Source organism: Paenibacillus sp. plas6 (assembly GCF_057221655.1).
Map to the genome: position 1 here is coordinate 1,465,001 of NZ_CM170151.1, position 230,686 is coordinate 1,695,686.

Below are 230,686 nucleotides of genomic sequence, written 5' to 3' on the forward strand. Positions count from 1 at the left end.
CTCGATACGATTACTTACACCTAGTTTATCTAAAATCGTGGAAATGTAATTACGTACTGTTCCTGTCGAGAGAAATAGCTCACTTGCAATTTCCTTCGTATTTTTTCCATCTGCCACTAGTCCAAGCACTTCTTGTTCTCTTTCGGTTAGCGGATTATCCCCACCGCTGTATGCTTCGTCCATTAACTCAGCATCATAGATTCGTTTACCTTCCATCACGCTGCGGATTGATGTAGCTAGCTCTTCAGATGGGCTATCTTTAAGCAAATACCCATACACGCCCGCCTTCATTGCTCGTTCAAAGTATCCTGCTCGGGCAAATGTCGTTAATATAATAACTTTGCAATCACTGCCTTTCAGCTCCTCAGCAGCTTCAAGTCCGCTTTTAATTGGCATTTCTATATCCATAATACAAACATCTGGCTTCAATTCTTTAACAAGCTGTAAAGCCTCTTCACCGTTAGAAGCTTTACCTACAACTTGCATATCATCCTCCAAATCGATCAGTGAAGCAAGCGCCCCTAACAACATTCGCTGATCTTCAGCAATAACAATCCTAATCATGTTATCGACTCCTTCATTGGCTGACGAACGGCATTCGGAACCGTAATATGCAAGCTCGTTCCTTTCTCCTCTCCGCCAGCGACTTTTAATGATCCATTTACAAATTCCAACCGTTCCTTCATTCCTCGTAAGCCATTGCCATTCGAACGGTCTTGATTTGCAGAAATCCCTACTCCGTCATCCTCTACAGTTAAATGAACCTCATCAGCGGTCACCTCTATTGCAATTCGACACCGCTCAGCACCGCTATGCTTCACAACATTCGTTACTGCTTCCTTTAAACACATGCATAGTACATTTTCAGCAAGTAACGCTGTTGATTTCAAGCGCGGATCTCCTTCCAAAACTAGCTCTATTTGTGCCGCAGACAACATTTGCCTTACATTTTGAACCTCGTCCTCAAGGCTTGTACCGCGCATTTTTGTAACTAAATCTCGAACCTCTTTTAGCGCAATGCGAGCTGTCTGACGAATATCTTTCAGTTCCTTTTCAGCTTTGTCCAAGTCCTTGCGCAGCAGCTTGCTAGCAAGTTCACTTTTTAAACCAATTAAGCTTAGTTTTTGCCCAACGGTATCGTGCAAATCACGTGAGATTCGCTGTCGTTCCTCCAGCTTTACAAGCTCGGAAATACGTTTATTGGCATACTCGAGCTCGTCCTCAAGCTGATCCTGCTTTTTCTGATTATACGTATTAAACGGCAAAAGGATAACAACGACCAAGCAAATCAAAATAAATGGAAATTGCGTAAGTAAAATTTGACGCTGTGTCGCTAACCCATAATTAACAGTGACAAAAGTTGTCAAAAGGTGAATAATATACAAAGTGTAAAATCCTGCTTTATTTTTAATATGTCCGATAAAAAATGCTAAAAAAATCGAAAAGTAAACGTAACTGAACCAAAGCGTCATAATCATCGAAATAATGATTTGCATGCTCGTCCATAGGTAAACTGGCCATCCCTTAGAAATAAACGCCAGCAAATAGAAAATAAAAAAAGCAATAATTAATGATGTGCCGCTGACAACCTGAATCGTAGAGGATTGACCGAAAATAAAATAAAAAGGTAAGATGCAAAATACAAGCCATATATAAGGTGACAAGCCTGCACCTTTGTGAAAGGTTTGATACCACTTGTTCATAAGTGTTACTCCTTGAAAAACCTGTTATTATAATTAGTTTATCACAGATTTCAAGCCGCGTGTAAAACAAGCACGAGCACGAAACGACAATCGTTTCATGCTCGTGGATAGACTTCACTAGCTAGCTGACTTTATGAGTAATAACAGCTAATTCTCTAGTCGATGCAATTTCTTTACCAGTACGAAAGCTAACAAATCGCTTGCTTCTTTCATCCCATAACGCTACTTTTAATGACAATAAGCTTTCCTTGATACCAATCGTAGTTGCTTTATGCAACGGCGGCGTTTCCTCATGTGCTTTTTCCAATAAATAGTTTGGAACTTTTGGACTTAGGTGATGGACATGATGGAAACCGATATTTCCAGTAAGCCATTGCAACAGTTTCGGTAAGCGATAATATGAACTGCCTTCTACCGCTGCATGCACGTAGCTCCAATCCTCATTATGCTCAAAATATGATTCTTCAAATTGATGCTGCACATAAAACAGCCAAATTCCTAGCGCACCAGAAACATAAAATGCTGGCAGCTGAATGAGTAGCAATGACTTCCAACCAACTAATAAATATAACAGAGCGTACATCGCTACGATAAGCCCGTTCATAATATAGGTATTGATTCTTTCTTTACGTTTAGCTCCTTTGCGATTAAAACGATACTGAATTAAAAATACAAAAAACGGTCCTAATACAAACATTACAAATGGATTACGGTATAAGCGATATCTCAAGCGAAGCCATTTCGAGGCTTGCGCATATTCATCAACAGTCATAATCCATAGGTCACCCACCCCGCGTTTATCTAGATTACTGCTTGTTGCGTGGTGAATAGCATGTGAATTTTTCCATTGTAAATAAGGTACATGAGTTAGTGTCCCAGTTAGCATACCAACAATATCATTGGCTTTCTTGCTTCTGAAAAACGAACCGTGACAGCAATCATGAAAAATGATAAAAGTACGGATAATAAAAAATCCACTGGCAATTGCTAACGGCAAAGCTAACCAAAATGATACCGATAAACTAAAATAAGCAGCCGTCCATAATAGCACCAGTGGAATTAATGTATTACAAAGTTGAATAATGCTAATACTTGTCGATGTTTTTTCATATTTTTGCATACTTTTTCGAAGTTGAACCTGTCTAGGGTCTTGTTGCATAAGCGACCTCTCCTTATAAAATTGCAGCAGCCCTTTAAAACTTCAGCGGCTACAATAAAGTGATACCTTCATTGTAGCCGCTTCACTGTCATTAAATAAGTCATAAATGTAAGGAAAATGATATGACATCTATCATATATTGAGTTGCTTAAAATGCCCATTCTCCGTTACGGAACACTGGAATTACTGTGCCGTCTGCTTGAATACCGTCAATATCCATTTCCGCCGAGCCAATCATAAAATCATTATGCGTAATGCTTTCATTGACACCATGTGCAGCAAGCTCCTCTGGTGACATATTTTTACCGCCTTCAATATTAAAAGCATATCCGCTGCCAATCGCCAAATGATTCGAAGCATTTTCATCAAACAATGTATTGAAGAAAAGAATGCCTGATTGTGAAATCGGAGAGCGATGAGGAACTAAAGCTACCTCGCCTAAATAATGAGAGCCTTCATCCATTTCAATTAGTTTAGCTAAAAATTCTTCACCTTGCTTCGCTTCATATTTTACAATTCGTCCATTTTCGAACGTAATCTTAAATTCATCAATTACATTTCCACCAAAGCTAAGCGGCTTCGTACTTGATACATAACCATTTGTTCCGTTACGATGTGGAACTGTGAACACTTCTTCAGTTGGCATATTGGCCATAAATACATGTCCTTGCGGATTTTCACTGCCTGCCGATACCCATACATGCTTTTCATCCAGCTCAATTGTTAAATCTGTACCAGGCGCGCGATAATGCAGTTTTTTGAAACGATAATTATTTAAAGCAACTGCTTTTTCATGCAGCGTAACATTATGCTCTTGCCATGCTTTAATCGGATCAGGAGTATCAAGACGTACTGCTTTAAAAATCGCATCCCAAAGCTGTGCAACAGCTTCCTCTTCTGTACTGTTCGGAAAAACTTTTTTCGCCCATTCAGCTCCTGCAGCTGCAACAACCGTCCAGCTTACTTTATCAGATTGAATTGCTCTTCTAAAGTTTACAAGCTTCGTACCAGATGCTTTTTGGAATGCAGCAATTTTCGCGGAATCCACCCCTTTAAGCAGGTCTGGACTGGAGGAAACTAAGGAAATAAACGCTGCATTGTTATCGACAAATTCATCTCGCTTCGCAGCTTCCCAATCTGGAAAATGATTAAATACTTCATCCGCTGCTCTTGTATATTTTAGACGAGATAACTTATCGTCTATCCAATCGACATGAACATTCGTTGCCCCTGCATCATAAGCTTGCTCAGCTATTAAGCGAACTAGTTCAGCTTGATCGACTGCTCCTGTAATGAATACAGGTTGTCCAGCTTGTACATTTACTCCTACACGTACGATTAACTTAGCATAGCTTTCCAATTGATCTTTCCATTGATTAGTCATATGTACACTCCTTTATATTAGAATCCCCGTTGTTAGTATGTTCTCTAGCTTCATTGTCTATTATAGCATTACTGGATATAGGAATTGAAAAAGTTCATAGATGCTCGTTCTAAAAGCACAGCTATACCCTTAATGAACTAAAGCTTAATGAGCTATATTTTAAAACGTTGCAGCAATTGCTCGAGCTCAGTAGCCTGCTCTCTTAATTGCAGGACAATTTCCTTCATTTGCTGGACAGACTGATAGGTAACTTCTACTGTTTGCTGGATTTCGTTAGTCGCCTCAACAGCCTCTTCAGAAATTTGAACTGCTTGCTCCGTCATATCATTTAGTCCTTCAATCGTCGCACTAACTTGTGCCGCAGTACTGGACAAATACTCTGCCTGTTGCTCTACTTGTGTTATTCCATGATTTATTTTTTCAAAAACTTCACCTAAGGATGTAACAACCTTTGTACCTGTTACGACTTCTTCACTGCTAATTTTTGAGGCTGAGCTTGCCTGCTCTGTTAGAAGCAGCATTTTACCGATTAGCTCCTCTACTTGCTCAGCAGTAAAATCGGTTTGATCCGCTAGCTTACGAACCTCCTGTGCTACCACACTAAAACCTTTGCCATGCTCACCAGCACGTGCTGCTTCAATTGAAGCATTCAATGCTAGCATTCCTGTTTGTGCAGAGATATGTTTAATCATCGCCACCATCTCTTGCACGTCATGTGAAAGATTTTGCAAAGAAGCAATATCCTCTGTGGCTTGTCCTGTTGTATGTTGAATAATATCCATCTGTTTTTGAAGCTGATTCATATAATCATTGCCCGAAGCAATTTGCACATTTGCACGGCTTGTAACTTCAAACATTGTTTCAGAGGATGAGGCAACATGGCGCATCGCATTTGTTACCTCTACCATTGCTATTGTTGTTTCATTCATTGTTTCATGCTGTACTGACGATTGCTTATTAGCAATCTCAATATTTTTACTTAACGTCTCGCCTAAATTCTCGGCAGTTGTTACATTGTCGGTTAACGTCACAATCGATGATTTAATGACAGCATGACTTGCAGACAGCTTCGCTAAGCTAGTGCGTAATTCAGCAGTTAGCTCTGAAAAACCTTCGGTCAGCATACCAATTTCATCACGATGTTTAGCGGTTAATTCAATTGTTAAATCACCTTGCTGAGCACGCTTCATATGTATAAGTAACGTTTTTAGCGGTTTTAACATCAATCTAGTAATAAAAATAATGAGTAACAGTGATACCAATACCGTACAAGCAACGATAAAAATCGTCATCTTACGGTTACTGGCCATAACCTCATATATATCCGTACCGTCAAAATCCGCCCCGATAACACCAATAATATCCCCGTTCTCTTTTAAGATTGGAAAATAGGCCGATATTGTTGCACCGTATTTCTCAGAATAGTCTAGCGAACCAAGATGTACCTCCTTAGTTTCATAGGTTAAGACGGTTAACTCGTCAATATCTTCCTCTGCTTCTCCAATTGCTGAAAAATCTTCTGAATCCATATCTAATGAGCTTCCATCTATTACATAATAGAATGTGCCATTCTCGTCTCTGCTCATTGTATACAGATATTTTAATCCGTTGCTGACTTTATACTCATGTAGCTTTTGTTGAATGCTTAAATAGTCATCATTAATCTGTTTGTCCTTTGCAATTTGCTCAAACTGGATAATATCAATTTTGGTGGCAGCGGTTTCAGCGATAGCTAAAGCCTGCTTTCCTAAACCATCAAGCACTAATTTCTGCGATGAACTAAACATTAGATAACTCATAATTAATCCGCTAAGTAAAACAATTAAAGAGAAAATAAATATCATTCGTGATTGCAGGCTCTTCAGCAACGTATATTCCTCCTAGGGGCTAATTGACAGAAATATTATAGCATGGAGGATTGATGTTGTATTGATAGCTAGTAAAAACTTCATAATTATTTTTTAGCAACGTTCAATTAATGCTAATACAAAAGCCGATTATGATTACTGATTATTCGATAAGTATCCCAAATTGAATAAAAACAATTAGAAAAACCTATCTTGTATGGGCAATTCCATAAGCAAGATAGGTTTTATTCATGAAACTGATATGTCTATAGCTACAGCAGCAAGCTCATCCAATCATCCATCGTTATTGGTCCAAAATAATACGTAAGATCCAAATCTTTAGAAACTTCGCGCAACGCTTCTTCTGAATAACGAGTGCCGACTAGGAGCTCAGCCACTTCATTGCGATCTCCTCTGCCAAAGAAGTCGCCATAAATTGCTGCATCCTGAATCACTCCATCAACAACGTTTAAGCGTACATCGAAAGTACCCGCTCCCTCAATCCGTTTACGTTGCTGCATATTAAACTGCGGTGAACGTCCATAATTCCAGTCCCAACTGCGATAGCGCTCATCTGCTAACTGATAAACCTTTTTCCAGTCTTCCTCAGTTAGCTTATAGGTTGGAATTTCATTATGTCCCGAAAATACATGCTGCAATATTTTCGTACGAAACTCTTCAATCGTAAGGGGCTCCTTTAAAAATTCAGAAATATTAGCTACGCGACTGCGCACAGATTTCGTTGATTTGGAAACATATTTTTCAGCATTAACCTTTAAGGCGCTTGCCACATTTTCCATCTCTGAATTAAAGAGCAAAGTGCCATGACTAATAATTTTCCCACGTGAATGGAATTGCGCATTACCTGAAATTTTACGCTCCCCTACTTGAATATCGTTGCGACCAGATAATTCTGCTTCAACACCAAGCTCACGCAACGCCTCAACAACAGGCTCGGTAAACTTTTTAAAATTGTGAAAAGAAGATCCGTCGTCTCTCATAATAAAGCTAAAGTTCAAATTACCGAGATCATGATAAACAGCACCGCCACCGCTTAAGCGACGTACAACATGTAATTTATGCTCCTTTACGTACTCAGCATTAATTTCTTCAACTGTATTTTGATTTCTGCCAATAATAATTGACGGTTCATTAATATAGAAAAGCAAATAGTTGTTTTCAGGCAGCTGTCTGAAAATATACTCTTCAAGCGCAAGATTCACAGCGGGATCATGGTGCTGCTCATTACTTACAAATAACATCGGATTATCACTCCTATCCCGGTTTGTTCTTAAAATTATACCGTTTTCACTTTATGCTTTTCAAGTTTAGTGCAAAATGCCATAATAGGCAGTATGTATGACTGTTAATTTTTGTATCAGTCTAATAATATGGTTAAGCAAAATATAAGCATATTCGGATTAGGAGGAGAAATATGCAATATCGCAATCTTGGGAAAAGCGGATTAAAGCTATCTGCGATTGGTCTGGGAACAAATGCCTTTGGAAAACGTGCTGATCGTGAGCATTCCATTGCAATTATCCATGAAGCGATTGAGCGAGGTGTCACCTTTATCGATACAGCAAATATTTATGCTGGTACACAATCTGAAACGATTATTGGTGAAGCATTAAAGGGAAAAAGAAGCAGTGTAGTGCTAACAACTAAAGCCGGACTGCCTATCGGTCCTGGCGTATATGAACGTGGCTCATCTGCAAGACATCTCGTCGAACAGCTTGATGGAAGTTTAAAACGACTGCAAACAGATTATGTCGATCTGTTTCAAATTCATACCTTTGACCCGCATACACCATTAGAAGAAACATTGCGTTGCTTAGAGTATATGATTGCTTCCGGCAAGGTAAGATATATTGGCTGCTCTAACTACTACGCATGGGAGCTGATGAAGGCTCTTAGCATAAGCAAGGAGCTGCGCATTAGCAGCTATATCTCTCATCAAACAAGCTATTCCTTAGCTGATCGCACACCAGAACGTGAGCTTATTCCGCTCTGCGAGGACCAAGGCATCGGCATCATTCCTTACTTCCCGCTTGCTGGCGGTATTTTAACAGGTAAATACGCAAGCGGCATTCCTGAAGGATCACGAGCACAAACGGATCCAAACTTTAATCGGTTTATTAATGAAAAGACGCTATCCCTAAGCAAGGAAGTAAATAAGCTGGCACAGGAGCTAGGAACAACAGCTAACGTATTATCGATCGCTTGGCTACTGCATCAACCAATAGTTAGCAGCGTTATCGTTGGTGCGACAAAAAAAGATCAGCTACAAGATAATCTAAAAGCGTTAGATCTGAAGTTAGATGTAGCCACTCTTGCCCGATTAGATGAGATTAGCGCACCATTTAAGCACGGTGAGCCATTTGCACTTTACCGGATATAAACAAAAAGAGCCTGGGACAAAACCCAGCTAAATGAAAGAAAACTCCTGGTGCTCTACAAAATAGAATGCCAGGAGTTCATTTTTTACATACAAAAGGAACACTTTCTGTTAAAATTTAAGTATCTCACCCCAAAAATTTCAAAAGAAAGGTGTTCCTTATGTTTAAAGATTATAACATGAATCAATTAGTTTTGCCTCTAAATTTAGAAGTTAAATTAGATAAACATGATATCGCATTTGCCATTCATCATTTGGTCGAAAGTATTCCAGATGAAGCGTTTCGTTCGTTTGTTCGTCGTGACGGTTGTCCAGCCTATCATCCGCGCATGATGCTCAAGATCATTCTATGCGGCTACACTCAATCTGCCTTTTCTGGTCGTAAAATTGAAGCTCTTACGAAAGACAGTATTCGGATGATGTGGTTAGCTCAAGGCTATGAACCTTGCTACCGTACGATTAATCGTTTCCGTGTTCATCCTGTGATGAAAGACTTACTCCGCCAGTGCTTCGTTCAATTTCGCTCGAAGTTAGTGGAAGAAAAGATCATTACCCAAGAAGCGATGTTCATTGATGGAACCAAAATTGAAGCCAATGCGAATAAGTTCACCTTTGTATGGAAAAAAGCCGTGGACAAACATCATGCTCGGCTCATTGAAAAGTCGAATCAACTGTACAACGAGTTATTGGAACAAAAGATCATTCCAGAGCTTGAACATGAGCAAGAACTCTCTACGGAAAACTTACTGGAGATCGCAGAACACCTTGAGCGAGTGGTTGAAAGCTATACAGAAAAGATCGCAGCATCCGAAGATACGAGTGAACGAAAACAATTACGAAGCAAGCGAAAAGCACCAAAACAACTACTCAAGCAAGTCCGTGATTGGATGGAACGAAAAAACATGTACAAGCTTCATCAACAACGATTCGGAAAGCGCAACAGTTATTCCAAAACCGATCCTGATGCAACCTTCATGCGAATGAAAGATGACTACATGAAGAATGGACAATTGAAGCCTGGATACAATGTACAAATTGCAACCGAAGGACAATACACACTGGCTTATGGTATCTATTCCAATCCAACGGACACCAAGACGCTTATTCCTTTTCTTGATGAAATTGAAACCCATTATTTTGACTTGCCTACCTATATCGTAGCGGATGCCGGATATGGAAGTGAGCAAAACTATGAGGATGTGATCACGAAGCGCAAGCGTGTTCCATTAATAAAGTATACGATGTATGAGCGTGAGCAAAAGAGAAAGTCTAAAACCGATCCATTTCAAACAAGTAACTGGCACTATGATGCCGAAAAGGATCGTTATCTTTGTCCAAATGGACAGGAACTAACGTTTCAACGCTATACCATACGCAAAGATAAAGATGGGTTTGAGCGACAATTCAAGATCTATGCTTGTGCGGATTGTACAGGATGTCCTTTCCGATCCTCATGTACGAAAGCACAAGAAGGAAGACACCGACAACTGATGATCAATGCACGTTGGGAACAACAAAAAACCTATGTAAGAGAGCAGCTTTCAGGAGAAAAAACAGGGGAGATCTACCGTCAACGAAAAATTGACGTAGAACCAGTTTTTGGATTCTTGAAGGCTAATTTAGGTTTCACTCGCTTTTCAGTTCGAGGAAAACGGAAAGTTGAGCATGAGATTGGACTTGCCTTAATGGCAGTAAACTTAAGGAAATATGTGCTACGAACGTAGCATAGCATTAGAAAAACAGAGCCTAAAATGAGCAAACGGTGAAATCTTTGAACAGATTTCACCGTTTGCTTGTTTTAAGAGACAAGTTTTGTCCCAGGCTCTTCCTTATTAACGTTTCCCTATTTTAAAACGCTAATGAAACTGTTTAATCTATTTCGAAGCCCCAAAAGTCTATTCTGACTTCAAAACCTATGCCTTATCCGCTGGAAACACCAATCCGATTTGCCGTCTCACTTCATCCATAACCTCCATCGTCGCCAGCGATACTGCAAAGCTATTGATTGGAGATTCCTTTTTATTTTGCTCAACTAATTCAATGAAATGTTGCAGCTCATAGTACATATCCTGGTTAATCGTCGGCAGTAACAAGTCGATACTTTCTCCCTGGCGATTTCGCAATATGATTTCGTTTGGATCGCTTACGCGATTTAACAAAATTGAGCCCTCTTCCCCTTGGATTTCAAGCGGCAAGTAGGAATTGCTAATTTTCGAGTACTGCACAACCGCCTCAATTCCTTGGTCATAGTGCATAATAACGCTGCCTTGCCCGTCTACTCCTGACTCTAGCATAAATGCCGAGGCTTGTATGCTGCTAGGCTTACCAAATAATAAAATGGCAGGATAAATGCAATATACACCGATATCCATTAATGCTCCGTTCGAAAATTCTGGTTTGAACGCATTAAGGACAGTCCCTTGCTTATAAGCATCATAACGTGAGGAGTACTGACAGAAGCTTGCAAAGTATCTTCTAATTGTGCCGAGCTGCTCAATATGCTCTACTGCTTGCCGAAATGCTGGCAACATCGTTGATTTCATCGCTTCCATAAACAATACATCATTATCTTTAGCAAGTTCGATTAGCTCTTTAAGCTCACGAGCATTGGAGGTAACCGGCTTTTCGCATAATACATGGATGCCTCGCTCAAGTGCAAGCTTCGCATAATGGGCATGTAAGCTTGTTGGCGAAGCAATATACAATGCCCCGATAATACCGCTCTCCAGCATTTCAACAACATCAGTAAAGCAATGCGGAATATGATGCTTAGCGGCAAAGGCTTGTGCTGTTTCTATTGCTCTTGAACATATTGCACTAGCTTGAAAATTTGTCAGCAATGATCCTGCTGCGATAAAACGATCACTAATAAAATTCGTTCCGATTATGCCAAATGAAACCATCATTCATTCTCCTTCAACTGTTATTTCTGCTGAAGCTGCTTCCAAACTGCTTTATTGCTATATTTCTTATTAAAGCTTATTTCCTCACCAAACCAGCTTGGCGGATTAAAGCTGTTCGCTTCCTCCATCGAAGCAAACTCCACTTCAACTACTACAAAGTCCACTTGATCATAGACATCAATTTCCAGCGTCGTTTGCTCCCATAAAGCTGTAATGCGATTTTTCGTTAGTGGAATATAGCCACATGCTGCCATTAATTGCTCATAAATTGTTTGCGTAATGCTGTACTCTACTTCTTCACGCGCAAGACCGATACCATTTTTAAATGTATGTGTATACTCATATTCACCTGTAGTTAAATTTTGAATCCGACGTACACGCAGCTCTTGATTTTCATCCATTGCAATATATGTCTGCTCAATGCGCTGCTCTGATGTTACCGTTATATATCCTTGCTCAACCAATTGCTTATAGGGAATTTCTAATAAATATTTCCGTTCAATTTCTAAAGCCATAATTGGATGCCTCCTAAAGAAATGTCTTAATACACGCTATCAAAATATGGCGTGTTGTGCAAGTAGTGTAATACGAAGCGCTGTAAAAATGGTACAATAGAAAAAGTTAATGTTCAGAGAGGAGTTTTTTCATGGAAGTTACGTCAATTAAGCTGTCTTTAATTGATGAAGATAAAGAACAGCCACGGTATCAGTTTAACGAAGAAGCGCTAGAGGAGCTTGCCAATAGCATTCGCGAAATCGGTCTACTCTCGCCGATCAAAGTTCGTGCATTAAATAATGGACGCTACAAAATTATTTATGGAAATCGTCGCTATAAAGCTTCGCTAATGGTAGGTCTTGAAACGATCCCTTGCATTATTTCTACTGCTGATAATGAAACAGACATTTATTTAGAACAAGTAGCGGAAAACTTAACACGCGAGGACTTCTCCCCAATTGAAGAAGCTCATGCGTTCCACAAATTAATGAATGACGAAGCATTTCGCAGCTCAACAAAGCTTATTGCAAGTAAGCTAGGAAAAACGGAAAGCTACATAAAAAATAAGCTGGATCTGCTAAAATTTAGCAATGCTGTTCAAAAGCTAATCGTAAGCGGCACTCAAATTCGCAAAGACTGCCTAACAGAAGAACAGCTAATGCCGCTTAAAGATCTACCAATGGAATACCGCGATACGTTAGCATTAACTGTAGCGCGAGATGAATTGCCAGTAAGTGATGTTAAGAAAATAGCTAAGCTTTTTAAAGATAGCTCGATTACCGATGCAACAAAGCAAAAGCTATTACTTAAAAACGGTAGCGGACTAATCGAAACATGGTCTGTTTTTGAGCAAAATCGTAAAGAAAAACTAGCACGTGAAAAAGAAATGAAAGAAAAAGCTAAGCTGGCTGAACAGCGGAAAGCTGAAGAAGAGAAGCGGAAAGCTGAACTTGAGCAGCAAGCTGCATCAGAAAAGGAGCAGAATACTTCACTAGAGAAAGAACTATTTGATTCTCCAGCGCCAGCAGCAAGCTCAGCCTCCTCTTCTGTAGAAGCTCCTGCTGAGCAACAAGCTCAAGTTAGCGGACAAGCTATAGATTTAGGCCATTCTGTTGCAAGCAGCACAAATTCTTGCCATGCTGCAATCGACAAGCGTCAATATATAGAAGGATTAGATCAAGCTCTTTTGCAAGCACAAGCTCTGCTTGATGCGCTGAAATGCGGAAAAATATCACAATATGAAGCAAGTCATCAACTATCTGTTGATATGCTTATTAAGCTTAATGAATTGCAGCAGCTATGGCAAAACATTCAGCAAGCAAGCAACATAGATTAAAGATAAAACGTCGCTTAGAACTAAAAAAGAACTCCTAGGTAAACTCGGTAGCAAACGCTCCCCAGCTGCTCGGAGTTCTTTTACTGTTCTCTACTTCTATCTCTACCGCTAAAAATGTATAAAGATGCGATTACAAATCAAATGTATACTCTGCTTCAAATGGATCGACCTCTAACCATAACTCTCCTGCAAGACGATCGTAATAGGCAAAGGCAAATAAATAGTCAATATGATATTTTCCGTTATAGGTCGTATAACCATCACGTGACACATATGGCGGTCTAAAATCAACAGAATCTAGAACGTTTAATGCTAAATTTAATTGCTTTATACCTAGCTCTTTATAAACGATTTCGTCAGCAACATGAATTAAAATTGAGCCAATCGCATTATATTCATCATCAGCAAGCTCTACTTCAATAAGATCATAATAATTATCATAATCTTCCATATCACCAAGTATGCCGTACTCCTCTAAATCTTCAAAATAAGTGACATACCATTCAAATTCAAACTCAACCCCATCATATTCAATAATAGAGTGGCGATCTAATAAATCTTGCAGCTTCGCGAGCGTTGCTTCAATTTCATTAGAATATGCAGGAGAAATTGGCATTTGATAGTTACTGCGTTTCTGGCTAACAAAGGCTTGCACATCTTTGCCCGGAATCGCAAGATTAATATTAGCCGAACTTTCAACCTTTGCTGTAATAATACCGATAAGCTCACCCTTTTGGTTAAATAAGCCTCCTCCAGAGTTACCTCTATCAATAGGTGCAGTGACTTGAATATATTCCAAACCAAACAGCTCACGGGATACATTGCTAATAATTCCTGTAGACATTGTATTATTAAAGCCTAGCGGAGAACCGATCGTAATGATAGACTCACCCATTTTACTTGAAGCGGAATTGCTAAGTTTAACCGCTGGAAGCCCTGTCGCATTAATTTTAATCATGGCTAAATCACGCTCTTCATCATAGAGCAGTACGCGATCTGTCTTATATTCCTTGCCATCAGAAGTGGTTACTATGACATAAGCAGCATCTTCAATCACATGATAATTCGTAATAATCTCACCAGTGCTTGAATAAATAACGCCACTGCCAAGAGATAAAATAATATTGTCAGAACTATAAGTTGTAAGATGGACAACCTGCTTGGAAAGAATATCAGCGAGAGCAGAAAGATCATTTGTCGTTGTATTGTTTGTTGTTGCGTTGTTTGTGTTTGAGTTATTTATATTTGAGTTGTTTGATCCAGAGGCATTACTAGAAGTGTTTATTGTAATTGTGTTATTAGCGTATTTCACAACATAACCAAACGCCTGACTAACAAAACGAAGCGGCACATAAGTTACTCCTTTATCAACATACGGAGCGCGATCCAGCTTAACAACTTGCCCGTTTTTTGTAGCACTTGTTTGGTTTATAAAAACGATTACCGTTGTGTTATCCCTTGTTGCTGTAATGCTTTGTGTTAGCGCATCATAACGTACATTTACACCAAGCGCTTTAAAAATATCGCGAAATGGTACCATAGTTATTCCATTTTCAATACGCGGCTCATTCGCAAATTTCATAATTTCTCCGTTAATTACAACGGTAGGTGCTTGAGTTTTTGCATAAACATGATTAGTCGGAATCGTTAGAGTAAAAATTAGTGCTACAAGCATTAAATATGAAAGTAATTTTCTTCTCATAAACGCCTCCTACAATGAATTATCTTGTAATTGTTAATATATTTAATAGAGCTAATAATATTCCTATTAAACTATTATTATAATATATTGTCAATTTCCCCCTTTATTTAGTTATAAAAAAAGCCTGACTATTTCCTCCCCAATTTAGAAGAAAATCAGGCTGCACAGACTACAATGCGTAGAAATTTATAGTTTTGCTTACACCAACACTTCTTCCAGCACTTCTTCCATTACTTCTGATTTAACTTCTGCTATAGCTTTAGAATCATTTTGCTTAACTGACTGCTGCTCAGTATCTTTGTCGGCTAACTCATAAGGCAAACAAAGCGGAACTCCCGTTCTTGGATCATTAATAATATCTGCTTCAATGCCGAACACTTCACGCAGCACTTCTCTTGTAACTACATCGCGTGGAGAACCTTCGCAAATCACTTTGCCACTTTTTATTGCCACTACATGTTGTGCAAAGCGTGTTGCATGATTTAAATCATGGACAACCATAACAATCGTACGCTTTTCTTCCTTATTCAAACGCTCAAGCAGCTTAAGCACCTCTAGTTGATGAGCCATATCTAAGTATGTTGTTGGCTCATCTAAAAACAGCATATCCGTCCCTTGCGCAAGTGCCATTGCAATCCATGCCCGTTGTCGTTGCCCGCCAGATAGCTGATCAACTGGACGATCGTGGAAATCGTTCATCCCTGTAACTTTAAGTGCCCACTCAATATATTTTTTATCTTCCTTCGTTAAACTGCCAAAACCTTTTTGATGAGGAAAGCGCCCGTAGGAGATAAGCTCAAATACGGTCAGACCATCTGGTGCAACAGGAGTTTGTGGTAAAATTGCAAGCTCTTTAGCAATTTCCTTAGTTGATTGATCATGAATAGACTTACCATCTAAAAAAACTGTACCGTTACGCGGCTTCATAATGCGCGCCATTGTCTTTAAAATTGTTGATTTTCCCGATCCGTTTGCTCCTACTAACGCCGTAATTTTTCCTTGCGGAATCGATAAATTTAAATCCTCTACTATTAAACGATCTGCATAACCAATACTTAGCCCTTCCGTATATAACCGACTCATTTCCTTCCCTCCTATTTCCTTATGAATTCATAAGCTCTTTTATTAATTGTTTGTTTTTCTCTGAAAAGATTTCATTATGCGATGATACCATTCCCCAAGCTGTAGCATCAGGTGAAATATATTGCTTCGCTCTGTTAACTGCATTTGCCGCATCCTGAAATGCTCCCGCAATAAGGTGAAGTTTGCCCTCATGGTACAAAATATCTCCTGCTGCAAACAGACCTGGTACACTGCTTTCACTCATAGGCGTCCCTCTGACATAAAAATCATCATGCAGTTCAATATTTAATGGACTATTTTTTATTAGGTCACCATCCCGCTCAAAACCGTGATTAATAATTACTGCATCGACGGCAATTTCTATGGAAGAATCGTTCTGGCCTTTAAGCACAACCTTTTCAATTGCTTCATGGTTTTCTGTAGCAACTAGCTTTTCAATTGTTGTATTAAGTAAAAGCTCTACAGAGCTATTTTTTAGCTTAGAGATTTCTGCCTCATGACCTTTTAACATCTCATTGCGATACGTTAAATATATCTTCTTCGCATAAGGCTCCAGCTCATTTGCCCAGTCGATCGCAGAATTTCCACCGCCAGAAATAAGGATCGTTTTATTTTTAAAGCGAGTTAACGACTTCACAGTATAATGCAAATTAGCAACTTCAAACTTTTCAGCACCTTCAATTTTTAATTTAGTAGGTTTTAAGATTCCCCCGCCTACGGCTAAAATTACTGTTCGCGAATAATGCTTTCTGCCAGAGGCTGTATCTAGGACAAATATATCATCGCTATTTTTTGAGATAGAGGTTACCTTCTCACCAAGAACAACCTCTGGATTAAAGGTCAACCCTTGCTGAACCATTTGCTTAATTAGCTTTTCAGCAGGAATTGGCGTTAACCCGCCTACATCCCAAATCATTTTTTCAGGGTAGATATGAACTTTACCACCGAGATAAGGCTGATATTCAATAATTTTCGTCTTCATTTCACGCAAGCCACTATAAAAAGCAGAATAAAGACCAGCCGGACCGCCACCAATTATCGTTACCTCAAAAACATCTCTCATTGTTAAACTCCTTTTATTGATCATTTTTAAGTAAACACGCATGTTTGATAAACTGTCAGCTGTGCTGGAGAACAAGCTACTATGTATATAAAGTACGGAGCTTCAATTAAAGCTACGACAATGCAACTCCTATATTATTCCCTAAAAGTCCACAATCTCGATTACATGTCATACTTTGCATTAGCACTCTAGAAACAGTGCGGAAATCGCCAACTTATACGACACCAATGACACGAGTTAAATGTTATGAAATGATTATCATTCTCAATTAAAGATCATAAAGTATTCACCTGCCTTTGTCAATTTAGGCAATCTTTCAGTAAATGGTTAACTGCTTACAAATTATTTATACAAAAAAAGCCCCATCTGCATTCCTTTGAATGTTATGAGGCAATTATTTTAATACATATTCCGCTATATTTTTACTATGGTCACCCACACGCTCTAAGTTACTTAGCACATCTAAAAATACTGCACCTGCATTTCCGCGACAGATGTTATCATTTAAGCGTTTAAAATGATCGTTGCGAAACTCAAGCTCCATTCGATCTAGGTCCGCTTCAGTCCCTAAAACATCTGCAGCAGCTGAACGATCATGCTGTTCTAAAGCGTATAAAGCTCTGCCAATAATCCAATCCGCAGAATCAATCATTTGCTTAAGCTGGTTTATTGCCTGCTCGGAAAATGCCACCCGATTTCTAACACAATATTCAGCTAGTTCAACAATATTTTCTGCATGATCACCAATTCGTTCAATATCATTTACGATATGAAGCAATGCTGTAAGCTTTTCTGAATCTGCTGCTGTTAAATCATGCTGATGAATGCTAACAATATAATCGGTAATTAATTGATTCAACTCATTAATTAATGCTTCCTTTTTCAATGCCTGATTCGCCATTCGACTGTCGTGTTCAAAAAAATACTGTGCTGCATCGGCTAATGTTTCACGAGCAATGCTTCCCATTCGCAGCACCTCATATTGTGCTTGGCCAAGCGCAACGCTAGGTGTATTTAAAAAACGTTTATCTAAATATTGTGCTCCGTAAAAAACCTCTATTGAAGATTGATGCGATTGAATAAAGTCGTTAGCGATTTTCAATAAAAATGGAACAGCTATAAGGCAAATGATACCTGTTAACAGATGGAATATACTATGGGCTATCGCAAGCTGGAATTTAATGTTAGTAATCTGCTCAAACCAATTCATTAAACTAAACAATGGCTTTTGCAATGCAAACAAGACAATTGCCCCAATTACATAATACAAACCATCAATAAATACTAATCGCTTTGCTTTAATGCTTGCACCAATGACTGCAATACAAGCAATAATTGCCGAGCCGATATTGCTGCCTAGCAAAATAGGCAGAGCACCAGCCAAATCTACAACTCCTTCATCGGCTACTGTCTGCAACACGCCAATCGCTGCATTTGAACTCGTTAATAATAAAGAAAGCACAATGCCCACTAATAGACCAAACAGCGGAAAATCGGCTAAGTTCAGCAAAAACGTCGTTAATTGATCAGAAATATGCTCACTTCGCAATCCGTCTCTCACAAAAGACAAACCAAGAAACAAAGCTCCAAAGCCAAGAATAATCTGACCAGTATATTGGATACGTTTATAATGCCCAAATAACCATAGCAATACACCAACTGCCAGAATTGGCAAGGCATAATCTTCAATTCGAAACCCTACGATAAATATTGTAACGATCGTCCCAATATTTGCACCGATTAGGACATGAACAGCCTGTCGTAGACTTAATATGCTTGCATTCAACAGACCAATAATAAGGATTACTGCACCTGTCGCACTTTGAAAAACGGTTGTAATGAATATTCCGGTCACGACACCAAGTAACGGAGGTACTGTATAGGTAGCCAGCAAATGTCGGATCCGATCACCAGTTATTTTTTGTAGACCCTCAGACAGAAATTTGATACCGAATAAAAAAATCGCTATTCCGCCTACTATGTAAAAAATCAAATTCTGAATACCCACAATTCCCTCCATTAAAAAGATGCATAAAATTGATTTGTAATGCCTGAATTAAAATTGTAACATAACTGAAATATTTCTTTCACTTGTCTTTAATAATAATTGTCTATACTTCTAATTGACCCCCTTTTTAATGATATATAGATTATTGAATTCCCGTAGCCCGTTGCTACGGGTACTTTTTTTTATTTTTGTAAAGCTTGCTCATACCAATCCCAAAACAAACCGACCTGCTCAGGCTTATGAGCATCAGAGCCATATACTACAGGAATCCCCAGTTCAAGGCAACGTTGAATAAACCATTTCGGCACATATTCCTGCTCACAGCTAGCTACTCGCAAGCCTGCAATATTCACATCAACACCAACCTGATTCGCTTGTAACAACGGTAATAAAGCTTCTAGTCTTTGTGTAAATTGCTGTTCATTAAAAGCTGGAAGGTCCTTTTGAAATTTCCGAATAAGATTGATATGACCGATTCTTTTGCGCATGTTAAGTTTACCAGCTTCTTCAATCGCTAGCTCAACATGATCAAAATATAAATCAACTAGTACATCAATTGAACCGTAAAACTTTAGTAAATTTTTCTTAAAATCTTCAGCCGTAAAATCAACACAGTAATTGCCATCCTCACCAGGTAAAAAATGTACCGAATATACAACATCCTCTAGTAAATGCCCCCACTTATTTACTAGTTGCTCGGTATACTCCACATTTCCATGTAAATAATCTAATTCCAATCCAATTGTAATTTCAATTTGATCAGCATAGCGTTCTTTTACTTTTTGTACGTATTTAAAATATTCCTCAAGCTCATGCTCAGGCATACCAAGTTCTTTAAATAGTGACGGATCCTTTACCCATCCTTGCGGTAAAGAAGGGTGCTCAGTAACGGAATAACGCTTAAATCCTAATGCGATAGCACGCTCGATATACTCCTCTAAAGGAGCGCTGCTGCCGTGATAACAAAATTGTGTATGGGTATGTCCATCCCATTTCAGCATGTTGCCACCTCACTCATTTACAATAATTCAATTTATTTTACCACATATCTCATATAGAAGTGAGTATGCCAAACATAAACAAAACACACCTCCCTACTTAAGAAAATGAGAGGTGTGTTTTTCAGAAAACTTATCGCTGCTTACTTAAGTTCAAAATGAATTCCAATTCCAAATGGATCCTTTGTAAAAAATCCGTTTTTTTCGAGTGGCTCAGTAGTATAACCAGCTTCATTTAATCGCCCTTCAATTGCTTTCAGCTCAGCTTCTTCCACAATCTTAATTGTGTAGTATTTAATGCCTGTTGCATGTTCAGGAAATGGAGATGCTCCGCGACCATTCCAAATATTTAATCCTAAATGATGATGATAACGCCCAGCAGCAACAAATAATGCCCCATTAAATGACCAGTCTAGCTCCAGTGAAAAACCTATTAATTGGCAATAATATTCATATGCTTTATTTAAATCAGCTACATGAAGATGGACATGCCCCATAACTGTTGCTGGATCTATTCCTTGAAAAGGACGATTATCAGCCTCCGCTAGTATGCCTTCCCAATCAATCGGATCTGTAGCCATCTTCACATTATCATTCTGATCATATTCCCACTCATGTCTTGGCCTGTCACGATAAATCTCTATCCCATTTTGATCGGGATCTGATAAATATAATGCTTCACTTACTAAATGATCTGCTTGACCAAGTGCGATTCTCGATTCAATTAAATGCTTTAATATATTGCCTAATGCCTTTCTGCTCGGTACTAATAAAGCAAAATGATATAAGCCCGTATGTCCTCGACGATTACCAAGATATGATTGATCAGTTTGCTCTAATTCAAGCAAACTATCGACTCCATTTGCTGACAAAGTTGCAGTAGTCTCAGTCGTTTGAATCGCCTTTAAACCAATGATGTTCTCATAAAATGCAACCGATCGATTAATATCTGAAACTTTAAGCTTAACTACGCCCAATGATGTATTGGGATGTATTTGAATGCTCATACAATGCCTCCGACTAAATTTAATGTAACTTACTTTTTGTAAGTTTATTTTATCCTGATAGTTTAATGTTGTCAATCTATTCATCAATTACCCATTTTTTATTAGTATGTGTATTTACACACTCATACTTGCAGACAAAACCATAACATATAAAAGTCAAGGAGGTGTTATACATTGGATAAAAAATCCAAAAGTAAAAATTTAAAACAATCTAGCACTTCACAAGAAAAAGAGCTTTTCATTAGTGGAATCCATCCGATTCATCGGGGACCAACTGGTCCAACCGGTCCAACTGGTCCGACTGGTCCAACCGGTCCAACTGGTCTAACTGGTCCAACTGGTCCAACTGGTCCAACTGGTCCAACTGGTACAACTGGTACAATTGAACCTGGTACCGTATTATTTACAGTCGCTGACGATCAAGGTAACACAGCAGCTATGGAACTTGGAGATACTTTAACCTTCACATCATCTACACTACAAATTACGGTTACCGATGGATCAGCTATTGTAGACATTGAAGCAGATAGTCTAATTGGTCCATCTGGTCCGACTGGTCCATCTGGTCCGACTGGTCCTACTGGTCCGACTGGTCCATCTGGTCTGACTGGTGCGACTGGTCCTACTGGTCCAACTGGCCCTACTGGTCCAACTGGCGCGACTGGTCCTACTGGTGCTACTGGCGCGACTGGTCCGATTGGTCCATCTGGTCCGATTGGTCCAACTGGTCCAACTGGTGAAACTGGCGCGACTGGTCCTACTGGTCCGACCGGTGAAACTGGTGCGACTGGCCCTACTGGTCCGACTGGTGCGACTGGCCCTACTGGTCCGACTGGTGCGACTGGCCCTACTGGTCCAACTGGTCCGACTGGTGCGACTGGCGCGACTGGTCCTACTGGTCCAACTGGTGAAACTGGCGCGACTGGCCCTACTGGTCCGACTGGTGAAACTGGCGCGACTGGTCCTACTGGTCCAACTGGTGAAACTGGCACGACTGGCCCTACTGGCCCTACTGGTCCAACTGGTGAAACTGGCGCGACTGGCCCTACTGGTCCAACTGGTGAAACTGGCGCGACTGGTCCTACTGGTCCAACTGGTGAAACTGGCGCGACTGGTCCTACTGGTCCAACTGGTGAAACTGGCGCGACTGGTCCTACTGGTCCTACTGGTCCAACTGGTGAAACTGGCGCGACTGGCCCTACTGGTCCAACTGGTGAAACTGGCGCGACTGGTCCTACTGGTCCAACTGGTCCAACTGGTGAAACTGGCGCGACTGGTCCTACTGGTCCAACTGGTGAAACTGGCGCGACTGGTCCTACTGGTCCAACTGGTGAAACTGGCGCGACTGGCCCTACTGGTCCAACTGGTGAAACTGGCGCAACTGGTCCAACTGGTGAAACTGGCGCGACTGGCCCTACTGGTCCGACTGGTCCTGTCTTGGCAGAAGAGGGTTTCTCAGCTTATCTAGAATCAATTAGTTTATCTACCTCTGCACAACTTGATGATTGGAGCGTAGCAACTCCTTACTACAATAACACATCATTCAATGCAACTAATGGTACATTCACTGTACCAGCTACAGGAGTATATTCAATTAAAGCAACTATAAACTATTCAACAACCGCTGCTATTAGTGCAGACATAGGAAATTCTAATCCAGCTTTTGTAGTTCGAAGAACTGCACCAGTTGTTACGGATCTAATTACTGGTCTTTTCCCAGTAATGAATCTAAATCTCAACCTAGTTGTTACGACGTTAACCATAAGAGCTATATTAGGTAACGGTACTGTGACTTTAACTGGAGACGTCGAGCTTAATGCAGGCGATATTGTTGGTTTATATTATGTTGCTGATGGCTTGACATTAAACCTAGATATTGGTGGAGGGGACCAAGGTATCGTATGGTCTATTCATCGTATCTCATAATCATTAATCCCTTTTAGTACGACTCGAGGCTGGGAAAAAACCTAGCCAAATAACAGAAAAACTCCCGGTGCTCTACAAAGTAGAGTGCCAGGAGTTCATTTTTTAAATACAAAAGGAACACTTTCTGTTAAAATTTAAGTATCTCACCCCAAAATGAGCATAAAATGAGCAAACACCGTTAGCTTGTTTTAGAGACTAGGTTTTGTCCCAGACTCTTTTTTTATTTAGAAAACTACAAACCTATATTAGGTTAACTAATGAATACTTACCTATTTTCATAAACGTTTAAGTTAATCATTAACAATTTTGTATTATCAACACATTTCATATATGTTATTATTAAATAACAAATTATCTGCTCTAATCACGGTATACGTTATTATTATTAACCAATCTTAATAATGACATGGAGATTGTGGGTATGAAACTTAAAAATAAGCCGTTTCTTTATAAGTTTTTACTGTCCTATGTTCTAATTTTAGTACTTCCAATCGTCATTATCCTTGCATTTTATTATCCCTATACGCTGGCCTCTGTGAAAGATAAATCCAGTGCATGGAATAATCACACCACTGAACAACTTATGAACTCGATTGATACATTTACCAAATATGTCTACAATCTGCCTACAGAAATATTGCATAATCGCGAAATTAAACCTTATTTAGTTGAAGACGACCCCTACCAAAAAATAATTATTATGAACGAAATGAAAAAATATAACATCACAGATGCTTTTATCGAGAACACATTACTATATCTGAAAGATGTAAATTATTTTTTCAGCAAAAGAGGAAGCGCATACACAATTTCGGATTTCGGGATTAAAGGGGTAGGATATGTTTACCCAAATTGGCCTCCTGAAGAAATACAGCAAGATTTACAAAACTTATCTGAAACGATCGTACGGCCTGTAGAGCCTGTTATTTTACCTGGCGGACAATCTGCCAATTTGTTAAGTTTCATCCTTCCTTTACCATTAGGCGGCATGAATTCACCAGGTTCATTACTTATTCTAGTAAAAGAAGATACGATTCTAGATATGATGCAATCAAGCAACGATGAGTCAAACTCCATTTTTATTATTACAGACGAAAAACATCAATGCTTAGTTTCCACGCAAGGCTGTGAGCAAATAAATACTGAAGCGTTTGCGCACATTTTAAGTCCACAGTTTTCCGAGCAACATTATCAAGAAACAACGATCGATGCGGAAAATTATTTAGTATCAGAAAGAATATCCAGTACCAATGGGTGGCACTATATTCGCTTATTGCCGATTTCTGAAACCGTTGAAGACATTCGCAAGTTGCAATATAGTACAGTTCTTTTGCTATTTATTATAATTTTTACAACTTCCATTGTTATCTATTTTTCAATGCGCTTTAATTATCATCCAATTAAGCGTCTGGTCGATGTAGCCTCAATGTTATTTGAGCAACCTTTACATAAAAAAGGACTTAATGAAATAGAAACGATTCATTATGCTATTAATCAGCTTTCCACAACAAGAGCAACACTTGATGAGCAATTAAAGCAAACTAAACCGCTTGTTCGCGATCAAATATTAGTCGATCTTTTGCTTGGCAACTATGATAGTTGGGAGCAATTTAAGCAAGTGGCAAGCGATTATCATATTCATTTTCCTTATCGCTATCTGTCGATCGCAACTATGTTAATTGAAGCTGATGAGTTTAGCGAGCAAATTTTATCAACTGCAAGAAAATTTTTTGAGCAACAAACCAATTTGCAAAGCTATGTTATCAAAAGCTATTACAAGCGAGAAATTATATTAATATTATGTCATGAAAAAAGTATTGATTCGCTATTTCCAAGCCTGCAGCAATCTATACAGAAGCAATTTCAGCAAAGCTGTTTAATTGGGATTAGTAACCAACAGGAAATTAGTGACATTAAAAATTTCTCAATCGCTTATCTGCAGGCATCACGCTGTCTTGAGCATATTCGTTTTCAAAAAACGACGATGCTGGCACGCTACACAGATGGACTGCATACTGCCAGCGGCTTAGTTTCTTATCAATTAGAACTAGTACAGGCATTAGAACTTGCAACATTTAAAAATGATGTCGATAATATCGAAACCATTATCCAACGAATTCAAGACTACATGAGTAATGAAAGTATCCCTTCTCATGTTGTTCGCACACTTTATTTAAATACGATGAGCATTCTATTGCATGCACTAGAAAAATTCCAGCAAGATCATGACTCAATACTTAATAATATTGAATTCGTATTCCAGCAACGATATACCCTTGATCAGATGAACAGTATTATGAGTGAAGCTGCAAGTAAGCTTTGTGAGTTATTAACTGCCGTTATTCCAACAATTGCAAGTCGTACGCCAGCTGAACAAATTACCCAACTCATTAATGAACACTGGTCAAATCCTAATTTATCTTTACAGTTTATGGCAGACCAGTTTGGCATGTCTACTTCAAACTTTAGCTATCATTTCAAAAAAACAATGGGGCAAAATTTCAAGGAATATATTGATGGCTTACGTATTCAGCAATCGATGCAACTTTTGCGTCAAAGTCAAGACTCTGTAGAAAGTATTGCTCTGCAAGTTGGATATATGAACTCAACTAGCTTTATTCGTTCATTCAAAAAAATAGTAGGTATGACTCCAGGGCAATATCGTGACCAGTTAAAATAGTTTTTACTGACGGAAAAGCAGCATAACATCGTAAACAACAAATTTTCAAATGATGTCCAATGATATACAAATTTTAAAGGAAGCTGTTGCTAATGTCTTTCAAGGATTGAGTCCTTAATGCTTGGCACAGCTCCTTTCTTTTTGTGCTTATCATTTCAAGTGAAGTTTAGAATCAGCAAAAATTCAAGGCATCTGCAATAATTAAAAAAAAAGCCCAATTGAAATACTAGAAAACAATAATGTAAGCGTTTTATTAAAGCGTTTTCAAAATTTGTTAATGCCTCAATTCTTGTTTCTTTACGTACTGAAGCAACGAGCTTTACACTGTAGTCGTCAGGCAGCGAACTGAATCCATATCCATTTTTTACGTGAGCTCTAACAACTGCTTGATAAAACGCTGCCTGTAAATTGAGAAAATCAAATTTAGGGGGTAACTTGTATGAAAAAATGGATTACTGTTATGCTATCAACCACGCTTGTCCTTTCAGCTCTTACTGCATGTAGCGGTTCAAGCAATGAAAACAGCAACAGTGGACAATCCTCATCAAGCGGAAAAAAAGCAAAATTAACCGCTGTTATGGTTAAGCATGCTCTTACTAAGCCACTTGAAGAAATGGAATGGCTGCAAACTATCGAAGAAAAAGCAAATGTTGAAATTGAATGGCAAGAAATAACAGCAGATTGGGAGCAAAAGAAAGGCCCGATGCTGGCAAGCGGCGATATTCCTGATCTTTTTGTTGGTCCTACTGTCATTACAGATGCAGATTTTGCTCAATTTGATGGACTTTTTCAAGATCTAAATGAGCTTTTAGATCTGGCACCAAACGTTCAAAAAATGTTTGAAGATAATCCAGCGACAAAAATAATTGCCACACAAACCGATGGACGCATTTTAGGCTTGCCAAAATATCAACGCTTCTGGCCTGAGTCTGTTAACCGCCAATACATTAACCAACAATGGCTAGATAATTTAGGACTAGAAATGCCTACAAATTGGGATGAGCTATATGAAGTATTACTAGCCTTCAAAGAAAAAGATGCCAATGGCAATGGCGATCCGAATGATGAAATTCCTGTTGACTGGCCTGGAGGAATTGGCGGTTATTTTAACCCTGCAGTAATGTTAGGTGGAATGGGTATCAATCTCTCCTCAGATATTAGCAGCCAAGGATATTATGTAGAAGATGGTCAGGTAAAAAACTTCTTAGTCGATGATCGTTACAAGGAACTTGTTATTTTCCTTAATAAGCTTTATTCAGCAGGACTAATCAATACGGAAGTGTTTACTCATGACTACACAAAATATCAATCCGTTGCTCGCGGTGAAGGAGATATTGCAAAAGTCGGCTTTACTTGGGGTTGGGTTGCTTCCGACCGCTTTGGTGAGCAGCTAGCTCCACAATATACATCAATGGCTCCATTAAAATGGAATGCATCCTACACTGGCGATGTTTCTTGGAGCTATGATTTCTACACGTTAAACTATGGCGCGAATGCTATTGTGATGTCTGCCAAATCAAAAAATAAAGAGGCAGCAATGCGCTTCATCAATGAACTATACGATCCTGAAGTCGGCATTCAAGTTCTATTTGGTTCGATTGGACCTAACATTTCTAAAAATGATGATGGCTCTTACACTGTATTGCCGCCGCAAGATACTTCAATGGATCCAGGTACATGGAAATGGACGTCCACTTGGGCTGATAATGGCGCATTTTATATCTCAGACGATATTAAGCTAACGTTAGGTACTGATATGCAGGAAGTACTTACACATTCTGAGCCGTTACAGGCTGCGCTTAGCACTATCAATCCTGACGAAGATATTTTCCCAAGCGTCTTTATTAAATTTACTAGCCAAGATAACAACACGTTAAGCTTAAATAATACGAACTTAATGAATCTTGCTAATACAAACTTTGCAAAATGGGTTACATCTGGAGGTATTGAGCAAGAGTGGGACGCTTATGTTAAAGAAGCAGAAAAAGCTGGTTTACCACAAAACCTAGAAATTATGCAGCGTTACTTTGAACAATATAAAGCAAATAAATAAATTGTTAATTGTTACAGGACTGTCACGCTAGTAAGGCGATATACAGTCCTGTCAAATTATATAGCTGCTTAAACCTGCCCTTCATGCGATAGATGAAAGGCATTAGGAGGAATGCATATGAAGCAGACATTGGTCAAAAAATCTTGGTTTCGTAACTATCAACTATGGATTATGATTTTCCCTGCTATACTTGCAATTTTTATTTTTAACTATATCCCGATGTACGGAGTTCAACTTGCTTTTCGTGATTATAGCTTTAGCAAAGGCTTAACTGGCGGAGAATTTCGCGGACTAGATTACTTTATACAGTTTATTGAAAACTATCAGTTTGGCAGTCTGATGCGAAATACATTTTTTATTAGCTTTGCTACGATTATCATTGGCTTCCCTGCCCCGATCATTTTGGCACTATTACTAAATCAAATTCGAATTAAACGTTTCAAGCAAGTCATGCAAACTACCGTTTATTTACCGCATTTTATTTCTATTATTGTACTTGTTGGGATGTTAAATGTGCTACTTTCCCCTGAAACTGGCATTGTCGGTTATTTTATGAAAGCGATTGGTTTAGGTCATATTAACCTGCTAGCATCAACGAATACTTTTATTCCTGTCTATGTCCTCTCCGACATATGGCAGCATTGCGGCTGGAATAGCATCATTTATTTAGCTGCACTTTCAACAGTCGATCCTCAGCTCTATGATTCTGCAAAAATGGATGGTGCAAGTCGACTGCAAATGGTTCGCTATATTGACCTGCCTGCGCTCAAACCAACGATTATTATTTTGTTTATTTTAAGTATGGGAAACATTTTAAGTACCGGCTTTGAAAAAATCTTCTTAATGCAAAATTCATTGAATTTACCAGTATCAGAGGTTATTGCTACGTATGTTTACAAAATTGGGATTGTTTCTAATCAATTTAGTTATGCATCAGCCATTGGCTTATTTAATACGATTATTAACTTTGTCTTTTTAATTAGCATGAACGCAATTTCTAAGAAAATGTCAGATACAAGCTTATATTAACAGGCTTAATTGTTTATCTAATAAACCATTTACGGCATTATACATGATAAATAAGCCATTACGTTTAGAAAGGAGCAGCCCGATGAGTCTAAAAGGAAAATCACTATCCGAGCTAAGCTTCACTATTGTGTTAGCAATTCTTTGTATTATTATTTTCTTGCTTATTGCCTATCCACTATACTTTATTATAATCGCTTCAATAAGCGATTCTGTTCTTGTTTCTACGGGCAAGGTGCTGCTTTTCCCAAAAGGAATTAGCTTCTTTGGCTATAACGAGATTTTTCAAGACGATCGCATATGGACTGGCTATCGCAATACAATTTTTTATACCTTTGCAGGCACAGCGGTCAATTTACTTGTTACATTACCTGCTGCTTATGTATTGTCACGCAAGGAATTTAAGGCAGGCAAATATATCATGTTCGCTTTTGTCTTTACAATGTTCTTTAATGGCGGATTAATTCCAACTTATTTGTTAATGAAGGATTTGCATCTGATCAATACAGTTTGGGTATTTATCCTGCCGTTTTGCGTCAATGTCTTTTATCTGATTATTGCAAGAACGTTTTTTGAAACCTCTTTACCGAAAGAGCTTTATGAGGCTGCAGCAATCGATGGCTGTTCTCATTTTACTTATTTTATTAAAGTCGCGTTGCCGCTATCCAAGGCTATGCTTTCAGTTATCGGACTTTATTATTTAGTAGGACATTGGAATGATTTCTTTACAGGACTAATTTATATTCGCAGCAATGACCTTCAGCCACTGCAAATTGTTCTGCGAGATATTCTGCTTTCTAACCAAGTTTTTTCCAGTGGTGCTGGTACAGGAGGAAGTGCAGGTGGATATGCTCAGCGCTACGCTGATCAAGTTAAATACGGGGTCATTATTATATCAACGCTGCCAATTCTGCTCGTCTACCCATTTATTCAAAAATATTTTGATAAAGGGGTAATGATTGGTTCAGTCAAAGGATAAGCACTGTACGAAAGATTGCATATATGTGCATTTAAAAACCCGCTGCATCCCCAAAAGGGCTTAAAGCAGCGGGTTTTATAATCCTCACATCCTCGCTTCGCGGAATGTAGTTTAAGCTAGCTTCGCTTTTTTTAGCTTTGAAACATATTGCTATACAGCGTGGAAATTAGTTCCGTCTGTTGTTGCTTTAATATAGCCTGCACGAATAACAAAATCGCCAAAATGTTCGCCATCTTTACGCTCTTTTGCATAATGTTCAATAATCGGCTCTAATGTTGCAACAATTTCTTCTTCCCCAATGTTTTCTTTGTACATTTTATTCAAACGATCTCCAGCAAAGCCTGCTCCTAAATACATATTGTATTTGCCAGGCGATTTACCAATAAAGGAAATTTCCCCTAATGCTGGACGTGCACAGCCGTTAGGGCAGCCGGTCATACGAATATGAATCTCATCGTCACGCAAGCCGGTTTTCTCAAAAATAGGCTCTAGCTTATCTAGCAATGTTGGCAAATAACGTTCTGCTTCTGCCATCGCCAAACCGCAGGTTGGCAATGCAACGCAAGACAACGCATAACGGCGAATACCGCTGAGCTCTTCACCTATTGAAATATTGTATTTTTTCAATAGCTTCTTAATCGTCGCCTTTTGTTTAGCAGGAATGTTACCAATCATTACATTTTGGTTAGCGGTTAAACGGAAGTCTCCTTTTAGCACTTTCGCAATTTCACGTAAGCCTGTCATAAGCTGGCTTTCTTCTGTATCAATAATACGTCCGCTGCGAACGAATAAAGTAACATTCCATGTTCCATCATAGTTTTTTACCCAGCCATATCGTTCTCCGGAGCTTTCAAAAACAAATGGACGAGCAGGCTCCAGTTCCCAGCCTAAACGCTCATGCAGCTCTTCCTTAAACCACTCTATACCATGACGATCAATTGTATATTTTAAGCGTGCATTTTTACGAACAGAACGGTTGCCGTAATCACGTTGAATCGTAATTACGCGCTCTGCAACATTAAGCATTTGATCTGGGGTAATAAAGCCAATAATTTTACCAAGCTGCGGATAGGTATTAGTATCACCATGCGTCATTCCCATACCGCCGCCCACAGTAACGTTAAAGCCAACTAGCTTTTCATCTTCAACAATCGCAATAAAGCCCAAATCCTGCGAATAAACATCAACATCATTGGATGGCGGAACTGCAATACCAATTTTAAATTTACGCGGCAAATAAACATGTCCGTAAATCGGTTCAACTGGATCAACTGGCTCACTATATGGCTTATGTGGATTCTCTAGCTTTTCCCCATCCAGCCAAATCTCATGGTACGCAGGCGTTCTTGGCGCAAGGTGCGTCGTTAATAGCTGCGACCAACGATGAACTTCCTCATGCACCTTAGATTGCATTGGATTCGGATTACACATAACGTTACGGTTAACGTCACCGCATGCAGCAAGTGTCGTTAACAAGCACTCGTTAATGCCTTTAATTGTGCTTTTTAAATTCCACTTTAATACACCATGCAACTGGAACGCTTGACGTGTTGTAACACGAATCGTATTATTTCCATACTTTTGAGCAAGCTCGTCAATGACAAGCCATTGCTCTGGCGTTGCCACCCCGCCTGGTGTAACGACCCGCAGCATAAATTGATAAGCAGGCTCTAGTTTTTGCTTCTCACGTTCTTTTCGCAAATCACGATCGTCCTGCATATAGCTGCCATGGAATTTTAATAGACGATTATCCAGTTCAGATAATCCGCCAGTTACACGATTATGCAATTGCTCAGCTAACGAACCGCGTAAATAATTACTTTCAACTTTTAATTCTTCAACATCACTCGGTTTTCCACCAATTGGCTCAACCTTATGTTTGCGTGTCATCACCAAACCCCTCCCATAGCTATGTGTATATCATTGCTGCACAATAGGCTGCCATGCCCCTTCATGACCAGCAAGCAGCGATTAGTATACATCTCGCTGATAACGACCTGATTCTTGCAGTTCACTTAAATATGCGGCTGCTGCTTCTGCACTCACATTGCGCTGCTCTGTAATAATTTGTACTAATGCTTGATGCACATCATGCGCCATATGCTTCTCATCACCGCAAATGTAAATATGTGCACCTTCTTCAATCCATGCATACAACTCTGCTGCATGCTCAAGCAGACGATGTTGAACATAAACCTTTTGCTCAGTATCACGTGAAAATGCTACTTCTAGCTTTGTCAACACACCTTCATTCAACATTCGTTGCCAATCTGTTTGATATAAGAAATCTGTCACGTAATGACGATCTCCAAAGAATAGCCATGATTTACCTTTTGCCCCAATTTCCTCGCGTTCCTCCATAAAGGCGCGGAACGGAGCAACACCTGTACCAGGACCAATCATAATGATTGGTGTTTCTGGATTTGCAGGCAGTTTAAAGTTCGGATTAGACTGTACGAATACCGATACTTTATCGCCAATTTTCAACCGCTCAGATACATATACTGAACATACACCGTTACGCTGGCGACCATGCGCTTCGTATTGCACCTTGCGAATCGTTAAATGCACTTCATCAGGATGTGCTTTTATGCTGCTGGCAATCGAATACAAGCGTGCAGGAATTTTACGAAGCACATGAACAACATCGCTTGGCTGCCATGAAAATGGACCAAAGTCTTCTATTAAATCTAGCAAATCGCGCCCTTTTACATATTCTCTTACTTTAGCGCTATCTGCTAGCAGTTTATGAAATTGTTCATTTTTCGTAAAGGACTCAAATTTTTCAAGCAATGCTTTAGATAACACAGTAATTTCATATTGTGTCGTCAATGCTTGTTCAATGGTTAACGTCTCGCCTTCCTTTGTCGTTATCTGCTCATTTGGTCTCCAACCTAATGCCTCAATGAGCTCTTCAACAAGCACAGGATCATTATGCGGCACAATGCCAAGTGCATCACCTGGCTCGTAAACAATGCCTGATCCTTCAAGCGATAGTTCAAGATGACGAGTTTCGCGATCAGAACCGCGGCCATTTAGATTAATGCTTTCGATAACTTCAGCTTGGAATGGACGATTACGTGTATATTCAACCACTGCTGCAGGTTCTTCAGTAACAGCTGCCGCAGCATTCGCTGCTGCTTGTACAGGCTGTGCTGATGTTAAGCTGTTCAGCTTGCTTACAACGGCATCAATCCAGCCGTTTGCCGCTTCTTCATAATCAACATCGCAATCTACACGTTCAACAATACGTTCTGCTCCAAGCTCTTCTAGACGCTTATCAAAATCTTGCCCTGTTTTGCAGAAAAATTCATAGGAAGTATCACCTAGTGATAATACGGAAAAGTTTACGGACTTCAGCTCTGGTGCTCGTTTTCCATGTAAAAACTCGTAGAAGGAAATCGCATTATCAGGCGGATCTCCCTCACCATGCGTACTCGTAAGTACGAACAAATTGACAACCTTCTTCAGCTCATTCGTTTTAAACTTATTCATCGCAGAAACTGTTACCTCAAAGCCATCAGCCTTTAGACGGTCAGCTAAGCGATTGGCTAAACGCTGTGCGTTTCCAGTTTGCGATCCGAACAAAATTGTCGCTTCCTTAGGAAGTGCCGGTGCGCTTTGCACTGTCTGAACAGCTTGTGCAGCTGCACCTGCGGCTTCCGCTTGTGGCGCTAATGTTGTCTGCAAAGCAACGGATGATCCGTTCCCATTACGATAAAAAGCTAAATAACCGCTCAACCAATGAATCTGTGCTTCCGTCAACGTTGGTAGCAACGCATTAATATGCTGCAGTTGCTCCTCAGAAAACGGGCTGTTAGTAACTAGTAATTGCAACCTTTACACCCCGCATGATCATGATATTAATTCCTATCATATTACTCAGAATTAGTCTATCATTAAAATTACCATATAATCTTGATATCGGCAACGCAAACCGACACATTCTGTTATAAGAAAAATTGAAGCTAATCTAATAGATTACTTATAGGAAGAAAATGGACAATTGCCAAAGTTTATATAATTGATAAGCATTAGTTTTCTTCATAAATAAAAAAGTGCCGCACACCAAAGCAAGATGTTTAATCTGCTTTGGCTGCAGCACCAAATTACTACAGCTTAGATTAGGTAAATATAATTAAATCAAGCCAAAATATTTCTCAAAAAATTTCGTTAGCTTTGCAATAATGCCTTGCTTTTTCACAGCCCTGCCGCCGCCAAAGCGTGAGACAGGAGGCATAATTTTATCGATGTCTGTCCCTGTTGTCTTAAGCACACCATCACGAAACGCATTGTCGATAAAACGGCGAGTTTCTTCTGGCTTTAATTTTTCTTCTTCAATCATTGACGAAATATCTTTTTCTTTACATTCATGCAGGAACTTCTTCCAATCCTCATCTAGCTTCGTGGAGACGTTAACCTGCTCAATAAAACGTTCGATAAGCTCCTTTTTACTGCGCAGCTCAATGCTAGAATTAATTGCTTTATCGATGTTAACAAGAATTTCTTTGTCCTTGCAGTTTGATTGCTGATATTTTGCCACTAACATTAATATATAATCAATGTTTACTTCTATTTGTCTAATCAGCTCAATTTCAAAAATAATATCTTCATTAATCGCTTCTTTTTCTCCATCTGCAGCTTGTCGATAATCCTGATAAAGATCAAGATAGATGCTTTGATAGTCTTGAAAATCTCGTGCTGACAATATCTCATTTCCGGTAAATTCATCAAAGGATGTAAGAATATTTTTAAGCCGCAGTATCGCACCAAAAAGACGAATAAACGCTTTCTCTGCTTCTTCCCCAATGATTGGCTGAGCAAGGGGGTAACTGTCCGTAAGTTTTGCAATTAATTCCTCATAGCCCGGCTTATGCTCGCCTTTATCTGTATATCCTTTGTAATAATCAGCATACGTTTTTAGCAATACTATACCGCCTGCATCCTTATTGCCAAACAATGCGATGGCTTGCTCAGTTTCTTCTTTTAAATCTCTAAAGCATACAATGTTGCCATAGCTCTTTACGCTGTTCAAAATGCGGTTAGTTCTCGAAAATGCTTGAATTAAGCCATGCTGCTTTAAGTTTTTATCCACCCACAAGGTGTTAAGCGTTGTAGCATCAAAGCCCGTTAGAAACATATTTACGACAATTAACAGATCGACCTCGCGATTTTTTACGCGCAGCGAAAGATCTTTATAGTAATTTTGAAACTTATCAGCAGATGTATCATAGTTCGTATTAAACGTTGCATTATAATCAGAAATAGCAGATTCAAGAAAATCTCTTGAACTTTGGTCAAGGTTTTCAATTGCAAAATCCTCTTCTGGCAACAAGCCATCACTCTCTTCTTCATTGGCACTAAAGCTGAAAATGGTAGCAATAGTTAGATTGCGGTTCTGCTTAGCTATTTGCTTCTTAAACTCCCTATAATATTTAATCGCCATCGGAATAGAGTCAGCAGCAAAGATCGAGTTAAAGCCAGCAACTCGTCTTGTTTCCTGCTTCTCCAGCTTTATCCTTGGATTAAGTTTATTCTCTTCCTCCCATTTTGCAGAGAAGGTATAAAAACTGCTGCGTTTTGTCTTTTGATCGAAATGCTCTAGTACATAAGCAACAATTTCGCTAATTCGCTGCGGATCGGCTAAAGCCTTTTCGCGATCGATGGTATACACTTTTTTATCTCTTATATGATCAGGCATTTTAATTGTATTTATAAAATCAATTCTAAAAGGTAGTACATTTCTATCATTTATTGCATCTACGATTGTATAAGTATGCAGCTTGTCGCCAAACGCCTGCTCTGTTGTGCGAAGCTGCGGATTGCCGCCTGAGCTTGCATTTGCAGCGAAAATCGGTGTGCCTGTAAATCCAAAAATATGATAATGCTTAAAGCTTTTCGTAATCGCCTGATGCATCTGGCCAAACTGAGAGCGATGACATTCATCAAAAATTAGGACAACATGTTTCTTATAAATATCGTGCTGTTTGTTTTTGCGGATAAAAATATCCAGCTTCTGAATTGTCGTTACGATGATTTTATATTCATGCGGGTTTCCTTTTTCGTCCCTGTCCTCCAATTGTCTCTGCAAAACTTTAGTAGAGGAGTTTCCGTTCGCTGCGCCCTTTTCAAAGCGGTCATACTCTTTCATCGTTTGATAGTCCAGATCTTTCCGGTCGACCACAAACAACACCTTATCTATATAGGGGAGTGCGGCTGCTAATTGGGCAGTTTTAAAGCTCGTCAAAGTTTTCCCAGAACCTGTTGTATGCCAAATATATCCTCCTGCAGCAAGCGTACCGGTTGTCTTATAGTTGCTTGAAATTTCGATGCGAGATAATATGCGCTCCGCCGCAGCAATTTGATAAGGACGCATAACAAGCAATAATTGCTCAGACGTGAATACACAGTACTTTAGTAAAACATTGAGCAGCGTATGCTTCGCAAAAAAAGTTTTCGTAAAGTCAACAAGGTCTGCAATAATCTTATTATTGGCATCTGCCCAAAAACTTGTAAATTCAAAGCTGTTACTCGTTTTTTTACTTTTGCGTCGCTCATGATTGCTTTGCTCTTTAAGGTGAGCATTTCTTGTCGTATTGCTATAGTACTTTGTATGCGTACCATTGGAAATAACAAAGATTTGCACATACTCAAATAAGCCGGAAGATGCCCAAAAGCTTTCACGCTGATAGCGATTAATTTGATTAAACGCTTCTCTAATCGCTACTCCGCGGCGCTTTAATTCCACATGGACAAGCGGCAGCCCGTTAACTAAAATCGTTACATCATAGCGAGCATGATGTTTTACACTATTTTCTTCATACTGATTTAACACCTGCAGACGGTTATTATGAATATTTTTCTTATCTAATAGGTAAATGTTTTTTGTCGTACCGTCATCCCGCTTTAAAATTTGGATATGGTCATCCTGAATTTTTTTAGTTTTTTCCACAATGCCTTCATTGCTGTTTGCAATACATTCTGTAAAAAATCTACCCCATTCACTATCGGTAAACGTAAAATTATTTAGCAATTGAAGCTGCTTTCGAAGATTTTCAATCAAGCCAGCTTCATTATGCACGGGTAAATACTGATACCCTTGAGAGGTTAGCTGAGAAATAAACTGTTGCTCAAGCTCTGCCTCGCTCTGATACTTTTCCGAACGCACCTCATACTCAGAGCTATATTCAGCAACGACCGTTGCTTCATCGGTGCTAGCAACGATATTGTATCGATTCATGCCGAAACCTCCTTAAAGGAGAACAGCTTATCTCTGTAAAATTCATATTGCTTCTGCTGCGCTGCAATTTGCTTCGGTAAACTGTTAATAAGCTCGCTGTAAAGGGTATCAAGCTTATCTAGCATTTCGACGATCCGTTTCTGCTCTTCCAGCGGAGGAACAGGAATGATAACATTTTTGAGCGCATTCGCATTAAACTGGGGCTGTCCTGCTTTGCTTACCAGCTTATTTGCTTGATTCCAATAAAGGCTGGATTGCGCAAAATGCCAGTAATAAGCAGGCAACACATTTTGCTCTGGGAAACGAATTCTTATAAGAAAGGATGCATATACGGCTGGGATGTCCTCGTTAAAGAGCATCGTTTTACCGTAAGTAGCCCCTGTTCGCGCCATTAGTAAATCTCCCTTTTGCAGCAAATACTGCTTGCTTTCTGAGGAGAGATCGATATATTTGCACTCAGCTTGCGACAGCTTGCCATCGTCCTCGATGTCGGTAATGCGAATAAAGCGAGCAGTGCCTTTATCTTTTGCAGTATCAGTAAAGCCATATTTAAATTCTGCAATATCCTCCAGTTTCACCTGTGGCACCTTATCGCCAAAGGTAAACAACATTTTTCGATAATGCTCATATTGCAATTTTCTCGCATAAAGCTCAGCAGCAAGGACATCGTTTAGCTGCTCGGTAAGCTCTGTAAACTGATCGAGAATGCGAACAATTTCTTGCTGAACAGCTAACGGCGGCAGCGGAATTTTCATCTCCTTGGCAATAGTCCAATGACGGTTATATCCCCGTGACGGAATATCAAGGTTGCAAAATGCATAATAAACATATTTAGTGCAAATTGATTCATTAACGGGAATAAAGACCTTGGTTCCACTATCCCCTTGAGCAAATTTTTGTTCGGCATACTTTACAACTCTTGTATGGTCACCAAATACAATGCAAGGCAAAACAGGCGGTACAGCAGCTTCATTATCAGTATAAGCAGCAATATAAGCCTGACTTTGATCGATGACTGGAATACTGCCTGTCTCTTGATAATCTTTCTTAGATACACTGCTGGCAGCATTATTCGTTTTTAATACGTTTGCTAAAGCAACATATTCTACTCCGTTAGGGCAAAGCTCTGCTATTAGCTTGTTCAATCTGCTCATTTTTCCACCTCAATCTCTCCAATGAGCTGATTAATTTCGGCTCGCAAAGCTTGTTGGCGCTCGACCATTTTTTCGATCTCTGCACTTAACTGAGCAATATCAATCTGTTCACTTGTATCTTCCTGCTCTACATAGGTAGAAACCGACAAATTATAATCCTGCTTCGCAATTTCGCTGTTTGGCACAAGCTTAACAAAATGCTCAATATCATTTCTCTCAATAAAAGCTCGCAGTATCGTCTGAATATTGTCCTGAGTAAGCTTGTTGTTATTTGTAACCTTAATAAATTGCTTAGACGCATCGATAAACAATGTGCTATTTTCCGATTTACACTTTTTCAGCACCATAATACAGGTAGCAATATTGGTGCCATAAAACAGGTTATCAGGTAACTGAATAATGCAATCGATATAGTTATTATCAACAAGGTATTGACGAATTTTCTTTTCTGCCCCGCCGCGGTACATAACACCTGGGAAGCAAACAATCGCTGCTGTGCCGTTGGTTGCTAGCCAAGCAAGACTATGCATAATAAACGCTAGGTCCGCCTTAGACTTAGGGGCTAGTACGCCTGCAGGAGCAAACCGCGGATCGTTAATAAGAATTGGATCACTGTCTCCATTCCATTTAATCGAATAAGGCGGATTGGAAACGATCGCTTCGAATGGCTCAACATCTCCATGCAGCGGATCGGTTAGCGTATCACCAAGAGCAATATCAAACTTATCGTAATCAATATCATGCAAAAACATATTAATACGGCACAGGTTATAGGTTGTAATATTATTTTCCTGTCCAAAGAAGCCTTGACGCACGTTTTCTTTGCCAAGGATTTTAGCAAATTTCAGAAGCAACGAGCCAGAACCGCAGGCAGGATCATAAACCTTATTAACTTCTGTTTTTCCGACAACTGTAAGGTGTGTAAGAAGCTCAGAAACCTCCTGTGGCGTATAATATTCACCGCCGCTCTTACCGGCATTGGAGGCATACATTCCCATTAAAAACTCATAGGCATCCCCAAACGCATCAATGGTGTTATTTTTATAGTCGCCAAGCTTCATCGCAGCAATAGAATCTAGTAACTTTACTAGCTTCTCATTGCGCTTTGCAACGGTATTGCCTAGCTTATTGCTGTTCACATCGAGATCATCAAATAATCCTTTGAAATTATCTTCGCTTTCAGTCCCTTGCGCAGATGCCTCGATATTAGCAAATATTGTCGCTAACGTCTCGTTTAATTGATCATCGTTTTTAGCACGGGCTCTAACATTTTCAAATAACTCGCTTGGTAAAATGAAAAAGCCTTTTGTTTTAACTAAATCTTCTCTTGCCTGTTCAGCTTCCTCATCGGAAAGCCTACTATAATCAAAATCAGTATTGCCCGCTTCCCACTCACCAGCGTTAATATAAGCGGTAATATTTTCAGAAATATATCGATAAAACAGCATACCTAGCACATATTGCTTAAAGTCCCAGCCATCCACACTGCCTCTTAATTCATTTGCTATATTCCAAATTGTGCGATGCAATTCGGCACGCTCTTGTTCTTTTCGATTATCTTCCATTCTATTAATTCCTTTCCTTATGCGTTTGACTTACATTCTATGCAACTATGAAATTAAGTAATATGTTAAGTATAAACGAATTAAGTCAACATAGCATCTGCGCGATGATGAAGAATGTGACATGCTATAAACAAAAACGGCTTATTGCAAACGATATATATAATCGTCTGCATAAGCCGCTTCTAAATTTTATTGTTATTTGTTAAGCATAATCAATCTTCAGCTCAGCGATGCAATCCGGCATATCATAATGTTCCTTATGTACCTCATTAGTAACAGGATATGCCCGCAGTCTTTGCCCATCCAGCATTGGCAGATGCATTTGCAAAAAATCAAAATTGCGCTGCTGCGGATTGAGCCATGCTTCGACTCCTTCCTCATCCAGCACAATTGGCAAGCTTTTCTGCCAGTCTGACATTGCACCAACATTTTCCTCAATCAACATTGTAAACACAGGAAACTCCATACCTTGGGAGTTACGAAAGCGATCATAAATACCAGCAACAGCGAATAAAGGCTTATCCTTAAGAACAATATGCATCGCTCTTGGATCACGCTCATGTCCAAGCTGCTTGGCTCCATAAAATCCTGTACAAGGGATAATACAGCGATTGCGCTTCACTAGCTCAGCTAAAAACGGCTTTCGACGAATATCCCCCTTCGTCGTATTGATTGAATCCTTTGCCCAAAACGGAAACATCCCCCAACGCGCTGCCTGTAATACTCTTTGCTGATGCCGGTCATTCATTACAATTGACACATTTGAAATTGGTGTAACATTAAAGCGCTGCCGATAGGAATGCAATACTTTGCTTATCTTAAATTGCCCAACAATATCGACTAACTCTGCCTTTAAGGAAAAATGCTCAATCAACTCTATACCCCCTGAAACTTGGCTTATCAGTGCCAGTGCCTAGTCTCAATTTTGTAACTTTGAGATTAGACAACGCGACTGTCATTCCAGTTTCTGTAGGTATAGGAGAATTTATGCATCAGATTGTAAATTTTTTACGATATCTTAGCGGTGATAGTCCTACGACGTTAGCAAATAAACGAGAAAAATGTGCCGTTTGCTTAAAGCCAGTCTCCTGTGCAATTTGGGCTACTGGCCAATCTGTTTTAATTAGTAAAAGTTTAGCTTGATCAATTCGATAATAAAGCAAGTATTGCTGAGGTGTACAGTCAAAAACCTCCACCATGCTGCGCGTAATATAGTTAATATGAAGCGCTAATGCCTCGCTTAGCATATTATTGTTAATCGATTGACGATAATTGCGTTTTAAATAAGCAGCTGCCTTTTCAGCAACAACAACCGATGCTTTTGCAGTATCACTGCGCCAGCCCTCATCTAGCATTTGTAATAAATGCAAAAAGCGCTGCTGACGATCCCAGAAAGCGCCATGAGAGCAGCTTCTCGCTGCATCATGCAATGATTCTAATAAATGCTTCATATCATTAGTTGCTCTTAGCTTAAGATGCTTTGGCACACGCAGGGCATAGGTATAATAATCGCCATGAAGTTCACCTTGCTCACAGCTCTCTACCTCTTCCCACGGCCCTGCCGTTTGAAAATGCAGCCAATCAAATGTAGTAGAAGTCTTACAAGGCTCATAAGAATAATGCCAAGCATCAGGGCGCAGGATAAGCATCTCTCCAGCTCCTACTTCCCAGCGTCGCTCTCCCTCAGCTAAGTATAAACAGCCCTCTCGTACATAAAGCAAATCAAACAAACCGATGTTGCTGCGATTGGGATGTTCTTCTCCTGCTTCATAGGTATGATAATTTGATTCTATAAAATATGGAAACGGCGGTGACTTAAATGTAAGAAATAACGATGGCTCCAACAAACTCTCTCCTTAGATCATAAAGTACTTATCGTTAATTAAATAAGTTTAGTTTCAGCTTAATTACGAGTTCGCTCCCTTTAGTATATAAGTTATCAATCCTAATTAATGTTTGATTCCCTTCATATAAAGCAAAGGAAATATCCTTTAGTAAGTTTTTCGGAAGATTAATATCTTTAAGCTTCAGTTCGATTGGGGTAAGCGACAATTCAGGCTCTTGCCAGCTTATCGCATAAATGGCATGCAATTCAGCTTCTACCGCTCCATTCAATATAACATTTAAATCTGCATACAAGTTGTTATCTTTTAAAGAAAAATGTGCTCCCTCAATCATTATTCGTTTATGCGGCTGCCTATCCATGTTCATCTTAATAAGAGCATTAATATCTTCCTCGGTTAAAATAAGCTCAGTTTTCATATTGCGCACCATATAAAGTAGCTTATCCTCTAGTTGAATCGGTGTATAGTCCATAGTAAGCTCTTTGCTTGGCGCGATATATTTCAGCAGCCCTAAAATTAGCAAGAAAAATATTGTTAAAGCCACTAATATTCCTATAAACCATCTCTTTTTCAAATATATTCCTCCCTTAGATGGCGAACTCTTTAATGATATACTATTATTAAATATGTAGCGATAGATAATCAATTAGTAAAGGATAGATGTACGTGTTATCAAATGGAGAAGACCAAGTAAAAGTCAGTATAGAAGAAATCGTACAAGCCCATATGAATCTAAAGGATGTTATATCCCATACACCTTTGCAATATAATCGCGTATTGTCTGAACGATATGGCGCAAATGTATATCTTAAACGCGAGGATTTACAAATTGTACGTTCATTTAAAATCCGTGGAGCTTATCATTTAATACGTTCTCTCGCAGATAAAGGTCCAGTTTCTGGTGTAATTTGTGCAAGTGCAGGCAACCATGCGCAAGGTGTCGCTTATTCCTGTCAAGCTCTTGGTATTCCTGGAAAAATATTTATGCCTACAACAACACCTAATCAAAAAATAAAACAAGTGAAATTTTTTGGCGGCTCGTCCGTAGAAATAATATTAAAAGGTGACACCTTTGACGATGCTTATAATGAAGCGATTGCTGAAAGTGAAGCTAGCGGTTATACCTTTGTTCATCCCTTTGATGATCGCATGATTATCGCAGGTAACGGAACAGTCGGTTTGGAAATACTTAACGACATCGAACAAGCTCCTCATTTTATTTTTGTAACAGTAGGTGGTGGCGGTCTTGCAGCAGGTATAAGTTCATATGTAAAAAGTATTTCGCCACAGACGGCAATTATCGGTGTCGAACCAGAAGGGGCTGCTTCACTCCGTTATGCGCTTGATCATAATGAAGTGCTAACCTTGCCGCAAATTGATAAGTTCGTCGATGGAGCAGCAGTAAAACGTGTAGGAGATCAAACCTTTGCGATTTGTCGAGAGCTGCTCGATGACGTTATTCATGTAAATGAGGGACGAGTTTGTACAACGTTGCTTGATCTCTATAATGAAAATGCGATTGTTGCAGAGCCTGCAGGTGCATTGCCGATTGCTGCACTAGAGCAATATCGTGAACATATTCAAGGTAAAAATGTTGTATGTGTCGTGAGCGGTGGCAATAATGATGTTGATCGCATGCAAGAGATTAAAGAACGTTCATTAATATATGAAGGATATAAGCATTATTTTATGATTAGCTTCCCGCAACGTGCAGGCGCATTACGCGAATTCCTTGATCAGGTGCTTGGACCTAATGATGACATTACTCGCTTTGAGTATATAAAAAAATCAAATAAAGACAATGGACCTGCGCTTGTCGGTATTGAGCTTAAAAATCGTTCAGATTACTCAGCTTTGATTGAACGTATGAAGAGCAAAGGCTATCCTTATGTGGAGCTAAATAAAGATCCTGTACTATTTAATATACTTATCTAAGACATAGAAAATATGGATGTATGGAACGGAGAGAACACTGAATGACATTAGAGCAAATTGAACAGTTTTTAGAAGGCTTGTCCAATCTGGGACCATTACCAGGTATACTTGTCCCAATGCTCGAAGCATTTTTACCATTTCTGCCATTAATCGTTATTATTGCAGCTGATGTAAATATTTACGGTTTTGGCTTTGGAATTTTATTCTCATGGGTTGGCATAGTGGTAGGGGCAAGCTGCATCTTCTTTTTAGCCCGAAAATTTGGCAAGAGATTTCGAGATCGCTTAGAAAAACGCTATGCTGTAGTGAAAAAAATATTCAATTGGATTGAAAGCAAAGGTTTTACTCCATTGTTTTTACTCTCCTGCTTTCCGTTCACACCATCTGTTCTTATTACTATCGTAGCAGCGCTTAGCAAGCTTCCTTTTCATACTTTTCTCGTTGCTGTAGCTTTAGGTAAAGCTGTGATGGTGCTAGCAATTGCATTGCTTAGCTTCGATATAGTCAATTTTATGGATCATCCTTGGCGAATCATCGCTGCTATTGCTGGTATCGCTCTATTATGGTACGGCGGCAAATTATTGGAGCGTCGTTATCATCAATAGTTCGTCAAGTTATTCAAGTAATCAAATATTGAAGTGTTGAATTCTCCTCTTATCAATGCTAGATTGAATTCATAGTAGTTTTTACTGCTTCTAACAAAATCTTGACTCGGAGGATTATTATGAAAATTTTACAAGAGTTTAAAGAATTTGCCGTAAAAGGAAACGTCATCGATCTGGCTGTCGGTGTTATTATCGGTGGTGCATTTGGTAAAATCGTTACATCCCTCGTTAACGATGTTCTTATGCCGCCAATCGGTGTGCTGCTTGGTGAAGTTGATTTTAAAGATCTAAAAATTCCACTTGGTACCAGCAGTGAAGGCGAGACAGTTGCTATCAATTACGGTACTTTTATCAACACAGTTTTAGATTTTATTATTGTCGCGCTATGTATTTTCTTCATGGTGAAAGGCATTAACCAATTACGGCGTATCACTGAGAAGGAAAAAGAAAAGGCAGAGGCAACTTCAGCACCAACAGAAAAAGAATGTCCTTATTGCCTATCGCAAATTCCTATTAAAGCGACACGTTGCAAGCATTGCACGTCACTTCTTACCGATACTGAGGCACAACACTCATGAGCGAATGGTTTGATATTTACGATGATGCGCTTAATCCAATTGGACAAGCTACACGTGAAGAAACGCATGCTAAAGGGTATTGGCATACGACTGTTCATTGCTGGCTGTATGAGTTGCGTGATGAAGAACTTTACGTCATTTTTCAGCGTCGCCAAAAAGACAAGGATACAAATCCGTTATGCTATGATATTACGGTCGCTGGACATTTAAGCGCAGGGGAAAGCGTACATGATGCTGTCAGAGAACTTAAAGAGGAAATCGGAATTACGACGAGCTTTCAACATTTAAAACCGATTATGGTAATTAAAGAAGATGTACGAGGCATGCATAAAGGTCAACCTATTTGGGATCGCGAGATAAGCCATGTATTTGCACTAGCCAATCCTGTTCCGATGCATTTATGGCGCTTGCAACAGGAAGAAGTAATGGCAATCTATGCTGCACCTCTAACTCAGCTACAAACGCTATTCCAAGGACACATTGATGAACTGCAAGTATCAGGCTATGCATTAAATGATAGCGGAGAGCTTGTATTAGATAATCAGCTTATTTTAGCTGAGCAGTTTGTACCTCGCCAGCGCTCATATTATTTAGATGTGTTAGCTGCAATTACGAAAATTGCTGCTCAATCGTAGCCTTTAATTGCAATAGCCAAAAGCGTAAGTGAGGAGCTATGTTCCAAGCTTGCGCTTTGTTGTTTTATACATTTTTCTTTGTAGGAGGGCCTTATGCAATGGATCGCCATGTTAACGATGCTCATTGATCATCTTGGTGTCGTCTTTTTTCCAGATCAGTTTTGGCTGCGCATTATTGGAAGAATTGCTTTTCCACTTTATGCCTATCTTCTCGCTGTTGGTTATCAGCGTACTCGCAGCTACCGCAACTATATTATTCGTCTTGGAGCGCTAGCAATTATTTCTCAACCAGCCTATCAGTGGGCATTTGATACTGAACAGCTTAATGTAATTGTTACATTATTTATTGGCTTACTATTATACAAAGTGTTAGATTTAAGCAATAAATATAAAGCTATTCAAATTTTTATCATATTAATTACCGTTGCGGGAACTGAATACTTTCCATTAGATTATGGTGCCTACGGTATTCTATTAATGTTAATTTTTCGTTATGCTAAAGCAGAAAAACTATTACTCTATCATGGATTGTTAGAACTATTATTTTTATTAAAATGGGGCGTTCAATTTTTTAGTATGATCGTTACTTATATGATTAGTCAGCAGCCTAAATTGTTAGCTAAAGCTGATATGATTAAAGTGCCTCGTTGGTTATGGAGAAGCTTCTATCCTTTACACTTATACATATTGGCGCTAATAAACTATAATTTCTAAATAAATCTGTTAGATAGCTGTTAGTTTAGTAAATAAATTTATAACTTCTAATTCATGTCCTCTTAAATCTTACTGTTTATACTTGCAGTATAAAGATTTGGGAGGAACCCAAGATGATGAAGATTCTTAAATTCAAAAATCGCTCGGTGCCAGTTTATTTTCCGCAGGATAAGCTACAAAACTATGATAAGCTAAACAATAAATTGCATGAGCTAGAGTATGACTTCTCGTTCCGTAAAAAATGGAAAAGCATTAGCTCTGTTGAAGTTGTACGTGATGTAGCAATCTTCCAGTACAAAGACGGTACGAAGTTATATTTAGAAGTTTCATAGTTCATTGAATCATATGTAGCAAGTCAGTAAATAAGAATAACATAAGCAGCCCTTTTTGTAATTGCTTCGCTATGGAATAGATAGCCTATTACGTTACTTTCGATTTGCATGCTGACGTACTTAACTATATACAGCCCCCTTTGTGGACCGGGGCTGTTATCCCTTCGTCAAAGTTACTGTGTAGCTTAGCATTGCAAACTAGTTAACGTTCCTCTTCGTCATAGGCTGCTATTCCTTAGTCGAAGCAATGTTGAAGCTTTTGTAGCATTCCTTGCGCCTAATTAATCGTCTTGTGTATAGTCCGGAAAGCTAATTAGGCCTTCCTTCGTTTAAAAAAGCTAATAAGCCTGCAATGGTAGCTGTTAGTGCAACCATTGCAGGCTTATTAGTGTTTTTGATTGATTTCACTTTTTTTAATTCATAACATTAGCTTTTAGCACATAACTATTCGCCTGGCACGTACTTATAGCCAAATCCCCATACTGTTTTAATCAGCTTAGGCTCTTTTGGATTTTGTTCAATCTTTTTTCGCAGATTCACAATATGCACATCGATCGCTCGATCTGTGACATAGGAATCAAAACCTCTTATCGCATTAATGAGCTCATCTCTACTAAACACTTTATTTGGCGAGTTCATGAACAATCTCATTATTTCATACTCTGAAAACGTTGTTTCTACTGCCTGTCCTCTTACAACTAGTTGTCTACGTTCATAGTCTAATTGAATGTCTTGTTCTATTTCTATCTCTTTGCTTTCGCTTATCTTAACTTCCGTAGTTAGCTGAATAGAGCGACGAATTAACGCTTCAATTCTTGCAGTTAGTTCATGCATACTAAACGGTTTACTTAAGTAATCATCAGCACCAGCCTTTAGTGCCAAAACTCGATCAGAAACTTCACTTTTCATTGAGAGAATCATAATTGGAATCATTGATTTTTCTCTTACTTGCGTACAAATATCAATTCCATTCATATCTGGCAGAACGAGATCTAACAGCAGTAAATGCGGAAGAAACTGATCAATAAGCTGTAAGCCCTCTTTGCCAGAAAAAGCTTGCTTTACTTCATAGCCTTCCTCTGACAAATACATAGACAGCATATCGTTCATCATAACGTCATCTTCTACAACTAATACTTTATACATCGACGTCACCCTTACGATTGATATACAAAATGTATTTTCTTAATATCCGAATCAAGTTTATTTGGGATGTTCATATTCAATATACAACATTCTACCAATTACCACAACATTTTGTTAGCGAAATATTAGCAAAATATTAGATAAATATTAAATATCCTTAGATTTTCTTATTTTTTGTTAACAATCGTCGCAATATCTGTAAGCAACTGGTTAAGTTCACTTTCAAGAAGCTCGAAATAAGATGGCAGCATCGTCGTTTGCTGCTCACGAGCAATTTTTTCCCCCTTAATTGCTAGCTCTTGAACTTTGTGCGCACCTAAATAACTAGATGCCCCTTTTAATGTATGCAATGCTCTTGTAATCTCAGCATAATCATGATGCTTATAATAATGCTTGAGATTAGTTATAAATGTCGAATAATCACTCAAATATTGCTCCAGCATATGCAAATAAATATTCAGCTTACCATTTACACGCTCAATGGCTTGTTTAGCCTCAATAGTATTAAGCGATACTAGTTTATTAAAAATGATCTCATCGCTTTCTCTAGAGACTCTTAACTCATTATTTTTATGATTGTTTACTCGATGACGCGCAATATACTTATTCAATACTTCTTGAAGCTTATCAATCGAAATCGGCTTCGTAATAACCTCGTTCATTCCTTGTAAGCGATAGCGTTCGTGATCAGAGGCTACGACATTCGCAGTTACCGCAACAATCGGTACGTCGCTATTATTTTCCCCTGAACGAATCAGCTTTGTTGCCTCTACTCCATCCATTTCAGGCATATGAATATCCATTAGCACAAGATCAAAAGATTGAGTTTGTGCATATTGAACAGCTTCAACCCCATTATTCGCAATCGTTACTATACAATGACAAAGTTTTAACATTTCCGCGGCAACGATCTGATTAATCCTATTATCCTCTGCAAGCAATACTTGATAGGTTTGCTCTACCGTTGGTGCAGCCTGCTGATCAACAGAATGAAGTTCATCTTGTAAGCTTTTTTGCTCCTTTTCTAAATGTTTCTGAGATTGTTTGATATGTACAGCAAGCTCTACAGCTTCCTTAAAGCGTGAGGCCGTAACAGGCTTTGTTAATATAGCTGATGGCTGCTGCGCAGGATCGAGCACTAACATTTCTTCACGGCCATATGCTGTTGTAAGCGCAACAATTGAAATTCCACGACTAGATGCAATTCTTTGGAACGCTAGCCATGTCTCCATGCCATACATATCGTTCATTTCCATATCCATCAATATTAAGGCTGGATATGCCCCTTCGCCTAGACGCATTAGACGAAAATATGCTTCCTTCCAAGTACGCAGTCTTATCGAAATGTAATTATCTTTTTCAAGAAATGACATCCATTGATTTGCCATCTCATCATGATCTTCAACAATCCATACTAATGTTTCTGATGAATCCGGTAATTTAGCCATTTCTACAGTAAATTGATACGCAGCTTTTTTAAATGGCATTGTAAATGAAAACGTACTTCCTTTATGTAGCTCACTTGTAACCTCCAGTTTGCCGCCTAACATCTCTACTAAGTTTTTGGAAATGACAAGCCCCAGACCTGTTCCCCCATATTTACGAGTAGTTGAGGAATCCGCTTGTTTAAACGGCTTGAATAAATTCTTCACTTGCTCCTCAGACATTCCTATCCCTGTATCCTTCACTGTAAAGCGTAGCACGATTTCATCTTCGTGTTCATATACAACCGAAATATGCAGTTCAACCAAACCACGCTCAGTAAATTTAATCGCATTAACACATAGGTTAGATAAAATTTGCTCTAAGCGCAGCGAATCACCAAGTAATTGATTGGGAACATTGTCTTCAATATCAATTTTAAACTCAAACTGCTCTTTACCACCTAAGAAGAGACTAAGCTGTTCAGATAAATAATTGATTGCTAGATGTAACTGGAACAATGCAACATCCGGCTCAATTTTTTTAGCCTCAAGTTTTGAGAAATCTAATATATCGTTTACGATTGATAACAGCATAGTTGAAGAATCCTTCATATGCTGTACATATTCCTTCTGCAAATGATCAAGTTCAGTTTTTTGTAGGAGCTGAACTAGACCAAGTATACCATTGAGCGGTGTGCGAATTTCATGACTCATTAAAGCCAGGAAGGTACTTTTCGCTTGATTGGCTTCTTCAGCAGCCTCGGTTGCTTTAACAAGCTTCCGCTGAACTTCAAGTTGCTCTGTAATATCACGCGCGATACAGGAATATAACGTTTCACCAGTAAAACTATCCTCATAGGCTACAATAATAAGCGATGCACTAATAAATTTGCCTGCATTGTTTTGCAGCTGCGCTTCGCACTCATAATAGCCTTGTCTGCGAGCAATCGCAGCGCCTTCTTGTAGCTGACGATATAAATGAGCTGGCAGAAGACTTTTTAACGGCATTAACTCTGATGAATCTTCTGGGGACAGACCTAATATTTTTCGTCCCGCTTCGTTAATATAAATGATATTGGCTTGTCGATCCACCGATGCAATTAAGTCTTTTGCCGATTCTATAACCATTTGCAGGCGATGTCTCTCACTTTCTAGCTTTCGCTGCTCAGAAATATCATTTAATATCACGATAACGCCTGAATAAGCTCCACTCCGATCGCGCAATGCACTTGAACGATTGTAAACCGGTATTCGTTTCCCATCTCGAGTAGTAATTGTTAGCTCATATTCATAGTTAGGAAAATGATTTCTTATTTCAAGAAACATATCTATACCCGGTTTCAATTCCTTGCCAAGCGTTTTGGAAAATTTTTTCGCAAGCAAACGCTGCTCTTCCGGATCAATAAATACAATCGGAGTAGACTTTCCAACAATTTGTTCAGAAGTATAGCCTAACATTTTCTCTGCTGCTTGATTGATGTACGTAATTACATAGCGCTCATCCATAACGATAACAGGGCTTTTATTTTGATTAATGACAGCATCCAAGCGATCAAACATAATTTGCAGTCTGCTCATCATAATATTAACAGTGTTAGCAAGCACACCAATTTCATCATGGTTACCATCATATAAATGACCGCTGTTAAAATCCCCAGCAGCAGCTTGCTTCGTTACCTGCAAAATCGCAACTAATCTAGAAACAATTTTTTGGAAGAAAAAATAAAACACGATAACTAAAAGCAACACAGCAATCGAGGCAACAAATAACATCCGCCATAATGTCGGAGCTGCATGCTTTTCAATTTCTCCTAAATTTGTTACCTCAAGAATTACCCAATTTGTATTAGCAACCGCTTGATAAAATAAAATATAGGTTTCTGACATAATTTCTACTTGCTTATAGCCAGCATTTTTCGTTAATGCCAATGCAGCAAGTTGCTTCAGCTGATCTCGTAACAATATATCCTGCTGATTCCCATAGCTTACTGACAGATCATCATATAACAGTTCGCCGCTGTAATTGTATAAATATAAATTCCCCTCATCTATTTGTAAATTTTCTTTATAGTCTTTAGGAGGAAAGCTGTATGCCACATATAGAGCTCCAATTAATTGGTTGGACTTATCCATACCGTAAACAGGAACACTAATATAAGCATACCGATCATTAGATTTGTTAATTGTAACAGGATCAGTTACTACAATATCGCCACGCAGTGCACGCGTAATCGGCACTTGAATATTAAGGTGTAACTTTCCGCGTAAGCTTGTAATTATCCTGTCTTGACTAATAAAGCCGATTTCCTGATATGGAAAGGAATTATGTGATTGCTCTTGTTGTAAATATTCCATCATAATATTGGTATCTCCAGAGCGTACCTCATTGGTACGGCTCATTACAAGCACTTCGGCTTTACGAGTCTCTAGCCACGAGCTAAGCCCAAAGGAACGACTTTCCTGCTTAAGCGTAATTTTATCAATTTCAGTTGCAACTATATCATTTTTCACTGATATATAGTTATTAAGTGCAACAATTAATAATGGCACAAAGGAAATCAAAATAATAAAGATTAATCCCTTCGTACGGAGAGACATTTTAATCATGATTTAATCCTCCAAGATGTTATTATCCCGTGTCATCACTTAGCTCATAATGAATGGACAGCATACGTTTAATAAAATCTTTTTCTTCCGTTACAACTCTAACCCACGCTTCGACACAACGTGGGTCAAAGTGTGTGCCACTTTCCGCTTGAATTATTTCCATCGCCTTCTCATGGGTCAACGCCTTACGATAGGAACGAGATGAAGTAAGAGCATCATATACGTCAGCAACAGCCGTAACACGAGCGACCAGCGGTATTGCCTCTCCTTTTAGTCGATCAGGATACCCTGTACCATCCCATTTCTCATGATGCGAACGAATAATTGCCAGCTCCTCAACCATAAAACCAAGCTGCTTGCACATATTGTAGCCATCTAGTGGGTGGTTTTCAATCAATTTGCGCTCATCTGGATCTAGCTTGCCAGACTTATTTAACACATAATCAGGGACAAATAGCTTTCCTACATCGTGTACAAGTCCGCCAAGCGCAATAGATTTGAGCTGAGTTGATGACAGGCCCATCTCTTCCCCTAATTTAAGCGCATAGACTGTTACACGATAATTATGCCCAGCGGTATAGGCATCCTTCGACTCCGTTTTCTTTATTAGTTCACTGACACTAGGCGTAATATAGGTTTCAATCCAACTATCAGGCTCAGCGCGATTTAACCGCTTGACAAGTGTTGCCCAAGAATCGGTATAACGATACTCAATAAAGATAACGATAATCATTACGATCATAGAAAATAGCAATAAAGAATGATATGTCCACCAGCCTAATACGCTAGTAGACGCAGTAAACAAAATGACTTGCGCTGTATTTATCCAGCCCGTACAATACACGATCGCAAGCTGCATAGAAAAGCGAGATGCCATATAGGTAATCAGATGACGATAGACCGTCCATGTGTTAACACTCAAAATAACAAGCGTTGTTATTCTCGCTCCATTTTCATCACGATAAAGCCAATTAAAAAATGCCAATCCTGGTATAATATTATCGATAACTCCGCAAAGTATAAGAAGAAAGCAGTATAACGGCAGTAATGCCTTTTTATTCATGCCTAAAATGCGAACAAGACGATGATCCGCAGATAAGGAACTCAGCCATAGCCAAAATGAACTGAGCATTAGCGTTAGCTGAGCATACGTTAAAAATTTATTATGTTCTCCTGAATCAAGCATTGTTAACGAGTAACTGTGGAAAATAAGCATCGTGCCAATCGAAGCAAATGCCAAAGATACAAACGATATTTTGACATTACGAAGCTGCTGAGCAACTATTCCCAAAATCAAAAAAATCATAATCGCCAACATTGCTTCGATAACGATCATATAGATAAGCGAATTATGGAAATGTATATCATTTCCCCGCAAGTATTGGTGAAGTCCATAGTAAATCAATACTGGCGCAATCATCGCAAATCCTAATTGAAGCAACACAAAACTTCGAGAACGCCGAGAACGCATAGATTAATTCCAACTCCTATCCTTAACTAGCTCTTTTGTCCTGAGATTTACAGAAAGGATCATTGCTAATCGACGACATTGTTGGCTCCTATCTTATTTCCCGCACTGCTAGTATCATACTTTATGCTGCTCGTCCATTTTTCATCAGAAGTCGACAGCATATTCTCTATTATTTATCGGTTTCTATGTTGTAATATGTTTCTCTAATTTGCACAAATCTCGGTTCTAAACTCCGTTAATATCTTCCTATTTTTTTACCGTATTTTTCATATAAAAGTATCTTATCAATTATACAATAGATTGCTTGTGCGCAATATGATTAGACACACATTTTTCATCTTCTTCTGTATTACCATATATATTTAAAGCTATTAAAAAATCGAATTTACTATTTAAGGTTAGATTAATGTTTTTCTTGCAAAAATTTGTTATAGTAAGAACATATCTTTTTTTGAGAGGAGTTCAAAGTAATGGACAATAAAGAAACGCAATCTCAAGAGCTTGCGAATAACAATGAGGTTGCGAGTAACAACGGATCAGTTGCAAATGCAGCTAACGCAAATCACAATGTTACAGGGGGCAGCAAGAGTAATAAAAGCAATCCATTTTGGATGATTGCATCAATCGTATTAGCAATTGCACTTGTGCTAGTCATTATCTTCCCAATTGGCGGAGGTAAAGATGAAACCATTGCTACAGTTAACAGTAAGAAAATTACTAAAAACGACCTATTAAACACTCTTCAAGAATATTATGGTGACAGTATTTTAGGTGTACTTGATCGCATGATTACTGAAGAGGTGCTCGATCAAGAAGCAAAAGCTAAAAATATTACAGTGACAGACGCAGATATCGCTGCTGATATTGCTGCTTTGAAACTTGATTACGGCGGTGAGGAAAACTTCCAAAATTTCCTTTCTTACTATGGTATGATTGAGGATGACTTGAAGAAAGAGCTTAAAGTTACTACACTAACTCGCCTATTACTTCAAGATACTGTAGACGTAACTGATGAAGATGTACAAGCTTACTTTGATGAAAATAAAGCTAATCTTGGCGGATCAGAAGAACAAGTTCGTGCATCCCACATTCTTGTAAATGATAAAGAATTAGCTGAAGATATTCTAAGTCAACTTAAAAATGGCGCTGATTTTGCTGAATTAGCTGCACAATACGGTACTGACGGCACTGCTTCACAAGGCGGCGATCTTGGTTTCTTCAGCTATGGAGATATGGTTGAAGAATTCTCTAAAGCTGCTTTTGCTCTAGATGTAGATGAGCTTAGTGATGTAGTACAAACAGAATACGGATACCACATTATTTTGAAAACAGATTATAAAGAAGCAACTGAAGCTGATTTCGATTCTGTAAAAGATGCAATTAAAATTAAGTTAATTAACGAGGATATTTATACAAATAACAGCAACTACATTGAAGAGTTGCTTGCTAAGGCTAAAATTTCCAACAAGCTTAATGAATCAGCTACTTATGGTAACGTTAATAGCGAGTCAACTGAAGATTCAGCACTTGATGGCGTGACTGACGACAGTGCAGCTACTAACGAAGCAGGTACTGATGAGTCAGCTCAATAATAAGTTGTATACTAAGTAACTTGCAAAAAGCTTGCGCTACAGATTAGCGCAAGCTTTTTCTTTACCGTCTCTGTCATATAAAGAAAATGAGAAGTGCCATGCACAAAGCAAAAAACGCAGATCCGTTTAGATCTGCGTTTTTTGCTGCTTAATAATCTCCTGGTGTCGCTTCTGATTGATTTATAATGGCGATACCGCTACTAGCACCGATACGATTTGCACCAGCCTCCAACATTGCTACAGCCGTTGCATAATCTCGTATACCACCAGATGCTTTTACGCCAACGTATGGTCCAACAGTGCGACGCATTAGAGAAATATGTTCAACCGTCGCCCCACCGCTACTAAAGCCAGTTGATGTCTTTACAAAATGTGCCCCTGCCTCTACCGCTAGCTTGCAAGCCTCAACAATTTCTTCATCAGTTAACAGACAGGTTTCCAGTATCACTTTAACAATCGCATGATTAGCGGCAGCACTGACTACTGCTTCAATATCCGATTTGACTGCACTTAAAAACCTACTTTTTAAGTAACCGATATTGAGCACCATATCAATTTCTGTCGCTCCGTCAGCTATTGCTTGCTTCGTTTCCAGCGCCTTTACTGCACTGGAGGAAGCCCCTAAAGGGAAGCCGATTACAGTTGTTACGCCTACCTGCTCCACATGTTGAAGTTGCTCCGCTGCAAGCTTTACCCAGCAAGGATTAACACACACAGTTGCAAACTGGTACTGTGCAGCCTCAGCGCATAGCTGAATAATATCTGATTCAGTAGCAGTTGGCTTTAACAAGGTATGGTCGATAGTTGCAGCTAACTGTTTACGATTCATATTCATTCCTCCGTAGTTTGATGAATATATTGTACAGCCTATAATAAAAAAATACTACGAGAGGATGGCTTACTATTCTATTTCTAGTTAACTGAAAGCCGAGATTCAACCTTAACATCGTTAAAGTGCAAAATCTCGGCTAAATCATTTAGTGGTGTCAGCAACGTTGGAAATGCAAATTTCTATTCACAAAATACAAATCGATTGTAAAATCAAGGTCATGACTCCCTGCATCGTCATGACCAAGCAAAAACTAACAAGCTTTAGAAAGCTTACAGAAGCTCTTTGCGCAATTCTGCAGCCGATTTTGGAGATAAGTGACCTAGCGGAATGTCGAATACAGTTTTCGCTCCCACTTGACCTTCTTTATGAAGCTTGTAAGCAGCGCGTGCATAAGCAACAAGCACGCTTGAAGTAAACTCTGGGTTACTGCCCAAATTCAAGTTGAATTCCATAATTTGAGTCGTATTTTCACCAGTTTTACCACTTCTAAGCACAAGTCCGCCATGTGGCATTGCTGAATGATCACGTTTCAATTCTTCCTCAGAGATAAAATGAACAATTGTATCGTAATCTGCGAAATAGTTCGGCATTGATACGATTTCTTGACGAATACGCTCTTTGTCCGCACCTTCCTCAGCAACAACAAAGCACTCGCGTAAATGCTTTTGACGAGTTGTAAGTTCTGGATTTTCACCATTGCGTACGCTTTGTACAGCCGCTTCAACAGGAATGGTATATTGTTTACCATCTTTAACGCCTGGCACGCGACGAATCGCATCAGAGTGACCTTGGCTTACACCTTTACCCCAGAATGTGTAGTCTTTACCTTCTGGCAACACTGCTTCAAATAGCAATCTGTTTAGTGAGAATAAACCAGGATCCCAGCCAGTAGAAATAACAGCCAGTTTTCCGCTTTCTTTAGCAGCTTTATCTACTTGCTCAAAGTACTCAGGAATACGAGCATGCGTATCAAAGCTGTCCACTACGTTGAACAATTTCGCAAATTGCGGTCCTTGTTCAGGAAGATCTGTCGCAGAACCTCCGCATAAAATCATTACATCAATGTCATTTACAAATTTTGCTGCGTCTTCAATCGAATATGCTTTTGTGTTCGAAGAGATACTTGCAGGGTCTCTACGCGTAAAAATTGCATCCAACTGCATATCCGGATTTTGCGCGATGGCTAATTCAACTCCACGACCTAAGTTTCCATAGCCTACGATTCCAACGCGAATCCGATTAGTCATGCTGAACATTCACCTATCCTTTAATTTATAATTGCTTAGATTGAATTAAACCCAGCCTCTAGCTTCCATAGCAGCTGCAATACGTTTAATTGCAATCATATATGCAGCCTTACGAAGATTTACATTGTATTCTTTCGCAAGATCACGAACTGCCTTATAGGATTTAATCATATTTGTTTCAAGCTTTTCAAGTACTTCTTGTTCGCTCCAGTAGTAGTTCATCAAGTTTTGAACCCACTCGAAGTAAGAAACTGTTACCCCACCAGCGTTTGCAAGGATGTCAGGAATAACAACAATTCCTTTTTCTGTTAGAACACGGTCAGCTTCTGGAGTTGTAGGACCATTTGCTGCTTCAGCAATGATGTTCGCTTTAATGTTATCAGCATTTTTAGCAGTAATTACATTTTCAAGCGCTGCTGGAACTAGAACTGTAACATCAAGCTCAAGCAATTGTTCGTTGCTGATATGGAATTCTTTACCGTAATCAAGAATACTAGCGTTATCTTTAAGTTGCTCAACTTTTGCGATATCTAATCCTTTAGGATCATAAATTCCGCCTTTAGAGTCAGAAACTGCTACTACTTTAGCACCTGCTTCAGTTAGCAAGCGAGCAGCAATACGACCAGCGTTACCAAAGCCTTGAATAGCTACAGTTGCTTCTTTAGGGGATTTACCCATATCTTCAAGTGCAGCAAGGATTGTGTAAACAGCACCTTGTGCAGTTGCTTCATTACGACCTTGAGAGCCGCCTAGAATAATTGGTTTACCAGTGATAACTCCTGGGGAGTTAACGCCAGCGATTTTGCTGTACGTATCCATCATCCATGCCATAGTTTGTGCATTAGTGTAAACGTCTGGAGCAGGAATATCTTTTTGCGGACCAACGAAAGAAGCAATTGCTTCCATGAAGCCACGGCTAATTCTTTCTAGTTCGCCTTTGCTGTGTTGACGAGGATCACAAATAACGCCGCCTTTACCGCCGCCATAAGGAAGACCTACAACGCCACATTTGAAGCTCATCCACATTGATAAAGCTTTAACTTCATCCAAAGTTACATCTGGATGGAAACGAATGCCGCCCTTAGTAGGACCAATCGCATCATTATGTTGAGAACGATAACCCTCGAATACGCGTACAGAACCATCATCCATTTTTACTGGGAAATTGACTGTCAGTACTCGCATCGGACGTTTAAGCACATTAGTAATATGCTCTGGTAAATTTAATAGAGCAGCCGCTGCATCAACTTGTTGTTGTGCAATTTCGTATGGATTTAGAGTTTCTTGAATAACTGATACCGTCATTTTTATCTATCCTTCACTATTGGATTCGATCACTAAGGATCGTGTTGTTATTTACAGCATACTGCTAAATTTGCATTTTGGGAAGATTTTTGTGTGCATTTAGTGCAAACTTTTTTGGTAATTTTGCATTGTAAAATTATATTACATTGTGGCGTAATATAATTTTATACACTTTAACACATATCATTACATAATGACAATTGTTTCCTAGATTTGCATTTCTGTTTTATTTTTTATACTTTTTTCACAGCATTCATGACAGGTAATTTTAAAAAACTTACTTTCCTAAGTCACATTTTTCTGAATAAGACATTCCTTTTTATGAAACCAATACCTAATTTGCATATAAAATTAACTGTTTTATCTCATGTTCAGATTATAAAGTTCACGATTTTGTCACAATTCAAACCACTCCAAAAACTGTATACAAAAAGTGCAAACCCATCATAAATATAATTTTTCACACAATAAATAATAGTTATCCGCTGTAAATCTTAACAAAGCAGCTAACAGTTATTTTGATCAATTTGCACTTTTTTGATACTATTTTGTGTTTTTATACCTTTATTTTTATTGTTAACCTATAAAATAATCCCACCTTATCAATTCATTGGTTTTACTGCTCATTTCCTAATAAAAACAAAGCACCCATTGCAAGCCTTCGCTTCCAATGGGTGCTTCATCCTTTACAAGCTTTAGCTCACAACGCATAGCTACAGTGCATCGTCACTAAAGTCCAGTATTGTCCTTACCTCTATTTGCGGTGCATTTTGAATTCTAAAAACAAATCATTATAATGCGCCAGCATTTTTTTACCCAAGTTCTCATATACCTCAAGCCGAGATGTTAACTCATCGCTTGGGTAAAACCGTTCGTCGCCCGAGATTTCCTCATCAAGCAGCTCTAATGCCGCTTTATTCGGCGTAGAATAACCGACATATTCTGCATTTTGAGCAGCAACCTCTGGATCAAGCATAAAATTAATAAATTTATGCGCTCCTTCAATGTTTTTCGCTGTTGATGGAATAACCATATTATCGAACCATAGGTTAGAGCCCTCTTCAGGAACGACATAGTCAAGTTTTTCGTTTTCCCACATAATTTCTGCAGCATCGCCTGACCATACTAATGCGGCCGCAGCTTCTTCGCCAGCCATTAGCATTTTAATTTCATCACCAACAATCGCTTTTACATTAGGAGTAAGCTTGGACAGTTTAGCAAATGCCTCCTGCAAATGCTGCTCATTCGTATCATTTAATGAATAACCTAATGAGTTAAGCCCCATTCCAATCACTTCACGTGCCCCATCTAACAGAAACACATTATTTTTTAATGACTCATCCCATAGGTCATTCCAGCTTGAGAAGGTTAAATCGCCAACTAGCTCAGGATTGAAAACAATCCCAACCGTTCCCCAAAAGTACGGAATAGAGTATTCATTCCCTTCATCAAACGAAAGATCAAGGAATCGTTCATCGATATATTGAAGGTTCGGTATTTTGCTATGGTCAATTGGCAGCAGTAAGTTTTCTTCCTTCATCTTTTCGATCGTATATTCAGAAGGTACACTTACATCAAATGTCGTACCGCCTTGTTTAATTTTTGTCAGCATCGCTTCATTGGAGTCAAACGTTTGGTAAATAACTTTAATTCCTGTCTCCTCTTCAAAGCGCTCAATTAATTCAGGATCAATATAGTCGCCCCAGTTATAAATGGTCAATGTCTCATTTCCGCTATAGCCTTCACTTTCATTCAGCACCTTGGTTAAGTAAATTAAAGCGAAGCTAACTAAAAAAATAAGCAGAAACGTTCTTACAAGCTGTTTCATCCTTTGACCACCCCGTTTCGATTGCGACGTTCAATAAAGTAGTAGCCAATGACAAGCAGTACAGTAAATAAGAATATCAAAGTCGATAAAGCATTAATCGACAAAGACACTCCTTGACGTGCTCGTGAGTAAATTTCTACAGCTAAAGTAGAATATCCGTTACCTGTAACAAAGAACGTTACAGCGAAATCATCTAAAGAATAAGTTAATGCCATGAAAAACCCAGCATAGATCCCTGGCTTAATATACGGCATAATAACGCGCGTCATAATTTGCCAAGTGGTTGCTCCAAGATCTCGTGCCGCATCTAAAAGACTAGGATTCATTTCCTGCAACTTAGGCAGCACCATGACTACGACAATCGGAATGCTAAAGGCAATATGAGATAGCAGCACCGAAGTAAAGCCAAGCTGCACACCAATTATCGTAAACAAAATAAGAAAAGACGCGCCAATAATGACGTCTGGACTAACAATTAACACATTGTTAAGCGTTAAGAGCGTTGCTTTTGAATTTGCACGTAAAAAATGAATCGCAATCGCCCCAAACACACCGATAATTGTCGCAATTGCAGCCGACAATAACGCAATGATAAACGTATTTAGCACAATAATTAATAGACGCGTATCCTGCATCACTTCATTGTAATGTTCAAGCGTAAAGCCATCAAAGCCTTGCATGGTGCCGCCGCTATTAAAGGAATATACAACTAAGTAAACAATAGGTGCGTACAAAATAATAAACACCGCGATTAAATATAAATTAGAAAGCTTAAATCTAGCGTTTGACAATATCTAGCCCTCGCTTTCTTAAGCCCATTAATACCATCACTAGAGCCATAATAATGATGAGGAATACAGCGATCGTTGCGCCCATACCCCAATCCTCCGTAACTAAGAAATGCTGCTCAATAGCCGTCCCAAGTGTAATGACACGGTTACCAGCAATTAGACGTGTCAACATAAATAGCGACAACGCTGGAATGAACACAGCAATACAACCCGCCTTCACACCATCAATTGTAAGTGGGAATATTACTTTTCTAAACGTTATCCAAGGCGATGCTCCTAAATCTCTAGCTGCATAAATAAGCGAAGGGTTCATTTTTTCCAACGCATTATAAATTGGCAATATCATAAATGGGATAAAAATGTAAACAGAAACGAAAACAAAGCTAAAATCAGTAAACAAAATTTGCTGATTGCCGATTCCTATCGTTTCTAAAACCGCATTTACGATACCGTAAGTGCCAAAAATACCGATAAACGCATACGCCTTTAGCAACAGGTTAATCCAGCTTGGCAAAATAATTAGTAGGAGCCATAGCTGTTTATGCTTCGTTTTCGTTAGCAAATAAGCTGTTGGATAAGCTATCGCCAACGAAAAAAAGGTAATTAACAACGCATACCAAAATGAGCTAAAGGTCATTTTAAGATAAGTCGGTGTGAAAAATTTACTATAATTAGCAAGCGTAAAATTACCTTCAATACTTATAAATGAGTAATATACAATAAGCACGATTGGCGCAATAACAAACAGCACCAGCCATAACATATATGGGATTAAATATATCGTGCGTGTTTTGGCTTCCATGTGTCATCTCCCCACTCCAGCAGCGCTGCTTTCACATTCAGCGCTAGCTTATTCGTACGATTCCAATCGTTTATCAAATTCTTCTTCTGTTTCGCCTAATCGCATGACGTGAATAGCTTCTGGCTCGAACGTTAACCCAATACGCTCCCCAACGTTCGCTTTACGCGTACTATGTACTAGCCATTCGTTGTTATTATCGTCATAGCAGCAAATTTCATAATGTACTCCACGGAACAACTGTGAATCAACACGAGCTTGCAATTGAGCCGCATCTGCACTTACAATTTCAATATCCTCGGGACGAATGACAACTTCAACAATTTCATTCTCATTTAAGCCCTGGTCGACACATTCAAAAACATGACCATTAATTTCAACTTCAAAATCTCTAATCATTTTGCCTTTAATAATATTCGACTCACCGATAAAGTCAGCGACAAAGCGATTAATTGGCTCGTCGTAAATATCAATTGGCGTACCCGACTGCTGAATAACCCCCTCATTTAAAACGAAGATTTCATCGGACATCGCCAATGCTTCCTCTTGATCATGGGTTACAAATATAAACGTAATTCCTAAGCGACGTTGCAGCTCTCTTAGCTCATATTGCATTTCTGTGCGAAGCTTTAAATCCAACGCTGATAACGGCTCGTCCAACAGCAATATTTCGGGTTCATTAACAATTGCGCGTGCAATCGCTACCCTTTGTCGTTGTCCACCGGACATTTCTGATATTTCACGATTTTCATATCCGCTCAAGTTAACAAATTTTAACGCTTCAGCGACTTTTTCACGAACAACCGCTTCTTTTAGCTTTTTAATGCGCAAACCAAAGGCTACATTTTCAAACACATTTAAATGAGGAAATAATGCGTAGTCCTGAAAAACTGTATTCACTTGACGCTCGTTGGCTGGTGTATTATTAATTAGCTTGCCATTAAAAAATATTTTCCCTTCTGAAGGCGCAGTAAAACCCGCTATAAGTCTTAATATCGTCGTCTTACCACAACCTGATGGACCTAGCAGTGTATAAAATTTGCCACGTTCAATATCAAAACTGACATTTTTTAATACAGCTGGTTCAGAATCGCTATAACGCTTGGATACATTTTCGAAAGTAATGATTCTTTGATCCATTCCCACTTCTCCTTTTCCAATCAAATCAATTAAAGTGATTATACATGATTATGCCTAAAAAGTGTTTAAATTCGACACTCTCTATACAATTATTGCTTAAATCCCTTGCTTCCATTCGACTTTTTCTGAAGAAACTAAAAAAGCTTCGCGTCGATCGACGCGAAGCTTTTTATTAAAAATCTAAGGCTGACCTAGTTAGCAACTCGCCTGCTTATTCACTCACCAGTGTACCTTCACGTAAATTATCTGAATTGAACTGACGACGGAAGGTTAACTTCATATAAAGGAAAGTGAGAAGCGAGCAAACTACTGCAAAGCCTAGCAAGATCATAAAGTTCTCACCATATAGGTTCATATCGACGCTTGAGATTGCCTGTTTAAATCCGATTACGGAATAAGTCATTGGCAATAACGGATTGATTGCTTGCAGCCAATTTGGAACAAGCTCTAATGGGAATGTACCTGCTGAGCTTGTAAGCTGTAGAATCAATAAAACTATTGCAATGAAGCGACCGACATCGCTAAGAACTGTACAAAGCAACTGGATAAGCATCATAAAGCTTACACTTGTAATAATCAACATCCCAAAATAAGCACCTAGATGCTGTACATCAAGATCTAGGGTGAACAATACTGCTGCACCAAGAATAACTGCTTGCAGTACTGCAATTAATAATACCATCAACGTCTTACTAGTATACCAGCTTGTGCCGCTTTTTGGAATTTGAACAGGCATACGCATAGAGTAAACAATCGTTAATAGCATACAACCGACATATAGTCCAAGTGAAATAAAGTAAGGCGAAAAACCTGTTCCATAGTTAGGAACTTCGTTATACTCTTGTGTTTCCACTGTTACAGGCTTAGCAAACTGCTGTTTCATTTGCTCAGTCAACGTTAAGTTTAACGATTCGCCATTAGCATTGCCAAGCTTATCAGATAGCTCTTGTGCTCCATCCTGCAATTTATTAAGACCTGTAATTAATTCTTTTTGTCCTTCTTGCAGCTGTTTATTACCAGCAACAAGTTGCGGCGTTGATTCATTCAAAGTAGTAATACCTTGAGATAATTTAGTAGCACCTGTTAATGCAGAGTCGGAACCAGTCGCAAGCTGCTGCGCACCAGCATTAACCTTTGATAATCCTGCAGTAAATTCTGTCGAGCCACTATTTAGCTTAGATAACCCCTCTACTACTGCTTGTGAACCTGCAACTAGCTTAGCTTCACCTTGCTCTTTTGCAGTTAATCCTTGAACAAGTGCTTCGCTGCCTGCTAACAATTGCTTAAATGAGTCGCTTTCCGCTAATTGCGGCATAGCTGCTGCAAGCTGCTGTAATCCAGCTTGAAGTCCAGCTGCTCCTTGCTTAAGCTGTGTTGTTCCTTGACTGCTTTGGGCAAGACCTTGATTTAATTCCTTATATTGCGTATTTAACTGACCAATACCTTGCTGCAAGCTTTTCCCTGCTTGCTCTAAAGAATTAAGACCAGTTGCTAACTCTTTTGTACCTTTATTTAGTGAAGTTAAACCAGTAACAAGCTCTTTCCCACCGTTATTAAGTGTTGCTGTTCCTGATTGCAATTTCTCTAAGCCAGAGCCCAAAGTTTTTTGACCATCAAGCAGCTTGTTCGCTCCTTCACTTGCAGAGCTAGCTCCATTTGCAATTTGCAAAGCACCTTCACTTGCTGCGCCTAAACCATCAAGTGCTTCGCCTAGTTTATCGTAAATAGCGGAAACATAAGTTTCTGTAATTTGTTGATTCAAACGTGCAGATAACTCAGATACTGCTGTACTGCCAATTTGTGAAGCCAAAAAGTTATAGCCTTCATTCGGCGTGTAAATTAATTCAGCTTGCTCTGGTTGATCGCTAGTTAACGAAACTGCTTGCTCAGAAAAACGTTCTGGAATTTCAAGCATTAAATAGTATTCGTTGTTTTTTAAACCAGCTAAAGCTTCTTCCTTACTTACAAACTTCCAATCAAAATTATCGGATTCCTTAAGCTTATCAACAAACTGATTACCGATTTCCAGTTTCTCTCCATTAAATTCTGCCCCAACATCCTCGTTGACAATCGCTACTGGCACTTTATCAAGACGAGCATATGGATCCCAGAATGCACCAAGAAACAGCGCAGAGTACAATAATGGAACTAGCATTACTGCAATAACAGGAATAACAACTTTCGGATTGCGCACAATACTTGATAGTTCGGCTGAAAACTGTTTTTTTCTTTTCATCTTTCCCTCACCTTGTCTAATTGACTATTTTTCTCATTTGGTCATTTTACCTCAAAAGAAAAGGCGTCTCTATTTGAGCGCCAAACCACTCTCCAAGTAAAATCTAAGTTGCTTTGCAACTTCACTCTTTTCAAGCACTTTATTAGGATTCCATTCAACAGCAAGCGCCATATATAATCGTAAAATGATAAATGCTGTTAGCTGTGGATCACATTCTTTAATCTCTTTACGTGCAATAGCAAGCTCAACCTTTTCCGCCACATAATCGACGATGAGCTTTTCAATTTGTCGAATCCCTTCAATCGCCATTGGAGTACCTATTTCTTTTACCTCTTGTGTTAGCTTAAGGGCAAGCTCATGCTCTTTACGAAATTCTAATAAAATATTAAGTGCTTGAGACAAAGTGTCAAAAAAAGGAAGCTGTTGATTGACTACTTGCTCTGTTACTTCCTTCATTTCCAGCAATAGTCGGTTAAGTACCTCTTGAAACAAATCTTCTTTATTGGTGAAAAAGGTATAAATTGTACCTTTGCCAACATTTGCTATTTTCGCTACTTGGTCCATCGTTGTAGCCTTATAACCAAATAAAGCAAAAGATTTTTGCGCAGCTTCTACAATTAGTGCCCGACGATCAATACTCATAACATCCCTCCTCTTACGAAAATTATGCATGATGTTAATGACTAAGTGACCGAATGACCAAATTTGAATTTCAGTCATTGATTCAATTTTAGAACATTCCTTTGCAAATTGCAACATCTTTTTTCATATATCTGTAAATTTCATGAGCTATTCATAAATTACTGTGCTTTAGCAAGGTTTAACTATTAGCGATTATTGTGTGAACAAGGTATAATAGTAGCAATGCATATAAATTAAGGACAATAAAGGAGCATGGTAAAACATGAATTATACAGAAATTACAAGTGCTGAGCAGTGGGAGCAAGCTTTTGAATCTTCAAATGAGCATCCGATTGTCGTTTTCAAACATAGTACTACATGTCCAGTAAGTGCCAATGCTTACACTGAATTTACAAATTATTTATCTGACAAACCACGTGCTGATGTGAACTATTACCTTGTTAAAGTTATCGAATCTCGTCCAATTTCATTGCAAATTGCTGAGGATACAGGAATTAAACATGAATCTCCACAAATTATGTTGTTAGACAAAAAGCAAAAAGTATGGAGCACATCCCATTGGTCTGTAACAAAAGCACATATTACTGCCGTTCTTGATTAAATATGAAAAGCGAAGATTATAATAACACAGATGATGTTATTATGACCTTCGCTTTTTCCTTTTAATAAGCTTTTTAATACAGTGAAAGTCGATAACTTCTTCCATAGCTCGCACCGTATCGTACGATTTTTTTTATCATCGATTGATCATCAAGAAGTAGAAACATTCGATGATCTGGTCGAATATTATATTCTAGAATCCAAGGCTTTAAGTTGTTATCTAAGGCAATATCAAGTCCAATTTCATTTTGCCGCGGCCATTTTTTTCTTACCTCTGCCATCACAGCTAGACTTAGCTTGTAAATACGCGGCATAGCGATGCTAATTTGCTGTGGAGTAAGTAGACTATCTATTGTTCCAACTGCTCCACCACCTGCTCCATTACTTACTACTCTAAAGGCTTGGGCAATTCTACCTGCTACACCAGTCACTTCGAAATGACCGTTTGGAGCTTTCTGTACAACCACCCGTATGTCAAACACTCTGCCCCGGTACTTTAATGAGTCTATTCCCATTTGTACAATATAGCTCTCCCCTTTTGTAAACTGCAAAATTGCACGATAAAGCCCTTGATAGCTTGAATAGCTGGATACAATCCTGCCAATATGAGCCAAATAGCGATTACCTTGCTTCGTTATCCGAATAACCCCTCTGCCTAATGAGCCATGTTTAGGTTTAATATAAACCATCCCATAACGACTGAGCATATTTAGCAAAGATTTTGAGGTCATTAATACAGTAGGAGGTATATGTTTACGGATATAGCTATTTCGTTTAATTACCAAAGTTTTTAGCATTTTATTTGAACGTCTGGGAGCTTTTTTAGTTAAAATTTTCGCTCTTCTTCGCATCATTCGATCTCACTCTCCCTATTACCATCTGCTACAACATATGAAGCAGTACGATTCCGTGCAATGGACATTCATTGAACTAAATTAGTTATTTCAAAATTATTTATGCTAAAATAATATAAAACTAAATATAAGTAAGAAGGAGTATGATTTATGTCTTTTAAGCACGTAACATTGCTCGTGAGCTTAGTATTTTTATTAATCATTAGCGGCTGTGGTGAAGAGAAATCTAATCAGCAGCAAGGCTCACCAAACGAAGAAACGAGTTACTCTAACGAAGGATTAGAGCTACTTGACTCCAGTAAACATCCAGAAGTAACGATTGAAATGAGCAACGGGGGAATAATTAAGCTCGAACTATATCCCGAAATTGCGCCAAATACAGTAAGTAATTTTGTCTCATTAGTACAAAGCGGCTTCTATGACGGATTAATCTTTCATCGCGTCATTCCTGGATTTATGATTCAAGGCGGCGATCCACAAGGTAATGGCACCGGCGGTCCGGGATACGCTATTAAAGGAGAATTTACAGCTAACGGCTTTGACAACCCGATGGTTCATGCCCGTGGCGTTATCTCAATGGCACGCTCAATGGAAAATGACAGTGCCGGTTCCCAATTTTTTATTATGCAGGCTGATGCTCCGCATCTTGATGGTCAGTACGCTGCATTTGGGGAAGTTACTGAAGGAATGGATGTCGTTGATCAAATTGTTGAACAAGAGCGAGACGGCAATGATAAACCGATTAATCCTCTTGCTATGAAGAAGGTTACAGTTGATTTACGTGATAGCGAAATACAAGAGCTTGTTAAGCAATAAATCTATTTAATTGAAGTCATCAACATTTTAAGGAGAATTGAGATGGAAGCACAAGGTAAACAAGAAATTCCGATAGCTAAGGTGAGAAGTAATCAAATTGGCATCGTGATTTGGATTATTGCATCAATTGCTTTGGACATGCCGTGGTTAATTGCCATCTTGTGGCTGATTCAAGTATTAACCTTATTGTTTGGTTCCGGGGCAAATGTGTTAGTTACTTTGCTTGAGCCTTTAGCCAAATCAATTTATGGCACAAAGCAAACAGAAGCAAAGGAACTCGTTAAATTTAATTTAAGCCTTGGCTTAACCTTCTTAACCTTGTCACTTCTCTGTTTTTCATTACAATGGAAAGTGACAGCTTATATTTTTGCAGGGATGATGTGTGCTGCAGCATTAGCAGCACTGCTAGGCTATTGCATTGGCTGCACCATTTATTTTCAATATAAAAAATATAAGGCTTTACGAAATAAATCAAATTAACCCATGCTTTAATGGTATAACAACAATGAAGGCAGAGGCGCTTAGCAGACAGTTTTAACTGCACTGCGAAGCATCCTCTGCCTCTTTTCATTAACGGGATAAATCGACCATAAACAGTATTAAAACCAATTTATCTTGCTTTATAAGTCATAACATCAGCGACTCATTATGCAAGCAGTGCTAACAATTCTCTAGTCTCATCCTCATCAAGTATTAGCTCGCCGCTTTCAATCCCGATCCGTTGCTCATGAACAATAAGTGAACGTAATAATTGAAAATCTGGTCGTACGATTAGATTTTCCATATAAGCCGAGCGACGGGCAAATGGTCTGCGCGCGCGATTGAGATTTGCGATTACCCCAGCAGCTGTTTGCACTCCAACACCATGACCAAAGAATAGATCGCGATCAAGCATAATGCAATTTTCACCCTGCCATTCTGGATGACGCGGATGATGATCTGGATTGCGGAAATAGCATACATCCCCAGGATACAGATCGTTCAGATCATAGCTTGCAATTAACTGCAGATCATAGTCCTTTTGCCAATCTCGCAAAAATAAATTTTGGAAGTAATAATTAAAGGTAGCATCGCCGATCGATTCAAGCACTGCACGATAGTATAATATAATAATCGCACCTGAGCACTCAAATGCGTATAAATGCCCGTTAATAAAAATATCGCGAATAGCATCAGCAGGTCTTACGTCATTACGCAGCAAAAACCCACCATTACGTGTACGAATCCAATATTGCGGATTACATCTGGAACGACTAAACACCGCAAACTGTACGCCGCTATGATACATAGCGTAACAAGCATCTACTGTATTTTTTCTCATTCTCAGCTCGAACTTTAAGGCTTCTAAGGAAGGGTATTCATATCGAATTCGGCTGGCAATTTTCCAGCGTACGATATTACGTTCTACCCCCGACAAACTGTTCATATTCAGTTCATCTATCGAGCCTGATTTAAGTACGATCACGTCAATAACCTCCTTAACAACGTTTCATTTATTGGAAACAAGAAACGTACTTCATAGGCGTGGGCTCTCCATAATCGTTGTCTGTAAAGACAAGCATTGAATCGCCTACTTTCGTTAAATATACGCCTATGCATCGTTAGGTTATTGTACGCCCGCACTAGCAGTTTGGTGAATAATTATTTTGACTTCAAAATTCCTGCTGCAATTAAACCGTTGCGAATGCCTTGCTCATCAACATGAGTAGTTACATAATTGGCATATGGGATAACATCAGGGTGAGAATTCCCCATTGCGATTCCAAGTCCAACATACTCCAGCATCTCTTTATCATTTAAATTATCTCCAAATGCAACTGCCTCTGAGCGATCAATGCCAAGCTTAGTTAACATCGCTTCAATTCCTTTAGCCTTTGAGCCACCTAACGGCAAAATATCGATCGCATCTGCATGCCAGCGAATAAACGTAAGACGATCTTCAAAATGCTTGTAAGCAACATCTTCTCCATCAATCGCATGAAGGAACATTTGATAAATATCTTCCTTGCTCCAAAAGTCATGCTCCTCTACTGGCAATTTAACCTTTAACGAAGTAAGCGAACGCTGTACACGCTCATTGGCAAGATTATCGGTTGCATAGCGAGACTCTCCTTCAAAGCATAAAGGGTGTCCTTGCTGACGAGCAAAGTTAACAAACGATTCAACTATTTCTGGCGCAATTGGTCTGCGATAAATAACTTCCCCTTGATATACCGCTAATGCTCCGTTAAGAGATACATACGAGCTAATACCAACTTGCTCTAACAGCTCCTCAAAAAAATATGGAGCTCGTCCAGTAGCAATAACAGGCTCTACGCCAAGTGCCTTAATTTCACGAATCGCTTCAATTGTATCTTGAGGCACTACCTTTTCCTCATTTACTAACGTACCATCAATATCAAAAAACACAATTTTGTATGACATATATGCATTCTCCTCTTCCATTTCTAAGTTGTGAAATGTTTTTAATTTTTTTGCTCTTGTTCTATTTAAATTCTAAACACGCCTTCTTACAAGCAGCATTAAAATAAAAGAAAATAAGATCATCACAGCTACCCAGCTATATGCTAACGCCATTCGTCCACTGTCTGCGGCGATATAAATAGCAGTCGCCACTGTTTGCGTTCGACCTGGAATATTTCCAGCCAGCATTAGTGTTGCGCCAAATTCACCTAGTGCACGCGCAAAGCCAAGTACATAAGCAACAGCTAATAAACGACGCATTAAAGGCAAAGTAATGTAACGCAATACTTGCCATTCCGAAGCTCCTTGCGAGCGTGCGGCTTCTTCCAACTCTCCATCAACGCCAGCAAATCCAGCTTTTATTGTTTGGTACACAAGCGGAAAAGAAACAACAACCGCAGCCAACACGCCTCCCCACCATGTAAACACAATCGACCAATCAAACCAACTGCTCAGCCACTTTCCAATCCATCCTTGCTTGCCGAACAAATAAAGTAAGATAAAACCTACAACGGTAGGAGGCAGCACTAAAGGCAGCATAAATAATGTATCCAGCACCACCTTAAATGGCAATGTCGTCACACTGAGCCAACGTGCTATAAATAAAGCTAATATAAAAGTAATTACACTAGCTAAACAAGTAATCTTTAATGATACAAATATTGGACTAAGAAATGCATCCCAGCTCCATACATCAATCATTTGACGACTTGAAACCCGCTTTGCTCATAAAGCTCTATCCATTCTGCTTGCTGCACATACTCTAGAAACTGCTGGGCAACGTTTCTATGCTTTGTTGCAGCCACAATTGCGATTGGATATTCGATTGGATTATGAAGCTCTGCTGACACAGTGTATACAACGTGAACTGTATCGGAGGAAGCAGCATCTGTTGCATAGACAAAGCCTAGCTCTGCATTTCCTTGTTCAACATACGATAACACTTGTCGTACATCATTACCATAAACATAACGTTCTTCCCAGTCTGACCATAGATTTTCTGCAACTAGTGCTTCTTGCGCATACTGACCTGCAGGTACTGTTTCAGGTTGACCTAGCGCGATATGCTCTGCATTTACATCATTCAGCAATTGGGATAATGACTTAACTTCTCTATCCAATTTTGAGTGGCTAATTACAACGAGTGAATTGCGCAGCAATGGAAGAGATTGCTCAACTACGTTTTGCTCCTGCAAAGCAACCATTTGCTTGCTTCCTGCAGAAATAAAAATATCAACTGGTGCTCCTTGTTCAATTTGCTTCTGCAATGCTCCAGATGAACCGTAGTTAATATCTACTGTTATTCCAGTTTGTTCTTCAAATGCAGCCGCAATTTCATCTAACACAACTGTCAAGCTAGCTGCTGCTGAGATAAGCAGCTTGGACTGCTTTTCTAAATGTTGCTCTGCTTGTTCCGTCTGCTTAGTGGCATTTGATTTAGCCGCATTTTGATTATTTTGCCTTGCTTGCTCTGAGCAAGCTGAGCTTACTCCTATAATAAGCACTATTAAACTGGTCACGAATAGAATTCGAACGTTATTTCCTAACATTTGTCTCCTCCTTGCACATTCCAGTTAGCCACTTATCAACATACCATGAATATGCATATAATAAAAGTTGATTGCTGATTTTCCATATGCTACACTGTTGCCAACCTAAATGGAGGTAAATGAAATGACAATAGAACTTGAACTTGAGCAAGCTATCATTGTTGGATTACATCTCAACGACCGATCCCAAGCTGATTTTGATTATAGCATGGCTGAACTAGCTTCTTTAGCTGAGGCCTGTCACATCGAAGTAGTTGATCGCCTCACTCAAAAAGCTCAGCGAATTAATCCATCTCATTATATTGGAACAGGAAAAATTGAAGAGCTACGAGCGCTAGCACAAGCTCGTGAAGTTGAAACCATTATTTTCAATGATGAGCTTTCACCGTCACAAATTCGCAATTTAGAGGCAGATCTCGACTGCAAGGTAATTGATCGCACTATTCTCATTCTAGATATTTTTGCTGAACGTGCAAAAACGCGCGAAGCGCAACTACAGGTTGAAATCGCCAGACTTCAATACATGCTGCCTCGTCTCGTTGGCTTGCGCGCCTCTCTTAGCCGTCAAGGCGGTAGCGGTGGTGCTGCTGGCTTCCGCAACAGAGGTACAGGTGAAACGAAGCTTGAGCTCGATCGCCGCCGTATTGAGGAACGCATTAGTATGCTGCAGCAAGAGCTAGATAAACTGGTAGCAACTCGTCAAACCCAGCGTCTAAAGCGTAAAAAGAACGAAGTTCCTGTAGTTTGTCTTGTTGGTTACACTAACACTGGTAAATCAAGCTTAATGAATGCTATTTTGCGTCATACTGATCCAGAAACGACAAAGGAAGTCTTCGTCAAAAATATGCTGTTTGCAACGCTTGAAACATCTGTTAGAAAAATCGAGCTGGATGATAATAAAAGCTTTTTGTTAACGGATACCGTTGGTTTTGTCAGCAAGTTGCCACACCATTTAATTAAAGCCTTCAGATCAACGCTAGAAGAAGTGACTGAGGCTGATTTGCTTATTCATGTCGTCGACTATGCACATGAAGACTATAACAAGCTGATTGATGTAACTAACGAAACGTTAGAATCGCTTGGTACATCAGGCATCGATATGCTGTATGTATATAATAAATGTGACTTAACCGATCATCCCTATCCTGTCGTGCAAGGCAACACACTCTATATGTCAGTAAAAGAGAAGGCTGGATTAGATGAACTGCTGCAATGCATTAAGGAACGGATATTCACTAACTATATTAAATGTAATGTGCTTATTCCTTACGACCAAGGCCGACTAGTTTCCTATTTCAATGAGCATGCCCAGGTGTTCCAAACCGAATATGAAGAAACAGGCACAAGATTAGAATTGGAATGCAGCATCGTTGATTTTGAACGATATAAGCAATATTTTACTGAGTATCAAACCATTAGCTAATCAACCGCCAAAAAATAATGAAGAAGCCTTTAATCTAGCAGTAGAGAAAGTATCCGAGGTCGTTCGCAAGCTGTTAGATTCGTTAGTCAGCAATGCGCCGGCTCATAATCGCGAGCTGGAAGCGATAAAAGCTAAGGAACGCTCGCTTAAAAGATTTTCTGCGCAAAATTAACAAAATAAGCTGCTTTAGTAAGACATTAACTGCTAATTAGCTTCCGCAGTTTTTATTCTTACTAAGCAGCTCTTGCTTATTGAAGGAATTCTCTATCTTAATGTTTGCGTTTATAATACGTAATTCCAAGAGCAAGGGCAAGCACTGCACCCTTTACAATATCCATTGCATAATACGGAACAGAAATCATAATCAACCCGTTGGATAATATCCCAATTAACACTGCCCCGATAAATGTACCAAACGCGTTTGGCTTACCAGAGCCTAGCACCGCATAGCCAATGTACGATGCCGCAACAGCATCCATCAAATACGGTGCACCTGCATTAACTTCTGCAGTCATAACACGTGCCCCTAGCAAAATACCACCGATTCCAGCAAATAAAGCTCCAATGATATAAGCAATAAAGCGATATTTTTTAACTGGAATACCAGACAACTTGGCTGCTTCAGGATTGCCGCCAATCATATACATATAACGACCATGCTTTGTAAAGGATAAAAATAGCTGAACAAGAATTACTGTAACAATCATAATGATGATAATATATGGTGATTTACCAAGCATACCGAAAACTTTTGGAATTGTTCCTGGCGCATAATCCCCGCTTGGCATAATCATATTTTGCGAAATTGTCGCGCCACGCGTATAAGTTTGTGCGATCCCTTGAACGATAAACATCGTTGCAAGTGTCATCAGCATATCTTCAATTTTAAAGCTTGTAACTAAAAATCCATTAATTAACCCAATAAGTGCACAGATGATAAGCACAACTGCGATACTAACGTATATATTTTGACTATGCCATACAAATAGCGAAATTACGACAGCGTTAGCAAGCGATGCAGTGGATCCAACAGATAGGTCAAAGCCGCCAACAGAAAGCGATAGCGTCAATCCAATTGCAATAATCGTTACAATCGAAATTGAGCGAAAAATATTCGTTATATTTGACGCAGTTAAAAAGTTATCTGTCACCAAGCCGAAAAAAACGACGAGGAGAGCGATCGTAATTAAAGTTCCATATTTATATAGGAAGTCAAACCAGTTGACTCCTTTCTGCTTTACATCGACTGCCTTCATGTTGCTTGTCCCCCAGTACTATAAAACATAATTTCTTCCTCGCTACTTTGCGCCGTAATTAATTCCTTAGCTACCTTACCATCATACATAACATACATGCGATCTGTAAGACCGATCATTTCATTCGTTTCACTGGATGCGAAAATAACGCCTTTCCCTTGTGCGGCAAGACCTGCTATCAAGTTGTAAATATCGCGTTTGGCTCCGACATCAACACCCTTTGTCGGCTCATCAAAAATATATACTTCTGCATCTGCCAGCAACCATTTACCGATAGCAATCTTTTGCTGATTACCACCTGATAAATTTGCAACTAACGTCTTTTCGCTAGGAGTTTTAATGCCTAGCTTTTCAATCATGCTGTAAGAAGCCAGCTTTTCCTTCGCTTTGTTCAGCCATAATTTAAATGAAGTGTGCGGCGTAAGATTCGCAATCGTAAGGTTGACCCCTACCATTTCCTGCACAAAGATGCCTTCCCGCCGACGCTCTTCAGGAATCATTGCCAGTCCATGCTGAACTGCTTGATGAGGTGTACGATAAGCAATGACGTTGCCGCCTTTACGAATTTCACCGCGCTTTTTATGTGCAGCTCCAAACAGAATACGACAAAGCTCAGTTTTACCAGCACCAACAAGCCCTGCGATGCCAACAATTTCTCCTTTATGCACCTGAATAGATACACCATGCACTTTCTCATCATCTGCAACGTCTATTGCTTCAAACGCTAACTCACCGATCTTAGGCTGACGAGATGGAAACTGTCCATCTAACTGCGTACCAAGCATATGTTGAGCAACGATAACCTGATTCATCGTGTTAATAGGTGCAGAGATAACAAGCTTTCCATCGCGCAAAATCGTAATATCATCGCAAATTTGAAAAAGTTCAGGTAAGCGATGAGAAATGAAAATTATGCCGACTCCTTCCTTTTTTAAGCGTTCAATCAAAGAAAATAAACGGCTAGTTTCGCTATCACTTAACGGAGCTGTAGGCTCATCCAATATAAGAAACTTACATTTCATAGATACTGCACGAGCAATAAGCACAAGCTGTTTTTCTGCCAATGTCAGTTCTTTGACAAGCTTATTTGTTGGTAAATGAAACCCAATCTGATTCATAATTTTAGCAGCCTCTTTATGGATTTCACTCCAATTCACAAATGCTTTTTGCTCAGCATCATGAACCATTTGCTCCAACATAATATTTTCTGCAACGCTCAAATTTGGGATAAGAAGCATATCAACCTCTTGATATACAATTTGAATACCACAATCCTTAGCGTCTTTTGGCTTACGAATATTAAGCGTTTGTCCATCGATCGCAATACTGCCCGTATAATGTTCATATGCTCCTGCAAGCACCTTCATCAAGGTTGATTTACCTGCGCCGTTCGCCCCAATTAAGGCATGCGATGTGCCGGAAAGCATCTGAAAATTAACAGAGGACAATGCTTGTACTCCAGGGAAGGCAATCGAAATATCTTTCATTTCCAGTTTAACTTGCCCAGTTGCCACCAACTGCTTCCACCTACCTTATAAACAGGATATAGAGCGCCCTTTACATCTATCGATGCAAAAAGCGCTCTATGCTATAAACTATTCTTTATCTTAACGATATTGGGGTTAACGATTCAAGAATATTATTTTTTATTTACTTCTTTAAGATCTTTCATCCAATCTTCTAGGAAGGCATCACTAGTTCCCCAGCCAGGAATAATGTTGCTCAATGTATCCATTTTAACTGGTTCAGCAGCAGAAGCAAGATCAGATTGTTTAATAATGTTAGCGTCTAGGCTATAAGTAGAAGGTGTTTCTTCACCAGCTAGTTTTTTCGCTGCAAGACGTACAGTTACCGCACCAATTAGTTTAGGGTCAACTGCTGCAGTAGAAACCCAAGGGCTGTTTTCAGCTTGAATAGCTTCTAGGTCAGCATTTGATACGTCAATACCGTAGATTTTAACTTCTGTACGGTCAGCTTCTACTAGCGCACGATATGCACCAATTGCAAATGCATCCCAAGTTGCAAAAATCGCATCAAGTTCACCTTTTGGATATTTTGTTAGCAATGTTGCCACAGCATCTTGTGTATCTACAGAAGTGTTGTCATTTGCTACACCGTAACGGTCTAATTCAACGATACCTGGGTTAGCCTCTAGCACTTGCTTATAAACTGCATTACGACGTACCATTGCTGGGAAGCCATCTACCCATAGGTAAAGAATTTTTGCTTCACCGCCAGTTTCTTCAACAAGATGATCTAATGCAAATTGTGCTAGAGATTCGTCATTTTGAGAAGTTAATGTAACACCATCAACGTTTTGCAATTCATCAACAGAGTCAAATGCTACAACTTCAATACCTTTATCTCTTAGTTGTTGTGCTAGCTCAACAGTTTTTGCATCGTCACCATGGGAAATGATAACTGCATCAACATCAGAGTTTGCAGCTTGCTCAAGTGCATCATGGAACTTACCTGTGTCACCATTAGCAGAGAAAGTATCTACTTCAAAGCCTAGTGATTCACCCTCTTGTTTAGCACCTGCTAAAAATTGAGCAGTATGATCATCGCCACCGATTTTACGAATGACTTTAATTTTAATATCGCCTTTGTCAGCCAATGCAGCTGGTAAATTAACAGCAGCCTGATTAGCACTATTAGCACTATTATTTTTATTATTAGAGCTGTTGTTCCCATTGCCGCAAGCAGTCACAACCAATACTGCTGCAAGTAGTAGTACAAACAATGAGTATACCTTACTAGTTCTCACTAAAATTCTCCCCTTCAATGATCAGTAATAAATTTTGAATACAAAGTAATCCTATCGGATTTATATATTCATGTCAATACTTTTTTTTACTAGACTTCAACATTATAGTGCAAGTTATATCATTTATAAAGATTAATATTTTTGTATGAAAATTCATTTTGGTTGTATTTCCCAGTTAATGTTCTCTTTACACATTCTTGCTTTTAAAATAAAAACAAGCTTCAAAACATACATTCAGCTAATGTTTTGAAGCTTGTTTTTCGCAACGTAGACTATTGTTAAATCTAGCAACTTTTTAAACGTATACTACTGACGAAAAGCTTTTTTTGCTTCCTCGATTTTTTGCTCTAGCTCCGCTTTATGTTGCGCTAGCTGCTCATTCGTCCATTGCAGCTCGTCAGCCATCGCTTTTAGTACTGGCTCTTTCCAGCGCTCAACTTGATCAATTTGGAAGAACATATCCCCGGTACGTCGAATAAAGTAATCGACTGGCTTAGTTGTCATTTCATATTCTAAGGAATATTTAAGCATAATAGCTTGGAGTGGCGACAAACCGTAACGTGCTCCCCACTCAATTGCCTGTTTAGCAAATGAATAAATCACTTCGATATTCGTTCCATATCGCTTACAGAGTGCCTCAGCCTCTTCAAGTGTCAAGCCAAGATTGATTCCCTCTAAAACTTTCCCTTGGATATACTGAGGCATGCGGCTAGAACCGCCAAAATCGCCGCCAGAAATTGGAATATTACGTGTATACGTTCCTGCTGCAGGAACTTGCTTACCTTCCTGCCTCATAATTTCTACCGTTTTGTTGAGTACATCCTCTGCCATCTTGCGATAACCAGTCAGCTTACCACCCGCGATCGAAATAAGTCCAGAAGGAGAAACGAAAATTTCATCGCGGCGTGAAATTTCTGACGGAGATTTTCCTTCCTCATGAATAAGCGGACGCAAACCTGCCCAGCTTGATTCAATATCTTTATCCGTAAGCTTTAGACTTGGGAACATATTGTTCGCCGCATCAAGTAAATATTTACGATCCTCTGGTGTTGTCAAAGGAGTTGCTGTATCTCCCTCGTAATTTGTATCTGTCGTACCAAAATAAGTTTTTCCATCACGCGGAATCGCAAATGCCATACGACCATCAGGAATATCAAAATAAATTGCCTGTCTAAGTGGGAATCTCGACTGGTCAAATACAAGGTGAACCCCTTTCGTCAAACGAAGCGTCTTACCTTTTTTCGAGCCGTCAAGCTCACGAATATTATCTACCCAAGGACCTGCTGCGTTAATAATTTTATCTGCAAATATACGATATTTTTTCTGAGAGATTGTATCTAGCACCTCAACGCCAATTAATTTGCCAGCATCATCATATATTAACTTTTCTGCTTTAGCATAATTGACAACTAATGAACCTAGTTCATGAGCTTTCTTCATTACCTCAATTGTTAAGCGCGCATCATCTGTGCGGTATTCCACATAATAGCCGCCGCCTTTCATACCATCCTTGCGCAATAGCGGCTCTTTAGCTAACGTTTGCTCAGCAGAAAGCATCGTTCTGCGTTCACTTTTTTTAACGCCTGCAAGATAATCATAAACGCGTAAACCAATTGAAGTTGTAAACTTGCCAAATGTACCGCCCTTATAAAGTGGCAGTAACATCCACTCTGGAGTAGTGACATGAGGTCCATTTTCATAAACGATTTCACGTTCCTTACCAACCTCTGCTACAACACCTACCTCCAATTGCTTTAAATAGCGCAAGCCGCCATGAACGAGCTTTGTCGAACGGCTAGAAGTACCTCCTGCAAAATCTTGCATCTCTATTAAACCAAGCTTCAAGCCTCTTGCTGCAGCATCAAGCGCAATCCCTGCACCTGTAATACCGCCTCCAATAACGAGAATATCAAGCTTGTTGCTTGCCATTTGCTCCAGCGTTGCCTCGCGCTGGTGTACACTAAAGTATTGTGTTTTTGTGTCTTTACCCATAAGTTCATCTCCTCAAAATGTGCAAACATAACAAAAAAGAGAAACTCACGAAGCCGTTCCTTTGAGTTAATTCAACCCAAAAGAACGGCATTCGCGGTTTCTCCGTGTCTCCAACCATTATTAACTTAATGTTATTATACCATAGTTATTCGCAAAATGCCATCGCTGCTTTTACAGCTCTTAACCAGCCCTTAAATAAACTTTCCCGATCCTCTTCTGACATTTGCGGGATAAAGCTGCGATCGATTTTATGAAGCGTTGTCAATTGCTCCTTGCTGCTCCAGAAGCCAACTGCTAATCCTGCTAAGTAAGCCGCTCCAATTGCAGTTGATTCACGCACATGCGGACGGTCAACTGGCTTGCCGATGATGTCACTTTGGAATTGCATAAGAAAATCATTTTGCACGACTCCGCCATCTACCGCCATTTTTTTAAGCTGGTAACCAGAATCTTCTTCCATCACTTGCAGCAATTCACGCGATTGGTAAGCAAGCGATTCCAATACAGCTCGGACAATATGAGCTTTCGATGTGCCTCTTGTAATACCGAACATCGCACCGCGCACATCACTGTTCCAATATGGCGTACCTAAGCCAACGAACGCTGGAACGACATATACTCCTTCTGATGACTCAACTGAGCGTGCCAATTCCTCGGATTGCTGTGCATGATTAATCACTTGCAGTCCGTCACGCAGCCATTGAATCGCAGCACCTGCTACGAATACACTTCCTTCCAGTGCATACTCTAACTTGCCATCTACTTCCCAAGCAATCGTTGTCAGTAAGCCATGCTTTGAAGTAATTGGTGTTTCACCTGTATTCATTAACATAAAGCAGCCTGTGCCATACGTATTTTTTGTATCACCTTTATGAAAAGCTTGATGGCCAAACAGCGCAGCCTGCTGATCACCTGCTGCACCGGCTATCGGGATTGCATGACCTAACACTTCTTCATTCGTATAACCATATATCTCAGAGGAGGATCTTACCTCTGGCAGCACAATTGCAGGGACATCGAGCCACTCTAGCAACTGCTCATCCCAGCGTCGCTCATAAATATTAAACATTAGCGTACGGGACGCATTGGACACATCCGTCACATGAACTTTTCCGCCGGTTAGCTTCCAAATTAGCCATGTCTCAATCGTGCCGAACAGTAGATCCCCCTGCTGTGCCAGTTCTCGTGCACCTTCAACATTATCTAATACCCATTTTACTTTAGTGCCTGAAAAATAAGGGTCGATAAGCAGACCTGTTCTTTGGCGAAACTCATCGGCTAATCCCTTTTGCTTCAAATCTTCACATATATCAGTCGTTTGACGTGATTGCCATACTAAACCATTATAGATTGGCAGACCAGTCTGCTTATTCCATAGCACGGTCGTTTCACGTTGATTTGTAATTCCAATTCCTTTAATGCTATGCGAGCTTACCCCAGCATCATGCAGCAGATTGCGTATAACTCGCAAAGTAGATTCCCAAATAAATTCAGCATCAACTTCCACATGTCCTGGATGCGGATAAATAAGCGGAAGCTCCTCTTGCTGAATGGCAACAATTTCACCTTGTTTATTTACTAATAATGCTCTTGTGCTTGTCGTTCCTTGATCAATAGACATCATGAACTGTGTCAAGTGAACTCCTCCTTATACGATACATAACCTATCGGTAACTCCAAAGCTCCTTGCGAGACGTTGTAATCGCAGTTGCACCAGCACGCAGTGCAGCATCAATATGCTGCTCTGACTTGATTAAGCCTCCTGCAATGACTGGAATGCCTGTTTGCTCCTTTACTTCAGCAATTGCCTCAGGGATAATCCCCGGCAAAACTTCAATGTAGTCGGGAGCTGACTTTTCAATCATGCGATAGCTGCGCTCCATTGCTTCCGTATCAATTAGAAACATTCGTTGGATTGCAATTAGGCCGCGCTGTTTTACACGCATGACAACACTTGCTCGCGTTGAAATAATTCCTGCAGGACCGATCGACTGACATAAAAAATCAGCGGCATGTTCATCATTTTTCAGACCATCAATAAGATCAGCATGCAGTAAAACATGCTTGCCGTGCGCTTTCGCCAAATCAACAACATTTTTAAGTTGTCCGATATGCCCGCCAAGTAAAACCATATATGGAAGTGGTGAGGCAATGACCGCTTCAACATCTTTGATCTTACTTACTGCAGGTAATATCGCTTGGAATGGTTGGCGCTCGCTCATTATTCATGCTCCTTTTCTTGCTTTAACAGTTAATTTGGTTTGAGGTAATGCTTGCACAAGATTGTGGGATTGTTCTACGAACACAATACATCTCAACAGCTTACTTGTCACATCTATTATTGAAAAAAGTGTGAACCGCTGTCGGACTTTATTAAATTATGTACGTTAAGGGCTTTCAACGTCAAGTAGTGATGCTTCACTTTGTGATAAGCTTTTTATTCATATTTACAACAAAATAAAAAGCCCTTCCTTTCGTACAATGTTTCATCACATTTATACTAAAGAAAGAGCATTTCTATGCGAATTCCACTTAATATATTCGATAGTTTCCACTAAGTGCTAGCATTGCGAACATATATAAGCAATTATCATAATAGCGACGTTCCCCTGTTCGAACAGGTGTATTCCATAGCAGCTCAACTGCAGCTCTAGCGCCAGCTTGATCGCTTGCTGCCAACGCTGCCTGCGCATTTGTAGCTAGTAAGCCTACAGGATGCAATGCTTTTTCCTCAAACGGCTCCCCTTCTATCGTATATCGTCGATAGTCTTCAGGATGTTTATCGCTAAAAAACGAAATGATCCGGTCAGCAAGATTCCGTTGCCGCTCATCAACGCCAAACCAAGCATAGTCTAAGCCAATATTCGCCGCTACGCGATATGAATCACTAAAAAAATGTCCGAAACCACGCGTATGATTTGGAGAACCATCATAAAAAGCGTACTCTGGAGCTAGCCCAGTTACTGGATGACAACTAATTTGAATATAATCCCTGCTTGCTGTCGCAGCTTCCTTCCAAAATATGCGATCTTCCTCATCCGCCCATAATGCAAATAATTCATAAAAATGCGGCAGATGGTATGACGGATCAGAAAATTCTACTTCAGGGATAAATTTAATTAGTTTATTATCAGGATTCCACATTGGAAAACCTGGCGGCTTTTGATGAATACAGGTTCTTAATAGCTCTCTCGCCTGCTCTCCATAGTTATAAGGCGCCTCACGATCTCCCCAGCGATGGCTTGCAAACAATAGTGCCATTGCAAAATATTCCTCACCATCTGGTGCAGGACCATGTGCGTTAGGCGTTCCATTCGGTTGACAAGACCATGCGAAATACCCTTTATGAATACCTTCTGTCATATACATATAGGTATAGGTCCAATTCCACAGCTTATCGAAAATATCTTGACGATCAAATTGCACCGCCATCATCATGCCGTAAGACATTCCTTCAGTACGAACATCGAGATTCCCTGTATCGAGTAAGTACCCCTTGTCCTCTCCCATTTCATAATAGATTTTTGTTTCTTCATTCTCACCAAACAGAGCATCCCATGTATGCTGAAGCTTGGCTGCGATTTGTGCTTCATTATAACCAAACTCTGCAAACAAATTTCGATATTGCCCTGTATAAAAAGCTCCCTGCAGCCTAGCACTCATCAATCATCATCCATTCATTTTTAATATCGCTACTCTAACCTTCTTAACCCGAAACTTTCCTTCATCTTTAAGCACATTAACCTTTAACGCCGCCAACCATCATCCCTTTAACAAAGTACTTTTGCAGGAATGGATAAACCATAATAATAGGCACAGAGGCAATGATCGTCATTGATGCCCGTACAGCAGTTGGCGTAACTTGGCTTTGACCATTTGCCGCACTAATAAATGCATCTCCTGCTGTTTTTTGTGTCATTGAGGCATTAGAGTTTTGCAATATTTTTTGCAGCTCATATTGCAATGTGCTTAGCTCAAGTGTCGAAGAGTTATATAAAAATACGTCAAACCATGAGTTCCACTGATAGACACCGCTAAATAATGCAACCGTAGCTAACACAGGAACGCATAACGGCAATACAATGCTGAAAAAGGTGCGGTATTCGCTCGCCCCGTCAATACGAGCCGATTCAAGTATGCTTTCTGGCAACCCTTCAATAAAGGAGCGAATAACGATAAGGTTAAACACACCGATTAATCCCGGCAAAATATAAACCCAGAAGGAATCTAGCAAATTCAAATCACGAATTAGCAAGAAATTTGGAATTAATCCGCCGTTAATGTACATCGTTAAAATAAAGGCAACGGTTACAAACTTACGTAACACAAATTCCTGTCTGCTAATTGCATATGCCACCATCGCCGAACAAAATACGGTTACAACCGTACCGATGACAGTTCGTAAAACAGAAATTAACGTTGCATTGTATATATTGTCTTCTGAAAGAATATATTTATAGTTAGCAAGCGTCCATACTCTTGGCCATAAATATATCCCGCCTTTGATTGAATCCTTTGCTTCGTTAAAGGATACCGCTAAAGTATTCAAAAACGGATAAAGTGTAATAACCATCAATAACGTTAATAAAATATAGTTAGTGTAATCAAATATTCTATCGCCGAGTGTAAAATTTCTGCGCATGCTGTCACCTACTCTCTAGTAAAGTCGTGCTTCGCCAAGACGTTTTGATATATTATTGGCGGCAAATAATAGGATAAAGCTAACCACCGTTTTAAACATCCCAGCAGCTATAGATAAAGAGAAGTTACCTTGTGCAATCCCGTATTTTAACACGAAAATATCCAAGTTCTCTGAATAATCAACGTTCATTCCGTTACCTAGCAAATATTGCGGCTCAAAGCCTGATTCAAGCAGGTAACCAATATTCATAATTAGCAGTACTACAATAACGGATTTAATTCCTGGCAATGTAATATGCCACATCCGTTGCAGACGTCCTGCCCCATCAATTTCTGCTGCTTCATATTGAGCTGGATCGATCATTGTTATTGCAGCTAGATATACGATCGTATTCCAACCAACATCCTTCCATACACTTGCAGCACCAAAAATACCCCAAAAATATTCACCAATTCCTAAAAACAAAATACTTTCTTTAATAATGCCAGCCCGCAGCAGCAGCTCATTAATAATTCCTTCAGGAGATAAAGTCTGCTGAACAATACCTGCGGCAACTACCCATGAAATAAAGTGAGGCAAATAACTAACTGTTTGAACAACTCGTTTAAATACAACTACACGCAATTCATTGAGCAGTAAAGCTAATATAATCGCTGTTACAAATCCAAGCACCAAATTAATTCCGCTCATTGCAAGCGTATTGCGTAATACTTTTAAAAACCGCTCGTCCTCAAACAAGAACCCAAAATGTTTAAAGCCTACCCAAGTCTGCTCAGCAAATGACTGACCGGGCTTATAATCCTGGAACGCAATCGTCCAGCCCCATATTGGTAAATACTTAAAAATAAATAACCAGATTAAAAATGGTATTGTCATTACCAGCAAAGCATGCTGCTTTGCACATAGTTTAAAGAAACGACCAATTCGACTTGATGATTTTTTTGTAGGTTGCTCCCCTTTAGCCAATGCCACTTGTTCCATTACTAATTCTCCTCTCCAGCGCATCTATGGTTGAAAGAAGGGACCTTACAATGATAAGGTTTTTCATTGTTTGGTCCCGCTCAAACTTTCAATTATTTCCCTTTTACTTCCTCAATCGCTTTTTTCACTTCTGCTGTCATAAACGCTTCATATCCAGCAGTGTCCAGCTTGCTAAGCTCAGCAGTATATTCAGCCCAGTTATCTTCAAATTTGCTTGGATCCTCTAGCACAAGTTTAGGGAAATATTTCTTCGCAATTTCAGTTTTCTTTGTTTCATAGATTTGCTCAGGAGAGCCTTGCGCCTTAGGGAATCCCCATGCTGGGTACCAAGGACGTTCTTCAGGATCAGCAAACAGTTCAGCATATGTTTTTACGCCATATTTATCTAGGATAAATTTATCCTCTTCTGTTAGATCCAACTGGAATACTTCTGGTTGGAACAACGGAGATACTGCATTACCATTACTGAAAGTTGATTCTTGGCTATAGATAGGCCAGCTCCAGTCATAATACTTGAAACCGAATTCTTCACGGAACGCTTCAGTGATTTTAGCAATTTGCTCTGGAGTACGATAATAACGTCCATTTTCGTCAACTTCATATGTTTCGCCTTCAATACCCCAAGCTCTTAAAATTTGGTTTTCTTCTTTTAGCAAGTTATCGAAATATTGAACAATGCGCGCTGGATCTTTAGCACTGATTGTAATACCGATACCACGGTTTTTAACAAAGCTTGGCGGATCTAAATATTGATCTTTTTGTCCGTCAAATGTAATTGGCAATGGGAAGTACTTATAATCATCTTGAGCTGGATCAACTCTCGCTGCATCCTTCAATACTAGAGTAGCATTTTGAATTTGCCAGCCGTAATCGAACATACCAAGCACTTTACCACTTGTAAGTTTTGCTAAATATTGATCGTAGTTATCAATAAATGATGCCTTATCAAACAAACCTTCTGCATTAAGCTCATTAAGCATTTTTAGATAACGTTTTGTTTCTTCGCTTCCCGCATATACTTTTGCCTCATAAGTTTCCATATCAACGATGACTTCACCATCGTTTGGATAACCAGCTAGATGCATTGGTGCGTTGGATGTTGCAAAGAATCTCCAGTCATGTGTTAATGTAATAAAACCTGTTAAATCTTCTTCAGGGTGATTTTTAACAAAATCACGAATTAGCTGGAAATATTCATCGATTGTTTTAATTTTTGGATAGCCAGCTTCTTTCAGTACACGACGTTGAATCCAAAATGCACCTTGGTTAATTTCTGGATTCGGTTGATATTCGCCTACTTGAGTAGACATTGGTAAGAAATAAAGTCCACCGTAAGTATTTTTGATTCGTTCTAAGTCATTACCATATGCCTTTTTAATATTTGGCCCATGTTCCTCGATTAAGTCTGTCAAGTCAATAAAGCCGCCTGCAGCAAGCACTTCGTCAATTGCTGCATCTGGAACTAATACGTCAGGATATTTTCTTGAAGCAATCATTGTTCCGATTTTAGTATTCAAATCCCCGACAAGATTTTCAATTTTGAAGTTAACGCCTGTTTGATCTTCAAAAATTTTACCGAGCACTGTTTCATTTGAATTAATATCCTTGGCAGCGCCCGCACCGTTAAAATAGGTGAAGGTTACTTTGTCTAATACTTTTTCCTCGCTTCCTCCACTGTTTTCACTAGCTTTATTTCCGCTATTGCCGCCAGTAGCATTATTTTCGCCGTTGCTTGAACAGCCTGTTACAACAAGCGTCAAGGCAAGCATTAACATCGTTGCAAGCTTGGCGGTTTTAAACTTCTTCATAACAACTTCATCCCCTTTACGATTTTCTGTAAGCACTTTCATTTTAACAAGGAATGAAAATGTCTACATTGAGAGAAGTTTAGAATCTACTATAAAAACTTTAGATCACTTTTGTGCTGGTACGACTAGGTGAACGAAGGTTCCTTTTCCGATTTCACTCTCTATTGTAAATTGGAATTGCTCCTCATAGAAAAGCTTCAAGCGGTAAATAACATTTTGCACGCCGATTCGTTCTCCCAAATCTTTTGTTTCCTTCACATAGGAGTAAATCCGTTGTACCTGCTCTTCACTCATCCCAGCTCCATTGTCGCTAATGCGAAAATGCAGCTTATCTTGTTCGACATTTAGTTGAATTGTCACTTTGCCGCCTTGCTTTATTTTCTCTATACCATGAATGCATGCATTCTCTACAAAGGGTAAATAGATCAATTTAGGAACTAGACAATTTTCTGCCTCCGGATCAACCTCGATTTCGTAATCTAAGCGATCGGCAAAGCGATACTTCTGAATTTCTAAAAAGCAAAGAATAAATTCAACTTCTTCCTTCAGCTTCACTTTATCTCGCTTCCAAGTCAGTGAGCTGCGGAACAGCTTAGCCATATTATGAATGATTTTTGCCGTTTCTGTTTCATTCTTCATAATGCTGCGCATTCTGATCGTCTCTAGCGCATTAAACAAAAAATGAGGGTTAATCTGGCTTTGCAGAGCATTAAGCTGGGCATAACGATGTTCAAGCTCCATATTTTTTTCCTTAAGATCTGCCACATAGACATCATTAATAAGTGAACTAATTTGCAGTGTCATCCGATTGAATTCTGTTGTCACTTGACCGATTTCATCAAGTGATTCACGCTTTCGAATAATATCGAAGCTGCCATTTTTCACTCGCTTCATATGGTTTAACAGCGAAGCAAGCCGCTTTGTAATCGAGCGGGAGATAATGACAATAATGCTCGTAGCCAGCAAAATGTTAGCTAATGCAATCCAAAGCACAAACTGTCTAGCATCCTTTGCTGCATGTACAATTTCAGCCTTTGGCACATGAGCAACTAAATACCAGTCCTGCAGTGGAAACATATTAAAATGTTCACTTTCAAAAACATAGGTGTCATCATCAACTGCAATACTGCTTATTGGAAATTGATTACGGCTCCAATCAATTTCTTTATTAGTCGTATATTGTACAATGCCATCTGCATCGACAAAATAGATACTCCCAATAATGTTCAAGTTATGCAGCACAGCATCTATCGACTCTGTTTTTATCTCGATCTTCAATACTTTTTCCCATCTATTTAATGAGTCAAAATAATCCATTACACGAACAATGTTAAACGTATCCTGTATTTCCTCTCCATCGACTTTGGTCAAACGATCTTCCTTCGTTGTACGAATAAACACAGGTTCGTTAGAATAACGCTTACTAAGCGCTTCGTACCAGTTGCTTTCTCTACTTGTTTTCGTTAAATGAGCAACTGCACCAGAATGGATAATCCATGGGTTATCTACATAGATTTTTATATTTTGTACCGAGGTATAAACTGGTGTGTAATTGTTAATCACTCGCCTCACATAATTGTCATAGGCAGCTACATAATCAGCATGATTGCTGTAGTCAGCATCTAGCAGCGAATTAAGATTGTAATCCGTATATAGTACAAACGATACACTGACAGCTGATTCGATTAGGCGAATTAATTCAAGTCTTACTTGCGATAGCGAAACTTTAATATCTTCCCTTCGCTTTTCTTGCACATTGATATTAATCAAATTATAAAAAATTACGTTCGTCAAAATGATTGGAATAAGTACGCATAAAAAATACATCAACAAAAACTTATTGCGCAGTCGTATATCATCTAAATGCAAATTTTGCTTAATGTACCTAATGAGCTTCATGCAATTCACCTGTTACATTACTTTTAAATGTTTGGCGATATTCAGTTGGGGTAAGCTTCTCCAGCTTTTCAAATTGCGAAACAAAATATTCAGCATGACTAAAGCCAACCTTTTCGGCAATTTCATAGATTTTCATATCCGTCTGCCGAAGTAGCTTTTTCGCTTCCTGAATACGCAGTTGAAGCAAATACTCATTAAAGTAATAGCCATATTTTTTTTTGAATAGCTGACCTAAATAAACAGGATTAATATAAAACTGCGCAGAAATTGATTTTAAACTAATCGGTTCAGCATAATGAAGATCAATATATTTCTTAATCCGCTGAATTCCTCCTTTGGCCATATCCCTGCGCTCTTCTGCAATACAGCGACTGCAATCGATTGCAAAAGCAAGCAGCAGTTGACGTAATGCAGCGCGATTAATATATATCGCCTCCCAACCAATTAACTCATTAAGATAGTTTAAACGCTCCTTGTCTATCTGCATCGTTTGCACAATATGCAAGCAGTCTGCAACGAGTTTATGAATTGTAGCTTTCACAGCCTCAATTGAACAAAAATGCTCGCCAAATTGAGCAAGCAACTCATCAATTTCCCGCTCAATTCCAACATCGTTGTTTTGCTCAATTTCTTGCAAGAGCCCCTTATATGATTCAAAAGGCAACATAATATGACGAAGCTCATATTGCTGAAGCTCTGCATAATCAAAAATTTCACGATTGTCGATATACTTGAATTGTATTGCTTGTAAAGCAGCATGATAGGATTCTTTTAAAAAATGTACGCCTGTACATTGATGACTGTAATAAATATGCAATGGCTGCTGTCCAGATAAGCGATTATATAACTGTTTCATCAATAAATGAATCGAGGAATTTTTGGGTAAAAATCGCTGTGGAACAATGAAGCCCAATCGCCATTTTTGCGGAAAGATCAGCTCAATCGTTATGCTTGGCATCAAACTTTGAATGACCCCAATCATATGTTGGAACTGATCGTGAGGTAAATATTCATGCTTAGTTTCACTAGCGTCTTTATTATGCTCGATTAGGACAAAGTAATGTCCCTCGTTACAGTTTAGTCCCATGCTAGTATATATTTCTTGCAGTTCTTGCTCTGAGCAATCTCCTTGTTCTAATTTATCGAGCAGTTGTTGATTTTTATGTGTTGTCGTTTGCTTACTCTTTTGCTTTTCCCTCTTAATCGTATCGGCAAGCTGCTGCAGTGTTTCTTGGAGCATTCCTTCATCAATCGGCTTTAACAAAAAATCACATACTCCGTATCTTACTGCCTGTTGTGCATATTTAAATTCGTCGTAACCGCTTACGATAATAAATTTCGTATTTAATTGTTGCTCTTGAATGACCTTATGAATTAATTCAAGCCCATCAACTACTGGCATTCGAATATCGGTTATTACAACATCTGGCTGCTCCTGCAAAATAAAGTGATAAGCGTCCTCTCCATTATCTTGTTCCCCAATAACTTGAAAACCGCATGACTCCCAATCAATAATTGCACGCAATCCTTGTCTGAAAAAGATCTCATCATCAACTAGCAATACACTTAACATCTTATCACCTCTAGTTCTCAAGAATATAAATCTTTGACCGAACCAATTTGTAAATAAGAGGGGGACTATTTAGATTGCATCTAATGAGCTGAGCAGCTTCAATCGCGATGGAAACAATGCGTCTGATAATTATACTTTTAATAATCTTGTTGCTCATTTACAAGTAAAAGAATGAAGCAGCATGCATCAAGACATACAGTTCTCCAGACGCATTATTCCATTTTTTGTGAATTAATCAATGATATTCTTCCACTTATCGTTTCTCAAGTTATAATTTTTCAGGCATTGCAGATGGTCGCTCACATTGGTGTTGTACTTGAACATGACGTCCCTCATGCGAAGCGATATGAATCCCATGCATAACTTCAAGCACCTGTAATGCCAATTCTCCGCTGGCACGGTGTGGACGATTTTCTCGAATTGCAAGTGCTAAATCCAGTAGTCCAAGTCCGCGCTCATTTCCTGTATAGCTATGCGTAATTGAAACTTCCTCAAATTGATCGCTGCCTGCTTTTTTAAGCTTAACTGGTCCGCCGTGTGTATTTGGATCGGGCACAATTAGCGTACCTTCGCTGCCGTAAATTTCAATATTAGGCAAACTGCTGCCGCCCTTTACATCAAAGCTTGTAATTAAGGAAGCGGTTGCACCCGAGGCGAAATCTAGCACGCTATTAATATGAGTTGGCGTTTCTACCTGAATCATTTCACCATAACGCGGCTGACTTGTAATTTTACGCTGAGGATAGGAGATTACCGCTGATCCTGTAACTCGCTTGATAGAGCCAAGTAACGTAATAAATGCCGATAAATAATATGGTCCCATATCGAATAGCGGACCTGCTCCTGTTGCATATAAAAATGCCGGATTCGGATGCCAGCTTTCTGGACCGCCTGATAACATAAAGCCTGTAGCACCAATAGGCTGACCAATGACTCCATCATCAATTAATTTACGACAAGTTTGAATCCCCCCGCCTAAGACAGTATCTGGCGCTACAGCTACACGCAAACCGAGCCTTTTCGCTGTTTCGATAATCCGTTGACCATCCTCTACAGTTACTGCCAGCGGCTTTTCTGAATAAACATGTTTGCCAGCTTCCAATGCAGCAAGACTAATTTGAGCATGAGCTTGCGGAATCGTTAAATTCAGTACCACCTCAATCTCTGGATCAGCAAGCAATTGCTCGGTTGTTAACACTTTACGAATACCGTAGGTTGAAGCTTTACTTTGCGCAAGCTCATGATTTAAATCTGCAAGTGCAACTACTTCTAATTGTTCATACCGCGTGCAATTTTGCAAATAAATATCGCTAATATTGCCGCAACCTATAATTCCAACTTTTACCTTATGCACATTAATTTCCCCAATCTGTACATGATAAATTAGTTACACTTCTTACTTTACTGGCAAGTTGCAATTTCGACAATAACCTGTACAGCTTTTTCCATTGTATCTAATGAAATATACTCATATTTGCCATGAAAATTTTCGCCACCTGCAAAAATATTCGGTGTTGGTAAGCCCATATAAGACAATCTTGAGCCATCTGTTCCCCCACGAATTGGCTGAACAATTGGCTTAATGCCAAGCTTAGTCATCGCCGCATGAGCCCGCTCAACGATTTCCATTTTAAGCTCAATAATTTCACGCATATTGTAGTAACTATCCGTAATCTCAGCTTTAATCGCCTGCTCACCGTATTTTTGCACGAGATCGCTTACGACTTTTTCAATAAACTGCTTACGCTCCTCGAATTTCTGCTTATCAAATTCGCGAATCAAATAATGAAGGGTGGTAACCTCAACACCGCCTTCTATTCGATTTAAATGATAAAAACCTTCATAGCCCTCTGTATGCTCTGGCGTTTCATGCTCAGGCAAAGCCGCTTGAAACTCTAGTGCTATTCGTGTTGCATTAATCATTTTTCCTTTCGCTGTACCGGGATGAACGCTGCGACCGTAGCAAGTGATTTTCGCACTAGCGGCATTAAAATTTTCATATTGCAGCTCACCTAGCGGACCTCCATCCATCGTATAAGCAAAATCAGCACCGAAGCGTTCTACATCAAAACGGTCAGCACCACGACCGATTTCTTCATCAGGCGTAAAGGCAACTTTTATCGTGCCATGCTTAATTTCAGGATGCTTCTGCAAATAAGCTAAAGCAGTCATAATTTCTGCAATTCCTGCTTTATCATCAGCACCTAGCAGCGTTGTGCCGTCTGTTGTAATTAACGTTTGTCCTACATAGTTGCTAAGCTCAGGAAACTGCTTTGGTGACAACACAATTTGTTGAGACTCGTTGAGGACAATATCTCCCCCATCATAATTTTCAACAATTTGCGGATTAACGTTTGTGCCAGTTAACTCAGTTGCTGTGTCCATATGCGCTAAAAAGCCGATTACGGGCTGCTGCTCCTCACAATTTGCTGGCAATGTTGCGTAAACATAACAATTCTCATCAAGCGTAGCATCCTCTAAGCCAAGCTCCTTAAGCTCTGCAAGCAGTTGACGTGCCAGCACCCATTGCCCTTCTGTTGACGGGCAACTTGGGGATGATGGATCGGATTGCGTGCCGATTTGCACATAGGAAATAAAACGTTGTAATAGTTGATCTCTCATCTTTTCTTGCTCCTTAACGATTTATCGTGGTAATTGATACTTTCTGTCATAACTAATTTATGATACAACTTGATCGAGAATTAAACTTCCCTATAAACTCCAGTTCAATACTAAAAAATGGAGTCTGCAAACAACTCTTTGTACTATGCTTGATTAACGAATACGGTCGTCTGCATGATCGGAATTTCCAGAAAACAGGCCTCTCATTAAAAATTGTGAAGCTTCTTGTCTAGGCATTGGCTTACTGTAATAATAGCCCTGTGCTTCCTGACAGTTGTGCTGCTTAAGAAATTCAACCTGCTCCAGCGTTTCTACTCCCTCTGCAATTACCGTAATGCTCATATGATTAGCGATATCAATAATTGAACGAATAATTGCTTGATTATTCGCATTTAAGTTGCGTACAAAGCTTTGATCGATTTTCAGCGCATCAATCGGGAATTTGCTTAGCGAACTAAGCGAACTATACCCAGTGCCAAAATCATCAATGCTTATACGCACTCCTAACTCTTTAATTTTCTTTAACACATCAATCGCATGTCGTACATTTTGCGCTATGCTCTCGGTAATTTCGAGTTCCAAATATTGCGGAGGTAATTCCGTCTCCTGCAGTATACGATACACTAAATCAGGAAACTCTTGATCAGCGAATTGCTGGAATGAGATATTCACTGCTACAGATATATTATTTCTGCCTAAATCTAACCATTCCTTCATTTGGCGACATGACTCACGCAACACCCATTCACCAATTGGAGTAATCAAATTACTTTCCTCGGCGATATGAATAAACATGCCTGGTGTAATTAAACCAAGGGTAGGATGATTCCAGCGCAGCAATGCTTCAAAACCAATTAAGTGACCAGCTCTAATATGCACTTTAGGCTGATACCATAGCTCAAACTCACCGGAGCCTACTGCTTTACGCAAGTCTCGTTCCAGCTCAAGACGTCTTGATATTTTATGGTGCAGCTCTTCGTTATAAAAGCAATAATGATTCTTTTGCTCTTCCTTAGCATGGTACATCGCTGCATCGGCACATTTTAATAAATGTTCAATATCTAACGCATTATCTGGAAACATACTAATACCAATGCTCGGTAATATATAGACCTCTACTTCACCAAGAATAAATGGTTTCGACAATTGCTTAACAATGGTGGACGCCAATGCCGCAGCTTGCTTGCGATCGGCATTTTCTAATAATAATAAAAACTCATCTCCGCCTTGTCTGGCGGCAAAGCTCGTATAAGAGAGACAATTTTTTATACGCTGGGCAACTTGAATAAGCAATTCATCGCCTTGGGCATGTCCCATCGTATCATTCACAGTTTTAAATCGATCAAGATCTAAAAATAATAGTGCTATTTTTGATTGTTCCTTCGTTCCCTGCTCAATTGCTTCTTTTAGCTTAATATCGAACGACATACGATTAGGTAACGTTGTTAAGGAATCGTAATGCGCCATATAGCGAATAAGCTCTTCTGCTTTTTTCCGCTTTGTAATCTCAATGAGCGAAGCAACGACCTCCTTTACTTCCTCCCCTTCAATTACAGGAGATAAGGAAATTAAAAAGTATCGCTCAGTAAATTGGGTTTCAACTTGACCGCCAATTCCTTGAAAAGCTTCCTCAAAATAAGGCTCCAGCTCAGCATAGCGTTCACCCACTAACTCACGCAGCGTTTTTCCTTCAACGTGCTCTGTTGTCATACCTAACTGCTCAGCTAACTTTCCTTCACTAAGGATAAAAACAATTTCTCCCTGCTCATTGCGTCGTACTTTAAAAATACAATTGTGCAGGCTTTTAATTGTACGACGAAAATCATTGCTCATTGCTTCTGCAAGCTCAGATTCAGCAATTATCCGATCTGTAATATCTGAATGAATAAAGACATATTGATATGGCTCATTTTCCTCATTTAAAAACGGAACTATCGTTGTTTTCAGCCAATAAAGGCTTCCGTCCTTCGCTCGATTTTCTAATTCGCCCTGCCATACATTTCCTTGCTTAATCGTATTCCATAATTGCTCATAAACTTGCGGAGATAGATCCCCAGAATGAAATATGCTATATGGATGTCCCAATAGATCAGAACGCTCATATTTTGATACTTTACATAATTTATTATTAACATAGGTAATCATGCCGTCTGCATCAGTAATGGCGATTATACTGGCTACATCAACAGCGTCACGCATTGAGGTTAGCTCGCGCAATTTGTCAATTTCATTGGTAAATTCTTTCGCCTGCTCCGAGCGATCCTGTGCAATAAAATAATATCCCTCAGTAGGTTTACTCTTTATTGTGGCAAACAATGTAATATGTTTATTTGCTTCAGTAATATAATGCATAAAGCCTTTCCATTCACCGTTTTGCTTTATCGTTTCCTTTACAATACTCCAGCTCATTAATCGTTTTTCTTTTAAAGAAAACGGATGGATAAATAGCTCTAACGGCATCCCTATGAGCCGTTCGGCTTCTACACCATTACTTAATAAGCTTTTTAACAATGCATTCATTGTGAGCAGCTGATATTGTTCATCAAGCTCTGCAAGCATGAAAATTTCATTCCATACTTTATCTTCAATAAGTACTGTCGAACCAGACAACTCCACTTGTAAACAACCCCTATCCATGCAGACGACGAATTAAAAATATTTATTTATGAGCATTATACATCAATTGCAGCATTGATAACTCAACTTATATAACGTGTACAAAAAAATAACAATAATCTGCTCGAAAAAACACAAAAGCAGCTTTCAGAAGCCAATTTTCTTCTGTAAAGCTGCTTTTTTAGTTTAACCGAATGAAATTACTCTGTAGCCAAATAGTATGATAAACGCTAACAATACGATGATGATTAGTAAAAACGGCAAAGCATTTGCGCCTTTTTTACGACGTCCAAGCGCCATTTCCATCATACCAATCATAATAATCGCAATTAACGCTTTTAAATGGTATGAGGAAGGATAGCCTCCTTCGCCGAAAAGCATCATTCCCCCAGTAATAATCATTACTAAGTAAAACAAGCGCAAAATCATTGGCAATATTTTATTTTTCGGCAAGAAATAGCAAACTACAAACAAAATCACTAGAATAAACCATGAAGATGCGTGTGTATGATAAAGCCCTGTATACATTACTAACCTCCTCTAATGTAATCAATATGTATAGATTTTTGCTACATTAATTAAAATTATATCAGTTAAATGTAAATAAGCAAACCATCCTCCATTCTATTACATTTTTTGTTTGAGCAAGCGCTAAACTGTTATCATTAGACCTATATTTCCGATAAATGGTATACTAACTTATATCATTACAAAAATTCACATTACAATGAGTGACATTAAGGAGATCTTCAGCCTATGCTCATTAAACTGCTGCTGATTGAACACAATTTGCGCACTGCTCAGCAAGCTGTCTCTTTTTTAGAACGCCTTGACCATATTAATCTCTGTGGCGTAGCAACTAGCTATGAAGATAGTGTTGAGTTAATTAAAGAGAATCAGCCTGACGTTATTTTACTTGAACTGAGCACTGTTATTGAGCAAAGCTTTGCCATTTCCTCAAACATAAAAAGCTTGTTTCCCGATGTTCATATTGTCATATATACATGCTACGATTATTTGCCTTACTTTAACCAATTAATCGCCCATGGTGTTAGCGGAATGCTCTACAAAGATGCCTCTCCTGCAGAGCTAAAACAAATGCTGTACAGCGTACTAGAAGGAAAAACCATTATTCCTCTATCGTTGTTTGCACATATTAAATTACACCGTCCTGAGCAGCAAAAATCTTATTGGGAAATTGAAATGACGCCAATCGAGCAAAGTCTGCTTGAAATGATAGACAATCGTTATACAAATGCGCTTATCGCAAAAAAATTTCATACTAGTGTAAGCTCAGTTGAAAAGTATTTACGCAAGCTGTACGATAAATTAGGAGTACGTAATAAACATCAAGCCATTGAACGGATGCACCGTGATCGATGTTTGCGTCCTATCGTCATAAGTGAAATGTCGCCAGCCCATTTATCAAAGGTGAATAAGGAGGTCGTGGATTATGAGCATTTATAATTTTGAAGTGAAAGATAGCAAAGGTGAACTGCATTCTCTAAAAAAATATGAAGGAAAAGTGTTATTGATCGTCAACACAGCAAGTAAATGCGGCTTTACACCACAATTCAAAGGATTGCAGGAGCTTTATGACAAATATGCTGAGCAAGGCTTTGTCATTCTTGGCTTCCCTTGCAGCCAATTCAATAATCAAGAATTTGATAATATTGATGAAACAACACAATTTTGTCAGCTTAATTACGGGGTAACCTTTCCGATCTTTGCAAAAGTTGATGTAAATGGGGAGCATGCCGATCCATTGTTCACCTATCTTAAAGAACAAAAACGCGGCCTAATTTCTCGTAAAATTGAATGGAACTTTACGAAATTTTTAATTGACCGACAAGGAAACGTTGTTAAACGATTTGCCCCGACAACGAGCCCTGAAAAAATAGAGCAAGATATTGTGAAGCTGCTTTAATGGTTTCATTATCAATAGTACAGCTTTTGTAATCGATTTAAGCATATTAAAAGAAAGGCTATGATCCTCCCTTTAAACTTACTTAGTTGTAAGTTATTAGAAGTGCGATCATAGCCTTTTTTGTCATCCTACTTTTGCCCACTTCAAATCGTTACATATAACTATTTTGCAAGCCAAACTGAGCTTCATACAACTTTGCATAAGCACCGCCGGCTTGTAACAACTTTTCATGGCTGCCCTGCTCAGCGATTCCATCCTCAGTTACAACGAAAATGACGTCTGCATTTTTAATCGTTGCCAAACGATGTGCGATGACAAGTGTCGTTCTGCCTTGAGACAATTCCGTTAATGATTGCTGAATTGCCACCTCAGTTTCGGTATCTAGTGCAGAAGTCGCTTCATCTAAAATAAGAATTGGCGGATTTTTCAAAAACATGCGAGCGATGGCAATGCGCTGCTTTTGCCCTCCTGAAAGCTTAACTCCGCGTTCACCAATCACCGTATCTAATCCGTCTGGCTGCTCTAAAATAAATGATTCTAACCGAGCGCGACGTGCTGCCTCCCAAATTTCATCCTCACTCGCATCAAGCTTACCATATTGAATATTCTCTCTAATTGTTCCTGCAAATAAAAATACATCTTGCTGTACAATACCGATATGCTGACGTAACGAATGCTGCGTAAATTTTCGAATATCAACACCATCTATTTCAATTGAACCGGAGCTTACCTCATAGAAACGCGGCAACAGGCTGCAAATCGTTGTTTTACCTGCACCAGATGGTCCAACAAAAGCAACGGTCTGTCCTTGCTTAATCGTTAATGTAATATTGTGTAATACATCCTTATACTCCTCATAGCCAAAGCTAACCTTATTAAAGGTAATCTTATCACGAAACTCCTTTAATTCAATTGCATCAGGAGCATCCTCAATATCAGGTGCAGTTTCCATAAGCTCAATATAACGTTTAAACCCAGCAAACCCTTGCGGATAGCTTTCTACTACTGCGTTAATTTTTTCAATCGGACGAAAAAATACATTGGTTAACAAAATAAAGGCAACAAATTGACCAGCTGTAAGCTCATCAATAATAACAAACCAAGTACCGCACACCATTACAAACAACGTAACAAAGCGCATCATCATATAAGTAATTGAGCTGTTTTTTGCAATTAACTTATATGAGTGCAGCTTAGTGCGCTTAAATTGCAAATTATTTTTTTCAAACTGTTGTTCTTCATGACGCTCATTCGTAAATGCTTTTACAACGCGAATACCGCCAACGTTATCCTCAATTGTTGCGTTAAACTCACCAATATCTTTATATAATTGATGAATTGCAGCTGTCATTTTTTTATTAAAGTAAATAACAACCCAAATAATAACTGGAACAACAACAAAGGTGAGTATAGCCAGTTTCCAATTTACAGCAAGCATAAGGATAAATGATCCGAGTAATGTCATTACTGCGATAAATAAATCTTCAGGTCCATGATGTGCCATTTCGCCTATCATGTTCAAATCATTTGTCAATCTACCAATTAAATGCCCTGTTTTTGACTGATCAAAGAAGCGGAATGATAACTTTTGGATATGCGCAAATAAATTACGACGCATATCAGTCTCAATACTAATTCCAAGAGCATGACCCCAATAAGTTACAATATACATTAGAAACATATTGACAATGTATAGCAACAGCAGACCGAGTGAAGCAGCGATAATTGTGCTCATGTTCCCAGTAGGCAACAGCTCATCAATAAAGAAATTAACTGCAATTGGAAAAGCCAGCTCTAAGAGACCTGCAATAATTGCACATGTAAAGTCGATGATAAACAAGCCTTTGTAAGGTTTATAAAAACTAAAAAACTTTGCAATCATCCGTTGCATCCCCTTTGCTACATTTATTAGAGCATATCGTGATAATAAATGTGCCGTACATAGCTGTATATTCAATGTATTATAGTATTTATTGCTACAGAATAAAAGGGGCTAATGCTTCAACGCTCCGGAATAAAGCATCTTCCATCCGCGGTTTAAAGCATGCTGCTTTTATTTCCTTTACGTCGTCGCAGCATGCTTTAAAAGCGGAGCACTTCCGTTTTTCAGACGCTTTATTCCTCCGCTGGTAACCGTTCGACAGCTTTGCTTGGCTGCTTGCTGTTGTTTCTTAAGAAGTATGTGTGGACTATTCAATGCAGCTTTTTTTTAAGCAAATTTTAGATAGTTCATCTTGTCAACGCTCCGGAATAAAGCATCTTCCACCCGCGGTTTAAAGCATGCTGCTTTTATTTCCTTTACGTCGTCGCAGCATGCTTTAAAAGCGGAGCACTTCCGTTTGCTCTCGTTTATTCCTTCTTCCAGTTATGACGCTTTTCCCATTGCTTTTGATTGCGTATTTTTTCGTCTCGTTTCATTGCTTCTTCTACATAATCCCGATCAGGAATATTCATTCTTATATCTAACAGCTGCAGAATAATTATAATATTTAGTGCAATAATAATGTATGACATCCAATCACACCCTCTATATATTATTTAAGGCAGAGGGATCTTTTTTCGATCCGTTCTGCCTCTACTTTTTAATCCCCCTATTTATAGCAGTGATAATTTAGTCGTACTCTAAGTCGCAGCATTAAAACCTTATTGAAGCTAGCTCTAATGAGCAAATTGGTAAGTATGAATACACATCATAAACTGTAATTGATTGCCAAACGGGTCATAGCAATAAAAGCTCTCGTAATCGCCTAATCGTTCGCATCGTTTTAGCTTAATGTTATAAGCCTGTAAGCGAATCATTAGCTCCTCTATATTCGCTATCTCGAAAGTAAAATATCCTTTGCTAGCTAGCTGTTGATTCCCCTCTTCTACGCAAATTAAATAGTCACCCACTTTTAAGCAAAACCCTTCTCCCTCATTAAAGCTAGTTGGCCTGCTCACTTCCTCTAATCCCAATACATCACAGTAAAACCCCCTTGCTTCCTTCACCGTTCCTATCGGAATTATAATTTTCGTATTCAGCAAGCCTGTAATCATATTCATTACTCTTCCACCTCATTTAATATATTCGATGCAGTATTACTACCATATTGTGGAAGGTTTAAAAATATGCACAATATATAATAATTGGGGCTTCAATGAACTTAAATTTTGAAAGGAAACTGTGTGCTTTTATAGAACTCTATACAAAGTGCTAAAAATGGGGTATAACATAAAAATAAAATTAGAAAGCTTCAGCCTTTTTAAGTGAAGTACTTAATATTTATAGGCTAATAGAGGAAGCTAGAGGATAGGAGCGTTTACTATGCAAGCAACCGATAAGAAGCTCTCTCCGCTTGTTGAGCAGCTTGGATTACAGCCACATGTCGAGGGAGGCTGGTACAAAGAGCTTTGGAAAGCCAATTTCGTAATTCCGCAAGAAGTGTTAGGAGAGCCATACTCAGGTTCAAGAGCTGCAGCAAGCTCAATCTACTTTTTATTGCATAGCGATGAATTTTCGGACTGGCATAAAGTATATTCTGATGAGCTATGGATGTGGCATTCAGGAAGTCCGCTATTACTTGTCCTTGGCGGTACAGAAAGTGAGCCTAATGCCCGCAAAGAAATAATAGTCGGTCCTGATATTGCAGCAGGACAAGTTCCTCAAGCTTTAGTGCCTGCCAATGAATGGCAAATGGCAAAACCATTAGGAGATGAACCTGTACTTGTATCCTGTGTTGTTGCACCAGCTTTTCATTATGATGACTTCATACTTATTGATCGAAAAAAATAATTGATTACAGATAATTTAGATACACATCCTTACACAAACAGCGCAGCTTTAGCTGACCTAAAGGGATCAACTATAGCTGCGCTGCTATTTTAAAGCCATTATAACATATACACCTTAATGACAATCCAGTAGGCTGCAAGGCTTATACATATTGTAACACATAAAATTTTAACATAGCTAAGTTCATTGTTATTGTTCGTCACAAGCAAGTTTTTCTTATCTAATGTGGCGATAATCACTGCAAGCAGCGTTGCTATTGCAGAAAAGCGTAGCAATTTTAGTATGTATTGCATCGTATTGTCATATACAACGCTGACAAAGCCAGATCCTTCAGAATACGTATGACCTTCTTTAAATAACAATAGGCCTAGTAGCAATGACAAAATAAAGCTATAGATTCCTGTTTTTACGATTTTTTTCTCCATAATCTCTCCTTCTCCAACTTACAATGTTTATCTATTGTTGAATGATACCTTCTTCAATTAATCGCTGTTTATCGTCAACTGCAAATCTCCCAGGCGACCAATTTTCTAAGCCGCCGACTGCACCAAGCAACTCATCATTGCAATAGTATAAACTTAGCGAAGTAGATCCGCCATCTGCCTGCTTTTCTTCTAGTGCAAAAGTTCTCGTGATTAGTTGACCGTCTGTACAAGTTCTTAAATCTACACCAGCATAACGTATAGCGTCAATATATTCCGGATTAAGATGCTCTAAAGTTGTGCTTGATTCTCCTAGCCCATCGCTAATATGCCAACCATATTGTAACACATAGCTTATTTCTTCCTCTGTTGGCGCGATTCTATTTTCATTTTTTTCACTTTGGCAAGCAGTCAAAAGTAATAAAAGAATCCAGAAAACCCATCGTACCATAATTAGTAAACACCTGCTATAAATAATTTGAGGTAAACCTATAGATGCCAGTATTATTAAATGAATAAATTTCAACAACTATATAAATAATTAAACAAAAAGGAAGGAAACCCTTCCTTAGAAGTTATTTCCTTCCTTTTTAATCATGTTTTGTTAAGTAAAGCAAAGCGATTGAATTCCGAATCTTTTTTCGAGCCTACATCGTTTGAAATTTATTGCCGTTTCTTCGTTTTCTTATTATTAAGCTTTTCAACCTCTGTTAAAGGTTCGTTGGCAAATTCGTGATCAAACTCTTTAGATAAATTTTTTCTTACTGCCTGTTCATTACTTGGTTGATCACTTAAATTCGTCTTCTGTCTAATACTCATTATTTCCACCTCCATATCGTTTAGTTTGCCAAGTGGCAGCGATAGTATGTATTAAACCGCAACGATTTAGTGCATGCAAATTGCAAGGTGTAAGAAGCGTTATAAAATGCATATACCACTAAAACTTACTCCTTTAGTTTTTTTGTCTCTTTAGATATGCATATTAACCGCTTTGCGAGATGCCAAACACCTTGCACAATTAGCTTATTGTAAATTCATCGACCAATTTCTTATTTATCGGAATAACCAGTGTTTTTTCAATGTCCATTCTAAGAGGTGCACTTCTGGTCAAAATTCCTACTCATGGTACTTAGTTAAATCCAAATGAAAAGCACAGGTACTTAGGGTACCTGTGCTTTTCATGATCAACTACGTTTGTGCGGACTCTTGCTGTCTTTGATAGGACGTATCAACACTGCTGATACAAATACTTCGCGGGAGATAGAAGAAGTATTGGATACATACAGGATGATCGTGATAGTAACCTATCAATCTTGTAGCAATATAATAGGTCGAGAATCTCATCCTTATAGGGCAATTTTACCATATAAAAATGCAGATGAAATAAAAACATAATCGAATGCACAATTTTTGTCATAACTTGACTACTACTAGAATATCACATTCGTGATCCGTTCATAATTTTACTTATTCCTTGCTCATTATCCAAACAAGATGTCGAGAAATGTACTCGACTTGCCACGTAATTTTCCTTCTATAATGTTAGGATTATAAATTGTGACATTGCCGCATTTGCAGCAAGAGACAAACAAATAATGATGATATTGAATATCTAACGTTTGATAACGTTTTCAAATAGACAACTCCTTAAACATTTTACGGTTATGTAATCTTCACAAAAGACCACAGAAGTCACATATCAATATTGTCTATTCGAAAGGTCCTTATCTGCAAACCATACTTGAATCACTTCTATATTATTTTCCCCATGCAAACCGATCATAAATTCACCTTGCTCAAAAATATTATCGGAGAACTCACTTTGCTCAAAGCCATGAGATAATAGCTGCTGTAGAGCTTGCTCTCTCTCTATCCCAACTTCAATATTATAAACAGAATATTGAGACGATGTAAGTTCTAAACCTCCAACTCTTCCATATAGATCATTATCACTGTCGCCTGGGAAGTTAAGCTGAACGCCATATTCATTATATTGTCTGCTATAGCCACCATTACCGTGAATGTATTCGCCGGTTCCCCACAATTCTATCACTTCTTCCTCTAGCATACCAATCTTAATCTTTCCAACATTAATGTTCTGATTAAGCGAATCTAAACTTAAATGATGTTTATTAGGCAATAGAAATAAAGTAGTTACCGCAATAATAAACACTAGTAATAGAGAACTTGCTATTATGATTTGTTTTTTTTGTATCATCCGATTACTTCCTTTTTCTGCTTTCACCGCTATAAATTGATTTCCCACCTGTCAATCGCTTATCCTTTTACAGATAGGAAACTAAGTGATAACATGGGAAATTCGTATGTCTATCTATTATATTAGCAAAAGTAAAATAGGAAAGGGTATGAAAAAAATTATAGTTTTTCTTAAATCCTACCTTTTACCTACTAAATCGACCTAAAGCGACTTTTCACGTAATTAGTTAATATGTGCAGTATCATTAAACCGTTCAAGCACATGCTGACCAAATTGATTCTCACTTAACACTGTTATACTTGCAGGTCGAGCAGTAAAATAAGCTTTTGCAATCATTTGCTCACTGAACGTTAACCACCAAGCTACAATATAAGCCAACGTTCCGCCATGTGTAACAATAATCCAGTTATTTTGCGTTGCTTCCTTCATTAGCTCATCCATGCAATTGCGTACTCTGGCATAAAACTGTCGCCCTGTCTCTCCTTTATCAAACTCCAAGTAGTCTAAATCAAACTCGCTTGATTGTCTTGGATTGCGATGAGCATTGGCCCATTCCTTAGTCTGGCCTATAGCAATACCAGTATTAATTTCCCGCAATGCTGGATTTAACTCGAGAGGAAGTTGCAACCTTTGAGCAATTATTTCAGCAGTTTGTGCCGTACGCAGTAAATCTGAGCTTACTAGCTTATAGCTGGAGGCATCTTCTAATTCCTTCTCTAGTCGTAATGCGATACGTTCTGCTTGCTGCCTTCCAAGTAATGTAAGTGGCGTATCTGTCCAACCTCCAATCAATCCATTCACATGATGTTCTGACTGACAATGTTGAATAACAATGATCCTTTTCATCCAGTTACTCCTCCTTAAATTTGATAAAAAAACAATTCAACTGCTTGTCACTCCAGTCATACCTCTCTAACAAAACTTCGTGGAGATAATACCATTGGTTATGATCCCAACCCTACTATTTAATAAGCAAGTGTATATATCATTCATGAGATATATTAAATGCTAGTTCCTTATCTACTAAATAACATAGTATATAGTATAATAGAGTATCTTATTTAATAAATAAATCAAACGGAGTGATAGAATTGAGTTGGCATTCATCATGGAAAAATGCACTTAAACTTACAATTGCACTCACAGTTACATCATGTTTACTTATTACTAGCAGTTCTTTTGTTTCAGCAAAAACATATAATGTGCAGGAAAGCACTAGTACGCGAACAAAACAAGAGATTTTTATGAAATATGATCAATATAAACCACAAAGCTTTACTCCTGAGCATTTTTTTAAGGTTGAGCCTAACTATTCAGCTCCGCATCGTGCCGGTCAGTTGAATGACAATATACTGCAGGATGCCCTCAATGCAGTTAACTTTGCGCGTTACTTGGCAGGCCTCCCAGATGATATTACCCTTGACTACTCACTTGCTGAACAGCAACAGGCAGGGGCGGTACTGATGGCTGAACTTGAAACAATAACTCATTATCCGTCTAAACCAACAGGCATGGCAGAAGACTTCTTTCAGCTTGGAGCAAATGCAGCAAAAACCAGCAATCTATCAGCAGGTCGTGATTCGTTATATAAAACAGTTTTCTATGGTTATATGGCTGACAATTCCGCTTCCAATCTTGATACAGTAGGACATAGACGCTGGATTATTAATCCGCAAATGAAAAAAACAATGTTTGGTTTAGCGTACAATCCAGAAAGTTATTATAGTTATTACTCTACCATGTACGCCTTTAATCGTGATCGAAGCAGTGACGAGGTAAGTTATCAATACATTGCCTGGCCATCAGCCGGCTTTTTTCCAACTGAAATATTGACTACATATGATCCTTGGTCAATTACACTTAATCCTGAACATTATAATCTTAATTCACTTCATGAAGCCTATGTAACAATCGAGCGCGAGCGTGATAATAAGCAATGGACATTAGATAAGACAAACAAAGATAAAGATGGTGATTTTTTCACTGTAGAATTAAGCGGATATGGAGTTGCTAATGCTATCATTTTCCGTCCTAGCAACATCGGAGCTTATCTTGCTGACGATGTATATCATGTTACGCTTCATAATATTTATACTGTTGACGGACAGAAAACTTCTATCTCCTATTCTACACAGTTTTTTAACTTGCAGGCAACTTTTCAAAATAACGCAATTCGTTATGCGCTAGTTGGACAACAATTAACGTTTCCAACTGTTACAACGGAAAGCAAGATGATGAACTTTAGTTCGAGTGATCCAAGCATTGCTTCTGTCGATCAAAATGGCGTAGTTACTGCACATAAAGAAGGTAGAGTAACCATTTATGTAGATAACTATTTGCAAAAAAATAATTCATTTATTAGGTTAAAAGTTACAAAGCAGCCGTATGGTCCAATTCAAGAGTGGGCAAAATCAAGTATTTTGAAGGCAAATGAAATTGGACTATTAAGCTTTGATCCTTATTCCATTGATTTATCCTCTTCCGTAACAAGAGAAGAATTTGTATACTATGTAACCTCCTTACTGCGTGCATTACAGATTAATATTGAAGAAAGTCGTTATTATGGTCAAACTTCTCCTTTTACTGACGTAGATCATTACAATAACGATATATTATGGGCATATGAGCATGGCATTATTAGCGGAACAGGAAAAGAGAAATTTTCACCGTATAATACAATTACGAGAGAGCAAGCCGCTGCACTGCTACTTAATGTATATAACTACTTAAATGGTAATGAAAAGCCAGCTTCTGTTAAGCCATTTACTGATGAGGATAAAATTTCAGGATGGGCAAAAACTTCAGTAAAACGTGCTGCGGAGTTGTCGATTATGGGTGCAACTAGCGGGAATCGATTTGATCCTAAAGGCAAATATTCTCACGAGCAAACGATTGTAACGATGCTGCGTTTATATCAGAAGTTTGCAAATGCTTCGCTATAATGATATTAAATAAGAAGACTAACTGAAGATGATAACTTAAATCAATCTATAAAAAAATGGAAAGCTGGTGCTAACCTATTAAAGCACCAGCTTTACTGTTTACTGCCTAATCTATCAGTTAACTACATAACTAGCTTCATAATCCTTACGTTACCTATCCTTCTTGCACAGGTGAATGAAGACGCCAGCCGTCAATTTGAAATCCGCCTGCTTGCTTAAATACATGGTCAAGCAGTTGACTGTAAAGCGATAAACGAAGTTCTAGCGACTTTTCTGTCATTGCTTTAATAAACAGCTCTGCAAATTGTTTATCAGGAAACGGTTGCTTTAAATACTTTGTTAAATAGTTCTCATCCGTTAAATAGCGATAAATATGATCAAAAGGAATCAACTCGCTATTTAGAATTAAACAGTATTCAGCAAATAGTTGCTGCAGCGCTCCATAATAAATAAAATCAGCGTCTTCTCTTTCCTGCTCAAAGCAATCCTGTAAATTATCAAATGTGTCCCATAGGGTATATTTCTTCAGCTCAATAAAAACAGGTTCCAGCGCTGTATAAGGCTTTTCCTTCCATACTTGCGCTTCTTTCTTTAGCTGTTCAATTACCCCAAGCGGATCATAAAGCGTCTTTCCTGTAATAAACTGCACCATCGACATCGGTCTGCGATCATAATAATCTTCCTCAAAGTACTGCCTAATCTGACGAGGCGGATTAGCAAAATATTCGATTAGATAGGAGTTGACATACTGATTTCCCCGTTCGCGCCAGTTCGCTTCTTCTTGCAACACAATGTGCACATCCAAATCAGAACGCGGGCTAGCATTTCCGGTTACATAGCTGCCACATAGCAGTATGCCGATTACCTCCTTACGTTCACGCCAATTTTGTACAAACTTATCTAATGCTACTTCCCATGCTAACATGCTATCTACCTCCGACTAGACAATATATTTAAGGATTAACCTACATTTATGCTAAAGGTTATAAGCGTTTCACTATTGGAATATAAAGATCTACCTTTGCTTTGCCTTCAGGATCTTGTGCTGGGTCATTTAAGCAAAACTCTAGGCAATCACGATCATCAGGCTCATAATCACTATTAGGCAGCCATTGACCAAATAAGCTGGAGTAAGCAATGGTTAGTTTATCGACAGTATCATAAAAGGAATATTGGCCATAAAGCCCACCAGGCAACTGTCTAAATTGAATTTCTCCTTCAGCTTTCTTCTCAAAATCTTGTGGCAATACGACACAAGCATCATAACGACAGTTCTCTTCTGCTACAACACTAGGATCATCATAAGAAATTCCGATAAACGTATGTTGCGGCGGCAACAGCCCTTTTGAATACGCCCACTCCCCAAGTTTTTGCCACGCTTGATAGGTTTCCAAATAGCTGCCTACATGTCTCACATAAGCAACCTCAAATGGCGATAACTCTGTAATCGTAATATTCATATTCCAAATCCTCCTCAAGAAATGATTATTTACACTATGATCATATCTTGACGGATTCTCAAATTCTTTCAGAATGTTGCGTATATGTTGCGGTATCTTGCTATGTTTATTAACGCTGGCTTCCTTTCTTGCTTCACTGGGAGTCATCTGAAATTGCTTTTTAAAGCTCGCATTGAAATGTGAAACATTATCAAACCCGCATAATAGAGCAATTTCCACAATCGGTTTGTCTGTTTCACATAAATAGACCATTGCCTGCTGCAAACGTTGCTTGACGATATACGCTATTGGGGAAACCCCGACAATTGATGAAAAAATTCGAGAAAAATGGTATTTTGAGAAATGAGATATTTCAGCAAGTTGATCCAACGTTAGTTTATCGGCTAAGTGCTCATCAATATACTGCCGAACATTGTCTATTCGCTTAATGTAATCATTCATACTTTGTCATATCCTTTCGATTGACACTGCTTCAATAACAATACCTAAAACAAAAGCTCTCCATCCAAAGCATTACCTGTTGAATGAAGAGCTTAGCTGTTTATATATTCTATTAGAAAAATAATAACTATTTAAATAGTATATCATGCTGCAATTATACTCTCTACCTTTATTTACTTGGTAGCTTAAAGCGGAAAATGACAGCAGGCGGTAATTCATTCCACTGAAATTGCTTGTCTGAATCCACAGCAAAGCTCGGCTCGACAAAGCCGTCAAGCACAAAGCCTTTACTGAAAAAAGCATTAAAATAATATTGTGTCATAGGTAACTTTCCCCATTAAAATTAATTAATAGTCAGTGCCACTCATTTCTAAAGGCAATGCCGTTGGCTTGACAAAAAGCACATAAATCTTGGATGAACGGTACTCTGTCCTCCTTGCGTTTTAATGCAAGTTTAATTGCTTTTTCGAAAAATCTGGTTTGCTTATGTATAATATAAATACTTCGATTAGCGTATATATGTATCGCTTCCAGCTCATCCGCCATAAAGCTAAAGTTATCGACTGTAATCGTTGCGGAGGATACATTTAATCGTATATCTCGTTTAGCTTCTTTTACGACATCCGCAATAATCATAATTCCGATGGTAATCATACACCCAAGCAAAATATATTTGATAAATATGTTTGGAAAGAATGATGTCCCTATATTTAAGAGAATAGTTAATGACAGCAAGCATAACTTCTTCGAAAATAAATAGCGAATTGCATATCCAGTCCCTTCTTCCTTTATATAATTGCTTGCTGCTAACTCATCAGTCATTTATGCCAACACTCCTTCTTTAAGATGATTTTTCGATAACTTACTCTAATTTATTTTTTAAATCTGCAATAAATATCTTTAGCTGCTTAGGATTAGTAAAAATAAGTACCTTCTTTGAACCCTGATAACCTTCAAGCTTTTTCAAAATGTGTGGGCGTTTATCGCGACGATATCGAATTACTAATTGAAGAAACTGCATATCCAGCTTTTCTTTGCAGCCTTCATTCATATCCGGTCTTGTTTTGCCATGATATTGCAGCCTTCTTTTTAATACTCTAAACAATGTTATTCTAGTCGGATAATCAAGATAAATAATCGTATCTGCTGCTGCCAAGCGAATATCCATAGTCCTTCCGTAATTTCCGTCGATAATCCATTGTTCTTGAGCTACAAGCTCTGTCATCCTCTGATCCCATTCTGGTTCAGCAGTAGGTATCCAACCGGGTTGCCAAAACAATTTATCTAAATGGATAACAGGTAACTGCAAAATGTTACCTAGAACTTGGGATAATGTTGATTTTCCCGCTCCACCTGAGCCAATAATCGCAATTTTCTGCATTCCATCACCTCTATTCTAAAAATATTTACTGATTAAACTGTTCATAAGCTATATTTAGAAAAAACAAACAACGCTGCCTGACAGCCAACACACTGTTAGGCAACGGAAGTAAATCAAACAGTATACTTCTTAAAATAAATGTAAATATCGGTCTTATTTATGGACTTGGGCAATGATCCGAGCTATAGAGGAATCTGCTTTAATACGTAATGGTAAAGCAATAATCGTAAAATCTGTTGTTTCTAGTAGCTGTTTTACATTAGCAAGATTTTCTGCAATAAAAATATGATGAGTAAACAGTAATGTGTGGATGTCGTACGGATCATGATCTGGAGATGGCATATCTAAACCGATCATTTTAACTTTTTTGCGGATAAGAAATTGAGCAAAAGCTTGAGTTAATGAAGGATGTTCAGTGTAATATTTATTTTCGCCATAAAACCTTCCAAATCCTGTATATAAAATTAAAATGCTGCCCTCTGGCACAAGCTGCTCATAGCTTTCCTTATAGTCGATACAACCATAATTGGACACATCAAGAACTACTCCGCGACCAATAAAATGCTCAACAGCCAAATCGCTCATATACGATTCTACTTGCAACATGTGCATGGGACCGTCGATATGTGTTCCTGCATGCATATTTATCGAAAGCTGGTGATTACTATAACCATCGCTTGAGACGGAATGAGTTTGCGTAAGTGACACTGCCGAATCACCAGGATATACGGTCATTTGATGCTCAATTGGATAGGTTAAGTCGATAATTTTAATAGTAATCCCTACTTTCCTCACAATATGTAAATAAACAGTTTCAGTATTTTACAATAGGCTTATTAAATTTTCAAGTTAATAGAGACTCGGCAAATTCAACCCGCGCTAGCTGATGCTCATACTCCTCAGCGGTTATGCCATCCTCTACATACCAGCATGCTCCCATTGATGTTTCGATATATAATAACTTGCGAAGTATATGCTGCGGAACAGCAAGCTCTCGTTCAAAATATGCAAAAATATCGCACATTTTTTGTGCTAGTTTTTCCGTCAGTGCATCCTCAAATTCGTTTAATATAAAGCGTGGAATATCAAATACAGCATCGCCAACTACGCCTTTAGGATCAATCACAACATATTGTCCGTCGCTGCCTAGCAAAATATTGTCATGATGCAAATCACCATGCAGCAAGAGGCTTTGCGAATAGATTTTGCTAACTTCTTGACAATAGGTTTGTGCTTGTTTCATATGTTGATAAAGCTTTTCATAATGTTGCTCCCCGCTCATAAAGTCGGTAATCGCATTTACCCAATCTTGATAGGTTGGAAACCTTGCTTCGGCTAACGGAGCGACATGCAGCTTTTTATAAATTGAACAAAAAACAGATAATCTCTGTTCAAGTGAAGCTAGTTCGCGCAAGGTATTGCCTGGTTGTACTTGCTCAAGCAACAGAATGCCATGCTCAGCATCGAACTGTAAAAGTCTGCATACCCCTTTACCGTGGTAATGCTGTAATGCTTGAAGCTCTGTTAAAAACCCATGTCCTGTCGATCTAGCGATTTTTAACACTGCTGGACCATACTGCGCCGACCGACATAAAAATACTAAATTAGCAGAATAGGAGGGAACAAGTTGAAAATTCGTTAATGACCATTGGGCCGAATATTGTGCAATATAGGATAATACCTTATCGTAAAAGGACTGTCCAAAAGCCTTAACGACACTTTCCACCTCTTGTGCAGTAAATGAATAAGTTAGATACGGATTATTCTCGAGAGCAATATGTTCTGCTACTCGTGACTGAAGCAGTTCAATTAACGCTTCATCCATAAATTGATACTCATCTGGAATGTCTAAGGTAATCAACTGTTTACTTCCTAACTCAGCTCTAAATTTCTGCTTTAGAATCGTTTTATGTCTTTTTTCCATAACGAAAATAATATCTGCCCAACCAATATGAGCAGCATTAACTTTTATTCTGGCATTATTTGAGGTTCCTGCAGAACGCACTTCATAACCTTGAAGACGACTAAATATTTTTTCGTCGGTTAAGCTACGCCATTTATTTCGACTACAAACGAACAGTAATTTAACATTACGCATTTTAAAATTTATTCCCTTTCAAAACTTATTCCTACAATTTAGCAAGTGCAATAATTTCATTGCTAATTTGATTATCAAGCCAACTGCCGTCAATCACTTGATCATTTACAATATCATAAATTAATGCCCCATTATACAAAATAACTGGATGCTTCCACTTTAGCGGCTCAGTTACTCGCTTAGAACTTCTAAGACCTCTAGCTGTTGCATAAGTAATCAGACTTCCTCGTTCGAGCGCCTCTGTCAGAACCTTAGCCGTATAAGACGAAATAGTTTGATCGGTTCGAAGCAAGGTACCGTCTAAATCCGTAATAAAAATCTCTTGCATACTGCACCTCTTTTTATAAATCTCTAAAGCTTTTCAATACTTTAATGTCATCTAGACTTTATCCTATAAGCGCTTAACAAAACGATACCCTGTTATATCAAAGCCTAGCGCTTGATAGAATTGATGAGCTACCTTGCGCTCCTCCTTTATTGAGCTAGTTAGCACAATGAGCTTTGCCCCATTCTGCAAAGCCCACTGCTCTACATAACCAACTAATGCTCTACCTATACCATTTGCTTGATGCTGCTTGCTAACAACGAGTGCACTAATTTGTGCAGCGATCTCATCAATTTCATAGCTATACAGTAAACGAACGCCAACCATTCCTACAACCTGACCATGATGCTCAGCAACGAAGGTTTCATATGAAGCTTCATTTAGAATTCGATTCATTCTTGCTGCTTGGCGCTCCAGTGTTGTTGTATAGCCCAAATCAACGATTAAATCACAAATTGAGGCGAGATCAGATGTTTGATACGCTCTTATGTTCACTAAAATTCCCTCCACATCCTACAATATTACTTTTCCATGCTTACAAATTGGTGTTTATATTAAGAATATATATCGCTAGTCATATGTAAATTTATTTATAAATACTCTATTTCTTGCATAAGACCTATTTTTTCTAAAATAATATTAACAATCTGTTCAATGTTTAAATGATCTGTCACAATATGCTCCTGAAATTGCTGGTCAGAAAATGCATCCACACATATTGGAACTTTTTGATACGCCCAGCCTCCTACTTGATCTCCGCGTTTCGCTAATCGTTGCTGGATAGTTGCTTCAGAGGCAATTAAGCAAAAATGATGCAAATTATCGTCAACCTCACGTAAGCCATTAATAATATAAGAAAATATCTCTTTCTTATAGATGGTCATTGGAATAATCAAATGCTTGTGATACTTCTGCTTTAATTCCTTCGCCATTTTCACTGTCATTATCTTCCACAATTCAATATCTTGAAAATCATCTGTCCGTTCATCAATTATTCTGTCATGCTCAGGAATAAGCCTAGTTAGCATGTATCCAATTTCTTCTGGATCATAAATCATGCTATTCTCAATAAAAGGTTGAAGCATATAAGCCGTTGAGGTTTTACCACTGCCAAACGCACCGTTGATCATAATAATCATTTAATTATCACCTGCTTTCATATATTTTTTAATGTCAATTTCCTATAGGCAGTTTCTATTACTTTTATAATTTTCCGGTATTAGACATTCCGATCTAATTAGCATAACATTGGCTTATCGTTAGTTGGCTAAGAGGAGGAGTTTTTCATGAAAGAAAATAATCATGCTATTGGAGCACAGTTCAATGAAATCGCCAAAGCTTATGATCAACAAAGAAGAAAACTTATTCCATGTTTTGATGATTTCTATAGTATTGCTACTGAATTAGCTGATGTCCCTCTTGAAAAACCGAATGTACTAGATTTAGGTGCTGGCACAGGCTTGTTTTCATCATTTATTGCTGAAAAATACCCAAATGCAAACTTTACGCTAATTGATTTATCTTCAGGTATGCTAGATGTAGCTCGGCAAAGATTCCAACACCGCACGAATGTCCAATACATTTTAGAGGACTACTGTACATATCAATACCGCGAAACATATGATTTGGTTATCTCCTCGCTTTCTATTCATCATTTGCTCGCTAGTGAAAAGAAAGAACTATATCAACGAGTTTATTCACTGCTAAATCCTAATGGAATATTTATTAATGCAGATCAAGTGCTTGGGCAAACGAATTTTTTGGAAAATTTATATAAGTCTAGTTGGAATAACTATATCGAACATAGTGGATTAGATGCTAATGCTATTGCAGCAGCACGTGAACGAACGAAATTAGATAAAATGTCCACGCTAGATGATCAATTAGGTTGGTTAAGAGAAAGTGGTTTTGTGGATGTTAACTGTATGTATAAGTACTATAATTTTGTCGTTATGTTTGCAAGAAAAGCTGAGACAATATAGTTTATAGATATATTAATATATTAACATAAAAAGACGTTATTAATACAAGAACGTTGTAAGTGTGCAGAAAGTTGCAAATGACTTTCATTCTTAATTATATTATTATGCAGCCGTTAATTAAAGCTAGAAATGCATTTTACTTAATCATTAGCCCGTGTATTAAGGGAGAAACTGACATTCCTTTTTACACGGGCTATATGCTAAGCAGTTGTCTTATTAATTATAACGGATATACAATCCTCTCCACATAGCTTGATTCGTAAAGAACCCCACATTTTGTTAATAAAAACTTCTGGCTCATAAATATCCCAGCTATTCATATTAAGCGGATCGGTATAATACAGCACATAATCAGCAGGAAATAAACATGCAGAAGGATTGCTGCTATTGCATAAAATATAGCTAATCAACTTAATCCATTGCTCCCGATTTGATTCAAATAGAGAAACATTTTCAAATGCTTGATCCTCTTCTGCTGTTAGCTCACTATATAAATTTGAGATTGACTCGGCAAGCGTCAAACCAAGCTGTTCAGCTAAGCTCGTAAGATTTTGTGAGCTAATGTTATCCACAACAGCTAATGATTGATTTGTAGATAGAAGAATATATCCTAGATCATTCATATAAATATCGCTTCTGCCATTAGCTGGGCGCTTCTTAACACCAATACTATCTGCTAATGACAAAAGCTCTTCATTAGAGAATTGACCAAGTGACAATACGCCTAGCTCATAGGGCAACTCACCGTATTCCCGCCAATAGCCTACACTGCGAACTTGACCTTGTCTCGCCCTACGATCTCTCATTAAAACTAACATTAACTTCATTAAATATGTTTCTCTATCAAAATGTTGCATCTTCTGTTGCCTCCTGCTTCTTGCATAATCTGCATTTAACTGTTAGTTCATTGTAACATAAACTAATATTCGTATGTACTACCTGCTAGTTATCCACTAGATGTGGATACAATGTGTAAAGATCATACTATTTCTTGATTTTTGTATTGATTTTATGATATATCCACATGTGTATAATTTTTATATACGATTTTATAGCAGTTTATCCACAAATAAAAAGCGATCTTCCATAATTTTGGACTGATCGCTTTGATAAACATTATACATTAATGAGATTAACAAATTTCAGTACGCTATATAATAGCCTTTTCGCATGCTGCAGTCAATACAATGACGTTATAGCCCAAGTTGTGAACCTCTTTCCAAGCGAAGAATTTCTTTTTCCCCTGTTTCAGCCAACTCGCGGAATTGCGCGATCGTTTCACGCATTTTCGGCAGGGCTTCATTTTTATAATTGCTTATTGACTCCAGTGCTGTTATTACATCAGCAAATGCCGTTTTTAAAGTATCCACAGAAATACTTGCTTCAATTGCTTGCTTCTGAATAGCTGCACCTTGCTCTTTAAGCATTCTTGACGTACCGCTAATTAAGTTATTTGTCGTTTCATTTAGCAGCTCAATTTTTTTCAATACAATTTTTTGATTATATAGTGCACTTGCTACTGTAACTGCAATCTTCAAAGCGGATACTGTAACATTTCTTGCACGATCTACCCCTCTAATAAGCTCCTTATTATTACGAATAACGACTTCCATCGCCATTATCCCTTGTTGGTTAACAACAAGCATTTGCTGTAAATCCATTACACGCTGACGCAATGGGAATAGCACTTCTTCAGTAATAAAGCGTATTTTTTCTGGATCCTCGTCACGCAGCTTAGCCGCCTCAACTTGTAACTCAATTTCTTGATCCATTAATGTGCCTAGCTCAATTTCCTTTTGCAATTTCTTTGTTAGATCCCGTAATGACTGTTGCTCTAGCTCTAATGTTGTATTATCGTTACGAAGTACCTGTTTTCCTTTATCAAGGGACTGAATAATATCAGAAATAACAATATCTGCTTTTTCAAATTTAGTAAAATAACTGCGTATTGGATTAAATAGTTTGCCAAGAAAGCCTGTTTTGGCAAAATCTACAGCACTTGGATCTAGGTCCTTTAACTGCAAATGGAGTTCTGACAACCCCTTTGCAACTTCTCCACCTTCATCGCCAGCCTTAGACAGCTTACCAATTGTAACTTGAAGTAAATTATTTTTTTGTGCAGAAGAACTCATTGTAGACAAACCGAACTTTTCAATTGATTGTAAAATCTCGCTGCGCTGATTATAAGAATCCATATCTAGTTTAATAATTGAATCCACGTTTTTACGAGCTTGCTCACGAAGCTGTTGAACCTCTTCTGGTTCAGGCTTTATTTCTTCTTCAATAACCGCCTTAATCACTTCTGGTTGAGCTACTTCCATACTAAATGACATACAATCCCCTCCAACGCAATTTATATTTTAGTTTCGGCTTTCCTTTTTACATTTGCACATTGAGTAAAGAAGCAATTTTATAGACGACATCGTCCGTATCGGCATTAATGCTTGCTGCTTCATTAATTTTTGCAATATCCTGTAGAGCTTCAATGTTTGCATTGTAACCAATCGTATAAATTGGTATTTTATAATCCTCAATTAATCCTTTAATCTCTTTCAAACTATGTCCTTCATTTGTTTCGCCATCACTTAACACAAAAATGATTGGTTTTGTATTAGCATTAACGGCAAGCTGCTCCTGTAGCATATTGATAGCAACAGCAATAGCATCATAAGTCGCCGTATTCCCCCCTGCCTGCAAGCTTTCCACCGCACCAACAAATAGGGACTGTTGATTCACATCATACACACCAAGCGGTAAATTAATCTCTACATTGCTGGAATATGAAATAAGTCCAATACTATTATCTCTGCCTAAATATTTCTGCCCAGTTAATAGCGATTCCTTAAGCCGTCTTAATGGTTCACCCTCCATGCTGCCCGATACATCAGCAACAAAGACTGCCGATACAGGCTTATTCGTATTTTTCTTTTCCTTCCATAGACTTTGCGCTGCCGTTATCGTTGCGCCGTCAATTGCTGTTAGTTGCGACTGATAATCTTCTAATCCATTAAAGCCATTTTTCTTAGCAAGCGCTTGATAGCTGTCCTGCTGAACAAACTCTGCAAATGCTTTTAATATATCAAGCTTTTCCTGAGATAAATTGCCCAAGCCATACAATGGACTATCATGTCGCACTCCAAAAGGCGTAAAGGTATAACCTGCTTTAAAATCATTTGCATTAACAAAGGTTTGATATTCTAGCACAAATGCTTCAAGCATGCCTGTTTTTGCTGCTTCACGCATTTGTAACGTTGTAGATGCAATAAACGGTACATTTTTCTGAAAGTTCTCAAAGTCTGCTACTGCGGCAGAGCTTAACAAATCATTACTATCAAAGGCTTGTAGTGCAGTTACTAAAAAGTTCAAGCCTGTCGAACTAGCAAATGGATCTGTATAACCCATCGCTAGATTATTATCTGCTATCGCCTGCGTAATTGTATTGACGTTCACCTCTCCATATTTCTGGAGCAGTTCATCATGCTTAGTTTTCGTTGTCACAATACCTGTGACATTGCCAACTAATCGCTCACTAATGAGCGTTGTTTTTACCCCTGCTGCTTTAACCATTTCGCCCCATAATTCATTCGAAGGTGTAAAACCATCCGGTATATATTTGCCCGAGCGAATAAAATCTGTTGCCGTACCTGATGCAATATTGCGAATTTTTACTGAAACTGTCTTGCCATTTACTTTAATCCCTTTCTTATTGAATTGCTCAGCAACTTCATTTAGCCAACCATCAACACCAGTACCTGACTTTTCAGTTGAAGAGAAGATTTCCACAAAGCTGTCTGTTGTATTTTTTACAGATACTGGAAACTTATCAATTTCGGGCAGTGTATCTGCTAACGAAACAGGATTAATATCAACCTGACCTTTAATAGGTTCTGCGGTCGTAACCTTAATATTTTTAATTATTTTCGCTAAACGTTTGTCGGCACTTGTTAGAGGGTTATTGGAATCTCCATCCTCTGAATTAGAGGTAAGAGACACTCCTATATAAACAAGTACAAAGACACCAACCACTAGCGCAAAAAATGTTATGACCTTCTTCTTCACTATGATCTCTCCCTCAACTTACTTGTAATATTTTGTTTGCTCAATTAACTCATTAATTTCTTTCATACATGGCATCTCATCTAGTTGAGTATAATCGCTGCTATTGAGTAAGGAAGTTTCTAGTATCAATTTATCTAATTTCGTTAATATTTCTTCATTGTTGCTAATGTAGCCTTGAACGTGTGTTGTATATTCTTTATGCAGCTCTTGCTTCTGCAGCAGTACTTTTGTAGAGAACATTTTGCGTGCCTCACGCGTATAGATTTGATCAAGCTTAGAGATTTGGCTGCCGTGCAAATTATTAATTAAGCCTTTCACATTATTATTAAATAACTGCTCAACACTAGTAATTACACTTAGAAAGCGTTTATAGCTTAGCTCATTTTCCTCAAAGCGTTGACGCAATATTTCCAGTAATGCTTCCTTTTTCTCCTTCATTCTGCCGAGTTGTTCAATGGCAAGTTCAACTTCCATTGGATATAAAGAATGATTACGATAACTTTTTAGTTTAGCTACTTCTGAAGATGTATCCTCTTCCTCCGCTTCACGAATTAATATTTTCCCTTGCGGTTTCGTACCGAACAAAAACTTATAGCTGATATAACTAACGACAATTACACTTACAATTAGGACAGTTAAAGCTAGTGATCTACCAAATGCTGAACTGCTTTTTATGCTCAACCCTATTATTTTAGGAGAGAAAATCATAATATTAATTAAAACTACCCCAAGTAATACACTGATTAGCTTACTTAGCTTCATCCTCTTGCCCTCCTTGTTTGATCATCGGTTCACACATTTATTTTATCACATAAAATATGTTAATAAGTTACATGATTTCTATTTTTTCATTTTTATTCTTAGATACGCAATAATTGCATCCCCGTTTCATCATATGATGAAAACAAGCTAGAAATACTTGTCAGCCAGTTCAAACTTCTAACGTAAGCGTAAGGGCAAGTGGCAGAATATGCAGAATATTTTTACTGGAGTTTGGCATAATAAATGGAGATTTTTTCAATAGCATGAACATTGAACCTAGAATAGAAATGAGGACTGACAAGATGACAAAGCAACCTAATAAACAAAGCAATGAATTCAGTCAACCTAGCAATGATAAAATGAGGGACAATAAAATTAATCGACCTGAATTCAAAAATGAGTTTGCTGAAGAATTTAGCGAAGGACCTTATGGCTTTGCTGGAGCAGAGCCACTAGAAGAAGACATATCCAGCGATTAAAGCAAAGAAACCATCAATTATAAAAGCCCCTAGCTGCTATAATCAACATCTAGGGGCGAAATTATGAGCTTAGCAATCGCCAATTATTTAAGGGCTACTCCCTTTAATCCTTTAAGATAGCGATTTGATGCATAGCATTTTTGACCGTTGATCATAATAATTTCTCGTTTTGCGGTATCAATTTCAGCAATATTATCTTTATTAACGACATAAGAGTTATGACAGCGATAAAAACGGGAATCAATATCCAATACATCTTTCAGCTTATAGTAAAATTCTACTTGGCGATTAATCGTGTGAAGAATTAGTTTATGTGGCTGTAATGCCGTTTCAAAAAATAAAATGTCATTATAATCTACACTAATTACTTTCTCTCCTGATTTCACTTGAAACATCTTACGATTTCCGTAATTATTTTTCATATAACGGTTGTATGCTGTTTTCACACATTCAAGCACACGCTTTTTCAAATCTGTATATTGATCCTTCGAAATATAGTCCATTGCTTCCACCTTATAAGTGAAAGTTAAATAAGTAAGCTCTGAGTGAGTAGTAACAAAGACGATAGAACCCTGCGGATCATGCTCACGAATCTCAGCGGCTGTAACGATCCCATTCTTATCTTCCTTCAAATCAACATCCATAAAATATAATCCGACTACATTATTTTTTTGTACGTAATCAAGAATCTCCTTGGAATGGGCAGTAGAAAGTGTAATTTTCATGTCTAAATTTTCAATCATAATATAATCTGAAATGTATTTGGTCAGCTGATTACGTTGTTCATCATTATCTTCACAAATAAATACCTCTAACATGAATTGCTCCTCCTACTCTGCAATATCCAATACTTGTGTAAATTTTCCATCAAGGATTTGTGTATCTAGCGTCACATTATTGCAGCTTGCAACAATATCACGCAAATTATTAAGCCCTAAACCGCGATTTTCCCCTTTTGTTGAAAAACCTTTCTCGTAAATTTTGTGCAGCTCGGGCGTTGTTGGACGACTACTATTGGAAACAACGATTAGAATTGAACCGCCTTTTTTTACTAAGGCAACATGAACAAATGGTTTTTCACAGCATTGAGCCTCTTCAATCGCATTATCGAGGATAATCCCAACACAGCGACATAGGTTGACAGGTTCCATTTTAATATGTTCAATTGGCTCTACTACTTCTACATTTGCATCGATATTCATTTCTTGGGCTTTTATGATTTTTGAGGAGATGATGCCTTTTAACTCTTGCATCTTTAAGTTATGTAGGGAGCCAAGCTTATATGAGTTAGACTTCATATTCATACTGATTGGCATTATATGATTATTAAAATATTGCTCTAGCTTATCAATTTCTCTCGCACGAATATATTCAGACATTGACAACAAAATATTGATGTAGTCATGACGAAACTTCTGCATGTTTGTGTACATTTGTTCTAAATTTTCTGTATATTCCTTTAAGCGCTCATATTGAACTTGCTGGTTACGCATATTCGCTTCTTTAACAATCATTCTTGTTAACAGATAACAAACACCAATCAATATCGCAAAATAAAAGATAAACAATACGCTATTCGCTCGTATATTTTCATCAGAGAATCCTGATTGCTTTCCAATTAATATGTTAATGTAGAATATTACTAGGGTGACTACGCTTAATATCGAAAAAACTGTACCGTAGCTACGCATAAAACTATCTTGTTTAAAAAAATTAGATAAAAGATATGAAATTAAAAAACTAAGTAGTAACGTTGTTATACATATTAAAATAATAAAAATTGAAACACCTAGAGTAGATTGTGAGTAGTCTAATGATGAATTAGCTATAAGTAAATAGGTAGCCCTCACGATATAATCACTGATTACTAAATTAATCACTGCGACTACTGGAATAACAAGACTAGAAAATAACTTTTTATTTCCTATTAGTAATGTGGCTATCCAAAATACGAGCAGAAAAAAAACACCAATTGTTCCTTGCCATAAGAACAATGGATATCCAAGTGCAATCGCTCCAAATAATAAAATACTAACAAGCCCTTTACTTAATTGATATTGAAAGAGGATGCAGATTGCTAACGAGATAGTTATGGCCTGTAAGGAAACATTAATAAAATCAAACATATAAAAACCTCTTATCAACCTATGATTTTTGTTACTAATGGATTATATCAATTTTGCTATATCCTATTATATCATGAGAGGTTTAATCAGAAACTACATATTATTCAATTGATTATCACAAATAAATAGACTTTTCCAAGTCAGTTTACTGACTCAGAAAAGTCTACGGCATCCTTGATTAATTATTGCATAACTTATTTAGATTGCTTTAGTAGCTCAGTTGGAATTTTTGGTTCATATGAGAAGTATAAGCATGCGCTTTCCAACGCTTGCTCGCCGCTTTTCATAGCGACTTTACCCATTAGTTTTGAAGCCATCCCTTTAAGACCTTCATTGTGTTTCAAATTTTTCATAATTTTTAACACTCCTTTTCAAAATTTTATATGTGAGTGGTAGGATCATGACGATTTGAATCGCCATGCCCAACATAAGAAGACTCTTAATGAATGGATCTGGATACAATAATGCGATTATTGTAATCACAGAGCACGTCACTAGCGACTTTTTGCGCAGTGCACGTCTTCTTTCCGCTCCTATTATAGGAGACTTGTCAGTATCAGCAGGAGCAAAAAAGTATAATAGTGTTAGAAACAACAGGCCACATCCAATAACCATTAGGTTATTAAGAGGGATATATTGACTTAGAAAAGGTGATCCGACAAATAAGATAATACTAATTATGCTGCACACCCAGCTAGAATTGGCATGCAAGCCATATGAGTATCTTCTTAATGCCGCATATGCAATATGCAATATGAGCGTTTGAAGAAATAACCCTAAGACAATCGCGACACCATATACGACAATGGCCTTAGTCATATTAATAAGTATCGTTTCAATGCCTAGCTTCATCTTCAAGTAGTCGATGTGATCGCCTTGCCGCTCCTTGTTCAACCAATGAGCTAAGCGACTAGCAATAGTCTCAATCAGTCCCATTCGTTGAGCAACTTCATCTTGCATTTGCATCACCTCTCTATGTCTTTATTCTAGATCATAAAGACGAGCTATGAACATATTTGTCATATTATGCTGTTTATTTATCACATATGTCCAATTATCTGTAAACCACACTTCATAAATGTTATTTTTTTACTCTTGGAAGCGCTTTATTCTTTTCTGATACGAATCTTCCATGATTGGTTATTGGACCAAGTTGCAACCAATGTTAGCGTAAACACTCTGTCTTTCATCATCTCTTTATGTTTGCGATAGTAATCGCTTGTATATCGCTAGCCGCATAACCAGAAAACCAAGTATTCAAGCAACGAAACTTATTAGGCAAGTGTATAACGGATAACATGTCTCGCTATAGATGATATGGGCTAACTTCCACAATAAAAAAAGTAGCACAAACCTTGACCTTGGTCTGTGCTACTAATATTAGCATATTTTATTTGCAACCATCTTATTGTCCTTACAATGCTAATTATTTTGAATTATTGCCCCCTAGTTAGGAAGCACAGTTAGCTTTAAGCTGTTGACGCAGAAGTTCAAATATAATTGTAATTTTGTGATAGCATTGTTGAATTTGCTCTTTCTTAAAAAAGTCCTGACTTACATTCAATTGAATATTGGTAGCCGATTGTCCTCTGCGAATACGAATTAGCAAATCATGCACACAGTATTGATCTGCTTGGATTGGAACTAAATGTTGGCATAATTCTTCTTCATACCAATAAACAACTGAAAAATCACTTTGCTTTCCGATCGAGCCAAATTCCCCTTCAGCTCGCTGATTACGTTTTCTTTGTAATAAGCCTAGATGAGTATCAAATCGAGATGCTCTTTCCAAGGACTCGGAGCATAAATATTGAAAGCATCCGATTTCATCATAATTTCGCAGCATAGAACGCCAATTTTCTACAAGGCCATATGTCTTCCCACCGTAGCAATATTCAATTAATTGTTCCGCTATATACTGATAAACGACAGGAATATCCACACCATGCTTTCTAGCAGTTTGTCGTACAATTTCCATTTGATCGGCAGACAGTGAATAATTTAACGTAACCAATTTCATCTGATTTGGCTGTCTAAGCTTTCTCGGCTTCATATATTGAGTTTCGAACACATTGGAAGAAATAATTTCCATATTTCGCAACAGACGATATGATGATAAATTACCTGATTGAACAGAATAGCTGCTTACTAAAGCTTTGAATAATGTTTCTTCAAAGCACATCACACTATAATCGTCGGCACAAATCGCATGAAACTCGATATACAAATAGCGCTGTTGCTTATACTCTAAAAATTTTATACGCCAAGGATAATTTTCTAATAACGAAATGCTTGTTTCTTCATTTACAATATAGGTTTCCGGTGATGTATCAATGGATACCACAGGAATATCCCAGTCTTGCAGAGGCGGTAATCCTTTAACATACTGTATATACTGCTGTTCATTCTTCAAGTATTTGAACATAACTTGTAATGATGCATGTCCACTAATTGTCCGATATAAGGCATGCTTAAGTTCATCATAGTTCATAGATTCTGGCAGCGCGTACAAATAGGGCTTACGATAAATCGGACTGCCATTATACATCATCATACCCGCTTGCAACTTTGTAAGTTCAACTGAGAAATCTTCAGGATCATCAGACTGATAACGACTATAGAATAACAAGTCAAATCTCCTCCTTGGTCCGTCAATTCATTCTGTCTTTGTACGAATAAGCAAAAACATAATAATAGCTGCACATACAGTTAAAGCTAGCAAATAATTTGCTAATGAATTTAAGTTTGCATCAATCCCAATGAATAAAATTGTGACTACTTTTGTTAACCAATAAGTAGGCAATATAGCTACAATATCTCGTAAAACTATCGGCAGCTGGTCGCTCGGCAGCAATAGTCCTCCCAAAATTACAAACACTAATGAAAGTACAATTAACAAAATCCAGCTAGAGTTTTTGCTGCGAGTGAACTTAATCACAATTAAACCGAGTCCAACAGCAATAATATTTAATAATGTATATGCAAATAACATAATTAAATATTCAAGGAATGATAAAGGCAAGTGCAGCCCTAACACAATATTGCTAAACAGGATCACTGCAGATAATTGAATGACGCTAACTGCAAGAAAAACAGCGACGATTTGACAATTAAAGCTAAACTTACTATGTGCTCCGAGTAATATACGTTTATCTGTCGCATAATGTCTGTCATTATAAAAAAGCATAGTATTACTTATTGTCATACAAAGCAGTATGCCAATGATTGAGTTTAGAATGACAGCATTGTCTAGCTCATAACTTGGCTTCAAAACTTGCACCAGTATAAATGAAGAGACTAACGGCAGAAGCAATAAAATCGCTAGCAAACCCCTTCGTTTTATTAAACGTCTGATGTACAGCTCGAATACTTGCATCCTCTGTCCTCCAGTTCTGTAACATTAATGAATGGTTGATTGGGAGGCATATGTTGATAAACCTTTCCGTTTCATCAAACATGAATACATTAATCTAAGCTTAGGATTAATAAAATCCATACTTATCAATTTCTCTCCAAGAATTGATCTAATATGTTGAATCTCTTGTTCATTTTTAGCATTAACTTCAACAATTACCGATTGTGCTTCTATATCGCAAATATTGTACTCACCTAGCTCATATTGCAGCTTCTCCGCCGCTTCTGCCAATTGCAGACGAATTAATGAACGATATTGCTGATGCTCTTTCAGCAGATCGTCAATTTTACCTTGAGCAATTACTTTGCCGTCTCGCATTATGCCAACATGGGTACAAAGCTCTTCAACTTCTTCTACATTTTGGGATAGATAAACGATTGTTACACCTAGCTCATTTAATTGACGAATACTATGTAAAATTAATGCTTGTTTGTCCTGCTCAACATCCTTAATCGGTTCATCAAAAATAACGACATCCGGTAGATGAACAATGCCACAAGCAATATTTAGCTGCTGCTGCTGGTATGTTGGAAGCGATGAAACCTTACGATCACGAGCGTCCCACAGCCCAATAAATTGCAAAGCCTGCTCTACCTGCTGCTTTAAACGCTTTCCGCTATATTTATAGAGCTTGCCGAACAACCATACATTTTCATATACAGATAAATCATAGAGTAGTGATTTTTTATAAGGAACGTAGCCTACTCTACGATTGGTACTCGCATTAATCAGCTCATTAAACCAGGTTAGCTTACCAAGTGCTGACTTTTTCAAGCCCAGCATAACTTGAGCTAATGTGGTCTTACCTGCTCCAGAAGGACCAATTATGCCAAAGATGCTTTGATCAGGAATAGTAATGGACACGTCTTTAAGTATGAGTTGATGTTTATCATATCCATAGCTAATGGATTCTCCTCTAAAAACGGTTCTTACCACTGAGATTCCTCCTATTTTAGCTAAACCTACTTGAATAAGTTTAGCATGATATTTAGGAGATTTATTGAAACTATCCTAACAGAGCGATTGAAAGTAATAACTGTAATAGCGTTGTAAGATTTTCCCTACTAACTGTACATATTGCTAACATACCGTAGGCAAGCACAATAATAAAAAAAATTTTTTGAAATAGTTGCAATTTGAATATACTGGTATATAATCACACGGGAACATATGTTCTTATTCATGATATTTATCTTATGGAGGTGATATTTAATCATCATTACCATTGCAGAAGCTGCTCATACTAACGACGTAACAACATTTTTTAATAGACTTCTAAGGATCAACGATGGAGTGACTACTCCAGAATTTTACTGTCAAGACGGTATAAAAGCAGCCGTAAGAAGGAAAGAAGTTTTGATCTGCACTGAAGATAACTGCATCATCGCTGCTTTAAGATTTTATAAAAGAAAGACTAAAGAAAGTGTTTCGCTATACCAATTTGCCATTGATACTCCATATCGCAGAAAAGGATTACTGAAGGAAATGTTAGAATTCTTTGGTACTAGTCCCGTTGAATATTTATGTCCGTTAAACTCCAATTTCAATCAATATTTTGTTAAAACTGGCTGGAACCTTATAGATAGTAATCATAAATTCAATCTATGGGTTTTCCATCGGGAAAGGATTTGATTAAATGGCTATGTATTATGGAAACGGAGCTTATTGTTATGCAAATTCTGCTTCAATGTTGTTATCGACAATCGGAGAAAATATCTCTCCTTCGTTAATTGAAGTTTTAACGGGATTTGGGCTAGGAGCTGCAATCGATCCTAATAATCAATTGCTTTTTTTCGATGATTTAACAAGTAGCCCTGACCAAGGAGTAAATAAAGCATTTGAACTGCTCGGGTTTAAAGTCATTGAAAAAGTATGTAATGACGGAGATTCTGTGCCACTTCAACAATTGAAAGAAGATTTGTCTCGCGCACCAGTTATGTTAGGACCATTTGACATGGGGTATTTAACATATAATCCGAACGACCGTTATCTTGGCGGTTCTGATCATTATGGATTAGCTTTAGCTTATAACGATAATGAAATATTATTACATGATCCTGAGGGTTTTCCTTATGTATGGCTGCCATTTAATCAATTAGAATTAGCATGGAGAGCAGAAAAAATTGTTTGGAGTGCCGGTTCGTTTCGTTCCTGGGTTTCACCAGCACGAGTTGCAAACCCTACTTCTGATGAATTGTATGAAAAAGGAATTAATATAAGACGCGCTCATGATTTTTCTCAATTTTTCAAAGGAAGAAACGATCATTTAGCTTCATTAAAAGAAGAGCAAGCGAAATTATTTGGCAAATGCCAAACTTATGGCGTCTCTAATAGATGAGATAAAGTTGCTCAAACTTTAAAAAAACTAGCTGACGTAGAAAGTGAAATTCAAGCTGCTGTCTTATCATTATAAACGATCTTGCAGCAAATATTTAGCTTTATTTTACTAGACTTTATTTTACTAGAGAGTAGCCATTTTGGCTGCCCTAACCCTTATTGCACTGCTCTATCATTATTTGACACAGTAAGTTTATCGTTTACTTACGTCCATAGTCTGCCTTAATTTCACCCCAACGCTCGGTTTGCCACTTCATAATTTTTGTAGTATAGCTGTTGTTCTTCAGCCAATTCGTTGCCCGATCGACCAAATCCCATATTTGCTTCGTATCTTCGTTCCGTGGCAGGTTCGTATTAGGCGACTTTTGCTTAACCCACTTAATGGCGGTCATCGAATCACTGTATATATTTCGCGTATCCCCATTTTTAGCGAGATAAGCTAGTGCATGGACGATTGCTAAATATTCCCCTAGATTATTCGTTCCATTAGGAATTGGACCTACTGAGAAGATCACTTCTCCTGTAGCTGTATCTACTCCTCTATATTCAATCGGACCTGGGTTTCCTGCAGTTCCGACATCAACTGAAATTGTATGATAATCAATTGATTCCTCTAGTTTATTACTTTGATCTTCCTGAAAAAGACTACCTGCAAAAAGTAAATGATGATCTTTATTACTTTTACCACTTGTTGCTGAACTAGCTTTACTGGAATGAGTTGCTCCACTCTTCCCCCAATATCCTTGCCAGCCCTGTTGATAAGCAGCCTCTGCTTCTTCTTGTGAAGAAAAAGCTTTAAACTTTGCTCCTTCAAACCCATTTACTTGACTTTGACATTCGTTCCAGCTCGTATATATTCCAGGTTGCTTGCCTACCCAAACAACATAATACTTTTGCTTCGCCATTTTGCACCTCATTACACTATTAATTGTAATCATCAGCTTATCAAACTTTTGCCGTATTTAAAAGCTAATGAAAAGCAGAAAATTGCACTAACTAAAAAACACGAGAAGCTAATTGCTTAGCTCTCGTGTTTTAAAAACATCTATGATTATTTTACAATAAGTACTGGACATTGACTTAACTGTGCAACTTTTTGACTTACGCCACCAAGCATAAATCCCTTAATATTGCCTAAACCACGGCTACCAATGATGATAAGATCAGTTTTTTGTTCCTGTGCCTCTTGCACAATAATATGAGAAATACTAGCTCCCTGTTTGAATATCACTTCTGCTGTTATGTCTTGTTGATTAAGCTTTTCCTGAGCTTCTTGCAATAAACTAAGTGCAGCAGCGCGCATTTCATTTAATAAATTCTCATAATCAGAAACAACCACTGTAGCTGGAATTACAAGATCTTTCGCAACATGAATTAATGTGAGTTTTGAGCCATTCTCTTTGGCAACCTGAGCTGCAACCTGTAATACCTTATCACTCATTTTTGAACCATCAATTGCAACTAATACGTTGTTAAACATAGAAGATTCCTCCTTCGCGAGTCTGATCTTACAGTATGGAGTTAATTAGTTTATAATTTTATTTTACATGAATGCCCTTAAAATGGTTATGAATAATTCGCTAAATTTGTGTAATTATTCTGACAATTTGTAATTTGATTAAGTAGATGAAAGCTGTAAAAAATCATAGTATACTTGATCAATACTCCCATTACGTAACTTTTTGGGATTAAAATTACATCAAATATTTGAATATTCGTTAGGCGGTGCATCATTTTTGACGCAAAACTTTGAAAAAAAGCGAGCTGCCCGTAATCGGACGATTACATTAACAAGTGAAGAACAGCAATATTATCGAGAAAAACTAATTACATTGTCACAACGTGCAACTAGTGATCAATTAATAAATAAAACAATTAATCAGGATTTATTTAGTACCATTGATTATTTGCCAGATCAATTTGTGGATCTAATGTTTATTGATCCACCTTACAATTTAACCAAAAGCTTTAACGGTAAAATCTTTACGAAAATGTCTAGCGATGACTATACAGAATGGTTAGATTCTTGGTTCTCTAAGCTGATTCGAATTCTAAAGCCGCATGCTTCAGTATATATATGCGGGGATTGGCGATCCAGTCATTCCATTTTTGAGGTAGCCTCCCGCTACTTAAACATTATTAATCGAATTACTTGGGAACGTGAGAAAGGACGAGGATCGCTAAATAACTGGAAAAATGCATCTGAGGATATTTGGTTTTGTACCTGTTCAACAAGCTATACCTTTAATGTAGAGCGTGTAAAGATGAAACGTCGGGTTATTGCTCCTTATCGCAATGAACAAGGGTTACCAAAAGATTGGGACGAGCAATCAGGAGCTAAATTTCGCTTAACCTACCCATCTAATCTATGGACAGATTTAACCGTTCCTTTCTGGTCAATGCCTGAAAATACAGACCATCCAACACAAAAACCAGAAAAGTTACTGGCAAAAATCATTCTGGCTAGCTCTAATGAAGGGGATGTTGTATTTGATCCGTTTCTTGGCTCAGGGACAACATCGGTAGTTGCCAAAAAACTCAATCGCCGCTATGTTGGCATTGAGTTGGATGAAACCTTTGCTTGTCTAGCTGAAAAGCGCCTTGATGCCGCAGATAAGGATCGCTCTATTCAGGGCTACTCTGATGGTGTATTTTGGGAGCGTAATACGATGAACATACAGGTGCAGAAAAAAGTTAAGGAACAGAAGAAGCAACTGATTGACGAACATGAGGGTAATCTCTAGCATCCATTGCTTAATCTGCTGCCTGCGCACTATAACTCTGTCTAAATAGCTTCTTTCGTCTGCAGTTCCACTTCATTGATTACAAGTAAGAAAAGCTGCTGTTGCATAAATTCAAAACGCAGCAGCAGCCTTTCTATATACATGATACTTTACTTTGAATTCTAAAACGAAGCACCTTCCAATAAATTCGATGAATAGCCTCTGAGGCAAATCTTATCTGTGCAAATTCATCTGCGCCATAAACGATAAATGCAGGCACACAATATTCCTTGCCGTTCATTCGATGATAAGGGATCGCAGCTGCTAATTTTCCTTGAAAGTAAGCATCATGCGACTGTTGCATAGAAATCACTTTATGCATCATTAGCCCCCCGAACTGCTAATTCCGCTGCTACCAAAACCTTTATATGTCCCAGAGCTTTTTGAGCTAACTGAATCATCGATGCTACTTGACTTTGAGGAGCCTCCACTCCCGTAATAGCCTCCCCCATGATAACCGCCGCCACTTGTACTGCAGTTTTCATATTCAGGATTGCAATCCGAGTTTGAGTTACAACCTGTCATCACCGCAGGAACAGCAAGCAGCAAAGCAAAGGTAAGCAGCTTCGATGTCGCCCTGCGATTGTTACTGGATACTTGAAGTGCTTGAGGTTGTTCATCCAATGTATTGCCAGACGTTCCGAATTTGTAATTTATCGGCTTGATCTCTTTTTCCCATTTCTCCTCTGCCACTACAAATTCACTTCCTTCAAATAAAAAATAACATGATTCGTATCGAGATCGAGTACAGAATAAAGGATTTCATAACATACGCTATAAAGCACAAGATAGTGATCTAGCAGCAAGGTAGCAGCCGACACACCATACGGAGCATGAACAAACTCTGAACGCTCAAAACCATTACCAGTCCAGCGAAGTAGCACAATCGTTAATTGCTCTGTACGAGCACAATTCGCAAATAGCGGTTCTTCGATATAACGGCCATAAACAGCATCCTGCTCCTTATTAAACCGTGAAACATAAATAATATGTCGAGTTCCATTCTCCGATTCATTAGAAACATGTTCAAACAATTTATTACGAATAACTGTAGCATTTACCAACTTGCGTACAAACAGCTCATCCTGACTTACATACTGCTCTAGCAAATGGTTAACGACTCTTTTTTCTTGCTCTGCCCATTCTTGATAACTAAGCCAACTTGTAAGCGACATTCCTTTACTCCCTTCTCGTACTTTAATACCAATTAACTTAGTTACGTCATTTTAGCTTCTGCGTTGCAAGTTTAATAAGTCGATTAAGCTGTCCAATTATCCATAAAACCGAAGCTGCAAGCATCATATCAAAGGCAACATTAAACATAAACAAATGCTTGCTTAGATCAGCTAGCCCATCGCCTACAATAGGAATCAAAAAAGCAAATGCTCCAATTAAACCAATTACAGCAAAGAGTTCTAACACAAGTCGTCGTTTAAGATTATCCTTCTTGAACCATTCATAAACGAGCACAGCATAATATAGCAAATAAACAAGTAAAATAAATGATAGCTTATTAGGCAGCACAGCTCGCTTAAATTCACTCCACCAGCTAAACTGCTCTGTAACAGCTCCTGCAGGCTTTCCTGCAGCTTGCTCATACGTACCGAGATAATAAGGTCGTATATTCATACTATGCTCTGCTGCATAGGACATTCGCTCCAACAAACGATCCCAATGCTTCATATAAAACAAAAGCACATCCATATGAGAAATTCGCTCATAAAAATCGGCTTGCAAACTAGGATCATCTTGCTTAATTGCCGTATCCGTTTGAAAATAATTCGTACCTGCAAGCACCTTCAAATGATCCGGCAGACCAAGCTCCTCTAAATCCTCTTCCACCGTTTCGGAGGTATGTAAAACTCCAAAAAATACCGTCTGATACAAATTAATTTGCTTAAAATCTTGCGGAGCTAACAGATACATTAGTATTGAAATTAACATAAGTGAAGCACCGCAACCAAGCACAAGCTGTTTCCACTTTTTATGCAGCTGATGTTGCTTATACAAATAGCTGAAGCGCCAGCAAATGATAGCAAATAAAACCCCTAACGGAGCATTTTGTGTCTTTGCGCAAATTAAAAACAAGCATGCTATCGCAAACAAAAGGAATAGTTTCATTTGTGGCTTATTTTGTTGCAATACTGCAAGCCCTAGGCCAAGCGACAATAGCATAAAGATAAGGGTTACCGGCTCACCATATAATGAGTTAAAATATGCTAAATATCCAACATCATGAAACATCAATAGCAGTATCGTCATTAACCCAATCGTAACTGCTAGTCCCTTTTGCTTAAAATAGGAAATAAGCAAACTGCCTGCTGTTATAAGCAGCAAGCTATAAACTGCTCCAAGAACACGAATATCGAAATAACTGCTATTAAATAGAAATGCAATACTTCGTGCAAATACTACAAGTAATAATTGCGAGGTCAAATAAAACCCGCGAAAGAAGCTATCATAGGAAAATTTACTATGGGCATAATTAAAAAATCGCTGCTCATAACTTTCAAGCTGATCGTAATAATTTAATCCGATCGATCCCATTATCCGCAAAAAATCTCCATTATCAGCAACTCCAATAAAACTCCCTGTAAACAGCAGCAAAATGATGATGATAGCTGCAAATAAGCAATAGATCCACTCTGCTTTTATTAGTTTACGCATTTCAAACTCCTCAAAATTTAATGTACTTAGCTTTTAACGAAGTTTAATTATAACTTGTTATTAACCACTAAGCTACTATAATAATCCAATTTATATTAAGTCAACCATAAAATACAATTTTTTGGGTTATTCACAATTGTATACCTTCACCGTATGCCTCTATGCTTGTGCGTTTCATTATAGCTCATTCCTGATGTACATTGCTTTTTCGTTCCATGCATAGCAGAGTAACTGCTGACTCATACTAAGCGCGGAGGTGATTGCTTTGGAAAGTGGAGTATTAATCGACAAGCAAACTTTAGCCCAAGCATGGCAAGCAGAGCTGCCTAAATTTCTAAACACTGCTGATGAATGCACGGTGCAACCAGATGCTAAGCATGATGCCCTATTAATTCATATTGCTAATAATGGGCGCAGTCACTACTCAGCAGATTTCCGTCTGCAGTACGTAGACGATCGTGAAGTAAAAGTTGATTTACTTGACGTTGAGAAGGGCGAAACACCTGTTGATGAAACAACTGAGCATGTGCAAGAGCTTGTCGAGGATTATGTACGTCATATCCATGAATGTGCACAAAGCTTGAAAGGAATGACCAAACAATGACAAAACAAATTCGTGGGGTAGATAAAAATTTACAAAACGTTGTAAAAGAGCTTGAAACCACTCCTGATCTCAATGCACACGCTAATCAACAGCTAAATCAGAAGCATATGGACCAGCGTCATGTAGACATGCTGCATTTTAGAAAGAAAGCATACGAGAATGAGAACCAAGAATAACATGCTGTAGGAGGATACTATTATGCCAAACGCTCACGGTACTGATCGAAATCATTCCAATAAGGATCATCATCCAGATACAAATCCACAGCCCAATGAACCGTTATCTGGCTCCAAAAAAGTAAAAAACCGCAATCACTCTCGCAGTAATCACGGAGAAGGCTCATAAATCAATGATCTGATTATAAACTTGAAAAAGCTTAAGCATATGAAGGAGAATGCAGTTATTGAGCTAAATGCTATTAGATCAGAACAATTAATTTGTTATTAACAAAAAATGCTCCCAGTTAAGCAAGATGATGATTTCATCCCCTGCCTAACTGGGAGCAACTTATTTAAGAGCTAACCGTGCTCTAACTATCTAATTTGAACATTAACCAGCTTTCGTCATTCCTGTAGACTGATCCTTTACTGCTTGCTGACTGTGTCGTTTTAACATGTAAACCGCTCCATAAATAAGAAGTGAGATACCAACACATCCTGCAAGCACAGCTAGCAGCAACAGCCACTCGCTATATGGCCATACAGACAGCAATGCAAGCCAGCCGTATAAACCTAGTAAAGTAATAAGCAACGTCGGCACTGTTAACAATATTCCGACCTTAAAGTAATAGCCCCAGCTTATTTTCACTCCTTTTTCTGCTAACACATGCAGCCACAATAGCGTTGCAAGTGAACCAATCGGGGTAATTTTGGGCCCTAGATTAGTACCAATCACATTTGCATATACTAATGCTTCCCGAATAAACCCCTCTGTATTCGTTGCTTTAATCGCAATTGCGTCTATCATAACAGTTGGCAAGTTGTTCATAACTGAGGACAGAAATGCTGAAATAAAACCCATGCCAACACTTGCTGCTAACAAACCATGTTCCGCAATGTATTGAATCGAGCTGCTCAAGGCATCAGTTAGCCCTGCATTGCGCAAGCCATAAACTACAACATACATCCCGATCGAGAAAATAACGATATTCCAAGGAGCATTTTTAACAAGCTTTAATGTATCTATACTTGGACTTTTGCGAGCAACAAGCAAAAGCAATAATGCAGCTGCTCCAGCAATTGCAGAAAGCGGTACAGCAATTAGCTCACTAACAAAATAAGCAATGAGCAATACAGCCAAAATTACCCACGATAGCTTAAACAGCTTAATATCCTTAATCGCCTGCTTAGGCTCCTTCACTTGCTGAAGGGAATAACTGCTTGGTATTCTTTTTCGATAAAAAACGTATAACACTAATAAGCTTGCACCGATTGCGAAAAAGTTCGGAATGAGCATTCTGCTCGCATACTCGGCAAAGCCAATTTCAAAATAATCTGCAGATACAATATTGGTCAAATTACTAATTAATAAAGGCGAGGAGGCAGTATCTGCAATAAAGCCGCTTGCCATAATAAAAGGCAAAATCCACCGTTCCTCAAACTGCAGCGCTCGCATCATCGCAAGCACAATAGGTGTCATAATTAGCGCTGCACCGTCATTAGCAAACAGCCCCGAAACAATTGCACCTAGCAAAATAATAAAAATAAACATTAGCAGACCATTACCGCGAGCTAATCTCGTCATATGCAAGGCTGCCCATTCAAAAAAGCCAATTTCATCTAATACAAGCGATATAAAAATAATTCCGACAAAGGCAAGCGTCGCATTCCAGACAATTCCTGTTACCGTAATAACATCGTTAAAGCTAACGACAGATAACAATAATGCGATGATTGCGCCAACACTAGCAGACCAGCCAATATTTAACCCGCGCGGCTGCCAAATAACGAAAATTAAGGTGACTACAAATATGATTGCTGCGAGCATCGCTACTAATACTTCCTCTCTGTTGTCCACAACCTGCATAGTAAAGTCAAAACTATCGTTCATTATATCACAAGCATCTGGGCATAAGCGCTACTATTATATTTCCATTGCAACAAAATTTAAATAGAGCTTATACATGCCGCAAATGCTGCAGCATCTATAAGCTCTATACATTAAACTTTACGTTTCTTTTATATACTGCTTACGATCTCTTTATTTTGCAGCAATGCTACAAGGAATGCGAGGGTTAAGCCCTGTCCCCAGCCCTGTACTCGTTTTTTCGAAATTGCCTTATAATCTTCAGCCGAGTACATTACCGCTGTTCCAGCTGACACATTGCGAACGGATCCATCTTCATCAATATTGGCAACAATGCCCTTGTACGCATTGCGGATATAGTTTTGATGAAGCGGATGCGCATTAATAACAATCGCTGCTGCTATACCGGCAGAAGCCGAAACTTCCTCATAGGAAGTTTCATCATTAAGAATCGTCCGCCATAGGCCATTCTCTGTTTGCAGTCTGCCCAGTGCGCTTAATTGATCGCCAAGCGCTCCACCAATTTGCATCCACATCGGCATAAATGGATTTAGCATTTTATGCGCTTGTGCCATTGTATAGGCAGCCCATGCATTCGCTCTTCCCCAATAAATGCCGGATAAATGGCTTTGCTGAACATTATCCCACGCATGGTAGAAAAGATTTGTTTTATTATCTTGTAAATATTCCTCATGCCAATAAAATTGATTTAGCGCATCATCAATATAATCCTTATTGTCTAGCTTAAAGCCAAGTCGCAGCAAGAAATAAGCTGCCATAAACAATGTATCAGCCCATGCTTGTTCTGGGAAATCATTTTTCGAGGAAACCGTATGCTGGAACACTCCCTCGCCAAAACGAATGGCATCCTTATCTAAATACTCCGCCTTCTTTAGTGCTAGATCTAAATATTTTGAATCACCTGTAGCTTCATGCAAGGTGATCATCGTATGACCCATTGCGCAGTTATTCACCATAAACGGTGGCAATCCAAGCTCCAAATATTCTTCTACCCAATTTACTAGAAAATCAATATACTCCTGTTTACCCGTTGCCTCCCAAGCCTTACTAATGCCATAAAAAGCTACGCCGCAAGACCAGTTCCAAGTAAAATCCATATTCATCGTTCTACGAACAACGCGATCAATTAACTCCTTCACTTCTGCTTCGTCACATTCAAATTTTCGCATAAAATTTCACCTCATCGATAATCTTTGTATTCGCTTGGCAATTACTTCAAAAACCACGCTAGCGGGCGAATATTCAAATCCTTCAACCCATCTCGCACTAGGCGAGCCACCTCAATTGCTCCTCGCTGCTGAAAATGTGTATTATCCTCAACCCCATCAGGAAAGTTAGCAAATTCACCAGGCGCAAGCCAAGCAAATAGAGCTTTCGTTTCCTCTGCCCCAAGCTGTTCAAATAACTGCTTACTGCTACTGGCTAAATCGACAAGCGGCACCTGCTCTTCTTCAGCTAGCTGGCGCATCGCTGTTAAATAATCGCCATGATTATCAATAATTGCTCCATCTTCTGAAAACTTACGCATTTGAACAGGAGTAATAAGAATCGGGTGTGCTTCCCTATCTCGCGCACCATTAATATATTGCTTAAGCATTTCTTTATAAGTTGTAAATGGATCCGTATGTCTCGCCTCATCTGGCTTATAATCGTTATGGCCGAATTGGATAAGCAAGTAATCATCTCGCTTCATTTCCTGCAAAATTCGCTCTAATCTTCCTTCGTCAATAAAGCTTTTCGAGCTTCTCCCTGACATCGCATGATTATCGACCGTTGCTCTAAAGTTCAAAAACAATGAAAGCATTTGTCCCCAGCCAGAGTAAGGATAATTTTGCTCATTCCCATCAGCTACCGTTGAATCTCCCGCTAAAAATAGCGTACTCGTAGAAGGTGCATGGTAAATTTCAAGAGCATTAATTCTAGGAGTTACTCCCGTGAACGATAATGTCAATCGTTCCTTTGTAACCTTGACGGAAAACTCAACATAACGATATTGTCCAGCTATTGTCCGCTGCTTATATAAAACTGGTCGTCGCTCATCACCAACTGTAATTGATGTATCGGTTGGGGCGATTTCGTCGCCGATTAATGCGACAACACGGTATAGTCCGTTCGGCAAATCAACAACAAACGATGTATTGAACGGAATACAAAAATCTTTACGCAATGCAAAAGCCTCCTTGCGGACTTTTGCAGTAACACTACCACTTTCCGTGAAGCCATACCCAGTTGTCTTCTCATAAGAGCAATGTGGAGTAATTTTTATGTAGCCCTCGCATGGCTCACCTACTCCAAAATCAAAGCAATATTCTCGACGTGCAACCTTAGCCACTGTAAATCCTCCTTGATTCATTCACTTATGACTACACAATTGCTGACTTCATGTTTACTATAACGAAACTATCCTCAGCGATCGTCTACAAATGTTGCTCATTCCAGCTAAAAGTTGCAATTCTTGTCATTCTGCTTCTACGATGCAGCAAAAAAAGAGGATGTTCCGAGCGCAGTGATACAACTGACAGCTCTAAACATCCTTAAATTCAGTAAATTAATGCGTTCCTGCAACGTTAAGCGTTACGTTAGCTTCTTTCTTCTTAAACGTGGAAGTGTTAATTTTCTCTTTTAATTTTTCATAGAATAAATCCTCATCTAGCGGAAGCTCAACCCAGCTATCTGTCCATGCTGATAGATGCATAGCATTGGAAATCGTCAATCCATTTATACCTTCTACACCTGGAGCAATCAGCTTCGTACCGTTAAGTATTGCATCTACCCAGTTTGTCATAATACCGACATGCTGTGAGTTTTCTCCAGGAGTTGGCACTTCACACTTCCAACATTCAGGACTGCCAAATCCGCCTTTATATTCACGGTTAAAATCTCTTTCAGATACACGTAAGCGCCAAAACGTCAGTTTATCATCCTCAACAACAATTTTTCCGCGATCCCCTGAAATTTCTAAACGATTCGTGCCCGGGGCTTCGCCTGTGCTTGTCACAAATAAGCCTGTTGCGCCATTTGCATACTCTACATATGCCGTTACATCATCTTCTACTTCAATATCATGATATTTACCAAATGCCATAAAAGCACGCACTCTAGTAGGCATACCACAAATCCATTGCCACAAGTCAAGCTGATGCGGGTCTTGATTTAATAAGACACCGCCTCCTTCACCAGCCCATGTCGCGCGCCAGCCGCCTGCATCATAATAGCTTTGTGAGCGATACCAATTGGTAATAATCCAAATTGAACGTTTTATTTCGCCAAGCTCTCCTGCATCAATCAGATCTTTTACCTTGCGATAGACAGGATTGGTGCGCTGATTATACATAATTCCAAAAACTTTATCGCTTTTTTCTGCCACTTCATTCATTTCTCTTACTGCCTTTGTATAAACACCTGCCGGCTTTTCAATAAGTGTATGATAGCCCGCATTTAGCGCTTGAATGGCTAAGGTTGGATGCTCATAATGAGTAGTGGCAATCAATACAGCGTCACAGGCGCGTGCTTGAAAGAAATCATCTACCTTATTGAAGCGTTTGACTTTATCACCAAACGTTTTTTCAGCCCAGTCTAGCCTTGCTTCATTAATATCAAAAACTGCTGTCAATTCTGCATTAGGAACTTTCCCTTCCCATAAATGCATTGCGTGACTAGTTCCCATGCTGCCAATTCCAATAATTCCGATTCTCACCTTTTCCATTTACAATCCCTCCCAGTTAGCCTTTCAAACTACACCCTATTTTTCATACTTCATAGTTCTTCATAATTTTTGCAATCTGGAATAAACCTTTAAACTTCGCCCTCTTGGGCTGCTACGTCGTATGTTTATAAAGTCCATTCATTAGTCACCTAAGACAGCAGTACATTCATATGCAACCGCTATCAATTTCAGTCCCAATCAGCACTTATCAGTTTCCTATGAAACGCTGAATAAAGGGGAAAAATGCAATAACATTATTCAAATTGTATAGCAATTGACAATTAAATTCATTGAATTTATTGCTTAATACATTGCAAATCTTGCTTTTCCGTATTAAAGTACAGCTAGAGCGCTTTCAAACTTAAGAGGTGAAATAGGATGGATACTGTTATTCAGCGTTACAATAGTAAGCATTTCTTCTTTATGCACTCCATAACTGAAAATCCGAAAGATGTAACAACGCATTTACATGACTGCTATGAGTTGTTTTATTTTATATCAGGCGATCTTGTCTACTATATTGAAGGTCAGGCCTATCAGTTGTCGCCGCATGATTTAATCTTAACTAACTCTAAAGAGTTGCATCGAATTATGTTTAACTCCAAGGCTGTTTATGAGCGAAAGTTTATTCAGTTCTCACCAGAATATATCTCCCCCTTCCAAAGCGGCGAATATAATATGCTCTACTATATGGATAATCGAAAGCTTGGTCATCTCAATCGTATTGCTGCCAAAGATGTCATTGACTATGGAATTAGTGAACTCTGGGAAAAAATTGAGCAAGCGATCCAAGAAGGTACAGCAGCAAGCCTTATTTTATGTAAGGCGCTTTTTGTACAAATGCTGCTTTCTATTAATAAAATTTTTGCTGTCCACCATCAATCACTGCCAGAGCGTCATAAGCAGGATCAAAAAATTAATGAAATATTGGATTATATTAATCATCATTTAGAAGATAAAATTACGCTTGATTTACTGCAAACTAAGTTTTATGTGAATAAATATTATTTATGCCACATCTTTAAGAACAATACCGGCTTTACTGTGCTTGAATATATCACCTATAAACGAATGATGAAGGCGATAGAATTAATTTCTACAGGCATGCCTGCACTCGACGTCGCTCATGCCGTTGGGTATAGTGATTACTCTACTTTTTATAAAGCATTTAAAAATATTACAGGATATTCTCCTAAGCATTATTATCGGCAATAAATACTAAGGAGCAAAGTTCATTGTTTCTAGATACATCACCTCGGCATTAAGCTCTTTATTGTTTAAGTATGCTTCGCTGTTGCTTTTAAGTATTATTTGTATTAATATATATAATACTTAGTTGTTGTAAAGGAGTGATACCGTATGCTCATATCGTTAAGTTTAGATAGTGAAACCCCGTTATATGAGCAGTTGCGCAACGAAATTGTTCTCGGTATCGCAAAAGGAAAGTTACTGCCTAATGAAAAACTTCCCACTGTGCGCCAGCTAGCTGAAGAGCTTGGCATTAATACGATGACCGTTAATAAAGCATACGCGCAGCTTAAACAAGAAAATTATATTGTGATTGATCGACGTCACGGTGCAAAGGTTAATGGAGAGCTTTTCAAAAGCAATGCTAGCAGCAACGTCTCAGAGCAACTGCAGCAAAAGCTGGAGCTAATTATTGCAGAAGCTACGCTTAATGGTGTTTCCAATGAAACCTTTCAACAATTGTGTAGTAACATTTTTTCTCAAATGAATATAAAAAAAGTTTGAGGTGATTAACATGTTAATACTGTTAACGATCCCGTCTCTAGTTCTTTGGCTTGTTTTATTTTTCACCTATAAATCAATAGCCAGCTACAAAAATGGCATGCTGTTCGCCGTTACATTGCCGCAACATGCGATGGAGCATCCTCGCTTACAGGACATCCGTAACAACTATATGAAAGTCTTTAAGCGAACTTTTACTGGACTAATTATTGCTTATATTCCGCTGCTATTTATGATGGAATGGCTGGCAGTCACAATGATTTATTTTTTTATTTGGATGATCGCTACGATTATCGCATCGGCTATTCCTTATCGTAAAGCTTTTCGTGCAACACTTGAACTAAAGCGAGAGCAAGACTGGTTTGTCGGTAAAAAGAAACTGATCCAAGCAGACTTACGCGCAGCTCAACTAAAAAATATACGTTCTGCTCCTCTTCTTCTTTTTCTAATCCCACTCGCAGGTTCCATCCTGCTTACACTATGGGCTGGCTCACAAGAGCAAACAATGTATGGAGTCGGCATCGCATCTATAGTTACAACATTCATATTTTTAGCAATTGTTTTTTTGCAGCGCCGCAGCCGCTCCACTGTATATAGTGAAAATTCAGAGATTAATATCGCATTAAATCAGCATAAGAGACGATTAGTAAGCTATATGTTCTGGTGGCTAGCGATAATTGAAAATATACACTTCTATTTGCTTAACTTACTGCTGCTTAGCGAAAATGAGAGTTCTAATCAAATTTGGTTATATGCAGTAATTGGCTTTTCACTTATTCCGCTCGCAATCGTTTTACTCGTTTATCAACGAATTGCTACAATGCGGCGGGAGATGCTAGCCTTAGACAGCAGTCCTGTCTATAGCGACGATGATGAATATTGGAGTAACGGCTTTACCTACCATAATCCGTACGATAATTCCTTCCTCGTACCGAAACGAGTAGGCATTGGTGAAACGATCAATACTGGCACTTTAGCAGGAAAAATTGTGATGGGTGGAATCGTCGGCATATTTTTTGCTGTCATTATTGGGGTCTCATTTTTGCTAATTCAATCTGAGCTAAGTACACCAACCTTAACGATAAATGATCAGGAAAACATTGAAATCGACTATCCAATGTACTCCTACTCTTTTTCTCTGCAGGATATTGAAGCGCTAGACTTAGTCGAAAATATTCCGTCAGGGGTAAAAACGAATGGTGAAGCTACTAACAAAGTCGCTCGTGGGCATTTTCGCTTAAAAGAACTTGGTAAAGCTCGTCTTTACGTATTCAAAAACAATCCGCCATACATTCAAATTAAGCTTGACGATCAATATATTTTTTATAACGATAACGATCCGACGGTTACTAAACAGCTTTATGATCAATTGCAAGCCAAACTAATTCAATAGCAACCGTCTAAATCTGCAAAAAAGCCTGCAAAAAGTGCACAGCCGTTAACTATCTCGCGCGGCTGTCACTTTTTGCAGGCTTAAGTTTCATTCAAAAGTTATTCGATTGGCTTACTTAATCATTAATGATTAATCATTAATCATTAGTCATTACCCAGTGCCCTTTACTTACTTCGACTAATCTTGCTCCGTCTAATTGGTAACGATTATCTTCGTCCCCATCCACCAGCGTCAGAGGCTTTTGTGCTACCGCAATCGCTGGATCCGGAATTGGAATCGCTGCTAGCAAAGACCTCGTATATTCATGAATTGGATTAGCGAACAGCTCCTCACTATCGGCAAGCTCAACGATTTTACCGCGATACATCACCGCAACACGATCACTAATTTGCTTCACCATTGCCAAGTCATGGGCAATAAACAAATAAGTAAGCCCTAACCGTTCTTGCAGTTCCTGCAGGAGCTGAGCGATTTGAGCTTGAATCGACACATCAAGCGCAGATAGCGGCTCATCACACACAATAAATTGCGGATTAACCGCTAATGTACGAGCGATACCAATCCGTTGCCGCTGCCCGCCAGAAAATTCATGCGGGTATCGCATAGCATGTGCCGCCTCCAGCCCTACCATCTCTAGCAGCTCCTCCACTCGTTTCTGACGCTCACGCTTATTAGAAGTTAAACCGTGAACATCAAGCGGCTCACCAATAATATCAACAATGCGCAATCTGGGATTAAGCGAGGCAAATGGATCCTGAAAAATCATTCCCATATGACGACGCATTTTTTTCATTTCTTTGCGATTAAGTTGCTGAAGAGGAAAGCCCTTGAACAACACTTCGCCGCCAGTAATCTCATGGAGTCGCAAAATGCTTCTGCCAGTCGTCGATTTCCCGCTCCCTGATTCACCGACTAGACCTAGTGTTTCACCGCTGTTAATATGAAAGCTAATATCATCAACCGCTTTGAGTACTTGTCCCTTACCTAAATCAAAGTGCTGACGCAAATTAGACACTTTAATTAGCGGAATATCGTCTTCTTCCTTCATAACGTTGCTCTTTGCATTTCTACTCTTTTTTTGATCAATTCGCGGTAAAGCTGCAAGCAACCGCTTCGTATATTCATGTTGCGGATGATTGAAAATGTCACTTGTTGTACCACTTTCAACAATTTCCCCACTTTTCATTACGATGACACGATCGCACATCCCTGCGACAATCCCAAGATCATGTGTAATTAAAATAATTGACGTGCCAAATTGCTGTTGCAGCACCTTCATTTGCTGCAAAATTTGCGCTTGAATCGTTACATCCAAAGATGTCGTAGGCTCGTCTGCAATAAGAATAGAAGGTGAACAAGCCATTGCCATAGCGATCATTGCACGTTGTCGCATACCTCCAGAAAATTCATGCGGATACTGATGGTAACGAAGCTCACTGTTTCGAATCCCTGCCAGCTTAAGCATATTAATAGCTTCCTGCTTTGCTTCCTCTGGCTTTAAACCGCGATGCTTCAATAAGCCTTCCGCGATTTGCTTTCCTACCCTCATCGTTGGATTTAAGGAAGACATTGGGTCCTGAAAAATCATGCTGATGTCTCGACCACGAATTTGCTCCATCTGTTGCTCCGTCTTTTGCGCTAAATTTTCTCCCTTAAACCATATTTCACCGCTCTTCATCATTGAAGGAGGAGATGGCAGCAATCTCATAATGGAACGTGCAGTAACACTTTTTCCGCTGCCCGATTCACCGACAATTCCTAATATTTCTCCTTGCTTTAGCTCAAAACTTACTCCTTTTACAGCTTGAAATTCTTTATCATGAGCGAAAAAGGATACCGATAACTGATCCACTTTAAGCAACGTACTCATCCTATCACCTTCAACCTTTTCCTTGTCTGTGTAAGCCATATAAAATTCAAAATAACAATTATCTATTATTGATACTTAATTTAGAATAATTAACTATTTTGCTGAAAATAATATAAAAAAACTTATAAACCATCAATGATTTACATATTAATTGAATAATACATATCTTGACACTTATTCAACCTATACATATAATCTACTATATCTATCGGAATAATTCAATTTAACTAATTATATGTAGTCGTTTGTAGCATTTCGCATTGACATGCTGGCAATGAAAGCATACAATCTACTACAATTATATATCATATATAAGTATAATTTATAGAATCGATAAATATTTTATAAACAAACCTTTTTATCGTAAGGAGTAGATCGCTATGAGCGGACAAGTTGCAATCCAACAAGGTAATTTAGTCGATAAAACATTCACGATTTATGCAAAAATACTCCGTCATCCTACATATAAATGGCTCCTACTCCTATTGGGATTGCCATTAACCATTATATTATATCCGTTTTATCGTTACTTTCTCGCTCGCAGCGGCTATAACGAGCAAAAAGCAAGCATTCTTAAGCACTTAAATGAGGAAGGCATGCAAAATAAATTGCTTGAAGAAGCACGACTGCAAGTGAAACGAAAAGCACAATTTTTTGGTTATACTTTATCTGACAGCGAGCTTAAAAAGCAAGCAGCACAGTGGGCAAATGCTAAGTTAGCACATCTGCTTGATGAGCGTTTAAACATTCAGGATGGAGCAAAGCCCTATCAATTCGAACATGCTTTTCAATGGTTTATTAGTCATCCTGTTCGTTTGCTGTTATCGCTTATTCTTGCCCTGCCGATGTATGTGCTTATGTTTATCTATAGCAATCCTTATTTGAAATATATTGTAGAACGTTTAGTTATGGCGATCTTAGTTATTCTCGGTGTAGCCGTTTTTGTCTTTACGATTCTGTATATTTCGCCAATGGATCCCGCTACTAATATTCTTGGTGAAACTGCAACCAATGAACAAATCGCAGCATTTAATGCCATTTATGGCTTAGATCAGCCTTATTTGGTGCAACTATGGAATAATTTAAAAGGAATTCTGTTGCTTGACCTTGGTAAATCATTTATTGGTAATGAGTATGTTGCAACGGCAATCATTAATAAGTTTCCGATTACACTTACTCTTACCGTAATTGCTACAATATGGGCTGTTATCGTTGCTTTGCCAATTGGTATTGTTTCAGCTACTAAGCCTAATTCAGTATTTGACTATTCGTTTATGTTTATTGCTTTACTTTGTCTATCCATTCCTAACTTTTGGCTTGGTTTAATCTTCATTTTAAACTTTGCGATTAAGCTATCTTGGCTTCCAGCTACCTATAATCCTGCCAACTGGTTGTCAACGATTATGCCAATTGTTGTACTTGGCACAGCATTGATGGCTTCTGTAGCAAGAATGACAAGATCGTCAATGCTAGAAGTTATTCACGAAGACTATATTATAACAGCTCGTGCCAAAGGCTTGAAAAGAAGAGATGTATTGTGGAAGCATGCGATTGGCAATGCATTAATTCCAATTGTTACGGTTATCGGGCTCTTATTCGGAGGCATGTTGGGTGGTGCCGCGGTAACAGAAAAGGTATTTAATATTAGCGGTATTGGAAGTTACATTGTCGATCGACAATTTATACCTGATATCCCTGCAATTATGGGAGGAGTGGTCTATACAGCGATCACAATATCCCTCGTCAATGTTATTGTAGATTTGCTTTATGCATTTTTAGATCCGCGTATTCGTTCAAAAATGAAGCAATATTAGTGAGAGGAGGATGAGTTTGTGAAAACTATCGCATTAACAGCACAAGAGATTACCTTTCGCTTAAAGTCAGCAGCGGAATATCGTGAAGCTAGCTTAGCTGGATTACTTACTTCCATAATTTCCATTCTATTGCTTTGGAATGGCATAGCTTCAAACAAACCGTTAATGCTGTATATTGGCTTAGGCTACCTCCTCTTTGCTGTATTACAATTAGTCATTTGGGCTGCTATTCGTCGCAGCTTAATCACTAAAGGAGAAATTACAGATAGCGTTAGACGACTAGGCTATATCCAACTGCTTGGGATAGTTGCCGGTAATATATTTGTTGTTATATCTGGCTTTCAATTAATTAAAAAACATAAAAGCACTGCCTATACGCTTGCTGTATATGCGATGCTTACAACCTTTGTTACTTTTGCTGTAACGACATTAAATACGTTAAAGCCTTATGTAGCTGATTACTTTCTAATAGGAATGTTCCTATTGCTGCTAAGCGGCGTTTACCAGCTTGTCTCGCTGCTAATCGTTGCCCGCTATAAGCAAAGTGATTTGCTGCCAAAATGGCTATATGTCATCGCAATTGGCTTGCTAGCTACTGCGCTGCTAGGAAATTTATTTGCTTTATTTCTAGGTATTATGCTTATTGCTAAACTGCATAATCAAGGATACTCAACAGGCTCACGCTTTGGCGAGGTGTTTGAAAAGCTGTCTAGAAGTATGACCGCTATGCTTGGTCTATTCTTTGTCTCTTTTCTAGTGACCTTATCGATTAGCAGCTACTTGACCTTCGATAGCAGCTTGGCAATTGATAATAACTACAGTGTTATTCTGCAACCGCCTAGTTTGGAGTACCCGTTTGGTACTGATAATTTCGGCAGAGATTTATTTACTAGAATTATAATGGGTGCGCGAATTTCGCTTGTAGTCGGTATTTTGACAACAATTATTCCTCTAATTATCGGAGGATTGCTTGGCGCTATTTCTGGATACTATGGCAAGCATACGGACAATCTTATAATGAGAACACTAGATATTTTGTATGCTATTCCTGGCATATTGCTGGCAATTGCCATTATTGCAGCATTCGGGGCAGGTATTGTCAATCTCATTATCGCTTTAAGTATCGGCTCGATACCAACTTATGCACGAATTATGCGTGCTAACGTGCTGCAAGTATCTTCACTTGAATATGTACAAGCTGCAGCAGCGATCGGAACAAGTGACTCTTTAATTTTATTCCGTCACATTTTACCAAATACAGTAGCGCCGATGATTGTACAAGCTACCTTAACTATAGGTACAGCCGTAATTTCAACAAGCAGTTTAAGCTTCCTTGGGCTAGGGGTAGAACCTCATATTCCAGAGTGGGGCAATATCTTAAAGCTAGGCAGTGCATATTTGGAAACTCATCCATATACAGCTATCTATCCTGGACTAGCGATTATCTTGCTTGTGCTTTCCTTTAACTTCTTAGGTGATGGTTTGCGAGACGCCCTTGATCCTAAGCTTAACTAAGGTGGTTCATAAATTATATATAAACCCAATTTATTACGTGGAGGGAAAATCAAATGAAACACAATGTAAAACTGTTAACCTTGTTGCTTATCGTATCTCTGGTACTAAGCGCCTGCACATTGAAAACAAAAAATGATGCAGAAAATTCTCCATCCAATAACAATGCTGAGCAAACTGTTGACGGAACTCCAGTCGATATTGAATTGCTTGCTATGAGCTCGGATGAAGACAACGTTAATATCGTGCGTGACCAGCTTACGAAAAACGGTTTTAACGTTAAGCTAAACATTCAGCCAGATTACGGTAGCTACAAAACTCAACAAGATGCTGGTAACTTCGATATTGTCTTGTCTAGCTGGACTACCGTTACAGGTAACCCTGACTATGCAGTTCGTTCCTTATTTAAAACAGGCGGCGACTATAGCATTACGTCAGACCCTGAAATTGATGCACTAATTGATGAAGCATCTACACAAACACCAGACCAATATCTAGAAACCTACAAAACATTTGAAGAAAAGCTTGTATTTGAAAAAGCATATATTGCACCGCTATTTAGCTCAATCAAATCACAAGCATTTAACAAAGAAGTATTGAATCCAGACTCTGTTCGTCTTTCTAAATCTCGTTCTCTACCTTGGGAAGAGCTTGATTTTAATGACACAGCTAAACGCGACAACACTCCTTTATACTTACAATCTACAATGCCAACGTTAACTTCACTTGACCCTATTAAAGGTAACGACGGTTCAATTAACATTATTAATACAAACCAATATGTTCGCTTAGTTAACTTAACTGATGATGATCAAGTGACATCAAAAGGTTCTCTTTCTTTAAACCATGCCATTGCTGAAGGTAACTCTGATTACTATTTCATTTTGCGTGACGATATTAATTTTGCTAAAGTGACAGATAAAAAAGCTGTCGATTCAGGTGAGCGTGTAGGCGCTGACGATGTTATCTTCTCACTAAATCGTGCAAAAGATAAAAACTCTGTGCCTGACCATCGCACATACACATTGCACGAACATATTAATACAGTTGAAGTTGTAACTGATCTTGCTTCTCTTGATTCAATCAAAGTTTCTGGCAGTGACAAAACCATTCGCGCTGCTCTTGAAGAAGGTTTGAATGCTAAAATCTCTGAGCTTGTTGCGGATAAAAACGCTGCTGATAATAAAAACGGTAAATACCAAGTTGTTAAACTAACAACAACTTCTCCATTCCCGCAAGTATTGAACTACTTGGCGCATCAATCTGCTGGTATCGTATCGCAAAAACAAGTTCAAGCGATTAATACGTACGATGTAGAGAATTTTGATGTAAACAAAGATATTCCTTACGGTGACCAAAATACTGTAACTGAAGGTCCTCAATACAACAATACATTGTATACTTCTGGACCATATATTCTAGCTTACAAAAACGATTATGAAGCTGTATTCTATAAAAACCCTAACTATATGAAGGGCACTGAGCACGAACCAAGAATTAATCAAATTATTGTTAAGTTTATTCAAGACGCTGATAGCACACTATCTGCACTTCGCAGCGGCGAAATTCACCTATATTATGGTGTAAGTGAAGCAAAATATGATATTGTGAAAGGCGATAACAAGCTAGAACTGCAAACTATTCCAAGTAACGCAGTTTCTTACCTATTATTTAATACAAGTAACCGCGATGTTGCAGAAAGCGCTGATTTGCGTAAAGCGGTATTGTACTCCATTAACCAAGAAGAGTTTATCACTTTCTATGGCGGTAACAAATTTAAAGCTACATCTACATTAAGCCCAATCGTAAAAACAGGACTAGAGCTTGTAGCTGATGCTAACAAAGTGAAGGAACATCTTGCAGCTTACAAAGCAAGTAAATAAGGTTAGAGCTGTATAGCTTTTCATTAAAAGAGACTGCCAGTTAAGGCAGTCTCTTAGCTTAATTAGGGAGGAAATTTTATGAGTCAATCACAAGCAACAGTTAAGTTATCTCAATGGGATGCTCTTGCGCTAGAATCTTTGCGCGCAAAAGGCTGGACTAATGAGCAAATTTTGCAAGGCGTAGCTGCAAGAGAGCTGCCAACTGATGAAAGCAAGTTTCAATTTGATTATTCAGTATTAGCTGATTTAGCAGCAGAGCAGCCCGAAACGTTTAAGCGCGCTGTACAAGAGGGCTACAGCATTAAATTTAATACGATTCGCGGCATACATAGCTGGATACTTATTGCACTGCAAAAAGAAGGAAATCTCATTCTTGAGCCCGGCAAGGAAGCTGTGCGGGTAAAGCTTACGAATGATGAAGCTGCAAAACTGCGCGCTATTTTATCATTTGGTTGGCAGCTTAAATCTCTTGCTGATACGCAGCAAAACGAGCAATCAGATCAAATTGAATATGAAATAAAGCTTGTATCCGAAAAGCAATAATCATGTACGACGGAATTAAAACGCTCTAGTCATTACTGTTTGCAACTCTTATATTTTCTTTAAATGGTTAGCAACAGCTTTAATCACAACAGTTTTTTTGACTAGAGCGCTGATTTCTTAATTATCTAGCTGGAACTGCTTCTGCAGCAAGCGCAGCCTCTTTTGTTTCATGGACAGTTCCAAATGGATGCTCTCTTGGTGCATAAATGGTATATAGCTTAAGGTTTTTATTCCCAATATTTGTTATATTATGCCATGTGCCTGCAGGTACGATCACTGCATAATCTTCATCAATTTGCTGTTGGATCGTAAAGTTGTTCTGTGAATCCCCAATTTGCACTAAAGCTCTGCCCTCTTCAATTTTTATAAATTGATCCACATTAGGGTGAACTTCTAAACCAATATCCTCTCCTGGCTTTAGGCTCATTAATACGACTTGGAGATGGCTTCCTGTCCATAATGCAGTGCGGAAATTGTTGTTCTGTTCCGCCGCATCCTCAATATCGACTACAAAAGGAGTACCGCCGTAATCCTTCAATGCTATGATTCTTTTGTTTGCTGCTTGCTCTTGTTGCCAAAAGTCGTTGCAATAGCGGAAATAATTATACCTAGGATCGCTATAGTAACCACCACTCCAAACATAAAAATGGGGATAATATCCTCCATATTGATATAATCTGGGATACATCTCCTGACACCTCTCCATTCTGCACGTAATGTATTAGTGTATAGTATGCAGTGCATGAGTCGAAGGTACATTTGCCTTATTAATAATTTTGAAGGCTATCTCATAATTTGTAGCATTAAGTACAAAGGAGCATTCTGCCCCCGTATACGGCGGAGAATGCTCCTTTTTCAGCATGATGCCCAATTTTTAAAATGTATCGCTCCACTATTTCGATCCCCAAATTGCCTTATTGTTGCTGCCAATTAACGTAAATGTCATTACTTCATTGTGGCTGGATAGCTCATTTCTTTGCTTAAAGAATACTCCCTTGTAAGTTACGCCGCCAATAACCATCGTTACATAAGGCGTGCCAGAGGTATATGACCATGTACCTGTTACACTTCCTGTAATTGTACCGTTCGAGTTTAGAGTAACACTTTGTGTCGGCAACATTCCTACACCTGATGTTGCAGCATCTAGTCCATGGTCAACAAATTGGTACGTGCCAGTCATATCACTGGTGCTGTAGCCAGTATTAGAGATGCTACTTCCTAAAAACTCATATACGGCTGTAACCGGCCATTTATCGGCATTCAAAAACTGTTGATGTACCCGCACTTCATGCGCTTCTGTACCATTGTTAAAGCGTGTATGATACACCAGGTAACGCTGACCATCAGTATCGATTAATGCCGAGTTATGACCAGGGGACTTATACCCTATCGGCAATCCCGAAAAGTTATAGTTTCCAAACAATTTCACACCATAATTACTTTGATTAGCGGAGGAAGAAGGATATACAGCTGGATTGCCTGCTGCATCCGTATACGTTCCATTAATAGAGGTTGAACGGAATACACGTATATGATAGCCTCCGTCAGCTCCTAGCCAACCATAGGATACATATAAATAGTAATAACCTGCTGCTGAATCATAAACAATAAATGGAGCCTCGCCTGATTTTCCATAACCTCCTGCTATTTTCTTGCCAAAGTAACGGTCAGTATTTGTACTGCTATTATCTGATCCAGGATAAATTGGCCTACCTGTTGCTTTATTAATTTGCAAAATATAAATACCGCCGGACCAAGAGCCGTAGCTCATCCATAGATTACCTGAGCTATCATACGTTAATGCAGGATCAATCGCATTAGGGAAGAGCGTATTATTATAGCTGCCGTTACTGTTAAACCAACCGCTTCTCGTTCCGGATAATGTGCCATTATCGATCAACTCAGGAATATTCGTATATTGATACCATGTATTGACCGTTTTCGTTCCTAACGATGAGGTCGTTGTAATTGGATTGCTATAGTTGGTAAAGCCTGAGTAAACAATCGTATCGACATATTCATATGGACCATTAATCGACTTCGAAACCGCAAATCCAATTGCTGAACGAATATACGTTGATGATGTCGAGTAGTACAGCATATATGCACCTGTCGTACCATCAGCCCATACATATGAACTGTTATAGATTGGTGCTGGCGCCCATACGGCATAACCGCCTGAGCTATCTTGGTCGTTATATCCTGCCCAAGCAAATGATGGTTTTAATGCATTAAGCAGTGATGTACCAGCTGCCCGTGAAGCATTGCCTGTCCCTCCTGCTTTTACGAGCTCCCACTTCTGCATATCGCCGCCCCAATATGCCCATTGCTGTACATTAGCACCGCTGGCGGTGCTGCCATCAGCTACATCTAATGCCGCTGTATAGTTTGACGCCTTCGTTAAAAAGGTGACTGTGCCGTCCTCATTTTGCTGAATACGGAATAGCTGCATTGCACCTCCCCAATACGTCCATTGCTCGATATTCGCACCGTCAGCAGAAGAACCATTGTAGACATCCAATGCACTCGTATAGTTAGAATTCGCCGTTAACAAATAATAATCCCCATTGCTATGATAGCCGATCTTAAACTTTTGAGCGTCTGAACCGTTGTAGTCCCATTGACGAATATTGGTCCCATCTGCACTTGAACCGTTGGCAACATCTAAATATTTGCCGCTGTTTTTATTTTTAATGTAATAGTAACCCTCAAACGTTGAAGCTGCATACAGACTTGAATTGGCATACCCCTGTGTCCCAAGATAAGTCCAGTTTCGTAAATCTGTGCTATAGGCTTGCGCTAAATGAGAACCAAAAATATAATATCTGTTCGTTGAAGAATCATAGTAGACAGACGGATCATGAACGGAAACACGTGTCGTATTGGACGTAGTCGAGGAGCTTGCTGCACCATAAGCATAGCTTCCGCCCATTGATGCAACTAACACCAAAATAATTAACATTACTGCAATTAGCTTGCTGCTAGAAGCATTAAAGGTACGTTGAATCATGAAAAAACTCCTTTCTTCACTCTAAAGATTAGAGTATTAGATAAGATATAAAGCGTTTTCATTTTTCTCTATAATAAATATTTATGTTAATCATTAGGTGCAAACAAGTAAATAAAACACCTCCCCCTTTACTTCAGCACAGCTCTCTCAACTAATACCTCCTATTTAAGCTTATGGTACACGCATTGCTTTGTCGAAGTAAGGGGAATGGTGTCGTCTCATCTTTAAAATTTAATATTTTCATTAATCATTAATGTTTGTATAATTGAATAAATCTATCCTTATATTGAGTTTTATATCAATGTTTATTAATGATTGCGGAACACAATATAGTGCAGCAAGTGGTGCAGAAAACTTGTGCGTAAATTTAGCTTTTTTAATGCATCCGCTGCATCGCAATAATGCTGCCACATCGCTTGTTGTGCACCTTCTTCGCCAAGTACAGACACAAAGGTGGATGTATTATTCTGCTTATCTTGCCCTACAGGCTTTCCTAGCAGACTAGTCTCTCCTGCAGCATCAAGCAAATCATCACGAATTTGAAAGGCAATTCCCGCATGATATGCATACTTTTTAAGTGCCGTGATCTCTTCCTCACCAGCTCCTGCTAAAATCGCAGGCATAACGAGTGCTGCTTCAAAGGCAATTGCCGTTTTATAATAGCAAATTTCATTGAGCTGGTTTAAAGTTAATTTTTGCCCTTTCGCCTGTAAATCCATGGCTTGACCTATACAGAGCTCCTCAGCTTTTTTTGAAGAGTAGCGCATCATCTCCAGCACCTTGCTTGGATTAAATGAAAGTAATGATGCCTGCTCATTTATCGCTCGTTGAATAAGCAGCAAGCCGGTTAGCTCCGCAGTTGCACTGCCATGAATCGTATGCAAGGTTGGCCGCCCGCGGCGAAAGTCTGCATTATCCTGCGTTGGCAAATCATCAAAAATTAACGATGCAGTGTGCATATATTCTAATGCTTTAAGCAGTGGCACCATATCTGCCGCAGGCAACTGATACTGTTCTACCCCCATTAACCATGCCATTAGCGGTCTAAGACGCTTACCGCCGCTCTCTAAGCTATAGTTAGCAGCAGCAATTAATTGCTTTCTCATTTGTGGATAATGTTCAGTATGATCTAACAATAATGCCTCGTTAATTTGCTTGCGCGCTTGCTTTAACTGCTGACTAAATTGCTCCTTCTGCCCACGTTCAGTTTGCAAGCTTTCGCTTAATTGATCACGAACTAGCTTATCTAAATAAACAACATTTTCCGCTTGCTCTACGAGAGAGTAAAGCAACTCATAAAAAGCTGAGCATTGTCCTGTTAATTTTCCCATCAATTCATTAAATTTGGCCGTGCCATGCTTAAGCTTGAAGCGTTTTAGCGCACCGATCGCTCTGCCGATTATAACATCTCTTGTGCTTTCATCCTTGTTGTACACATGATGGAGAAGATGAGCAATAACTGCCCAATATAGCTGAAACGGATTGAGCAAATCAGAACGCTTTTGATAATAGGTCAAATAATAGGTATAGGGAGTCACTGCTTGAGCTTTAAAATCATCAAACAGATCAGCTAAATCATCTGAAAGCTGATTATAAATGCCGTAGTAAAATGTTAACTGCTCAAAGCTTTCATCCTCTGTTGGATTTAATACAGAGCGAGCAATAAGCCTTGATGATGCTGATTTAAGAATAATCGGAATATACAAATCCTCACTGCTGTACGACATATTGCTTAATTCTTTCATGCGATCAACTTCTTGTGACTGAAAAAATACGTAAGCCTGCTCAAAGAAATGCTGCTGCATTTCCCCGTTCTGTACGCTTTTTACATACTGAAATGCTTCAGTCAGTTCCTTATGAATAAATGAAATATTTTTATGATTAGCTTCATTCCATTCTGAAAGCTGTAAGTCCGGTACATCTCCTGAACTTAGCGCACTGCGTAGCATGTTGGCAAAAATGAGCTTCTCCTGCTTATTTAATGCATGTGAATCCAGTAAATCATCGATAAAAGGATACGTTAATCCATAGCAATATCCTAAACGAATCGCTTGATCCTGCATGACTATCCGCTGCTGGTGCGACGTTGATTCATCCATTTGCTCCTTGGCATGGAGAACGACGCCGATAATGATTTTAATTAATTTGCGAAGCGCATGCACACCATCAATTTCCTCTGGCAAATGCTGTTCTACTAGCTTAAGCTTACCGATGACCCAAATGGCTGCAGATTCAACCCCTTCTTTCTGTGCCCAGCGATAAACACTATCTAATCCTATGAAATTCTGCTGTTGCCCATGCTTATCGTTATTCGAGCGCTTTATCATCGCTTTAAGATCCTGAACGGTTGCAGCAATCTTTGCTTTTGTTGCTGGTTGATCCAGCCTCTTGCCCAAATCACGTAAATAGATATATGAAACACTTCGCTGTAAATAAGCGTCTAGCTTCCCTTGCTTATCGAGCCATGTAAGATAACTTCGAGCGGGAGCAGTACTGATAGAGCGATTTTCTTGCTTCTGTTTGAAGGGGATGAATTTAGAAAACCAAGCACGCTTACTAATATGCTTCGCTCTCCATTGTTCAAGATCTTTGATTAGCTCATCCTCATATCTGCGGCTACTGACCAACTCATATAGCGTTGAAAAATATTGTGCAGCTTTTTGCTCAGCTAAGCGATAACAGCCTTCTGTATCAATTAGTAATTGTCTATTCATATGGTGCATGACCTCAATTTCTTATAATCGTTACTTTACTTACGTGTAATTATATAGTTGGTTACGAAAGGATAATACTAATGAAATGATTAATTTACTGAAATTTCGTGATGAGCAAATAAAAGACTAAGCATTATGCTAACAACCAGCATATGCTTAGTCTTATTTATCTGGTTAAATATTAATAATGTGTAATGTTAAAGACGACAATAAATCAGATCATGCAAACAATATTTATTATCTTTGCATTCGATATAGCGCTTTATTCTCCAAACCTCTAAGCATTGGAGTCCACTTCTGATCTTCATGCAGCTCTCCTAGTGCATCCTCCACCATTTGCAGCTTGGCATCAAGAGAATCGATATAATGCAAGGCAACAGCTTCTGCCATTTGCGGCAATACAGGGCTCCCCCATTCAGGCAAATTATGATGAGCCAGCACAATATGCTGCAAAGCCATAACGATCTCTGATTCTAGCGGAATTTGATAATGAATCGCTGCCTCAACAATCCAATTTGTCGCTAAGACGATATGGCCAATTAACTTCCCTTGATCACTGTAGTCCGATACGACTCCTAGCTGAGCAATCATTTCCTCTGGCTTTGCAATATCGTGTAAAATAATACCTGCTCTAATGAGATCGCGGTTTAAAAAAGGCCGCTGCTTACATACAAATTCTCCTAGCTCTAGCATCCGTACAATATGATAGGCTAACCCGCCAAAATAAGCATGGTGAAAGGTTTTTGCAGCCGGATAGTGCATCAGTTTTTCCTCTACTTTTGCAACACAAAACGACACGATCGCTTTAATTTGCTCGTCTTGAATGTCTTGCATCGTTTGCTTAATCGTTTGCATAAGATCAGCAGAAGAAATAGGAGCTGCTTTAATGTAGTCTGTTAAAGACACTCCATCTGCTTCTGTAGCTTTGCGCATTTTAATAATTTTCACTTGCAATTTATCGCGATAGCTTTGCACAATTCCCTGCACCTTAACTAATGTCATAGGGAAAAAGGTTTCCTTATCCTGCTGGGATACTTCCCATTGCTTTGCAGAGATTTGACCACTGGAATCAGCTAAAACAATATCAAAATAATCTTTAGCCGGTACGGCATTCGTTTGCTTCACTTCAATTTCTTTCAGTAAGTAAAAGCCTATAAATTCATCCCGCACCTTTAATGTATGAATAAGCACCTACATTCCTCCTCGGTAATCAAAACGCGCCATTTCCACTTAGTACCATTGTATCATGATTGGTCTAGTAACTATAGGCAAACTCATTTTAATCGCTTCTTAGATTATACCTTAAACATAAATCTTCATGTCAGATAAATATATTCCGTAATATTCCTCTAGTGGATATACCTTCTGTTATATCATTCTTTTTGCTATACTTTTGCTAAATATCATATAGAAATTGATAAGAGTATTGTTATATTTTTTGCTTGATTCACGTTCAACAACTTTTGGGGAGGTAATAACGATACGATTCGCTATATTAAAAAGCCTAATCTTTATTTTGCTTCTAGGAGTAACTGCCTGCAGCGTTAGTACACCATCAAATGAATCACTCTCTTATTCAAACTTAGAAGATTTTCAATATTCCATTAAGATGATGAATAGCAAATATGGATGGGCCTTTGGCAATCATGAAATTGTTGTTACAAGTGACGGAGGCAAAAGCTGGCATGATGTAACACCATCAATTTTGCAGCAGCGAAATATATCCAACTTCAAAAAATATGTATTCGATGTAAATATAGCTTGGCTAGCCGTGCATCAAGACACGTTCATCTATCTATACAAAACGGTAGATAGAGGGGTACATTGGACAGAGTCTACAATCCCAGTTGAAGAAGGTCTAAATGATTTTTCTCTATTCTTTATCTCACCGACTGACGGATGGTTAGCGCAAACACGCTTTGCAGGTTTAGGATTTTCAAAAATGGTCCTTTATCATACAACTAATGGAGGAGAAACTTGGAAGGAGATTACCTTAGATCAATCCCTATCTGATAATGGAAATAAAACATTTGGCACGTTTATCAATGCTGAAAAAGGCTGGTTGAGCGTGCAAGATATTACGAACAAACCGTATGTATTTGTCACTCAAAATAGCGGCGAAAGCTGGGAGCAGCTATTCCTCCCCTTGGAGAGCGACAAGGAAATCCTTTCATTCGGTACCACCCTGCCTATATTTTACGGGATGAATGGTCAGTTTATTTTATATACAAACTTACTTGAATCTGGTGTCGATGTTTACCTCTCTGTAACTGAGGATGGGGGCATATCTTGGAAGCCATCTTTTGTTACTTATGTTGAAAAAGACTCCTTTATTGAACCGATTTACAGCAGTATTGATGCACACAACGGATGGTTATCCGTAGATGGTAAGACCATTTTACAAACGACTGACGGTTCAAATTGGGATACTATCTTTAATATAGCTTCCCTAGGTCAAAATTATGTAAAAATTATTGGATTCCAATTTATTGCGCCTAAAATGGGCTGGTTGATCGCCAGTGACGGCAATATACATGATCTCTTTGTAACAAATGATGGCGGCTCTACTTGGAAAAACTTAAAACCGCAAAAAATAAATAATCAATAGCAGCAATAAGAAACCGGACTAAAAAATAACTTATGTAAACAGATTACCAATAAAAAATTGCCCCGAACGAATTTCTTCATTCGGGGCAATTTAGCTTTTAAGTTAATTTATCTTAAAGCTTAACTACGTTCTCAGCTTGAGGACCGCGATTACCTTGAACAACGTTGAATTCAACGCGTTGGCCTTCTTCTAAAGATTTGTAGCCATCACCAACGATTGCACTAAAGTGTACGAATACGTCATTGCCGCCTTCAACCTCAATAAAACCGAAGCCTTTTTCACTGTTGAACCATTTAACTGTACCTGTTTCCATTACGAAAACCACCTTTAATAAAAAAATATATATCCTTAGAGAAATAAAAAAATTTGCACCCATAAGTGGGGTATGAATAAAATAACCCACAGACAAGTGCAAATTACTTAGTTCGCTATATCAATATAGTCAGTATAGCATACCCTCAAATAAAACACAAATCATAAATCACAAAATACCTTGATTATAATTTTTTATTGGTCAAAAGCAGTTGCATACATTAATATAATGTATTAACTTATATTGTAAAAGAAATAATAATTTAGGAGATATGTTTATGAAATTCAGAATGTTAATTTTAATGACCTGTTTAATCGTCCAATCTTTTTTAGCAGGATGTACGAAGGAAGCTAGTGTCCAATCTCCTCAGACAACTACTCTACAAGTAAATGAACCTCAAGTAACAGCGACTAATCAACCAGACAGCAATAACGTACCGAGCTATAATGATTTCACAAAATTAATGGAAAACTTTGAACAACACATTGAGATTGAAGATTTCAACTTAATTCAGCCAATTAAAACAATTTTTTTAATTGAAAAAGAATATACATTTGACAAAAAAGATACGTTAACAGTTAGCGGTGAAATTAACGATTTAAATCCTACTCAGCAGCTCTTTATTTTTGAAAATAACGATCAAACGGTACAGCTTTATGTTCGCTTCTCTTATACAGAAGTAGATATGGGAAAAAATCTTGTGTCCTGGGAATCTACCACTGGATTTGACGGAGCAGATCCCGAATTATTGGAAAGTACCGATATGGCAACCTATACGTATCGAAATTTAATTTTTACCGTTACCCAAAATGCCAAGACATCTGCAAGTGTTGATATAACAAAACAAGCAGTAAAATCTGTACTAAAACTATTAGAGGATTATTATGATAAATAAGTACTTATTTAAGAAATAAATATAAATGCCAAATTAACGATTATGAGTAATTATACTTATCTTATGATAGAAATAAAAACCTCCTAAATTTAAGAATATAATATATATGATGTTAAATTAACTACCAAGTCGCAGCTAACTCAAACGGCAGATTACAATATAATTATAGTTCTAAGTAAATGAGTAAGTACTCCACCTCTATTGTTAGATTAAAGCTTCTAGCAATAGAGGTGTTTTTATTTTATAAATGTTGGTTATCTTATATTATTTGTCCAAATATTGACCGCATATCCAATCTAACGTTAATATACTTGTAAATAATTAAATAATTAAATAATGATACGAAAGAAGGCTGGGCAAGCGATGAGAAGCATTATTTTCGATGTTGATGGAACGTTATGGGATACGACAGAAATCGTGGCGCATTCATGGAATAGAGCGATTACTGAGCTAGGCACAACATCCGCTGTCATTACTGCCGACTTGCTAAAACGAGAATTTGGCAAGCCGATGGATGTTATCGCTAACCGTTTGTTTGCAGATGCTAATGAGCAAGAACGACTGCAATTACTAGAAAAATGTTGTCAGTATGAACACGATGATTTAATGGCAAGCAAAATAGATTGCTTGTACCCTAATGTCGTCGAAACGATTAAGCAGCTTAGTCAAAAAACGACCGTTTGTATTGTGAGCAACTGTCAGTCTGGTTACATTGAACTGTTTATGGAGAAGACAGGAATTACACATTACATCACCGATTTTGAATGTTTCGGTGATACAGGTTTGAGTAAAGGAGAAAATATTAAGCTAGTCATCGAACGAAATAAGCTATCCGATCCGATTTATGTTGGTGATACGCAAGGCGATTATGAGGCAACCCTCGTTGCTAATATTCCATTTGTCTATGCCAGCTACGGCTTCGGTAAGCCAGAGAGCTATACTTATGCCATTAGTAATATTGCTGAGCTATTAGAAAAGGAGATGCTAAAATGAATATCGATTTGCAGCGTTTTGTTGGTCATTGTTCCTGTGGTAAAGAACATAATCTTACGGTTAAAGGTATTTACCTAGAGTCAAACGCAAGTCAATATCTTAATGAACTGCTAGCCCCTTATCAGTTTCCTGTATTCATTTGTGACACCAATACTAAAAAAGCTGCTTACGATAAACTACAGCATTTATTTGCTAAACATAACGTGATTGAGATTACTGGTGATGATATTCATGCAGATAATCACTATGTGCAAGTCATACATGAGCAATTACCAGTAGAAACTGACCTGCTTATTGCCGTAGGGGCAGGCACCATTCATGATCTGACAAGATATGTCGCTAATGAGAAACAGCTTCCATTTATCTCAGTTCCTACTGCAGCAAGCGTTGATGGATTTGTTTCTACTGTAAGTGCAATGACATGGAATGGAATGAAAACAACGATGCCTGGCACTTCTCCAACCTATGTCGTCGCAGATACAGACATTTTTGCTCATGCACCATACCGTCTAACCGCTTCCGGTATCTCAGATTTAATGGCAAAATATACAGCGCTAGTCGATTGGAAAATCTCTCATCTAGTTACGAATGAATACTTTTGTCCAGTTATTTATAATCTTGAAATAGAAGCATTACAAGAGGTTGATGCTGTGCTGCATGAATTAAAGCAAGGTAAGCCTGAAAGTTCAGAAAAGCTAATGTATGCCCTGCTTCTTTCTGGACTTGCCATGCAAATGATCGGAAATTCAAGACCAGCCTCTGGAGCAGAGCATCATATCTCTCATTTATGGGAAATGAGCATTATTAATGAACCAGTCGATGCCTTGCATGGAGAAAAAGTATCTGTCGGGCTCATTCTTGTATTAGAAAAATATGAAAAAATTCTTCATGCCATTGAGCAGAAAAGCTATACAATAACAAATCATGTTGAGCTGGAAATGGGGCTTTTGCAGGAGAATATTAAAGATAAGCAACTGTATGAGGATATTATTAAGGAAAATGGTGAAAGCCTGCTAAAAGAGATTGATTTATCTATTTTAGAGCAACGACTGCCATCTATCGCAGAAGAGCTAAGAAAACTTCCTTCCAGCAGTGAAATGAAAAATAAGCTAGATGCTGCAGGTTGCATTACTTCTATGGAGCAAATCCATTTGCCTAAAGACTTAAAACAATTAACACTTGCTTTAAGTCCATATGTGCGCAGAAGATTAACATTAATGCGAATTTCTAAACTATTAAAATGTGAATAGTGCCTCATTAAATTAGATAGCCAATAGTTAGTCAAAAATAAAGCTGCATCATTCACTTATTCTTATGATGCAGCTTTTTATTCTACATTGCTTCCTTATCTAGAGGCTACTACGATAATAAATCAAGACGTAAAGGTGTAAAGGTGTCGAGCAGTTTGCTTGGCTTTAATGCACGACAGCCATGCTCTACTCCACTTGGAATATAGATAGTTTCCCCTTGCTTTATTACCTTTGTTTCGTTGCCCACTGTAAATTCTAACTCACCTTCTAAGCAATAGGAAAATTGCTCATGTGGATGAGCGTGCAAATAACCGACTGCATCCTGCTCAAAATGCACCTCCATCATCATAATCGACTGTCCGGGTTCAAATATTTTACGTCTTACACCAGGCTCGGCATTTTCCCATTCATTCATTTTCCCCATAATAACACCTCTCCCATTTATCAATTAACCAAATTGAGTAAGGTTATCATTCTTTTCATAATTTCAGTAAAACACCATCCTAAGCAGAATAGTATAAGCAGCAAAGTATGTATTATAGTAACAATTATTTCACAGTTGATGCGAATGAATAATGATTGCGACCGCTTCGTTTGACATGATATAACGCCTTATCCGCATTGTTAAGCAGCGTATCACTATCGTATCCATGTTCTGGATAGAAGCTTATGCCAATGCTAATTTGAAGCGGTTGACTTTCCTCACCTATCGTTAATGGATTGTCAGCTAATTGCTCCTTTAGCTGATTGATTTTTGCTATAACCTGTTCCTCAGAGGCAGATCGGAAAAAGATAATAAACTCATCCCCACCCAAACGAGCCGCAAAATTGTCCTCTGTAAGAATGGCTCGAATAGATTCAGAAAGACTGATTAAAGCCTTATCGCCAACTAAATGTCCGTATTTGTCATTAATATCCTTAAATCTATCAAGATCAAATAGCATAACCGCTAAGCGCTGTCCAGTATCTCTAGCTTCGCTCAATGCCCTGTTCAGCTTTTCAAAAAATTGCTTACGGTTAGGTAACTTCGTAAGCATATCATGATAAGCCATAAATACGAGTTCGCGCTGGTTAGCCATTTGTGCTGTCACATCACGAATAATTAAAATCAAATGCGGTTTATATTCAACAGAAACATAATCACCATCAATTAGCAGCTCGAACTGATTTTCCCCGCTACGTATCGACTTTGCGACATCATGAATTTCCATATTGTTTTGAATGCGATGTAAAAGCTCACCTTGCAACCAATCCGTAATTAGATTATGTTTAATATTCATCATTTCGAACAATTTTCTTGCTGCTGGATTAGCCTCTCGTACATTGCCTTCAAGATCTGCAAGAATAATAGCAGCAGGACTCATATTAAACAACTTTTCAAAGTGAATTTCCTGATGATTTAAAAACTCATATTTTTTCATCGTATGACGTAAAAATATACACCATAATAACGTTCCATAGATATAGGGGTAAGGTGGCAAATAGCCTTTGAAATCGATGATGCCAATCGTGAGGTTAAAAAACATAGTGACAATAATACCATAGATTAATTGTTTGTAAATGGAGCGAAGTTCTTTTTGAGCCGTCTTAACGATTGCTCGCCACAAGATAAATATAAAGATTAAATTAAATACATTGCTTCCGATCATTGCAATATAATATTCAGCATTATAGACCGGTATTTTCCATATACCAGCTTGATAAAAGCTGCTACCTGATACCATTTGATCATTGATGAAGGGATTTACCAGCACTAACAAGGTAGGCAGATAGAAAAGATAAGGATAGACGTATTTCGGAAATTTGTGCTCAGTATTCGTTAGCTTAATAAAAAAATGCAATCCGAACCCAACAATTGTAATTCCTGAGACACTGAACCAAACAGCCGTTATCATTGGACTATATTCTATCGGAAGATATTGCCTAACAAATTCTTCAAGGAATAACGACAAGCAACAGGCAATAATGCCGCTTACTAACAAATGATCTGTTCTCTTGCGACTGCGCAACAACATATCCAACAGCATGTAAACAAAATATACTATGGGAACAAAATGGGTTAACAGTGGGGCAACGGCAGCAGCCAGACTCATCATCTTCACCGTTCTTTCACAGGATATTGCTTACAATTAGCTCTATTTTACAACATTTTAGATAACTAAAACATAAAATGTTAATTTTAAATGATAAATATATAGTTAAACTTTTTTTTGAAGTTTGGAGTAAACTAGCAACTGCAACTCATGTTTAATATAAGCGTTAACTCATTACCCTTCATCTACTGAACCTAGCATTCCCTTGTAAAATAACATTTAACAACAAAAACATTAGAATTATGTTATATAAAAAAATTGCGGTTAAGACTAACGAAATAGTCGTAACCGCAAATCGATTTAACCTTAATTACTCTACATTCATATAACGCTCATAGGCATTTTCATAGATTTCAATAAGTCGTGGCAGCCCCATATCGTTAAGCTGTTTAATATATGCTTCCCAGCCGCTGTCAATATCGCCGCTTGTTACCCATTGTGCACGAGTGCTGGAAATATAACTGTTAATATCAGTAGTTAAGGTTGGCAATTCTTGATACTCTTCCGTTGTATGCATCACATCTGGGTATGGAATGGTAACATCTTTTTCTCCTAACTTATCTAGCTCTTGTTTAAGGCCGTCTCCTGTAGCTGGATCGAGCTTAATTTTTTCTTCAAAGCTTGGACTTACATATTTTGGACCAAAATCACGCAAGGAGTTATCCCAATACCAAGCATCTGCACTTGTTCCCTCAGGAGGCGCCATTAATGAATATGTTCCGTCATCGTTCTTTTCAATGGAAGTGCCGATTGCTCCCCAGAAGTTTTGAATACTCGCCTCAGACGTATAGAACTCATCTAACCAACGGGCTGTAATTTCAGGATATTTATTAAAAGTAGTAATCAACACTTCATTACGACGGAAGCTTAAACCTTCAGGTTCCCCAGTTGTATACCCTTTTCCATCTGGTCCTTTAATGGCAGGAATCGATATATATTGATTACTCCATTGACCAAACACTGCATCAGGTGTCCATTGATAAGTAAAACCAATTAACGGCACGTCAGGATTTTGACGCTTTGCACTAAGCATAGTATCATCTTGTGTAAATGATTCAGAATCAATGATTCCTTCTGCATACAACTTGTGCATCCACTTGATGGCTTCTTTATATTCATCAGAAATTGGATAATATACAAGTTTGCCGTCCTTAATCATCATATTGTTGCCTCGTAAATCTGTAATTCCAAATATTGCTAACATATTAAGATCAATATCGCCAGAGCTACTTATTGGAAGCTCATCATTTTTTCCGTTGCGGTTAGGATCTTGTTCCTTAAATGCCTTCAATACCGTATACAACTCATCGATTGTCGTCGGTACATCAAGATTTAAATTATCAAGCCATGTTTTATTAATAACTGGCTGATTGGCTGACTTCGGACGTGCAGGTAATCGCGCTGGAAGTGAATAAATTTTACCGTCTGGAAATGTGCTAATCTTTTTCAACATTGGCGTTTCTTCCATAGCTGCCTTTAAGTTCGGCATATATTCATCAATATAGTCATCAAGCGGTCTAAAATAGCTAATATTATTAATAATGTCTGAGCTATCAAATGTGATGTTGCCAATAATGACATCTGGCAGTTTGCCGCTTGCGAGCATAACAGATTTTTGCTCACCCCAATCGTTTGAAGACATCACTTGCCAGTTGATTTTAACGTTTGTTCTTTTCTCAAGCTCTTGCAGCCATGTATTTTTTGTAAAACTCTCCCCCATACTCCCCCAACGTACTGTAAGCACATCAAGGGTAATCGGTTCATTTACTATCGGTAATTCTTCCTTATTAAACTGGATTTCATCACTAGGATTAACGTTATCTTGCTTCTCGTTATTTCCACTGCAACCTGCTAATAATGAACCTGTCATTGCAATTAACGTAAGTGACAGCAATATTTTTTTCATTTATCAATTCCCCCTTAATAGCTATTAAATTTTATTGCTTTGTGTAGCAAATCAATTGCTTATGATTTCACCGCGCCAATCATCACCCCCTGATTAAAGTGCTTTTGTACAAAGGGATAGATACACATAATTGGAACAGTAGCAACGATAATGACTGAATATCTAAGCATGTTTGCTAAACGAAGTGCAATCTGTGCAGCTTCACCCGTTCCCATATCGGACTGCATTTGATTAGTAATCAATATATTGCGTAACACTAACTGCAATGGATAAAGGTCTTGGTTTTTAATGTAGATTAAAGCATTAAAGTAAGAATTCCAATGTCCGACCGCAATCCATAGCGCAAGTACTGAAATAATTGCCTTGGACAACGGCAGCACAATTTGAAAAAAATAACGCAGATTTCCGCAACCGTCCATTTGCGCTGCTTCCCACAAATCTCCAGGAATACTATTCGTAAAAAATGTGCGAGCTACAATAATATCAAATACGCCTACGGCAAATGGCAACACCATTACTAAAAACGTATCATACAAACCAAAATCTCGAATCGTTAAAAAGGTAGGAATAAGACCGCCATTAAAAAACATCGTAAAAATAAAGAATAGTGTAATGAGTTTTCTGCCAAAAAGATCTTTTCGTGACAGGGCATAGGCTGCTGATAGATTTACGAACAAGCCAATTGCTGTGCCAACAATTGTGTAAGCAATCGTATTTCGATAGCCTATCCAAATTTTGGGCTGATTGAACAGTTCTTTGTATCCATCCAAAGTAAATCCTTTGGGCCAAAACCAAACTTGCCCATTACCGACTGCATAAGGATCGCTGAACGAGGCAATTACGATAAAATACAGCGGATACAATGTAATTAATAGCACGATAGCACTCCAGCCGTATAAAAATAGCTCTCCTAACGTTATTTTTTTTCTTCTGACCTGTTGCATTATTACTGCATGTGCCATCTTCTCTCTACCTCTCCTTTACCAAATGCTGTTTTCGCTGTACTTTTTAGATATCTGATTAAAGGTAACGAGTAAAATTAAATTAACAACCGTATTAAATAGATTAATAGCGGATGAAAAGCTATATTGGGCACTTAACAAGCCTATCTTATAAACATAGGTTGAAATCACTTCGCTTCCTGAAATATTTAGATTATTTTGCATAAGGTATACTTTTTCAAAGCCAACTCCTAATAATCCGCCAATTCGTAAAATTAGCAATGTTACAGCAGTTGGAATAAGCATCGGAATATCAATCATTTTTATCATCTGCCATCTGCTTGCTCCATCTACTTTCGCTGCCTCATAGAGATTCGGATTAATCGTAGATAATGCAGCCAAATAAATAATGCTATCCCAGCCGGTATGTTGCCAAACATCAGACCACACATATAGGCTGCTAAATAAGCGGGCTGAGCCCATTAAGTTTGGAGCCTCAGCTCCAAACAATCGATAAATATTTCCGATTAATCCGCTGCTTGGCGATAACAAAATCATCATTAATCCAACCAAAACAACGACAGATATAAAATGCGGCATATATGTTACTGTTTGAAAAAATTTTCTGTATCTGTTTTGCCGCAGCTGATTAACCAATAATGCGAATATTATCGGTATCGGAAAAGTTGCGAAACTGTAAAGACTGATTAAAATCGTATTTTTCAGCGTAACTTCAAACTGATAAGAATTAAAAAACTTTTCAAAATACTTAAATCCCGCCCAAGGGCTTCCAGTAATCCCAAGCGAAGGATTGTAGTCCTTAAAAGCAATCAGTATGCCATACATCGGCTTATACGTAAATAGCAATAACAACACGACAGCGGGAGTCAATAATAGATACAATCCCCAGTTCCGTTTAATCTGTGTTAACGAGGCCTTTAGTTTTACTGCATATTGACTCAAATACCTTCCTCCTTCCTAAACGCGCGCCTATATGGAATTTGTAACTTTATTATAGGTTAGGAAGAATGAACATACTGGACCACTTCAGCCTACAATTCGGACTTAAGAGAAGCATTTTTCGTAACTAAAATACTGAAATTAGGTCACGATTCGGACATTTAATGTCACAGAACGGACTTCTTTTGAATTGGTGTCATTTCACCGTACTTTTTCAAGTAAAACCATTTATAATAGTGGATATATTTATTGCACATTGATTAAATATGTATTGAGGGGATTACTTTGAAGAATATAAAGGAAGGGAAAGTACTCTCAATTAAGCATTATGTAAAGCGTCTTCTTTTAATATCGTTGGTTGTATTAGTTTTGGATTTGATCATTAGCTTTATGTCGATCGTACTTGTTCAACAACAATCTGCACAATATTTGCGGAATACAGCAGATTTGTACATTGATCGCATTAACAATAACTTTTCATATTTAACTCAATTTATGGGCTGGACTCTTGCGAATGATGAAGATCTTAAAACGATGAACAAATTAACTCCGAACAATGCTGAGTTTATCAAGTCTAATCGCAACCTATATAAACGCTATGCCGAATTAAAACGCAGCCTAGGTGCAGATTATAACTTTTTTATATATTTAAAAGATAGCGGTTTCTTTTCTAATTTTGCTCCGATGAGCCTTAGTTTTCCTGAAGTTGAAGCGCTTCGTAATTATATTGCTGAAATGGTAACACAGAGCTCCTTTTATGACCACTATACACTTAATTGGTCCACAATTAAGCTAAGCAATACCTCTTACATTATTAACATTGTTCCTTATTATGATAGCTTTATGATAGCGTTAATTTCAGCAGATAACTTAATTGCCCCGCTGAAAGAATTGAACTTGGGCAAAGAAGGCTACATTATGCTTATTAGTAATGACAATGAAAGTATAACCAATCCTATCCCTGAACAGCCTAAATTGCTTAAGTTGATGCAACTTGGTACATTTGTTAATCGTGAATTTTCTAACGCAACTTTTCATGTCCAACTAGTTATTCAATTTGCAGCATTTGAAAAAATTATGATTGCCCAACTGTTGGTTGTTTTCTTAGCTATTTTAATCGCATGTTTTCTAAGCTTTATCATGCTTGATTTTATGAAAAAGGTACTTTTACCGATTAAAAACTTTTCGAAAAACTTAAGTGTATTAGCGAGCACTGGTGAACCGCTGACAATGGAAAACAGCAAAATCATTGAACTAGAGCGTGCCAATACACAATTTCAACATTTGATTAAGCAGCTTCGTGAAATCAAAATTGAAATGTATGAGCGTGAACTCGAAAGACAAGAGATGCAAATTCGGCATATGAAGTTACAAATTCAGCCTCATTTCTTTCTGAACTGCTTAACGACTATTTACAGTATGTCGCAAATGCATATGTATGAAGAAATTCAAAAAATGACGTTGGCAATATCTAATTATTTTCGTTATATCTTTCAAAGCGATACGAACTTTGTAAAATTAAAGGATGAGCTGGAGCATACTCGCATTTATATGGATATTCAAAAGCAACGTTATCATCATGCGTTCAATTATTATATCAAGCTAGATCCAAAAGCTGAAAATACACCTGTTCCACCGCTTGTGTTGCAAACCTTTATCGAAAATACAATGAAATACGCAGTGTCGCATAATCAAAAAATTGATATTCATATCAAAGTTAAGCAAATGATCGTTGATGAGCAGCTTATGACCTACATTCAAATTACAGATACAGGACCAGGATTCCCGAATGACGTGTTGTCCAAGCTGCAAAATAAAGAACCGCTTGATCAAACTGATGGGAAGCATATAGGCATTACGAACACTATCCAACGTCTTGAATATTTATATGGAAGCAAGCGAACATCCTCTTCTCGAATTTGGACGATAGCGGAGCCCGTGTTGAATTATTGCTTCCAGCTAGACAGGAGGAAAATCCATGAACATCTTATTAGTTGATGATGACTATTTTGTTTTAAAAGCATTACGGACAAGAATGGATTGGGATTCACTACAAATTGAGAGTGTGTTTACATCTGAAAATATAACTCAAGCTCGAGAAATTATTATGAACCATCCGATTCATATTTTAGTATCAGATATTGATATGCCACAGGGCAGTGGACTGGAGTTGTTAGCGTGGATACGTGATCAAGGGCTTGATATTCAAAGCATTATCTTAACAAATTACGCTGATTTTAATTACGCACAAAAAGCGATTGAACTGCAAAGCTTTGAATATTTTCTTAAACCGATCGAATTCGATAAGCTAATGCTTATTATTAAAAAAGCGATTGCTAAAGTAAAACAAAATGAACTAACTAAACTAGCAAAACAAGAGGGTGATCTATGGAAAAGAAATCAACTTAAGGTCATTCAACATTTTTGGCGCAAGCTAATCTTGCAAAGTCAAAGCTTCCCGATGAAGCAAAATGATCTTATGCATGCTATCGAGGAGCATCAACTTCCTTATCAACTTGATGAACACTTCCATGCATTATTAATTAACCTCTACCCATATCATAATAGTATAGGAATTACGGACAAAGGCATATTCGATTTTGCCTTTGAAAACGTGTTTCAAGAAATCTTTCAAAGTGAATTATTCTCTCTAGAAATCGTGATGGAATATAAGGATTACAGTTGGATTTCTATTTTACGCTTTCCAAATCCACCGCAGCAATCGTATATTGAACAGCTATGTCACTCTCTTATTGCCAAGTCAATTCCATACCTTAAGGCAGAGGCTAACTGTATAATGGGAGTTCCTGTCACATTAGAAAAGTTGCCTCCAGCAATAAAGCAATTAATTCAAAAAAATGAGCAGTTTGCGCAAACACGTAATCAAATTTTCTTTCTTGATCAATATCAAAAAGATGTGAAAATCGAATATTCTCCTCCGAATCTTACTGAGTTGGAGGGATTATTATATCAAAATAAACCAGAGAAATTTATTCAAGAAATCCAAAATTATTTGCACAGTTATGTCAGCAGAGGCAAGTATTTAGATAAGCAAATTTTAAGCTTGCTGCGGCTAGATATTACACAGCTAATCTATTCTTTTTTGAAGTCGAAAGAAATATTAACGCACAGGCTCTATTCAGGAAAAACATATGAGCATCTTTTCTCGCTATCGTTGCAATCGATTGAAAATATGGAGGATTACATTACATATCTCGTTCGCACTGCTATGGAGTATCGTGAATTCACTAAGCAATCCACTTCTGTCGTTGAGCAAATTAAGCAATATATCCATGAGCATATCGGTGATGAATTGACACGAAACAGCTTAGCGGAAGTTATTTTCTTGAATCCTGATTACTTAGCGCGTTTGTTCAAAAAAGAAACCGGTGTTTCACTAGGAAACTATATTATTAAAGCTAGAATTAATGCAGCAAAGCATCTACTTGAAACGACAGATCTTTCAAGCTGCAGCATTGCCAGAAAGGTCGGTTATTCAAACTACTCCTACTTCTCCAAGCTGTTCAAGCAAGAAATTGGAGTTAGCCCGAATGAGTATAAGAAAGGTGAACTTCTTATTTAATCGTTTGTTTATCTAATGCAGTAAGTTTCTAGAGTTCATTTCCAACCTATAGAGACTCTAGAAAATCGAAATAAAAAAGTCAGTGAAGCATCTCCAGAATTCTCCTAACGTCTATCCATCTTAAACGTTAATAGAAACATTACAATCCCAAATCCAGCACATACAATCGCCATGCTATGAAAGCTTGCTGTTGTAATTTGTGCTCCATATAACATATTTAATATGCTGGTAGACAAAATTGTACCGATAAATCGTGATGTCATAAATAAACCAGAAGCTAGTCCTGTTTCTTCTTTACTTACATTATTATATAAGGCAACCTGCATACCAAGATTGTTACACGCATTGGCGATGCCTAGTAAGCACAGGATAGCTAATAGAATAATTAATGATAGATTTACATCAATAAACAGCATACACAAACTGCCGATTGTGATTAGCACTTTACCGCTAAATAAAATTGGTCTCGTCCCATATGTTTCGATTAATCTGCTAAGCAAAGGCATAAAAATAACGCTTGTACCAGCAATCGCCAGCATGACAAAGCCTGTCGTCTGAGCATCCATTCCCTTCACGGTTTGCATATAATTAGGAAAGCCAAACATAATGGAATAAAAAACGATATTCGTTAAAATAAATTGAACATAAATCAACGTCACATTCATATTTCGTTTCAAAAATGCAACATCAATGAACGGATTGCGATGACGCAGCTCATAGTAATACAAAATAATTGTTAACATTATAGCGATTATTAGCTTAACTAGGTTAAATGAGTCCGCTACTTCAAGCAAAAAGAGCAGCCACATTAAAATCGTGCCTGAAAATAAAACAACTCCTAACCAATCCATACTAAGCAACTTTTGCTGAACCTTTGGCACATGCGCATCCTTAGGAAAAATTTTAATCGCTAAGACAAACGAGGCGATAACAAATGGCAAATTGCATAAAAAGATTACTGGCCAATCGCCATAATGCAGTAAAAAGCCTCCTAATGACGGACCAAAGGCAGATGTACTGCTGGAAAAGATCGCAATCGTCCCAAGCGCTTTCGCTTGATTGACACTAATATGACCGCGTATGATGCCCATCCCCGCAGGATACAACGCTGAGCTGCCTAATGCTTGTATAATCCGAAATACAATTAACCAGCTATAATTAGGAGAAAAAGGTGCCACCACAGAAGAGAGCGTAACAAGCGCAAGCCGGAACTGACCCCCGTTTTTGAGACAGGGATCAAAACACCTTCTAAGAAGCCAGTTCTCGATACTCGATCGGGGACTGGTTTCTTAGTTTCGCTTGAATGCGAAACTTGTTATAATAATCAATGTAATCTCTGACTGTCTGCTCTACGATGGCGGTCGTAGTACAGGTTAAATGGTCAAGATAGAATGTTTCACACTTTAGGGTTGCGTGAAACGATTCGATGGGGGCATTATCAGCGGGTGTACCTTTACGGGACATACTCATGATCATGCCTCTTCGTTTAACAGCCTCCTGATATGCTGCAGACGTATAGACAGATCCTTGATCGCTGTGTAATAGGCAGCCAGGCGGAAGAGCTGGTAGTTGTTCTAACGTATCTAGCACGCAGTGTACATCTTGTCGATGACTAAGCGTGTAGGCTAGAATCTCCCCGTTATACAAATCCTGAATACTGGAAAGATACAACATTTGACCACCAAAGGGCAAGTAAGTAATGTCCGTTACAAGTTTTTGCAAAGGAGATTTCGCCTTGAAATCTCGTTTTAATATATGCTCTGCCACTTGAGCTGGTTGTCCTATACGGTGACGTTTCTTTGGCTTTACACGACATTGTAAGCCATACTGTTGCATGATCCGCTGTACCACTTTATGGTTCACACGTTTGGTGCGATTGACGAGTGCTGTGATCTTTCGATAACCTAATCTAAATTTATGAGAGATGCAATACTCACGAATGAGTGCAACAAGTTCATCGTCTTTTTTACAGATGGGACGCTTTTTCCATCGATAATAGGTTGCTCTCGATATGTTTAAGGTTTCACAAACCAGCCTAACCGATAACTCAGGATGTTCGTTGATAAATGAGATAGCTACTTCTTTGTCCACCTCCTTTCCCACGCCTTGAACTTTTTTAGCACCTCTAGTTGTTGTTGAAGAAATCTAATTTCGGCTTGTAATTTTTCTACTTCAGAAGCATATTCCGCTCCTTTTCCATACGAATATTGTTTACCAACAGGCTGTTCCAAGCGATGTAATTCACCGTTACGATACCACTTCATCCATGTCTCAACTTGTGAGTCGTTGCGTATATTCAATTCATCTAGTACCACTTTCATAGGTATTCCTTGTAATCTCATTTCAATAGCTTTCATCTTAATTTCGATTGGATAACTCACTCTAGTTCTCAAAACAAAAACACCTCCAAGTTGTATTCATATCTTACGACATGATTTACATTTCTTAAAGGTGTTTTGATTTTGTCTCACTTTATGGGGTCAGTTCCGTGTTAACCCTTTTTCTTTTGCAGCCTTTTTTATGCGATTAGCCATATAGCTGTATTCTTCATTTCCTTCATCCTCAAGATCAGGGAAAGGAGCGTCTGGATCGTATTTGAACAAATCTACATTATGGAAGAACAGTTTAATTTCAGTTAAAGCTTCCTCATAAGTAATGTAGGATAATACCTCATCGCACTTCGCTTGTGCTTCCTCTTGCGTACGTCCAATAAACGGATGTAACCCTGCAAAAATTAACAAATCATCTTCGTCACGGCCTGCTTTTACTACACGCGCCTTCAGATCGTCGTAGAAAGTATGTGCTTCTTCGTAAGTAATCGGAATCGTATATACCCCTTCTGCTTGCTCAGCAGCGAAGTTTTTCCCCGCTTCAGATTGACCTGCTTGGAATATAACTGGTTGACCTTGCTCTGAACGATTAATGTTCAATGGACCACGAACTTTGAAAAACTCCCCTTGGTGATTTAATGTGTGAAGTTTATTTTTGTCGTAGAAAACATTGTTTTCTTTATCGTAAATAAACGCGTCATCTTCCCATGTATCCCATAACCCTTTTACTACATTAAGATGTTCTTTATTACGTTGATAACGTTCAGCATGTCCGTAGTGAGCATCTCTGCTAAAGTTTAGCGATGCACCTGGTTGCGCCGTAGAAACAACATTCCAACCGGCACGGCCGCCGCTAATTTTATCTAGTGACATAAATTGACGAGCTACGTTAAATGGTTCGCTGTAAGAAGTCGATAATGTACCGACAAGACCAATATTTTTTGTCACTGCTGCTAAAGCTGAAAGCAACGTTAGCGGCTCAAACTGATTAGTAGACTTAGGAGCGCTGTACTCATCAAAATACAGGCGGTCAGAGAAGAAAACGAAGTCAAATTTTGCAGCTTCCGCTTCTTGAACTTGACGCACATGCTCTGCAAAATTAATATTTCCGTCTGATGGAACATTTGGATGACGCCATGATGTACGATAATGTCCGATACCAAAAACTCGAGCACCCAGTTTCAGTTGTCTTTTACGTTGATTTGCCATAAGTTTATCCTCCAATGTGTCAATCTAAGCTAGTTTTCGATATATGAATACTTCAGAAACTTCTCTTTGCTCTAGCAATCCTTCAGCTAAAGCGTGACGTACTCTGGATAACGTTTCTGTATAATGGAATCTTTTTTGAATTAACGCCTCTATTGGTTCAAATACTCCGAAATATGCTCGTAAGCTGTTTTCCACTCATCAGTTGTAAATTGATTAACGATACTATCCTGACGCACTTTATTTAATTGCTCCAATTGCATTAATCGTTCACTGAAATGCTGAAATGGCTGATGGTGACCAGGAAACGCCTTTTTCACTTTATATTGCTTTAAGTTATCAAGCGTTTCGATATAGCTGCGTATTGGATCAGCATCATATTCATCTGCCACATAACAAGTATCCGGCAAACTATCTGGCATCACAGTGTCCCCTACAAAAATTAGCTCCTGCTCCTTGCTATAGAAGCTAAGATGTCCAGCAGCATGTCCTGGTGTATGAATGGCTTGCAACTTTAGTTCACCAAGCTGGATAAAGTCTCCAGCTTCCAGTATGGTCGTGCTTGCATGCGGCAGCACTTGCAGCAAATTATCTGTTAATTGCTCTTTCAGTTGCTCATAAAGTTCAGTTGGAAGGCCATTTTTCTGGTAAGTTTCTAAGAAATATGACATTAACGGTCGCTGACCACCCCATAATGCCTTTACTTGCTGATCAGCTACTTTCGAAAGATAAACTGGCGCTCCTGATTGCTGCTGCATCCAGCCAGATAAGCCGTAGTGATCTGGATGATGATGCGTAACGATGATTTTCTTGATTTGCTTTAATTGAAAACCTAAACGTTGACTTACATCCTGCCAAAGCTGGACAACCTCTTCTGTATACATCCCTGGATCAATGACAGAATAACCATCTCCATCAGGAATTAAATAGCTGTTCATCCAAAATGTCGGTCCCATCGGAATCCGAACTTGAACAATCCCGTATTCATGTGCTATATATTGACTCATACTAACACCACCCAAACCATTCATTCTAATCTGTTTACTAGGTTTTAATTATTGGTTGCACATGAGGAGATTAGTTAAAAAGTTACATGCACACTAAATGCTTCATGTTGCTTGTTAACCTGTTAAGCATTGAGCTTCATATACGCCTTATGCAATCGTTCAATTCCCAGCTTTATCTTTTGTTCATCGCAATAGGTGAAGCAAAGTCGAATCGTGCTTTAAAATGTACCCTCTGTAAAGGACAATTATTAAAAGGTTAGACGACTTGTTCTAGCTGCTGTCTGTATTTTGCAGGCGGCAGCTTTTTTAAATTCCACTGACCACGATAGTAATTGTAATAGATCATATAGTCCTTAATTTCTTGTTTAACCTCGTCTAACGTTTCACAATGACTAATCCTTGTTTCATCTTTGAGATGTCCAAAGAAGGATTCTTGTGGGGCATTATCCCAACAATTCCCTCTACGTGACATCGATTGACCTAACTTCATTTTCTTTACCAACTTTTGAAATTTAGGATGCGTATAGTGCATACCTTGATCGGAATGAATAAAAGCATCTTTGGTTAAATGACGATGTTTTAACTTCAGTTTTTGGAGCGTGTTGATTGCAATATCTAAAGTGATTTTATCGGATACTTCATAGGCTAAAATTTCATTTGTTACAGCATCTTTTATGGTAGACAAATAGGCACGTTTTCCGTATTTGTACGTTAAATAGGTAATGTCCGTTAATAATACTTTTCCTGCTACCCCTTGCTTAAAATGACGTTGTAGCAGGTTTGGACATGTTCGATGTTCCTTTGTTGCTTTCGCCATTCTTCGATATGGATTAGCCTTTCGAATCGGACATATGATTGAAAATTTTTTCATAATACGACGAATTCGTTTTAAGTTAAATATAATCTGATATTGATTTTCTAACGTCATTTTAATTTGACGTGCCCCTTTGTTTCGATTGCGGAAACGATAGGCTTTTAGAATGATCGCTTTCAATTTCATATCGGCTTCCTCACGTTTTCTCCGATTGCGTACTGCCTCTTCTTTGAAATAACCATAATAACCTGAACGTGATACGCCTGTGAGTTTACAAAGATAGCTAGCAAGTCGTTTTAATTGATATTTCTCAATAATCTGATGAATGAGTTGAAATTTTTGACTGGTACTTAATAGGATTTCTTTTTCATCATCTGCCTTTCTAGTTGATCGAGCTTTTTTAATAGTTCATTCTCTGCTTGTACTAATTTCATCTTCGCCTCTAAACGTGCATATTTCTCTTCGATGCTTAACTCACGCTCTAATGGACGACCAGAACTATATTTACGTGTATCCTCTAATCCTGCTACTCCGTTATCCTTATAAGCTGCACGCCAACGACTAGAGGCCTTCCAGATACGTGTCATCCCTAACACTTCTGCATCAAACCCAGCTTCTTCAAAAATTTGAGAGGGGAGTTTCCCTTGCTCATACTCGTGAATAAATAACTGCTTAAATGCGTCCGTATACGTAATTGCTTTTTCGCTAACTCTTTTTACATAAGGATTTTGTCTTAATTGTTCCTGTTGTTTTCTTGTAAATAATTGTTTGCTCATATTCATCGGCTCCGATTGTTGTTTTGTTCATTATAATCAAAAAAAGACCCAATAAGATAACCTTTTTCAAGTGTCCATCTTATTGGGTACATTTTACTTCTCCCCTCACCTTTCGCATAAAAAGCACTTCCATTTAAGATACTGACCCCTTCTAGCTCAGCCAGCTTTGTTAACTCTACAACATCTGTCTCTTGCTTGAAGCGGACACACATAAAAAATCCGCCTTGCGGCACATTATATTCAATAGTATCGCCAAATTGCTCCAGTAAAGCTGCAATCATAACGTCACGTTGCTTCTTATAGAAGGCATTTACTCGATCGATATAGGCTTGAAAATCATTGTTCTTAAAATACGTCGCGACAATTTGCTGCATATAAGGATTTGTTTGCGAACCGCTCATAAACTGCTGCACGTACTTTATTAGCACTGTTGGCAAAACTGCCCAACCTAGTCGCACTCCAGGACCGACGATTTTCGAAAAAGTGCCGATATGAATAACATGCTGTGGCGCAAAGCTTTGAATTGCCGGCAGAAATTGTCCTGTGAAATTGAGTTCCATATAAGCATCGTCTTCTATAATATAAAATCCGTATTGCTTTGCTAATTCAGCCAACTGCTGTCTGCGTTCTACCGATAAGCATACCCCTGTCGGATTCTGATAGTTGGACATCATGTAAACTAGCTTAGGCAACGCTTGACCATCCCTTGTTCTGCGCTCTAGTTCTTCTCGCAACGGCTCAATGATAATCCCTTGCTGATCAATTTCAAACGAAGTAATTTTCGTAACGCCTGCTAAGCGAAACATTCTTAATGCTCCAAAAAAGCTAGGATTTTCAACCCATACTTCATCGCCAACGTTACAAAGAATTCTTGCTACGACTTCAATAGCTTGTGCAGCACCAACCGTTATTTTAATTTGTTCGACCTTCGCTTGAACGTTGATTTTTTCTAATCTATGACTAACCCATGCTGGCAGTTCCGAAATTGCTGTCCCGCCATAATAATGCAATGCATGCTTTCCTTGCTCTAAAGTTGCCTTGGCAGCCGCCTTAGCAAGCTCCTCAATAGGAAACAGCTCACTATAGGGAAAACCAAAGGAAAGATGTGCATGGTCAGGATTATTATTTTTCGTTCCGCCCAGCGTTTGAGTTGCTTGTAAAAATTGATTATAGGAGTAGGTATCTAATGTCATCGTAGTCACCTATATCGCTGGTCCCCATTTCGCATTCCATTCATGAACCGCAAATTCACGAACACCATGAATTGCAAATGGCGAACGAGCACATAGTTGTTCTACTTCGGCTTGAGATTCTCCCTTAAACAGAATTAGACCAAGTGAACCATCAGCAAACTTTCCGTTTGCAATAACTGTTCCTTGTTCTCGTAAATCATCAAGATATTTCATATGATCTGCAAAATATAATTCTTTTTTCGAATTATCTAATTCTGTTACAAAGACCGCAAAATAAGCCATAATCCTAACCCCCATCTTTAATGTCTAATAACCACTCTGTATATTCCTATAGAATTACTTGGTTTTAGTTGCTCACTAATACTATTACAATTCATAACTTATTGCAATATATAAATAAAAATTTAATTAATTATTTTATTTTCTTATATTAATTTTTTGAAAAATTTAATGATTTTTATATTAAAAATAAATTATAACCACTAGAACAATAAAAAACTGGCACCTTTTAGATACCAGTTTTCACCTTTTATCTAACTTTCTCACTATCATTATAACCATAGGTATATATCATATTTCGGTTTATTTTCTCGTACATCCATTGTTTTAAAGCTTCAAAATCTTCTTCCCGCTTCTCTGCCTCATGCTTCATGCTGCGATATTTGAAACAGCTTTGCTTCAGATTGCGAATATCCTCGGCAAAGCTACTGAGCCACGCCCCTATGCGTACGGTATCTTCTTGAATTTTTCTTATATCCCACCGCTGTTGTTCTGACGAGCGGAGCGGAGTAAGGTAAAAGCTTCTATGATTTTTTTGCTTTACCTTCCATTTATAATGAAGATCGTTTATCGGAAAATGATAGGTTAGCAAATATTCAAACCATATCGCGTTCCATGCCCCCGTAAACTCAATATATGGTCTTCCCTTACCATGTCCATCCCTGCTGTAAGCTGTTAGGATGCCTGCCCGTCCTAAGCTTTTCACTAAATAGGCAACACCAGGAGTATGATCCAAAGCACTGCTTTTTCTGCTAAATTTCCGTCTCGTAAAACTTTTCCAATTCCAATCATATGCTAGCGGCTCGGGAATAAGTCGCTCTTGTTTATGAAATTGGATCAGTTCAATTGCCCTCTCAAGATCTCGTATGTTCAAGATTGTAAGTGAGCCTTCATTCTCTCGATAATCAATTTGAGCCTGCTGCAATACAAGCTTCAAGTGCTCCCATTCGTATGATGCTGCACCTGGAACAGAAATAATCCGATCGTGCAGAATCCGAACTGAAAATCCTCGAATAACTAATGCTTTACCAATACTTTTAACAGCCTGTAAAAACATCACCATATTAATGTCCCTCCTAAGGTTTAAATGTTGAGAATGTACCTTACAACATATTTGATCCCAAATAGCGACGAATTCCTGCCGTAATCAAATTCGTAGTATCAATAACAGATGGCCAGTAAAGCTCTTCAGCTTCTGTATGTTCAAATTGATACCCGCACGATAAATTAACGCTTGGTATGCCGTATTCCGCATACGTTAAAGCATCACTTATCCCACCTTGACAAGTTTTCCAATCAGATTGGCCGATGAGCTTCGCAGTCTCCTCCCAAAATGCTCCAAGCTCAGGTGGACAAAATTCAGCTATTCTACAGGAGGTTACAATATCACGGCGATTTCTTCGATCAGCAACAACTGCTGTATCTATTCCATCCAGCCATTCAAAAGCAATATGCTGTGAACCAATTCTTCCGATCTCCTCCGCACAAGTAAAGGCAACTTTAATCGTTCCATGAAAATTGTTTTTTCTTACTTGCTGTAATGTTTCTAATATAATGGCAATCCCTGCTCGATCATCAGCTCCAAGAATACCAGCTGAACTGCGAATAATTTGATCTTGCCAAATAATCTTTCTATCTTCTTCAAACTCCTCCACCGTATCCATATGTGCTGAGAGCAATATAGTTGGTCCATCACCATTGCCAAATTTGCTTTGTGCTAATACATTGCCAAATCCATCCTGTTCCACCTGCATATTTAATTGTTCCAGCTTGTTAATTACATAAGCTGCTACTTTCCCTTCTAAGCTGCTTGCTCCTTGTATTTCTAGTAATTCTAATAGTGTGTTTTTTAAGCGTTCCATCTCGCCATCTCCCTTTCGATTTAAGATGGCTTTAGTTTATCAGCTCAGGGTTACACCGCTTGTAAGGTCAACACTTGACAACAAAAAAGAGTGGATGTAAACCCACTCAAAAAAACTTCGAGCACTCTACAACGTAGATTTCTCAAAGTTAACCGTATGGTTGATAATATTATATCCTCATCAATCAAAACATATATTCAGGATCGTCACTGCGATAAACTAAATAAGTATTGGGCTGATTCCACTTATAGCCACTATTTGTTATTATGGCATTCTGATCAAGCCCACATTCAGTTAAAAATATACGTAACCGATTCATATAAACACTTACTTGCCTAATATTCAATTCTTGTTCCAGCCTTGCTTGTGAAATCGGAACTGAACTTTGCAACAGTTTTTTTAATATTTCAGCGTTACGACTGCTTCTAATAAGATAACAAGCTCCTTCAACACATAAATATTTATGTCCATATTCCCTATAATCAAGGACAACTGTGTCTACTTGATCCTTCAATTCTTCGAACGCTCGTTCACTAATTTTCTCACTGCCTGAAGGAGTTATACAAAGGTATGGAAATCGTTCTTCGATTAAAATCCCTTCAAGCTCTTGATAATAAGATAAATTAGATTCATCAAATGTTAGACTGTTTCCATAAAGTAATTTTGCATCTTTTGCAACTTCAATGCTTTTATATTTACATGCCAATGCCAAACGAACAGAAGCTTTAAACCTATGAGAGTCAGTTAATTTTGCCCATTTCTCATCAAGTTCTCTGCTACTATTCCTTAATGCCTCATTAAAGTTTTTAATAGCTAGATCCCATTTTTTTAGATAATAATAAATGAAGGCTAGTCGATAGTGTGCAATTGGCACAATCATAGGTCGCTTTAATTCAATCACCTTTTTAAAGAATTTAATTGCCTCTTCATAATTCACCCGTTGCTTTTTTAAATCCCAGCCTAGCCCAAGATACAATTTGCTGAGCGATAATTCATAGCGATCGCTTTCGGGCTGCAACTCCCACATGCGCAAGTATAAATGGATTAACTTTCTCTTAGCTGCTTCATTAGAACTATCATCCACTTGCAGCAAAAGTTCATCTTCGATCGCTTCCAATTGATTTATATCCGAAATGTCACGAAAACGATTATACTTTATCATATATCTCTGTATCCCCTTTTATATCAACTCATCTTCTCTTATATGTATTGACCACTAGCACGTGCTCATTTACTAGATTTTCTCTAATAAGATATATAATCACATTATACATCTAATTGCCTATCCTGACTTAGTTCAAGCGCATCCTAGTTTCACCTTCACTTAATAGCAAATCTATCTATTCCGTCACTCATATATGTTAATGCCAAAAGCAAATGCATTAACAACGGGAATGTCAAAGGCAGCATAAAACCACCTCAAATGGTTTAAGGTGGTTTCGTCTAAAACTATTTTTCAGTATTCATTATTGGAGAGTCGCCTTTTTCCAATTAGTATATTTATATTATAATTTTCTCGATACATAATCAAAATTTTGCTATGAATAAAAAAGCCAACCAGCACATCTGGTTGGCAAAATGATATATTTCAACTTACTTTGACGATGCAACTGGCTTTAAATCACCGCCAAACGGACTGAAAAATACTCGTTCATTCGTTTCATTTTTCTCTTGGTTTATCGGTAATTTCGGGAATAATAGCTCAGCTACATTATAAGCCTCTTCTAAATGAGGATAGCCTGAGAAAATAAATGTCTCAATCCCTAAATCTGCATATTCTTGAATGCGTGCTGCAACGGTATCAGGATCACCTACTAATGCTGTGCCAGCGCCAGTACGGACTAACCCTACACCTGCCCATAGATTTGGACTGATTTCCAGCTTTGAACGATCTCCTTTATGCAATTGAGTCATAAGACGTTGACCTTCTGAATCCATACGATTAAATACTTTTAGTGCTTGCGCTATCGTTTCGTCATCAACATATTGAATAAGCTCATTTGCCGCCTTCCAAGCTTCTTCTTCTGTACGACGCACAATGACATGCAGACGAATACCAAATTTAATCGTACGACCTTGTTCCTCCGCTAAAGCGCGCATTTTTGCGATTTTTTGCGCTACTTGCGCTGGCGGCTCACCCCATGTTAAATAAACATCAATATGTTTTGCAGCTACTTCCATCGCAACGTTTGACGAGCCGCCAAAATATAGTGGCGGATAAGGCTTTTGCACCGTTTCATACGGCAGCTGACCGCCTTCAATTTTTAAGTAATTCCCATCAAAATTTACAGTCTCCTCAGTAAATAGATCACGCCAAATACTTAAAAATTCATCCGTTAGTTTATAGCGTTCATCATGATCTAGGAAGAATCCTTCTCCTGCTAGCTCAACAGGATCACCGCCCGCTACGACGTTAATCAGTAAGCGTCCATCAGAGAAGCGATCCAGCGTGGAGGACAATCTAGCCGCATAACTTGGCGACATTAAACCTGGTCGAACTGCTACTAAATACTTCAAATTTTTTGTGCTTGCAATTAAGCTGGAGGCAACAATAAAGCCTTCTTCGCATGTTTTTCCTGTAGGGATTAACACACCTTTATACCCTAGCTGATCCACAGCTTGGGCAATTTGACGAACATAATCAAATGTCGCAGGACGTGCTCCTTCATATGAATTTAAATAGCGAACATCGCCATTTGTCGGTATAAACCAAAAAATTTCCACAATCTGTTCCTCCTTATGAATACGGTGAAATTTCTGGATATTTATGATTTAACGCATATTGACCAATATCGCGTATTTTATAGTCGATTGGATCATGTAACGTATGAGTGCGAACATTGCGCCAATAACGATCAAAATTAAATTTGCCAGATGTAGCCCGCGCACCCATTAATTCAAACATACGGCTTGTAACTTCTAGAGCCGTATGTGCAATTTGAACTTTAGCCGTTGCAATAGCAATGCTGCATTCGCCGCGTTGCTCCAAGCTTAAAGAATGCCGTTCTTCCCATGTACTTTGCAATTTTTCATTGGCAATTTGTGCAAGCGCCTCTGCAGCTTGAAGCTTCACGTAAAATTCACCGTAATGATAAATATAGTAAGGATCTTCCGTTGCTGCAGTTACATTTGCAGTAAGCCACGGTCTAGTAAAGTTTTTTGTATATTCTTTAGCGGCAATAAAAGCTCCTTCAGCTGTGCCTAATAACACATGGTTTAAAATAGATTGAGCAATATGTGTGCGAATAGTAGGTTTTAAGTGGTTCGGCTCCTCTACTTGAAATGCTAAAACTTCATCTGTGAAAACTTTAACCCCATTAAATACTACACTACCGCTATCCGTTTGACGTTGACCAAAGCTGTCCCAATCATCTTGTATCGCTATTCCTTCTCTATTTGTAGGGATTACTGCAATTAGCGTTCCTTCTTCATTTTCTTTATGAGCGGATATTAACAGTAAATCGGAATCAGTCGCACCAGAACAAAAACTTTTTACTCCGTTAACTTCCCAGCCGTATTCTCTTTTTGTTGCAGTTACCTTCTGATCTAATGGATTAAAGGCATTACCCCAGAATAGATTTTCTTTAGCTGTTTTTTGCGCATATCGCTGAAATTGCTGTTCGTTTCCGTACAAATCTACAGTTGCTAAACATAAAAAATGATAGCCAAATAAATGAGCAAGTGAACTATCCACTTGCGCCAATTTTTTTGTAATCGATAAAACTTCTAGCCAGCTGCATCCATGACCGCCTAACTTTTTTGCTGTAAACAAACCGAGCAAGCCACTTTTTCGTATTAGATCTCTCTGCTCCTTAGCTGTCCCGCCTTGTTTGTCACGTTCGCTGGCTGTTTCCGCAAACCTTGCAACTAAATCGTCTACTAGCGTAGAAATTTCAGGGAGTGAAGTGATCGTCATCTTACCCGCCTTCCCTCCTCCGTTTAAATAGCCGGTACAGTTGCTAAAGCTTGCTTTAACTGTTGATCGATACGCTCTTTAATCTCTTGTTCAATAATGAAATCAGTGCCTGATCTTTGAATATATTGATCTAAAATATATACTCCTTGCAAAAGTTGTGTTGCTCCTAGTGCAATAAGCACAGGTTTTAAAGCATAGTCAATCGCTAGTAAATGATGAAGCGTTCCGCCTACTGCGATTGGAATAATCGATTTATTTTGTAAACCTTTTTGCGGTAAAAGGTCTAAATAAGTTTTTAGAATTCCTGAATATGCTGCTTTATAAACTGGAGTTAATACAACAACGACCTCTGCTTTTTCCACTAAAGCATTGGCTGCTAGTATCGCTTCGCTTTTCACATTTGCTGTAATGAGATCCTCAGATGGTAATTGATGAACATTGATCGTTGTTACATCATTTACTAACTGTTCAATATATTTTTGAACTCCTGCAACACGTGATGTACTTGAATTTGCCCCATTAATAATGACTACTTTTGACATTTACAAGCCCTCCTAAGAGTTATTTAATAATTATTTACGACCTATGAACGTTAATAACTACTGCTCAAGTTGAAGCAGTAGTTATTTTCTTTTATTCAATAAAGAAACGATTATTGCGATGTCTCCTGTTTTTCTTCTCCCCACATTTCTAATGGCAAGTCGAGGATAACTTTAGCCACTAGATCGCGACCGATATGATTTGAAGGAGCCATTGGGATACCTGCTCGTGCATCACGATATAATCTTTCAAATATCCCTTCAGCATAGCCATAACCGCCTGCAACCTCCATTGCAACGCGTGCTGCAAAATCTGCTAATTCAGTAGTTTGCACCTTAAATTCAATAATCTCTCTTGTTAGCAATCCCAATGATTCACCTTTTGCTAACAACTCATCATGTTTTCTCGCTAGATCGATTTGCCAAGCTTTTAAGGCAGTCACTTGAATTTGCACCTCTGCCAAGCGTGCCCGAAGTACTTGGAAGTCAGCTAACCGTTTATTAAATCCTTTATTTACTGTATTTTTCACATGGTTAATTGCCGCCTGCAACGCACCTTGAGCAACGCCTAGCCATGCTGAACCAAGACCTAATAAATAAACTGGATAAATACCATCGGAAATAATTTCAGTACCTAGTCCTTCTTTACCTAGCAAATCTCGCTTTGGAACTCTTACATTTTCATAGCGAATTGGACCGCTATGATTACCGCGAACACCTAGTGCTTTCCAAGGTTTCGCTGTAATCCCTTCACTTTTGCCATCGACTATGAAAAAGCTAAGATTTGTGACATCCTCAGAGTCCGGTGTTCTTGTTTGCAATAGGTAAAAATCCGCTTGACCGCCGCTTGTCGTAAACGACTTTTCAGCGTTAATAATAAAGTCCTCACCTTGACGCTCAGCCTGGCTTAAGCTAAACCAAACATGCCCACGCGTTGCCTTTTCACTAATTGAATAAGTGCCAATTAGCCCATCGCGAATTGGTTTTAGCCAACGCTCTTTTTGCTCATCATTGCCGTATAAATTAATTCCTTGGGCTGCACCAACATGCATTGTATATACAAGTGCCGTTGAAGCATCGACTTTTCCGATTTCTTCGGCTGCAATTGCAAAACCAACGTAGCCTAGATCTAATCCTCCCCACTTTTCACTTAGCGTTACGGAGTTCCAGCCTTCCTTAGCTAAAGCAACTAAGTTTTCGCGAGGAAATTTCCCTTCTCTATCAATCGTTTCTGCATTTGGTTGAATGATATTTTCAACAATTGGACGAATACGCTCACGAATTTCTTCAATATATTCTCTTGAATATATATTTTTAGTTTCCGTTTGAACACTCACTGGCATTACTCCTAACTATATAAATCTATTAAATAAATGCGTCGATTGATTTTAGAAATAAACTTGATCAATTGGTAATTCATTGCCGTTCACAACATAATCGCCAATTGTACGTGCTTTATACACCGTTGGGTTATGTGATGAGATCGTGCGAATGTTACGCCAATGACGATCAAGCTGTGCGCCTTTTCTTGTCGCTGAAGCACCGCCAACCTCAAACAATAACGTTGCTGCTTCTAAAGCTAACTTATCAACGACTACTTTCGCTTGAGCTGCTCGAAGTGATGCTTCGTGACTTGCTTTATAGTCAATAATGCCATCTTTAGCTGATTGCACTGCGCGATCTAATTCTTTCGCTGCTTCGAGAACAATGGTTTTTGCAGCGAAAGCTCGGCTTGAAAGCTCACCAACCACTTGCAATAATTGCGGATCTTCCGCTGGTTTTTCTGCCGCCGCAAAGCTAAAAGTGCGTTTTCTAGTTTTAATTAAGTGTGCAGCATCCTTTACTACACTTTGTAGTATGCCTGCAATAACAGCCTGTAAATATAACTGAAGATGTGCATTAAATGGCGTAGCATTATCGGCAATTTCGAAAACCTCTGACTTATTAACATACACGTTGTTTAGCTTAGTTGTACCGCTGCCTGTTAATGTCTGACCAAAGCCATCCCAGTCATCAATCACTTCAACGCCCTCACGATTCGTTGGCAGCAGTACACGAACTGTCTTGCCATTAACATCCGACGCCAAAATTTCTACCCATTCTGCATATAGCGTACCTGTGCTAAAGTATTTCGTTCCATTTAAGCGATACCCATCGCCATCAGCAGTAAGTCTCGTTTCAAATTGGAATAACCCTGCATTTGTACTATTTAACTCGGTAAAGCCATTTCCTATTAAATCGCCTTTAGCAACTAGACTTAGCCAATGTCGATTACGTGCATCCTCTTTATCTAGCAAAAGCTGCTCAACTGCATAATAGTGATAGCGTAAGCTATGAGCGACATCAGAATCTGCATCTGCTAATTGAATAAGTACATCAAACACTTCTTGATTTGATGCACCCGCTCCGCCTAATTCAACAGGCAAGCGCAAAGCACCTAAACGAGCTTTCTTAATTAATTCGAATGCATGATAAGGATGCGCTGCTGGATTTTCTTGACGTCTTTTTGCCGCATCTTCCGCAATTTGCTGCAACAGCTCATTTAATTGTTGGCTGCCAGGCTTAACAATTTCATTTAGTGTTTCATTTGCTTGTAGTACCATATCAACACCACTTTCTGTTATGTCATCTTACACATTTTGAAGCTGCAATTGTGCCTCTTTCTCTCTTACTAGAGGAATAACTTTTTCACCAAATGCTTTCAAATCTTCTTCATAATGCAAGAAGCCGGTTAACACGATGTTCACACCAATTTTCTTTAATTCGATAATGCGATCCGCTACTTGCTCTGCTGTACCGATCAAACCAGTTTTAAATCCATCGTTGTATTGGATTAAATCTTCGTAAGTAGAGTCAGCCCACATTCCTTTTCCTTCTTTCGAAGACTTGCCAGCTTGAGTTACAGACTCTTTAAATCCTAAAACTGCTTCTTCATTCGCTTGTTCTACAATATCTCGTAACACTTGCTTAGCTTCTTCCTCTGTATCACGTACAATAACAAAGCCGTTTACACCAAATTCAATCGGTCCTTTTCCATTTGCTTCACGAAGCGCCTTCACTTCATCAATTTGTGCCTTAATCGTTTCTAAAGAACCGCCATTCATAAAGTAAACATCCGACACACGACCTGCCATTTGCTTAGCTGCTGCCGAGTTACCTCCCTGGAAAATTTTTGGATGTTTAATTGGTTTTGGCTTTAATGGTGCTTGATTCACGCGATAGAAATCTCCGCGATACGTAAATTGCTCCTCTGTCCACATGCCACGCAATACTTCAATAAACTCCTCTGAACGACGATAGCGCTCATCATGCTCTAACCATGGCTCTCCATAGCCATTAAACTCTCCTTTAAACCAACCACTAACGATATTGATTGCAGCACGACCGTTACTAATGTGATCAATCGTAGCAATAATTTTAGCCATTACCGCTGGATGCCAAAGCCCTGGCAATACTGCCGTAATAATATTTAATTTTGAAGTAGATGCAGCCAGTGCTGATGCAAGCGTTGCCGCCTCTAATTGTTTTTCAGCTCCGTAGCTCGCGAAAAAGCGTGTTTGCAATAATACGTAATCAAAACCGCTGTTCTCGGCAATTTGTGCATAACGCTTATTGTCTTCAAATGACCAACCTGTTTTTTGCGGAATGTTTGATATAACTAATCCCCCACTAACGTTTGGTGCCCAGTAAGCAAATTGTAAAGACATGAAAATTCCTCCTTGAATATAAATTTAAGTATTTTTATAGGAATAGTTTGGATAAAACACAAAAAATTTTGTTACTCTATAGGTGGAACAAGCTTAAAAATAACAAAAAGAGGCTCTTTTTATCGCATCATAACTGTGCGATAAAAAGAGCCTCTAGTTTACTAGTCGGCGAGTTATTTCGTTCTGAGACTATAATAATCAATGACCCATTTAATGTCAACTATTTTTATCAGAATTATTTGTTTTATTTCCAATAAATAACTATCTTTTAGCGAATCAAGCTATACTGCTGTACGCTTAGCTATAGAATCCAATCTCCGCTCTAACTGTTCTTTTAGTTGATTCCATAATCTTCTAAAACCTCACGATAATACTATACCATAATTGATAGACTAAGGAAAATACTTAAATAAAGGTTAACACACCATAGTCTCATATTTTGATATAATAGATTCCATCTGTTAGAAAGCAATCTAAACACAAAGGAGAATACTTCATGCCTACTTCGTTTTTAGAAAAATGGAATCTTAATGGAATAATTTTAATTATTAGCGGTCTATTAATTGGTGCAGGAGTCGCTGATTGTATATTCGCAATTAATCATGTTGACTTAAATCAAATTGCTAGAGGATTAACAATCTTTAGTGCTGGTGTTACGATTTTAGTTATTATAGACTCTAACAAAACTCAAAAGAAAACAGAGCAGGCTCAACAGGAAACTTTGCAGCGTTTAGAGCAAATAGAGAAGTCACTTCTTGCAATTGAAAAGTCGCAACAACTGTCCCCTGCACAATACGATGAACTTATTAAAATTCTGCATCAATCAAATTCTACATCTGCAAAATAAATAACCCAGTCTCCTGTGACTGGGTTTTGAATTAGCATTATTTCTGCTCTATTTCACTTCTAAATTCCATTTAAATGTTTTAATACTAACAAGAATAAATAATAACCCTGATCCATTTATAATTAATAAATGTACATATAACGGAAATGTGATCGGAATATCGTTAAAAACTGATTTCTGAATAGCCTGGGTTAAATAGGAGAACGGATTAAATTGCGATATCGTTTTTATAAAGCCTTTCACACTAGGTAACATGCCGCCAAAGCCGCTAAACATATAAATGAAGACAATAATAAATCCGCCCCATGCGCCTACTGTTTCAGCACTATTAAAAAAAGTGCTTAGCATAATACCGAAAGTAAACACCATAAACATTCCTAATAATATAACCGATAAAAATGACTATCCGTACTAAGCTAGAGAGCATTCTTAGCAAGAGCATCGCTAAAATAAATTCTTTTTTTTCAACGGGGTTAATTCAAATAATGCCATTGTGCCATTTTTTTAATTTCCATAAGCGGCTGCATAATTGTAAAACCTGCAATTTGCAACAATATAAAGGTAAACAGTCCAGGAAACATATAATCAAAAGCAGGTATACCATTGATATCTCCAACTTGTGCGCCAATTAATGCAAATAAGCCAATTGTTACTGCTAATTATACTCGCTGTTTCTTACCGCCTGACAATTGATTAATTCTCTTGCTTATTATTTGCTCTAAACCTAATTGACTCATGCTTTATTTAATAAAAAACGCACAACAAAAAAAAGCCAGACCTTTTGCGGTCTAGCTTTTCAAGATAGAGGTGAACTTACAGATAAGTCTCCTTCTGTTACTTGTTTATCCTATTTTTGCGAAATTGAAACTTGATTAACCTGTTCGTAAAGCTTAGCAATCACTGCATAATCCTTCTCTAGAAGACTTTCATCAGAAGTAACTTGCTGGAACAAATCCTGTGTTAGTTTTCCCAACCATAAAGTAGAGTTCGTCATCCCCGCCTGCTCCATTGCTAAACCAACATCTTTTTGCATCAGTTTCATCATAAAGCCGGGTTCATAGTTATTTTCTAACATTGTTTTAGGAATCCAATCTTGTAACAAGCGATTGCTGCCTGTTGAAGCTAGCACGACTTCACGCAACAGCGCTGGATCTACGCCTGATTTAACTCCAAGCGATAATATTTCAGCATTAGCCGTCATAATAATAGAAGCTAATAAATTGTTACACAATTTAATAACCTGTCCGTTACCAACTTCTCCTGTATAAAATATTTGCTCCCCCATTGCTTGCAGCACAGGATAATATTGCTCATAAATCTCCTGTTCACCGCTAGCCATAATCGTTAGCGTTCCAGCTATTGCCCGAGCAGTCCCCCCGCTTACTGGTGCATCAAGGGTATGAATTCCTTTTTCCTTTAAGCGTGCAGCAACTTGCTTAATTCCTATCGGGGATACTGTGCTCATATTTAGAAATAAGCTGCCTGTTTGCATTGCGTCTGCTATTTTGTCTTCAAACAGTCGCTGCTCAATTTGCGGTAAATTAGGCATCATACTAAATACAATATCCATCTCTGAAGCAGTTTTTGCTAAATCAGTTACTTCCACTGCTCCAAGTGCTACTAAGCGCGCGATAGGTTCTGGATTACGATTTTTCACTACAAAAATTTGATGGCCAGCTTTTATTAGATGTCCAGCCATTGGCTCTCCCATTAAGCCAGCCCCAAGCACTAATATGTTCACATCCAGCACTCCTTTAAAAAATCATCATTTTCATGTGAAGCGTGATTAAGCTAATTACTACACTTAGTTTAGTATATCGTAAATATTAGTGTAAGGCAGTCCATGAGCTTCTGCAACAGCTGAATAGGTCATTAAATCAAAGACGATGCATGCACTTCGCTCTAAAAATTCTCCAGCAAAGCTTAATTGGATTTGGAACTGCATTCATATTTTCTTTAAAGTATGAAAATGCAGGACGATTACCACGTTTTGTATTACATTCACTGCATGAAGCAAGTAGATTTTTCGGCTTATCTGAACCACCTTTACTGGAGGGGATAATATGATCAACTGTCGTAGCAGGTTGACCGCACCATAAACAAGTATAGCGATCTCGTTTCAAAGCAGCTTTTCGGTATTTACGAAATAAAAATGGATTGTAAAGCAATTGAATGGTCTGTTCATTCAACCAAACAGCACGATTCCGTTCAACTTCTCGCCAAGCACGATGAGGCAAACATGGCGTTAGTTCCTTCCCATCCAAATTCAGTACGGTGATTACTCGCTCCTCCCCATCATCAAAATGACTTTGGCTCATCTACCTCACTCCATTAATACCACATACTTTAATACCACATACTTTGTGCCTTAAACTTAGTATATAAAAAAACACCATCCTCATACGGATAGTGAAAGGATAATACGAGCAAAAAGTTGATACTATTAATATTGTGCTTCGTTAATCTTTATAAAAAATGCGATTAATCCACTTTTCTTAAGCCGATTAATCGCTTTTGTATGTACTGAAGCACTTCTTCTTGTGCAATTTTCTATAGTTCACGATATTTATCCAAGAATTTGATCTGTTCTTTATTTACACCAAATTTAAGCTATTGATAAAATATCCTTGTTCAAAGCACATCTGCAAAAAAATAAGACCAGCACGAGGCAGCTCCTGGACAGAACCACAACACCAGTCTTAACTTTAAGTATACATAAACGAGTTAAAATGTCACTCTTTTCAACTTCTCTATGGAATAATTAATAGTCTTTGAGGAATTTTATAAATTCCATGTAGCTGCTGATTATCATGGGGAGAAGGTAGTAAGCAAGTTCGTCTCTGAATTTTTAAAAACAATTCATTTATCCATGCTGAAAATGGATCTACTATTTCTTTTTCAAAGCTAAGCTCGTAATACTTTCTTATGATACCTGCACATAAATCAGCAAGTTGTATCCCCTCTTCTACCTTAGAACTAACAAAAAAAAGCAGATTCAATAATTGATGTACATTTGTTTCCTTCTTCTGAGCGAAATAAATAGTTCTTCATTTTATCAGATATTAATTTATCATTTTCTTCTTCTTGTGAATCGAAAGTAACAATACATTTTTTTGTTAATATCCGTTAATTCACTGAAGTAAAAATCTATAGTGATTGGGGAAAGTTTTTTCTTTCTACTTGTAAGGGAATAGTCACTTGCTCCATTACTATTGCAAAAACTTTCAAATATGTAGTGTTAACTAATATCTCATCTACTACTCTTTCAGTAAAAATTCTATTATTAAAGTTCTTAGTGATCGATTTAGGCTTAAGTACATTGACAGCTTTCAGTTCGACATCATCATGACCATATATATCTAATTTTATATTATACATTCTTTTATACATTCTTTGCATAATGCTTCGTACTTCTTCCTTCGGATTACATACTGCTGCAAGTACTAAAACTTGTTATGCCCCATCAATATCCGAAAATCAATTGAATCAATTAGTGTTCAAACACATCATGATAGTTGGGCATACTGTACAAGAGCGTCAACAAAAACGAAAAGAGCAAATTGATTTGCAACGTGAGATAGAAATTTCAAATAGACGGAGAAAAAATTGGATGATTGCATTAGGAGATGGTAATTTATCATCTTCAGACTATGCCCAACTCATTGAAGAAGAAGAAATGCGGATTAATGACATTATTGCTAAAGCTAATGAAGAAGATTTGTACCAACAAGTTATTCCAGATGAAGAACTCATTCAAATGTTAGTTAACCTTAAAGAGAACTGGGATTATCTAAATGAGGACACACAAAAAGAACTCATACAATCTATGTTTAGAAAAATCGTCATAAAAAGAAAAAACGGTTGGAAGGTTGAATCCATCCTAACCGTTTGACGAAGTATAATCTTCGCCTCTCACAAAAATGCAGAAAATCATTTGTTCTGATACAGATTTTCTGTATTTTGGTGGAGGCGAGGGGATTTGAACTCTCGTCTCCATTATTTTAGGTTGTTGTATCTTGTTTCATGTAGTGTCATTTCCCTTTGTACATCAAGGCTCTAGGGATTTTATCTACATAATAAGATGTCTTATTGTGTTAGGTTATTTTATGTTGTGTTAGTTGTTTCGACGACTGTTGGGCGACTAAAATTGCAATGTTTGTTGAAGCTGTTAGGGTGAAATTACCTCTATATATGTCTGGCCTTTTCCATAGTCCTAGATAAAATATAGCATCTGTTATCTCACCATTTTCACGTTTAAGAAATGATTCATCTTCTTCTACACACTAGGATACAACCATTCAATTGCAAGGAATGCTTTTGCATTGTATAAAGCACGTATTTTTCTTATTTGAGAATATTTTATCGTATCAATTATCCTCTTTGTCTACTCCATGTATATGTATAAAGTCTATCCATCTATCCAAACCTTAATACTGGACATAATTATTATATCAAAAATGATGTAAGAAATGCTTAGTTTGATAATAAATCACTAAAATTAAATTAAAATGAATTGATGGCTTTCCCCATTTTATTCGCTTCCATATTTACAATCCAAATTAAACAGTTTAACCTTCAAACGATATTAAAATCAATTATCTCTTATTAATTGATCACTCACATACGATAACCGTAGGACTTATTATACAATACACTTATATTATGCCGTCCATGGAACAATGGCTATTTCAATAAATTCTTCATCAACTATTGCATGTAGGTACCATGAATGATAAAATCATTTGTAGAGAAGGTATCTTACATGTATGTGATTAGGAGGGTTTCTTGTGCCAGTAGTAAAACTTACACTTAGCGAACAGCAGTTTGAGAAATTAAAAAATATGGCAACAGGCAATCAAATGAATATCCAGGACTTTATCAGACATAAGATCTTTGAAACCGAAACCATCTTCACCCCACAGGAAGCTATAAAAAGAATTCAGAAAGGAAATTTTGTAGTTGGTGATGAGTTTGAGCTACCTGAAGTCTATGGTGATGAATGGACTATAGAGAGAGGTCCTGCAGGTGTGTTTGGAAAAAATTTTTATAAATTTATCGTAGCCAATCCTGATCTTGGAATTCAATTCAAAGATATGGGAAAATATGGTCGTAGAGCTGTTTATAAAATTGTAAAAAGTAACGATTAGTCAATCAATCATACGGTAGAGATTATTGCCAAGCTAGTCATTGCATATGGAGGTGTGAACAATCCCCTGTACTTTAGAAAACAAATTGTTCACACTTCATTTGTACATTTTTAACTAGCATTTACAGAATTCGTGCTACTCTTACTGGACTTGAAGGTTCCCATTGAAAATAAACACCCCTGAGTATACCTTTGCATTCAACTGTGATCACTAATTTCGAGTTCCAATTTTCTTTCTAATTCATCAATATCTAAAGTTCCTTTTATTTTCGTTAGTCATTGCTACACCTCTCATGTAGTTTACTCATATTATTTTATTTAACCTGAAAACCAATCAGCTTTACTACTAGGCATCATCGAAGGTTTGAACAATCACTTCTAAAAAACTAATAAACAGAATGTTTGTTTCATTAAAAACTTCAATGAATTTCTACTATTTCTTCTATAGTTAAATTACTAATCTCAAAGATTTCAGATAAATTTCTTTCAAATAAATTAGCATTTCTATTATCAAACTTAACTATAATTAACTTTGACTTAGCCCTTGTTACTGCAACATAATGATTGTAGATACTCTCCATGTTATGTAAATTATAGTCTTCCGCAAATATTATTACTTGATCAAACTCTAATCCTTTTGATGAATGAAAAGTAATTGAAATATGGTTATATTTTTCTGGTTCAAAAGCAACATGAAATGATGTATCACTAATAGTCTGTATAAGTTTTTCTAGATGGACATCATGATTTATTGAGTAGTTTAAATATTCTGCAAGAGTATAAACAGAACGTTTAAAAGATTCATAATCACCTATATTTCTTTTTATCTCATTTAGATACTTATTGACAGTAGATATTTTTCTATTATTATCTTCACCTTCAACGGGAATCTCGGAAATTAGATCATATACAGAATACCGTTCAAAAATAACAAATTTTGCTATAGCAGTGTAGAGCCAAGCAACTTCAGTTGTAATATCTGCAATGGGCAGCTTTGGAATATATACGCAATCAATTCCATTTTGAGAGAGTAATTCTGCACCTCTGTGGGCATTACCATTACTAAACCTTAACAAAGCAATTTTTTTTGAATGATCAAGATACGGTAATATATCAGCTGACCACGTTTCTTCACTACTATTTATCCAAATAATATTTTTTCGTTCTGAATTTGGTGAGTACCTACCTCTTGTTTCTTCAAATAACAAATTAGAATAATTCTGAATTTGTTGACAAGAACGAAAATTATCTCCCATGAAAATTTTCTCAAAATTATTCATTTCCCATATACTTTTAAATGCATCCGGATATGCTCCTCTCCAAATATAAATTGATTGTTTTTCGTCTCCTACTATAAAAGTTTCAATTCGTAGATTATTACAAATAAACATAAAAAAATTATGCATATCTTTATCGCAGTCTTGATATTCATCTATATATATTTTGAAATATTTTGACTTAATAAATAATTGACATGCTTTAGAGTTACTAATGACATTTAGTGCAAGCTCAAATATAAAATTTTTTGTGGTGTCTCTATAAGAACATAAGATAAGATTATTTCTTAATTTTTCTAACCCTTCAGAAAAATTTGCAACTTTGACTGAATAATCTGTACTCATATCAATATCAAATTCCATTCCATAAACGTCTTTCATAAATGGTTTAATTATTTCCTCTATTGCAAAACTGTTATTGGTTCCAAAAAAATGCCTTGAAACGTCTATAGAGATCCTATCCTTAATTTCTTGTGCTGCCTTTATAGTAAATGTAATTGCTGCAATTACCCTATGACTTTTATTTTCTTCAATTTCTTTTATTATTTTGGAAACCATAGTATGAGTTTTTCCTGTCCCAGCACTTGCTCTAACTATTAAATTTCCTTTTTTAAACACAATTGACTTCTGTATAGGCGATAATTTCATCTAATCACTTCCTTTAGGCAGGCAAAATTATAATGCCGATAAATCTTTTCACAATCACTTTTTGATAATTTTCCAATCAATTTTACCATGTTATTGTGTTTAGCCTTTTGCAAAAAACCAACTGCATCATTAACTCCTAAATATTTAACTAATTTGTTATGCATTATTTCATCAAGATCATTCTCCAAGTCACATTTCGAAAGAAATATTTTATAATTTTTACGAATCTTATTTAGTTTACTAATATTAGTCCTATAAAGTGATCTCTTTGCCTGAACAGAATTATCATTTATCCTATTTGTAGGTAATATTTCCTCACCAATATATCTGTTACACCGCGAAAATCCGATAACACTATATTGTCCATTTCTAGATGATTTTAGATCATTATCAGTTTTAATAATACAAGTAATCATCAACTGTTTTAAAACATTAAGGTATTTCTCAAATCCAATTCCACTAACTGATAATATATATGCGCCTTCTGCTTCATAATATGGATTAATTACTGAAAGCACTTTTTCAAAAAGCATTACCTCAGATGGACCTTCAACAAGAAGAACTCTATCTGCAAAAATTGCCTCAGATATATTTTTATTAAGTAACTTTTTATTCTGTTGAAATTCATTTGGAACTCTATAAAAAACACTTGCACTATTTATTTTTGTGTCATTATATATACGAACTAAATTTACAGAATCCATCTCATACAAAACAAATGGTGAATGGGTAGTAACAAATAAATATTTATATTTTGCATTATCAAACAGTATATTTGATAACGAAATCTGCATAGATTTATGCAAATGATTCTCTGGTTCTTCAACTAAAAAGATATTTATTTTTTGTTCTCCTGTTTCATCAGACAATAAATCAAATAATGCATAGGAAAGAAGTTTCTTACGTCCTTCTCCAGAAGTAGGATATAAGTTTGAGTCGTCCTCTTGCTTAATATATGGAACTATATTAGAATAAAGCCCCTTAATGGCAATTTCAGACTTAACTGAAACTGAAACTTTATCGTTTCTAAATTTTCGATATTCAGGTGTTACCTTTTTTTCAAACTGCTTTATTCCAGATAAAGATGAAATTTGATTGTTAAGGCTATTAACTGTTTCAGATATATTGTTAAGTATTTTTTTATCATTAGGGTTCTTATTTTTTAATAGCGAATTTACATTCTTCTTAAATAGTGTATGTAGATCTACGTAAGAATCTATATAAATTAGATTAAATACATAATCTATTTCATATAAATACCCTCTCTGTTTCATTTCTTGGAGGTTGTTGATGTCTCCACCCCAGTATAACACTGGAATTCCAACCAACTCATTTTGATCGTAAACAGCTTTAAGTTTAATGAATACTTTATCATGTGAACTAAGAATCGCTCCTTTTAATTGTGCTCTTAACTTTTGATTATCCACACAATTACTATCACTAATATCTAATGTGATGGTTATTTCAATAGGAGTACTAGTTCTCTTGCTATGATAATCTGAATCTAAGAAATTGTTCTTACGAACATCCTTATCAAATAAAAAACGAAAAGCATATAAAAAATTTGTTTTACCAACATCATTTAGCCCAAAAAAAACATTTTTATTTGAGATATCTATTTTTATATGATCAAAATTTCTAAAATTTAATATTTCTATTGATTCAAAATTCATAAATTACACCTACTATCCTATTTAATTATGTGATAAAGTTCACTATGGCCAATTCCAACACAATACCAGTAAGCAAGCTAATCTAATTAATTAAAAAATCAATGGAATATTTCATATGTTTCGACATTAATTTACTAAATCCTCTATTTTATCTCTTTATCAGCCGTAATCTACCCCATTAATTGCAAACATACAAAAAACTAGTTCGATAATACGAACTAGTTAGAAAATTATATTTTAATATGAGTTTAATATTTTAGGTTCCAGGTAGAACCAAATTTTGATCATACCCTTGTAAATCCCATAATTTATCGAATTGTATCTTTACTTCAACTTGTAATGCTCTAATGTTCCGATTTATTACATCACGATTTCTTCCCACTGCTACTACTAGTTTCTGTTTTTCAATAAAAAGTTGATTAACCAATCTAATTATTTCATTATGAATACACTGATGATCTATTCTAGAAAAATCTAGTTTAGGAACAGGTAAATCGGATACAACTGCTGAACCTCTACTATAATATCCTCCCCTAAAAGGACTACCTCTTTTTCTCATAAAGAATTCAACAACATGTTGATTTAATAAAGCCAGTATAAACTCTAGTGAGTAACCATTACGTGGATTACTTATTGATACTTCACCTGCTGTACCACCAGACGCAAATCCTACACCATCGTTATCAAAACCATATTTATCCCCTAATTGATTAACTGAATAAATTATCTTTGGCTTAGAAAATGCACTATATAATGCTTGGTGCCTTCCATATCTATAAAATTCATCCATTGCTGGCACAGGAGACACAGATCTTTTCATCAAGCGGTTCCTATAATAATTTAAATATTCCCAAGTCAAAGGAAAATCTTTATGTAATCTATGTGGAGGAATTAATATCGCTTCATTATTCTCCCCATACTCGTAAGGAAATATTATTAAAGCATCTGGTTGTATTATTTTGTAAGATTTTATCATAGTTGAATCCATTAAATAAGGACGAGTTATTGCACTTTCTATTCTCCAATTGATCCCTTGTTTTTCAAAAGTTATATACCCATCAATTTTACTCCATCGATCTATAGCGAATACATCTTCCGCACTTGTCTGTATACCATTAGAAATGTCAGCTATTTCTTTTAATTTTATAGAGTTTTTAGACAGTGCAGATAAAATGTTAGCTTCTATAGAATCTGCAGGCAAGATCCAAGAACTCTCACCAGCACTAGTTAATAATCCATATGGTAGCTCCATTCCTTTTTTGGAGGGATTGCTTAACCAGTGATTATAACTATGTACATCATTTAACCAAAATTTTTCCTTTATTGAGTTCTCTTTACTTAAGATTAATAAACATACATAAGTTGATTTATCATCAAATAAAAGTTCATTTCCAAAGTTTACAATCTCCGTAACAAGTTTTTGCTCTGCAAGCAACTTTCTAAGTTTTGCTCCTGATTCAATAGTCATCCACTTGTTAGGAAGCACCATTCCTATAAATCCACTAGGACCTAGTTTTTGAATTGCCTTCTCAAGAAAAACAAAGTATTTGTCAAATTGTCGAAAAGTAGTGCAGTATTCTTTTTTATAGTATTCATACTCTTCTTTTGTTTTAACCTTCATTTCTTCTGTTTTTACATATGGAGGATTTCCAACTATACAATCAAAAGTATTTGGTAATCCCACACTTGTCCAGTCCATTGGATTAGTCATTTGTATTACAGCTTCACTATTCGATTTAAAGTTCGTTCCTACTACCGAATTTCCCCAGATAATATTTTTATCTAGATTAGGAAGGATACCTTTTCCTTTAGGGATGGTATGTTCATTCTCATCCTCTAATAATTTAACTAATAGACTAAATCGAGCTATCTCAACAGCATTATAATCAATATCAATTCCGTATAAGCAATTAACTAAAATATTTTTCTTCGCTTCAAAAGATAATCTATAATCATTAGTAGCTTTTTGATACAGCATAGAATAATTATTTTCTTTAATAAAATATGTTATGGCAGCATCTATCAACTCTTCTAAACAACGTAAAAGAAAACGCCCTGACCCAACTGCAATATCAACAACTTTCAATGACAATAGGTCATCATATTTCATATTCATATTTGCTTCTAAATCAGACAAACGACCTAACAGTGCTCTTTTTACAATTTCATCCACAATAGGTTGTGATGTAGTTACAATTTCACGATCCTCATATGCAGGTTTCTTCTCTAACCTTACTTGCCTATCGCCTCCTATAACAAGTCTTTGAACAAGAAAATGCTCATATACTTGTCCAAGAAAATCTGCGTCTAAAACACTAAAAGTATATGGTGCCTGTGGAAAGTATAACTCCTCAACGATGTCTAAAAACAGTTGGGAATCTAACATCAAATAATCAGGCGTTGGATCCAAAGAGACATCAAATAAGCCTGTATTATATTTTTCATCCATCTCATGGAAAAATTGTTGCAACACTACATGACTTTTTGTAGTCGCTACATTCCTTAGCCTCTCTTCCCCCTCAATTCCTCTATCCTCACACATACGAATAAAAATCAATCTATTAATCAATTTTTGAGTCATATCATTTAGTTCTTCAAGAGTAAGATTCTCATGTCTGGTATAAAGATCTGATGCTATTCTTACTCTCCAAAAGTTAAATTTTTCCAGAAATAAAGTTCCAATTGGAAGATGTCCACTTCGCACATTTCTATACTTACTTTCTATGCTTCCTTTAGCAACTTCTTCTCTTCCAAAAATACTTACTAATTCTCCGAACCGTTCTGGAAGTTCGTCAAATTCAATTTCTAATAGCAAACCTACATCAGCATTATCACCTTGTTTTGGAGCTATCTGAGTGTCATAAACTCTTAAAGTTCTAAAGTTAGTTAGAATTGATACGGATAATCCTGCTGTCCATCCATAACTTCTTACTTGAAACGCACTGTCCTTATTTACTTTTATGTCTACAGAAGGTTTTTTCGCCTCAACAAAAAATTTACGAACAGCTCCAATTCGAAAAGTATAGTCAGGGCGTTTCGAGGAGGTCTCTGTGAGCTGTGATTCCTCTCTTATTACATCCTTCACACTATTTGGTAGACCTCTACTATTAGACATATCCCACCCAAGACAAGCAAATAAAGGATCTATATATTCAATTCTTGCCTCTGTCTCTGTATAATTTGAACTTGATGCACAGATCCTTGCTTGTTCAACTTTAAAGTGTGCAACCAATCGATTTATCTCTGCGATCGGATTTGTCACATTAATCCTCCTTTTCATCTAGATTCACAATACGTTGTCGTCTATTTCTCATTCTTCGCCAAGCTTGATGAAGAATATTACACTCTTGTTCATTAAGTCCAACTGCTCTTAAAATAACTCTATCCTGTGAAGACAATATATCATTTGAGTTTATCATCCCTGATGTTATTTTTTTATCGAGAACTTTTAAATCAACATGAATATTCTCAGGTATTGGAATAAAAACTTTTTCAATTTCTGATGGAACTAGCTCGAGCACTCCGCCACCATAATATCTCCCTTCTAGTTCAGCAGCTAGTGCAGTCAAACTATTAATAAAACAGTAAACAAGTTGCTCATTGGTGACTGTTTTATTAATGCTTTTAATTCTATATGCGGTATCTGTTGTAAAAGCTTCTAAAGTGTTCAAAATTAAGCGTGGAAAATTATGTGCTCTTTTTAACATTCCTATTGGGGTCGAGTATACAGATGGTACAGAATACCATGGTTTACGTATTCGACATTTATAACGTTTATGAAAATTCTGATCCTCGCCTAGTTGTACATAATTTTGAGCATCTTTAGTAAGTAAATCAAATGGAGTACTTCCTAAATCTATAAAATTGGTTGGTAAATTTTTTTCTTTATTTTTTAAATGAACATTTTTATCATAAATAATTCCAGGACAATGTTCACTTCTACCAAACATAGGTTTAACGTGATTTTCTAACCGATATTCATTGACTATTGAATCGTTAACAAGAAAAAATTTATTTGCACCAGTAACAATTCCAACATCTACAGTTGCAATATCATTAAATTTGTACACCCGTGGTAATTTTATTGCTTTATTATAAACTTCTAACTCCTCAGGTCTTAACAATACTTTCATCCATTTACCACTCAGTGCTTCTCCTGTTATATATGTCGCATTACAAAAAAAAGATTCAGGATCTTCTCTTAAAAAATTATTATTCTCTGCTTCTATAACTGCTACACCATCACTAGTGCTTTGTAATTTTTCTTTTTTTTCTATCATCAATAAAACAGTGCCTTGTAATGCCTCTTTAAACAATAACTCTGTTGGATCGATGATAAGAATTCTTTGTGCACTTTGAATTAGGAACCTTCTTAAAGAATCTGCATGAAGCACATGTAATATTTCAGATGGGATCACCATGGCCAGACGGCCACCCGGAGCTAATAATCCTATACTCGCGATTACAAATGGCACCCAAGCATTTGTATGTTTTGTAAATTTAAGGTTATATCGTTTAAATATCTTTTCTGCAAGTAACTGATCATTCTGAACAAGATATTGATAACGGATATACGGTGGATTTCCTACTATTGCGTCATAACTTCTATTAGCATCCAATTCAATACTTGACCACTCCAAAAAGTCTGCTGTAATTATTGAAGAGTAACTATCTATATTACCATGGAGACAATGTCTAGCTTTTATTGCCTCCTCTTCTAAAAGCTCAACGCCAGTTATCAATTGATTATTATTTGCTTGGGCAGATAAAGCCCTTATAAAAGAACCATCTCCACAACTAGGTTCAAGGACAGTTAATGGTTTTTTTTTCAAAACCCATTTTGTCAAAAATTCTGCTACGGGTTCTGGAGTATAATACCCCCCACGTAGTTTAGTCGATGATTCCATTTCTTTGAAGTTCACGTAATCCAGCACTCCATTCAAAACATATATGATATACGTATAATAATCTAGCACTTTACTAATTAACCAAATACATGTTCTTATTTTATTTTATCTTGTTTACTCTGATAATTCCATTCTTTAATGGAACTTAGAAATTTTTACTAAAGCATAATTAACCTTGTCCATTAACTAATCAAATTCGTATCTCACACCAATACAAATCTATATTATATCCCTGAATACTATAAGGGAGATGATGATAATGTCGCATAATGTCGAAACTATGTTTTACACAAGAACTGCACCTTGGCATGGACTTGGAAATCGTGTTGAGGATGCACTCACTTCAAAGGAAGCTTTAGTAACTGCACAACTAGATTGGACAGTGATTCAAAAGCCAATAAAAACCGAGGATAATCTGCTCATTCCTAACTATAAAGCTAATATTCGCGAAACTGACCAAAGAGTGCTCGGTGTAGTAACCGATCGTTACTCCATCGTTCAAAATCACGATGCTTTCAAATTTACAGATGAATTACTTGGCGAAGGAGTACGATATGAAACAGCAGGAAGTATACAAAACGGCAAGAAAGTATGGCTTTTAGCAAAGCTTCCAGAACAATATGTCATGTTAGGAGATTATATTACGCCCTATTTAGTATTTTCTAACAGCCATGATGGTAGTGGTAGCATTAAAGTTGCTATGACACCAATTCGTGTTGTCTGTCAAAACACATTAAATCTTGCGCTTTCAAACGCAAAACGAATATGGACTACTATGCATACGGGAGATGTGAAAAGTAAATTAAGTGAAGCAAAGAAAACATTACTTTTGGCAGAGCATTATATGGACAAGCTTGGGGCAGAGTTGGAAACATTAAGTCGAATCAAGCTGACAGATCAAAAGGTCTTAGAATATATTGAGCTTCTTTTCCCATTACCTGAAAATGCAACTAAGCTACAGCAAAAGAATATCATGCATATTCGTGAAGATTTAAAAATTAGATATTTTGATGCTCCTGATCTTGCTCATGTGAATCGAACAGGATTTCGCTTTATATGTGCGGTCAGTGATTTTGCTACGCATGCACCACCATTAAGGGCAACAGCAACTTTTAAAGAAAATCTTTTTAATCGAACAATTGAAGGTAATCCAATAATAGACAAAGCTTATGAAATGGTACTTTCTAATGTTTAAAATCACTGTTCATTTCCCCTTACTCCGAACATGAATGATTGTTCGGAGTTTTTATTTGTTACTTACATTCTGGAGGCTAGATATTATGTTCGATCTTGCAATACCAAATTACAAGCAATTGGTTAGTCATTTAGTTTGTGAACATACAGAAAGTTATATTGTAGAGCAGCTCTTATCCATGTTCCCTACACCTAAAGATTTATTAGAAGCTGATGAAAATGAGCTAATCCAGCTAAAGGGAATTGGCAAAGTAAAAGCAAAACAAATCGTTGCAGCGCTTCGCATCAGTCGAATGATCTCATTATGTACTGAAAATGTCACATACATAAAGACACCTTATGATATTCAACAACTTATGTTTCCTGTTCTTGCTGATCTCAATAAAGAACACTTTATCAGTATTTTTCTCAACATCAAAAACAAAGTACTTGGTTGGGAAACCGTTTCTATAGGTACTCTTAACTCTAGCCTTGTCCACCCTCGTGAAGTCTTCCGTTCTGCTATTAAGCGTTCAGCTGCAGCTATTATTTGTGTCCACAATCATCCAAGTGGAAATCCTGAACCTAGCCAAGATGATATTTCTATAACAAGACGTCTAGTTAAAGCGGGAAATACGATTGGAATTGAGGTTTTAGATCATGTAATTATTGCAGCTAGTTCTTATGTAAGCCTTAAGGAAAGAGGGCACATGTAAATCAAAATCAGTATCCTTAACTACGTATACTTTATTTTCCATTAATTAGATACTTAATCAAATAATCTATATACTAATCATTCGTGTTTTATTTTCAAAATAATAAGGAGATGATTACATGCAAGTAAACAATTTTCATGCAATTGAAGCTGTTCATACTGACGAATTAACGTATGATGAATGGTTAGAACATCGTAGAAATGGTATTGGTGGATCAGACGTAGCTGCAATCTGTGGATTATCAAAATGGAAATCACCTTATCACGTTTACCTTGAAAAGAAAGGGAAAGCACCTATTACAGAGATTAGTGAAGCAGCAGAATGGGGCAATAGACTTGAACCACTGATTGCAGATAAATTTACATCAGTGCATCCAGAATGGGCAATCACTGAAAAGAAAGTTATTTATTGTCATCCTGAACAACAATGGGCAACTGGTAATTTAGATCGTATGATCATTTGTCCATTTCGCGGAAGAGGAATTCTAGAAATAAAGACAGCAAGTGAATATCTTAAACAAGATTGGGATGATGGTAATATCCCAGACTACTACTATGTACAGCTTCAATGGTACTTTTATGTAACAGGTTTGCATTGGGGCTACTTTGCTACGTTAATTGGCGGTAATAAATATCGTGAATATGAGGTTTTAAGAGATGAGGAGATGATTCAAGAGCTTGTTCGAATATCTAAAGATTTTTGGATTAACCATGTTCAAGCAGATATCGCTCCACCAATAGATGGCTCAGATGCAACCTCACAACTTCTTACCAAAATGTATCCTTATGCTGATCATAGCCCTCCCATTGTCCTTCATGGTGAAGAACTAATTCAACCTTATTTTCACCTAAAACAGGTTATTAAGGAATTACAAGAAGAAATTAATCAAATTGAAAATTATTTTAAGGATCAACTCAAAGACCATTCCATTGGATCTATCGGTAAATACGAAATAAAATGGGTCAATCGTTCGCGTAATACTATTGATAGCAAACAGCTTAAAGAATGTTATCCAGATATTTATTTTCAATGTGTAAGGCAAACTGAATTTCGGCAATTTAGCATTAGATAAGGAGGAGAATTTTAGTGACAAAAACAGCATCTGAAAGTTTATTTCAAAAATTGAACCTCCCTTTCCCTTATGGTGAATACCAATATGACAGCTTCAATGATCGTTGCTATGTATCAGGACAATCAATTACTGAACGTCTTAACGAAGTACTCGGCGTAGGGTATTGGAAGTATCGTGGACTTTATGAAACCGAAAAAATAATTCATGACGGAAATGGTAAAAGTTCGCGTGTGAAGATTTATGTTGAATTTAGCTTTTTTAATTCTGAACTTAATGAATGGATTACCTTTATAGATGTAGGTAGTGAACAGATAAAAACGGGTATGAATGAAGGAGATGCCACCAAATCAGCTATTACCGATGGCATGAAAAAATGTGCAAGTCGTCTAGGTGTGGCAAGTGACTTATATAAGGGATTAATTACTTGGAATAAGCAGAAACAATGTATTATGGTACCTGATCATTATCTTCCTTATTATGAGCAACAGAACCTCTCTTCACCTTATTACAGTAAGCAAAATTCAGAAACCTCTTCTAAGAGTAAGACGAGCCTTACGACTAAACTTCAACAACGTCCTTCAACTACACAGATCAAAATGAAATCAATATGGAAATCACTAGCGGGAAATTTAGACGGTTACACAGAGTGGGTAAATAGAAAGAAGCAAGAATTGCTTACTGAAGAGCAAATGTTACAGCTACTTGAGCAACGAGCTATTAAACAGAAAGCAGTATCAACAGCCTAATAGGTAAGGTTAATCGATACATGTATATCAATATATATCTTTAGGTATTTATTTACAATCCATAGCCTATTGTGTACAACCTTCCAATTACCTATTCTTTTATCATGGAATTAGAAATAAAAGTATATTCCCCTCCCAATAACCAGTATTCTAAAAAAATCGCAGAAAGGATGTTAATGAATGAAAAAGTTAATTACATTAATATTGTCACTTGTATTAATCGCTTCCTTTATTCCCTTCCCAGCAACATTACAAGCAAGCTCATCATCAATTCATGTAAAATCAGAAAATAAAATTATTGGTAGTATTCCTGCCCCAGAAAAATCAAATAATACACTTATGTTTCCTCTTGCAGAGCTATTTGACTTACTTGGTTATAAGACTGAAATTACAGAAAACAATGGCAAGACAGAGGTTTATGTTCACTATGATAATTCTATTTATGGTGCAGCTGTTGGCTCTAAAAGTTTTCCTGTTTATGATAAGGAACGTACAGAAATATACAGAACGGTAAATCTAACACAGCCAGCTATCCTAAATTCAAATCAAACAGTTAGTGTACCCTTAAGTTATATCAGAGAGCAAATTGGATTAGATTTAATTTGGAAAGAACAATATAGTACATTGGTCATTAATAATGCTGGCTCTAAACATAAACTGATGAATAACGAGAACATTTTTCATGCAGCTTACTTAAAAATAAATAATACACAAATGATTTTGGGGAACTATGAAGCTTATATGGAAATGGGAATTGATTCATCAGGTAATACGTATCCTATAATTCAAAATGGAACAACTCTTGTACCAGTCTCTACCATAATTAAAGAGCTAGGAGGAACTAGCAGTTGGAAAGCTAGTGAGAAAAAAGTTTCATTAACACTCAATGGTAATACAATCGACTTACAAATCGGATCAACAACAGCTAGCGTAAATGGAAGTGTAGTTAAATTGCCTGTTCCTGCTCAAACTATCAACGGTAGAACGATGTTACCTTTACGTTTCGTGTCTGAAAATCTTGGCTTAGAAGTCCATTGGGATAAAGACGCTTCTGTCATTATTCTTTATCGTGCTTGGTTCAAAGAGGAGCTTATGTGGGACTCATTTGAATATATCTTCTGGTTTTCTAATGAAAATGATCCTGTGTATCAGAAAAAACTAGCAGATCAACGTGCTGCTGAACAAAAAGCTAAAGAAGAAGCTGAACGTAAAGCAGCACAAAAAGCGGCTGAAGAAGCAAAACTAAGAGGAAATAAACCTTACGATGCCAATTTTAATCTTGTTCATATCGGAGATATTGTAAGTGTAGGCTTCTTTGATGGTCAAGTTCTCGATATTAATGGTAGCAAACTACTGGTTTACTGGAATTCAAAATCGCCATTTATTCCTGCAGGTGATGAAGAGTTCTGGGCTATGGTGGCAGGAATACGTTACGGAAGCTCAACGTGGATAGAAGCTAGTGAAGTAACAATAAGCAGTTCAGGATATTAATTTTCTCATAATCTCTAAAAAGCAGTTAGGTCGAACAATGGGGTTGTAGTTCAGACCTAACTGCTTTTTATCTCTATACACGTAAGTTCGGTTACTAAATTTATATATTATTACTTTGGACGTTAGTCTGATAACGATCCGTCCATGGAACATAGAGGAACACACATAAAACATGCCTTTAGATACAAAAATTGCATCCTTATCACGTTGAGAACGACCTATAAAAACTTTATTCTTATTTTGGGGGTGATAAGAATGACCACAAGTGAGCATATTGGTGAGCGTATTCGATTGTTACGATTACAAAAAGGCCTAAGTCAAGAACAACTTGCGCTTAACGCTCATATGAATACATCTTATCTAGGTCAATTAGAAAGAGGCATTAAAAACCCAACACTGCCTACGTTAGAAAAAATAGCTCGTGGTCTAGATATTACGATTGAAATCCTTATTACTGGAAAAATCCAATCAATTGAACAATTTCCAAGTCAACAAAATTACCTTACACTTTTAACACGTGAAGAAATAAAAAAGATTGTCGTAGAAGCAATTAATGAAAATTGTAAACAAGCCATTCAATTTATTCAAAAATGACTGCAATCTATCATCAGAACCTACATCATGTACATAAATACGTAGTAGTGCTTTCGGAGGAAATAATATGCTAGGATTAATTGTATTTGTGTTTCTGGGTTATGTTGTTTATATTAGAGGAATTCGTCCATGGATAATTCGCAAGAAATTTACTGATGAAAAGCTAGTGCTAGAGGTTGATCATGTATTTGATACGGTATCATTACATAACGAGCTAATTTATCGAAACTTTACCTACCCAGAATTGAAGAATATACGTATCAATCAACACCAGCAAGTTATTATAGAAGGAAAATATAGCGCTCATCCGATCACAATTAAGGATAATCAGCTCTTTGTAGGTCGTGGTGAACGTGGTGGGGATCAAAAAGCAGTAAAATGCATATTAGAAGCAAATATTATTCTGAATTACTTAAAAAAATTCTTCAACCCACTAGCACCTATTGATCCGTACGAGGAATTTAAGAAGTATAAGCTGAAGAGGAAACAACCTGCATTTGTCACAATAACCGTAACGATCGTATTTATCATTGTTTTAGCACTAAATGGTGGTGATCAAGCCGTTAAAAATGCTAGTGCTGGTTTCTCATCAAGTAACATAAGCACATCCTACCTGTCTCAATATAGCAATAAGATCACTGTTGGAGAAGCTTTTAATAACTTCTTTGGCGATCCTAAGTGGAAGTCCTACGAACAGGGGATCGAAAAATATGTGGATTTTCAAGGAAAAATTACTTTTGATGGAGAGCCAGCTACGGCTACCATTACCTTCTGGTTATCTAACGAACAGTTTATTGTAGAACGAATTAAAATTAACAACAGTGAGTTGCTTCCTAGTGAGATCGATGAGTTTTTGCAGGTGGTGTACGAGGAGAGTAAATAATATTTTTTAGGCTCTGGCAGTGTACTAGCTCCAGAGCCCTTCTGTTAATCCAAAGACAACAATAGCTTGATTAGGAAGAGCTCCTGCACGGATTAACTCATCATATAAGTTAGGTAATCTCTCTATTCCCCATTTTACCGGCAACGTCACAGGATTTATATGTAAAGCCTTTATTTGATTAAGACTCATATTAAACCTCTTTCTTGCCGATTCACTACTTTTACTTTTAGAAATATACTCGTTTCGTGCGATGTAAATTGAGCGTTTTTCATTTATTATCTCAAGTACCTCAATCATATTTTTTTTTAGCATTATTATTTAGTGTTTTGCTAGATTCAATAATTTCTTTTGCACGTCTAAGTGTTACATAATCATTTTTCCCGACCACTTCAATATAGTAACTATTTATGGTTTCTAAAGCTAGTTGGTTAAAGGAAAACTCTTTAAATGCCTTTGAATCAAATCCATACTTAGCCTTCATATTATTCAACTTCGTCCCTATGCATTGAACTTCAAACCTTAAAATATTTTTAGCTTCTAGCTTTTCATGCTCATCATAATATGTGTTTCCACTCATTTCCTTCTCCTTGTTGTAGAAGTTAATAGTTACGTCTCTACTTCTTGTTTGCAAGTACATGCTATCTTTGTATCTTTTACTCTTCCCTGTGGTGCGATTATCATTCATTTTCATGATAAATTTACCAGGTACATCCCCTCTTCGTATTAATTCCATATACTTGTCTGATAATTCGGTTCTTACATCTATACAATAATCGATACGCCTAACCCTATATGAGTTCATGTCAGTAATATTCGCAATACATCCTTTTCGTCCTTTAACCATTTCTAAGTCATCTTCACCTAAAATCACCCCCTTCTGAATGAGTTTTTTAATTGATCCAAAATATATTGGCTTCATAAGTTTACGAAATTCTTCCTCAATATTAACTAAATCGGCCTCCTTCGTTGTCTCTATAATTGCATCCTTATTAATTAACTTGATTGGATTGAGCCTTATGTCAATTCGGGCATACTTAGCTTTATCGTTTTTACATATTTTAATTGTTAGTCCATACATTTTATACAAAGTAAAAACCTTTATTACCTCTGCCTTGTCCTTAACGTCATTATCTCTGTAAAATGCAGCTCTAGCATCCTTACATAGCTCTGCAATCGTATCTGACAAAGTATTCGCTTCATGAAAGCTTATCTCCATGTCTAAATTCAATGTATGGATCATCATTTTCCTCCCATTTTGTAATTACATTTTTCCATATTACAATACCGTTTTTGGTTATCTATTGATGTTGATTACTTCTTTTCTATTCCTTAATAATTAATACCTTTAGTACCATCAATTTTGTTTTCAACAGCAACTTTTTATAATTCTGTTAATATGCAAATAAAAAAATATAATGTAAAAAAACAAAGAATAACAAACATTAATGTAATCTAATTGATAAGGAAGTGATAGCAATGTATACTGACTATGATGAAATTTTTACAGTTTCTGAATTGGCAGAATATTTGAAAATTGGTTTAAATGCTGCATACACTCTAGTAAAGTCAGGGAAAATAGCTTCGTTTAGAGTTGGGAATAACTATAGAATTCATCGAAGTGAAATAGTAAATTATATAATGAATAAATCACTTAATTAGGAGGATGTTTTTGGACACAATATTAAACAGATTCAATCGCAAAAAACAATTAATCTTGCAAGATAAGCAACTCCTAAATTTCTATGAGCATCTTAGCAATGGTTGTACTTCTGTTAATGAAATATTTAACGATCTTGAGCAATATTATAACTCTCAATCTTGGGATAAGCCTAGCTTTTCATTTACTTTAAAATTAATGAATGATTATACGTTAATTGCACAAAAAATAAAATTAACATCACCCAATCAGACGAAATATCTCACAAAACTACTCTATGCTAGATATAACCAAACAAACATTAATGTCAAATCAGAACCAAACTTAGAAAAATTGCTGCTATATATTATGTTAATTAATTTAGATATCAAAGATATTTCCTTAACAGAGTATCACAGTTTACTGTTCGAATTTTTCAAAGACGATGACTTTTACAGCAGTATAGAATATGATGCAAATTTGACAGCACCATTCTATCTCAGTAAAGCTTTATACAAAAAAACAGAAAATACAGAAGGTACAGAAGAAAGAAAAGATATAGAAGAACCTGAAGAATTTTTTAATAATTTAGAGCAAGAGGATGTCTTTGGACCACGAAGCTTAATTAATCGATGCTTATTTTATATCTATACTAATAGATATAATCAAGCTGAAGCTGATCTTATGCAACTTCACCTATTTGATCAGCAGCTAAATTCAAATGAATCAACCTACTTAACTAAATTACAAATGACTGGTGAATTCTTTGGTATTTTATCAGACGAGTGGATCGAAAAAATCACTAGTTGGAACGGAGTGAATAAGTCATCTACGGTATAAAAAAATATCCCCTCGAAGAACTTTCTCTCTTTTTCCGTGAAATTGGCCTTACTCCTCTAGAGGACATCGCCGAAAATGACTCTATGTCTATATCCGACGTAATGGAATTTGTTTTTTATGAATGCTTTCATTTAATACCGTATGAGGTGGTTCAAGCCTTTGAATCTTCAGGGACCTTTGAGTTATTCAAAAAAAGTATTATTCAACATCTAGAGATTACCACTTCTATACGACTAGATTTCGAGAAAAGCTATAACAAAGCAAATAAAGAAACATTCACCAAAAGACTTGATGAAAACGCAATCCCAGTTGGGGATTATAAAAAGCAACTTAATCAACTTGATTCTTTTTATAGCAAAAAACATTACACTCTTTTGAGAAAGAAAGGGAAAATACATGAGTTTTGTAATTTTCAAGAAAAGTTATATCTTAATACGATTTATAACCTAAGTAATGACCCATTATACGGCAATGTAAAAGTTAATTATGAGCAAATCCACAAATACACTAGTTTATTAAAGAGTGAAAACGTAAAACCTGATCATCTTACTCACTACTTAATTGAATCGAGATATCATGTAGATTTAATGATAAAACTCATCGAGCAAATTAAAAAAGAAGGTGCCCTGACTATTACCCAGTTAAAGAGTTGGTCACTCTTTAGTTTACTTCCAAATGTAATTACTAGAAGCACATTTATTGAACCTTTATATTCCTTTAGTCGAAAATATGCTAAAAAGACTTCTCCATTAAGTCTAATAAAATATGTGGCAAACCTTATTGAGCATTCCCCAATAAAAGTAGAGGAACTAAGAAGATCTACAATAAATAGCTTTCGTGAACAGCATTTTATTGATGATTTCTTAAATACAGGGGTTTCATCTCATATGGAATCATTCTATGAAGAACAACAACACTTTCATTTAACACGCTGGATAATAAACCTTGCAACTTTCACTTTTCCTATTCTAGAAATGTATGCTTATTATCTTGTGGAAAAGCGGTTTCGCCAATTTAAGTCATTAAATTCGAGTGACCTGCTAGAAAACATAAATGTACAATATTTATCTGAGATTTCCATCGACAAGATTCCTATCTTCAATGCTATTTCTCCTGTTATTTACAATATATTAAAGGTTCAGTTTTCATTTGAACTTCCATTAACTGATAGTGAAAAAAAATACGTCTATACAAAGCTACTAAGGAATAGGACCATTCATAAAGCCTATATTAACCATGAATTTCTCAATTCCCTTGCTTTCACAGATCAACTCTCTAAAATCACATATTCGAAAACAAATGCAGATATTGATTTAGCATTCTACCGAGTTATAAAAACAGATGCAGTTGTTCGAGCGCATGAAAATGCACGATCTTGCTTAAAACAATGAAACTAGGACCTCTTAAGGGGTCCTAGTTTTTTTGTCAAGTCTTTATTTTACACCAAAAAAATGGCGCCACATGGTGGCTAAGTTTACCTCTATTTCAATGTATATTCATTACATACCACATAACACAAGGAGGAAACAACAGTGATTACCAAGCAGAAGTTAAATGACTACCTAGCTTCGTTGCCTAAAAGGATCGCTACAAATTCTGTCAATCTAGATGAGCTTATAAGACAATTAAATCGTCATTTCCAGTCATCATCCTATCAAACCGTATTTAGAGTTAATGAGCAGGGCCAATTATGTCGCGTACTAAGTGAAAGCTTAAGAGTAATAAGTAATTGTCTAGTCATCCCAACAGGCAACAAAACAATCTATCACCTTGATCGTGAAGAGTATATGTTAGAAGTTTACTGTTTAGTAAACCAAAAGTGGTCTGGTCCATTCTCCTTAACAGCAAAACAGCTACGTAATGATAAAGATTGGATTAGAAATTGCGTAGGATTTGAAGCAATTATTCTCGATAGTTACAAGCATTTAGAAGAGTGTATTAACTTATTGATTCCTTTTGCACCTATTCTCCATGAATACAACTATATAGGTTGGGCAAAAAAGCACCCAGGTCACTACATTACAGGTTCAGAGGTGATTGGCAGGAATGATGCTCGTATTATGCCTCATCCATCACTAGCTCATTATCAATTATCGAGACCTAAAATTTCAGAGAAATATGCTGTTCAGAAAATGTTTGACTTGTTCTTTAAAATTGGACCTACGGATTGGATACTTCCATCCATAGCTTTCTCATTACTTAGCCAGTATAAATCGTTGCTTGATACTTTGCACCATGTTCCTGATTTTGTAATGTATGTGTACGGTAAGTCTGGTTCACGAAAAACAACTGTATCCAAGTTGCTTTTCAATCCATTTGATAATTGGGACTTTGTGCCTCTGAATTTCACAGCCACTACTCCCGCAATGGAAACGGTCAGAATGGAGCGCAGGGATTGTGTAACCTTAATCGACGATATCCCACCATCAGTGAATCCACAGGAACAAAAAGCAACAATGAGTAAACTCGAAGCTATTTTCAGATCAACAGGGGATTCTGTAGGCAGAAAGAAGATGAATAGTTCTAATACGAGCGTTGAGATGAAAGCTGGTGGAATGGCAGCCATTACAGCAGAAGATCTTTATGTAAAAAGTACTTCTTCCATAGCTCGTGGATACTTTATTAACGTTTCACCAGATACCATCAACTTGGCGCTACTTACAGAAGCACAGAAATGTCATGAAATGTACTCAGCGGCTTTTTATTACTACCTGCAATACATTTCCAAGGATATAAAAAAATTCGTCCTTAATGCTAGTATGTTCTTTAAGGAATATGAACGCAAATACTCTAAATCCCATACAACAGCACATGGTAGACAAATTGCCAGCTCAGCATGGCTGCAAACCTCGATGCATTTATACTTGAATTATGCTTCTAGCATTGGTGGAATTTCACACATACAGTATCAAGATCTATTTGGTTCTTTTGAAGATATTATTAGCTTTAATCTTACTAAGATGGTGCAAATGAATGAGATTAACGACGAAGTTGAACTTTTTGTTAGAGCGATTAAGGAAATGATTACCTCGGGAGTATTACCAATAGCCGATGTAACAATCGAGGGGAAACGAAAAATTGTAAACTACTCTTCTTATAAATCAAGAGTATTGGGCTTCAGAGATGGAAAATTCCTGTATTTTTTAACTGACTCGGTTTATAGCCTTATATGCTCTTACTATAAAAAACAAGGGAAAATATTTCCTGTAAGTGAGGAGGCACTATGGAATAGCCTCAAGCATGTGAAACTTCTAGTTTCTGACAGAAGCCAGGACGGAACAAAAACAGTTCGCATAACCATAAATGGAGTTAGAATACCAGTCATCAGAATTGATCGTCTTGTTTACGAGAATTGGGGTGAAACTCCGTTTGAATTTAGTAACAATGCTTGCCCGGTAACACGGCAATAACTCAAAATAGGCATATTTATGCAGTTTATGTTGCCCTAAGTTACTCGGAAACATCAAAATATAACCCTGAAAGGATAGATTATAATGACAAACAAAACAATCAATTATGACCAAATGATCCTAGCACTTGAAAGTTACGAACAATACATATTGCATAATGACTCATCCGCCTATTCAGATCTTAAGCAACAGGCTAATGAAGGAAATTCGTGGTCTATGATGAAATTAGCCGAAATCAACATTGATGAAAACAAGACGCTTGAAGGCCAAATTGATCCTCTTTCACCTGGAATAATGTGGTTAGAGTCCTTAGCAAAAGATCAATTTGTTCCAGCTGCTATTAAACTAGCAGAAATTTACTTTTCACTAAATAAAAATAAGTTAGCTATGAAACACCTCATAATGTGCCTAGAACATAAAAGCCCAGATGCAGCTGCCTTACTTAGTGAAGTATATCATAATGATCACCCAGAAATTTCACTATACTTTCAAAGGAAGTCCAAAAAGTGGAGCCGAAAGCTTAACCAAGCTATAAGCCTTAAAAAGCAACCTAAATCCAATTTATCAGAAGAATGTGACGCTGCTATTCACAATGTTAATTCGATTCAATCTGACAATGAAATGAATGAGGAGCTAATAAAAAATGACACCGTAGTTAGCAAAAAGAAAAAGAATGGCAACTATGATAATAAAAATTTAGAAATAAACAGAGAGGAAGAGTGGAGAAAAAACAGGATACGAAGTGCAAAAGAGCGTCAATTACCTAGATGGGTTCAAAAATGTCTTGCTGCTCAATCTTAAACGGTAAGTCTTAATTTTGATTTTCATATTATTACTGTGTATACATGAATATTGTATGAACTCAATCATCAACTTTACATTTTACTTATACGAGGAGGATTTCAATATGGAACAAGCTCGACAGTATTATACCGTTAATGACATTATGGAAATATTGCCTATTGGTCGAAACGGGGTTTACCAACTAGTTCAAAATGAGCATTTTCCAAAAATCATACTTGGGAAAAAAATCATAATCCCCGCAAAGAAATTTCACGATTGGATTAATGATAACCTCGGACAAGTTATCGAGCTGTCGTAATACACAAAACTTGTAGCCACACTATTTGTGGCTACAAGTTTTACAAGGAGGATTTACAATGCCAGGAAATATAAGAAAGGTTGGAAAGAAGTATAAAGTCACTCTTGAGGGTGAAAAAGATTTGAATGGTAAACGAAATCGACGTTCTATCACTGTAAGCACCGAAAAAGAAGCTAAAAAAATACTCAATGATTTTGAATACAATTTGCAAAGGAACATGCTAGTAACATCTAGTAGCATGAACGTAGCTGAATTTATGGACCATTGGATGGACACCTATGTTAAATATAATTGCGAGGTTACAACTGCTTATGGTTATCGAAACATAATTAACAACCATATTAAGCCTTATTTAGGCAGGCTTGATCTCCAGAAGCTACAGCCGATGCATATTCAACAATATTACAAGCATCTACTAGAGGAAAAGAAGTTGTCGCCAAACACTGTTCACAAGCATCATGCTAATTTACGAAAAGCACTAGATTACGCCCTTAAACAGCAGCTTGTACATCGTAATGTAGCAGATGCAGTAACCTTGCCTAAGAAAAAGCAATTTGTAGGAGGCTACTATACGAAGGCGCAGCTAAATACTCTACTGTCTCTCGTTAAAGGCACAGAGCTAGAGCTTCCAGTGTTCATCTCAGCATACCTTGGCTTACGTAGAGAAGAAATCGTAGGGCTTCGTTGGAAGTACGTTGACCTAGAGAAACGTATATTACATATAGAAGAGGTCAGAACAAGTGCTGGGGATCAGGTTGTGGTAAAGGCTCCTAAAACCGCTAAGAGCAGACGTAGCTTATACATTGAGGATGAGTTATATGAGGTACTATTAAACACAAAGGCAAGACAGCAGGAGCTTAAAGAAATATTTGGTCCTGACTATGATTCCAGTGATTATGTATACGCTCAAAGCAATGGAAAACCTCACAGAGTGAATTCTGTGACTGAGAAATTTAGCGCTTTTCTTAAAAAGCACCAGCTACCAAAAATTAGATTACACGATCTTAGACATACCTTCGCGAGTATTCTATACGATGCTGGCGTAGATCTTAAAGCAATCTCAGAAGCACTAGGTCATTCCGATGTTGGTACTACCAACTCGATATATACTCATCGTTTTGACAAAACACATAAGAGCACAGTCAGTGCAATGAGTAAAGCTCTAAAAAATTAATATGTCACTTTTTCTTGGTGGATACGAACATCTTCGTCCCCCTGTCCGTATAAAAGAAACTGGTGAAAATCTGCACCAGTTTCCTCGTTTTCACACTCAATTTATAGTTTTCGGCACCTTTGGGCGACAAACGGGCGACAATTTTAAACAAAACAAAACCCAGCCCTCATGCGGACTGGGTTTTCATGGTGGAGGCGAGGGGATTTGAACCCCTGTCCGAAGATTACGCCACATAGGCTTCTACGGGTGTAGTCACAGTTTTGTTGTCGGCAAAGCAAACGCCCCGTAACCGGCTTTCGTTAAGCCCAGCCTGATTATCTTCTTCCGTCGACCCCAGGCGGAGATCGAACGGCGTATCCCACTAAAGTTGAGCCTCTATCCTAGCACATGGGCGATGCGAGGTAGAAGCACGCCTGCAGGTTATTAAGCTGCTAGAGCGTAAGAAGTTTGTTGTTTGCCATTTAATTGGCTTTAGCGTTGATGAAGCGGACGCGTCCCCACTACCCGCAACCCATGCTCGTTCAATCCCCGTCGAATCCATAAACGCCCCCTAATTGGCATCGCTCATACTAAGAGCTACTGCACTAAGGGTACGCTTGCTTCTTCGCGAAGTAAGCATGGATTAAAAATGCTTTGTCGTTAGCCACCGACTAACAAACTTAGCTTTTACATAACTATACGTTGCTTAACAAAAATAAGTTGCAACGTTTTTGTTATGTATATAGTATAGCATGTAAGCTAAAACTTTACACGCTGTAATGTATGGAAAGCTTGCATAAGCTTTCTATCTAATAACCTTTTGTTTTTCACGCAAAATACGCTGAATATCGCGCTGTGAATCACGTTTAGCAGCAGCTTCACGTTTATCGTATTGTTTTTTACCTTTACCAAGCCCGATTAACAGCTTCGCATAGCCGTTGCGAATATAAATTTTTAACGGAACAATCGCATAACCTTCCTGCTTTGCTTGACCATAAAGCTTATTAATTTGCGCTTTATGCATAAGCAACTTGCGTGCGCGAGTAGGATCAGGATTATGAATATTCCCTTGCTCAAACGGACTGATGTGCATATTATGGATAAAAATTTCTCCATTACGAATCGTTGCAAACGAATCGCTAATATTGGCACGTCCTTTGCGAAGTGATTTGATTTCTGTTCCTGTCAGCACCATACCTGCTTCGTAGGTTTCTTCGATGAAATAGTCATGGGAGGCTTTTTTATTTTGTGCCAATGGCTTATCATTATCTTTTTGTTTTCCCATGCCTGCACCTCTTTAGCTTAATCTATGGAATATTATTGTAGCAATTTCTATCCTACAAATCAACCCACATTATCCTATGTAGACGACGAGAACCGCTCACCTTACGATGAACGGTTCTTCGCATGCGTTAAACGTAAGCAGCTATTAAAGCTTAACTACGTTTTCAGCTTGAGGTCCGCGGTTGCCTTCAACTACGTTGAACTCAACTTGTTGACCTTCTTCAAGAGTTTTGAAGCCTTCGCCAACGATTGCGGAGAAGTGTACGAATACATCGTTACCGCCTTCAACCTCGATAAAACCATAACCTTTTTCTGCATTAAACCATTTAACTGTACCTTGTTGCATTTGAAATAGCCTCCTTCACAAATTAAAAAATAATATGCGCTTATTTCGTTATAAACAAAAAATTCACACATTGAAAAAGGTTCATAAAGCTGATGATACCCTTTTCAATATGTGAATTCAGGTAAATCGTATCAGATAATTTGAGTTTACTATATGACTTTTAAAAAAGCAAGTGATATTTGTCACGGTTTTGACTATTTTTCCATATAAAACTATAACTGTATGATAAAATGGTCATTTTTCGGTATCTAATACTTCTTTTGGGTGCGATTTAAACCTGATGTTTTTTCTAGTAGAGAGTAAACATCAGGTTTAAGAGCGCCTTATTGGGATTAACCAGCGTTATCTTACGCAGAAATAATTTATTTCTGTTTTGGACAAATGCCTTACTTTTTCTTACGAACAAATCCCGCCATTGCTTTAGCTTTTTTAGACTTCGTCTTTTTATTTTTTTTCACTACAGCATGCAAGGAAAGTCCTTTATCATTGTCTTTTCTTCCATTAAATACGCCGCTTGCTGAAGTTTTCTTTTTACGTTTATTTCCAGAAGATGAATGTCCATTTGCCGAAGCCTTATTGTTTTTGCGTTTTTTTAGCCCTGCATCAAATGGATTTGAAAAATAATCATCATTCTCTGCACTACGAATAAATTCACCATCTGTCTCTTCAAAATCAAGCACCAATGCATCTTCATCCCAAGGATTTTCAGGATTAGTCGCACTACCTCGCTTAAAATTATTTTTTTTGCCGCGTCCACCTTGACCTGCTTCAGATGAAAAGCCGCGTGAACCACTACGCCCACCTCTAAAATCTCTGCCTGAACGCTGCTTTCTGGCTGTAAAATAACCTCCTGAGCGATTACCTGCCTCTGCATCACCCGATTTAACAAACTCAAAATCAATCGTATAGTCGGTCATATTTACGCGACTAACGACAATTTCTACCTCATCCCCAATCCGATATATTTTTGAAGTACGTTCACCAATCAAAATCATATTATCTGGATGGAAATGATAATAATCATCATGCAGATCGCTTAAGCGGATTAAGCCTTCAACTGTGTTTTCTAATTCAACAAAGATACCAAAGCTTGTTACACTGCTAATAATGCCTGAGTAAGTTTCACCGATTTTATCAAGCATATACTCGCATTTTTTCAGCCTATCGGTATCTCGTTCAGCTTCAACCGCAAGTCGCTCACGCTGAGAGGAGTGCAGTGCAATATCAGGCATACGCAGCGCTAATGCATCATGTCTCTTCGCTGGCAACATACCGCCATTTTCTAACACTTCACGAATAATACGATGAATAACTAAGTCTGGATAACGACGAATCGGTGATGTGAAATGTGTATAAAACTCTGCAGCAAGTCCAAAATGCCCTAAACTCTCTGGATCATACTTTGCTTGTTTCATCGAACGAAGTAACATCGTAGAGATAACGGTCTCTTCCTTAGTGCCTTGAATTTGCTCCAACAACGTTTGTAATGCGCGTGGATGCACTTTATTGCCTTTTCCTTTAACGATATAGCCGAAATTAGCGACCATCGTCATAAAGGTTTGCAACTTCTCCTGATCTGGATTTTCGTGAATACGGTAAAGAAATGGAACCTTAAGCCAATAGAAATGCTCGGCGACAGTCTCGTTTGCCGCAAGCATAAATTCCTCAATGATTTGCTCAGCAATACTGCGTTCACGCTTTACAATATCAATCGCCTTACCTTGTTCATCGACAATAATTTTCGATTCTTGGAAATCAAAGTCGATTGCTCCACGCTTCATCCGCTTATTACGTAAGCCCATCGCTAATTCTTCCATTAACTTAAACATATCGAGTAAAGGCGCGTAGCGCTCTTTCAGTTCAGTTTCCGGATTTTCTTCATCCGCCAATAAAATTCGACGGACATCGCTATAGGTCATGCGTTCCGTTGTACGAATAACGCTCGTAAAGATTTCATGACGCACCTGCTTAAAGGTGCCTGCTTCAAATTCCATTTCACAGCTTAACGTTAACCGATCGACTTTAGGATTCAAAGAGCAAATACCATTAGATAAGCGATGCGGCAGCATAGGAATTACGCGATCGACTAAATATACACTCGTTCCCCGACGAAATGCTTCTTGGTCAAGTGCCGAACGTTCCTTAACATAATAGCCAACATCAGCGATATGAACGCCAAGCAAGTAGTTTCCGTTCTCTAGACGTTTGACTTGCACTGCATCGTCCAAATCCTTTGCATCCGCTCCATCGATAGTAACAATGACTTCATTACGCAAATCACGTCTGCCTTGGCTAATAATTTCTTCCTCAGAAATTGAATCTGGAACAGCAAGCGCTTCAGCCATCACCTCTTCGGGAAACTGTTCAGGAAGCTGATGCTTGCGAATAATCGATAAAATATCAACACCAGGATCATTTTTATGACCTAGAATTTCAATAACTTCACCCTCAGCAGCAGAACGTCCTTCAGGGTAGGTGATAATTTTAACGACAACTTTTTGACCTGTTACAGCACCCATTGTCTTATTTTTAGGAATAAAAATATCACGATTAATCCGCTGATCGTCTGGCAAAACAAAGGCAAATGCTTCATGATCCTCTAGCACTCCGACAATTTGGGTAATGGCGCGCTGAACAATCCGTACGACCTCACCCTCCATCCGACCGCCAGCTTCGCTTTTGTTCGTAATTCGCACAAGTACGATATCACCGTTCATTGCGCTTTTCAAATCATTGGCATGGATATAGACATCTGGCTGCTCATTATCATCTGGCAGAAGAAAAGCAAACCCCTTTGGGTGAGCTTGTACCGTTCCTCGCACAAGGTTCATCCGCTCTGGTACACCATATCGCTCTGTGCGCGTACGAATGATCTTACCTTGCTCTTCCAGCGATACAAGCATCTTTAAAAAGCTTTTAAAATCTGCTGCATCTGTAATTTGAAAATGCTGCTCAAGTTCAGAATAGGTCATTGGCTTATAGGCAACTTCCTTCATGAATTCCAGCAGCTCAATTTCCGTAACCATTGCTGTCATCTCCTTCAGCACAAGTATGATTTCTTGCTAAATCTTCTAGTTACTGTAAGTATACACGATTTGCTTTTATTCCATCCTCTAGTATGTATATTATTGCTCGTTCCATGCATCTACCACCAGCAAGAAAAAAGGCGTATGCACAAGTCATTCTAAAAGAATGGCAAGCGTAATATTAAACGCAATTAAAACAAAAAAGCGAGGAAGACCTCGCTTTTTCTCATTCAACGTTATTGCGCGACAAAATATGAAACGACTAGAGCTAAAATAAAGAAGCCTGCTGCCAAAGCTACCGTTAAACGCTCTAAAAACAAGTCTAAGCCACGTGCTTTTTGTTTACCGAAAAGATGCTCTGCACCGCCAGTAATTGCACCAGAAAGTCCTGCGCTTTTACCTTTTTGTAGTAATACAACGCCAATCAATCCGATTGCAAATACGATTAGCAATATTTTTAATGCAATTTCCATTACTTCCACCTCCAGCATAGCACTCGCTACAAAAACAGATAGTATTATTGTATCATATCGCCGCAGGCGATACAATAGGATGCCTATACCGCTTACAATCCTGTCATATATAGTAAGCCTTCTTAACCTAGTGCCTATATATTAGTTGCTGATTATACAAACGCCTAGTCTTTTGTTAACTACCAAAGAAGGTATAACTATAAAAAACAACTCCCCTACACAAATGTGTAAGGGAGCGATTTTTAACTGCTCAATGGAACCATTAAGCGCGTCTTATTTGAATTTTTTAAGGTTGTAGAATGCAGATTTACCAGCATATTGCGCAGTTGAACCAAGTTGATCTTCGATGCGAAGCAATTGGTTGTATTTCGCAACGCGGTCAGTACGAGAAGGAGCACCAGTTTTGATTTGACCTGCATTTGTTGCAGCAGCAATATCAGCAATTGTGCTATCTTCAGATTCACCAGAACGGTGAGAAATAACTGCTGTGTAACCAGCACGTTTAGCCATTTCGATTGCATCGAATGTTTCAGTCAATGTACCGATTTGGTTAACTTTAACTAGGATAGAGTTAGCTACACCTTTATCGATACCGTCAGATAGACGAGCAGTATTAGTTACGAATAGGTCGTCACCAACCAATTGAACTTTTTTACCTAGGCGCTCAGTAAGCAATTTCCAACCTTCCCAGTCATCTTCAGAGCAACCGTCTTCGATTGTAAGGATTGGATATTTATCAACCCAAGATTCAAGAAGGTCAACGAATTCTGCAGAAGTAAAGGATTTACCTTCACCAGCAAGCGTATATTTACCGTCTTTGTAGAACTCAGTAGAAGCAACGTCCATACCGATAAATACTTCTTCGCCTGGTTTGTAACCAGCACGTTCGATAGCTTCGATAATTGTAGTAATTGCTTCTTCGTTAGAACCAAGGTTAGGAGCGAAGCCGCCTTCGTCACCAACAGCTGTGTTATGTCCTTTATCATGAAGAACAGCTTTTAGGTTATGGAAAATCTCAGCACCGATACGTAGCGCTTCTTTAAAGCTTTCAGCACCAACTGGAAGAATCATAAACTCTTGTACGTCGATGTTGTTATCCGCATGCTCACCACCATTGATGATGTTCATCATTGGAACTGGAAGAACTTTTGCGTTGAATCCGCCAAGATATGTGTAAAGAGGTACATCCAAAGCGTCAGCAGCAGCGCGAGCTACAGCCATAGAAACAGCAAGGATTGCGTTAGCACCTAGTTTACCTTTGTTAGGAGTACCGTCTAGTTCAATCATTTTACGGTCGATAGCAACTTGATCAAGTGCATCTAGACCGATAATTTCTGGAGCAATAATTGTATTTACATTTTCAACTGCTTTAAGAACACCTTTACCTAGGTAACGAGATTTGTCGCCATCGCGAAGCTCAACAGCTTCGTATGCACCAGTAGATGCACCAGATGGAACGATTGCGCGGCCTTTGCCACCAGATTCAAGAGAAACTTCAACTTCTACAGTTGGATTACCACGAGAGTCAAGAACTTCGCGTGCGTATACGTCAACGATGATAGACATTTACTTAAACACTCCTTAAATTTTTTATATTAGTATTGTACATGGAAAACTATGACTTAATCAATGTCGAACCTGTCATTTCTTTAGGTTTCTCGACATTTAATAGTGAAAGCAATGTTGGTGCAATATCAGCTAAGATACCGCCCTCACGTAGTTCGATACCTTCTTTTGTAACAATAAAAGGTACTGGATTTGTTGTATGAGCAGTATGCGGATTGCCATTTTCGTCAAATACCATATCAGCATTACCATGGTCAGCTGTAATAATACATACACCGCCAGCAGCATGCACAGCATCGACAACTTTACCTACACACTCGTCAGTAGCTTCAACCGCTTTAATCGTTGGCTCAAGCATACCAGAGTGCCCTACCATATCTGGGTTAGCAAAGTTAATGATAATCACATCATGCTTATCAGCTTCAATCTCGCGTACAGTTGATTCTGCAAGCTCGTACGCGCTCATTTCAGGCTTCAAGTCGTACGTTGCTACTTTCGGCGAATTAATTAGTACGCGTGTTTCACCTGGAAGCTCTACATCGCGACCACCGCTAAAGAAGAACGTAACATGCGGATATTTTTCTGTTTCAGCAGTACGAAGCTGAGTAAGATTATTTTGTGCAAGCACTTCCCCTAATGTGTTATCTAGGTTTTTAGGAGCATAAGCAACTAATCCGCCGATTGTTTCACTAAATGTAGTTAAGCAAACAAAGAATACATCCTTAGGACGTTTCTCACCGCGATCAAAGCCACGGAAGTCTTCGTTTGTAAATACTTGTGACAATTGAATTGCACGGTCAGGACGGAAGTTACAGAAGATAATAGAATCTTCGTCTTCAACTGTCGCAGTTGGATTACCATTTGCATCAACGATTACAGTAGGCAGTAAAAATTCATCATATACTTCTTTCTCATAAGAATCTTTTACTGCTTGAACTGGATCTGTTGCTTTTTCACCCTCTGCATAAACAAGCGCACGGTATGCTTTTTCTACACGTTCCCAACGTTTGTCACGGTCCATTGCATAATAGCGACCTGAAAGGGTAGCGATTTGACCTACGCCGATTTCTTCGATTTTTTGCAGTAAATATTCAACATATTTCACACCGCTAGTTGGCGCAACGTCACGGCCATCCATAAAGCCATGCACATAAACTTTATCGAAATTGCGTCTTTTCGCAGTTTCTAATAAAGCTACGATATGGTCGATATGGCTGTGTACACCACCATCAGAAAGCAAGCCATAGATATGAAGCTTTTTATCTTTTTCTTTCGCATGCTCAATCGCTTTTACAAATGTTTCGTTCTCATAGAACTCACCGTCGCGGATTGATTTTGTAATGCGAGTAAGGTCTTGATAAACGATACGGCCAGCACCAATGTTTAAGTGACCAACCTCAGAGTTACCCATTTGACCTTCAGGAAGACCAACTGCTTCACCGCAAGCAGTAAGTGTTGTATTAGGATATTGCTTCAAATAACGGTCATAATTTGGTTTTTTCGCTTGTGCTACCGCATTACCTACTACATCATCACGAAGACCAAAACCATCCATAATAATTAAAGCAACTGGTTTACGTTTTGCCATCTTACTTTGCCCCCTCAACAAGAGCAATATAGGATTCTGGCTCTAGACTAGCACCGCCTACAAGTGCGCCATCGATGTCTGGTTGACCAAGATATTCAGCAACGTTGTTAGGCTTAACGCTGCCGCCGTATTGAATGCGAACTGCATTTGCAGTAGCCTCATCGTAAAGCTCAGCAATTACGCTACGTACATAACCAATGACGTCTTGTGCATCAGCAGCAGTAGAGGACTTACCAGTACCGATAGCCCAAATTGGCTCATAAGCAATTACTGTTTGTGCAGCTTGCTCTTTAGATACGCCTTGGAAAGCAGCAACAGTTTGCACTTTACATACCTCTTTAGTTGTACCAGCTTCACGCTCTTCAAGGTTTTCACCGATACATACGATAGGTACTAGGCTATGTTTAAATGCAGCATGTACTTTTTTATTAACTGTTTCGTCAGTTTCTGCAAAGTATTGACGGCGCTCAGAGTGACCGATAATCACATATTTTACGCCAAGGTCTTTAAGCATAACGCCGCTAATTTCACCTGTAAAAGCACCGCTATCTTCAAAGTGAAGATTTTGCGCACCAATTCCAATTGTAGTGCCTTTTGCTGCTTCAACTAAAGCTGGAAGATTAGTGAATGGCGCACAGATGACACTTTCAACACCTTCAACTTCAGCTTTACCTTTAACCGCTTCAAGGAAAGAAACTGCCTCAGAAACGGTTTTGAACATTTTCCAGTTACCTGCAATAATAGGTTTTCTGCTCATATTATTGAATCCTCCTCAAATCTTTTCGGATCTCTGTCTGCTAAGTGAGCAGCATATAAGCATGTCATGCATACGCATATACTGGACATTCAGCAATTGCAATGCTCATTAACAGTTCACAAGGATGTACAATACTCGCTAAGAGATCATACATCCTTATAGATTTCGATATAGTTAATTCCTATTTATCGTTAAGCGCAACTACACCTGGTAGAGCTTTACCTTCCATAAATTCAAGGGAAGCACCGCCACCAGTAGAGATGAAGTTCATACGATCAGCTAAACCGAATTTCTCAGCAGCTGCAGCAGAATCACCGCCACCGATTACAGTGTAAGCTTCTGTTTCAGCGCAAGCTTGAGCTACTGCGCGAGTACCATGTGAGAATGGCTCGATTTCGAATACGCCCATTGGTCCGTTCCAAACAACAAGTTTAGAATTTTTAATAACCTCTGCGTAAATTTCGCGTGTTTTAGGACCAATATCGATACCTTCCATATCAGCAGGAATGCCGTCTACAGAAACAACTTTTGTAGTTGCATTAGCGCTGAACTCATTTGTTACAACAACGTCAACTGGAAGGTATAGGTTTTTGCCTGCTTTCTTAGCTTTCTCAATAAATTCAAGAGTTAAATCAAGTTTGCTGCTATCTAGCAAAGATTGACCAATTTCATAGCCTTGAGCTTTAAAGAATGTGTAAGAAAGACCGCCGCCAATAATAATATTGTCAGCAATTTCAATCATTTTTTCAATAACCGCAATTTTATCTTTAACTTTAGAACCACCGATAATAGCAGTGAATGGACGCTCAGGGTTGTGAAGAACTTTACCAAGAGTTTCTAACTCTTTTTCCATTAGGAAACCAGAAACTGCTGGCAAGTGATGAGCAATCCCTTCTGTAGAAGCATGAGCACGGTGAGCAGCACCGAATGCATCATTAACAAAAATGTCAGCAAGCTCTGCAAATTGTTTTGCTAGCTCTGGATCATTTTTCTCTTCACCTGGGTAGAAGCGTACGTTTTCAAGCAATAGTACATCGCCATTTTTCATTTCAGCGATTTGTGCTTTTACAGTTTCGCCTACAGCTTCATTAGCTTTAATAACTGGTTTACCAATCAATTCAGATAGACGAGCTGCACTTGCAGTATGACGAAGTTCTTCAACTACTTGACCTTTAGGACGTCCTAAATGACTTGCCAAAATAACTTTTGCGCCTTTTTCAATTAAGTAATTGATAGTTGGCAAAGTTTCACGAATACGTTTGTCATCAGTAATTTTTCCATCTTCCAACGGAACATTAAAATCCACACGTACAAATACTCGTTTACCTGTCACTTCAATATCGCGTACAGTTTTTTTATTCATATGACGTTCCTCCGTACCCATTTTTATGTTGCATCTCATTCAACTGATCATGCAATTTTTCTCTTGTATATATGTGTAGATAAAACAACTAGGTATAGATAAAGAGCGGAAACAATATCGTTGTTTCCGCTCTATGATATTGCCAATGATTATTTAATCAATTTTGCAAAATGTTCAAGTGTACGGATCAATTGAGAAGTGTAAGACATTTCGTTGTCGTACCAAGCAACAGTTTTAACTAGTTGTTGATCGCCAACTGTTAATACTTTAGTTTGAGTTGCATCAAATAGAGATCCGTAAGTGATACCAACGATATCAGAAGATACGATTTGATCTTCAGTGTAACCGAAAGATTCGTTAGCAGCAGCTTTCATAGCAGCGTTAACTTCTTCAGCAGTTACTTTAGTGTTTAGTACAGACACTAGCTCAGTTAGAGAACCAGTAGGTGTAGGAACACGTTGTGCTGCACCGTCAAGTTTACCGTTTAGTTCAGGGATAACAAGACCGATTGCTTTAGCAGCACCAGTAGTGTTAGGTACGATGTTATTAGCAGCTGCACGCGCACGACGGAAGTCACCTTTTGGATGCGGAGCATCAAGAGTGTTTTGGTCGCCAGTGAAAGCGTGGATAGTAGTCATTAGACCAGAAACGATACCGAATTTATCGTTAAGAACTTTAGCCATAGGAGCTAGACAGTTAGTAGTACAAGAAGCACCAGAGATAACTGTTTCAGAACCATCTAGAATGTCATGGTTAACGTTGTAAACGATAGTTTTCATATCGCCTGTAGCTGGAGCAGAGATAACAACTTTTTTCGCTCCACCTTTAAGGTGTTTTTCAGCAGCTTCTTTAGTTGTGAAGAAACCTGTGCACTCTAGCACGATATCTACACCAAGCTCGCCCCAAGGAAGTTCTTCAGGGTTGCGGTTAGCAAGAACTTTAATTTCTTTACCGTTTACTTTGAAGAAGCCATCATGAACTTCAACTTCGCCGTTGAAACGACCTTGAGTTGTATCATATTTTAGCAAATGAGCAAGCATTTTAGCATCAGTCAAGTCGTTGATTGCTACAACTTCAATGCCCTCTACATTTTGAATACGACGGAAAGCTAGACGACCAATACGCCCAAAACCATTAATACCTACTTTAATCATGAGTAAGTTCCTCCTAAGTTTTGTTTTTTTGTAAAACTAAATATGTTCAAGACGACTGTAAAAATTTACATTTCGTCATGATGCCTACCTGCTTCATGCATACGAATAATTTCTCGTGCTGCACTTTCATCAGTAATCAATGCGTAATTGCGACCAAATCGCATAATGGCATCGATTGCCTCTGCTTTACTAGAACCACCAGCAACTGCTATTACGCACGGGATATTCATAATATCCTCAAGCCGCATACCTACAGTTTTCATTTTATGGACAGGTTCACCATGTCGATTAAAATAAAAACCAAATGCCTCAGCTAATGCCCCTTCTGCAACCATTGCACGCACTTCATCTGGATCGGTTTTTCTTCGCCTTGCCATTACAGTAGCGTCACCAATACCATGAATAAAAATTCTTGCATGACGGATAACTTCTACAATTTCTTTTATAGAAGGCTCCTGCATTATTGATTCATAAGCTTCCTCACTAATATTTTCCGGCACATGAAGCAAGCGATATTGTCCGCCTGTCCGCTTAGCCATCATGGAAGCAATAGTATTAGCTTGATAATCAAGGCTTTCTCCTAAACCACCGCGTGAAGGTACGAATAAAACATTTTTAATGGAGCTTGGCAAGCTTATATATTTTGCAACTTGAGCTGTCGATGTTCCGCCAGAAACAGCGATCACATCGCCTGATTTTATTACTCGTTTTAATAGCAAGCTAGCTGCACGTCCGAGCTCACGTTTTGCTGCTTCAGAATGCTCAGCATCACCTTGTACTACAATAACCTGCTGTAAGCCGTACATGTCCTGTAGCTTTATTTCCAGCTCCGAGTTACCGAACACAAGTGGACCAAGGTGCTCTAACTCTTCAAGTACTTTCTTACCTTCATCGCTAAGCGACATGCCTGATGCTGAAATAATGAGCAAG

At 38.0% G+C, this 230,686-nt stretch carries 203 protein-coding genes, 1 other RNA gene and 1 pseudogene (2 of these 205 cut by a window edge); 62 read left to right on the forward strand and 143 right to left on the reverse strand.

Annotated elements, in window-relative coordinates; translation table 11 throughout:
* The 6 genes from AC2TDL_RS06485 to lplA form a co-directional block, all read right to left on the reverse strand.
* On the reverse strand, window positions 1-564 hold the 5' portion of the coding sequence (locus AC2TDL_RS06485; RefSeq protein WP_484699410.1) for a response regulator. It extends 39 nt beyond the left edge of the window; the window shows 564 of its 603 coding nt (coding positions 1-564); its start codon is at window positions 562-564; its stop codon lies beyond the left edge, outside the window.
* Window positions 561-1,703, reverse strand: coding sequence for a sensor histidine kinase (locus AC2TDL_RS06490; protein WP_484699412.1), 1,143 nt, complete (start codon window positions 1,701-1,703; stop codon window positions 561-563). The genes AC2TDL_RS06485 and AC2TDL_RS06490 overlap by 4 nt, the downstream gene beginning before the upstream one ends.
* A gap of 121 nt (window positions 1,704-1,824) precedes the next feature.
* Window positions 1,825-2,862, reverse strand: a complete 1,038-nt coding sequence (gene desA, locus AC2TDL_RS06495; RefSeq protein ID WP_484699414.1) for a Delta(5) desaturase DesA — start codon at window positions 2,860-2,862, stop codon at window positions 1,825-1,827.
* A gap of 148 nt (window positions 2,863-3,010) precedes the next feature.
* Complete coding sequence (locus AC2TDL_RS06500) at window positions 3,011-4,246, reverse strand: aminopeptidase (protein WP_484699417.1); 1,236 nt, start codon at window positions 4,244-4,246, stop codon at window positions 3,011-3,013.
* Between the two features lie 152 nt (window positions 4,247-4,398).
* A complete protein-coding gene (locus tag AC2TDL_RS06505) occupies window positions 4,399-6,114 on the reverse strand; it encodes a methyl-accepting chemotaxis protein (RefSeq protein ID WP_484699422.1) in 1,716 nt (571 codons plus the stop codon).
* A gap of 251 nt (window positions 6,115-6,365) precedes the next feature.
* Entirely contained in the window at window positions 6,366-7,355 is a 990-nt protein-coding gene (gene lplA / locus AC2TDL_RS06510) for a lipoate--protein ligase (protein WP_484699424.1), read from the reverse strand.
* Window positions 7,356-7,528: 173 nt separating this feature from the next.
* On the opposite strand from lplA, the gene AC2TDL_RS06515 reads away from it, so the two are divergent.
* Both AC2TDL_RS06515 and AC2TDL_RS06520 read left to right on the forward strand, forming a co-directional pair.
* A complete protein-coding gene (locus AC2TDL_RS06515; RefSeq protein ID WP_484699428.1) occupies window positions 7,529-8,494 on the forward strand; it encodes an aldo/keto reductase in 966 nt (321 codons plus the stop codon).
* 158 nt (window positions 8,495-8,652) lie between these two features.
* Window positions 8,653-10,200: pseudogene (locus tag AC2TDL_RS06520) on the forward strand (IS1182 family transposase); the annotation flags it as partial.
* Between the two features lie 204 nt (window positions 10,201-10,404).
* On the opposite strand, the gene AC2TDL_RS06525 reads toward AC2TDL_RS06520, so the two are convergent.
* Window positions 10,405-11,397: a Gfo/Idh/MocA family protein gene (locus AC2TDL_RS06525; protein ID WP_484699432.1), complete on the reverse strand. Its 993-nt coding sequence runs from the start codon at window positions 11,395-11,397 to the stop codon at window positions 10,405-10,407.
* 17 nt (window positions 11,398-11,414) lie between these two features.
* The gene (locus tag AC2TDL_RS06530; protein ID WP_484699434.1) at window positions 11,415-11,909 is read right to left on the reverse strand and encodes a CYTH domain-containing protein; all 495 of its coding nucleotides are present in this window, start codon (window positions 11,907-11,909) and stop codon (window positions 11,415-11,417) included.
* A gap of 131 nt (window positions 11,910-12,040) precedes the next feature.
* Here AC2TDL_RS06530 and AC2TDL_RS06535 point away from each other — a divergent pair, with 131 nt between their 5' ends.
* Window positions 12,041-13,225, forward strand: a complete 1,185-nt coding sequence (locus AC2TDL_RS06535; protein WP_484699438.1) for a ParB/RepB/Spo0J family partition protein — start codon at window positions 12,041-12,043, stop codon at window positions 13,223-13,225.
* 130 nt (window positions 13,226-13,355) lie between these two features.
* Here AC2TDL_RS06535 and AC2TDL_RS06540 read toward each other — a convergent pair whose 3' ends face one another.
* The 6 genes from AC2TDL_RS06540 to AC2TDL_RS06565 all read right to left on the reverse strand — a co-directional run bounded on the left by AC2TDL_RS06540 (window position 13,356) and on the right by AC2TDL_RS06565 (window position 21,086).
* Window positions 13,356-14,927: a stalk domain-containing protein gene (locus tag AC2TDL_RS06540; RefSeq protein WP_484699441.1), complete on the reverse strand. Its 1,572-nt coding sequence runs from the start codon at window positions 14,925-14,927 to the stop codon at window positions 13,356-13,358.
* A 198-nt stretch (window positions 14,928-15,125) separates the two neighbouring features.
* A complete protein-coding gene (locus tag AC2TDL_RS06545) occupies window positions 15,126-16,010 on the reverse strand; it encodes an ABC transporter ATP-binding protein (RefSeq protein ID WP_484699444.1) in 885 nt (294 codons plus the stop codon).
* Between the two features lie 19 nt (window positions 16,011-16,029).
* Window positions 16,030-17,073: an NAD(P)/FAD-dependent oxidoreductase gene (locus AC2TDL_RS06550; RefSeq protein WP_484699446.1), complete on the reverse strand. Its 1,044-nt coding sequence runs from the start codon at window positions 17,071-17,073 to the stop codon at window positions 16,030-16,032.
* A 394-nt stretch (window positions 17,074-17,467) separates the two neighbouring features.
* The gene (locus AC2TDL_RS06555; RefSeq protein ID WP_484699448.1) at window positions 17,468-19,081 is read right to left on the reverse strand and encodes a Na/Pi cotransporter family protein; all 1,614 of its coding nucleotides are present in this window, start codon (window positions 19,079-19,081) and stop codon (window positions 17,468-17,470) included.
* 182 nt (window positions 19,082-19,263) lie between these two features.
* A complete protein-coding gene (hisJ, locus tag AC2TDL_RS06560) occupies window positions 19,264-20,082 on the reverse strand; it encodes a histidinol-phosphatase HisJ (RefSeq protein WP_484699450.1) in 819 nt (272 codons plus the stop codon).
* A 140-nt stretch (window positions 20,083-20,222) separates the two neighbouring features.
* On the reverse strand, window positions 20,223-21,086 hold the full coding sequence (locus AC2TDL_RS06565) for a VOC family protein (protein ID WP_484699452.1): 864 nt from the start codon (window positions 21,084-21,086) through the stop codon (window positions 20,223-20,225).
* 174 nt (window positions 21,087-21,260) lie between these two features.
* On the opposite strand from AC2TDL_RS06565, the gene AC2TDL_RS06570 reads away from it, so the two are divergent.
* The 5 genes from AC2TDL_RS06570 to AC2TDL_RS06590 all read left to right on the forward strand — a co-directional run bounded on the left by AC2TDL_RS06570 (window position 21,261) and on the right by AC2TDL_RS06590 (window position 29,750).
* Window positions 21,261-23,012 (forward strand): collagen-like domain-containing protein, encoded by a 1,752-nt coding sequence (locus tag AC2TDL_RS06570; protein ID WP_484699454.1) that lies wholly within the window; start codon window positions 21,261-21,263, stop codon window positions 23,010-23,012.
* A 421-nt stretch (window positions 23,013-23,433) separates the two neighbouring features.
* On the forward strand, window positions 23,434-25,692 hold the full coding sequence (locus tag AC2TDL_RS06575) for a helix-turn-helix domain-containing protein (RefSeq protein ID WP_484699456.1): 2,259 nt from the start codon (window positions 23,434-23,436) through the stop codon (window positions 25,690-25,692).
* Between the two features lie 439 nt (window positions 25,693-26,131).
* A complete protein-coding gene (locus AC2TDL_RS06580; RefSeq protein WP_484699458.1) occupies window positions 26,132-27,745 on the forward strand; it encodes an extracellular solute-binding protein in 1,614 nt (537 codons plus the stop codon).
* A gap of 117 nt (window positions 27,746-27,862) precedes the next feature.
* On the forward strand, window positions 27,863-28,774 hold the full coding sequence (locus tag AC2TDL_RS06585) for an ABC transporter permease (RefSeq protein WP_484699460.1): 912 nt from the start codon (window positions 27,863-27,865) through the stop codon (window positions 28,772-28,774).
* Between the two features lie 82 nt (window positions 28,775-28,856).
* Entirely contained in the window at window positions 28,857-29,750 is an 894-nt protein-coding gene (locus AC2TDL_RS06590) for a carbohydrate ABC transporter permease (RefSeq protein WP_484699462.1), read from the forward strand.
* 150 nt (window positions 29,751-29,900) lie between these two features.
* On the opposite strand, the gene cysI is transcribed toward AC2TDL_RS06590, so the two are convergent.
* From cysI to AC2TDL_RS06630, 8 genes are all read right to left on the reverse strand, one after another.
* The gene (gene cysI, locus AC2TDL_RS06595; protein WP_484699464.1) at window positions 29,901-31,640 is read right to left on the reverse strand and encodes an assimilatory sulfite reductase (NADPH) hemoprotein subunit; all 1,740 of its coding nucleotides are present in this window, start codon (window positions 31,638-31,640) and stop codon (window positions 29,901-29,903) included.
* 81 nt (window positions 31,641-31,721) lie between these two features.
* Window positions 31,722-33,587 (reverse strand): assimilatory sulfite reductase (NADPH) flavoprotein subunit, encoded by a 1,866-nt coding sequence (locus tag AC2TDL_RS06600; protein WP_484699466.1) that lies wholly within the window; start codon window positions 33,585-33,587, stop codon window positions 31,722-31,724.
* Window positions 33,588-33,888: 301 nt separating this feature from the next.
* A complete protein-coding gene (locus tag AC2TDL_RS06605) occupies window positions 33,889-36,990 on the reverse strand; it encodes a type I restriction endonuclease subunit R (RefSeq protein WP_484699468.1) in 3,102 nt (1,033 codons plus the stop codon).
* A complete protein-coding gene (locus AC2TDL_RS06610) occupies window positions 36,987-38,144 on the reverse strand; it encodes a restriction endonuclease subunit S (protein WP_484699470.1) in 1,158 nt (385 codons plus the stop codon). Before AC2TDL_RS06610 ends, AC2TDL_RS06605 begins: the two co-directional genes overlap by 4 nt.
* Window positions 38,141-39,709: a type I restriction-modification system subunit M gene (locus AC2TDL_RS06615; RefSeq protein WP_484699472.1), complete on the reverse strand. Its 1,569-nt coding sequence runs from the start codon at window positions 39,707-39,709 to the stop codon at window positions 38,141-38,143. Before AC2TDL_RS06615 ends, AC2TDL_RS06610 begins: the two co-directional genes overlap by 4 nt.
* A gap of 202 nt (window positions 39,710-39,911) precedes the next feature.
* Window positions 39,912-40,583 (reverse strand): SOS response-associated peptidase, encoded by a 672-nt coding sequence (locus AC2TDL_RS06620; protein ID WP_484699474.1) that lies wholly within the window; start codon window positions 40,581-40,583, stop codon window positions 39,912-39,914.
* Window positions 40,584-40,701: 118 nt separating this feature from the next.
* Window positions 40,702-41,553 carry an AraC family transcriptional regulator gene (locus tag AC2TDL_RS06625; RefSeq protein ID WP_484699476.1) on the reverse strand — a complete coding sequence of 284 codons (852 nt, stop codon included), beginning with the start codon at window positions 41,551-41,553 and terminating at the stop codon, window positions 40,702-40,704.
* Window positions 41,554-41,587: 34 nt separating this feature from the next.
* The gene (locus tag AC2TDL_RS06630; protein WP_484699478.1) at window positions 41,588-42,127 is read right to left on the reverse strand and encodes a hypothetical protein; all 540 of its coding nucleotides are present in this window, start codon (window positions 42,125-42,127) and stop codon (window positions 41,588-41,590) included.
* Between the two features lie 92 nt (window positions 42,128-42,219).
* On the opposite strand from AC2TDL_RS06630, the gene ilvA reads away from it, so the two are divergent.
* From ilvA to AC2TDL_RS06660, 6 genes are all read left to right on the forward strand, one after another.
* Window positions 42,220-43,488, forward strand: coding sequence for a threonine ammonia-lyase IlvA (gene ilvA / locus AC2TDL_RS06635; RefSeq protein WP_484699480.1), 1,269 nt, complete (start codon window positions 42,220-42,222; stop codon window positions 43,486-43,488).
* Between the two features lie 41 nt (window positions 43,489-43,529).
* Window positions 43,530-44,093 (forward strand): TVP38/TMEM64 family protein, encoded by a 564-nt coding sequence (locus tag AC2TDL_RS06640; RefSeq protein WP_484699482.1) that lies wholly within the window; start codon window positions 43,530-43,532, stop codon window positions 44,091-44,093.
* 119 nt (window positions 44,094-44,212) lie between these two features.
* Window positions 44,213-44,671: a large-conductance mechanosensitive channel protein MscL gene (mscL, locus tag AC2TDL_RS06645; RefSeq protein ID WP_484699484.1), complete on the forward strand. Its 459-nt coding sequence runs from the start codon at window positions 44,213-44,215 to the stop codon at window positions 44,669-44,671.
* A complete protein-coding gene (locus AC2TDL_RS06650) occupies window positions 44,668-45,306 on the forward strand; it encodes an NUDIX hydrolase (protein ID WP_484699486.1) in 639 nt (212 codons plus the stop codon). The genes mscL and AC2TDL_RS06650 overlap by 4 nt, the downstream gene beginning before the upstream one ends.
* A 93-nt stretch (window positions 45,307-45,399) precedes the next feature.
* Window positions 45,400-46,020, forward strand: coding sequence for a TraX family protein (locus AC2TDL_RS06655; protein ID WP_484699488.1), 621 nt, complete (start codon window positions 45,400-45,402; stop codon window positions 46,018-46,020).
* Window positions 46,021-46,133: 113 nt separating this feature from the next.
* Entirely contained in the window at window positions 46,134-46,352 is a 219-nt protein-coding gene (locus AC2TDL_RS06660; protein WP_484699490.1) for a hypothetical protein, read from the forward strand.
* Window positions 46,353-46,796: 444 nt separating this feature from the next.
* On the opposite strand, the gene AC2TDL_RS06665 is transcribed toward AC2TDL_RS06660, so the two are convergent.
* From AC2TDL_RS06665 to AC2TDL_RS06675, 3 genes are all read right to left on the reverse strand, one after another.
* Window positions 46,797-47,498 carry a response regulator transcription factor gene (locus tag AC2TDL_RS06665; RefSeq protein WP_484699492.1) on the reverse strand — a complete coding sequence of 234 codons (702 nt, stop codon included), beginning with the start codon at window positions 47,496-47,498 and terminating at the stop codon, window positions 46,797-46,799.
* 167 nt (window positions 47,499-47,665) lie between these two features.
* Window positions 47,666-51,529, reverse strand: coding sequence for a response regulator (locus tag AC2TDL_RS06670; RefSeq protein WP_484699494.1), 3,864 nt, complete (start codon window positions 51,527-51,529; stop codon window positions 47,666-47,668).
* A gap of 22 nt (window positions 51,530-51,551) precedes the next feature.
* Window positions 51,552-53,000 (reverse strand): HD-GYP domain-containing protein, encoded by a 1,449-nt coding sequence (locus tag AC2TDL_RS06675; RefSeq protein ID WP_484699496.1) that lies wholly within the window; start codon window positions 52,998-53,000, stop codon window positions 51,552-51,554.
* A gap of 470 nt (window positions 53,001-53,470) precedes the next feature.
* Between AC2TDL_RS06675 and AC2TDL_RS06680 the strand changes: the two genes are divergently transcribed.
* A complete protein-coding gene (locus tag AC2TDL_RS06680) occupies window positions 53,471-54,592 on the forward strand; it encodes a peptidylprolyl isomerase (protein ID WP_484699498.1) in 1,122 nt (373 codons plus the stop codon).
* A 148-nt stretch (window positions 54,593-54,740) separates the two neighbouring features.
* Here the strand turns inward: AC2TDL_RS06680 and deoC are convergent, their stop codons facing one another.
* From deoC to AC2TDL_RS06725, 9 genes are all read right to left on the reverse strand, one after another.
* On the reverse strand, window positions 54,741-55,421 hold the full coding sequence (deoC, locus tag AC2TDL_RS06685; protein ID WP_484699500.1) for a deoxyribose-phosphate aldolase: 681 nt from the start codon (window positions 55,419-55,421) through the stop codon (window positions 54,741-54,743).
* Window positions 55,422-55,693: 272 nt separating this feature from the next.
* Window positions 55,694-56,671: a diaminopimelate dehydrogenase gene (locus AC2TDL_RS06690; RefSeq protein WP_484699502.1), complete on the reverse strand. Its 978-nt coding sequence runs from the start codon at window positions 56,669-56,671 to the stop codon at window positions 55,694-55,696.
* A 45-nt stretch (window positions 56,672-56,716) separates the two neighbouring features.
* Complete coding sequence (locus tag AC2TDL_RS06695; protein ID WP_484699504.1) at window positions 56,717-57,976, reverse strand: Glu/Leu/Phe/Val family dehydrogenase; 1,260 nt, start codon at window positions 57,974-57,976, stop codon at window positions 56,717-56,719.
* Window positions 57,977-58,730: 754 nt separating this feature from the next.
* Window positions 58,731-59,804, reverse strand: a complete 1,074-nt coding sequence (locus tag AC2TDL_RS06700) for an ABC transporter substrate-binding protein (RefSeq protein ID WP_484699506.1) — start codon at window positions 59,802-59,804, stop codon at window positions 58,731-58,733.
* Entirely contained in the window at window positions 59,801-60,595 is a 795-nt protein-coding gene (locus AC2TDL_RS06705; RefSeq protein ID WP_484699508.1) for an ABC transporter permease, read from the reverse strand. Before AC2TDL_RS06705 ends, AC2TDL_RS06700 begins: the two co-directional genes overlap by 4 nt.
* Complete coding sequence (locus AC2TDL_RS06710) at window positions 60,582-61,397, reverse strand: ABC transporter permease (RefSeq protein WP_484699510.1); 816 nt, start codon at window positions 61,395-61,397, stop codon at window positions 60,582-60,584. Before AC2TDL_RS06710 ends, AC2TDL_RS06705 begins: the two co-directional genes overlap by 14 nt.
* Window positions 61,398-61,445: 48 nt before the next feature.
* Window positions 61,446-62,534: an ABC transporter ATP-binding protein gene (locus AC2TDL_RS06715; protein ID WP_484699512.1), complete on the reverse strand. Its 1,089-nt coding sequence runs from the start codon at window positions 62,532-62,534 to the stop codon at window positions 61,446-61,448.
* A 211-nt stretch (window positions 62,535-62,745) separates the two neighbouring features.
* On the reverse strand, window positions 62,746-64,770 hold the full coding sequence (locus AC2TDL_RS06720; protein WP_484699514.1) for a YhgE/Pip family protein: 2,025 nt from the start codon (window positions 64,768-64,770) through the stop codon (window positions 62,746-62,748).
* Between the two features lie 69 nt (window positions 64,771-64,839).
* Window positions 64,840-65,412 (reverse strand): TetR/AcrR family transcriptional regulator, encoded by a 573-nt coding sequence (locus AC2TDL_RS06725; protein WP_484699516.1) that lies wholly within the window; start codon window positions 65,410-65,412, stop codon window positions 64,840-64,842.
* 262 nt (window positions 65,413-65,674) lie between these two features.
* Between AC2TDL_RS06725 and ytxJ the strand changes: the two genes are divergently transcribed.
* Window positions 65,675-66,013 (forward strand): bacillithiol system redox-active protein YtxJ, encoded by a 339-nt coding sequence (ytxJ, locus tag AC2TDL_RS06730; protein ID WP_484699518.1) that lies wholly within the window; start codon window positions 65,675-65,677, stop codon window positions 66,011-66,013.
* 73 nt (window positions 66,014-66,086) lie between these two features.
* Here the strand turns inward: ytxJ and AC2TDL_RS06735 are convergent, their stop codons facing one another.
* Window positions 66,087-66,866, reverse strand: a complete 780-nt coding sequence (locus AC2TDL_RS06735; protein WP_484699520.1) for a YheC/YheD family protein — start codon at window positions 66,864-66,866, stop codon at window positions 66,087-66,089.
* 150 nt (window positions 66,867-67,016) lie between these two features.
* Between AC2TDL_RS06735 and AC2TDL_RS06740 the strand changes: the two genes are divergently transcribed.
* Together AC2TDL_RS06740 and AC2TDL_RS06745 are read left to right on the forward strand one after the other, a co-directional pair.
* Window positions 67,017-67,682, forward strand: a complete 666-nt coding sequence (locus tag AC2TDL_RS06740; RefSeq protein WP_484699522.1) for a peptidylprolyl isomerase — start codon at window positions 67,017-67,019, stop codon at window positions 67,680-67,682.
* Window positions 67,683-67,724: 42 nt separating this feature from the next.
* The gene (locus AC2TDL_RS06745; RefSeq protein ID WP_484699525.1) at window positions 67,725-68,162 is read left to right on the forward strand and encodes a DUF4395 domain-containing protein; all 438 of its coding nucleotides are present in this window, start codon (window positions 67,725-67,727) and stop codon (window positions 68,160-68,162) included.
* 166 nt (window positions 68,163-68,328) lie between these two features.
* On the opposite strand, the gene AC2TDL_RS06750 is transcribed toward AC2TDL_RS06745, so the two are convergent.
* The 4 genes from AC2TDL_RS06750 to modA all read right to left on the reverse strand — a co-directional run bounded on the left by AC2TDL_RS06750 (window position 68,329) and on the right by modA (window position 71,695).
* Window positions 68,329-69,147: a protein-glutamine gamma-glutamyltransferase gene (locus AC2TDL_RS06750; RefSeq protein WP_484699529.1), complete on the reverse strand. Its 819-nt coding sequence runs from the start codon at window positions 69,145-69,147 to the stop codon at window positions 68,329-68,331.
* 176 nt (window positions 69,148-69,323) lie between these two features.
* Window positions 69,324-70,106 (reverse strand): Cof-type HAD-IIB family hydrolase, encoded by a 783-nt coding sequence (locus AC2TDL_RS06755; RefSeq protein WP_484699531.1) that lies wholly within the window; start codon window positions 70,104-70,106, stop codon window positions 69,324-69,326.
* Between the two features lie 72 nt (window positions 70,107-70,178).
* Complete coding sequence (gene modB / locus AC2TDL_RS06760) at window positions 70,179-70,847, reverse strand: molybdate ABC transporter permease subunit (RefSeq protein ID WP_484699533.1); 669 nt, start codon at window positions 70,845-70,847, stop codon at window positions 70,179-70,181.
* Window positions 70,844-71,695, reverse strand: coding sequence for a molybdate ABC transporter substrate-binding protein (modA, locus tag AC2TDL_RS06765; RefSeq protein WP_484699535.1), 852 nt, complete (start codon window positions 71,693-71,695; stop codon window positions 70,844-70,846). Before modA ends, modB begins: the two co-directional genes overlap by 4 nt.
* A gap of 130 nt (window positions 71,696-71,825) precedes the next feature.
* On the opposite strand from modA, the gene hflX reads away from it, so the two are divergent.
* On the forward strand, window positions 71,826-73,118 hold the full coding sequence (gene hflX / locus AC2TDL_RS06770; protein WP_484701083.1) for a GTPase HflX: 1,293 nt from the start codon (window positions 71,826-71,828) through the stop codon (window positions 73,116-73,118).
* Window positions 73,072-73,290 (forward strand): DUF2277 family protein, encoded by a 219-nt coding sequence (locus AC2TDL_RS06775; protein WP_484699539.1) that lies wholly within the window; start codon window positions 73,072-73,074, stop codon window positions 73,288-73,290. Before hflX ends, AC2TDL_RS06775 begins: the two co-directional genes overlap by 47 nt.
* 97 nt (window positions 73,291-73,387) lie before the next feature.
* Here AC2TDL_RS06775 and AC2TDL_RS06780 read toward each other — a convergent pair whose 3' ends face one another.
* From AC2TDL_RS06780 to AC2TDL_RS06855, 16 genes are all read right to left on the reverse strand, one after another.
* On the reverse strand, window positions 73,388-74,374 hold the full coding sequence (locus AC2TDL_RS06780; protein ID WP_484699541.1) for an ABC transporter permease: 987 nt from the start codon (window positions 74,372-74,374) through the stop codon (window positions 73,388-73,390).
* The gene (locus tag AC2TDL_RS06785; RefSeq protein WP_484699543.1) at window positions 74,371-75,888 is read right to left on the reverse strand and encodes a sugar ABC transporter ATP-binding protein; all 1,518 of its coding nucleotides are present in this window, start codon (window positions 75,886-75,888) and stop codon (window positions 74,371-74,373) included. Before AC2TDL_RS06785 ends, AC2TDL_RS06780 begins: the two co-directional genes overlap by 4 nt.
* Window positions 75,889-76,013: 125 nt before the next feature.
* A complete protein-coding gene (locus tag AC2TDL_RS06790; protein ID WP_484699545.1) occupies window positions 76,014-77,141 on the reverse strand; it encodes a sugar ABC transporter substrate-binding protein in 1,128 nt (375 codons plus the stop codon).
* 306 nt (window positions 77,142-77,447) lie between these two features.
* A complete protein-coding gene (locus tag AC2TDL_RS06795; protein ID WP_484699548.1) occupies window positions 77,448-79,133 on the reverse strand; it encodes a glycerol-3-phosphate dehydrogenase/oxidase in 1,686 nt (561 codons plus the stop codon).
* A gap of 145 nt (window positions 79,134-79,278) precedes the next feature.
* Window positions 79,279-80,769, reverse strand: a complete 1,491-nt coding sequence (glpK, locus tag AC2TDL_RS06800) for a glycerol kinase GlpK (protein ID WP_484699551.1) — start codon at window positions 80,767-80,769, stop codon at window positions 79,279-79,281.
* A 28-nt stretch (window positions 80,770-80,797) separates the two neighbouring features.
* Window positions 80,798-81,355: a glycerol-3-phosphate responsive antiterminator gene (locus tag AC2TDL_RS06805; protein ID WP_484699554.1), complete on the reverse strand. Its 558-nt coding sequence runs from the start codon at window positions 81,353-81,355 to the stop codon at window positions 80,798-80,800.
* 310 nt (window positions 81,356-81,665) lie between these two features.
* A complete protein-coding gene (locus tag AC2TDL_RS06810) occupies window positions 81,666-82,796 on the reverse strand; it encodes a family 8 glycosyl hydrolase (RefSeq protein WP_484699556.1) in 1,131 nt (376 codons plus the stop codon).
* A gap of 76 nt (window positions 82,797-82,872) precedes the next feature.
* Entirely contained in the window at window positions 82,873-83,775 is a 903-nt protein-coding gene (locus AC2TDL_RS06815; protein WP_484699557.1) for a carbohydrate ABC transporter permease, read from the reverse strand.
* Between the two features lie 15 nt (window positions 83,776-83,790).
* Complete coding sequence (locus tag AC2TDL_RS06820) at window positions 83,791-84,756, reverse strand: ABC transporter permease (protein ID WP_484699559.1); 966 nt, start codon at window positions 84,754-84,756, stop codon at window positions 83,791-83,793.
* Between the two features lie 92 nt (window positions 84,757-84,848).
* Window positions 84,849-86,606, reverse strand: coding sequence for an extracellular solute-binding protein (locus AC2TDL_RS06825; protein ID WP_484699561.1), 1,758 nt, complete (start codon window positions 86,604-86,606; stop codon window positions 84,849-84,851).
* 63 nt (window positions 86,607-86,669) lie between these two features.
* On the reverse strand, window positions 86,670-88,334 hold the full coding sequence (locus AC2TDL_RS06830) for a sensor histidine kinase (protein ID WP_484699563.1): 1,665 nt from the start codon (window positions 88,332-88,334) through the stop codon (window positions 86,670-86,672).
* A 115-nt stretch (window positions 88,335-88,449) separates the two neighbouring features.
* The gene (locus AC2TDL_RS06835; RefSeq protein ID WP_484699566.1) at window positions 88,450-90,036 is read right to left on the reverse strand and encodes a response regulator; all 1,587 of its coding nucleotides are present in this window, start codon (window positions 90,034-90,036) and stop codon (window positions 88,450-88,452) included.
* A gap of 268 nt (window positions 90,037-90,304) precedes the next feature.
* Window positions 90,305-91,390 carry a Gfo/Idh/MocA family protein gene (locus tag AC2TDL_RS06840; protein ID WP_484699569.1) on the reverse strand — a complete coding sequence of 362 codons (1,086 nt, stop codon included), beginning with the start codon at window positions 91,388-91,390 and terminating at the stop codon, window positions 90,305-90,307.
* A 47-nt stretch (window positions 91,391-91,437) separates the two neighbouring features.
* Window positions 91,438-92,658 carry a peptidase T gene (pepT, locus tag AC2TDL_RS06845; protein ID WP_484699572.1) on the reverse strand — a complete coding sequence of 407 codons (1,221 nt, stop codon included), beginning with the start codon at window positions 92,656-92,658 and terminating at the stop codon, window positions 91,438-91,440.
* 153 nt (window positions 92,659-92,811) lie between these two features.
* A complete protein-coding gene (locus AC2TDL_RS06850; protein WP_484699574.1) occupies window positions 92,812-95,274 on the reverse strand; it encodes a sensor domain-containing protein in 2,463 nt (820 codons plus the stop codon).
* 186 nt (window positions 95,275-95,460) lie between these two features.
* The gene (locus tag AC2TDL_RS06855) at window positions 95,461-95,802 is read right to left on the reverse strand and encodes a DUF1516 family protein (protein ID WP_484699576.1); all 342 of its coding nucleotides are present in this window, start codon (window positions 95,800-95,802) and stop codon (window positions 95,461-95,463) included.
* Between the two features lie 228 nt (window positions 95,803-96,030).
* On the opposite strand from AC2TDL_RS06855, the gene AC2TDL_RS06860 reads away from it, so the two are divergent.
* Together AC2TDL_RS06860 and AC2TDL_RS06865 are read left to right on the forward strand one after the other, a co-directional pair.
* Entirely contained in the window at window positions 96,031-96,741 is a 711-nt protein-coding gene (locus AC2TDL_RS06860) for a DNA-binding response regulator (RefSeq protein ID WP_484699578.1), read from the forward strand.
* Complete coding sequence (locus AC2TDL_RS06865) at window positions 96,728-97,201, forward strand: glutathione peroxidase (protein WP_484699580.1); 474 nt, start codon at window positions 96,728-96,730, stop codon at window positions 97,199-97,201. The genes AC2TDL_RS06860 and AC2TDL_RS06865 overlap by 14 nt, the downstream gene beginning before the upstream one ends.
* Window positions 97,202-97,352: 151 nt before the next feature.
* On the opposite strand, the gene AC2TDL_RS06870 is transcribed toward AC2TDL_RS06865, so the two are convergent.
* The 3 genes from AC2TDL_RS06870 to AC2TDL_RS06880 form a co-directional block, all read right to left on the reverse strand.
* Window positions 97,353-99,083, reverse strand: a complete 1,731-nt coding sequence (locus tag AC2TDL_RS06870; RefSeq protein ID WP_484699582.1) for an ABC transporter ATP-binding protein — start codon at window positions 99,081-99,083, stop codon at window positions 97,353-97,355.
* Window positions 99,084-99,550: 467 nt separating this feature from the next.
* Window positions 99,551-99,715 carry a hypothetical protein gene (locus AC2TDL_RS06875; protein ID WP_484699584.1) on the reverse strand — a complete coding sequence of 55 codons (165 nt, stop codon included), beginning with the start codon at window positions 99,713-99,715 and terminating at the stop codon, window positions 99,551-99,553.
* Between the two features lie 144 nt (window positions 99,716-99,859).
* The gene (locus tag AC2TDL_RS06880; protein ID WP_484699586.1) at window positions 99,860-100,243 is read right to left on the reverse strand and encodes a VOC family protein; all 384 of its coding nucleotides are present in this window, start codon (window positions 100,241-100,243) and stop codon (window positions 99,860-99,862) included.
* A 262-nt stretch (window positions 100,244-100,505) separates the two neighbouring features.
* Between AC2TDL_RS06880 and AC2TDL_RS06885 the strand changes: the two genes are divergently transcribed.
* The gene (locus AC2TDL_RS06885) at window positions 100,506-100,973 is read left to right on the forward strand and encodes a cupin domain-containing protein (RefSeq protein ID WP_484699588.1); all 468 of its coding nucleotides are present in this window, start codon (window positions 100,506-100,508) and stop codon (window positions 100,971-100,973) included.
* Between the two features lie 98 nt (window positions 100,974-101,071).
* Here the strand turns inward: AC2TDL_RS06885 and AC2TDL_RS06890 are convergent, their stop codons facing one another.
* From AC2TDL_RS06890 to AC2TDL_RS06915, 6 genes are all read right to left on the reverse strand, one after another.
* Window positions 101,072-101,398 (reverse strand): hypothetical protein, encoded by a 327-nt coding sequence (locus AC2TDL_RS06890; protein WP_484699590.1) that lies wholly within the window; start codon window positions 101,396-101,398, stop codon window positions 101,072-101,074.
* Between the two features lie 31 nt (window positions 101,399-101,429).
* Entirely contained in the window at window positions 101,430-101,846 is a 417-nt protein-coding gene (locus AC2TDL_RS06895) for a hypothetical protein (protein ID WP_484699592.1), read from the reverse strand.
* 212 nt (window positions 101,847-102,058) lie between these two features.
* Entirely contained in the window at window positions 102,059-102,214 is a 156-nt protein-coding gene (sspO, locus tag AC2TDL_RS06900) for a small acid-soluble spore protein O (RefSeq protein ID WP_484699594.1), read from the reverse strand.
* A gap of 662 nt (window positions 102,215-102,876) precedes the next feature.
* Complete coding sequence (locus tag AC2TDL_RS06905; RefSeq protein WP_484701086.1) at window positions 102,877-103,005, reverse strand: zinc ribbon domain-containing protein; 129 nt, start codon at window positions 103,003-103,005, stop codon at window positions 102,877-102,879.
* 89 nt (window positions 103,006-103,094) lie between these two features.
* Window positions 103,095-103,640: a hypothetical protein gene (locus AC2TDL_RS06910; RefSeq protein WP_484699596.1), complete on the reverse strand. Its 546-nt coding sequence runs from the start codon at window positions 103,638-103,640 to the stop codon at window positions 103,095-103,097.
* A gap of 195 nt (window positions 103,641-103,835) precedes the next feature.
* Entirely contained in the window at window positions 103,836-104,459 is a 624-nt protein-coding gene (locus AC2TDL_RS06915; protein ID WP_484699598.1) for a histidine phosphatase family protein, read from the reverse strand.
* Between the two features lie 245 nt (window positions 104,460-104,704).
* Between AC2TDL_RS06915 and AC2TDL_RS06920 the strand changes: the two genes are divergently transcribed.
* Window positions 104,705-106,555, forward strand: coding sequence for an S-layer homology domain-containing protein (locus tag AC2TDL_RS06920; RefSeq protein WP_484699600.1), 1,851 nt, complete (start codon window positions 104,705-104,707; stop codon window positions 106,553-106,555).
* A gap of 154 nt (window positions 106,556-106,709) precedes the next feature.
* Here AC2TDL_RS06920 and AC2TDL_RS06925 read toward each other — a convergent pair whose 3' ends face one another.
* The 10 genes from AC2TDL_RS06925 to AC2TDL_RS06970 all read right to left on the reverse strand — a co-directional run bounded on the left by AC2TDL_RS06925 (window position 106,710) and on the right by AC2TDL_RS06970 (window position 113,399).
* The gene (locus AC2TDL_RS06925) at window positions 106,710-107,480 is read right to left on the reverse strand and encodes a nucleotidyltransferase domain-containing protein (protein ID WP_484699603.1); all 771 of its coding nucleotides are present in this window, start codon (window positions 107,478-107,480) and stop codon (window positions 106,710-106,712) included.
* A gap of 58 nt (window positions 107,481-107,538) precedes the next feature.
* Window positions 107,539-108,456, reverse strand: a complete 918-nt coding sequence (locus AC2TDL_RS06930; protein ID WP_484699606.1) for an AraC family transcriptional regulator — start codon at window positions 108,454-108,456, stop codon at window positions 107,539-107,541.
* A gap of 169 nt (window positions 108,457-108,625) precedes the next feature.
* Window positions 108,626-108,778: a hypothetical protein gene (locus AC2TDL_RS06935; RefSeq protein ID WP_484699609.1), complete on the reverse strand. Its 153-nt coding sequence runs from the start codon at window positions 108,776-108,778 to the stop codon at window positions 108,626-108,628.
* 32 nt (window positions 108,779-108,810) lie between these two features.
* Window positions 108,811-109,278 (reverse strand): hypothetical protein, encoded by a 468-nt coding sequence (locus AC2TDL_RS06940; protein ID WP_484699613.1) that lies wholly within the window; start codon window positions 109,276-109,278, stop codon window positions 108,811-108,813.
* A 40-nt stretch (window positions 109,279-109,318) separates the two neighbouring features.
* Window positions 109,319-109,837: a DNA topology modulation protein gene (locus tag AC2TDL_RS06945; protein WP_484699616.1), complete on the reverse strand. Its 519-nt coding sequence runs from the start codon at window positions 109,835-109,837 to the stop codon at window positions 109,319-109,321.
* A 153-nt stretch (window positions 109,838-109,990) separates the two neighbouring features.
* Window positions 109,991-110,632, reverse strand: coding sequence for a cyclase family protein (locus AC2TDL_RS06950; RefSeq protein ID WP_484699619.1), 642 nt, complete (start codon window positions 110,630-110,632; stop codon window positions 109,991-109,993).
* Window positions 110,633-110,681: 49 nt separating this feature from the next.
* Window positions 110,682-111,935 carry an aminoglycoside phosphotransferase family protein gene (locus tag AC2TDL_RS06955; protein WP_484699623.1) on the reverse strand — a complete coding sequence of 418 codons (1,254 nt, stop codon included), beginning with the start codon at window positions 111,933-111,935 and terminating at the stop codon, window positions 110,682-110,684.
* A 31-nt stretch (window positions 111,936-111,966) separates the two neighbouring features.
* A complete protein-coding gene (locus AC2TDL_RS06960; protein WP_484699625.1) occupies window positions 111,967-112,263 on the reverse strand; it encodes an HAD family hydrolase in 297 nt (98 codons plus the stop codon).
* Between the two features lie 63 nt (window positions 112,264-112,326).
* Entirely contained in the window at window positions 112,327-112,755 is a 429-nt protein-coding gene (locus AC2TDL_RS06965; RefSeq protein WP_484699627.1) for a GNAT family N-acetyltransferase, read from the reverse strand.
* Window positions 112,756-112,850: 95 nt separating this feature from the next.
* Complete coding sequence (locus AC2TDL_RS06970; protein ID WP_484699630.1) at window positions 112,851-113,399, reverse strand: AAA family ATPase; 549 nt, start codon at window positions 113,397-113,399, stop codon at window positions 112,851-112,853.
* Between the two features lie 147 nt (window positions 113,400-113,546).
* On the opposite strand from AC2TDL_RS06970, the gene AC2TDL_RS06975 reads away from it, so the two are divergent.
* A complete protein-coding gene (locus tag AC2TDL_RS06975) occupies window positions 113,547-114,242 on the forward strand; it encodes a class I SAM-dependent methyltransferase (RefSeq protein WP_484699632.1) in 696 nt (231 codons plus the stop codon).
* Window positions 114,243-114,442: 200 nt separating this feature from the next.
* Here AC2TDL_RS06975 and AC2TDL_RS06980 read toward each other — a convergent pair whose 3' ends face one another.
* From AC2TDL_RS06980 to AC2TDL_RS06995, 4 genes are all read right to left on the reverse strand, one after another.
* Entirely contained in the window at window positions 114,443-115,099 is a 657-nt protein-coding gene (locus tag AC2TDL_RS06980) for a hypothetical protein (protein WP_484699633.1), read from the reverse strand.
* A 336-nt stretch (window positions 115,100-115,435) separates the two neighbouring features.
* A complete protein-coding gene (locus tag AC2TDL_RS06985) occupies window positions 115,436-116,575 on the reverse strand; it encodes a toxic anion resistance protein (RefSeq protein ID WP_484699635.1) in 1,140 nt (379 codons plus the stop codon).
* Between the two features lie 46 nt (window positions 116,576-116,621).
* Window positions 116,622-118,304: a vWA domain-containing protein gene (locus tag AC2TDL_RS06990; protein ID WP_484701089.1), complete on the reverse strand. Its 1,683-nt coding sequence runs from the start codon at window positions 118,302-118,304 to the stop codon at window positions 116,622-116,624.
* Between the two features lie 15 nt (window positions 118,305-118,319).
* Entirely contained in the window at window positions 118,320-119,063 is a 744-nt protein-coding gene (locus AC2TDL_RS06995; protein ID WP_484699637.1) for a hypothetical protein, read from the reverse strand.
* A 302-nt stretch (window positions 119,064-119,365) separates the two neighbouring features.
* Between AC2TDL_RS06995 and AC2TDL_RS07000 the strand changes: the two genes are divergently transcribed.
* Window positions 119,366-119,542, forward strand: coding sequence for a hypothetical protein (locus AC2TDL_RS07000; RefSeq protein WP_484699639.1), 177 nt, complete (start codon window positions 119,366-119,368; stop codon window positions 119,540-119,542).
* A gap of 83 nt (window positions 119,543-119,625) precedes the next feature.
* Here the strand turns inward: AC2TDL_RS07000 and AC2TDL_RS07005 are convergent, their stop codons facing one another.
* The 7 genes from AC2TDL_RS07005 to AC2TDL_RS07035 form a co-directional block, all read right to left on the reverse strand.
* Window positions 119,626-120,360 (reverse strand): LytR/AlgR family response regulator transcription factor, encoded by a 735-nt coding sequence (locus tag AC2TDL_RS07005; protein ID WP_484699641.1) that lies wholly within the window; start codon window positions 120,358-120,360, stop codon window positions 119,626-119,628.
* A 12-nt stretch (window positions 120,361-120,372) separates the two neighbouring features.
* Window positions 120,373-121,668 carry a sensor histidine kinase gene (locus AC2TDL_RS07010; RefSeq protein ID WP_484699643.1) on the reverse strand — a complete coding sequence of 432 codons (1,296 nt, stop codon included), beginning with the start codon at window positions 121,666-121,668 and terminating at the stop codon, window positions 120,373-120,375.
* Window positions 121,669-121,862: 194 nt separating this feature from the next.
* Entirely contained in the window at window positions 121,863-122,021 is a 159-nt protein-coding gene (locus tag AC2TDL_RS07015) for a cyclic lactone autoinducer peptide (RefSeq protein WP_484699645.1), read from the reverse strand.
* Window positions 121,999-122,628 (reverse strand): accessory gene regulator B family protein, encoded by a 630-nt coding sequence (locus AC2TDL_RS07020; protein WP_484699647.1) that lies wholly within the window; start codon window positions 122,626-122,628, stop codon window positions 121,999-122,001. Before AC2TDL_RS07020 ends, AC2TDL_RS07015 begins: the two co-directional genes overlap by 23 nt.
* Before the next feature lie 490 nt (window positions 122,629-123,118).
* Window positions 123,119-124,297, reverse strand: coding sequence for a hypothetical protein (locus tag AC2TDL_RS07025; protein ID WP_484699650.1), 1,179 nt, complete (start codon window positions 124,295-124,297; stop codon window positions 123,119-123,121).
* A 27-nt stretch (window positions 124,298-124,324) separates the two neighbouring features.
* On the reverse strand, window positions 124,325-125,044 hold the full coding sequence (locus tag AC2TDL_RS07030; RefSeq protein WP_484699652.1) for an ABC transporter permease: 720 nt from the start codon (window positions 125,042-125,044) through the stop codon (window positions 124,325-124,327).
* A gap of 24 nt (window positions 125,045-125,068) precedes the next feature.
* The gene (locus AC2TDL_RS07035; protein WP_484699654.1) at window positions 125,069-126,019 is read right to left on the reverse strand and encodes an ABC transporter ATP-binding protein; all 951 of its coding nucleotides are present in this window, start codon (window positions 126,017-126,019) and stop codon (window positions 125,069-125,071) included.
* 357 nt (window positions 126,020-126,376) lie between these two features.
* Between AC2TDL_RS07035 and AC2TDL_RS07040 the strand changes: the two genes are divergently transcribed.
* Window positions 126,377-126,715, forward strand: a complete 339-nt coding sequence (locus AC2TDL_RS07040; RefSeq protein WP_484699656.1) for a GNAT family N-acetyltransferase — start codon at window positions 126,377-126,379, stop codon at window positions 126,713-126,715.
* Window positions 126,716-126,719: 4 nt separating this feature from the next.
* Window positions 126,720-127,421, forward strand: coding sequence for a hypothetical protein (locus AC2TDL_RS07045; protein WP_484699657.1), 702 nt, complete (start codon window positions 126,720-126,722; stop codon window positions 127,419-127,421).
* Window positions 127,422-127,620: 199 nt separating this feature from the next.
* Here the strand turns inward: AC2TDL_RS07045 and rnhA are convergent, their stop codons facing one another.
* Together rnhA and AC2TDL_RS07055 are read right to left on the reverse strand one after the other, a co-directional pair.
* Window positions 127,621-128,325 carry a ribonuclease H gene (gene rnhA, locus AC2TDL_RS07050; RefSeq protein ID WP_484699659.1) on the reverse strand — a complete coding sequence of 235 codons (705 nt, stop codon included), beginning with the start codon at window positions 128,323-128,325 and terminating at the stop codon, window positions 127,621-127,623.
* A gap of 146 nt (window positions 128,326-128,471) precedes the next feature.
* Entirely contained in the window at window positions 128,472-128,900 is a 429-nt protein-coding gene (locus AC2TDL_RS07055) for a universal stress protein (RefSeq protein WP_484699661.1), read from the reverse strand.
* A gap of 256 nt (window positions 128,901-129,156) precedes the next feature.
* Between AC2TDL_RS07055 and AC2TDL_RS07060 the strand changes: the two genes are divergently transcribed.
* Window positions 129,157-130,164 (forward strand): DNA-methyltransferase, encoded by a 1,008-nt coding sequence (locus AC2TDL_RS07060; RefSeq protein WP_484699663.1) that lies wholly within the window; start codon window positions 129,157-129,159, stop codon window positions 130,162-130,164.
* A 133-nt stretch (window positions 130,165-130,297) separates the two neighbouring features.
* On the opposite strand, the gene AC2TDL_RS07065 is transcribed toward AC2TDL_RS07060, so the two are convergent.
* From AC2TDL_RS07065 to wsfD, 4 genes are read right to left on the reverse strand one after another with little or no spacing between them, the layout of a single operon-like run.
* On the reverse strand, window positions 130,298-130,528 hold the full coding sequence (locus tag AC2TDL_RS07065; protein ID WP_484699665.1) for a hypothetical protein: 231 nt from the start codon (window positions 130,526-130,528) through the stop codon (window positions 130,298-130,300).
* Window positions 130,528-130,896: a hypothetical protein gene (locus AC2TDL_RS07070; RefSeq protein ID WP_484699667.1), complete on the reverse strand. Its 369-nt coding sequence runs from the start codon at window positions 130,894-130,896 to the stop codon at window positions 130,528-130,530. Before AC2TDL_RS07070 ends, AC2TDL_RS07065 begins: the two co-directional genes overlap by 1 nt.
* Window positions 130,896-131,378 (reverse strand): hypothetical protein, encoded by a 483-nt coding sequence (locus AC2TDL_RS07075; protein WP_484699669.1) that lies wholly within the window; start codon window positions 131,376-131,378, stop codon window positions 130,896-130,898. The genes AC2TDL_RS07070 and AC2TDL_RS07075 overlap by 1 nt, the downstream gene beginning before the upstream one ends.
* Window positions 131,379-131,424: 46 nt before the next feature.
* Window positions 131,425-132,870, reverse strand: coding sequence for a glycan biosynthesis hexose transferase WsfD (gene wsfD / locus AC2TDL_RS07080; protein ID WP_484699671.1), 1,446 nt, complete (start codon window positions 132,868-132,870; stop codon window positions 131,425-131,427).
* A gap of 259 nt (window positions 132,871-133,129) precedes the next feature.
* Between wsfD and AC2TDL_RS07085 the strand changes: the two genes are divergently transcribed.
* Genes AC2TDL_RS07085 through AC2TDL_RS07095 form a run of 3 tightly spaced genes read left to right on the forward strand, consistent with a single transcriptional unit; the run spans window position 133,130 to window position 133,819 of the window.
* Window positions 133,130-133,474 carry a hypothetical protein gene (locus AC2TDL_RS07085; protein WP_484701092.1) on the forward strand — a complete coding sequence of 115 codons (345 nt, stop codon included), beginning with the start codon at window positions 133,130-133,132 and terminating at the stop codon, window positions 133,472-133,474.
* Window positions 133,471-133,650: a hypothetical protein gene (locus AC2TDL_RS07090; RefSeq protein WP_484699673.1), complete on the forward strand. Its 180-nt coding sequence runs from the start codon at window positions 133,471-133,473 to the stop codon at window positions 133,648-133,650. The genes AC2TDL_RS07085 and AC2TDL_RS07090 overlap by 4 nt, the downstream gene beginning before the upstream one ends.
* Window positions 133,651-133,672: 22 nt before the next feature.
* Window positions 133,673-133,819 (forward strand): small acid-soluble spore protein P, encoded by a 147-nt coding sequence (locus AC2TDL_RS07095; RefSeq protein ID WP_484699675.1) that lies wholly within the window; start codon window positions 133,673-133,675, stop codon window positions 133,817-133,819.
* Window positions 133,820-134,023: 204 nt separating this feature from the next.
* On the opposite strand, the gene AC2TDL_RS07100 is transcribed toward AC2TDL_RS07095, so the two are convergent.
* The 4 genes from AC2TDL_RS07100 to AC2TDL_RS07115 form a co-directional block, all read right to left on the reverse strand.
* Window positions 134,024-135,460: an arsenic transporter gene (locus tag AC2TDL_RS07100; RefSeq protein WP_484701094.1), complete on the reverse strand. Its 1,437-nt coding sequence runs from the start codon at window positions 135,458-135,460 to the stop codon at window positions 134,024-134,026.
* 191 nt (window positions 135,461-135,651) lie between these two features.
* A complete protein-coding gene (locus tag AC2TDL_RS07105; RefSeq protein ID WP_484699677.1) occupies window positions 135,652-136,689 on the reverse strand; it encodes a glycoside hydrolase family 88/105 protein in 1,038 nt (345 codons plus the stop codon).
* A 41-nt stretch (window positions 136,690-136,730) separates the two neighbouring features.
* A complete protein-coding gene (locus AC2TDL_RS07110; protein ID WP_484699679.1) occupies window positions 136,731-137,852 on the reverse strand; it encodes a rhamnogalacturonan acetylesterase in 1,122 nt (373 codons plus the stop codon).
* 216 nt (window positions 137,853-138,068) lie between these two features.
* Window positions 138,069-139,226, reverse strand: coding sequence for a Gfo/Idh/MocA family protein (locus AC2TDL_RS07115; RefSeq protein ID WP_484699681.1), 1,158 nt, complete (start codon window positions 139,224-139,226; stop codon window positions 138,069-138,071).
* Between the two features lie 378 nt (window positions 139,227-139,604).
* Between AC2TDL_RS07115 and AC2TDL_RS07120 the strand changes: the two genes are divergently transcribed.
* The 3 genes from AC2TDL_RS07120 (at window position 139,605) to AC2TDL_RS07130 (ending at window position 142,368) form a co-directional block, all read left to right on the forward strand.
* On the forward strand, window positions 139,605-140,441 hold the full coding sequence (locus tag AC2TDL_RS07120) for a helix-turn-helix domain-containing protein (RefSeq protein ID WP_484699683.1): 837 nt from the start codon (window positions 139,605-139,607) through the stop codon (window positions 140,439-140,441).
* Window positions 140,442-140,585: 144 nt separating this feature from the next.
* Window positions 140,586-140,978, forward strand: coding sequence for a GntR family transcriptional regulator (locus AC2TDL_RS07125; protein WP_484699685.1), 393 nt, complete (start codon window positions 140,586-140,588; stop codon window positions 140,976-140,978).
* 10 nt (window positions 140,979-140,988) lie between these two features.
* Window positions 140,989-142,368: a PH domain-containing protein gene (locus AC2TDL_RS07130; protein WP_484699687.1), complete on the forward strand. Its 1,380-nt coding sequence runs from the start codon at window positions 140,989-140,991 to the stop codon at window positions 142,366-142,368.
* A gap of 136 nt (window positions 142,369-142,504) precedes the next feature.
* Here AC2TDL_RS07130 and AC2TDL_RS07135 read toward each other — a convergent pair whose 3' ends face one another.
* Window positions 142,505-144,238 (reverse strand): ABC transporter ATP-binding protein, encoded by a 1,734-nt coding sequence (locus AC2TDL_RS07135; protein ID WP_484699689.1) that lies wholly within the window; start codon window positions 144,236-144,238, stop codon window positions 142,505-142,507.
* Window positions 144,239-144,618: 380 nt separating this feature from the next.
* On the opposite strand from AC2TDL_RS07135, the gene AC2TDL_RS07140 reads away from it, so the two are divergent.
* From AC2TDL_RS07140 to AC2TDL_RS07155, 4 genes are all read left to right on the forward strand, one after another.
* Window positions 144,619-146,052, forward strand: coding sequence for an ABC transporter permease (locus AC2TDL_RS07140; RefSeq protein WP_484699691.1), 1,434 nt, complete (start codon window positions 144,619-144,621; stop codon window positions 146,050-146,052).
* Between the two features lie 18 nt (window positions 146,053-146,070).
* Window positions 146,071-147,567: an ABC transporter permease gene (locus AC2TDL_RS07145; RefSeq protein WP_484699693.1), complete on the forward strand. Its 1,497-nt coding sequence runs from the start codon at window positions 146,071-146,073 to the stop codon at window positions 147,565-147,567.
* A gap of 53 nt (window positions 147,568-147,620) precedes the next feature.
* The gene (locus AC2TDL_RS07150; RefSeq protein ID WP_484699695.1) at window positions 147,621-149,447 is read left to right on the forward strand and encodes an ABC transporter substrate-binding protein; all 1,827 of its coding nucleotides are present in this window, start codon (window positions 147,621-147,623) and stop codon (window positions 149,445-149,447) included.
* 78 nt (window positions 149,448-149,525) lie between these two features.
* Complete coding sequence (locus AC2TDL_RS07155) at window positions 149,526-149,990, forward strand: hypothetical protein (protein WP_484699697.1); 465 nt, start codon at window positions 149,526-149,528, stop codon at window positions 149,988-149,990.
* A 121-nt stretch (window positions 149,991-150,111) separates the two neighbouring features.
* Here the strand turns inward: AC2TDL_RS07155 and AC2TDL_RS07160 are convergent, their stop codons facing one another.
* The 4 genes from AC2TDL_RS07160 to AC2TDL_RS07175 all read right to left on the reverse strand — a co-directional run bounded on the left by AC2TDL_RS07160 (window position 150,112) and on the right by AC2TDL_RS07175 (window position 156,905).
* Complete coding sequence (locus AC2TDL_RS07160) at window positions 150,112-150,678, reverse strand: cupin domain-containing protein (RefSeq protein ID WP_484699699.1); 567 nt, start codon at window positions 150,676-150,678, stop codon at window positions 150,112-150,114.
* 204 nt (window positions 150,679-150,882) lie between these two features.
* Complete coding sequence (locus AC2TDL_RS07165; protein ID WP_484699701.1) at window positions 150,883-153,000, reverse strand: RICIN domain-containing protein; 2,118 nt, start codon at window positions 152,998-153,000, stop codon at window positions 150,883-150,885.
* Between the two features lie 308 nt (window positions 153,001-153,308).
* Window positions 153,309-155,723 (reverse strand): polyprenyl synthetase family protein, encoded by a 2,415-nt coding sequence (locus AC2TDL_RS07170; protein WP_484699703.1) that lies wholly within the window; start codon window positions 155,721-155,723, stop codon window positions 153,309-153,311.
* Between the two features lie 228 nt (window positions 155,724-155,951).
* Window positions 155,952-156,905, reverse strand: a complete 954-nt coding sequence (locus AC2TDL_RS07175) for a 3'-5' exoribonuclease YhaM family protein (protein ID WP_484699705.1) — start codon at window positions 156,903-156,905, stop codon at window positions 155,952-155,954.
* Window positions 156,906-157,323: 418 nt separating this feature from the next.
* On the opposite strand from AC2TDL_RS07175, the gene AC2TDL_RS07180 reads away from it, so the two are divergent.
* The gene (locus tag AC2TDL_RS07180) at window positions 157,324-158,322 is read left to right on the forward strand and encodes a WD40/YVTN/BNR-like repeat-containing protein (RefSeq protein ID WP_484699707.1); all 999 of its coding nucleotides are present in this window, start codon (window positions 157,324-157,326) and stop codon (window positions 158,320-158,322) included.
* A gap of 112 nt (window positions 158,323-158,434) precedes the next feature.
* Here AC2TDL_RS07180 and cspD read toward each other — a convergent pair whose 3' ends face one another.
* Window positions 158,435-158,635, reverse strand: a complete 201-nt coding sequence (gene cspD / locus AC2TDL_RS07185) for a cold-shock protein CspD (RefSeq protein WP_484699710.1) — start codon at window positions 158,633-158,635, stop codon at window positions 158,435-158,437.
* A 277-nt stretch (window positions 158,636-158,912) separates the two neighbouring features.
* On the opposite strand from cspD, the gene AC2TDL_RS07190 reads away from it, so the two are divergent.
* The 3 genes from AC2TDL_RS07190 (at window position 158,913) to AC2TDL_RS07200 (ending at window position 161,773) form a co-directional block, all read left to right on the forward strand.
* On the forward strand, window positions 158,913-159,530 hold the full coding sequence (locus AC2TDL_RS07190) for a hypothetical protein (protein WP_484699712.1): 618 nt from the start codon (window positions 158,913-158,915) through the stop codon (window positions 159,528-159,530).
* A gap of 336 nt (window positions 159,531-159,866) precedes the next feature.
* Window positions 159,867-160,523, forward strand: a complete 657-nt coding sequence (locus AC2TDL_RS07195) for an HAD family hydrolase (protein ID WP_484699715.1) — start codon at window positions 159,867-159,869, stop codon at window positions 160,521-160,523.
* A complete protein-coding gene (locus tag AC2TDL_RS07200; protein WP_484699718.1) occupies window positions 160,520-161,773 on the forward strand; it encodes a sn-glycerol-1-phosphate dehydrogenase in 1,254 nt (417 codons plus the stop codon). The genes AC2TDL_RS07195 and AC2TDL_RS07200 overlap by 4 nt, the downstream gene beginning before the upstream one ends.
* 109 nt (window positions 161,774-161,882) lie before the next feature.
* On the opposite strand, the gene AC2TDL_RS07205 is transcribed toward AC2TDL_RS07200, so the two are convergent.
* The 5 genes from AC2TDL_RS07205 to AC2TDL_RS07225 all read right to left on the reverse strand — a co-directional run bounded on the left by AC2TDL_RS07205 (window position 161,883) and on the right by AC2TDL_RS07225 (window position 167,676).
* A complete protein-coding gene (locus AC2TDL_RS07205) occupies window positions 161,883-162,197 on the reverse strand; it encodes a cupin domain-containing protein (RefSeq protein WP_484699720.1) in 315 nt (104 codons plus the stop codon).
* Between the two features lie 124 nt (window positions 162,198-162,321).
* Window positions 162,322-163,782, reverse strand: a complete 1,461-nt coding sequence (locus AC2TDL_RS07210; RefSeq protein WP_484699723.1) for a GGDEF domain-containing protein — start codon at window positions 163,780-163,782, stop codon at window positions 162,322-162,324.
* A 394-nt stretch (window positions 163,783-164,176) separates the two neighbouring features.
* Entirely contained in the window at window positions 164,177-165,772 is a 1,596-nt protein-coding gene (locus AC2TDL_RS07215; RefSeq protein WP_484699728.1) for an extracellular solute-binding protein, read from the reverse strand.
* A gap of 59 nt (window positions 165,773-165,831) precedes the next feature.
* Window positions 165,832-166,734: a carbohydrate ABC transporter permease gene (locus tag AC2TDL_RS07220; protein ID WP_484699733.1), complete on the reverse strand. Its 903-nt coding sequence runs from the start codon at window positions 166,732-166,734 to the stop codon at window positions 165,832-165,834.
* 18 nt (window positions 166,735-166,752) lie between these two features.
* Entirely contained in the window at window positions 166,753-167,676 is a 924-nt protein-coding gene (locus tag AC2TDL_RS07225) for an ABC transporter permease (RefSeq protein ID WP_484699736.1), read from the reverse strand.
* 282 nt (window positions 167,677-167,958) lie between these two features.
* Here AC2TDL_RS07225 and AC2TDL_RS07230 point away from each other — a divergent pair, with 282 nt between their 5' ends.
* On the forward strand, window positions 167,959-169,671 hold the full coding sequence (locus tag AC2TDL_RS07230; protein WP_484699738.1) for a sensor histidine kinase: 1,713 nt from the start codon (window positions 167,959-167,961) through the stop codon (window positions 169,669-169,671).
* Entirely contained in the window at window positions 169,652-171,256 is a 1,605-nt protein-coding gene (locus tag AC2TDL_RS07235; RefSeq protein ID WP_484699740.1) for a response regulator, read from the forward strand. The genes AC2TDL_RS07230 and AC2TDL_RS07235 overlap by 20 nt, the downstream gene beginning before the upstream one ends.
* Before the next feature lie 104 nt (window positions 171,257-171,360).
* Here the strand turns inward: AC2TDL_RS07235 and AC2TDL_RS07240 are convergent, their stop codons facing one another.
* The 16 genes from AC2TDL_RS07240 to sfnG all read right to left on the reverse strand — a co-directional run bounded on the left by AC2TDL_RS07240 (window position 171,361) and on the right by sfnG (window position 188,885).
* A complete protein-coding gene (locus AC2TDL_RS07240; RefSeq protein WP_484701096.1) occupies window positions 171,361-172,524 on the reverse strand; it encodes an MFS transporter in 1,164 nt (387 codons plus the stop codon).
* Window positions 172,505-173,649 (reverse strand): IS3 family transposase gene (locus tag AC2TDL_RS07245; RefSeq protein WP_484696278.1). Its coding sequence is split into 2 segments (ribosomal slippage): window positions 172,505-173,376 and window positions 173,376-173,649, totalling 1,146 coding nucleotides; the frame shifts between segments, so codons are not numbered across the junction. The genes AC2TDL_RS07240 and AC2TDL_RS07245 overlap by 20 nt, the downstream gene beginning before the upstream one ends.
* Window positions 173,650-173,736: 87 nt before the next feature.
* Window positions 173,737-174,795 carry an NtaA/DmoA family FMN-dependent monooxygenase gene (locus AC2TDL_RS07250; RefSeq protein WP_484699744.1) on the reverse strand — a complete coding sequence of 353 codons (1,059 nt, stop codon included), beginning with the start codon at window positions 174,793-174,795 and terminating at the stop codon, window positions 173,737-173,739.
* A gap of 149 nt (window positions 174,796-174,944) precedes the next feature.
* Window positions 174,945-175,799, reverse strand: coding sequence for an MBL fold metallo-hydrolase (locus AC2TDL_RS07255; protein ID WP_484699749.1), 855 nt, complete (start codon window positions 175,797-175,799; stop codon window positions 174,945-174,947).
* Between the two features lie 256 nt (window positions 175,800-176,055).
* Window positions 176,056-177,389, reverse strand: a protein-coding gene (locus AC2TDL_RS07260) for an IS3 family transposase (RefSeq protein ID WP_484696053.1) whose coding sequence is annotated in 2 segments (ribosomal slippage) — window positions 176,056-177,005 and window positions 177,005-177,389 — 1,335 coding nt in all. Because the reading frame shifts where the segments join, the coding sequence is not laid out codon by codon here.
* A gap of 2 nt (window positions 177,390-177,391) precedes the next feature.
* On the reverse strand, window positions 177,392-178,582 hold the full coding sequence (locus tag AC2TDL_RS07265) for an aminotransferase-like domain-containing protein (protein ID WP_484699751.1): 1,191 nt from the start codon (window positions 178,580-178,582) through the stop codon (window positions 177,392-177,394).
* A gap of 9 nt (window positions 178,583-178,591) precedes the next feature.
* Window positions 178,592-178,864 (reverse strand): YciI family protein, encoded by a 273-nt coding sequence (locus AC2TDL_RS07270; protein WP_484699755.1) that lies wholly within the window; start codon window positions 178,862-178,864, stop codon window positions 178,592-178,594.
* A 247-nt stretch (window positions 178,865-179,111) separates the two neighbouring features.
* Window positions 179,112-179,924: a hypothetical protein gene (locus AC2TDL_RS07275; RefSeq protein WP_484699759.1), complete on the reverse strand. Its 813-nt coding sequence runs from the start codon at window positions 179,922-179,924 to the stop codon at window positions 179,112-179,114.
* A 40-nt stretch (window positions 179,925-179,964) separates the two neighbouring features.
* Complete coding sequence (locus tag AC2TDL_RS07280; RefSeq protein WP_484699761.1) at window positions 179,965-180,723, reverse strand: M20/M25/M40 family metallo-hydrolase; 759 nt, start codon at window positions 180,721-180,723, stop codon at window positions 179,965-179,967.
* 184 nt (window positions 180,724-180,907) lie between these two features.
* Window positions 180,908-181,885, reverse strand: coding sequence for a tetratricopeptide repeat protein (locus AC2TDL_RS07285; RefSeq protein WP_484699764.1), 978 nt, complete (start codon window positions 181,883-181,885; stop codon window positions 180,908-180,910).
* Between the two features lie 431 nt (window positions 181,886-182,316).
* Complete coding sequence (ssuD, locus tag AC2TDL_RS07290; RefSeq protein ID WP_484699767.1) at window positions 182,317-183,447, reverse strand: FMNH2-dependent alkanesulfonate monooxygenase; 1,131 nt, start codon at window positions 183,445-183,447, stop codon at window positions 182,317-182,319.
* 13 nt (window positions 183,448-183,460) lie between these two features.
* Entirely contained in the window at window positions 183,461-184,639 is a 1,179-nt protein-coding gene (locus AC2TDL_RS07295; protein ID WP_484699770.1) for an acyl-CoA dehydrogenase family protein, read from the reverse strand.
* Window positions 184,640-184,662: 23 nt separating this feature from the next.
* Window positions 184,663-185,181 (reverse strand): NADPH-dependent FMN reductase, encoded by a 519-nt coding sequence (ssuE, locus tag AC2TDL_RS07300; RefSeq protein ID WP_484699773.1) that lies wholly within the window; start codon window positions 185,179-185,181, stop codon window positions 184,663-184,665.
* A 110-nt stretch (window positions 185,182-185,291) separates the two neighbouring features.
* A complete protein-coding gene (locus AC2TDL_RS07305) occupies window positions 185,292-186,515 on the reverse strand; it encodes an acyl-CoA dehydrogenase family protein (protein ID WP_484699776.1) in 1,224 nt (407 codons plus the stop codon).
* 51 nt (window positions 186,516-186,566) lie between these two features.
* Window positions 186,567-187,781, reverse strand: a complete 1,215-nt coding sequence (locus AC2TDL_RS07310; RefSeq protein ID WP_484699779.1) for an acyl-CoA dehydrogenase family protein — start codon at window positions 187,779-187,781, stop codon at window positions 186,567-186,569.
* A 27-nt stretch (window positions 187,782-187,808) separates the two neighbouring features.
* Window positions 187,809-188,885, reverse strand: coding sequence for a dimethylsulfone monooxygenase SfnG (sfnG, locus tag AC2TDL_RS07315; protein ID WP_484699781.1), 1,077 nt, complete (start codon window positions 188,883-188,885; stop codon window positions 187,809-187,811).
* A 496-nt stretch (window positions 188,886-189,381) separates the two neighbouring features.
* Between sfnG and AC2TDL_RS07320 the strand changes: the two genes are divergently transcribed.
* On the forward strand, window positions 189,382-189,732 hold the full coding sequence (locus AC2TDL_RS07320) for a hypothetical protein (RefSeq protein ID WP_484699783.1): 351 nt from the start codon (window positions 189,382-189,384) through the stop codon (window positions 189,730-189,732).
* Between the two features lie 48 nt (window positions 189,733-189,780).
* On the opposite strand, the gene AC2TDL_RS07325 is transcribed toward AC2TDL_RS07320, so the two are convergent.
* The 4 genes from AC2TDL_RS07325 to AC2TDL_RS07340 all read right to left on the reverse strand — a co-directional run bounded on the left by AC2TDL_RS07325 (window position 189,781) and on the right by AC2TDL_RS07340 (window position 192,731).
* Window positions 189,781-190,119, reverse strand: a complete 339-nt coding sequence (locus tag AC2TDL_RS07325) for an ABC transporter permease (RefSeq protein WP_484701098.1) — start codon at window positions 190,117-190,119, stop codon at window positions 189,781-189,783.
* 460 nt (window positions 190,120-190,579) lie between these two features.
* A complete protein-coding gene (locus AC2TDL_RS07330; protein ID WP_484699785.1) occupies window positions 190,580-191,473 on the reverse strand; it encodes an NAD(P)-dependent oxidoreductase in 894 nt (297 codons plus the stop codon).
* Between the two features lie 136 nt (window positions 191,474-191,609).
* Window positions 191,610-192,050 (reverse strand): HNH endonuclease, encoded by a 441-nt coding sequence (locus AC2TDL_RS07335; RefSeq protein ID WP_484699787.1) that lies wholly within the window; start codon window positions 192,048-192,050, stop codon window positions 191,610-191,612.
* 432 nt (window positions 192,051-192,482) lie between these two features.
* Complete coding sequence (locus tag AC2TDL_RS07340; protein ID WP_484699789.1) at window positions 192,483-192,731, reverse strand: DUF3800 domain-containing protein; 249 nt, start codon at window positions 192,729-192,731, stop codon at window positions 192,483-192,485.
* A gap of 509 nt (window positions 192,732-193,240) precedes the next feature.
* Here AC2TDL_RS07340 and AC2TDL_RS07345 point away from each other — a divergent pair.
* Both AC2TDL_RS07345 and AC2TDL_RS07350 read left to right on the forward strand, forming a co-directional pair.
* Complete coding sequence (locus tag AC2TDL_RS07345) at window positions 193,241-193,624, forward strand: hypothetical protein (RefSeq protein WP_484699791.1); 384 nt, start codon at window positions 193,241-193,243, stop codon at window positions 193,622-193,624.
* Between the two features lie 895 nt (window positions 193,625-194,519).
* Window positions 194,520-194,879 carry a hypothetical protein gene (locus tag AC2TDL_RS07350; RefSeq protein WP_484699793.1) on the forward strand — a complete coding sequence of 120 codons (360 nt, stop codon included), beginning with the start codon at window positions 194,520-194,522 and terminating at the stop codon, window positions 194,877-194,879.
* 418 nt (window positions 194,880-195,297) lie between these two features.
* Here AC2TDL_RS07350 and AC2TDL_RS07355 read toward each other — a convergent pair whose 3' ends face one another.
* The 4 genes from AC2TDL_RS07355 to AC2TDL_RS07370 all read right to left on the reverse strand — a co-directional run bounded on the left by AC2TDL_RS07355 (window position 195,298) and on the right by AC2TDL_RS07370 (window position 203,398).
* Window positions 195,298-196,803, reverse strand: coding sequence for a UvrD-helicase domain-containing protein (locus AC2TDL_RS07355; protein ID WP_484699794.1), 1,506 nt, complete (start codon window positions 196,801-196,803; stop codon window positions 195,298-195,300).
* Window positions 196,800-198,476, reverse strand: a complete 1,677-nt coding sequence (locus AC2TDL_RS07360; protein ID WP_484699796.1) for an ATP-dependent nuclease — start codon at window positions 198,474-198,476, stop codon at window positions 196,800-196,802. The genes AC2TDL_RS07355 and AC2TDL_RS07360 overlap by 4 nt, the downstream gene beginning before the upstream one ends.
* 256 nt (window positions 198,477-198,732) lie before the next feature.
* On the reverse strand, window positions 198,733-201,738 hold the full coding sequence (locus AC2TDL_RS07365; protein ID WP_484699798.1) for an Eco57I restriction-modification methylase domain-containing protein: 3,006 nt from the start codon (window positions 201,736-201,738) through the stop codon (window positions 198,733-198,735).
* Window position 201,739: 1 nt separating this feature from the next.
* Window positions 201,740-203,398, reverse strand: coding sequence for an N-6 DNA methylase (locus AC2TDL_RS07370; protein ID WP_484699800.1), 1,659 nt, complete (start codon window positions 203,396-203,398; stop codon window positions 201,740-201,742).
* A gap of 244 nt (window positions 203,399-203,642) precedes the next feature.
* Here AC2TDL_RS07370 and AC2TDL_RS07375 point away from each other — a divergent pair, with 244 nt between their 5' ends.
* The 7 genes from AC2TDL_RS07375 (at window position 203,643) to AC2TDL_RS07405 (ending at window position 210,058) form a co-directional block, all read left to right on the forward strand.
* Complete coding sequence (locus AC2TDL_RS07375) at window positions 203,643-204,578, forward strand: DUF932 domain-containing protein (RefSeq protein ID WP_484699802.1); 936 nt, start codon at window positions 203,643-203,645, stop codon at window positions 204,576-204,578.
* Between the two features lie 85 nt (window positions 204,579-204,663).
* Window positions 204,664-205,272 carry a RadC family protein gene (gene radC / locus AC2TDL_RS07380; RefSeq protein ID WP_484699804.1) on the forward strand — a complete coding sequence of 203 codons (609 nt, stop codon included), beginning with the start codon at window positions 204,664-204,666 and terminating at the stop codon, window positions 205,270-205,272.
* Window positions 205,273-205,390: 118 nt separating this feature from the next.
* The gene (locus AC2TDL_RS07385; protein WP_484699806.1) at window positions 205,391-206,344 is read left to right on the forward strand and encodes a YqaJ viral recombinase family nuclease; all 954 of its coding nucleotides are present in this window, start codon (window positions 205,391-205,393) and stop codon (window positions 206,342-206,344) included.
* A 14-nt stretch (window positions 206,345-206,358) separates the two neighbouring features.
* Window positions 206,359-207,090 (forward strand): Rad52/Rad22 family DNA repair protein, encoded by a 732-nt coding sequence (locus AC2TDL_RS07390; protein ID WP_484699808.1) that lies wholly within the window; start codon window positions 206,359-206,361, stop codon window positions 207,088-207,090.
* A 180-nt stretch (window positions 207,091-207,270) separates the two neighbouring features.
* Window positions 207,271-208,581, forward strand: coding sequence for a stalk domain-containing protein (locus tag AC2TDL_RS07395; RefSeq protein ID WP_484699810.1), 1,311 nt, complete (start codon window positions 207,271-207,273; stop codon window positions 208,579-208,581).
* A gap of 255 nt (window positions 208,582-208,836) precedes the next feature.
* The gene (locus AC2TDL_RS07400; protein ID WP_484699812.1) at window positions 208,837-209,175 is read left to right on the forward strand and encodes a helix-turn-helix domain-containing protein; all 339 of its coding nucleotides are present in this window, start codon (window positions 208,837-208,839) and stop codon (window positions 209,173-209,175) included.
* A 67-nt stretch (window positions 209,176-209,242) separates the two neighbouring features.
* Window positions 209,243-210,058: a hypothetical protein gene (locus AC2TDL_RS07405; RefSeq protein ID WP_484699814.1), complete on the forward strand. Its 816-nt coding sequence runs from the start codon at window positions 209,243-209,245 to the stop codon at window positions 210,056-210,058.
* A gap of 24 nt (window positions 210,059-210,082) precedes the next feature.
* Here the strand turns inward: AC2TDL_RS07405 and AC2TDL_RS07410 are convergent, their stop codons facing one another.
* Both AC2TDL_RS07410 and AC2TDL_RS07415 read right to left on the reverse strand, forming a co-directional pair.
* Window positions 210,083-210,370: a hypothetical protein gene (locus AC2TDL_RS07410; RefSeq protein WP_484699816.1), complete on the reverse strand. Its 288-nt coding sequence runs from the start codon at window positions 210,368-210,370 to the stop codon at window positions 210,083-210,085.
* Window positions 210,348-211,301: a phage/plasmid replication domain-containing protein gene (locus AC2TDL_RS07415; protein WP_484699818.1), complete on the reverse strand. Its 954-nt coding sequence runs from the start codon at window positions 211,299-211,301 to the stop codon at window positions 210,348-210,350. The genes AC2TDL_RS07410 and AC2TDL_RS07415 overlap by 23 nt, the downstream gene beginning before the upstream one ends.
* Before the next feature lie 233 nt (window positions 211,302-211,534).
* Between AC2TDL_RS07415 and AC2TDL_RS07420 the strand changes: the two genes are divergently transcribed.
* The 7 genes from AC2TDL_RS07420 to AC2TDL_RS07450 all read left to right on the forward strand — a co-directional run bounded on the left by AC2TDL_RS07420 (window position 211,535) and on the right by AC2TDL_RS07450 (window position 218,220).
* Window positions 211,535-211,717: a helix-turn-helix domain-containing protein gene (locus AC2TDL_RS07420; protein ID WP_484699820.1), complete on the forward strand. Its 183-nt coding sequence runs from the start codon at window positions 211,535-211,537 to the stop codon at window positions 211,715-211,717.
* 10 nt (window positions 211,718-211,727) lie between these two features.
* Window positions 211,728-212,534: a hypothetical protein gene (locus AC2TDL_RS07425; RefSeq protein WP_484699822.1), complete on the forward strand. Its 807-nt coding sequence runs from the start codon at window positions 211,728-211,730 to the stop codon at window positions 212,532-212,534.
* Between the two features lie 101 nt (window positions 212,535-212,635).
* The gene (locus tag AC2TDL_RS07430) at window positions 212,636-213,925 is read left to right on the forward strand and encodes a hypothetical protein (RefSeq protein ID WP_484699824.1); all 1,290 of its coding nucleotides are present in this window, start codon (window positions 212,636-212,638) and stop codon (window positions 213,923-213,925) included.
* A 141-nt stretch (window positions 213,926-214,066) separates the two neighbouring features.
* Window positions 214,067-215,944, forward strand: coding sequence for a hypothetical protein (locus AC2TDL_RS07435; protein ID WP_484699826.1), 1,878 nt, complete (start codon window positions 214,067-214,069; stop codon window positions 215,942-215,944).
* Window positions 215,945-216,028: 84 nt separating this feature from the next.
* Window positions 216,029-216,745, forward strand: coding sequence for a hypothetical protein (locus AC2TDL_RS07440; protein WP_484699828.1), 717 nt, complete (start codon window positions 216,029-216,031; stop codon window positions 216,743-216,745).
* A 106-nt stretch (window positions 216,746-216,851) separates the two neighbouring features.
* On the forward strand, window positions 216,852-217,046 hold the full coding sequence (locus tag AC2TDL_RS07445; protein ID WP_484699830.1) for a helix-turn-helix domain-containing protein: 195 nt from the start codon (window positions 216,852-216,854) through the stop codon (window positions 217,044-217,046).
* A 58-nt stretch (window positions 217,047-217,104) separates the two neighbouring features.
* Entirely contained in the window at window positions 217,105-218,220 is a 1,116-nt protein-coding gene (locus AC2TDL_RS07450) for a site-specific integrase (protein WP_484699832.1), read from the forward strand.
* Between the two features lie 186 nt (window positions 218,221-218,406).
* Here the strand turns inward: AC2TDL_RS07450 and ssrA are convergent.
* From ssrA to AC2TDL_RS07505, 11 genes are all read right to left on the reverse strand, one after another.
* Window positions 218,407-218,771: a transfer-messenger RNA gene (ssrA, locus tag AC2TDL_RS07455) on the reverse strand.
* 233 nt (window positions 218,772-219,004) lie between these two features.
* Window positions 219,005-219,484 (reverse strand): SsrA-binding protein SmpB, encoded by a 480-nt coding sequence (gene smpB / locus AC2TDL_RS07460; protein ID WP_484699834.1) that lies wholly within the window; start codon window positions 219,482-219,484, stop codon window positions 219,005-219,007.
* 144 nt (window positions 219,485-219,628) lie between these two features.
* Entirely contained in the window at window positions 219,629-219,829 is a 201-nt protein-coding gene (locus AC2TDL_RS07465; RefSeq protein WP_262680311.1) for a cold-shock protein, read from the reverse strand.
* Window positions 219,830-220,215: 386 nt separating this feature from the next.
* Window positions 220,216-222,855 carry a ribonuclease R gene (rnr, locus tag AC2TDL_RS07470; protein ID WP_484699837.1) on the reverse strand — a complete coding sequence of 880 codons (2,640 nt, stop codon included), beginning with the start codon at window positions 222,853-222,855 and terminating at the stop codon, window positions 220,216-220,218.
* A 236-nt stretch (window positions 222,856-223,091) separates the two neighbouring features.
* The gene (gene secG / locus AC2TDL_RS07475; protein WP_484699839.1) at window positions 223,092-223,328 is read right to left on the reverse strand and encodes a preprotein translocase subunit SecG; all 237 of its coding nucleotides are present in this window, start codon (window positions 223,326-223,328) and stop codon (window positions 223,092-223,094) included.
* A 273-nt stretch (window positions 223,329-223,601) separates the two neighbouring features.
* Window positions 223,602-224,894 (reverse strand): phosphopyruvate hydratase, encoded by a 1,293-nt coding sequence (eno, locus tag AC2TDL_RS07480; RefSeq protein WP_484699843.1) that lies wholly within the window; start codon window positions 224,892-224,894, stop codon window positions 223,602-223,604.
* A gap of 49 nt (window positions 224,895-224,943) precedes the next feature.
* Window positions 224,944-226,482, reverse strand: coding sequence for a 2,3-bisphosphoglycerate-independent phosphoglycerate mutase (gpmI, locus tag AC2TDL_RS07485; protein ID WP_484699845.1), 1,539 nt, complete (start codon window positions 226,480-226,482; stop codon window positions 224,944-224,946).
* 1 nt (window position 226,483) lies between these two features.
* On the reverse strand, window positions 226,484-227,239 hold the full coding sequence (gene tpiA / locus AC2TDL_RS07490) for a triose-phosphate isomerase (protein WP_484699847.1): 756 nt from the start codon (window positions 227,237-227,239) through the stop codon (window positions 226,484-226,486).
* A 181-nt stretch (window positions 227,240-227,420) separates the two neighbouring features.
* On the reverse strand, window positions 227,421-228,602 hold the full coding sequence (locus AC2TDL_RS07495; protein ID WP_484699849.1) for a phosphoglycerate kinase: 1,182 nt from the start codon (window positions 228,600-228,602) through the stop codon (window positions 227,421-227,423).
* Between the two features lie 149 nt (window positions 228,603-228,751).
* Window positions 228,752-229,756: a type I glyceraldehyde-3-phosphate dehydrogenase gene (gene gap, locus AC2TDL_RS07500; RefSeq protein ID WP_484699851.1), complete on the reverse strand. Its 1,005-nt coding sequence runs from the start codon at window positions 229,754-229,756 to the stop codon at window positions 228,752-228,754.
* A gap of 65 nt (window positions 229,757-229,821) precedes the next feature.
* On the reverse strand, window positions 229,822-230,686 hold the 3' portion of the coding sequence (locus AC2TDL_RS07505) for a sugar-binding transcriptional regulator (protein ID WP_484701100.1). The gene runs 194 nt beyond the window's last position; only the last 865 of its 1,059 coding nucleotides appear in the window; the start codon falls outside the window, past its right edge — the gene reads right to left on this strand; it ends in the stop codon at window positions 229,822-229,824.

What these genes read in the sequence shown, in the direction of transcription:
- AC2TDL_RS06490 (WP_484699412.1), bottom strand. Translation starts at nt 1,703, where the DNA reads ATGAACAAGTGGTATCAAACCTTTCACAAAGGTGCAGGCTTGTCACCT.
- desA (WP_484699414.1), bottom strand. Translation starts at nt 2,862, where the DNA reads ATGCAACAAGACCCTAGACAGGTTCAACTTCGAAAAAGTATGCAAAAA.
- AC2TDL_RS06500 (WP_484699417.1), bottom strand. Translation starts at nt 4,246, where the DNA reads ATGACTAATCAATGGAAAGATCAATTGGAAAGCTATGCTAAGTTAATC.
- lplA (WP_484699424.1), bottom strand. Translation starts at nt 7,355, where the DNA reads ATGTTATTTGTAAGTAATGAGCAGCACCATGATCCCGCTGTGAATCTT.
- AC2TDL_RS06515 (WP_484699428.1), top strand. Translation starts at nt 7,529, where the DNA reads ATGCAATATCGCAATCTTGGGAAAAGCGGATTAAAGCTATCTGCGATT.
- AC2TDL_RS06525 (WP_484699432.1), bottom strand. Translation starts at nt 11,397, where the DNA reads ATGATGGTTTCATTTGGCATAATCGGAACGAATTTTATTAGTGATCGT.
- AC2TDL_RS06530 (WP_484699434.1), bottom strand. Translation starts at nt 11,909, where the DNA reads ATGGCTTTAGAAATTGAACGGAAATATTTATTAGAAATTCCCTATAAG.
- AC2TDL_RS06535 (WP_484699438.1), top strand. Translation starts at nt 12,041, where the DNA reads ATGGAAGTTACGTCAATTAAGCTGTCTTTAATTGATGAAGATAAAGAA.
- AC2TDL_RS06540 (WP_484699441.1), bottom strand. Translation starts at nt 14,927, where the DNA reads ATGAGAAGAAAATTACTTTCATATTTAATGCTTGTAGCACTAATTTTT.
- AC2TDL_RS06545 (WP_484699444.1), bottom strand. Translation starts at nt 16,010, where the DNA reads ATGAGTCGGTTATATACGGAAGGGCTAAGTATTGGTTATGCAGATCGT.
- AC2TDL_RS06550 (WP_484699446.1), bottom strand. Translation starts at nt 17,073, where the DNA reads ATGAGAGATGTTTTTGAGGTAACGATAATTGGTGGCGGTCCGGCTGGT.
- hisJ (WP_484699450.1), bottom strand. Translation starts at nt 20,082, where the DNA reads ATGCTGAAATGGGATGGACATACCCATACACAATTTTGTTATCACGGC.
- AC2TDL_RS06565 (WP_484699452.1), bottom strand. Translation starts at nt 21,086, where the DNA reads ATGAGCATTCAAATACATCCCAATACATCATTGGGCGTAGTTAAGCTT.
- AC2TDL_RS06575 (WP_484699456.1), top strand. Translation starts at nt 23,434, where the DNA reads ATGAAACTTAAAAATAAGCCGTTTCTTTATAAGTTTTTACTGTCCTAT.
- AC2TDL_RS06580 (WP_484699458.1), top strand. Translation starts at nt 26,132, where the DNA reads ATGAAAAAATGGATTACTGTTATGCTATCAACCACGCTTGTCCTTTCA.
- AC2TDL_RS06585 (WP_484699460.1), top strand. Translation starts at nt 27,863, where the DNA reads ATGAAGCAGACATTGGTCAAAAAATCTTGGTTTCGTAACTATCAACTA.
- AC2TDL_RS06590 (WP_484699462.1), top strand. Translation starts at nt 28,857, where the DNA reads ATGAGTCTAAAAGGAAAATCACTATCCGAGCTAAGCTTCACTATTGTG.
- cysI (WP_484699464.1), bottom strand. Translation starts at nt 31,640, where the DNA reads ATGACACGCAAACATAAGGTTGAGCCAATTGGTGGAAAACCGAGTGAT.
- AC2TDL_RS06605 (WP_484699468.1), bottom strand. Translation starts at nt 36,990, where the DNA reads ATGAATCGATACAATATCGTTGCTAGCACCGATGAAGCAACGGTCGTT.
- AC2TDL_RS06610 (WP_484699470.1), bottom strand. Translation starts at nt 38,144, where the DNA reads ATGAGCAGATTGAACAAGCTAATAGCAGAGCTTTGCCCTAACGGAGTA.
- AC2TDL_RS06615 (WP_484699472.1), bottom strand. Translation starts at nt 39,709, where the DNA reads ATGGAAGATAATCGAAAAGAACAAGAGCGTGCCGAATTGCATCGCACA.
- AC2TDL_RS06640 (WP_484699482.1), top strand. Translation starts at nt 43,530, where the DNA reads ATGACATTAGAGCAAATTGAACAGTTTTTAGAAGGCTTGTCCAATCTG.
- mscL (WP_484699484.1), top strand. Translation starts at nt 44,213, where the DNA reads ATGAAAATTTTACAAGAGTTTAAAGAATTTGCCGTAAAAGGAAACGTC.
- AC2TDL_RS06650 (WP_484699486.1), top strand. Translation starts at nt 44,668, where the DNA reads ATGAGCGAATGGTTTGATATTTACGATGATGCGCTTAATCCAATTGGA.
- AC2TDL_RS06655 (WP_484699488.1), top strand. Translation starts at nt 45,400, where the DNA reads ATGCAATGGATCGCCATGTTAACGATGCTCATTGATCATCTTGGTGTC.
- AC2TDL_RS06660 (WP_484699490.1), top strand. Translation starts at nt 46,134, where the DNA reads ATGATGAAGATTCTTAAATTCAAAAATCGCTCGGTGCCAGTTTATTTT.
- AC2TDL_RS06665 (WP_484699492.1), bottom strand. Translation starts at nt 47,498, where the DNA reads ATGTATAAAGTATTAGTTGTAGAAGATGACGTTATGATGAACGATATG.
- AC2TDL_RS06670 (WP_484699494.1), bottom strand. Translation starts at nt 51,529, where the DNA reads ATGATTAAAATGTCTCTCCGTACGAAGGGATTAATCTTTATTATTTTG.
- AC2TDL_RS06675 (WP_484699496.1), bottom strand. Translation starts at nt 53,000, where the DNA reads ATGCGTTCTCGGCGTTCTCGAAGTTTTGTGTTGCTTCAATTAGGATTT.
- AC2TDL_RS06680 (WP_484699498.1), top strand. Translation starts at nt 53,471, where the DNA reads ATGGACAATAAAGAAACGCAATCTCAAGAGCTTGCGAATAACAATGAG.
- deoC (WP_484699500.1), bottom strand. Translation starts at nt 55,421, where the DNA reads ATGAATCGTAAACAGTTAGCTGCAACTATCGACCATACCTTGTTAAAG.
- AC2TDL_RS06690 (WP_484699502.1), bottom strand. Translation starts at nt 56,671, where the DNA reads ATGACTAATCGGATTCGCGTTGGAATCGTAGGCTATGGAAACTTAGGT.
- AC2TDL_RS06695 (WP_484699504.1), bottom strand. Translation starts at nt 57,976, where the DNA reads ATGACGGTATCAGTTATTCAAGAAACTCTAAATCCATACGAAATTGCA.
- AC2TDL_RS06700 (WP_484699506.1), bottom strand. Translation starts at nt 59,804, where the DNA reads ATGAAACAGCTTGTAAGAACGTTTCTGCTTATTTTTTTAGTTAGCTTC.
- AC2TDL_RS06710 (WP_484699510.1), bottom strand. Translation starts at nt 61,397, where the DNA reads ATGGAAGCCAAAACACGCACGATATATTTAATCCCATATATGTTATGG.
- AC2TDL_RS06715 (WP_484699512.1), bottom strand. Translation starts at nt 62,534, where the DNA reads ATGGATCAAAGAATCATTACTTTCGAAAATGTATCCAAGCGTTATAGC.
- AC2TDL_RS06720 (WP_484699514.1), bottom strand. Translation starts at nt 64,770, where the DNA reads ATGAAAAGAAAAAAACAGTTTTCAGCCGAACTATCAAGTATTGTGCGC.
- AC2TDL_RS06725 (WP_484699516.1), bottom strand. Translation starts at nt 65,412, where the DNA reads ATGAGTATTGATCGTCGGGCACTAATTGTAGAAGCTGCGCAAAAATCT.
- ytxJ (WP_484699518.1), top strand. Translation starts at nt 65,675, where the DNA reads ATGAATTATACAGAAATTACAAGTGCTGAGCAGTGGGAGCAAGCTTTT.
- AC2TDL_RS06735 (WP_484699520.1), bottom strand. Translation starts at nt 66,866, where the DNA reads ATGATGCGAAGAAGAGCGAAAATTTTAACTAAAAAAGCTCCCAGACGT.
- AC2TDL_RS06740 (WP_484699522.1), top strand. Translation starts at nt 67,017, where the DNA reads ATGTCTTTTAAGCACGTAACATTGCTCGTGAGCTTAGTATTTTTATTA.
- AC2TDL_RS06745 (WP_484699525.1), top strand. Translation starts at nt 67,725, where the DNA reads ATGGAAGCACAAGGTAAACAAGAAATTCCGATAGCTAAGGTGAGAAGT.
- AC2TDL_RS06755 (WP_484699531.1), bottom strand. Translation starts at nt 70,106, where the DNA reads ATGTCATACAAAATTGTGTTTTTTGATATTGATGGTACGTTAGTAAAT.
- modB (WP_484699533.1), bottom strand. Translation starts at nt 70,847, where the DNA reads ATGATTGATGTATGGAGCTGGGATGCATTTCTTAGTCCAATATTTGTA.
- modA (WP_484699535.1), bottom strand. Translation starts at nt 71,695, where the DNA reads ATGTTAGGAAATAACGTTCGAATTCTATTCGTGACCAGTTTAATAGTG.
- AC2TDL_RS06780 (WP_484699541.1), bottom strand. Translation starts at nt 74,374, where the DNA reads ATGAAGGCAGTCGATGTAAAGCAGAAAGGAGTCAACTGGTTTGACTTC.
- AC2TDL_RS06795 (WP_484699548.1), bottom strand. Translation starts at nt 79,133, where the DNA reads ATGGGTAAAGACACAAAAACACAATACTTTAGTGTACACCAGCGCGAG.
- AC2TDL_RS06805 (WP_484699554.1), bottom strand. Translation starts at nt 81,355, where the DNA reads ATGAGCGAGCGCCAACCATTCCAAGCGATATTACCTGCAGTAAGTAAG.
- AC2TDL_RS06810 (WP_484699556.1), bottom strand. Translation starts at nt 82,796, where the DNA reads ATGAGTGCTAGGCTGCAGGGAGCTTTTTATACAGGGCAATATCGAAAT.
- AC2TDL_RS06815 (WP_484699557.1), bottom strand. Translation starts at nt 83,775, where the DNA reads ATGCGCAGAAATTTTACACTCGGCGATAGAATATTTGATTACACTAAC.
- AC2TDL_RS06820 (WP_484699559.1), bottom strand. Translation starts at nt 84,756, where the DNA reads ATGGAACAAGTGGCATTGGCTAAAGGGGAGCAACCTACAAAAAAATCA.
- AC2TDL_RS06825 (WP_484699561.1), bottom strand. Translation starts at nt 86,606, where the DNA reads ATGAAAGTGCTTACAGAAAATCGTAAAGGGGATGAAGTTGTTATGAAG.
- AC2TDL_RS06835 (WP_484699566.1), bottom strand. Translation starts at nt 90,036, where the DNA reads ATGTTAAGTGTATTGCTAGTTGATGATGAGATCTTTTTCAGACAAGGA.
- pepT (WP_484699572.1), bottom strand. Translation starts at nt 92,658, where the DNA reads ATGAGAGATCAACTATTACAACGTTTTATTTCCTATGTGCAAATCGGC.
- AC2TDL_RS06855 (WP_484699576.1), bottom strand. Translation starts at nt 95,802, where the DNA reads ATGTATACAGGGCTTTATCATACACACGCATCTTCATGGTTTATTCTA.
- AC2TDL_RS06860 (WP_484699578.1), top strand. Translation starts at nt 96,031, where the DNA reads ATGCTCATTAAACTGCTGCTGATTGAACACAATTTGCGCACTGCTCAG.
- AC2TDL_RS06865 (WP_484699580.1), top strand. Translation starts at nt 96,728, where the DNA reads ATGAGCATTTATAATTTTGAAGTGAAAGATAGCAAAGGTGAACTGCAT.
- AC2TDL_RS06870 (WP_484699582.1), bottom strand. Translation starts at nt 99,083, where the DNA reads ATGATTGCAAAGTTTTTTAGTTTTTATAAACCTTACAAAGGCTTGTTT.
- AC2TDL_RS06875 (WP_484699584.1), bottom strand. Translation starts at nt 99,715, where the DNA reads ATGTCATACATTATTATTGCACTAAATATTATAATTATTCTGCAGCTG.
- AC2TDL_RS06880 (WP_484699586.1), bottom strand. Translation starts at nt 100,243, where the DNA reads ATGAATATGATTACAGGCTTGCTGAATACGAAAATTATAATTCCGATA.
- AC2TDL_RS06885 (WP_484699588.1), top strand. Translation starts at nt 100,506, where the DNA reads ATGCAAGCAACCGATAAGAAGCTCTCTCCGCTTGTTGAGCAGCTTGGA.
- AC2TDL_RS06890 (WP_484699590.1), bottom strand. Translation starts at nt 101,398, where the DNA reads ATGGAGAAAAAAATCGTAAAAACAGGAATCTATAGCTTTATTTTGTCA.
- AC2TDL_RS06895 (WP_484699592.1), bottom strand. Translation starts at nt 101,846, where the DNA reads ATGGTACGATGGGTTTTCTGGATTCTTTTATTACTTTTGACTGCTTGC.
- sspO (WP_484699594.1), bottom strand. Translation starts at nt 102,214, where the DNA reads ATGAGTATTAGACAGAAGACGAATTTAAGTGATCAACCAAGTAATGAA.
- AC2TDL_RS06915 (WP_484699598.1), bottom strand. Translation starts at nt 104,459, where the DNA reads ATGAAAAGGATCATTGTTATTCAACATTGTCAGTCAGAACATCATGTG.
- AC2TDL_RS06925 (WP_484699603.1), bottom strand. Translation starts at nt 107,480, where the DNA reads ATGTTAGCATGGGAAGTAGCATTAGATAAGTTTGTACAAAATTGGCGT.
- AC2TDL_RS06930 (WP_484699606.1), bottom strand. Translation starts at nt 108,456, where the DNA reads ATGAATGATTACATTAAGCGAATAGACAATGTTCGGCAGTATATTGAT.
- AC2TDL_RS06935 (WP_484699609.1), bottom strand. Translation starts at nt 108,778, where the DNA reads ATGACACAATATTATTTTAATGCTTTTTTCAGTAAAGGCTTTGTGCTT.
- AC2TDL_RS06940 (WP_484699613.1), bottom strand. Translation starts at nt 109,278, where the DNA reads ATGACTGATGAGTTAGCAGCAAGCAATTATATAAAGGAAGAAGGGACT.
- AC2TDL_RS06945 (WP_484699616.1), bottom strand. Translation starts at nt 109,837, where the DNA reads ATGCAGAAAATTGCGATTATTGGCTCAGGTGGAGCGGGAAAATCAACA.
- AC2TDL_RS06955 (WP_484699623.1), bottom strand. Translation starts at nt 111,935, where the DNA reads ATGCGTAATGTTAAATTACTGTTCGTTTGTAGTCGAAATAAATGGCGT.
- AC2TDL_RS06960 (WP_484699625.1), bottom strand. Translation starts at nt 112,263, where the DNA reads ATGCAAGAGATTTTTATTACGGATTTAGACGGTACCTTGCTTCGAACC.
- AC2TDL_RS06970 (WP_484699630.1), bottom strand. Translation starts at nt 113,399, where the DNA reads ATGATTATTATGATCAACGGTGCGTTTGGCAGTGGTAAAACCTCAACG.
- AC2TDL_RS06975 (WP_484699632.1), top strand. Translation starts at nt 113,547, where the DNA reads ATGAAAGAAAATAATCATGCTATTGGAGCACAGTTCAATGAAATCGCC.
- AC2TDL_RS06980 (WP_484699633.1), bottom strand. Translation starts at nt 115,099, where the DNA reads ATGCAACATTTTGATAGAGAAACATATTTAATGAAGTTAATGTTAGTT.
- AC2TDL_RS06985 (WP_484699635.1), bottom strand. Translation starts at nt 116,575, where the DNA reads ATGTCATTTAGTATGGAAGTAGCTCAACCAGAAGTGATTAAGGCGGTT.
- AC2TDL_RS06995 (WP_484699637.1), bottom strand. Translation starts at nt 119,063, where the DNA reads ATGAAGCTAAGTAAGCTAATCAGTGTATTACTTGGGGTAGTTTTAATT.
- AC2TDL_RS07000 (WP_484699639.1), top strand. Translation starts at nt 119,366, where the DNA reads ATGACAAAGCAACCTAATAAACAAAGCAATGAATTCAGTCAACCTAGC.
- AC2TDL_RS07005 (WP_484699641.1), bottom strand. Translation starts at nt 120,360, where the DNA reads ATGTTAGAGGTATTTATTTGTGAAGATAATGATGAACAACGTAATCAG.
- AC2TDL_RS07010 (WP_484699643.1), bottom strand. Translation starts at nt 121,668, where the DNA reads ATGTTTGATTTTATTAATGTTTCCTTACAGGCCATAACTATCTCGTTA.
- AC2TDL_RS07015 (WP_484699645.1), bottom strand. Translation starts at nt 122,021, where the DNA reads ATGAAAAATTTGAAACACAATGAAGGTCTTAAAGGGATGGCTTCAAAA.
- AC2TDL_RS07020 (WP_484699647.1), bottom strand. Translation starts at nt 122,628, where the DNA reads ATGCAAGATGAAGTTGCTCAACGAATGGGACTGATTGAGACTATTGCT.
- AC2TDL_RS07030 (WP_484699652.1), bottom strand. Translation starts at nt 125,044, where the DNA reads ATGCAAGTATTCGAGCTGTACATCAGACGTTTAATAAAACGAAGGGGT.
- AC2TDL_RS07045 (WP_484699657.1), top strand. Translation starts at nt 126,720, where the DNA reads ATGGCTATGTATTATGGAAACGGAGCTTATTGTTATGCAAATTCTGCT.
- rnhA (WP_484699659.1), bottom strand. Translation starts at nt 128,325, where the DNA reads ATGGCGAAGCAAAAGTATTATGTTGTTTGGGTAGGCAAGCAACCTGGA.
- AC2TDL_RS07055 (WP_484699661.1), bottom strand. Translation starts at nt 128,900, where the DNA reads ATGTTTAACAACGTATTAGTTGCAATTGATGGTTCAAAAATGAGTGAT.
- AC2TDL_RS07065 (WP_484699665.1), bottom strand. Translation starts at nt 130,528, where the DNA reads ATGATGCATAAAGTGATTTCTATGCAACAGTCGCATGATGCTTACTTT.
- AC2TDL_RS07075 (WP_484699669.1), bottom strand. Translation starts at nt 131,378, where the DNA reads ATGTCGCTTACAAGTTGGCTTAGTTATCAAGAATGGGCAGAGCAAGAA.
- wsfD (WP_484699671.1), bottom strand. Translation starts at nt 132,870, where the DNA reads ATGCGTAAACTAATAAAAGCAGAGTGGATCTATTGCTTATTTGCAGCT.
- AC2TDL_RS07090 (WP_484699673.1), top strand. Translation starts at nt 133,471, where the DNA reads ATGACAAAACAAATTCGTGGGGTAGATAAAAATTTACAAAACGTTGTA.
- AC2TDL_RS07095 (WP_484699675.1), top strand. Translation starts at nt 133,673, where the DNA reads ATGCCAAACGCTCACGGTACTGATCGAAATCATTCCAATAAGGATCAT.
- AC2TDL_RS07100 (WP_484701094.1), bottom strand. Translation starts at nt 135,460, where the DNA reads ATGCTCGCAGCAATCATATTTGTAGTCACCTTAATTTTCGTTATTTGG.
- AC2TDL_RS07105 (WP_484699677.1), bottom strand. Translation starts at nt 136,689, where the DNA reads ATGCGAAAATTTGAATGTGACGAAGCAGAAGTGAAGGAGTTAATTGAT.
- AC2TDL_RS07115 (WP_484699681.1), bottom strand. Translation starts at nt 139,226, where the DNA reads ATGGAAAAGGTGAGAATCGGAATTATTGGAATTGGCAGCATGGGAACT.
- AC2TDL_RS07120 (WP_484699683.1), top strand. Translation starts at nt 139,605, where the DNA reads ATGGATACTGTTATTCAGCGTTACAATAGTAAGCATTTCTTCTTTATG.
- AC2TDL_RS07125 (WP_484699685.1), top strand. Translation starts at nt 140,586, where the DNA reads ATGCTCATATCGTTAAGTTTAGATAGTGAAACCCCGTTATATGAGCAG.
- AC2TDL_RS07130 (WP_484699687.1), top strand. Translation starts at nt 140,989, where the DNA reads ATGTTAATACTGTTAACGATCCCGTCTCTAGTTCTTTGGCTTGTTTTA.
- AC2TDL_RS07135 (WP_484699689.1), bottom strand. Translation starts at nt 144,238, where the DNA reads ATGAGTACGTTGCTTAAAGTGGATCAGTTATCGGTATCCTTTTTCGCT.
- AC2TDL_RS07140 (WP_484699691.1), top strand. Translation starts at nt 144,619, where the DNA reads ATGAGCGGACAAGTTGCAATCCAACAAGGTAATTTAGTCGATAAAACA.
- AC2TDL_RS07150 (WP_484699695.1), top strand. Translation starts at nt 147,621, where the DNA reads ATGAAACACAATGTAAAACTGTTAACCTTGTTGCTTATCGTATCTCTG.
- AC2TDL_RS07155 (WP_484699697.1), top strand. Translation starts at nt 149,526, where the DNA reads ATGAGTCAATCACAAGCAACAGTTAAGTTATCTCAATGGGATGCTCTT.
- AC2TDL_RS07160 (WP_484699699.1), bottom strand. Translation starts at nt 150,678, where the DNA reads ATGTATCCCAGATTATATCAATATGGAGGATATTATCCCCATTTTTAT.
- AC2TDL_RS07165 (WP_484699701.1), bottom strand. Translation starts at nt 153,000, where the DNA reads ATGATTCAACGTACCTTTAATGCTTCTAGCAGCAAGCTAATTGCAGTA.
- AC2TDL_RS07170 (WP_484699703.1), bottom strand. Translation starts at nt 155,723, where the DNA reads ATGCACCATATGAATAGACAATTACTAATTGATACAGAAGGCTGTTAT.
- AC2TDL_RS07180 (WP_484699707.1), top strand. Translation starts at nt 157,324, where the DNA reads ATGATGAATAGCAAATATGGATGGGCCTTTGGCAATCATGAAATTGTT.
- cspD (WP_484699710.1), bottom strand. Translation starts at nt 158,635, where the DNA reads ATGGAAACAGGTACAGTTAAATGGTTCAACAGTGAAAAAGGCTTCGGT.
- AC2TDL_RS07190 (WP_484699712.1), top strand. Translation starts at nt 158,913, where the DNA reads ATGAAATTCAGAATGTTAATTTTAATGACCTGTTTAATCGTCCAATCT.
- AC2TDL_RS07195 (WP_484699715.1), top strand. Translation starts at nt 159,867, where the DNA reads ATGATACGAAAGAAGGCTGGGCAAGCGATGAGAAGCATTATTTTCGAT.
- AC2TDL_RS07200 (WP_484699718.1), top strand. Translation starts at nt 160,520, where the DNA reads ATGAATATCGATTTGCAGCGTTTTGTTGGTCATTGTTCCTGTGGTAAA.
- AC2TDL_RS07205 (WP_484699720.1), bottom strand. Translation starts at nt 162,197, where the DNA reads ATGGGGAAAATGAATGAATGGGAAAATGCCGAGCCTGGTGTAAGACGT.
- AC2TDL_RS07215 (WP_484699728.1), bottom strand. Translation starts at nt 165,772, where the DNA reads ATGAAAAAAATATTGCTGTCACTTACGTTAATTGCAATGACAGGTTCA.
- AC2TDL_RS07220 (WP_484699733.1), bottom strand. Translation starts at nt 166,734, where the DNA reads ATGGCACATGCAGTAATAATGCAACAGGTCAGAAGAAAAAAAATAACG.
- AC2TDL_RS07235 (WP_484699740.1), top strand. Translation starts at nt 169,652, where the DNA reads ATGAACATCTTATTAGTTGATGATGACTATTTTGTTTTAAAAGCATTA.
- AC2TDL_RS07250 (WP_484699744.1), bottom strand. Translation starts at nt 174,795, where the DNA reads ATGGCAAATCAACGTAAAAGACAACTGAAACTGGGTGCTCGAGTTTTT.
- AC2TDL_RS07255 (WP_484699749.1), bottom strand. Translation starts at nt 175,799, where the DNA reads ATGAGTCAATATATAGCACATGAATACGGGATTGTTCAAGTTCGGATT.
- AC2TDL_RS07265 (WP_484699751.1), bottom strand. Translation starts at nt 178,582, where the DNA reads ATGACATTAGATACCTACTCCTATAATCAATTTTTACAAGCAACTCAA.
- AC2TDL_RS07270 (WP_484699755.1), bottom strand. Translation starts at nt 178,864, where the DNA reads ATGGCTTATTTTGCGGTCTTTGTAACAGAATTAGATAATTCGAAAAAA.
- AC2TDL_RS07275 (WP_484699759.1), bottom strand. Translation starts at nt 179,924, where the DNA reads ATGGTGATGTTTTTACAGGCTGTTAAAAGTATTGGTAAAGCATTAGTT.
- AC2TDL_RS07280 (WP_484699761.1), bottom strand. Translation starts at nt 180,723, where the DNA reads ATGGAACGCTTAAAAAACACACTATTAGAATTACTAGAAATACAAGGA.
- AC2TDL_RS07285 (WP_484699764.1), bottom strand. Translation starts at nt 181,885, where the DNA reads ATGATAAAGTATAATCGTTTTCGTGACATTTCGGATATAAATCAATTG.
- AC2TDL_RS07295 (WP_484699770.1), bottom strand. Translation starts at nt 184,639, where the DNA reads ATGACGATCACTTCACTCCCTGAAATTTCTACGCTAGTAGACGATTTA.
- ssuE (WP_484699773.1), bottom strand. Translation starts at nt 185,181, where the DNA reads ATGTCAAAAGTAGTCATTATTAATGGGGCAAATTCAAGTACATCACGT.
- AC2TDL_RS07310 (WP_484699779.1), bottom strand. Translation starts at nt 187,781, where the DNA reads ATGGTACTACAAGCAAATGAAACACTAAATGAAATTGTTAAGCCTGGC.
- sfnG (WP_484699781.1), bottom strand. Translation starts at nt 188,885, where the DNA reads ATGTCTTTACAATTTGCTTACTGGGCACCAAACGTTAGTGGGGGATTA.
- AC2TDL_RS07320 (WP_484699783.1), top strand. Translation starts at nt 189,382, where the DNA reads ATGCCTACTTCGTTTTTAGAAAAATGGAATCTTAATGGAATAATTTTA.
- AC2TDL_RS07335 (WP_484699787.1), bottom strand. Translation starts at nt 192,050, where the DNA reads ATGAGCCAAAGTCATTTTGATGATGGGGAGGAGCGAGTAATCACCGTA.
- AC2TDL_RS07345 (WP_484699791.1), top strand. Translation starts at nt 193,241, where the DNA reads ATGATAGTTGGGCATACTGTACAAGAGCGTCAACAAAAACGAAAAGAG.
- AC2TDL_RS07355 (WP_484699794.1), bottom strand. Translation starts at nt 196,803, where the DNA reads ATGAAATTATCGCCTATACAGAAGTCAATTGTGTTTAAAAAAGGAAAT.
- AC2TDL_RS07360 (WP_484699796.1), bottom strand. Translation starts at nt 198,476, where the DNA reads ATGAATTTTGAATCAATAGAAATATTAAATTTTAGAAATTTTGATCAT.
- AC2TDL_RS07375 (WP_484699802.1), top strand. Translation starts at nt 203,643, where the DNA reads ATGTCGCATAATGTCGAAACTATGTTTTACACAAGAACTGCACCTTGG.
- radC (WP_484699804.1), top strand. Translation starts at nt 204,664, where the DNA reads ATGTTCGATCTTGCAATACCAAATTACAAGCAATTGGTTAGTCATTTA.
- AC2TDL_RS07385 (WP_484699806.1), top strand. Translation starts at nt 205,391, where the DNA reads ATGCAAGTAAACAATTTTCATGCAATTGAAGCTGTTCATACTGACGAA.
- AC2TDL_RS07395 (WP_484699810.1), top strand. Translation starts at nt 207,271, where the DNA reads ATGAAAAAGTTAATTACATTAATATTGTCACTTGTATTAATCGCTTCC.
- AC2TDL_RS07400 (WP_484699812.1), top strand. Translation starts at nt 208,837, where the DNA reads ATGACCACAAGTGAGCATATTGGTGAGCGTATTCGATTGTTACGATTA.
- AC2TDL_RS07405 (WP_484699814.1), top strand. Translation starts at nt 209,243, where the DNA reads ATGCTAGGATTAATTGTATTTGTGTTTCTGGGTTATGTTGTTTATATT.
- AC2TDL_RS07410 (WP_484699816.1), bottom strand. Translation starts at nt 210,370, where the DNA reads ATGCTAAAAAAAAATATGATTGAGGTACTTGAGATAATAAATGAAAAA.
- AC2TDL_RS07415 (WP_484699818.1), bottom strand. Translation starts at nt 211,301, where the DNA reads ATGATGATCCATACATTGAATTTAGACATGGAGATAAGCTTTCATGAA.
- AC2TDL_RS07420 (WP_484699820.1), top strand. Translation starts at nt 211,535, where the DNA reads ATGTATACTGACTATGATGAAATTTTTACAGTTTCTGAATTGGCAGAA.
- AC2TDL_RS07430 (WP_484699824.1), top strand. Translation starts at nt 212,636, where the DNA reads ATGGAATTTGTTTTTTATGAATGCTTTCATTTAATACCGTATGAGGTG.
- AC2TDL_RS07440 (WP_484699828.1), top strand. Translation starts at nt 216,029, where the DNA reads ATGACAAACAAAACAATCAATTATGACCAAATGATCCTAGCACTTGAA.
- AC2TDL_RS07445 (WP_484699830.1), top strand. Translation starts at nt 216,852, where the DNA reads ATGGAACAAGCTCGACAGTATTATACCGTTAATGACATTATGGAAATA.
- AC2TDL_RS07450 (WP_484699832.1), top strand. Translation starts at nt 217,105, where the DNA reads ATGCCAGGAAATATAAGAAAGGTTGGAAAGAAGTATAAAGTCACTCTT.
- smpB (WP_484699834.1), bottom strand. Translation starts at nt 219,484, where the DNA reads ATGGGAAAACAAAAAGATAATGATAAGCCATTGGCACAAAATAAAAAA.
- AC2TDL_RS07465 (WP_262680311.1), bottom strand. Translation starts at nt 219,829, where the DNA reads ATGCAACAAGGTACAGTTAAATGGTTTAATGCAGAAAAAGGTTATGGT.
- rnr (WP_484699837.1), bottom strand. Translation starts at nt 222,855, where the DNA reads ATGGTTACGGAAATTGAGCTGCTGGAATTCATGAAGGAAGTTGCCTAT.
- secG (WP_484699839.1), bottom strand. Translation starts at nt 223,328, where the DNA reads ATGGAAATTGCATTAAAAATATTGCTAATCGTATTTGCAATCGGATTG.
- eno (WP_484699843.1), bottom strand. Translation starts at nt 224,894, where the DNA reads ATGTCTATCATCGTTGACGTATACGCACGCGAAGTTCTTGACTCTCGT.
- gpmI (WP_484699845.1), bottom strand. Translation starts at nt 226,482, where the DNA reads ATGGCAAAACGTAAACCAGTTGCTTTAATTATTATGGATGGTTTTGGT.
- tpiA (WP_484699847.1), bottom strand. Translation starts at nt 227,239, where the DNA reads ATGAGCAGAAAACCTATTATTGCAGGTAACTGGAAAATGTTCAAAACC.
- AC2TDL_RS07495 (WP_484699849.1), bottom strand. Translation starts at nt 228,602, where the DNA reads ATGAATAAAAAAACTGTACGCGATATTGAAGTGACAGGTAAACGAGTA.
- gap (WP_484699851.1), bottom strand. Translation starts at nt 229,756, where the DNA reads ATGATTAAAGTAGGTATTAATGGTTTTGGGCGTATTGGTCGTCTAGCT.